Here is a 201,541-nt window from a genome sequence, read left to right as displayed (position 1 = left end):
AGCCCGGCAAATACAGGCCGCTACGGCGCTTCCCCAAGCCTTAGCGTCGGATATTTTACTTTTCCACAAGCCACCCCAGGGGGCGGTGAAGGCGTCGATAAGCCTGCGGGCTTTAGGTGTCGGCGCGCGGGCTCTCGCGGTGCCGGTAGGCGGTGCGCAGCTGCCAGGCGGTCAGTGCGGCGAGGAGAAGGGCGATGATGCTGAAGATATAGGCCGATTCCCACGTCATGAAGAGGGTGAAACCGAGCAGCACGATGAGGCGGAACCACAGTGCGGGAATCATGCGGGCTGCGAGCATATTACTTCTCCAGGGCGAGGCGGACGTTGATCTCGCCCATCTCGGCGATCTTGGCGGCGACGAACTCCGGGGTTTCCACACCGTAGTCGAGGCGGTTGATCTCGATGTCGGAGGCGATGATGACCTGGTCACCGTCGCGCAGGACGTCGAAAGTGGGGGTCACATCGTTGGTCTGGCCGTGCACGGTGAGCTCACCGGGAACAACGACCTGGCCGACGGTACCGTCATCCGGGATGGAGGACAGGTCGACGGATTCGGTGACCTCGAAGGTGGCCGTGGGGAACTCATCGGTGTTGAACAGTTTCATGCGGACGTTGATGTCGCGCTTTTCCTGATCGGTGCTGATGTTGGTCATGTCGACCGTGACCAGACCGGAGGTGAGGGAGTTGTTGGCGATCTCGATCTCACCGGTGACATCCGAGGTGGAACCGGAGGTGGTCTTCTCCTCACCGGGCAGGATCTCATCGAAGGTGAAACCCGCGGAGGTGGTGTTCGGGATGGAACCCGGCACCACGTTCCAGCTGCCGTTCATGTCCGTAGAAGCAGGTTGTGCACCCTCCGGGTGGATGCCATCTGTCTTGAGGCCGGGGCCCATGATGAGGGTGTAGATCGGTGGGATCACGGCGACCAGGGCCAGGCCGACAATGAGAATGACGGCGACGACGATGATCGGGGTGCGGAAACGTGGTGAGGCGATGCCGGCACCTGTTGTCCGTGCGCCCGGCCCCTGGGAGTTCGGGGTGCCTGCGGAAGGGGTGACATCGTCGTGGGGACGATCTGCGGATGTGTTGCTCATGACCTCAACTTCTCAATTCTTCGAGCCAGTTCCACCAGTTCTGTGCACAACGCGCCGACTTCCCGGGCGTTCTCCCCCTCGTCCACCGCGGTGGCGATATCCTCGGCCGCACACCTGAGCTCAAAGAGGGAATCCCGGAGCTCGTCTGCCCGTTCCGGCGTCATGATGACGGCGTTCACGGGGATGGTGGTACCTGAGACACTGTTGCGCTGCTCGTAGGCACGCTGCCGGCATGCCTGCTTGCAGTATTTCCTCGGCCGTCCACGACCTGAGGGGGCAATGTCCTTTCCGCACCAGGAACACGTGGGAACCTGTTGGGTTGGGAGTTTGTTCTGCACTGATAACACATTAGTCGATCAGGCACCATAGAACGATTCGCGAGTTCACCACCCCATTTATAGGTCTTACCTAACCACTCTCCGAACGGGTGTGCGGACGTGACCTGCCCACCTGCCGAACCCTACCGAACCGCGCGCCAACTGAAAGAGGTAGAATACCAGGGAACAAATAGCGCGGTTGATTCGTTATACCTTGTGACTGTAATCAGTAACAGGTGTTGCTGATATCCGCATTACCGAGGGCAAAGGACTGATACCTAGATGGCAGATCGCGTTCTTCGTGGCAGCCGCATGGGCGCCGTGAGTTATGAAACCGACAGGGATCACGACCTGGCACCACGCCAGCTTGTGAAATACCGGACTGAGGATGGAGAAATCTACGAGGTCCCCTTCGCTGATGATGCGGAAATCCCCGAGGAGTGGATGTGCAAGAACGGTAAGCTCGGCACCCTCGTCGAGGGTGAGGGCGTTGAGTCCAAGCCGGTCAAGCCCCCACGTACCCACTGGGACATGCTTCTTGAGCGTCGTTCCATCGAGGAGCTCGATGTTCTCCTCGAGGAGCGGATCGAGGCGCTGCGTAAGCGTCGTCGTAACGCAGCCAAGCTGCTGAAGGCTCAGCAGGAGGCCGAGGAGGCGGAGAAGGCAGCCGAGTAGCTCCTCCCCCACCTTAAAAAGGCGGTGCCCCCAACCATCACACTGGCGGGGGGCACCGCCTTTGGTGCTTGACTGGTGCTTGTCGACGAAAAGACCCGCTAGAACCAGTCGTTGCGCTTGCGCCAGTGCTTGAATTCATAGGCGGCGAGGCCCGCAATCTCCTTGGACAGTTCCTTCGCCTGGGTGGCGCGGTGCTTCAGGCCCCACCGGGTGACCTCCAGGAGGGAATCCTTGACGAAGCTGCCATCCAGCTTGGATTCACCGATTTCGCGTTCGGTGAAGGTGATGGGTACCTCGCGGACATCGAAGCCCATCTCCACGGCGCGGTAGGCGATCTCCACTTGGAAGATGTACCCAGCCTTGGAGAGTTCATCCATGGGCAGGGCCTCCAGGACCTCGCGGCGGAATACCCGGTAGCCGGCGGTCATGTCGGACAGTCCGGTGCCCAGTGCCAGGGAGATGTAGATGTTGCCGCCCTTCGACAGCACCCAGCGGTCCTTCGGCCAGTTGACCACCTTGCCGCCGGGGATGTAGCGGGAACCGATGACCAGGTCCGCACCGTTGTCGATCTCGGCGAGCAGGAGGTGAAGCTGCTCGGGGGCGTGGGAACCGTCTGCGTCCATCTCGCAGAGGTTACTGTAGTCGCGGTCCAGGCCCCAGCGGAAACCGGCGAGGTAGGCGGCGAACAGTCCATCCTTCTCGGTGCGGTGGAGCACGTGGATGTGGTCGTCGGCGGCGGCCAGCTCATCGGCACGGTCACCGGTGCCGTCGGGGCTGTTGTCGTCCACGATGAGCACATCCACCTCCGGGGTGGCGGTGCGCACCCGGTCAACGATCAGGGGGAGGTTCTCCAGTTCGTTGTAGGTGGGGATGATGACCAAGGTGGTAGCGGTAGCCCCTGGTGCCTCTTTGCTCATCGGGGTGGGCCTCCTTGTCCGCATGATGCGGACCTAGTTGTGAAGATGAATCTGGGTTATTTGCGACGTGTGGTCGCACGGGCCGAAGCAGCACGCTGTTTACCCGCCCCGGAGGAGTTCCCCCCTCGGGATGACTGGCCTGTCTTCTTCACCGGTTGTTTCCGCGAAGCTGCATTTTTGGATGTCTTCGACGAACCAACCTGGTTCCGGGAACGGGCGTTGAACCACAGGGCGGCAATGCCGGCCAATGTTCCCATGATAACCAACACCAATTCAACATAGAAACCCACACGGGCTGCAAGTGTGATGGTCTGCTTCAAGGGGATGTCCGCGGTGAGGGTGGCGGCCTCGAAAATCCTGGTCCGCTGTTCGACGCTTCCGTCAGGCATGACGATGGCCGACACACCCGAGGTGGCGGCCACGACCACGGCCCGGTCGAACTCAATGGCCCGCATGCGGCTCATGGCCAGCTGCTGGTAGGTCATATCGGTGAACCCGAAGGTGGCGTTGTTGGTCGGGGTGGAGAGGAACTCCGCCCCGTTGGCGATCGCATCCCGGCCGGCCTGGTCGAAGATCACCTCGTAGCAGGTCTGGATGCCCACCACCACGGCCCGGCCGAGGCTGGCGGCATCCATGCTCACCGTGCCGGTGCCGTCACCCGGCTGGAAGTTGCCGGCTGCATCCACCCATGGGGAGAACAGGCGGAAGAACTCCCGGAAGGGCATGTACTCACCGAAGGGCTGGAGGTATTTCTTGTGGTGGTACTCCCCCGCCCCGGTTTCGGGATCGAAGACCACCATGGTGTTGCGGGGACCCACCTCATCGCGGGTGATGGTGCCCACCAGGATCGGGGCCTGCGCGGCATCCACCGCCGAGTTGATGAGGGCGGCGGCCTCCGGGTCGGTGAAAGGGTTGACATCGGAGGAGTTCTCCGGCCAGATCACCAGATCCACCTGCTCGTCGAGGTTGCGGGTTTCCCGCACATGGTTGGCCAGCACGGCACGGCGCTGGGCGTTGAATTCCAGGCCCATGCGTGGCACATTGCCCTGCACGGCGGCCACCGACACCGTCTCCGAGCTGGTGCCGTCCCGGTCGACGTAGAGGGAGGTGGTCAGCCCCATCAGCAGGACCAGGACGGCCACCCCGAGCCCCACGAGGCGGTCACGGTTGATCAGTGCCACGGCGAGTCCCACTGCAACGAACACGGTGGCCGCGGTGACCAGGGCTGGCCCACCGAGGGAGACCAGGTTGGCCAGGGGTCCGTTGATCTGACCCCAGGCCAGGCGCACCCACGCGAACCCGCCGAAGGGCCAGCTGCTGCGCAGGTATTCCACCGCCACGTAGAACAGCGGGAACAGGAATGCACCCCACCTACGCCATCTGGCCAGGGCCACGCCTCCGGCACCGAGGGCGATGGAGTACAGCGCCAGGACCACCGCGAGTGCGATATAGGGCAGATTGCCCACGAACTCACCGATCCACGGCAACAGCAGCAGGTACTGGGTCAGCCCGTGGATGAAACCGAAGAGCATGCCCTGGGCGATGGTCGGTCCGGCCGCCACCCGACCACTGCGGCCCACACGGCTCCCGTGACCCCAGGGCGCCAGCGAGATATACAACAGGGCGGTGCCGACGATACCGGCGATGAACCAGCCGACGGGCTCATGGGAGGCATAGACGAACAGGCCACCGAGAGCGGCGATGGACCCGCGGATGAAAACGGTCACTTATCCCGGTCCTCGCGATCGGAGGGGTCGTCATCGGTTTTCCCGTCACGCGGGCTGTCAAAGTCCTCCGGGCGCAGATCAGCGGTCCACTCCTGGATCTCCTCCTCATCGAGGACGATGGGTCGGGCGGGCTGCTCCGGGGTGGTGCTGGCTGCACCGAATCCACCGTAGGAGGTCTGGGGGCGGAAACCGTTGGCGGCCTGGAAACCGCGGACGCCGAGGTCCTCGATCGCTGTGCGTACGCGTTTGGCCAGCGTGCGCCTGAACAGCGCACGGGTGGGTGGGAACATCAGGAGCAGGCCCAGCACGGAGGTGACAAAGCCCGGCATGACCACCAGGATGGCACCGGCGGCGGTGAGGCCGAAGTTGCCGGCGATGGCCCCGGGGTTACCCTGCCCGGATTTCTGGGCGATGGCGGCGGCACGGCTGATGCGTTGCATCTCCACGGCGGCGAGGATGAGGCCACCGAAAAAGGCGAGGAACAACAGGCCGATGGCCCAGCCGATCCCCAGCCACATGACCACCGCCATGAAGGCAAGTATTTCAATGACAAAGTACGGAATTGCTATTGCTGCAGGCACACCCCAACCCTACCTGGCCAGCCTGGCGTGACCTATCGGGGAGCTCATGCCCCGTGGAGGCGGTCGAGGAGCCATCCGGAGTGGTCGGTGAGGTGGCGGAAGTAGGGGCCGAAGTGGTTCATGCCGGTGCGGCCGGGCGCACGGGGCAGGCCGGACTCGTGCCAGGTGACGTCGGCTCCGAGGTCGGCCCAGCGGTCGCGGACGTCGCGGACCTGCTGGATGGGGATGACATCGTCGTGTGTGGAGCCCCACAGCAGGACGGGGATGCCCGGGGTGGTGTGTCCGAGTTGCTGGCGTTCGAATTCGCCCAGCACACCGGGTAGATCATCGAGGATGTCGCCGAGGGGTTGTCCCGTGGTGGTCCAGGAGGTGGTCTTCTCGTATGCGCTGGTGATGACGGTGCCGCCGGCGCAGGTGGCGATGTTGCGGAGTATCTCCGTGAGGCCATGCGAGGTGAGGACGGGGAGGATCTCGTCGTGAAGCTCAGGCCGGGTGGCGGCGAGCCCGGCGACCGCGTAGGCGATGACCCCGGTGAGCATGCCGCCGTCGACGGCACGCAGGACCCCGGGGAGGTCGGAGGGTGGGGCACCGACCACGGCCGCGATGGGGTTGATATCCGGGGTGGTGCGGCTGAGTTGGGCGGCCCAGCCCACCGCGCCTCCGCCCTGGGAGAAGCCCCAGAGGCCGAGGGGCTGGTCGGGTGTGATGCCGAGGTGGCGGGCGGCGTGGATGGCGTCGACAAGCGCCCCCGCGGCGGTGATGGAGTCACAGTAGTACTGGATGCCGGCGACGGGGTCGCGGGGATAGTCGATGAAGATGACGTCGACACCCTGGGCGAGGAACCAGGTGAGCACGGGCAGTTCGTAGGCGGCGATCGCGTCGACGGGGCGGTCGGGGAAGACGCTCAGGCCGATGGCGCAGGTGTGGGAGGGGTCGCAGTGCGCGGCCACGCCCTGGGTGGAGGGGGCGAAGGCGACAACGGGCCGTGGTGTGTCGCGCAGGTGCGGGGTTTTGGAGAAGCACACGCCCCCGGTGGCGGTGATCGCCCTGCCCAGTGGGTCCTCGGTGATGTATTCGAAGCGGTAGGAGCTGGCGGGGTTGAGTTCGCCGCGGGTGCCCAGGACGCGCAGGGGTGCGACGTTGACCAGGGTGCCGGGTTCCATGCCGGGTGTGGTGGTGGCGCTGCCGAAGTCCGGGACGGCCGTGGGGTCGGGGATGATCTGTGACCCGGCGCGATCGGGGCGGCGTTGGCGTCCGGTGAACAGGCGGGTGAGGGAGCGGGCGCTTTCGTCGATCAGGGGCAGCAGGACGCGGCGGGTGGCGGCGTGGTTGCCGGCACGGATGACCCGTGTGGCGGTGAGGTCTTTATATGCTGCCGGTGCTGCCATGGGGCCCACACTATTGTTTTCCCGGTTGTGGTGCACAGGCGGTTATCATGTTGCGCATGCATTCCCATGATGAGTTTTCTACCTTTGTCCAGACCGTTGATGGTTTGACCGCCCGTATCCGGGTTCCGGGTGGGCGGGTGCGTGCCGCGCAGTGGGAGGGGTTGGCTGCGTTAAGTGAGGGGTTCGGGGATGGGCAGCTGCATCTGACCTCGCGGGGTAACCTGCAGATCCGTGGGGTGCGGGATGAGGAGGCGGTCGCATCAACGCTTGCCGGTCTGGGGCTGGGGGTCGCGCCGTCGATCATGTGCTCTCCCCTGTCGCCGGCGCTGATGACGCTTGTCGACGCCCTCGTCCCCCACCTTCCCGCCAGCGGCCCGGTGGTGGGGATCGATGCCGGTGACGGTGCGATCCTGGCGAAGGGCCCAGATGTGGGTCTGGTCGCCCACGGTGATGGTGAGCGGTTCCATCTGGTGGTCGGCGGTGACCCGACGGGGCTGATTGTGTCCGCGGACTCTGTGGTGGAGGTGGTGACTGCCGCTGTTGCGGGTCAGGAAGTGGCGGATCTGGTTGCAGACAGGTCTGAGGTGGTGCTTCCGACGGTGGATGGTCGGCAGGCCCCGATCGGGTGGATGCAGGACGGGGATGTGGTGATCCTCGGTGCTGGTCTGCGGGAGGGGTGCATGGACGCGCAGCTGGCGCGGTTCCTCGCCGCGATTGAGACTGATATCCGGATCACCCCGTGGCGGTCCATGGTGATCCATGGGCTCTCGGATGCGGTGGCGGATCAGGTGGTGAAGGTGCTGGCCCCCATGGGGTTGATCTTCGATGCCAACTCCCCCTGGTTGGCCGACTAGGACTTTTTCGACACAGGGCCGGTGGATACCGGCGTGTGTGTCGAAAAAATCGCGGTATCTGCGCGGGATAGTGTGAATTTTCCGACACATCTTTCCCACCCGGGCCCAGATGTGTCGGTTTAAACGCCGGTGGGCACCAGGGGTTTGATGGCGCGCCACTGGGTGATGTCCTCGGTCTCCGTGCCGTCGATGGAGATCCCCACCCGGCGCAGGGTGCCACCGTAGCGCTGCTGGTAGGTGCTCAACTCTGCGGCCTCCTCCTCGGTGCGGGCATTGATCACCATGTGTCCCCCGGGGCGCAGCATGGACCAGGCGGTGATGACCACCAGCTCATCACCCAGTCCGCCACCGACATAGATGGCATCCGGGGCCACGGCGTTGGGACCACTGGCATACCGGGCGCCCTTGAGTGCCCTGGGGGCTGCCCCCATCACCTCGAGCCACGGCACACCCAGGCGGGTGGCATTGCGTTTGATGCGCGCGGAGCTGTCCGGGTCCGGGCAGAAACAGATGGCATGGGCGCGGGTGCGGGTGAATCCGCCACTGGCCAGGCCGACGGCGCGCAGCCATTCGATGGCCACGGAACCCGTGCCGCCGCTGATATCCCACAGCAGCTGGCCCGGAACCGGGCGCAGGGCGGAGACGGTCAGTGCCCGGATATCGGCATCCAGCAGCTGGCCGTCGTGTTCATAGGACTCCTCCCCCAGGCCCGGGAGCAGGGAACGGCGGTGTGTCTGTCCACCGATGGGTGGGGATACCGCGATCACGTTGAGGGTGGAGACCGGCCGTGGGGGCTGCGCGGCGGTGCCGGCGGTGATCTCCTCATCCGGGCTGCCGAGGTCGCTGAGCACGGTGAGGTCATGGTGGTCATACCCCATCTCGCACAGCAGTCCGGCGATATCCGTGGCACTGAACTCATCGCGGCCCATGACCAGGAATCTCACACCAGAATCAATGAGCGGGATGAGGGTCTCCAGGGACCGGTTGGTCAGTGAGGCGACCGGGGTGCGTTCCAGGGGCCAGCCCAGGCGGGCACACGCCAGCGAGACCGAGGATGGCGCCGGTATCACGGTGATGCGGTCGGGTCCCAGCACCTCGGTGAGGGTGGAGCCGATGCCGTGGAACATGGGATCACCGGCGGACAGCACCACCACGTGCAGGCCCGTGAGGCTCTTGAACAATCCCTCCAGGGCGGGGATGCGTGGTTCCGGCCAGGGGCGACGCTCGCCCCGGACGGTGTCGGGCAGGTGGTTGAGCTGGCGCCAGGAACCGATGACCACATCGGCGCGCAGCAGGGCGGTCTGGGCCTTGTGCCCCAGTTCGTCGAAACCATCCTCGCCGATACCGACCACGGTGATGGACTCCCGGGGTCCACGCGGGTTGGTGCTGGTGGCCACATCCGCCTGGGGATCACCATCGACCACTGCGAACCGGGGGGATGCCAGGGATTCCTTCCGTGCGGCTGCGCCGGAGGTATGGACGGTGATCGGTTCGCTCATGACATCTGATTCTACCGGTGGCCGGTGACCAGTGATGACGGTGGGGTTAGCGTGGCATCCGGCGCCAGATGGGGCGTGGAACCATGCGCATGACCCAGGCCAGCAGTCGCAGACGACCCGGGATCCACAGTGTGGCGCTGCCCCTGCCTGCAGTGATCCGGTCCACCACCGCATCGGCGACATCCCCCGGGTACACCGACATCGGTGCAGGTGACATGCCGGTGGTCATGGAGCCGATGACAAAACCGGGCCGGGCGGTGATCAATGACACCGCTGAACCGTGCAGGGCGTCACTGAGCCCCTGACAGAACGCATCCAGTCCCGCCTTGGTGGAGCCGTAGACATAATTGGCCCGCCTCGCACGCCACCCGGCGATGGAGGAGAACGCCACGATCGTCGACCTGACATCCTGGGTGCGGAGCTCGTCGGCAAGCACCGTCAGCATGGACACCTGCGCGGTGTAGTCGAGGGTGGCGATCTCCACGGCATGGGCCTCGTCGGTTTCCGCCCGGGCCTGCTCGCCCAGGATCCCGAAGGCCACCACCGCACACGTGATCGGGCCGGCCAGGTCGCGCGCCTGACGCACCACCGCGCGGTGGGAACCCAGATCTGTGGCCTCGAACTGCACCGGGTGCACAGCGACAGCGCCCAGCGCCTCAAGCTCCGCGGTGAGCTCCCCCAGTGCCTCCACCCGGCGCGCCGCCAGCACCACCTGGTCACCGGGTGCCAGGCGACGGGCGATCTCCCCGCCGATGTCACTGGTGCCACCGAGGATGAGGATGCTCACTGCAGGTCCTTCGGCTGATTGTTGAGGGTCTCGCAGCCATCGGCGGTGATGACCACGATGTCCTCGATACGGGCACCGTGAACACCCTCGATGTAGATGCCCGGTTCGATGGAAAACGCCATGCCGGGTTCCAGGATGAGGTCATTGCCGGCCATGATGAAGGGTTCCTCGTGGGTGGACAGTCCGATGCCGTGTCCGGTGCGGTGGATGAAGTGCTCCCCGTAGCCGACGGCCTCGATTGCCATACGGGCGGCCTGATCCACCGAGGAGGCGGTCACGCCGGGGCGTGCCTGGGCGACGGCGGCGAGTTGCGCGGCGTGGAGGGCGTCGTAAAGCTTCGTGAACTCCGGGTCCCGCTGGGTGTCCGGCCCGCCGACCACGTAGGTGCGGGTGCAGTCCGAGTGGTAGCCGACGCCGAAGGTGCCGCCGATGTCGACGACCACGACGTCGCCGGTGGCCAGCACGCGGTCGGAGAAACTGTGGTGGGGGTTGGCGCCGTTGGGCCCGGAGCCGACGATGATGAAGTCCACGGCCGTGTGTTCGGCGAGGATGAGTTCCTCCAGGTCGGTGGCCACATCGCGTTCGGTGCGCCCGTCGACAAGCAGGGACGGCACCTTCGCGTGCACCCGGTCGATGGCGGCACCGGCGTCGCGCAGCTGGGTGATCTCGGCGTCATCCTTGGAAACGAACAGTTCCTTGAGCACCTGCACGGCCAGTTCATAGCGGATACCCACCGGCAACAGCTCCTGGAACGGCAGGAGATGATCGGCGGTGATCGACGACCCGATCCCCACCCCCATCATCTCCATGCCGAGGGGATCCAGGGCGTCGATGGCGAGCTGGTGGGCGTTCTCCCCGTCCACCCAGCCGCGGACGGTGATGTCGAGGTCCGGAATGGCGGACAGGGCGAGATCGCCGCGGTCCACGGCGGGCAGGATGATGGTCGGGGTTCCCAGCACCGGGATCACCAGTGCAGTGAGGCGCTCATGGGTGGTAAGCCACGAACCGGTCAGATACGCCAGCTCCGCGCCGGTGCCGATGATCAGGCCGTTGAGACCTGCGCTGGCGGCACCGGCCTGCGCGCGTTCCAGGCGTTCGGCGTAGACCTCAGTGGGGAAAATATTGATGGAGGGATCACTCATGGCATCCAAGCCTAGTAGCCTGGACAGGTGTGCGATCCAACCACACTGTCCGCCTGAGTGCGCCGGGACGTTATGCGTCCGGGTTTCTGGTCTCGAAAGCGCTTGTCGACGCTTCCCTCTCCGCCCACCTCGACCCCGGCGCGCGCGACTTGCCGCCCCACCTGTCCGACCGTGCGGAGTTCGTGCTCACCGCGGCGCATTTCCTGCGAGGGTCAGGGGGTTCTTCCCCGATCCGGGTGCGTGGGGTGCGCCTGTCCGGCACGGCGCGGGAGCATGTGTCCATCTTCGGCACCGACATTGGCGTGCTGCGCCTTGAGACCCCGGCGCCGACCCGTCAACTGCCGATGCTCTCACCCACACCGATCCGGTTTGGTCAGCGCACGGTGACCTACGGTTTCGGGGGTCGGTCGAATGCGTTGGTACCGAAGGAGCTCCCCGGCCGGGTGCTGGCGAGGGTTCCCTTCGCGCTCTCCCGCAACCCGTTCACCCGGGTGCGACACGGCGTGATGGTGTTCAACCATCCTGAGCCTGCGATTCGTGGCGATTCCGGCGGGCCCGTTCTCTCGGATGGCCTGGTCTATGGGCTGCAATCCATGATCACCGACCCCCTGGGATTTAATACCCGGGTGGCCACCGTGGCGGCCCTGGCTCCCCACCTGCCTGCCATCCGGCGGGCCATGGAGCAATTCGGGGATGCCAACCAGGAATGAGGAGGCAACAAAACAATGACCACCCACCATAGAGACGGACAACCTGTCCCCGAACGTGACCGGGCCTGGGAGGCCGAACGTCGGCGACGCATGGCCAAACTGCGTCAGGACAGTGCAAAGCGCACCCTGGAGGTCATCGAGCAGAAGTTCCCCGACCTGAAGACTGGTAACTAGATATCGCCACCTTCTCCTCGATGAGCACTTAGCACCCCCTTGACTCTAGTACCACGGGCAGTACCATAAGGGTGTGGAGAAAAGAATCGCTGAGCTTCTTCAAAAGATGCAGGAATCTCCAACCAATGTTCGTTTCACTGATTTAGAGAAAGTCTGCGACTACTTTTTCGAAAGGCGACGATCGTCAGGATCATCTCATCGAACCTATAAAACACCCTGGCTAGGTGACCCCCGTGTCAATATTCAAAACGACCGAGGCAAAGCGAAGGTTTACCAGGTCAATCAGGTTCTTCAGGCCGTCGAAAAAATCACCAACAATCATGAAGGGAGCGCTCCATGAACCCCAAAAAATACACCTATCAAATCTCCTGGTCAGAGGAAGACGGCGAGTACATCGCCACTGTGCTTGAATTTCCCTCCCTATCCTGGCTGGACCCCGACCGTGCACAGGCAGAACAGGGATTGCTGAACCTGGTAGCCGAGGTTCTGGAGGATATGGCCGAGTCTGGGGAGAAAATCCCCACCCCACTGGGAGAGCGTTCCTATTCCGGAAAGTTCAATGTACGCACCTCCCATTCCCTACACCGTCGACTGGTAATGGAAGCAGAGGCTGAGGGAGTGTCCTTAAACACCTGGGTCAATCAGAAATTAGCGTCCGCTTGATCTCACTGCAACCATAAACCCCTGGTCCAGCAGGGCAGACATGCCGGACCAGGGGTTTCATCGGTCATGATGGTGCGCTAGCTACCAATCGCCACCACGCCACGGCGGATAGCGTCGATACCCTGGCGGGCGGTGCGTGCCATCTCATCGCTGTAGGAGGTCTTGGCCACCTGCTCCAGCAGATCAATGACCTGGCGGCACCAGCGTACGAAATCACCCGGGGTGAGCTCCGCACCGTTTTCCGCAGCCGCGGCCATGCAGTACCCGAGGGGTGCGCCGGCGGCCCACTGGTGGATGGCCATGGCGAACCCGGCCTCCGGCTGGCGGGTGAGGGGCAGGCGGTGGCGGCGTTCGTCGTCGACAAGCTCCGACCAGATGCGTTCGGTGTTGTTCATGGCCTCGGCCATCCCCTCGGTGACCGCCTCCGGGGAGCCACCGGTTTCCCGGCGGTTCTCGAAGGTGCACATGCTCACCACACCGGCCAGCTCCGCCGGGTCCAGCTCATCCCAGATACCCCGCTTGAGGCACTGGGCAACCAGGAGATCCGATTCATTGTGGATCTTGGCCAGGCGCTCGCCCTCCTCGGTGATCACCGGGTTGTCCGGATCGGCGTAGTCGACATAGTCCATCTCACTGAGCAGGGAGAGGATGCGTTCGAAGGTTCGGCCCAGGGTTTCCCGTGCCCGGTCCACCGTTCCGGTCAGTTTGTTCAGGTCCCGCTGTTTGCGCAGCATCCGCTCGGCGGTGCGCGCCAGCTGTTCACGATCCGGCCAGTGGTGGGCCTCGTGATCGCGGATGACGCTGCGCAGCTCATGGATCCGCTCATTGGGACGCACCCGGGCGGTGTCACGCATCTTGTTCGGTCGCTTGAAGTTGCCGCGCCGGAACAGTTCCTGCACCTGGCGGGCGAACCGGCGTGGTGACTGGGCGGCACCGCGGGGCAGGCGCATGTTGCCGACCACGATGGGGGCGTTGTTGAAGGAATCCGCGTCGATGCGCCCGGACCAGCCGGACTCCGTGGTCACCCACGGGCGGGGATCACGGGCCTGGTTGGCCGGTGTCATCACCACCGCGAGCACCGGGCGTTTACGGCCCGGCATGGCGATGACCTCGCCGACCTGCAGCTTGGACAACACGGTGGTCACCTCCGCGTGGCGCTGCTCCATACTGTCACGGCGGTGGGTCTTCTCCTCCTCGTTGAGTTCACGTCGTAGCTCCATGTACTCCAGGAAGGACTCCACGGCGGTCTTATCCGGGGACACCGCCGGGTTGGTTGCGGTGATCTCACGGTCAAGCTGAGTACGCAGTTCCTCGACCTTGCGTTCCGCGCGTTCGATCTCCCGGACATCACCGACCACCGAGCCGTCGGCCTGGAACTGGGCGAAGGATTTCTCCAGCAGACGCAGCGACTGCTCATAGCCGATGGTTTTCAGCAGGTTCACCGACATGTTGTACCCGGGCTGGAAGGTGGAGATCAGCGGGTAGGTGCGCGTGGAGGCCAGACCCGCCACAAAACGGGGATCCATCGCCGGTGACCACTGCACCACCGCGTTACCGAGGATGTCGATGCCCCGTCGTCCCGCACGTCCCGTCAGCTGGGTGTACTGGCCCGGGGTGAGGTCCACATGACCCTCACCGTCGAATTTGACCAGTTTCTCCAGCACCACAGTGCGCGCCGGCATGTTGATGCCCAGGGCCAGGGTCTCGGTGGCGAACACCGCCCGCACCAGCCCCTTGACGAATAACTCCTCCACAATGTGGCGGAACGCCGGCAGCATACCCGCGTGGTGGGCGGCGAACCCACGCATGAGCGCCGAACGCCACTGTTTGAAGTTGAGGACCTGCAGATCCTCCTCCGGGATACCCACCACACCGGCGTCGATGATGCGGGCGATCTCCTCCGACTCCTCCTGATCGGTGAGGATCAGCTTGGAGCGCAGGCACTGGTACAGCGCACCGTCGCACCCGGCGCGGGAGAAGATGAAGGTGATGGCGGGCAGCATGTTCATCCCCTGCAGGATCCGCAGCACCTCGGGCCTGCCGAGGGGGCGGTTGCGGTCCTGTTCACGCACCTGGCCGGAACGGCGGGTGTCCCGGTTCTCCTTGCCATCATCACGACCGCGATCGCGTCCCCCCTTGGCGCGAGTCCGGAAGCCCTCGCCGGAGCGGTACTCGGAGCGCCCCGGTTCGCTGGCCTGTGAGTTGAGCCGGTCGATGGTAGCCTCCAGCTGCTTGTTCAGGCGACCGTCGGTGCCGGGTTCGAACAGGGGCAGCACCTTGCGCTGGACCATCATGTACTGATCCAGGGGTACGGGTCGGTGCTCGGTGACGATCACCTGGGTGTCACCCCGCACCGTGGTCAGCCATTCGCCGAATTCCTCGGAGTTGGACACGGTGGCGGACAGGCCGATGATCTTGACGGACTCGTCGAGGTTGAGGATGACCTCCTCCCACACCGCGCCACGGGAGGCGTCAGCGAGAAAGTGGATCTCATCCATAACCACATGGCTGAGGCGTTCCAGGGCGAAGGACTGCCCGTAGATCATGTTGCGCAGCACCTCGGTGGTCATCACCACGATCTCAGCGTCGTGGTTGATGGAGACATCACCGGTGAGCAGCCCCACGGCATCGGCGCCGTGTTTGGCCACCAGGTCGTGGTATTTCTGGTTGCTCAGCGCCTTGATCGGGGTGGTGTAGAAACACTTGGTCCCCCGCGACAGCGCGAGAGAGACGGCGAATTCACCGACGATGGTCTTGCCGGCACCGGTGGGTGCACACACCAGCACGCCGTGGTCACCTTCCACCGCCTGACAACCCTGGATCTGGAAATCATCCAGGTCAAAGCCGAGGTCGGCGACGAATTCTGATAGATGGGTACCCGGTTCGGGAGTGAAACTCATGTCACCAGGCTACCTAACCGCCTCTCAGAGCACGTCGTCGAAGGCCGATCCGCCGTGGGTGAAGCGTGTCGACGTCCGGTTGTCACCCCGGTCAGCATCGACCGGGGCCGGTGGTTCCACCGGCTGGGGTGCCCCGGCACCACCGGGAGCATCATCCAGCGGGGAGGCCGAGAGATCATCGGCGTCCAGCCACTCGGGGCGCTGGCGGTCGCGACGCTTGTCGTTGATGCGGCAGAACTGGATGGCGATCTCCACCAGGAGCGTCAGTGACATGGCGAGCACCAGCATGGAGAAGGGGTCCTGGCCGGGTGTCATGAAGGCTGCAAAGAGGAACAGGATCATGATGATCATGCGACGCTTGTCCTTGATGGCCTCATACTGCAGGATGCCGACCACATTGAGCATGATGATGATCAGGGGCACCTCGAAGCTGACGCCGAAGATCAGCAGCAGGGAGAGCAGGAAGTTGAAGTAGCGTTCACCGGTCAGGGCCGCCATGCTGGCCTCATCACCGATGGTGAGCAGGAAATCCAGACCGAAGGCGACCACGAAGTAGGCCAGGACCGCACCCGCAACGAACAGCAGCACGGCGATGGAGACGAAGACGAAGGTCCACCGACGCTCGTTCTTCATCAGCCCCGGGGTGATGAAACCCCAGACCTGGGACAGCCACACCGGGGAGGCCAGCACCAGACCGACCAGACCGGAGACCTTCAAACGCAGCATGAAGGGATCAAAGGGGCCGGTGGCCAGCAGGCGACAGTCATCAGTCTCGGAGGCCGAGAAGGATGCGCGTGCATCCGGTGGCAGCGAACAGTAGGGCTCGCGCAGGATCTGACCCAGGCTGGGGGTTCCCCACAGGGAGGTCTGATACCAGATGAAAGCGAGGATGGTGCCGACGAGGATGCCGGCCAGGGAGATCAGCAAGCGCCGACGGAACTCCTGGATGTGCTCCACCACCGACATATCCCCTGTGACGGAGGTTTTCTTCCCACGCCGCAGCAGCTTCTTCCGGGGCTTACTAACCCCGGCCCTCTGTGAATCAGACACTTTATGCCACCCTCATCCGAAACGGTGGTCCACACCAGCGTGGGTGTGGACCGTGTGATCAACCGACAACGCACCGCAACTTGGTATGACTGCTCGTTACGGTGCGCCTGACAAACATGGTGTTACGCGGTGCGGTTGGGATCCTCGTAGTTCTGGCGGTAATCCGGCTGCTGTGGGTTCGGAGCCTGCTGAGGCTGGTTCTGATAATGCTGCTGGAAGTTGGGCTGCTGCAGATTCTGGGGAGCCTCGATCTGCTGCGGCTGTGGGGGCTGGTAACCCTGTGGCTGCTGGGGCTCTACCGGGGTCTCATCATCCTTCTGCATCTCCTTGACCTCGGACTTGAAGATGCGCATGGAGCGACCGATGGAACGGGCCGCATCCGGAAGCTTCTTCGCGCCGAACAAAACGATGATCAGCAGGACGATGATGGCGATTTCCCAAGGACCGAGACTAGGCATTGGTGTGTTACTCCAAATTCACGTTGTACAAGCAATCCTGACACCACGTTGCCGGTGAGAGCTAGAGGCAGCCGGTGACACTTGTGGATAGATCTACCCAAGGTAGACGAGCTGTTTCTTACTTTAGTTGATGATTGTATGCAGACAAACCTACGGATATCTTCGCTTCGATGGATTCAACCAGAGTTGTCGGTCCGGTTACCTGCATCCGGTCTGCCTGACTGATACTAAACCTGATGAACCAGTCCCGCGAGTAGAGCGGTCGCGATGCCGGCACCCAGACAATGCCGTCAGCATCAGTGACGTACTCCGACTCATCGGATAGGTCCATGGACATGTAGTCGGCCAACCAGGTGGCGTCCTCCCGCAGGAGGAATGAAACCCGGTCGGTGTTCTCACCGGCATCGAAGGGATCATCGGCGGAAAAACGCAGGCGGGCCAGATGCGGCTCGGAGGTCTCGGCGGTGATGGTGATCTCCCGGATCCGGTCGATACGGAAGTTCCGGTGGTCCCCGGACTCCTCCTCCCAGGCACGCACATACGCCTCGCCCTCATGGGTGAAGATCCGCGCCGGGCTGACCTGACGGAGCTTCGTGGTATCGGAGCTGTGGGAGTGGTAGGTGAAACACACCTGCTTATTCTGCTGCATGGCATCGCGAAGGACCGACAGGGTGGCATTGTCCCCGTCGTCCTCACCATCAGCGACGGAATCATAGACAGCGGTGGTGTAGTCCCCCATGATCCGGCGCAGTTTCTCCGCCGCAGAGACCACCGCCTCCTGATCGGTGAGCCCCGGGAGGTTCTCCAGGGATTCCAGGGTGAGGAGCAGGACACCGGCCTCCGTGGGTGTCAAACGCAGGGGCTTGTCCATCCCCTGGGCGTTGTGGATCTTCACCGAGGTGTAACTGTGCTCGAGTTCCACCAGATCACCGGGCAGCAGACCGGGCAGGCCACACATCCACAGGCGGTTGAGGTCCTCCATGATCTCCGCGGGCTGCAGGCCGAAGTCACGGGCGGCCTCCATGACGGTGCGGTCGGGATGGCGCTGGAAATACGGCAGCAGATTCAGCTGGCGGGTCAGCTCATCGATTCTTCGTGCGGGACGGGCCATGACGCTAGATCATCCTCTCGTGCGCGGTGGTCAGCAGTGCGACAACCTCGTCGATGACATCCCGGGGTTGCGTGACGACGGCCTCCGGGGCGTGGGCGGCGGCGGTGCGCACCAGCCAGTTACGGTCGACATCCTGGAGCAGCCACCTGTTGTCACCGAGCGAGGTACCCTCCGAGGTGAGGGCCACGGCACGACCCTTCTCGACGATGAGGTGGGCGTCGACAAGCTCACTGCCGCGACGCAGGTTGGCGCGCACGACCTCCTGGAGGTCCGCGGCGGGTGGCGGATTCTCAGCCTGTTCGCCGAGCACCTCCACCTGGTCTACGCGGGTCACGCGGAAGCAGCGGACCTGATCTCGGTCGATGTCGTGGCCGACCAGATAGATGCGGTCACGTTCGGGCACCAGGCCCCAGAGGTCCATGGTGCGGATTTCCGGTGTCTCGGTGCGGTTGCGGGTGTAGGCAAAACGGACACGGCGCCCGAGCCGCCGGGCGTGCAGGATGGCATCGAAATCACCGGCGGACAACCACCTCAGATCACCTGCGGTGGACACCGCCATGCCGGCGGCCCCCAGATCCCGGTTGGCACCGCTGGCGGCGATCTTCGTCCACCCGGAGCGGGCAAAAGCACCGAGTTCGAGCTCCTGCCCCATCTCCCCGGCCAGGCCCAGAACGGCGGCCTCCTCCGGGGTGAACTCGATGTCCTGGAGTTCATATCCCTCTGGATCAAGGCTGTAGGATTGTTTACCTTCATCGGGTCCCGAGGTGACCGTGTGGTCCTCGATGGGCACCCCGATCTTGCGCAGGGTCGCCAGGTCCCGCCGCAACGCCTTGCGGAACGCGTCACCGGACAGGTGCCGGTAGCCCTCCAGGTTGGTGTGGATCCACGACTGGGTCAGATATTTCCGGTCATAGGACTCCGCGCTGAGGAAGGCGAAGGTGAGGTTGATCTGACGTTCAAGGTCGTCTCTCTTGGTGGCCATCCAACCTCCTGGGCTGATCTTAAGTGCGGTAGGTCTCCGCGTGGGCTTCCATATACGCGATGAGGGCGTCAACCTCCGCATCCACCGGGGAGAAAGGATCAGATAACTCCACCACCTGCGGATCCGGTCGGTTGACCTTGTGACGCATCCAGTCGACCGTCACGGGTGCTCCCAGCTTATCGGCAGCTTTTAATATCCGCCCGCGGAGATGCGCGCGTGTCGTCTCAGGAGCATGATCCACGGCGTGGTTGATGGCCTCATCGGTGGTCCAGCGGGTGATCATCCCCCGGTTCTGCAGGACACTGAACAGGCCACGGCCGGGACGGATGTCATGGTAGGTCAGGTCGATCTGGGCCAGGCGGGGATCATCGAGCCCGAGGTTGCCGCGGGTCTGGTAGCGGTCCAGCAGCTTCTTCTTGATCACCCAGTCGATCTCCTGATCCACCTGGGAGAAATCCTGGGTCTCAATGGCGCTAAGCGTCCGGCCCCACAGGTCAACCACCCGTGCCATCTCCTCATTCGAGGTGCCGCGGGACTCCACACGGTGATCCAGCCAGCGCCGGGCATGGTCGAACACGACCTGCTGGATCTCCAGGGCGGAGCGGGTGGTGCCATCTTTGAGCTTCAGGGGGATCCTGCCGGTCTGATCGCGGGCGATCTCCCGGATGGATTCGATGTCATTGGACAGTTCCATATCCGGCAGACCGAAATCGGCCTCGATCATCTCCAGGACCAGCAGCGTGGAACCGACCTTGAGGGCGATGGTGGGCTCGGCCATGTTCGCATCACCGACGATGACATGCAGGCGGCGGTACCGGTGGGAATCGGCGTGGGGTTCATCGCGGGTGTTGATGATGGGCCGCGACCGGGTGGTGGCACTGGAGACCCCCTCCCAGACATGGTCGGAGCGCTGGGAGATGCAGTACCCCAGGGGGAAACCCTCCCCCTTGGACATCGGGTTCGGGTGGTGGATCATCCCGGCGCCGCTGATGAGCTGACGGGTGATGAGAAACGGCATGAGGCGACGGCCCAGTGCCTTGAGGGACACCTCACGGCGCACCAGGTAGTTCTCATGGCAGCCGTAGGAGTTGCCGATGGAGTCCACATTGTTCTTGAACAGGTAGACCTGCCCCCCGATGCCCTCCCTGGCCAGGGCGGCCTCAGCCTCAACGGCCATGCGGTTGACGATCACATCCCCGGCCTTCTCGGCGTTGATGAGCTGGGTGAGGTTGTCGCATTCAGCCGTGGCGTACTCCGGGTGGGAACCGACATCGAGATACAGCCGTGAGGCATTGGGGATGAAGATATTCGAGCTGGAGTATTTATCCACCACGGGGCGGAAGAGATACTTGGCGATCTCATCGGGGCGCAGCCTACGCACCTCCCCGTCCATGCAGGTGATGCCGTATTCGGTTTCCACCCCCATGATCCGGCGCGTCAGGGCGCCGGTCTCGGGGTGCTGACTGGTGTGCGTGACCTCAGCGCTCAAGGGAACTACTCGCCGCCCTTTTGGACATAGGAACGCACGAACTCCTCGGCGTTGTTCTCCAGGAGGCCGTCGATCTCATCGAGGAGGTCATCCACGCCCTCGGTGTTGACCTGGACCTGCCCGGCCGACTGGACCTGATCGTCGTGGTCGTCCTCGCGTCCGCCACCGGCGGAGATCTGCGTCTGCCTGCCACTCACAACATCACACTCCTGATCTGGGTTGTTCCCGGTTGGAACATGCTTATTAGGTTCACTTTAGTTGCTGTGCTGAAGGAGCAGACGTTAGGTACCTCACTTCCGTCGGTCACAGTTGACGTAGCTCCGTCAGGTTCCGGGAGCGCAGGGCCTCCAGCACCTCATCCACATCTGCGGCTGTGTCGAGGATGGTGCCCACCTCCGCGCCGGTGAGCCCGCCCAGCTCGGTGGTGAGCACCCGGACCTCGCTGCCCGTGGCGGTGGTGATGATCAGCGATTCCCAGTTCGCCGCGGTGATCGACTCCGGGAAGCGTTCGATCATCCGGCCCCGGAAGAAGGCACGGGAATCCTCCGGTGGTGTGGCCGCTGCCCGGGCGATGTCCTCGGCATCCACGAACTGGTGCATCCGGCCCTTGCGTACCAGGGCGTGGTGGAGGCTGCGCGCCGGGTCGATGTCGGCGTACTGCAGGTCCACGAGCTTGATCTTGGCGTCATCAATCGCCAGGCCCCGGCCGAGGAAGGACTGGATCAGTGCCCACTTGGCGGTCCAGTCCAGCAGGTGGGAGGTCTTGAGCGGATCCTCGGCGAGCAGGTCCATGACCTCCTCCCACAGCGCCAACACCCGGATGTCCACCTCGGAGAGACGATCGCCGAGGGCGGTGACCACCCGGTCGCGGTAGGCCCGGAGGATCTCAAGCGCGGTGAGGCGGCGGGCGTCGGCAAGCTCGAGTTGGTGGGTGAGGGTGAGGTCGTGGGAGATCGCCGAGACCTCGCGCACGGGTTTCTTCAGCTGCAGGTCGGTGAAGTCGCAGCCGGCCTCGATGGCGTCGAGGACCAGCGAGGTCATGCCGAATTTCAGCAGGTTGGCGGTCTGGGACATGTTGGCATCGCCGATGATGACATGCAGGCGACCCCAGTCCTCGGCGTTGGTGTGCGGCTCATCGCGGGTGTTGATGATGCCGCGGTTGAGGGTGGTCTCCAGGGAGATCTCCTGCTCGATGTAGTCGGCGCGCTGGCTGATCTGGAACCCGGCGCGCTCACCCTGCTGGCCGAGGCCGACACGGCCGGCACCGATGATCACCTGGCGGGTGACAAAGAACGGGATGAGTGCCTGGGCGATGACCTCGAAGTCGATGTCCCGGCGGTAACGGTAGTTCTCGTGTGCACCGTAGCTGGCGCCCTTGCCATCGACGTTGTTCTTGTAGATCTTCAACGGTGGGCAGGGATCAAGCCCATCGAGGACGGATTTTCCCTGGCTGGAAAATGCGGCTGTGTCCGCGACGGCCTGCATGAGGATATGGTCGCCGGCGACGTCATAGACCATCGCATCCCAGGCGTTGGTGACCTCGGGTGAGGAATATTCCGGGTGGGCGTGATCGACATAGAAGCGTGCGCCGTTGGTGATGAACACATTGGCCACGCCGATGGCATGCGGATCAACCACGGGTGCCTGGTGGTAACGGCGCAGATCAAACCCGCGGCTATCGCGCAGGGGGGACTCCTCCGAGAAATCCCACCGCACGCGGTGCTCCCCGAACCCGCGCGCGCTGGCGTAGGACACCACCGCGTGGGTGGAGGTGACGATCGGGCTCACATGGGTATGCCCGGGGGTTGCGATGCCGTATTCGGTCTCTGAACCGATGAACCGTTCCATGGGTGACAGCTTATCGGCAGAGGTGGACACGGGGTGGGATTAGCGGGACACTGCCCGGCTCCCGCTTAAAGCTTATCGACGTGAGGCCACCAGTCCTGATCACCACGATCACGCCACTGCACAGGTGTTTCGTCCAGTGTCACAGACTCGGTGAACCAGAAGGTCTGTCCAGGATTCCACCGTGCCAGCATGCTGGCCTGCTTATCATCTACGGGGATGCCCCTTTCCACAGTGGCGAAATAGCCCGCCATACTCAGATGGACCGCATCATAATGCTGAGCCACCTCCACATAGTCTGGCATGACCCACCTGTGGGGATATCCGGTGACATCATGCCAGTCCACACCCTTGCTGGTGGTGACATTCAATGGGAAGCGCCTACACAGCTCCGCCCAGTCCCCTGGTCCATGGATTGTGAATACCTTGGCATCGGCTGACACAGTGGCCTCCCGCACCCAGCCGGTTGTCCTTCCGAAGCCATCCTCAATGAAACGAAGTGCCCCCGGAGTGCCATCTTTGAGCTTTCCGGATGTGGCGACCAGCGGCCACGGAGGCATGGACCACCACAACTTATCGGTACGTGCTTCTTCCCGCCATTTCTCCAAGGCCTCCCCAATTGGAGGTGAAGGCTTCTCTTTTCCCGGAGCTATCCAACTCACCGAAGCCTGTGCACGATCCATCTGGAAGGAATCAGACCAATCAGAGACCACGTCAGAGCTGGCGATATGACGGGCAATACGCCGCAGGCCGGTCTTAAGAGGCTTTGATCTCAGGAACACATTTTCATCACTAGGTGCTACCCAGTAGGTCGCCCGGAAGACAGGGCTTTCCAGAGCGTCATAAAGCAGTGTGGGAGTAATCTCCACCAAGGGCACCTGTTCCAGCAGGGGTGCCACTTTCTTGGATAGAGCTTCCGCAGACTGCTTCCTGCTGATCCCGAATTTGTCCGCGTTGCGCCACATATAGCTACTAAGCCGCCAGGTGGCCTGAAATAATGGTCCGTCCAGGCCATCCGAGGCAAGGGCCACCTCCATGAGAAAGTCCCTACCCCTGGGGCCGGCAAGCAGATCACTGATCAATGACATCGTTATTAAACTATCGCAATTGACGGTGGTTGCCTCAGTATCCGCTAGGAATGGGAAATCTCCCTGATCCGCGGGTGTAGCCAAGCACCAAATGCCTGTGCCGTCGTGATGAGATCACCGATGTTGTCAGGATGTGAGTATCCCGGAGTTCTGAAGAACCATTTGATTTCACCTGGTTCGCACTGCTCTGCGAGAGTGACCGGGTACTCGCCCATAAGCAGTAAACCGAGAAATTCGGCATGATCCTTCTCGTCATATTCCGGTTGACCCTGACCACCACGGTCGTCGAAAGAAAAGCCCACCATCCCCTGGATCTGGCCGCTATCGAAATGAACCACCATCTGTGTGCAATAGCCGTCATCATTAACCATGATGGGAACCATCCCGGGCATGACTCGGTAATTGCGGGGCGTACCCCTGCTCGTGTGGCCCAGATTTTCTTCTTCCAAACGTTGCATCTGGATGCTCAGCCAATGAGCCAATACTTCAAGATCCATCGTGGAAGCAGTGGGTGCTGTCAGCCTTCTCTCTGCCTGCAACCCGTCCAGGCGTATCATGTCCAAGTCTTCTATCCGCTGGAAAACCTGCTGACGTTCCAAGAGAAGCTTCTGCATCTCAGCATCCAACCACTCAGCCCGTTCATTGAGTTCACGGAGTTCCCGCATCTGCTTCGAGGTCAGTCTCATATATACCCGCTTCTCTTCCCGTTTCTTGGTTCACTTCTCTCCATTAAAAATGCGGGATCTCGCCGATTCGCGGATGCAACCAGGCACCCGTCTCCCGTGCTGTGGCAATCAGGTCACCGATATTATCGGGGTGAGGGTAACCCGGCGCGCCAAACATCCACTTGATCTCACCTGGTTGGCATTGCGCTGCAAGGGTGATGGGATGTTCACCCATCAGGGCGAGGATGACAGTGGAGGCATGGAGTTCTTCATTATATCCAGGCTGGGAGCGGTGTCCCTCATCTTCGATCGAGGCACCCACCATTGCTTGGAAACGATCAGCATCAGCATGGATCACCAGTTGTGTGCAATAACCGTCATCGTTGATCATGATAGGGACCATGCCGGGCATGATGCGGGGAGAGCGGAGTTTGCCTTCGAGTGCGACAAGGTTTTCATCTTCAAGTCGCTGGACCTTGGTGATGAGCCACCTGGATAACAACTCCAGGTCCATGCCAGAGTTTGGCGGTGTTGCTTTTTTGATCTCATCTGCACGTTGTCGCATCTGGATTGCGGTCAGGTTTCCAGCCCGGGCTGATATTTCCTGGCGTTGCTGCAGGAGTTCTTGAATATCTCTATCCAGGCGGGTTGCAGCCTCACTGAGTTCCTGGAGTTCCTCCATTTGTTCCGGTGTCAGCCCCATGTCCACATTCACCTTCTGCTTCAATACAGTTTTAGGACAAGCCTTGCACAATTCTGTCTAGGGCGCTCAAATGTTTCTGAAATGCTTCCCTACCCTGTCTGGTCAGGCTCATCCTGGTCATTTGGGTGCGACCGTCAAATCCCTTCGTGATCTTCAGATAACCTACTTCTTCTAATATGCCTGCGTGCTTGGAGAGCAGGGAGTAACTGATGCCTAATTCCTCCCTCAGCGTTTGATAGTCGGCGGAGTCCACTGAGCTCAGGGCTGCAACCAGGGTGAAACGCACAGGAGAATGGATCATGTCGTCGAGAGTTTCCCGTGCCTGGGACAGGTTCACCGGTCACCTCGGACGATCAGGGAATAACCCACCATGATTAGTGGAATATAGCTGAGTACGGCAACTGAGGTGGTCAGCAGCCAGGAAGCACTGTGCGGCTCATAGAGAGTCCAGTACCACCCACCGATGATGATGGCCAGAAGCGGAAGAAGGCTTGCCAGCAGAAAGCGCCACTTATGCCCTGCCGGATGGACTCCGCGAACTCGTTCCATCCTTGTGGACATCATAATAGTGAGGATGAGGAATACTCCCACGCTGGCGAAATTGATGATTCCTCCCCAGTACCAGTTGTGTGCCTGGAAGAAGATCGACATCATCACCACACTGGCGATCAACTGGAGGATCATGAGCCGCCCTTCCCGTGTGGATATTCCCCTGGGATTCCGCTCACGTGCCTGTGCTGCAGCATGGGAAAAACGTGCGCCCGTCTGGCCCATTTCAGTGCTCCTGACTGTGACTTTACGATTCGTAAACCACTTTACGCTTCGTTGAATGGCTGCGCAGAGGGAAACATCGCCAAGCTCTCTGCAGCCGGGCGCCCCACACTCCCCGCTACTGCACCACTTCGGCATGAGTGACACGCTTGCCCTGACGGCCGATGATCTTGGTCCACTCATCGGGGTTGGAGGTGTTGGGCAGGTCCTCGCTCTGCTGGTTCTCCTGGTCGATGGCGTGGATGAGGTGCTCGGCGCTCAGGCCGGTGGTGCGGCCGTCGATGTGGTCCTTGATGGCGCTCTTCTTGGCGCGGTCGACGATGTTGGCGATCATCGCGCCGGAGACGAAGTCGTGGTAGTTGAGGGTTTCCACGGTGCCGTCGATGAGGGTGAGGCGCACGTAGGGCCGTGGGGTGAACAGGTGGGCCACGGCGGTGTCGATGAGTTCATCCACGGGGGCGGCCAGCGGGATGGCGTCGGTGATGTAGCGGGCGAAGATATCGCGGGCACCGCTGCGGTTGGGGCGCTGCACACGGATCTTGATGTCGAGGCGTCCCGGGCGCAGGATGGCGGGGTCGATGAGTTCCTCGCGGTTGGTGGCACCGATGACGATGACATTGGACAGGTCCTCCACGCCGTCGAGTTCAGCGAGCAGCTGTGGGACCACGGTGGTTTCCATATCCGAGCTGATGCCGGATCCGCGGGTGCGGAAGATGGATTCCATCTCATCGAAGAAGATGATCACGGGGCGGCCATCACCGGCCAGTTCACGGGCGCGTTCGAAGATGACGCGGATCTGGCGTTCGGTCTCACCGACGTATTTGTTGAGCAGTTCCGGGCCCTTGACGTTGATGAAATAGGAGGTGCCGGCCTCACCGATCCGCTGGGATAGTGAGTTGGCCACGGCCTTGGCGATCAAGGTCTTGCCACATCCGGGCGGCCCATAGAGAAGCACTCCCTTGGGTGGGTGCAGGTTGTAGGCCCGGTACATCTCCGGATGCAGGAACGGCAGCTCAACGGCATCCTGGATCAACTCGATCTGATTATCCAGCCCACCGATATCGGCGTAAGACACATCAGGTGCCTCTTCGAGGGCGAGTTTGGAGATCTCGGTTTTAGGGATGTTCTCAAAGGCATACCCGGCGCGGCGATCCACCAGGAGGGTGTCGCCAGGGCGTGGGAGTTTGCGGGTGCGATCCATCAAGGGGCCGGCGAGTTTGACCACGCGTTCCTCACCGGAGCGATCGGAGATCAGGGCGCGGTCGCGGCCGATCATCTCCATGAGGGTGGCCAGATCACCGGTCTGCTCGTAGTCGCAGGCCTCGAGGATCTGGTTGCCCTCGCCGAGGCGCACCTGAACCCCGGGCATGAGGTCACCGGCGCACAGCATGGGTGACATGGCCACGCGCATGCGTCGTCCGCCGGCGAAGATCTCAGCATTGGTGCCGTCCGTGGACATCTCCAGGAAGGTGCCGTACAGCGAGGGTGGTTGGGCCATGTCCTCGAGCTGCTGGTACATCATGGACAGCTTGTCGCGGGAGGATTTGAGCATCTCCGCCAGTTTGGTGTTGCGGGCGCTCAAATCCTGGTTGGTGCGCTGGAGGGAGCGCACGTCATCGGCGAGTCTGGTCATCTCCTCCCGGTTGAAGTCGGTGAAGGAGTTGTGTGCAGCGGGATCTGTCGATGAGGCCATGTCCCCCACTGTAGTCCCCGGGTTTCGGGGACTTGGGCGTTTACCGGTGCTTATCGACGCGCGCGTCGCTGGGGGCGCGGTGGGGTGACGCCGTCGGCCAGGCGTCGGGCCATGACCAGGAATGCGGTGTGGGCGTTCATGCGGTGCTCGGGGCGGGTGGCCAGTCCCTCGACCTTCCAGTCGCGGATGAGGGATTCCCAGGCGCGGGGTTCGGTGAAGCACTGCAGTTCACGCAGGCCCTCCATGACCTTCATCAGCTGGGGCACGGTGGCCACGTAGGTCATGAACACACCACCCGGGATGAGGAGGTTCTTGGACACCTCGAGGCATTCCCAGGGCTCGAGCATGTCCAGGACGATGCGGTCGACGGGGCCGCCGAGGTCCTCGACGGTGGCGTCCTTGAGATCACCCAGTCGGGGGTCCCAGGTGGCGGGGCGCTGCCCGAAGTACTCCTCGACGTTGTTGACGGCGAATTCGAGGTGATCCTCGCGGATCTCATAGGAGATCAACTTGCCCTCATGTCCGATGGCCCGCAGCAGGGCCATGGACAGCGCACCGGAACCTGCTCCGGCCTCCAGGACGCGGGCACCGGGGAAGATATCACCCTCCACCAGGATCTGGGCGGAGTCCTTGGGGTAGATCACCGCGGCACCGCGCGGCATGGACAGCACATGGTCGACCATGAGGTGACGGAAGCACAGGAAGTCCGAGCCCATGGTGGACTGGACGACGGTGCCCTCGTCAGCGCCGATGATCTCGTCGTGGGGGATCTGCCCGCGGTGGGTGTGGTAGCTGCCTCCCGGTTCCAGGATGATGGTGAAGTGACGACGCTTGGCGTCGGTCAGCTGAACACGGTCGCCTGCTTGGAACGGACCGGAGTAGGGCATGCGGGCCCTCACTTTCTTGAAAAACGTGCGTGGAACAACAGGGGTGAACCGGCGTTAATGTACCAGATAGGCCTCCAGGGCCTGTTCAAACCATCCCAGATCCTTCACCCCGGCCATCTCCCGGGCCGAGTGCATCGACAGTAGAGGGATGCCGACGTCCACCGATGGGATGCCCAGGCGGGTGGCGCTGATGGGGCCGATGGTGGACCCACAGGGCACGTTGTTGCGGCTGGCGAACACCTGGTGGGGCACACCGGCGGCCTGGCAGGCGCGTATCCACATGCCTGAGGTCACGGCATCGGAGGTGTAGCGCTGGTTGGCGTTGACCTTGAGCACCGGCCCGCCGCCGATGATGGGGTGGTTGACGGGGTCGTGTTTACCCGCGTGGTTGGGGTGGATGGAATGCGCGGCATCCGCAGACACCATGGTGGACCGGGTGAACATGCGGCGTCGTTCGTCCTCATCGGCACCCAGGGCATGCGCGGTGCGGTGCAGGACATCCTCCAGCAGTGGGCCACCCGCCCCGGTGGTGGAGTTGGAACCGACCTCCTCGTGGTCGAAGGCGGCGAGGATGAGGATGTCATCGCCGGTGTCCTCCGACTGTGCTGCGGCGATCAGCGCGGTCATCGACGGCTGCACCGAGGACAGGTTGTCCAGACGGCCCGCGGCGATGAAGTCCCCGTGCGCCCCGAAGATCTCCGGGACCTGCGTGTCCACGGTGATCAGATCATGGGCGATGATGTCCTTCGGATCCACCCCGGCGGCCTCGGCGAGCACATCCGCCACCGACAGCTCCGGGTCCCCCACCGCGAGCACCGGCTGGAGGTGCTCCTGCGGGTCGAGGGCGAGATTGGAGTTGACGGTGCGGTCCAGGTGGATGGCCACGTGGGGGATCCGCATGATGGGACCGGTGTTGACGAGTTTGATCGACCCGTCGCAAAGCGCGACCCGGCCGGCCAGGGACAGCTCCCGGTCGAGCCAGGAGGCGTAGATGGGACCGCCGTAGACCTCGACCGCGGCCTGCTGCCAACCGTGGGAGCGCAGATCACCGCGCGGCTTGAGCTTGAATCCGGGTGAGTCGGTATGGGATCCGATGATGCGGAAACCGGAGTCCGGGGAAGCGTTCTCCGGAACCCACCAGGCCACCACCGCACCACCGCGCACCAGCACATGCCCGCCCGGGGTGGCATCCCAGGCCTCAGCTTCGTCCTGACGGACAAACCCCTCATGGATCAGGCGTCGCGCCACCGTCTCGGCGGCATGGTAGGAACTGGGGCTCAGCGCCAAGAAACTTAGGAAATCATCAGTGACATGCATGGATCCAGGCTAGCCAATCAGGTCGCATCACCGCAGGACGATGCGGGGAATGGTGCCCGTGTCCACCGGAACCACTAAGGTGTCAGTCATCATGACCAGCACTGACAACGTTGTAGACACCACCGCACCCGCTCCTGACCGCAAGCCCCGCCCCCTGGCGCTGTCCCCCTCGCGCGCCGGGGACTACCAGCAGTGCCCCCTGCTCTACCGCCTGCGGGCCATCGACCGTCTGCCGGAACCCAAGACCGTCGCCCAGGTCAAGGGCACCCTCGTGCACGCGGTGCTGGAGGAGATGCACAAACTCCCCCGCGACCAGCGCGACTACCCGGCAATGGTCAAACGCCTCAAGCCACACTGGGCGGACATGTGCGCCGAGGACCCGGACCTGAATGAACTGGTCCCGGAGGATCAGCTCTATGACTTCCTGGTGGAGTGCCGGACCCTGCTGCGTGGCTATTTCGAGATGGAGAACCCACAGGGTTTCGATGCCTCCGATGTGGAGATGTATGTGGACACCGTGCTGCCCAATGGTGTGCCCGTGCGTGGTTTCATCGACCGCGTGGATACCGCCCCCACCGGTGAGGTCCGGGTGGTGGACTACAAGACCGGCAAGAAACCCAAACCGCAGTGGAGCCAGCAGGCGCAGTTCCAGATGCTGTTCTACGCGTTGGTGTACTGGCGTCTGTTCGATCAGATCCCGGCGCAGCTGCGCCTGATGTACCTCAAGGTCAATGACTCGATGTTTCTGACCCCCTCCCGGGAGCAGCTCGAATACTTCGAACGTGATCTCGGCGAACTGTGGGCCAGGATTGAGATGGACGGCAAGGCGGGGAAATTCCGCACCAAGACCTCCAAGCTGTGTGGCTGGTGCCCCCACCAGTCCCTGTGCCCGGAATTCGGTGGCACGCCCCCGGAGTACCCGGGGTGGCCGGGCAGCACGGCGGATACGCCCTAGTCCGTGGTGGGTGGTCATTCCAAAGGATGATCTTGCCGTGCGGGCGTCGGTGAGATGGGACGATGCAGGCGGCTGCCGGGCAGTCGAGGTTGCGCAGCTTTATTTAGACAATATTATAATAGTTAGCTCTTTGACTTAGTTTGCCCTATTAGTTACCCGGTGTTCCCGGCACCGTGCCCATTTTCCCGAAAGGAGTGTTGACGATCTCACACCCAATCCGGACACCGCAACACCCTGGTGAGGTCCTCCAGGAACGGTTCCTCACGCCCCGTGGAATCAGCCATTATGACCTCGCCAAGAGTCTGCACGTCACCGAGGCCACGATCTCCAACCTGGTGAACCGCCGCAGCACCCTCACCATGGGCCTGGCCGTGCGCCTGTCACGGGCCTTCCCGCTCAGTGCCCAGGAGTGGATCGCCCTCCAGCGCACCTTCGACCAGGCTGACCGCCAGCCGGCCTAGAGTTTCCCACCGTCACCGTGTCCCCCGTCGGGGACACGGTTTTTTCCTGCCCGGTTACCGGCGCGCCCACAACCGGATGGCCAGGTAGTAGCAGCCTGCCACCACTACCCCGCCGGACAGGAGGAGATAGAGGGTGCCATAACCGACCCAGCCGAGGACCACGCCGAGCAGGATCGGCCCGAGGCCGAATCCGAGGTCGACGAACAGGAACAGGGTGGACAGCGCGGTACCCAGCTGGTGCGGGGCGACGGCCTGCACCGACATCGCCTGGGCGGCCGGCATGAGGGTGCCGTATCCCAGTCCTGTGCACACACCCGCCACAATCACCAGCCAGTCCGTCTCGGCCACGGCGAGGATGACCAGTGCCACGGCCATCCAGATCAAACCGAAGACCACCACCGGGGTCGGCCCGTGCCGGTCCTGGATCCGGCCCAGGAAGGGGCGGGTGAGCAGCATCGCCACCGCATAGGCGATGAAGAAGAAGGCCGCACCGGTGATCAGTCCCCGCTCCTCGGCGTAGGGGTTGATATAGGTGAGCACACCGGCATAACACAGGGCGATGATCATCATGAACACCGCAATCGGGAACACCGACGGGTGGGCGATGGTTTTCAGGCTCCACCTGATGGAGGTGTTGCCACCGTCCCCGGCGGGGTCCCTGAGGAAGAGGGCCACCAGGAGGGACACCACCGAGGTGGCGAGGGCAACCCAGAAGAGCACGTCGTAGTTGTAGGCGTCCACAAGCAGCAGTGCCAGCGCCGGCCCGACGGCGGCGGCAAGCGTGGTGGTCAGGGCGAGGTACCCGGTGCCCTCCGCGCGCCGGACCGCCGGGATGACCGACTGGACCAGCGCCATGACCGAGGTGCTGGCCAGGCTGAAGGCCAGACCGTGGAGCATCCTCACCGCGATGAGGAATACCAGCGAATCAGCCACCAGGTACAACGAGGAGGCGAGGACGGCCAGGACCGCGGAGATGAGCAGGATCCGGCGGCGCCCGAAACGGTCCACCACGTATCCGGCGAATAATCGCGCGATGGTGGCACCGACCACGAAGGAGCTGGAGGCGAAACCACCGGCGAGGTCCGAGGCCGCGAACTCCCTGACGGCGTAGAGGGCCATGACCGTGATCAGGTAGTAGAAGACCAGGAAGAACAGGAAGTTGACCAACCAGCCCAGGGCGAAGGTGGGGGTGAAAAGCCTGGGTTGGGTCGCCGTTTTCCGGCTTGCGACCTCAGTCGTGGGTGCTGACAAGGACGATCTCCTGTTCTCGTGACGTGCCAGGCGGCATCATGCCCGGTGATTAGGGGATTGTATCATGCAATTGTATGATACAAATTGCACGGCGGTCAGCAGCCCTGCACACCCACGGAAGGATCATTCTTGGCGGAGTTCAGCCCGTATTCGAAGCTCTCCTACGAACACATGCTCTCATCGCGCTACGCCCTGTACAACGCCGCACCGCATGGGCGGGACTGGAGTCTCGACCGCAGCGCCACCCTCCTGCTCTCCCGCCTGGACGTGCAGGGTCCGATGAGCGTGAGCGAGCTTGCCGACGCCCTGGACCTGGACATCTCCACGATCCACCGCCAGGTGGCCGCGGCCATGAAGGCCGGTCTCATCGAGCGGATCCCCGACCCCGACGGCGGTCAGGCACGTAAACACCGCCCTACGCCGGAGGGGCTGGCCCGGCTGCGCGAGGAATTCGACAACCGTGATCACCTGTCCCGGCAGATCACGGAGTCCTGGGACCCCGCGGAGCTGGAGACCTTCCTGACGCTGCTGATCAGATTCAACCAGGACCTGGAAAGCCTCCGGGGCTCCACGTGGCCCCGCCCCTACCCCACCGGGCGGGACGAGAGCCACTGACCTACTGATCCAGGTACAGCTTGCCCCGGAAGATCGGGTGCATCAGGTTCTCCTTGGACAACACGGTATCCAGGGTCGCCTCATCCATGAGGTTCTTCTCCAGGATCAGCTCCCGGACGGACCGGCCGGTCTCCGCGGCCTCCTTACCGATGGCATCGCCGATGTCATGGCCCAGGAACGGGTTGAGATAGGTGATGATACCGATGGAGTTCTCCACATAGGACCGGCAGACATCCGCATTCGCGGTGATGCCCGCCACGCACTTCTCCCGCAGGGTCTTGCTCGCATTGCCCAGGATCCGGATCGACTGGAACAGCGACTCCCCGATGACCGGTTCCATCACGTTGAGCTGCAGCTGGCCGGCCTCGGCGGCCATGGCCACGGTGAGGTCATTGCCGAAGACCTTGAAACAGACCTGGTTGACCACCTCGGGGATGACCGGGTTGACCTTCGCCGGCATGATGGAGGATCCGGCCTGACGCGGCGGGAGGTTGATCTCATTGAGTCCGGCGCGCGGGCCGGAGGACAGCAGACGCAGATCATTGCAGATCTTGGACAGTTTCATGGCTGCACGCTTGACCGCGGAATGCGCCAGGACGTAGGCACCGGTGTCCGAGGTGGCCTCGATGAGGTCGCGGGCGGATTTGATCTCCAGACCGGTGACCTCGGAGAGGGAGGCGACCACCTGGTGGCGGTATCCGGCCGGGGTGTTCACGCCGGTACCGATGGCCGTGGCACCGAGGTTGACCTCCAGGAGACGGTCCATGGCGGCGCGCAGCACGGACTGTTCCTCGGCCAGATTCGCGGCGAAAGCCTGGAACTCCTCACCCAGGCTCATCGGCACCGCGTCCTGGAGCTGGGTGCGGCCCATCTTGATGATGTCGATGAACTCGTTGCCCTTCTCCCGGAAGGCGGCCTGGAGCTGTTCGATCTCCGCGATGAGATTGGTCATCGACGCATAGATGCCGAGGCGGAAACCGGTGGGATAGGCATCGTTGGTGGACTGGGACATGTTCACGTCATCCATGGGGTGCAGGATGTCGTAGCGCCCCTTCTCGTATCCCATGTACTCCAACGCGAGGTTGGCCACCACCTCATTGGTGTTCATGTTGGTGCTGGTGCCCGCCCCGCCCTGGAACACGTCGATCGGGAACTGGTCCATGCAGCGACCCTCGACGAGGATCTGATCACAGGCCCAGATGATCGCCGTGGCCTTGTCGGCGGGCAGGGTGTGCAGGCGGCGGTTGGCCAGGGCGGCGGCCTTCTTCACCTGCACCATGCCGCGGATGAACTCCGGGACGTGGTTGATGGTGGTGCGTGAGATCTGGAAGTTCTCCACGGCACGCAGGGTGTGGACACCGAAGTAGGCATCGGCCGGGATCTCCATCTCCCCCAGCAGGTCGGATTCCACACGGAAGTTCCTCTTGACCTTCCTGCGGTTTTCCGCAGCCTTCGCCGCCGCGGTCTTCTCGCCGGTGGAGGTGGTCTCCGTGGTGGTCACCAGGGCCTCCCCGTCCACCGCGGGATCCTGCGGGGTCCCGGTCTGGTCCGTATGCTCCGCCTGCTCGGTGGACGTGTCCTCGGACACCTTCTTATCCTTGTTCGACATAGTGCGCCTCTCACGGGTGAAATTGATACACGAAATTGCCTAGTGGCAATCATACGTACCCTTAATCACAGGGGGCGGACCAACTCAGGGGCCGCCACCAGGGAGGGTGAATCCTCAGGTGACGGCCCCTGTGCGGAGGACGTGTCAGATAGGTATCAGATACGCGCGATGCGGATCTCGGAGGCGAGGATGGCCTCGGCCCCGATGCTGGCCAGCTTGTCCATCGTGGCGTTCGCGGACTTCATCGGAACCATGGCGCGCACGGCCACCCAGTTCTCCCGGGCCAGCGGGGACACGGTGGGTCCGGAGATCCCCGGGGTGACGGCGCTGGCCTCCTCGAGGCGGTCGCGGTCGACGTTGTAGTCGAGCATGAGGTAGTTCTGCGCGTGCAGGATGCCCTGGATGCGGCTGAGCAACACCCGCTGCGCGGGGGTCATCTCCTCGTCGCGACGACCGACGATGACAGCCTCGGAGGAGCACAGGGACTCACCGAAGGGCTCCAGGCCCTGCTGGCGCAGGGTCCGGCCGGTGGAGACGACATCGGCGATGGCGTCGGCGACACCGAGCTTGATGGAGATCTCCACGGCGCCGTCGAGACGGATCACCTCGGCGGTGATACCCCGGGCGGCCAGGTCATCGCGGACCAGGTTGGGGTAGGAGGTGGCGATGCGCTTGCCCTCCAGCTTCTCGATGCTCCAGTCCTGTCCCGCCGGTGCGGCGTAACGGAAGGTCGAGGAACCGAAACCGAGGGAAAGCACCTCATGGACATCGGCGCGGGAATCCGCGGCGAGATCCCTGCCGGTGATACCCAGGTCCAACTGTCCGCCGGCGACATAGATGGCGATGTCCTTGGGACGCAGGTAGAAGAACTCAACATCATTGGCGGTGTCAAGGACGTTGAGGGACTTGGAATCCCCACGCCCGGCGTATCCGGCCTCGTTGAGGATCTCCATGGCACGCTCGGACAGTGAGCCCTTGTTGGGCACAGCGATTTTCAGCATGGGTGGTGTCTTCTCCTACAGGTTCTTGTAGACATCTTCGGGCTTGATGCCCCGAGCAACCATCATGACCTGGGTCCAGTACATCAACTGGGAGATCTCCTCGGCCAGTTCCTCGTCGGACTGGTATTCCGCCGCGATCCAGACCTCGCCGGCCTCCTCGATGACCTTCTTGCCGATATGATGGATACCTTTATCCAAGGCAGCTACGGTTCCGGAACCCTCAGGGCGGTTCTGGGCGCGGTCAAGAAGTTCTTCGTACAGCGAGTCAAATGTCTTCACGCAGTACATCATTACATACCGATCGTGCGGTTGTTGTGTTGGGGCAGGTTCCGGGCACCCTAGTTTCGCACGCCCACCGGTTCGATACCGGCGTACCAGGAGCCCACCAGCTCGGCGGTGACCCCCTCGAAACTGTTGCGTCCGTGCAGGTCACGCAGGGGGACAACGCCGGCCGGCGGGGTGAGGGTCTCGGGGTGCAGGCCGATGACCCGGCACCCAGCCTCCACCGCGGCGCTCATGCCGTTGTAGGAATCCTCGAAAACGAGACACTCGGATGGGGGTAGTCCCACCCTGCGGGCAGCTTCGATGTACATGTCGGGGGCCGGTTTGGGATTGTCCACCTCATCACCGGTGATGGAATCCACAAAGTACCCCGCACCGACGGCCTCGATGCATCCCTGTGCCAGGGACCGTTCCGTGTTGGTGGTCACCAGCATGGGCACACCCAGCCCCGTGAACTGCGCAAGCAGGGGGATCACGCCGGGATTCGGGACGAGTGCCTCGTCGAAAAGCTCGGCGACACGGCCGAGCATGAGGCGACGGTAGCGCTCGAAGTCGGCCTCCGAGACCTCGATGCCGGCGTGCTCGGCGCAGATGCGGATGGTGCGCGGCAGGCTGCCACCGATGGTCAGCTCACGGATCTCCGGTGTAATCCTGCGCCCCATCGCCTCACTGAGCTCATAGGTGGCCACCCCCCACTGCGGCTCCGTGTCCACCATCGTGCCGTCCATGTCCCAGAAGATTGCCTTGATCATGCAGACAACTCTAATGGGAATGGACCAAACCGCAAGACCAGGGGTTTAGACGTTGAAGTACTTCGCCTCCGGGTGGTAGAGCACGAAGGCATCCGTGGACTGCTCCGGGTGCAGCTGCAGTTCCTCGGACAGCTCCACGCCGATGCGCTCGGGCTGCAGCAGTTCCACCATCTTGATGCGGTCCTCCAGGTCCGGGCAGGAACCATAACCGAAGGAGAAACGCGCACCGCGGTAGTCGAGGTCGAAGAATTTCTTCTTGTCCTCGGCGTCATCATCCGCGGCGGTACCACCGGTGGTCAGCTGCAGCTCGGAGCGGATACGCGCGTGCCAGTACTCGGCGATGGCCTCGGTGAGCTGGACACCCAGGCCGTGGACCTCGAGGTAGTCGCGGTACTCATTGGCGGCGAACAGCGTGTTGGCGAACTGCGCGATCGGGTCACCCATGGTCACCAGCTGGAAGGGGAACACATCCACCTGGCCGTCGGCGATGGCCTGCTCCCGGGGACGGATGAAGTCCGCGATGCACAGGAAACGACCGCGCTGCTGACGGGGGAAGGAAAAACGCATGCGTTCCGGGGCGTCCGGTTCCGGGGATTCGAGGATGACCACGTCATCCCCCTCGGACACGGCCGGGAAGTAGCCGTAGACAATCGCGGTGTGGTCGAGGATGCCCTCGGCCTTGAGGCGGTCGATCCAGTACCGGAACCGTGGGCGTCCCTCGGTTTCCACCAGCTCCTCATAGGAGGGGCCCTCGGCACCACGGGTGGCCTTCAGTCCCCACTGACCCATGAACAGTGCGCGCTCATCCAGGGTGGGCAGGTACTCCGCCAGCGGCAGGCCCTTGACGATGCGGGTACCCCAGAACGGAGGCGTGGCGACGGGGGTGTCGGTGGCCACGTCGGAACGCTCCGGCACCTCCACCGGCTCGGCCTTGGCCTTGCGCTCCGCCGCGATCCGCTTGGACCGCTCATTGCGCGCGCGGCGTTCCTCCTTCTTGCGGGCGGCCTCGATGGCCTCCGGGGAATCCGGATCGGCGCCCTCTCCCCTCTTCTCCGCCATGAGCTCGTCCATGAGGCTGAGCCCCTCGAAGGCATCACGGGCGTAGTAGACATCACCCTGGTAGACCTCGGCCAGGTCATTTTCCACATAGGTGCGGGTCAGGGCGGCACCACCGAGCATCACCGAGTAGTGGGACGCCTTGGCGGCGTTCATCTCCTCCAGGTTGTCCTTCATCACCACGGTGGACTTCACCAGCAGACCGGACATGCCGATGGCGTCTGCCTGGTGCTTCTCCGCGGCCTCCAGCATCGCCGAGATGGGCTGCTTGATGCCGAGGTTGACCACGTCGTAGCCGTTGTTGGACATGATGATGTCCACCAGGTTCTTGCCGATGTCGTGGACATCGCCCTTCACGGTGGCCAGCACGATGCGGCCCTTGCTCTCGGCCCGGGCCTCACCGGTGGCCTCGGCCTCTGCCTCCATGAACGGCTCGAGGTAGGCGACGGCCGTTTTCATGGTCTCCGCGGACTGGAGCACGAACGGCAGCTGCATCTGGCCGGAGCCGAAGAGCTCACCAACGGTCTTCATGCCGTTGAGCAGGTCCTCGTTGATGATCTCGATCGGCCGCTTCTCCTGCATGCCGGCCTCGAGATCCTCCTCCAGACCATTCTTGTCACCGTCGATGATGCGCTGGGCGAGGCGGTCGAACAGCGGCATGGCCGCCAGGGCCTCCGCGCGGGCGTCCTTGGCATCGGCGGCGGAGACACCCTCGAACAGCTGCATGAACTCCTGGAGTGGGTCATACCCCTCGGCGCGACGGTCATAGACCATGTCCAGGGCAACCTCGCGCTGGCGGTCGTCGATGCGGTTCATCGGCAGGATCTTGGAGCTGTGGGCGATGGCGGAATCCAGGCCGACCTGGATGCACTCGTGCAGGAAGACGGAGTTGAGCACCTGACGTGCCGCCGGGTTGAGGCCGAAGGAGATGTTGGACAGACCCAGGGTGGTGTGTACCTCCGGGTGGCGCTTCTTCAGCTCCCGGATGGCCTCGATGGTTTCGATGCCATCGCGGCGGGTCTCCTCCTGGCCGGTGGAGATCGGGAAGGTGAGGCAGTCGACGATGATGTCCGACTCCTTCAGCCCGTAGGTACCGGTGATGTCCTCGATGAGGCGCTCGGCGATGCGGATCTTGTGCTCGGCGGTACGGGCCTGACCCTCCTCGTCGATGGTCAGGGCGACCACGGCGGCACCGTGCTGCTTGACCATCTCCATGATGCGGCGGTAGCGGGATTCCGGCCCGTCACCGTCCTCAAAGTTGACGGAGTTGACGATGCTGCGCCCACCCAGGTGCTCCAGGCCGACGCGGATGACCTCCGGTTCGGTGGAGTCCAGCATGATCGGCAGGGTGGAGCTGGTGGCCAGCAGCGAGGCCAGGGTGGCCATGTCCTCACGGCCGTCGCGGCCCACGTAGTCGATGCAGAGATCGAGCATGTGGGCGCCGTCGCGGGTCTGCTGCTTGGCGATGTCGACGCACTTCTCCCAATCACCGGCGAGCATGGCCTCGCGGAAGGCGCGGGAGCCGTTGGCGTTGGTGCGCTCACCGATCATGGTGATGCCGGTGCCCTGGTTCAGGGGCACGGAGGTGTAGAGCGAGGCCACGGCATCCTCGACCTCAACCTCGCGCTCGGCGCGCTCGACGGGTCCGGCCGGCACGGATTCCAGCACCGGGGTCTCCCCCTCCGGCACACCGACCACCGCGTCACGCACGGCGCGGATGTGCTCCGGGGTGGTGCCACAGCAACCACCAACCATGGACAGGCCGTAATCGGTGACAAAACCGCGCAGGGCCTCGGCGAGCTCCTCGGCGGTCAGGGGGTATTCCGCACCGTTCTTCCCCAGCACGGGCAGACCGGCGTTCGGCATGACCGAGACCGGGATGGAGGCGTGCTTGGACAGGTAGCGCAGGTGCTCGCTCATCTCGGCCGGGCCGGTGGCGCAGTTCAGGCCGATCATGTCGATGCCCAGTGGCTCCAGGGCGGTCAGTGCCGCACCGATCTCCGAGCCCATGAGCATGGTGCCGGTGGTTTCGACGGTGACGTGGCAGATGATCGGCAGGGTGACACCGAGTTCGGTCATGGCGTCCTGGACACCGTGGACGGCGGCCTTGACCTGCAGGAGGTCCTGGGCGGTCTCGATGAGGAAGGCATCGCCGCCACCCTCGATGATGCCGAGGGCAGCCTCCTTGTAATGGCCGCGCAGGTCACCGTAGGGGGCGTGTCCGAGGGAGGGCAGCTTGGTGCCCGGTCCGAGGGAACCCACAACAAACCGGCGCATGCCGTTCCTGCCCGGTCCCATCTCATCGGCGACCTCACGTGCCACTGCTGTGCCCTTGTAGGCCAGCTCGCGGCACCGGTCGGCGATGTCATAGTCGGCCAGGTTCGGCAGGTTACAACCGAAGGTGTTCGTCTCCACCAGATCGGCACCGGCCTCGAAGTAGTCGCGGTGGATCTGACGCAGGACGTCGGGTCGGGTGTGGTTGAGGATCTCATTACAGCCTTCGAGGCCGAGGAAGTCATCTTCCACGTCGAGGTCAAAGGCCTGCAACTGGGTACCCATGGCGCCATCGCCGATGAGTACATGGTTGCGGAGAGCGTCAAGGAATGCGGAGGAGGTAGCTGTATCAGACATTAGGTAGACAGCTTAGTACGGCTGCCGGGTTTACCGAATTTTCCCCCCTGAACACACCCGATTTTTATTCATACCCGGTGCTCTCCCTGGTTACACTGGGGTCATCCAGGGGAGGAAACACCGGAGGGAGGCACCCCACCTCGGGGTGCCTCCCTCACAACAGGATGCGGGTGAGCGCGTACTTGTCCTAGTCGAACTGCTTAGTCGAACTCAGGGAAGCTGGCCAGCGATAGATCATCGGCCTCGGTCAGCTTCGCGGCGTCGAAGAGGATCTCGGAGAGTTCCTCCTTCTCCTCCGGCTCGATGACGGCCCCGTAGTATTTGGTGTTGAACTTCTCCAGCTCATCCAGGGTGCTCTGGGCAGCGGCGTTGAGGACATCCTGCTCAGGGCCCTTGCCCATGGCATCCAGGGAATCCAGGTAGTTCTCCAGGATGACGCGGAGTTCCGGCAGCGCCTTCACATCGAAGGGGGCATCCCAGAATTCCTTCTCATCGTCCTTGAGATAGGAACCGGTGGCGAATTCCTCCAGGTTGGCGATGAAGTCGTTGACGGTGGGCTGAAAGGTTGCGCGAATGCTCATGCGTTCATTGTCCCTGAAAACGCTCAGAGACGCACTCCCAGCAGCGCATCCACGGCGGCGGCGAGGATCCGACCGGCCGGGGTGAACTCCGGGGCGTCGAACTGATCGGCGGTGTCAGACACATTCCCGGTGTCCTTGAGTGCCGTCTCAGCCCAGGTATCCACCGCGGCGAGGGCGGCAGGGGTGTCCAGGTCATCGGAGAGGTGGGTGCGCAGCTGGGCCACGGCATCCACCGCCGCCTGGACATCGGTGGCCACGGCGGCGGCACTGCGCCACAGGGCCAGGCGCGCCTCGGCCGCTGCCAGGATCTCATCACTCCAGTCACGGTCACCGCGGTAGTGGTGGGCGTAGACACCGAGACGGATCGCGCCCGGTTCATGCCCGGCGGCGGTGAGACGGTGGACGAATTCGAGGTTGCCCAGCGACTTCGACATCTTCACCCCGTCCTGGGAGATCATGCCGGCGTGCACATAGTGTTTGGCCATGCGCTCCACCCCGTGGGCGGCCTCGGCGTGGGCGGCGGAAAACTCGTGGTGCGGGAACATCAGGTCCGATCCGCCACCCTGGATGTCGAAGCTGTGGCCGAGACGGTTGGTCGCGATGGCCGAACACTCGATGTGCCAGCCGGGGCGACCGGGGCCGAAGGGGGACTCCCAGCTGGGTTCGCCCTCGCGGGCGACGCGCCACAGCAGGGCGTCCATGGGGTTGCGCTTGCCGAGGCGGTCGGGGTCGCCGCCGCGCTCGGCGAACAGCTCCGCCATGGTGGCAGCGTCATAGTTGGATTCATAACCGAAGTTCTCGGTGGCGTTGATCGAGGCGTAGACATCCGGGTACTCCGGGTCATCAACCACGTAGGCCGCGCCCTCCTCCAGGAGGATGGAGACCATCTCAATGACCTCGTCGATGGATTCGATCGCACCGATGTAGTCCTGCGGCGGGATCACCGCCAGTGTTTCCATGTCGCTGCGGAAGAGATCGATCTGGCTGGTACCCAGCTCACGCCAGTCCACGCCGTCGCGCTCGGCGCGTTCGAACAGCGGATCATCCACGTCGGTGATGTTCTGGACGTAATGCACCTGGTGATCATTGTCCAGCAGCACGCGGTAGATCAGGTCGAAGGCGAGGTAGGTCGCCGCATGCCCCAGGTGTGTGGAGTCATACGGGGTGATACCGCAGACATACATGCCCACCGGGGTTCCGGATCCACTGGGCGGCACCTCCACGGGTTTGACCTGTTGATCTGCGGTGTCGTAGAGCGCCAGTGGCACGGGGGTGCCGTCCAGGGCGGGGATGTCGGGGGTGGGCCAAGAATGCATGGATCTAACTCTAGCTACTTTCCACGGTAAGGGATTGTTGAGGTCGTGTTTTCATCCAGCGCGCCGTCGCGCGTCCGCCACCCACAACATCCCCGGGCGGGTCGTTATTCCCACCCTGCTTGTCGACGAAAAACCCCGCAGCTCCCGGTGAGGGACCTGCGGGGTGGGGCGTCGACAAGCAGCTTTTTAGGGGTTGAGGTAACCCAGCCAGAGCAGGAGCATGACGAGAAGGCCGGCCGGGATGCGGTAGGCGGCGAACCAGGAGAACGAGTGGTTGGCCACGAACTTCATCAGCCAGGCGATGGAGGCATAACCGACAACGAAGGCCACCAGGGTGCCGACGGTCAGCTGCAGGCCCGAGGCCGCCTGGCCGGAGGAGGGATCAAAGGCGTCCGGCAGGGAGTACAGGCCGGACCCGAGCACCGCGGGGATGGCCAGCAGGAAGGAGAACTTCGCGGCGACCTCACGGTTGAGCCCCATGAACAGACCCGCGGAGATGGTGCCACCGGAACGGGACACACCCGGGATCAGGGCGAGGCACTGCGCGAAACCCATGACCAGGGCGTCCTTCATGGTGAGGTCCTCATAACCGCGGTCCTTCTTGCCCACCTTCTCGGCGAGGATGAACACAAACGAGAACAACACCAGCACCGTGGCGGTGATCCACATGTTGCGCAGGGCATCACGGATGAGGTCCTTGCCCAGCACACCGAGCACCACCACGGGAATGGTGGCCACGATGATCATCCAGCCCATCTTGTAGTCGCGTCCGCGACGCTCCTTGTTGAACACCCCGGCGAACCAGCCGGTGAGGATCTGCCAGATCTCCTTGGCGAAGTACACCAGGACGGCTGCCTCGGTGCCGAGCTGGACCACCGCCGTGAACGAGGCACCGGCATCGGCGCCCCAGAACAGTTCGGAGATGATGCGGAGGTGTCCCGAGGAGCTGATGGGCAGGAATTCAGTGAGTCCCTGGACCAGAGAGAGGACGAGCGTCTGCGTCCAACTCATGTTGTCAGCTGCGACCGGTTCCACCGCGGATGCTAGAAGGTAGGTCTGTTCATTCACCCGGTAAACCCTACTACCGCCGGGCCGAAGTAGTGTTGTTGGCGTGAAACAGCGAATGGTGGGAACGAGTGGTCTGCGTGTGACACGCATGGGGCTGGGCACCTCAACCTGGGGGCTGGGTACCGAGTTACCCGAGGCCACCACGATCCTCACCGACTTCCTCACCGCCGGTGGCACCCTGATCGACGTCTCCCCCACCTACGCCACCGGCGCGGCCGAGCAGATGCTGGGTGAGTTGCTGCGTACCCACACACCCCGCCCCGATCTGGTGATCTCCTCCTCCGCCGGTGTCAATCCCCACCTGCCCATCGGGCGGCGGGTGGACTGTTCCCGTCGCTCCCTCATCGCGCAGCTGGATGCCACCCTGGCCTCCCTGGGTACGGAATACCTGGATCTGTGGTCTGTGGGCTACTGGGATGACCGCACCCCACCCCATGAGGTCGCCGACACCCTCGACTACGCCGTGCGCACCGGCCGGGTCCGCTATGCCGGGGTCCGTGGGTATTCCGGGTGGCAGCTGGCGGTCACCCATGCCGCCTCCCACCACGCCGCCGCGGCGGCACGCCCCATCGTGGTGGCCCAGAGTGAATACAGCCTGCTGGTGCGCCGACCCGAGGAGGAGCTGCTGCCGGCCACCCAACACCTGGGGGTGGGCTTCTTCGCGGGTGCCCCACTCGGCCAGGGAGTGCTCACGGCCAAGTACCGCTCCCAGATCCCACCGGATTCCCGCGCGGCATCCTCCGGGCGCGACGCCGAGATGCAGGGGTACCTCGACTCCCGGGCACACACCATCGTCGATGCCCTGGACACCGCCGCCCGTGGGCTGGGCCTGAGTCCCGCCGTCACCGCCACCACGTGGGTGCGGGACCGCCCCGGGGTCACCTCGGTGATCGTGGGGGCGCGCACCCCTGAGCAACTGCAGCAGTTGCTGCGGGTGGAGGAGGTTGTTCTCCCCGCCCCGATCATCAAGGCGCTGGAGGATGTCTCCCTATAACAGGGACTACCCGGTCCGGCTGGTAATCTGACACATTGTGAATATGCGCCTGCGTTCCCGTGCCCACCGTCCGCTGCTGGTTACGTCACTGGTGGCCACCACCGTGTTACTGGCCGGGTGTTCCCAGAACCTCCCGGACACCCCGGACATGGGCAATGCCACCCCGGTCGCCTCCCCACCGGCGGAGAATCCCGCCGGCACCGTCATCGACTACACCGCCGCCATCACCGACCTGGAGGTCGCCGACGGGGACATCCTGGGTGTGCGCACGGAGGACACCCTGGCCATCGGCACCGTGGCCGATTTCGAGGCGGGGACCGAAACCACCCTGGATGTGGACGCCGGCTGTGGTGATCTCACCGCCACCGGTGACCGGTTCGTGCTCGCCTGTGAACAGGGCGCCTTCGTCATCGACGCCACCGACCCGGACCTCGATGACCTGCGGGCCACCGACACACCGACCACCGTGGCGGCCCTGACCAGCGATGGGATCCTCCTCACCGGCAATGATGTGGATGAGGATGTCACCGTCTACCGCGACGGCCAGGAGCCGGTGACCTTCGACGTGCAGGATCCCGGCACCGAGATGATCGCCGTGCCGGTGGAGGACCGCCACGACGCTGTGGTGCGCATCTGGAACGGTGCCACCACCATCCAGGACATCGACTACCCCAACGACCGCCCCGGCGCGACCCTGCGCGTGGGTCTGGGTGTGGGACAGATGGCCGGCGGTGAGGACGGGCTGCTGGTGGTCTCGGACAATATCGGTGGTCAGATCGCCATCTACAACGCCGATGACATCATCCGCCTGCAGATGACCGCTCCGGTCGGGGATGATCCGTGGGGGGTGGCGTGGGATGCGGAACGTGACCTGGCGTGGATCACCACCCTGTCGGATAATCAGCTGGCCGGTTACCGGATCTCCGAGGGGGTGCCCGAGGAGCAGCACCGTCTGGATACCGTCGCCGATGCGCGCAATGTGGTGGTGCTCGAGGACGGTGCCCTCGTGGTGGCGTCCGCCTCCGGCGATGGCCTGCAGGTCATTGACGCCCCGGCCTGACCCCTCCTGATTCTTCCTCCCGATCCCAGTAGAAAGTCATTTCCCATGAGTTCGTCCTCCCCTGCCAGTCCTGCCCGCACGATCCGTCAGAAGGCCTACGATGCGAGCCTGAAGGCCATGTTCACCCTGCGTCCCGAGCGTATCCACGGCATCATCGCCGATGGTCTGGGTGTGCTCCAGATGGCGACACCGGTCAACCGTGTCATGGGTCGGGTCATCGGGGTCAATGATCCGGTGTTGTCCCAGGAGGTCTTCGGTGTGACCTTCCCCCGTCCGCTGGGTCTGGCCGCGGGGTTCGACAAGAACGCCACCGCCGCCGACACGTGGACCGCCCTGGGTTTCGGGTATGCGGAGCTGGGCACGGTCACCGCCTCCCCGCAGCCGGGCAACCCGACACCGCGTCTGTTCCGTCTGCCGGCGGATAAGGCCATTCTCAACCGCATGGGGTTCAACAACGCCGGTGCTGCGGATGTCGCCGATAATCTGCGTCACCGCAAGTCCCGGGATGTCATCGGCATCAATATCGGCAAGACGAAGGTGGCGCCCGCCGAGCAGGCGGTGGATGACTACCGACGCTCAGCCTCCCTGCTGGGTGATCTGGCCGATTACCTGGTGGTGAACGTCTCCTCCCCCAACACCCCGGGTCTGCGGGATCTGCAGGCGGTGGAGTCCCTGCGTCCGATCCTGGCCGCCGTGCAGGAATCCACCTCGGTGCCCGTCCTGGTGAAGATCGCCCCGGATCTGTCGGACGATGACGTGGACGCCGTGGCTGATCTGGCCCTGGAACTGGGCCTGGCCGGCATCGTGGCCACCAATACCACCATCTCCCGTGAGGGTCTGGTCACCCCCGCCCATGAGGTGGCGGAGATGGGTGCCGGTGGTATCTCCGGTCCCCCGGTGGCGGAGCGCGCCCTGGAGGTCCTCAGGCGTCTCTATGCCCGGGTCGGTGATCAGCTGGTCCTGATCGGTGTCGGTGGTATCAGCACCCCGGAGCAGGCCTGGGAGCGGATCACCGCCGGTGCCACCCTGCTGCAGGGGTACACCGGTTTCATCTACGGGGGCCCGGACTGGATCCGGGACATCCACCTCGGTCTGGCGGAGCAGGTCAGGGCTCACGGGTTGTCCAACATCTCCGAGGCTGTCGGATCCGGTCTGCCCTGGAAGGACAGTGCCGTGTAGGCCTTATCCACCACAGAGAAACAGGGGCGTTATCCGATGACAGGTGTCATCGGATAACGCCCCTGCTGGTTGTTGCCGGGTGGCTACGCCTTCGGCATCAGGGAACGGCGGATGATCAGGCCACAGATGATGGCGGTCACGGCCCACAGGCTGAGCCAGAACTGCTCGATCAGCATGATGGGGTCATTCGGCAGCGCACGGCTGGCGAAGACCAGGATGACCGCAACAGCCAGGGCGATGACCTGGAGGCGGGAGCTGTTTTCATATTTGCTCACCGTGGCGAAACCGCCCAAGATGGCGGCCGCCAGGAGGATCACCAGGAATCGTGGGGTCACGGCGAAGGGCTGGAGCAGACCGCCGTTGAACAATTGGATGACACCGAAGACGATCATGACCGCCCCGAGTGCCACGAACGCACCACCGATGCGGATTCCCGCGGGGACCTTGCGCCAGGCCATGCGGTTGTCCATGTCCAATTTAAGCCTTGATTTACCTGATGATGCACTCATAATGTGACTTACCCTACTAGTTCTCGTACCAACCCCACAGCACGGATCGCCCCAGAGTATGGAAATAGAGGTTGAAACCGAGGACGGTGGGGGTGGAATCGGGGTCAATATCGAGTTTTTCCACGTCCACGGCGTGCACGGCAAAGAGATAGCGGTGGGGGCCGTGGCCCTCCGGTGGCTGCGCCCCGTAGTAACCGCGCACGCCGGAATCACCCTTGAGGGAGACCACCCCGTCGATGCCGCCGAGGGTCTCATCGCCGGCGCCGGTGGGAAGTTCGGTGACGCTGACCGGGATGTTGAAGGCGGCCCAGTGCCAGTAACCGGAGGCGGTCGGGGCATCGGGGTCGAAGCAGGTGATCGCCAGGGACTTGGTGCCCTCGGGCAGATCGGACCAGGACAGCTGCGGGGAGACGTTATTGCCACCGAGCTGGGGTTCCTTGAGCTTGTCGCCGTTGGTGAGATCGGTGGAGGTCAACGGGAAGCTGGGGACATCACCCAGGGGTGCGTAGGGATCGGGGCCGGGGAAACGGGCATCATTGTAATCGCTCATATCCCCACTACTACCCGAAAACCCATGTGGGCGCAGTCACCCGGTCACCCCTGCTGTGAATCAGCACCCTCACTCCACCGCTCGAACAGCCGCGCATACCGGCCACCGCGGGCCACGAGTTCGGCGTGGGTACCGTCCTCGACGATCTCCCCCTCCTCCATGACGATGATCCTGTCGGCGACCACCGCCTGGTCCAGACGGTGCGCCACCACCAGTGAGGTGCGGCCACGGGCAATCCGGGTGGCGGCGGTCTCCAGCATGCGGGCATTGTCACTGCCGGCCTCACTGGTGGCCTCATCCATGATCAGTACGGGTGGGTCACGCAGCACGATGCGCGCGAGGGAGATCTGCTGCTGGATCTCCGGTGACAGTTCCTCCGCGCCGGCACCGATCGGGGTGTCCAGGCCGTCGGGGAACCACCGGATATAGGCCGGGCTGCCCTTGTCCAGACCGACCGTGGCCAGGGCCCGGTCCAGCTCCGCGTCACCCGCACCGGCGGCCGCCATGGAGAGATCCTCCCGCAGGGTGCCGGAGAACAGGTGCACCTCCTGGCTGATGAGGGTGATCTGGCGGGTGGTCCAGGTGTCGGACACCGTGGCGGTGTCCACACCGTCGACGGTCACCCGGCCGGAATCGGGGCGTTGCAGGCCGGCGATGAGACCGGCCAGGGTTGATTTACCGGCACCGGATGTCCCCACCAGCGCCGTCGTGGTACCCGGCGCGAGCGTGAGATTGAGATCCTTGAGCACCGCCGCCCCACCCGGGTAGGAGTAGGTGAGATTCTCCACCTGCACCTCCGGCGCGCCTGACAGATCCTCGGGTTCCGGCGCGGCCGGCGCACGGTTGGCCAGGGTGGCCAGTGACACGGCGCGTCCCAGGGAGGTGACCGCGCTCTGGATCTCGGAGGCGAACATCAGGACGTTGAACACGTGCACCTCCATGCGCACCACCACGAACACGGCGGCGGTGGCGGCACCCGCGGAGAGGTGACCGGTGGCCACGAGATACGCCCCCAGACTGAAGGTTCCGATGAGCAGCAGGCCGTAGGCGATGGACCCCAGGAGCAGGATCCGGGTGAAGATCGGGACGCGGTCGGCGGTGGCCTGCACCGAGGTCCAGGATGCCCGGCGCATCCGTCCAAGGGCCCAGTCGGCCAGGCCCAGCACCCGGAGTGTCCCGATGCCCCTGATGGTGTCCAGCAGCAGATTGTTGCGTCGGGCCTCGGTGCTGGAGACCACATTGGTGGCCTGCGGGATGACGCGGACCGCTCCCCTGACGCCCGGGATGAGGATGAGGATGATGACGGCGAAGATCAGGAGGTAGGACCAGTGGATGAGCACCAGGGACAGGATGGACAGGGGGAAGATCAGGGCGGTGACCACCACGCGCACACCGGTCATCGCGATGATGCGCACCGTGTTGTCGATATCCTGGGTGATGCGACTGATCACATTGCCGGTGCCCAACTGCATGACATCCGGCACCGGGGCACGCAGTGCCGAGGACAGGGCGGCCTTACGCAGATCCACCGACAACCGACGGGTGCGGGAGTTGATGAGGTACTGGGTGATCGACCGGCCGGCGGTTTCGGTGAGGATCGCCACGCCGACGATCCCCAGCAGCCACATCATGGCCCCGGATCCGCCACCGATGACCGGCAGGGTGTCACCGTTGATGATGTTGACGGAATACCCCAGCAGATTCGAGGTACCCACCATGGCGGTCACGGTGACCACCGCAACCAGCAGGAAGGCGGTGAACCATCCGGCGGTGGGGCGTGAGGGAAGGGCACCCAGCAGGCGACCCGATTCCCGCACGGTGGCCGGTTCGAGCACATCGGCCACCCGGTCATCCAGGCCGGTTGTCCTGTTCACGTCGCTCATTGTTCCGTCTCCTTCTCCGGGCTGCGGGCCGGTTGCCCGCTGAACTCCTCCACCACGCGGTCGGCCACACCCCACCAGGTGGGGTTGGAGGTGATCACCACCGTGCGATACCCCGACCGCAACCCGGCCACCCGGCGCGCGACCTGATCGAGGGTGACCGAGTCCAGGCCGGTGGTGGGATCATCGAGGATGAGTACGGGTGGGTCGGCTGCCAGAAACCGGGCCAGGGCGATGCGTTGACGTTGCCCGCCGGAGAGGTTGAGTCCCGCCTCACCGATCGGTGTCTCCGGCAGGACAAGGTCCGTGCCCTCCCCCTCCGAGAGCTCACCTCCGAGTCTGCGCAGGATGTCCCGGCAGCTCGCCGCCCAGAGTGCATCCCGCAGGTGTTGCGGTGGCACGGTACCCAGCGGGTTGACGTTGTCGGCGAGGGAACCCTCGAACACGCTGACCCGGTGCGGTGCCACCACCACCCCGGGCTGGAGCTGCCAGCGCTGCAGTTCTGCATCCACCAGCTGGCGGTCCCCCGCGCTGCGCGGATTCCACACGGTGAGACCGGCGTCGATCTCCCACCGGGGTTCACCCGGAGTGGGGGCCAGGGAGGCGTCGACAAGCTCACCGGCCAGGTGCTGGACGCGGCGGGTGGAGGCCTGCCCACGGGCCCACAGCTCGGTGAGCACACCGAGGGAGATGCCCAGCACCGTCAGCGACGGCGGGACCAGCAGGGTCACGGAGATCATCTGTCCGGGGGTGATCTCCCCACGGAAGGCCAGGACCGCCGCATAGCCGAGCAGCCCGATGGACCAGGCGGCGGGCACGAACTGCCGCAGGAAGTTCAGGCCCGCCTGCAGACGTGACTCGCGCAGCATGACGTCCAGTGCCGCGTCGGCAGCCGCCCCGAAGCGGCGTTCGGTGTGTTCGACCGCGCCGAGCCCCTTGACCACGCGCGATCCCTGCGCGACGTCCGTGGCGATCGCGATGGAGGCGGCCTCCGCTTTGCGACGCCTCGCCGATATCCTCGTCAGAGGCCCCGAGGTCAGATAGGACGCCAACGCCGTGGACAGTCCCCCGCACACCAGCAGCACGGCGATCAGTGGGGAGATCGGCGCGATGGCGATGGTGGACCCCAGGAGGAAACCCACCATGCCGACCGGGAAGTTGAGAATGTTCTTCAAGGCCCCGACCTGCACGGAATCCTGGTCCACGGTGTTGAGGACCGCGCCGGGTGACAGGGTGTTGCGCGGGGTGGTCAGCAACATCCGGGACAGTTCCAGCCGCAGGGTGTGCACCACCCGCGCGGAGGTGAGATCGGTCAGGGCGTCGGAGGTGGCCTGGAGGATGTAGATCAGCCACAGGCACACTGCGATCGCCGTCCCCACCGCGACCACGGGCCACAGCTGGCCCGCACCGTCGTTGAAGGCCCAGTCGGTGCCTCGTCCGACGATCAGGGACACCCCCGCGTTGATCGCACTGGAGATCAACAACCCCAGCACCATCACCCAGGTGCCCACGGGCAGGGCCCACAGCAGGGACCAGGTGGCGGCGCGGGTGGTGGAACCGGTGACACGGGGCAGAAGGGGCGTTTCATCGGTCGGGGAATCGGGAACAAACCACGACCAGGTACGCATCCTGCGGAACTTGGTTGCCATGATGCTTAAAGTACCCGAATCCCCCGGGTGTCCCCTTCTCGCCCGACCGAACTCACACGGGTGTAACTTCCCCGCCCTCGGTGCCCGGTGTGAACTGGGGATTTGTCTTCTACTCAGGGTTGGGGTTATTGTTTATCTCGTGCCAAGGGCAGTTACGCCCATAACACCCAGCCCGGGTGGCGGAATGGCAGACGCGCTAGCTTGAGGTGCTAGTGTCCTATTAACGGACGTGGGGGTTCAAGTCCCCCTCCGGGCACACTGTTTCAACACAGTAACCTTTTGAGGCCCTGATCTACAGGTCGGGGTCTTATTTCTTGCCTGATGCCGGGTTGTCGCCCGGTGTCCTTGTTATACACCAGCCCAGGTGGCGGAATGGCAGACGCGCTAGCTTGAGGTGCTAGTGTCCTATTAACGGACGTGGGGGTTCAAGTCCCCCTCTGGGCACTCGTGAAGAGTGAACACCAGTAAGGCCCCGATCCAGTGGATCGGGGCCTTATTGCATTCCCGGGTCCAGTCCCGGCCGTATTCCCACCTGATCTAAGGTGGATGACATGAGCACACCAGGTCCCACCACCCCCGGCATCACCGTCAGAACAGCTCACACCTCAGACTTCCCGGTGATCGCGGACATCCTCGTCGACACCTTCGCCACAGATCCCGGTTTCCTGCGTTGGATTCCCCAGCCCGATCCCGGGAACCGTCTGCTGCGGGGCCTGTTCGAACTCCAGCTGCAGACCCGGTACGCCACTGCGAACACCGTGGATGTGGCTCTGGATGAGGCCGGTGACATCGTCGGCGTGGCCCTGTGGGACGCCCCGGATTCCGACCACGGTGTCCTGGATGAGGCCCGCCTGCTCCCCCGGCTGGTCACATTGTTCGGGGCACGCACCCCGCAGTTCCTGGCCCAGGGGTTCCGTTCCGCACGCATGCACCCGAAATTCCCCCACTGGTACCTCTACACCATCGCCTCCGTCCCCCAGGCCCGGGGCACCGGGGTGGGTACCGCCCTGCTCACCCACGGCATTGACCGTGCCGGCGAGGAGGCGATCTATCTGGAGGCCACCTCGACACGCTCGGCGCAGCTGTACCACCGCCACGGGTTCGTGCCCCTGGGGTATCTGCCCGACAACGATGATCTCCCCTCGGAGTTCGCCATGTGGCGTCCCCCGACCATGCCCCGCTAGGAAAAATCCGCCCGCACCCCCCTGTGTCACATGGGGGTGTGGGCGGATCCGGTTCTGCCTTGACGCCAGCTAGATACTGTCGAACGCCGCCAGGATGTTCCGGGCAGCCAGCGTCGGGGTGGTGGCACCGTCGCGCAGTGCCCTCTCCATGTCACGGCTGACCGTCTTCACATCGGGGTCGTTCTCCAGACGCATGCGGATCGTCTCGTGGACCATCTGCCACATCCAGCCCACCTGCTGATGACGGCGGCGCTCCTCGAAGAGACCGTTCTCCCTCATCACCTTCTGGTGTTCCTGGACATGACCCCAGAAGACATCCACACCGGTGCCCTCCACCGCGGACATGGTGATCGTCGGTGGATGCCAGATCTCATCCTGGCTGCGGACCATCCGCATGGCCGCGGCCAGATCGCGGGCGGCCCGCTTGGCGGGTTTCTCATTCGCACCGTCAGCCTTGTTGATGGCCACCAGTTCCGCCATCTCCAGGACACCCTTCTTGATGCCCTGCAGCTGATCACCGGCACCGGACAGTGCCAGGAAGGTGAAGATGTCCACCATCTGGTGCACTGCCACCTCACTCTGGCCCACACCGACGGTCTCGACGATGATGATGTCGTAACCGGCCGCCTCGAACACCACCATCGCCTCGCGGGTAGCCTTGGCCACACCACCGAGGGTGCCTGCCGATGGGGACGGCCGGATGAAGGCCTTATCCTCCCGCGACAGCTTCGACATGCGGGTCTTGTCCCCCAGGATCGAACCCCGGGTCTTGGTGGACGAGGGGTCGATGGCCACAACCGCCACCCGGTGTCCCTCACCGATCAGGTGCATGCCGAGCGCCTCGATGAAGGTGGACTTGCCCACACCCGGCACACCGGTGATACCGATGCGCAGGGCGTTACCGGAATGCGGAAGCAGCCGGACCAGCAGCTCCTGGGCTAGTTCCCGGTGTGCCGCGGAGGTGGACTCCAGCAGGGTGATGGCCCGGGCGACCTTGGTGCGTTCGTTGGCCAGGACGGCATCGTACAGCTCATCGACGTTGATCCGCTGGCGCGCACGCCGGAGCATCTCCGGGGCCGGTGGGACAATGGCGCCCAGATCCGTGCCGCCGGTGGTGCTCAGCGTGCCGAGGGTGTCCTCCAGAAATTCCCTGTCAGGCATCCTCATCTACATCCAGCTCAAAACCGAGGTGCGCTGCCAGCCTGGTGATCAGGTCGATGGCGGAGTCGGCGATGACGGTGCCCGGTGGGTAGATGGCGACGGCGCCGTTGTCGTAGAGCTCCTGGAAGTCACCCGGTGGGATGACGCCACCGACGGTGACCAGGATGTCCTCACGCCCCAGGGCGGCCAGTTCCTTCTTCAGCTCAGGCAGCAGCGTCAGGTGACCGGCGGCCAGGGAGGACATGCCCACCACGTGGACATCGGCGTCCACGGCGGCGCGGGCGGCCTCGGCCGGGGTCTGGAACAGCGGTCCGACATCCACATCCATGCCCAGGTCGGCATAGGCGGAGGCGACGACCTTCTGGCCACGGTCGTGGCCGTCCTGTCCCATCTTGGCGATGAAGATACGGGGGCGACGACCCTCCTGCTCCTCGAAGGCGTCAGCCAGGGCGATGGCGCGCTTGACGTTGGACACCTCACCCTCCTTTCCTACCTCGTCCTTGTACACACCGGACAGTGTCTTGATCTCGGCCTCGTGACGTCCGAAGATCTCCTCCAACGCATCGGAGATCTCACCGATGGTGGCCTTGGCACGAGCGGCGTCGACAGCGAGCTTGAGCAGGTTCTGCTCCAGATCGCCCGGCTTCTTGTTGTCGTTGCGGGCCGCGGCGGTCAGGGCGTCCAGTGCACGGCGGGTCTCGTCCTCGTCGCGCTCGGCACGCAGACGGGCCAGCTTCTCCAGCTGCTCGACGCGCACCTTGCTGTTGTCCACCTTGAGGACTTCAATCTGCTCGTCCTCGTCGACGACATACCGGTTCACACCGATCAGGGCCTGGCGGCCGGAGTCGATGCGGGCCTGGGTGCGGGCGGCGGATTCCTCGATGCGCAGCTTCGGGATGCCCTGGTCGGTGGCCTGGGCCATACCGCCGGCCTCCTCGACCTCCTCGATGTGCTTGCGTGCGCGGTTGGCCAGCTCGTTGGTCAGCCATTCCACGTAGTAGGAACCGGCCCACGGGTCGACCGGGCGGACGGTGCCGGACTCCTGCTGCAGCAGCAGCTGGGTGTTACGCGCGATGCGTGCGGAGAAGTCGGTGGGCAGCGCGAGTGCCTCGTCGAGTGCGTTGGTGTGCAGCGACTGGGTGTGGCCCTGGGTGGCGGCCATCGCCTCGATCGCGGTGCGGGCCACGTTGTTGTAGACATCCTGGGCGGTCAGGGACCAACCGGAGGTCTGCGAGTGGGTACGCAGCGACTGGGACTTCGGGTTCTTCGGGTTGAACTTGGCCACCAGCTCGCTCCACAGGAGACGACCGGCGCGCAGCTTCGCGATCTCCATGAAGGTGTACATGGAGATACCCCAGAAGAAGGACAGGCGTGGGGCGAACTTGTCCACGTCCAGACCCACCTCCTGGCCGGCGCGGAGGTACTCGATGCCGTCGGCAAGCGTGTAGGCGAGCTCGAGGTCGGCGGTCGCTCCGGCTTCCTGGATGTGGTAGCCGGAGATGGAGATCGAGTTGAAGCGCGGCATCTTCAGGGAGGTGTACTCGAAGATGTTCGAGATGATCCTCATCGACGGCTTCGGTGGGTAGATGTAGGTGTTGCGGACCATGAACTCCTTCAGAATGTCGTTCTGAATGGTTCCGGCGAGCTGCTCGGGGGCAACACCCTGTTCCTCGGCCGCCACGATGTAGAAGGCGAGGACCGGCAGCACGGCGCCGTTCATGGTCATGGACACGGACACACTCGACAGGTCGATGCCCTGGAAGAGTTCACGCATGTCCAGGATGGAGTCGATGGCCACACCGGCCATGCCCACATCGCCGACCACGCGCTCATTGTCGGAGTCGTAGCCGCGGTGGGTGGCCAGGTCGAAGGCCACGGACAGGCCCTTCTGACCGGCGGCCAGGTTACGGCGGTAGAACGCATTGGACTCGGCCGCGGTGGAGAAACCGGCGTACTGGCGGATGGTCCACGGCTGGTTGGTGTACATGGTCGGGTACGGCCCGCGCATGAACGGCTTCTGGCCCGGGAGGGAATCCAGGGGGTGGCCGGCGGCGGCTGCCGCGGCACGGTCGTCCTCGGTGAACACGCGCTTGACGTCGATGCCCTCCGGGGTGTTCCACACCTGGTCGGCACCGGCCGGGGTGGCGGTGGTTCCTGCATCAGCTGCGGGACCGTCGAGGGGTACCTCGGAGAAATTGGGGATTGTGGTCATGATCTTTCTTATGCTCCCAGTCCGTCGAGAAGGGTGGCCAGGGTGGAGGCGGCGTCGATCTTCATGTTGAGGTAGCCGTCCGGGGCGTGCTGGGCGTTCTCGAAGCTCGCCGGTGCGCCGGCGAGCAGGATCTGCTTCACACCCGCTGCACGGAGCTTCTCGACGACCTGCTCACCGGTGGCGGCATACTCCTGGTCGGTGCCACAGATGACGACGATGTCGGATCCGGTGGCGGCCTGATCGAACTCCGGGGTTCCCGGGGTCAGCTCACCGGGGTTGGTCACCGCGATGCCGCCGGAGGCCAGCAGGTTCGTGGTGAAGCCGGTGCGGATGTTGTGCTTGGACAGCGGGCCGACCGGGATGAGACCGATGGTCGGGCGTGCACCGTTGGCCTCGAGGAAAGCGTCGGAACGGTTGCGCAGTGCCTCGAATTCAGCGGCCCAGCGGCGGATACCTGCGGGTTCCTGACGCTTCTCGGCGGGCAGTGGTGCCTCGGCGAGGTTCGGGAACTCGTTGATGCCGGTCAGCTGCTTCTGGCGCTTCGCGATCTGCTGGCGGGTGGTCTCGTGCATCTCATCCAGGGCCGCGGCGATGGCACCGTTGTCCAGCTGCTCACGGAAACCGCCCTTGGCCTCGATGTCGGCGAACAGCGCCCAGGCCTTCTCAGAGAGATCGTCGGTCAGGGACTCCACATAGTAGGAGCCACCGGCCGGGTCGATGACATGGCCGAGGTGGGACTCCTCCAGCAGCAGCAGGTTGGTGTTACGGGCGATGCGGTGCGCGAAGTTGCGGGTGGTGCCCGGGTTACCGCCGTCGATGGCGGTGTCGAAGGTGAGGACCTCGACGTCGGTGGCTCCACCCACGCCGGCGGCGAACGCGGCGACGGTGCTGCGCAGCATGTTGACCCACGGGTCACGCTGGCTGAACATCACCGGTGCGGTGACGGTGTGCTGTGGGGCGCCACCCAGGTCCGGGTGTCCCAGTACCTCGGCAACGCGTGCCCAGAGGCGACGTGCGGTGCGCAGCTTCACGATCTGACCGAACTGGTCATCGGTGACGGCGAAGCGGAAGGCGATCTGGTCCAGGGCCTGCTCGGTGCTCAGTCCAGCATTCACGAGGGCGCGGACGTAGTCGATGCCGGCGGCCAGGGCCAGTGCGATCTCCTGGGCGTCACTGGCACCCTGGTTGGAGAACGAGACGGCGTCGACAAGCACGGCGCGGACGTTCTCCCGCGCGCTGGCCGCGCGGGCCAGCTCGACGGTGGCGTCCAGGTCCACCGACTCGGAACCGTCCACGGCCGAGGTCAGTGGGCTCGCACCCAGGGTGACGGCGGCGAGGCCGGTGCCGGCGGCGTCGGCGAGTGCGTAGAGAGCCTCGGTGGCCTCGGTGGTCCGGGCCCCCGCGCTCAGGACGACCGGCGCCATGTTGAGGTACACGCCCTCCAGCGCAGCCTTGAGATCCGCCGGGCCGAGCTTGCCGGTCAGATCGAGGCGGAGCGTGGTGGTACCGGAATTGAGTGCGTGGAGAATCTGCCGGTTCACCTCGGAGACGGCATCATCATAGGAGCCGAAGGTCTCGGTCACTCCCCAGCCGGCGCGGTCCGCATCGATCGCTGCGCCACGGGTGAAGGGGAACTCACCGGGCAGTTCGTCGATCGGGGCGCCGTTCTCGTCGGCGCGGGTGTACAGGGGCGAGATGTCCACACCGTCGTTGGTGGTGACAATGAGTCTCCTCCACACATCGGAGGGCACATCGCTTACGTCCTTTTTGCTCACCCGTGCGAACACACCCACTACAGCTTTGCGCCAGGCGTCAAGGCTGTCGGTGAATTCCTCGGGCAACGAGGCATTCCTGAGATCAGTCAAGGTGGAAATACTTCCCATCGAAATGTAATGAGTCAGTGGTTCTCCAACCGGATTTCAGGCCCCCATGGCGGACATCGCATCCACCGGTTCGGGAGTAATCTGCACCCAGCCGGAGCGCTGGCACACAACTACACGACATTCGCGCGCGTTTGTGTCCAAGTGCACTTTTCAGGATAGGCCACAACCGTTGTACTTACCCCCCTAACGGAGGTGTCTAGGGACACACCGGGATGGTTGTAAGGTGTCTCCCATGAGTTCTGAGAGCAGCCCCGGCACGACCCGGGCGACGGTGTCCGGCAGGTTGAACACCTCTTTCAGCTCGGCTTTCCACTTCCTCACCTCCCTGGCCACCGATGCGTGGGGCGATCTGCGGCGGTGGCCCGCGTGGAAGAAGGTGTCTGTTCTCACAGCGGTCATCGTGGCGGTGGCCATCACCGTTGTGGTGGATGTCCCGTCGATCACCACCCTGCGGGACTGGGCGGACAGCGCGGGTCCCGCCTTCGTCTGGTTGTTCGTCGGTCTCTACGTGGTGATCACCCAGTTCCCCATCCCGCGCACCGTGCTCACCCTGGCCTCCGGTGTCCTCTTCGGCCCGTGGCAGGGCACGCTCATCGCGCTCGGGTCCACCACGGTCTCCGCTGCACTCAGCCTGCTCATCGTGCGGGGGCTCCTCGGCGGATGGATGCGGCCGCGTCTGACCCACCCGGCGGTGGCACGGATCAACGCGCGGCTGCGGGACCGTGGCTGGCTGGCGATCGCCTCACTACGGATGATCGCGGCGGTCCCGTTCTCGCTGTTGAACTACGTGGCCGCCCTGACCAGCGTTCCGCTGCTGGCGTTCACCGTGGCCACCGCGGTCGGTTCCGCGCCCGGCACGATCGCGACGGTGGTGCTTGGCGACGCCGTCGTCGGCTCCGGCAGTGCCACCGCCGTGGTGTTCACCCTCGCCCTGGCCTGTCTGGGTGTGGTTGGCCTCATTTTGGACCGGCGTCTGCCAGTCAAGTCTGGGAAATAGAACGAGCACGGTAGACTCAGGAGGTCTTGTGTTGGATATTCATGTCTGAAAGGGGTTGGTCGTCGATGTGGGCACTGCATGCCAGGTACAGGGGTCGCGACACCCGACGGGCCGAACTGGTCCGCCGTTTTGCCGAGGCGCTGTCGACCCTCGAGGGGGCGGGCGAATTCGAGCTGTTGGGTGTGGAGGATATCCGCGCCCACATCACCCAGTCCGCCACCGCCTGTGATGTCGTGATGGCGCTGCTCGCCGCGGGTGACTGGGCGATCGGTATCGGTGTGGTGCCGGGCGTCGACAAGCCCACCGACGAGGATGAGGCCCAGATCGAGCTGGCCAAGAAGACCGCCAGCGACGCCCTACGCCCCACCGCGCGTGCAGGGGCCGTGAAGGTCCGCATCGTCGGTGCTCGTCGTGATGATCCGCGGGCATTCAACATCTCCGCATCGTTTGCCCTGATGGCCCAGGTGTTGTCCAAGCGGTCCTTCGAGGGGCGTGAGGCCACCTCGCTTATGCGGTCAGGGATGAATCAGAATGAGGCCGCCGCGGAACTGGGCATCTCCAAGCAGGCGATGTCCCAGCGCCTCCAGGCGGCCGGGTGGCAGGCGGAGCAGGCCGGGTGGCAGCTGGCGGTCAACCTGCTGGAGCACTCGGCCAGGGTCTAGCGCCGTTCCCCATCCGGATCGAGGGGCAGCTGCTCCGCATCACGGGCGCGGAGGAACTCCTGGGTGGCCTGTCCCGCCTGGATCTCATCATCGTTGGGTGCGGCTGCACGGGTCAGCGCGCCCTGGCCTGAGTCAAGTCCAGAGTCGGAACTCGTTGGAACCTTCCCCATCGCGATCTCCGCCGGATCGGGATCAACCGGCTTGTTGGCCACCGCATTGGCGGCGGCCACGGCGGCGGCGATCTCCGGATCGGATTCCGTGGAGAACCACTCATCGGTGTTGTCCGCGTTGGCGAGGTTCTTCGTCTCCTCATCGACGGAGACCGGTTCATACCGGAAGGTCCCCTGCTCGTCCTTGTTGGCGAACTGTCGGGCGAAGCTTTCCAGGGAGTCCCCGAACTGGCTCGGGATGACCCACATCTTGGAGGACTTGCCGTCGGCGATCTGGGGCAGCTTCTCCAGGTACTGATACGCCAGCACCTCTGGAGTCAGCTTTGCAGCCTTGATTGCGGCGTTGACCTTCTGGATGGCGCGGGCCTCACCCTGCGCCTGGAGGTACCGTGCCGCACGTTCACCCTCAGCGCGCAGGATCATGGACTGGCGTTCCGCCTCCGCCGCGAGGATGGCCGCGTGCTTCTCACCCTCGGCGGAGAGGATCTTCGCCTGCTTCTCACCCTCGGCGGTTTTGATGTCAGCCTCACGCTGACCCTCGGCGGTGAGGATGGTGGCGCGCTTCTCGCGGTCCGCCTTCATCTGCTTTTCCATCGACTGCTGGATCGATGGTGGTGGATCAATGGCCTTCAGCTCCACTCGGCTGATGCGCAGGCCCCACTTGGTGGTGGCGGCATCCAGCTCACCACGCAGGCGTCGGTTGATCACCTCACGGGAGGTCAGTGTCTCCTCCAGTGTCATGCCACCCACCACATCACGCAGGGTGGCCACGGAGATCTGCTCCACGCCGATGATGTAGTTGTCCACACCGTAGATCGCACGGTCCGGTTCGTTGATCTGGAAGGTGACCACGATGTCGATGGCCACGGTCAGGTTGTCCTGGGTGATGACCGCCTGGGGTGGGAAGGAGACCACGCGTTCACGGGTGTCCACGCGGGCGCGGACCCGGTCGATGAAGGGCACCAGGAGGGTCAGCCCTCCCTCCACGGTGCGGGTGTACCGGCCGAGTCGTTCAATGACTGCCGCCTCACCCTGGGGTATCAAGGCGAGCGACTTGATTACCACGAGAGCAACAAAGACGAGTACTACTATCGCCAGGATTGTGCCGAACATGCTTCCTCCGGATGTCTGTATGGATTAGGACTGGGGTGGCTGGTGGTCTGGGGTCAGGGTTCCGCCCACACCACCGCGGTGGCACCGTCGATGCGCACCACACTGACGTGCTGCCCCTCGGTGAAGGTGTGGGCCGGATCCATGCTGCGTGCCGACCAGATCGAACCGTCCAGGCGGATCTGCCCGCCGACGCCGGTGACGTCCTCGAGCACCACGGCCTGTTTTCCCACCAGGGCGCGTACCGAGGTGTCCAGGGCGGCGGGCTTGATCAGACGACGTTGCAGCGCCGGCTTGAGAAAGAACAACAGGGCGAAGGCCGATACCGCGAAGGTGGCGAACTCCGCCCAGACAGGCACACCGACCAGGGACACACCGGCGGTGGCCAGCGCCGCACCGGCAAGCATCAACAGGGTGAATTCCCCCACCGCCAGCTCGAGTCCCGCCAGCACCAGGCTTCCGATAAACCAGATTATTGCTCCCACGCCAACCACCGTACAGAAACCTGTGGGTGGGAGACAGGGTTATCACACCCGACCGACTCCCGGGCTGTACAGCTAGGCCAGCACATCCTCCTTGCTCAGGTCGTGGTTGGTCACGAAATCCACCAGCCGTTCCACCGCCCCGATGAGGGTGTGGTCCAGGTCCCGGAAGGAAGTGACGGCGTTATAGACGCGGTGCCACCCCTCCTTCGGATCGGACCACCCCACCCGTCGGCAGATACCGGTTTTCCAGTCCTCGCCGTAGGGCACCTCCGGCCAGGCCCGCAGGCCGAGGCGTTCCGGTTTCACCGCCGCCCAGATATCGATATAGGGATGGCCCGTCACCGCGACATCGGGCCCCAGCGAGCGCGTCATCCGGGTTTCCTTCGATCCCTCCACCAGGTGGTCGGCGAGCACACCGATGCGTCGGCCCGGCCCGGGTTGGAACTCCGCCAGGCGCTCGGGGAGGTTGTCCAGACCCTCGAGGTATTCCACCACCACGCCCTCCACCCGGAGATCGTGGCCCCAGACCTTCTCCACGATGGCGGCATCATGGATGCCCTCCACCCAGATGCGCGACGGGGCGGCCACCTTCGCCTGCACATTCTCCACCCGGCGCGATCCGGAGTTCGATTTCCGTGGCTGCTGGGTGGGCACATGGCGGGTCAGGGTGACGATCTGCCCGTCCACCATGAAGGCACCGGTGCGCAGTTTGTACAACGCCTCCCGGCCCCGACGGTCTTCCAGGCGGATGAAGTCGCCGTCGTAGGTGCGCTCGAAGCCGATGACGGCGCCGACATAACCGTCGGCACGCACCTCGACCACCAGGCCCGGTGTCGCCGGGACGGTGGGGTACTCGGGTTTCTTATTGCGGGTGTGTCCACCGAGGATGTCTGCTGCATAGGGATCGGAGAAGCTCATGGTGATACACCCTAGCGAAGTCCTGGGCTAGACTTTCGCCCGATATGGATATTCGTTCACACATCTACTCGCCCCTGCAGAACACGGCCGTGTGGCTCGGCGCATGGGTTTATGACCTGGTCCCCACCGAGGACGTCATCGACGCCTTCGTCGATCTCGGCGGGCCGCACACCTTCGGGGACGGGGGTCTGCTGGATCTGTTGCGCGTGGTGCGTGGCACCGTCCAGCCGCTTGTCGACGCGCCGTTCGACTCCCCTGTCATCTCACTGGTGCTCTCCGGTCCGGGTGATGCACCGGGGCTCCCGGCCGGCTCCGAGGCGGCGCGCCGTGTCACGCGGTCGGGGGAAGGCGCATTGGTGGTGCGTGGCGTCGACAAGCTCACGTCCTACGCACTGATCCCCGACCGCCGGGGCGATTCCACGAACTGGGAGTGGCTGGGCGTCGAGGGGCACCTGCCGGCGGGTGCGGCCGTCTCCCCCGGCGAGGCGGATCAGATGCTCAGTGAGGCCACATCCCGCGCAGCAATGATCATCGAGAGCACCGCGTATTCCTCCCTGGCGCCGCGGTCACTGAAAAACCCACGGCTGACCGTGGGTTCACTCTCGGACTTCTACGACACCCCGGGGCTGCCGCACGCGGTTCCCGCACGCTCGGCGAAACTGTTCGCCCGCGCCGACCGGGTGGCTGCGATCGTGGAGACGGTGCAGTCCACCATCGGCGACCACAGCCTGGACCCGCAGCTGATCCCCCTGTGGCGGCACATCCGTACCGCGCGGATGGTGGGGGTGGACTATGCCCTCGCGGATTTCGCGAGGGCATAGTTACTGCGGGCTTTTAGGAGCGGGACGCCACCGGGGCGTCCGCGTTCGGGTTGGTCTGCGAGGCCGCTGGGCGCTTGCGTGGCGCGCAGCATCCCGGGACGCAGGGCTCACCGTTGACGGTGGAGCCCCGCACCGGCAGGGTGCCCAGCCGCTCGATCACCCGCTTCATCTCAATCTCGTCGATGAGGTCGACGACCATGGTCGCGAACTCATCGGAGGGACCGACGGTGGCCACGCGCTCAATGATCATCCCGCGCCTGGTGGCCTCGTCCATCAGCTCGGAATCAAGATCCCAGATCACCTCCATGTGATCGGAGATGAAGCCTACCGGGCAGACCACAAGGGCCTTCTGCCCGTTGGTCTCGTTGAGCTCGACGGCGTGATCGACGATATCCGGCTCCAGCCACGGCACATGCGGGCTGCCCGAACGGGACTGCCAGACCACATCGAAGTCGGTGACACCAACCTCCTTGGCGATCAGCGCTGAGGACTCCTCCACCTGACGGGAGTAGATCGACCCGTCGATGGGGGTGCCGTCGACATCCTTCGCGTTCAGTGGGATCGAATGGGCGGTGAAGACCAGTCGCGCCTCATCACGCAGGTCCTCCGGGAGTTTGTCGAAGGACTCCCGGACGTACTGTGCCATGGTGCGCACGAACCGTGGGTGGTCGTAGAACTGACGCAGCTTGGTGAAGGTGACCTCCGGCGCCCCGATCTCCTCCAGGTGGGCGCGCATGCCCTGGATGTCCTCGTGGTACTGACGGCATCCCGAGTATCCACCCCAGGCGGAGGTGGCGAAGACGAGGGCGTTCCGGATCCCGTCGGCGGCCATCTGCTCGGCCGCCTCATTGTCGAACGGCTTCCAGTTGCGGTTACCGAAATAGACGGGGATATCGTATCCGCGCGCCGCGAGCTCAGCCTCGACGTTGGCGATGATCTCCTTGTTGAGCCTGTTGAGGGGGCTCACTCCACCGAAGTGGTAGTAGTGGGCACCCACCTCATCGAGCCGCTCCGGGGGGATTCCCCTGCCCCGGGTGACATTCTCCAGAAATGGACGAACCTCCTCGGGTCCCTCGGGGCCACCGAAGGAGAGAACGAGGAGGGCATCATAGGCGTCCGACTTAGTGTCCGGTGTGCGTGCGTTCATAGAACGTACATTACCAACCAAAGGTTGATGGTGCACAAAAGAGAATAAATACAGCCAGATTGATAGGTTGAGACTAAATCAGGCGGACAGCGTACTCAGTCATACCGGACCAGCGGACCGGGGAGACCTGCACCGTGGAGCCGGAGCTCGGAGCCTCGAGCATCTGCCCATCCCCCAGGTAGATCGCAACATGCTGGGAGGCGCCGGGACCGTAGAAGATCAGATCGCCGCGCTGCATCTCGGAGGGACTGACCTTGGTTCCGCGCTGGTACTGGTAACCGGTGTAGTGCGGCAATGCGATGCCGACACCGGCGAACGCATAGAGCACCAGGCCCGAACAGTCGAAGCCCACCTTGTTGTAGTCACCGTAGGAATCCGCGACACCACCATCACGGATACCCAGGGTCGGACCGTTGGCGTTGCCACCGCCCCAGGCATACGGGGTGCCGACCTGGGCCATGGCGCGCGCGATGACCGTCTCGATCTGCGCGGCGCGGTCACCCGTCACCAGCTCGGAGGCAGACTCCGTGACATCGGAGAGACTGATGGAACCAACATCGGAGGTGATCGGAGCCTCTGGGACGTCGAGGGACCCGGAGGACTGGGGCGAACCCGAACCCAGATCTTCCAGCTCCACATAGTCATCCTCAGTCCACAGGTCATCCTCAACGACCGGTGCCTCCGCCGGAACCTCAGGCCCCTGGATGGCGGCAATGGTACCGGCTTCGGCATCCTCACCGGACGGGTAGGGATTCTCAGTGGTGGCGTGCTCAGCCTGGCTGGCGGCAATGAGTGCGGCTGCCGCAACGGAGGCTGCGGTGAGTGCCTGATCACGCAGCTGCTGGGCCTGTGCCTCATCGGCGGCTGCGGCTTCCGCGGCTGCCTGGGCCTCCTCTGCGACACGACGGGCTTCCTCCGCCTGGCGCTGGGCATCAGCCTGTTCGGTGGCCTGCGCCTCGGCCTGTTCCTGGGCCTGCTGGGTGGCCTGGGTGTGGGCCTCAGGCGCTGCCTGGACCCGGGCAGCGGCCTGGGGCTCCGCCGGTGCGGCTGCATCGGCTGCATCGGCTGCCTCAGGGGCGAGTTCGGCGACGGCCTGGGCCTGCTCGGCCTCGACCGCGGCCTGTGCCTCGGCGGCCTCCTGTGCGGCTGTCTGCTCGGCGGCTTCCGCTGCTGCTGCAGCCTCCGCGGCGGCGGCAGCAGCCTCATCGGCGAGACGCTTCTCCTCAGCCCGGGCGGCAGCGTCGGCCTCAGCGCGCTGGCGTTCCTCCTCGGCGCGCTGGAATTCCTCGAATTCCGCACGCTGCCCCTGGAGGGTGTCCACGTTGGCGCGGGCGAGGGCCAGATTACGTTCGGCCTCCTCCCGCTCCGCCACCAGGTTGGTGCGGTTGGTATTGAGAACGGCGAGCTGAGCGGAGCTCTCATCGATGGCTGCGCGGGTCTGAAGTTCCTTCTCCGCCGCCTCGGCCTCACGCTGTTCAGCCAGAATCCGTGCCTCACGCAGGGCCGATTCCTTGTTGGCGTTCTCGGTGCGGAGCCGGTCGAGCTCCTCCACGGCCTCACGCTGCTTCTGCGCGGTGGTGCGGAGGTAGGTCTGGCGGTCCAGGGCATCCTCGGAGACACCGTTGCCGGAGACGCCTGCAATTCCGCGGGAGGCACCGTTCTGACGGTAGGCCGCGCGGGAGATCTCATCGAGCCTGTCCTGCGCCGCCTCGATCTGGAGCTGGGATTCCTCCAGCTCCGCCTTGGCGGCAGCAGCATTCTGCCGTGCGCGTTCAGCCTCTGCCTGGGCGTCGTGGAGATCCACCAGCGCCTTGTTCACCGCTTCACGCAGTGCACCCATTTCCAGTTCGAGGCGGTTGATCTCGGCATCCGCCTGCGACAGGGATCCCGCCAGGCGGGAGACCTCCCCGCTTCCGGACTCCACATTCTCCCGTGCGCCGGCGATGGCCGCGTCGTCAGGATTGACCGGCTGGGCAACCGCGGGTGTCAGTCCAACCATGAGGCTTCCGCTGATGGCGACCGCGATCAGCGTGCGGCTGATGGAACCGATGCGAAAAGAATGACCGCGGGGGGCCTGGGCAACCCGCTTGCGCGGTAGACGTGATGCGTTACTAACCACGTGATCTCCTGTTCGTTTCAGATCGCACCCGAATCAAGCCTCCTGACTGGAGAAAATCCCAGCAGGCTGGAAACAGGTGCCATCCGACAGCAATAAGGGAGCCCACGGATAAAACGGAGAACTTCCGAGCAGAATCTACGCATACAGTTGCACTGATGATGATCACGTCCCGGCAAGCTTCCCCGTTTGCCCGAAAATTTCACCTATCACCAGCGCGGTGAGCTGCATTCAAGGCTATGTACTTGAATATTTTTGCGAATCATCCGCCTCAGAGGTACAGGTTCAACCCATGAGCCGATATCTGCACATTAGGCCACGTTGGTAACATTCGAGACATCTTTCACAACGGTAACGCAACGAAGGCGCTGATTGTGCAAAAAGTTGCACGCCCCACCTGCGTAAATGATTTATCGTTTCGTTATTGTGATGTTAGCCACATTTTCTCAAATCGAGATCCGCCCGAAGGATTGAGGGGCGCGAAGGGCTGGGCTGGCGAGTAATCAGATGTCAATCCTGCAAACTTGACTATTTAGAGGTTCTGCGTTTCCAGTGGTCGACGTCGCGTGAACAACAGGGCCAGAACTAGAACAACCGCCAAGACCACACCGCCCAGCAGGGCCATCTGAGCCCAGTCAATATCAGCCAGCGGCGAGCCCGTTACATCACGAACAAGTAACGAAGCCCCTTCGACATAATCAGGGGTTCCGAGCATCTCGTGCTGGGCAGCCTCGAGGGAGGCCCGGGCGTGGATGTCACTGACCACGGCTCCCGACCCGGGAGAACGCACCGCCACAGTGTCGAAGGAGGTTGTGTTCACCAGCTCCTGGGCGATATCACGCAGATCCGCGGTGACCGGGGGCGTGCTGTCCAGCACGACATACCCCAGGGTGCCGAACTCCCCGTCCGCAGCCTCCTCCGCAATCCTGCTGAGCTCCTCCTCCATCGCGGGGTGCTGCTCCCTCATCTCAGCACCCATCGCGACAGCGTCGTCCTCCAGATCTCGGGCGAGGGCGTCGATATCAATGTTGTCTGGGATCATGAGGTGGTGCCAGCCTTCTGCAGGTCGAGGGAATGGGAGGTGAGCGGTGCAGTGAATACAGTTATAGGTGGTAATAAAGAGCGTCAGATGGCAACCCTACCGACATACGGGGGTATCATGGGGGCAGGAAAAATGTCTGGTGGCGCTTTGCCCCACCTTGCCCATGATCTGCATATCCGCTGCCTATCAGCACAAACCAAGCTAGCAGGCGCAGAGATGGGGCGGGAAATGACGGTCAGTAGCCCCCAACGTACCCGGCAGAACGATCGTACTGTTAGGATAATGGGGACGTAGGGTTCCTGTCCGCGACTGTGGCATAGGGCCTGAAGTTTTCCTCACGCCGGCTCAAGCAACGCGAAGGCCGACGAGAATCTCACACTGGAAAAGTTAGAATTGGAGCTCACTGTGACTGAAAGCAAGAACTCCTTCAATGCTAAGAGCACCCTGCAGGTCGGCGAGAAGTCCTATGACTACTACGCCCTCTCCGCAGTGCCTGGCATGGAGAAGCTGCCCTACTCCCTGAAGGTTCTCGGCGAGAACCTTCTGCGCACCGAGGACGGCGCAAACATCACCAAGGAGCACATCGAGGCCATCGCCAACTGGGATGCATCTGCTGATCCAAGCATTGAGATCCAGTTCACCCCGGCCCGCGTGCTGATGCAGGACTTCACCGGCGTCCCCTGCGTTGTCGACCTGGCAACCATGCGCGAAGCCGTCAAGACCCTCGGTGGCGACCCGGATGAGGTCAACCCACTGAACCCAGCTGAGATGGTCATCGACCACTCCGTCATCGTCGAGGCCTTCGGCCGCCCAGACGCACTCGAGAAGAACGTTGAGATCGAGTACGAGCGCAACGAGGAGCGTTACCAGTTCCTGCGTTGGGGCTCCGAGGCATTCTCCAACTTCCGTGTTGTTCCTCCGGGAACCGGCATCGTCCACCAGGTCAACATCGAGTACCTGGCCCGCGTCGTCTTCGACAACGATGGTCTGGCATACCCGGATACCTGCATCGGTACCGACTCCCACACCACCATGGAAAACGGCCTCGGCATCCTGGGATGGGGCGTCGGCGGCATCGAGGCAGAGGCTGCCATGCTCGGCCAGCCTGTCTCCATGCTGATCCCACGCGTCGTCGGCTTCAAGCTCACCGGTGAGATCCCGGTCGGAGTCACCGCCACCGACGTCGTTCTGACCATCACCGAGATGCTCCGCGACCACGGTGTTGTTCAGAAGTTCGTTGAGTTCTACGGCAACGGCGTCAAGTCCGTCCCGCTGGCGAACCGCGCAACCATCGGCAACATGTCCCCTGAGTTCGGCTCCACCTGTGCGATGTTCCCCATCGACGAGGAGACCATCAAGTACCTGCGTCTCACCGGTCGTCCGGAAGAGCAGACCGCACTGGTCGAGGCTTACGCCAAGGCTCAGGGCATGTGGCTCGAGGCGGACGCACCCGAGGCCGAGTACTCCGAGTACCTCGAGCTCGACCTGTCCACCGTTGTTCCTTCCATCGCTGGCCCGAAGCGCCCGCAGGACCGCATTCTGCTGTCCGAGGCCAAGGAGCAGTTCCGTGAGGATCTGAAGACCTACACCAACGATCCGGTTCAGGTCGATCAGTCCATCCCTGCCAAGCGCATGGCCAATGAGGGTGGCACCCAGCCGGGTTCCGCCTCCAACCTGGACAACTACAACGCATCCTGGCCGGGCGAGGGCGAATCCGCCGCGTCCACCGCCGAGGGTCGTCCGTCCAACCCGGTCACCATTGTCTCCCCACAGGGTGGCGAGTACACCATCGACCACGGCATGGTGGCCATCGCCTCCATCACCTCCTGCACCAACACCTCCAACCCCTCCGTCATGATCGGCGCTGGCCTGATCGCACGTAAGGCTGCGGAGAAGGGCCTGAAGTCCAAGCCATGGGTCAAGACCATCTGTGCTCCGGGCTCCCAGGTTGTTGACGGCTACTACCAGCGTGCAGACCTCTGGAAGGACCTCGAGGCCCTCGGCTTCTACCTCTCCGGTTTCGGTTGCACCACCTGCATCGGTAACTCCGGCCCACTGCCGGAGGAGATCTCCGAGGCCATCAACGAGCATGATCTGGCTGCCGCCGCAGTCCTGTCCGGTAACCGTAACTTCGAGGGTCGTATCTCCCCCGACGTGAAGATGAACTACCTGGCATCCCCGATCATGGTCATCGCCTACGCGATCGCCGGCACCATGGACTTCGACTTCGAGAACGAGGCCCTGGGTCAGGATCAGGACGGCAACGATGTCTTCCTGAAGGACATCTGGCCTTCCACCGAGGAGATCGAGGAGACCATCCAGGCCGCCATCTCCCGTGAGCTCTACGAGGCTGACTACGCTGACGTCTTCAAGGGCGACAAGCAGTGGCAGGAACTCGACATCCCCTCCGGTAAGACCTTCGAGTGGGACGAGAACTCCACCTACATCCGCAAGGCTCCGTACTTCGATGGCATGACCGCTGAGCCACAGCCGGTCACCGACATCGAGAACGCCCGCGTTCTGGCCAAGCTCGGCGATTCGGTCACCACCGACCACATCTCCCCTGCTTCCTCCATCAAGCCAGGCACCCCGGCCGCACAGTACCTCGACGCCCACGGTGTGGAGCGTCAGGACTACAACTCCCTGGGTTCCAGGCGTGGTAACCACGAGGTCATGATGCGCGGCACCTTCGCCAACATCCGCCTCCAGAACCAGCTGGTTGACATCGCAGGTGGCTACACCCGCGACTTCACCCAAGAGGGTGGCCCACAGGCCTTCATCTACGATGCCTGCGTCAACTACAAGGAAGCCGGCATCCCGCTGGTCGTCCTCGCCGGTAAGGAATACGGCACCGGTTCCTCCCGTGACTGGGCTGCCAAGGGCACCAACCTGCTCGGCGTCCGCGCAGTCATCACCGAGTCCTTCGAGCGCATCCACCGTTCGAACCTCATCGGTATGGGCGTTGTCCCGCTGCAGTTCCCGGCAGGCGAGTCCCACGAGTCCCTGGGCCTCGACGGCACCGAGACCTTCGACATCTCCGGTCTGACCGCTCTCAACGAGGGCACCACCCCGAAGACCGTCAAGGTCACCGCCACCAAGGAAAACGGCGAGAAGGTCGAATTCGACGCTGTCGTCCGCATCGATACCCCCGGTGAGGCTGACTACTTCCGCCACGGTGGCATCCTGCAGTACGTGCTGCGCCAGATGGCTGCTTCCTAAACCGAAGCGGTCACCAACCATCCGTGACACCCACCGGTGACACGGATGGTGATGGGGCCCCACCGCCTGAGCACTGTTCATCGTGTACAACGATGAGCAGCCAACTCCAGGTGGGGCCCCATTGTTGTACCTCCATCTTCACCACAACACCCCTGCCCATGCGTCCCATCGGGAGGCATGCACCTTCCCCTAAGGAGTCCACGTGTCCGTAGCGACAGGCGATAAGCCGTTGAACAGTCGCCAGGAGATCCTGGAAGGCGCCCGCCGGTGCTTTGCGGAACACGGTTACGAAGGCGCCACCGTACGCCGACTGGAGGAGGCCACCGGGAAATCCCGCGGGGCGATCTTCCACCACTTCGGTGATAAGGAGAAACTCTTCCTCGCCCTGGCCCGTGAGGATGCCGCCCGCATGGCCGAGACCGTGTCGGAGAACGGTCTGGTCGAGGTCATGCGGGGAATGTTGGAGGATCCGGAACGGTATGACTGGTTGTCGATCCGACTGGAGATCTCCAAGCAACTGCGCACCGACCCGGAGTTCCGCGCCAAGTGGACCGACCACCAGAGTGTCCTCGACGAGGCGGTGCGGGTGCGTCTGGCACGCAACGCCGACAAGGGCCGTATGCGTACCGACGTTCCCATCGACGTCCTCCACCTCTACCTGGAGACGGTGATGGACGGCTTCATTTCCAGGCTGGCCACGGGAGCCTCCACCGAGGGGCTCTCCGAGGTCCTCGACCTGGTGGAGACCTCGGTCCGCCGGCCGGACTGAGCCGGACTGGGTCAGCCCACGTCCAACCTACAAACCCCGGTGCCCGGGATTATCTCCGGGCCCCGGGGTTTGTGGCATCCCACCTCGCGGATTCTCCCAAAGAACTGACCACCATCTAGACTAAGCGGTATGGTTTCAGTTCTTCTTGTACAACCCCGCCAGGGCGAGGCAGTGGTCGCCGCCGAGCGTCGTGATTTCCTTCAGTCCACGGGACTGAAGCCCGATGAACTGACCTCCCGAATGCTGGATTCGGTGGATACCATGGTCGGTAGCCTTGAGGGGTTCGACGGTGTCATCGTCGGCGGCAGTCCGCTGAATGTGACCAATTTCGAATACGACGCGTGGCAGCACCACGTCCACCGTCAGCTCGCAGCCCTCGCCCGGCAACCACTGCCCACCATGTTCGTCTGTTATGGCAACACGTTCCTCGCCCACTTGGACGGCGGGGAGGTCGGACGGACTCACCCGGAACAGTCCGGACCCACGTCGGTGCACCTCACCGAGGAGGGACAGCGCGACATCCTCACCCATGACCTGCCGGACACGTTCATGTCGTTTACGGGGCATACGGAAAATGTCGTGACCGCTGCCCCCGGTCACCGGGTGCTGGCCACCGGTCCCACCTGCCCGGTGCAGATGGTCCGGGCGAACACCACGACCTGGGCAGTTCAGTTCCATGCCGACATGGATGCCCTGGCCATGAAGAACCGCATGGACTTCTACGCCAACTACGGCTACTTCTCCCCCGAGGACTACGACCAGATCATCGCCAGCCTGCCGAGTGTGGATGCCGTCTATGCCAACCGGGTGCTGCGCAACTTCGTCGAGGTTTGTGAGGGCACGCGCCCGGCGGACGGTGCCGAACACCGACTGCCGGCGGTCACCGCCTGAGCCCCCTGGACTAGATCTCTGAGACCTTGTCCCCACCGTCGACAAAGGCCAGGACGCGGTTCTCGGGGAAAGCGTCACGCGCGGCGAATTCCGCGATGACCTGCGCCACCAGATGGCGTGAGGTGCTGCGCTCCCCGGCGGCCTCTGGGTCATCAGCGATCACGGAGATGCCATCGACCTCATCGAGGGTCAGGGCGGCAGGCGCCAGGATGAGATAATCCAGGCCGGATGCGGCCAGATGCTCATCCGCAGCCTTCTTCGAGGCGGCGTAGGGGTAGAAGGAATGTGACGGGTCCACGGTGTGCTTCGTGGCCCCGATATAGCTGACCATGATGTAGCGGGGTGCGTCCTCACCGAGGGATGTGGCGCCGTCGATGGAGGCGATGGCCGCGTCCCGGTCGATCGCGTAGGTCGCGTCGGGGCCGTTCTTCCCACCGTTGCCAGCACTCCAGACCACGGTGTCCACATCGCGCATCACCTCCGCCCAGTCCTCGACGGACAGCTCGGTGACATCCCTCAACAGAGGGGTGGCACCGAGTTCCTCGATTTCGGCGGTGTGATCCGGATTGCGGAACAGTGAGGTGACGGTGAGACTGGCGTCGATAAGCTTCGGCGTGGCCAGAAGGGCCACCTTGCCGTGGCCACCGATCAGGAGAACCTTATGTGAATGTGTCATGGTCCCACCCTAGCTATTTTCTACCCGCCATCCAGTAGGCCATGGGGCCTGCACCCACCACCAGGCTCGCACCAGCCCAGGCCCACCTGGGTCCCCGCACCCGGTCCGCTGGCCGCCTGGCCAGCGACAACCAGGTGGCGATCCGGGCAGCCGACTCCCCTGCGGCCAGCGCCATGAGGGGGAAACGAAGCTCGGTGGGCAGGTCCAGCCAGTCAGCACGGATGGACCGTGCAAGGTCTTTCCAACGTGTCCGCATCTCGCTCATGCCCCTCATGATATCGCCGGACGATGGTGTCCGGGCCCGGTTGTACGATGAAAAGATGTTCGCAATCATGACTGTCACCGGACAGGACCACACCGGCATCATCGCAGCTGTCTCAACCGCCCTCGCGGAACTGGATGTCAACATCCACAACGTCTCCCAGACCATCATGGACAAATGGTTCACCATGATCCTCCACGTCGGTTTCGACGACTCGGCGCTGACCATCGCCGACATCCAGGAGCGGATGACATCAGTGGAGAAGGAGCAGGGCCTGGTCATCAGAATCCAGTCCGAGGCCTTGTTCTCCGCTGTCAACGACATCTAACAACATCTGGCAGGCCCCAGGCACCAGCCCTCAAAACCAACCCCGCACCCCACCCGCACATCCACACCCAGGAAGTCGACCCCAGCCACACATCATGGACACCACCGCGTTCCCACCAAACCATTCCCGCCTCACCGACCGCTCCACCCGGGGCATCCTCGACACCATCGAGATGATCGAGAAGTACCGCCTGGACATCCGTACCGTCACCATGGGGATCAGCCTGCTGTCGTGTACCCGCAGCACCATGGAGGAGACCTGCCAGGCGGTGTTTGACCGGGTGACCACCCAGGCCGCCCGCCTGGTGGAGGTCTGCGAGGGTATTGAACGCGAACTCGGTATCCCGATTGTGAATAAGCGCATCTCGGTCACCCCGGTCGCCCTGATCACGGCCGGTTGTTCCGGCAACCCCGCCGATGTGGCCCACGCACTGGACCGCGCCGCGAAGGAGGTCGGGGTGAACTTCATCGGTGGTTATTCCGCCCTGGTGGAAAAGGGTGGGACCACCGCCGATATCAACCTCATCCGTTCCATTCCCGAGGCCCTCAGCCAGACGGACGTGGTGTGCGGCTCCGTCAACGTTGCCTCCTCCCGCGCCGGTATCAACATGAATGCGGTCAATGAGATGGGCAAGGTGGTCAAACAGGCCGCCGAGCTGACCGCTGACCGGTCCGCCATCGCCTGCGCCAAGCTGGTGGTGTTTGCCAATTCCGTCGGTGACAACCCGTTCATGGCCGGGGCCTTCCACGGCATTGAGGAACCAGACTGTGTGGTCAGCGTCGGTGTTTCCGGCCCCGGTGTGGTCAGCCGTGCGCTCGAGAACCTCGAGGGTGCCTCCCTGGATCAGGTCGCCGAGGAGATCAAGAAGGCCGCCTTCAAGATCACCCGCACCGGGCAGCTGGTAGGCGCGATGGCGTCGGAACGGCTCGGGGTGCCCTTCGGCATCGTCGATCTCTCCCTCGCACCGACCGCCGAGGTGGGTGATTCCGTGGCCAACATCCTGGAGACGATGGGCCTGGCCCAGGTGGGTACCCACGGCACCACCGCGGCACTCGCCCTGCTCAATGATGCGGTGAAGAAGGGCGGCATGATGGCCTGTTCCCGTGTGGGTGGGCTGTCCGGTTCCTTCATCCCCGTCTCGGAGGACAAGGGCATGATCGATGCGGTGCGCGCCGGCACCATCTCCATTGACAAGCTTGAGGCCATGACTGCGATCTGTTCCGTTGGCCTGGACATGATCGCGATCCCCGGTGACACCCCCGCGGAGATCATCTCCGGCATGATCGCGGATGAGGCCGCCATCGGTGTGATGAACCATAAGACAACCGCCGTGCGGGTCATCCCAGTGCCCGGTACCGTCCCCGGTGATGAGGTCGATTTCGGTGGCCTGCTCGGTTACGCCCCCGTGATTCCCGTCAACACCGTCTCCAACCACGCCTTCGTCCATCGGGGTGGTTTCATCCCGGCGCCGGTCCACGGTTTCCGCAACTAGAACAGCGCTTGTCGACGCCCCACCCTGGTCACCACGCCCGGTGGTGCGGTGGGCGCGGACGTAGACTGGTGGGGTCAGATCCCCGAACTCCAGGAGAGATGCACCATGTCACAGCCACCCGAGGTTCGAACCCCCACAGATCACAGGCCACCCCTCACCGCGCCCCATGCACTCGGGACGGACGAGGTCCTGGATCATCTGGAGGCGGACACCCGGGGGCTGAGCTCGGAACACGCAGCGGAGCTACTCGAGCGCTACGGCCCGAATGAACTGCGCCAGGCCGAACCGGAGACGGTTCTGCAACGGTTGTTCCGGCAGATCAATGACCCGATGATCTATGTCCTCATCGGCGCAGCACTGCTCACCGCTCTGCTGGGTCACTGGACGGACACCATCGTCATCGCCGCCGTGGTGGTGGTCAACATGATGGTCGGGTTCATCCAGGAGGGTAAGGCCGCTGATGCCCTGGCCTCGATCAGGGAGATGCTCTCACCGGAATCCACCGTCCTGCGCGATGACCACTGGACCACGATCGACGCCACCACTCTGGTTCCCGGCGACATCATCCGGTTCTCAGCCGGGGACCGCCTCCCCGCGGATGTGAGGATCATATCCGCCATCAACCTGCAGGTGGAGGAGGCTGCACTCACCGGTGAATCGGAGCCCGTGGTCAAGTCGCCGGAACCGGTGGAGGATGAGGCCGGCATCGGTGACCGCACCTCCATGGGCTTCTCCTCCACCACCGCCCTGACCGGAACAGGCACCGGTGTGGTCACAGCCACCGGCAGTGACACCGAGATCGGCCGCATCACCACCATGCTCGACCAGGTGGACAGCGTGGATACGCCGCTGACCCGGGCCATGTCGAAGTTCTCGGCGACACTCGCCATCGCCTGCGTGTTCCTCGCCGTCGTCATGCTGGTGGTGTCCTGGCTGGTCCACGGCACCCCCTTCGAGCAGCTGATCATGTCCGCCATCGGTTTCGCGGTGGCCGCGATCCCGGAGGGTCTGCCGGCGGTCATCGCCATCACCCTTGCCCTGGGTGTGCAGTCCATGGCGGGGCGTAATGCCATCACCCGTCAGCTGAACTCGGTGGAAACCCTCGGGTCGGTCACCACCATCTGCTCCGATAAGACAGGAACCTTGACCCGGAATGAGATGACCGTGCGTGCCCTGGTCACCCCCCTCGGTTCCTATGAGATCACGGGCAATGGTTATGAACCGGTGGGAACCATCTCTCACCACGACACCGGTGAGGAGGTGCACCCGGGAGATGCGGCCGATGTCCACGCCCTGGCGCAGGTGGCCGCGAATGTCTGCGATGCGCAGATCCGCGAGGTGGACGGTGAATGGCAGCTGGTGGGTGAACCCACTGACGGTGGTATCCGGGCCTTCGCCATGAAAACCGGTGTGGAACCTGCAGCACGGCTCGCCGAGGTCCCCTTCGATTCCTCCTACAAATACATGGCCACCCTCCACGAGGGCAACGGTGAGCAGATCATGCTGGTCAAGGGCGCACCCGACCGCCTGCTGGACCGCAGCACACGCCAGGGCGACGGGGAGCCACTGGACCGGGCGTTCTGGGAGGCGCGCATCGAGGAGCTGGGGTCGCGGGGCCTGCGCGTGCTCGCCGCAGCCCGGCGCGCCATGCCGGTGCTTGTCGACGACTTCTCCCCCGACACAGTGGACCAGGGTGAGCTCACCTTCCTCGGTGTCTACGGCATCATGGATCCACCCAGGACCGAGGTGATCGGTGCCATCGACACGGTACAGAAGGCGGGTGTCCGGGTGCGGATGATTACCGGTGATCACGCCTCCACCGCCAGCGCCATCGCCCGGGAGGTGGGGATCCAGGGCAAGCGGGTACTCACCGGCCGGGAGATCACCGAGGCCACGGATGGGGAACTGCGCGAGCTGGTCCGCGACACCGGGGTGTTCGTCCGGACCAGCCCCGAGCACAAACTCCGCATTGTCCGGGCGCTGCAGGCCAACGGCGAGGTGGTTTCCATGACCGGTGACGGCGTTAACGACGCCCCCTCCCTCAAACAGGCCGATGTGGGTGTGGCCATGGGCATCAAGGGCACGGAGGCCACCAAGGACGCTGCGGATATCGTGTTGGCGGACGACAATTTCGCCACCATCGCCGGCGCCATGGAGATGGGCCGGACGATCTACGACAACCTGCGCAAGGCCATCGTGTTCATGCTTCCGACCAATGGTGCGCAGGGCCTGGTGATCTTCGTGTCCATGCTGTTCGGTCTGCAGCTGCCGATCACTCCCCTGCAGGTGCTCTGGATCAACCTGATCACCTCCATCACCCTGTCGCTGGCGTTGTCGTTTGAACCGGCGGAGCCCGACATCATGAAACGCAAACCCCGCGATCCGGATTCCAACATCCTGGACCGGGTGGCTCTCACCCGCATTATCTACGTGTCTCTCCTGCTGGGAGCCATGACATTCGGGGCGTTCTCGCTGGCGCTCGACAACGGTGCCACCCTCGACCAGGCCCGGACCATCGCTGTGAACAGTCTCGCGGTGGGACAGATCTTCTACCTGTTTGTCACCCGCTTCTCCCGGGTGCATGCCTTCAGAAGAGAGCTGTTCACAGGCAACCCGGTGTCCTGGTTGTGTGTTGCCGTCATGTTGCTGCTCCAGCTGGGCTTCGTCTACCTGCCCTTCATGAACTCCGCCTTCGGCACCGCCCCGGTGTCACTGGATTCCTGGTTGGTGCCCATCGCCGCTGGTGTGGTCATTTTCGTGGTGGTGGAGCTGGAGAAATTCGTGCGGAGGCGGACGGACTAGGCTTCAGGCCGGTTTCATGCCCTGGAGGTATCGACGCGTGATGTACAGCTGCACCATCCGTGCAACGGGTGCACCGATCCTCGCCCAGATCCACGCATGGCGGGAAAACGCCACGCACCGTCCCGTGACGGTGCCATCGGGGGAGATGGACACCTGGAAGGCCTCTTCCCCACTTTCCACATGACCGGGCAGCGTTCCGTAGATCAGGAGCGAACGGTCAGCGTCGGTTTTCTGCTCGAGGATCAGGCACCTGGACCGGGTGGGCCCGATGGTGAGTTCCACCGTGTCTGAGCCCAGGTCCTCAACTCGTACCCCGGCGAACCGGTGGGCCTGCCAGGTGAACAACCGCTGCGTGGCCTGGTCGAAACACTCCCGGCCCTGGCCGAGCACCATGCTGGAATCGGTGATGGTCCACCCATCCAGCCCGAGATCCGCGGGCGTCTCTCCCCCGAGCAGACGCTCCGAATGCCCGCGGAACTGCTGCGGATAGGTCAACTGTGAATAATCCATCCGGGTGCTCTTTCCCTTGAGTTGTCCAAACACTTATGACACAACGCGACCCCGTGCAGTGTGATACTGACGGGGTCGGGCTGATGACGCACTCTGCCGGTTAGTTACCGCGGAGTGTGTCCTTGGCATTCTCGACGGTGTTCTTGGCGTTGCCCTTGAACTGGTCGGTCTTGCCCTCAGCCTCAAGCTTCTCGTTGTCGGTGGCCTTGCCGGTGGTTTCCTTCACCTTGCCGGAGGCCTTTTCAGCGGTGTTCCTAATCTTGTCGCCGAGTCCCATAATGTGTTCCTCTCGCTTGATTGATCGAACTTGCCTACCCCATCGTACCGAATTTCTGGTGGCGGAGTTCACATGCTTATCTGGGTGGAAAGGTATGCAGGGGAAGAATACGGGCCATTATGCCAGCGGGTCGATGATTTTCCCCCTCGCCTCTTTACCTGCACCAAAGACGTCCGATATTCTGAAGATCCACCGAGGAAAGGTGCGTTGACATGCGGAAACTGGTCTACGGGATGAATGTGTCGCTGGACGGTTATATCGCTGCGCCCGGCGATGACATCACCTGGAGCGAACCGAGCGAGGAACTGTTCCAGTGGTGGTTGGAAGAGGACAAGACATTCGAACTGGCCTTATATGGACGCAGACTCTGGGAGACCATGAGTTCCTATTGGCCCACAGGGGACCAACAGCCCGGTGCCTTGCCTAGGGAGATCGAGTTCGCGCGTAACTGGCGGGATACCCCGAAAGTGGTGTTCTCCTCCACTCTGGAGACGGTGGCATGGAACGCCCGCCTGGTGAAGGGCGATGCAGTCACGGAGATCACCCGCCTCAAGGCCGACGGTGATGGACGGATGAGCATTGGGGGCGCCAGCCTTGCCGGTGCAGCGATGCAGGCCGGGTTGATTGATGAGTACGTCCTGGTCACTCACCCTGTCCTGGTGGGTGGCGGCACCCCGTTTTTCACCACCTCGGACAGCCGGACGCATCTCGACCTGATTGAAACGCGCCTGTTTCCAGGTGGCGTGACCCTCGCCCGGTACGAAACACGGCGCTGAAGCCGTCCCCCCCCCCAGCACGATCCTCGGTGGTCAGATCCTGTTCACCACCGATGCTGCATGCTCCACACCGGTGGCGCATGCGGCACCTCATTGACACCGGTGACCAGGAAGCCGTGTCGTTCGTAGAGGCGCACATTGCGTTCATCCGAGGTCTCAAGGCGCACTGCCCGCGCTCCCCGTGCGGCTGCGTCGCGCAATGCAAAAGTGATGAGGGCGCCACCGATGCCACGACCCTGGGAACCAGGCCCCACACCGAGGGTTTCCAGGGTCCAGCTCTCATCCTCAGCAGGCTCCGGGGATCCCTGTCCCAGTCTGTCAATCCGGTCGCCGTGGAGTTCAACAATCCGACCGATAATGTCCTCCGCCGGAGCTGACGCATGAGGAGGCAACAAGGCGATCACACCGTCGATGTCTCCGGTGACTGCCACAAAGCCCTGATCGAGGGCATGGGAGAGATAGAGATATTGGATCTCCCGTAGCCGCTGGGCGTACCCTTCCTCGGGGATGACATGGCGAGTCCATGGATAATCATGGAAGGCTGCGGCCAATACGTCGGCGGCGGTGGTGAGGTCCTCCCCCGTCGCCAAGCGCGAAGGGATGTTCATGTGGTGGTCCTTTCAGAATGTTCGGGTGAGGAAGTCCGCAGCCTCTGGGATTCCGCGGGTGGCAATGCGAGAACTCACGATGACCCAGAACCAGTCGGCCTGGTCTGACAGGATGCCGTTCTTTCGAGGTGATGTAGGGAGTTAGGTCTAAAGGCTCCAGCGGTGGCCGCTTCGTTCTTCGATGGGATGCCTACACACAGTTTCAGATACACCACGCTAGTGGATGTCCTCTGAATCATTGAACTCACGGCATCGGTTCCGTACAGGTCCCCTACCGGGATGAGATCCACGGGGACCCCCGCCTGGAAGTCCGCGCCAATCAATTGGACGGCAAGGTTGTTAATCAACGAAGATACATATAGGGCTGCGGAACACCTACACGGCCCGCATCCCCGGCGCGATCGCGCACAAACTCGGCGTCACCCCGACATCGTGACCACCTGGTGTGGCAACTATAGTCGCATCCTGATCCGATAGGCCCTCATGAGAAAATCGGCTTCGATCCCTTTTCTCATTGCAGCCATACTCTTGGCTGGATGTGGAGAGTCCAGCCAAGAAGAAGCCGAAGCCGTTTGTCGCGAAGATACTCTCAACCGGGCGAAATACCCCGGAGGGGCGGAGATAGTTTCCGCCAACATTGAGGAGGGTGATGACGGGAAGATTCACGTCACCGGGCTTGCCGACTTCCCCAATGGATTCGGAACACCCAACCGGTGGAGTTACTTCTGCACAGCCATAGAAGGTGAAGTTACTGACAACGTCGTCATGGAAGGCGACTGGATCAATCTTGACTAAAACAATTACTCCTGCATCAAGAGACTTAATTACCCGCTCCCATGCAATCGAACATTTATAGGAATGACCATGACCTCAAGCACTAGTAACCCGAACCATCTCCCACCTCTCATCCCGAAAACCGAGCGAAATCGGTTCTGGCTTGCCAACCTGCTCTCTACCATCGCGATCTGCATCGCTGGCCTTGGTGTCCTCTTCGGGCTCTTCGCCACGATGGACGATTTTTACAGTGGATTCGTTCTACTGGGATCTTCATTTATTGCGCTGGTGGCCACACTGATCCCTTGGGTACTCTCCCAGATCGGCCAGCAGCAGCGTGATCACTTCGATCGTGTAGAGCGACATCTCGGCATTAAACCGTAAAGTAAAACCAAGCCCTCCCCACCCAGCGCCAGCAAGCAACAGGGTGAAGAGGGCATTAAGCATCGAGATAAACATCTAGACACAGGAAAAGCGTATCAATCGCGATGTAATGGCGACCGAAAAGGGTTCCCCTCAGGACAGGGGCAAAAACCGCCGTGGGTGGTGCGATATCACGACCCCTCGGGGAAGCAATACTCGAAGGATTTCCGCTGCGAGAATGAGGCTAAGGCCGGCAAGGTCGATACGGTCCTTGGCGCCAAGTACCCGTCCAGCGAGCGAGTCAAAGGACACCCCGGACAATGGAAACCGCTCGCCCAGGAGCAGGCACCCGGACCAATCATCGCTGACATGTGCCGAGTAGCAATGGGCACCGTGCAACGACTTTCCGAACTGCGTGCCATGCGGGCAGAAGATACTGACATCGAACATCAAATGGTCTGGGTCTTCGAAACCAACCGGGGTACACCCTATCGAGCCGTCACCGCTGGCTCGGAACTACGCAAGACCGTGACACACCTTGGGGTGGCTGTGACCTTCCATAGTTTCCGGCACCTCTTCGCCTCACGACTTATCTCCGCTGGAGCGTCAGTGGAACAGGTGCGACGGGCCCTCGGTCACTCATCCGCTGCAGGCACCTTGGACATCTACGCCCATTTCTTTCCCGGCGACGATGAGCTTTCTCGGGCGCCAGTGCGAGTGCCGTCACCGAGTGCGGGCAAGTTGGTGACAACGAGGATGCTGGCGCCTCACGTAAAACGCCCTCACCTGGGGATAACACCCCAAATGACTACGCCAACTCGACGATCTCCATGTACTGCTCGTTCCAGAGGTCCTCGGTGCCGTCGGGCAGGACGATGACGCGGTCGGGTTCCAGGGCCTTGACGGCGCCGGGGTCGTGGGTGACCAGGACGACGGCGCCGGTGTAGGTGCGCAGTGCGTCGAGGACCTGTTCGCGGGAGACGGGGTCGAGGTTGTTGGTCGGTTCGTCGAGAAGCAGGACGTTGGCGCGGGAGGAGACGAGGGTGGCCAGAGCCAGGCGGGTCTTCTCACCGCCGGAGAGGGTGCCGGCTGGTTGTTCCAGCTGATCGCCGGAGAACATGAAGGAACCAAGCAGGCTTCGGAGCCCCTGCTGGTCGGCGTCAGCGCAGGCTTCGATGGTGTTCTGCCAGACGGATTTGTCGGGGTCGATGGTGTCGTGTTCCTGGGCGAAGTAACCGATCTTCAGGCCGTAGCCAGTGACGATGCCGCCCTCGCCGTCGGTGCGTTCCACACCGGCGAGCAGTTTCAGCAGGGTGGTTTTACCGGCGCCGTTGAAGCCGAGGACAACCACGCGGGAACCCTTATCAATGGCCAGGTCCACACCGGCGAAGACTTCCAGGGAGCCGTACATCTTGGTCAGGCCCTTGGCGTTGAGCGGGGTCTTGCCACAGGGTGCAGGCTCTGGGAAGATAATGTTCGCGGCACGGTCGGAGGCACGGATGTCATCGAGGTTGTCGATCATGCGCTCTGCACGGGCGATCATCTGCTTGGCGGCAGCGGCCTTGGTGGCCTTGGCTCCCAGGCGTGCAGCCTGGTCCTTGAGGGCACCGGCCTTCTTCTCAGCGTTGGAACGTTCGCGGCGGCGACGTGCCTCATCGAGTGCACGGGCATCGACGTACTTGTCGAAGGCCATGTTGTACACATCAGCTTCGCCGCGCACAGCATCCAGGTACCAGACCTTATTACATACAGCCTGGAGCAGCTCAACGTCGTGCGAGATCATGATGAGCCCGCCCTCGTGCTTGGACAGGAAGTCACGCAGCCAGGAGATGGAGTCGGCGTCCAGGTGGTTGGTCGGCTCGTCGAGAAGCAGCGTGGTCTTGGACTTGCCGGAGCCGTTGGTGGCGGCGAACAGGATCTGGGCGAGCTCGACGCGACGACGCTGACCGCCGGACAGCGTCTTCAGCTGCTGGTCCAGGATGCGGGCCTCAAGCCCGAGGTTGTCGCAGATCTGGGCGGCCTCGGCATCGGCCTCATACCCACCGAGTGCCTGGAACTGCTCCTCCAGTCGCGAGTACTTTCCGATGGCGGTATCAAGCTTGCCGGCGTCGGTGGTGGTCTCCATGATCTCCTGCTGGCGTTCCATGGAGGAACGCAGCTGGTCAAGACCACGGGCGGAGAGCACACGATCGCGGGCGGTCTGCTCGATATTGCCCTCACGGGAATCCTGGGGGAGGTATCCGACGTCACCGGCAACGGTTACGGTACCTCCGTACGGCTGGGTTTCGCCGGACAGGATCCGCATGGTGGTGGTCTTACCCGCACCGTTTCGACCCACCAGCCCGATGCGGTCACCCGGCTGCACACGCAGGTGCTGGCCGGGGGCGGTCAGGAGGGTTCGCGCGCCGACGCGCACTTCTAAATCATTGGTGACAATCACAACCGTTCAGTGTATCAATGATGCACCCCAAGGCCCTAACCGCAGCCATCCCATCCGGTGACACACCGACGCGTGTCCCCATCTTTGTTTAAGGTGGGGGCATGAGCGCCGCACAGCGAGGAATCCGCCGGCAGGGTGCTGAATCCACCGGCATGACCGACAGCACCGCCGACGGCCGTGATTACCTGGTGTCCTATCTACTCAATGAGTACCAGCGTGGCAGCATGGTGATGCGGTTCCGGGGTGATCCCGGCCAGCCGGAGTTGTTCCGTGAATTGTTCAAATACGGTTTGAATCCAGCAGCGCTGAAGGATGTCGCGGCCACTCGTGTGGCTGATGTGAAGGATCAGGGTGCGCGCTATGCCCAGGCCCAGCGTGCTTCCGAGGCCGCCCAGGCCCATGACCGGACGCTGCGGGCGCGTCACACCTCCTCATCCAAGTCCCAGTGGTCTGACAGTCCACCCCGCACAACCCGGAAGCGGGGCGTGCTGGGGCCACTGATCTTTGTGGCCATCCTTGTCTATGGGCTCCTCGTCTCGATGGCCAGCTATTCCTTCAACCTCGGCACCATCGAGGCGAATTTCCGCGTTGACTCCTCCCTCGGCGTGACATTGGACACCTGCAGGTCCGCCCTGGGGGATCGCGCCGAGTTCGAGCTGGGCATTTATGGAGAGAATCCGGGTCTGTTCACCGACCGTCCCTCCACGTTCCCGGCTCACCCCGCCAATGCGGCGTTCCTCCTCGGTTGCCTGACTGGTTAACCTCTAAACTCAAGAGCATGAATGAGCTTTACGACGTCGCCGTGCTCGGCCTCGGCCCCTCCGGCACGGTGGCAGCGTATCGCGCCTCCCAACGCGGACTGAACGTCCTCGGCATCGACCCCCGTGGCATCAATGCCCCCTCCACCGTCGGTGTGTGGGCGTCCCAACTCCCCGACTGGTTCCCCGAGGATGCCGTGGCATCGAGGTTCACCCCCGACGTGATCTCCCACACCGGCCGTCAGGTGCTCACCGCCGAGTACGCCATGCTGGCCCCCGGGTGGGAACAGCACCTCGCAGGTTTCGACGTGGTGGAGAAAAAGGCTGAGCCCGCAATAACGGTGCTGTTTGGTGTGCCCGGCCAGAAGGGACGGCCCCTGCGCAGCTGGTTCCAACCCAAATCCGATGAGTTACTCTCGGTGATGTCTGAAGACGATTCCCTCATCGACATCGTCGACCATCTCCTGATCACCACCACGCCATCCCCCATGTCGGCACGCCAGTTAGCCCACGGGCTCGTGGTTCCGGAAGGTTCGGTGCCGGAGGCGCACCGTCGCGGCGTGCTCATGGATTTCTCACCGGTGGCGGGTTTTCCCGATGATGGTCCGGTCACCTTCAGCTACCGTGTCCCCCTGGGTGATGGCACCTGGCTGATCGAGGAGACGATCCTGGCCACCGACGGAGATCCCAAGACGCTTCTGGAGCACCTGGAGGCCAAGAACCTGGCCCGACTGGAGCAGCTCGGAATCACCATGGAGGACATCCGTCGCACCGAGGTGGTCAGTTTCCCACTCGGGCCCCGGAGGATTCCCGGTGACCGGGCCCGCACCCCACTGGGTCTGGCTCTGGGGATGATCCCCCTCGGCAGGAGAGCCTCATTGGATCTGCGCTTCCTGGCAGGCCCCTGGGGTGGCAAGGGTGTCAAGGGGGAAGCCCACATCGGGACCGCCGGTGGGTGGATCCACCCGGCCACCGGTTACAGCGTCGGCGCTGTCCTCGCGGACACGGATGCCATGCTCGACCGGGTCCTGGCCGGGTCCCCACCCACCTCCCGGGCATGGCGGATCAACTATGCGTTGCGACGCTTTGGCCTCAACGTCGTCCTCGGCTTCTCCCCCACCCAGTACCACGAGTTCTTCGGGATCGTCCTGGGTCTCCCCGAGAGGGATCTGCTGGCCTACCTGACCAGTACCAGTCCGTGGGCTACCGCGCGCGTGATGGTGCGGATCATCCTGCGCGCGTTTCGACGAACCCCGTCGACCGCCATGGCGGTGTTCCGGCTCGCCCCCGCGGCGCTGTTCCGCAAATAGAAACACCGCCACCTGCACAAGTGCAAGTGGCGGTGCCTTTTCCATTGACACATCCGTGTCAGGAGGGACAACCTAGACTGCGAAGCCGAGAGCCTGCAGCTGGGCGCGTCCCTCCTCGGTGATCATGTGGGGACCCCATGGTGGCATCCACACCCAGTTCAGGGACATCTTCTCCACGAGTCCGTTACCCACCACAGCCTGGCGGGCCTGGTCCTCGATGACATCGGTCAGCGGGCAGGCCGGTGACGTCAGGGTCATATCGATGTGGGCCTCGTTGCCGTTGATGATGTAGATGTCGTACACCAGGCCGAGATCAACCACGTTGATGCCCAGCTCCGGGTCGATCACATCACGCATGTACTCCTCGACGTCACTGGCCTTGGCCAGATCATCCTCGGACTGCTCGGGGCGCTCGGCCTCCGGCGACTGGAAGGTCGCGGAGCTCTGCTGCTCCTCGGTGTTTTCAGTGTTATCGGTGTTTGGTTCGCTCATTTTTCCTCCAATGCCTCGGCGGTGGCCGCCTGGAAGGCTTTCCAACCGAGCAGCGCGCACTTGACGCGTGCCGGGTACTTGGCCACACCGGAGAAGGCCACGCCGTCTCCGATGATGTCTTCGTCGCCTTCCTCCTGGCCACGGGAGACGATCATTTTCTCGAACTCCTGGAGCTTGACCATGGCCTCAGCCACCGGGCGGCCGACGATCTCCTCGGCCATCACGGAGGTTGATGCCTGACTGATCGAGCAGCCAACAGCCTCGTAGGACACATCCTCGACGGTCTCACCGTCGGCGGACAGTCGCACACGCAGGGTCAACTCGTCACCGCAGGACGGGTTGACGTGGTGTACCTCGGTATCAAAGGGATCCCGGAGACCCTTGTGTTGCGGGTTCTTGTAATGGTCCAGGATCACCTCCTGGTACATCTGCTCAAGTCTCATACTTCTACTCCAAAGAACTGCTTGGCCTTCTCGATGGCGTCGATAAGGCGGTCGATCTCCTCCATGGTGTTGTAGAGGTAGAACGATGCCCGTGCCGTCGATTGTACGTTCATGCAACGGTGCAGTGGCCACGCGCAGTGGTGACCCACGCGGATGGACACGCCATGATCGTCGAGAACCTGACCCAGGTCATGCGGGTGGATACCATCCACGGCGAAGCTCAGGGCGCCGCCACGGTTCTCCGCGGTGGCCGGACCCACGATCTGCACACCGGCAACACCCTGCAGCTTCTCCAGGGCGTAGGCGGTGAGCTCATGTTCATGGGCGGCGATGGCCTCCATGCTGATCTCGGTGAGCATCTCCACCGCGGCACCGAGCCCGACAACCTGGCTGGTCATCTGGGTGCCCGCCTCGAAACGCTGCGGTGCGGGTGCGTAGGTGGAGCCGTCCATGTTCACGACCTCGATCATGGAACCTCCCGTGAGGAAGGGCGGTAGTGCGTCGAGAAGCTCACGCTTGCCGTACAGGGCACCCACGCCGGACGGTCCCAGCATCTTGTGGCCGGAGAACGCCGCGAAGTCCACATCGAGCGCGTGGAAATCAACCGGCATGTGGGGCACGGACTGGCAGGCATCGAGCACCACCAGGGCGCCCACTGCGCGCGCACGGCGCACCATCTCGGGCACATCCGCCACCGCACCGGTCACATTCGACTGGTGGGTGAAGGCCACTACCTTGACGGTCTCATCGAGTTCGAGTGAATCGAGGTCGATGCGACCATCCGGGGTGATCTTGTACCACTTCAGCGTCGCGCCGGTCCTGCGGCAGAGTTCCTGCCACGGGACCAGGTTGGCGTGGTGCTCCAGCTCCGTCACCACCACGGTGTCACCGGCCTGGATCCGGTGCGCTCCCGCGCGGTCATCACCCAGGGTGTAGGCCACCAGATTCAGGGCCTCGGTCGCATTCTTGGTGAAGGCGATCTCATCCTGGTCTGCGCCGACGAAGGTCGCGATCTTCTCGCGGGCACCCTCATAGGCGTCCGTGGCTTCCTCAGCGAGCTGGTAGGCGCCACGGTGAACCGGGGCGTTGGTGTGCAGAACAAACCGCTCCTCCGCACGCCACACCCGCTCGGGGCGCTGGGATGTCGCACCTGAGTCCAGGTAGGTCAGTGGCTGGCCGTTCCTCACCGTGCGCTTGAGGATCGGGAATTCCTCCCTGATCCGTGCGACGTTGAGGGTTCCGTCGTCTTTGAGGAAATCGGACATGACTACTTGATGAACTGGTCGTAGCCGCCGGCCTCGAGCTGGTCAGCCAGCTCTGCACCACCGGTGGTAACGATCTTGCCATCGGCGAAGACGTGGATGAAGTCCGGCTCCACGTAGTTGAGGATGCGCTTGTAGTGGGTGATCATGAGGATGCCGCCGTTGGTCTCCTCCTTGTAGGAGTTGATGCCCTGGGAGACGATGCGCAGCGCATCGACGTCGAGGCCGGAGTCGGTCTCATCCATGATGGCGAACTTCGGCTTCAGCAGATCAAGCTGCAGCACCTCGTGGCGCTTCTTCTCGCCACCGGAGAAACCCTCGTTGACGGAGCGGTTGGAGAATTCCGGATCGATGGCCAGTGCCTCCTGTGCGGAACGGACCTCCTTGACCCACTCGCGCAGCTTCGGAGCCTCGCCGCGGATAGCGGTGGCTGCGGAACGCAGGAAGTTGGCGACGGAGACACCCGGGATCTCGGTGGGGTACTGCATGGCCAGGAAGACACCGGCGCGGGCGCGCTCGTCGACTTCCATCTCCAGGATGTTCTCACCGTCGAGGAGGACCTCGCCCTCGGTGATCTCGTAGCGGGGGTGGCCGCCGATGGTGTAGGCCAGGGTGGACTTGCCGGAGCCATTGGGGCCCATGATGGCGTGGATCTCACCGGAGTTGATGGTGAGGTTGACGCCCTTCAGGATCTCGATCGGCTCGGCGGATTCGTCGGAAGGCAGGACCTGTGCGTGCAGGTTACGGATTTCAAGAGTGCTCATCTTTTAAGACAATCTTTCAGGTTTGAAAACGGATCTGTACAAGAAAAAGTGCAGGGTGGGACCGCCGGAAGCGGGTCCCATGGTCCTACATTCCGAGAACGGCGAGTTCGGAGGAGACGCGGTTTTCGAGTTCCTCACGGATTGACTCGACGGGCACCTTGTTGATGACCTCGTTGAAGAAGCCACGGACGATGAGACGACGTGCCTCCTCAGCCGGGATGCCGCGGGCCTGGAGGTAGAAGACGTGCTCGTCGTTGAAACGACCAACGGTGGCTGCGTGGCCTGCGCCGACGATCTGACCGGTTTCGATCTCCAGGTTCGGGATGGCGTCTGCGCGTGCACCCTCGGTGAGCACCAGGGACCGGTTGGCCTCATAGGTGTCGGTGCCGTGGGCGTTGGCGCGGATCAGGACATCGCCGACCCAGCAGGTGCGGGCCTCGGGCTTGTCGGAGTTCTTATCACCCTGGAGCGCGCCCTTGTACAGGACGTTGGAGCGGCAGTTCGGGACGGCGTGGTCGACCAGCAGGCGCTGCTCGAAGTACTGTCCGTCATCTGCGAAGTAGACGCCGAGCATCTCCGCGTCGCCACCGGGTGCGGTGAAGTGCACGCGTGGGACGATACGGACAACCTCGCCGCCGAAGGTGGCGACGGTGTGGCGCAGGGTGGCATCGCGGCCGATCTTCGCCAGCTGGTTGCTGAGGTGAACCGCGTCGTTGTCCCAGTGGGTGTCGGTGATCACGGTCAGGCGGGCGTTGTCGCCGACGATGAACTCGACGTTGTCCGCGTGCGTGCCGGAACCGACATACTGCAGCGCCACGATGGCTTCCGCACCCGGCTCCACCTCGATGGAGATGGCGCCGAAGGAGGTGACGCCCTCGCCCTTACCGGTGACGGTGATGACCACGGGGGTCTTGTTCTGGGTGTCCCGGGCGAAGGTGACCACGTCACCCTGCTCCATGGAGGTCCAGGCCTGTGCGGCGACACGGTCGACCGGTGCGCCGGCGCGACCGAGTCGCTCGTCGTCACGGCCCACGACCTCGTGGGTGACACCCTCGGCATCGGACGGGATCTCCACGGCGACATCGGAGGTGGTTGCCGGTGCGAATTCACCGTTGTGCAGACCACGCATGCGGCGCAGGGAGATGAAACGCCAGACCTCATCGCGACCACGTGGGATCGGGAAGTCCTCCACGTTGTAGGAGGAGAAGACGTCACCCTTGGTGTTGTGCGGGGTGGCGGCGTTGACAGTTGCCACTTCAGTAGTAGTCATTGGGCTTAGCCCACCGATCCTTCCATCTGCAGTTCGATCAGGCGGTTGAGCTCGAGGGCGTACTCCATCGGGAGTTCCTTCGCGATCGGCTCAACGAAGCCACGGACGATCATGGCCATTGCTTCCTCTTCCGCGAGTCCGCGGCTCATGAGGTAGAACAGCTGCTCCTCGGAGACCTGGGACACCGTGGCCTCGTGGCCGAGGGACACGTGATCGTTGCGGATGTCGTTGTACGGGTAGGTGTCGGAACGGGAGATGTCGTCGACCAGGAGTGCGTCACACTCAACGTTGGAGGTGGAGTGGTGCGCGTTGGCGTTGATCTGGACCAGACCACGGTACGCTGCGCGTCCGCCACCACGTGCCACGGACTTGGACACGATGTTGGAGGAGGTGTGCGGTGCCATGTGGACCATCTTGGCGCCGGTGTCCTGGAACTGTCCCTCGCCGGCGAAGGCCACGGAGAGGACCTCACCCTTGGCGTACGGGCCGGTCATCCAGACAGCTGGGTACTTCATGGTGACCTTGGAGCCGATGTTGCCGTCGACCCATTCCATGGTGCCACCCTCTTCAACCTTGGTGCGCTTGGTCACCAGGTTGTAGACGTTGTTGGACCAGTTCTGAATGGTGGTGTAGCGGCAGCGACCACCCTTCTTCACGATGATCTCCACCACTGCGGAGTGCAGGGAGTCGGACTTGTAGATCGGGGCGGTGCAGCCCTCGACGTAGTGCACGTAGGCATCCTCATCAACGATGATCAGGGTGCGTTCGAACTGACCCATGTTCTCGGTGTTGATGCGGAAGTAGGCCTGCAGGGGAATGTCCACGTGGACGCCCTTGGGCACGTAGATGAAGGAGCCACCGGACCACACAGCGGAGTTCAGTGCGGAGAACTTGTTGTCACCGGCGGGAATGACGGTGCCGAAGTACTCCTGGAACAGCTCGGGGTGCTCCTTGAGTGCGGTATCGGTGTCGAGGAAGATGACACCCTTCTCCTCCAGGTCCTCGCGGATCTGGTGGTAGACCACCTCGGACTCGTACTGGGCTGCGACACCGGCGACGAGACGCTGCTTCTCGGCCTCCGGGATACCCAGGCGGTCATAGGTGTTCTTAATGTCTTCGGGGAGATCCTCCCAGGACTGCGCCTGCTTCTCGGTGGAGCGCACGAAGTACTTGATCTGGTCGAAGTCGATACCGGAGAGGTCAGCACCCCAGGTCGGCATCGGCTTCTTCTCGAAGATGGACAGTGCCTTGAGACGCTGCTGGAGCATCCACTCGGACTCGTCCTTCTTGGCGGAGATGTCGCGAACGACGTCCTCGCTGAGACCGCGTCGTGCGGAGGCACCAGCGTGGTCGGAGTCGTGCCAACCGTAGTTGTACGGTCCGATGGACTCGATAATCTGGTCATCGGTCATGGGCTGGGTAGCCCCGGGGTTCGTAGTTGCCGAAGTCATGATCCGCTCCTTTCATCAGGAGTGTGTGTGATGGGTGTCAATGGAATGTTGGTCGTGCAGATACCGTGTCCATCCGCGATGGTGGCCAGGGGCTGGGTGTGTAGACCCAGCAGATCCGACACAGCATGGTGCTCCGCCTCGCACAGCTCCGGGAATTCCGTCGCCACGTTTGAGATGGGGCAGTGATGCTGGCAGATCTGCAGTCCCCCGCCGGCGGCGTCGACTGTAGCTGCGTAACCGTGTCTGCTGAAGGCATCGACCAGGGATTTGGCTGTGTCCCTGATGGACTGTTCGCTGACCTCCGCCGGGGTGATCCCCTCGACGATGGTCGCGATCCGCCTTCTGGCAAACTCACGGACAGCCTCATCCCCGCCGAATTCCCGGAGGGTGGCGAGGGCTGAAGCTGCCAGGGTGTCGTATTCATGGCCGAATATCGCTCGACCCTGTGAGGTCAGCCGGTAGGATTTCGCCGGCCTCCCCCGCGTCTTGGGTTCGTATGGATTCTGTCTGGCCTTGGTGGCCTCGATCAGTTCATCCTCGACCAGGTTGTCTAAGTGTCTGCGCACTCCTGCAGTGGAAAGCTGAAGTTGGTCCGCAATCTCGGACGCAGTCACCGGGGCTCGTTCCAGAAGAATCAGCATGATGTTTCGTCGGGTATCCCCGTCGGCACCGGATGCCTCACGATCAATGAATGCATCTCCCACTGGTCTCACCTCCGCTCGTTGAAGCTTGTGATTGCTTGCGGTAAATCACTTACATCTTTAGACAACACAAGTGTTCCCTAATTCTATTCCCGTGTCCAATCCCACATTCAACAACCAGGGGAAACCCAGTTGATAGGCAGCGACATAAACTCAGGTATCACATTTAAGGGTGCCCTTATTTATGCAGCGCAGTCGCCCTTGGCCCGATTTCCGGCCCATCTCACTCACCGACGGCCCATGTAATGAGATGTCAGTCACATATGATGTGCAGCATCGGGAAACAGACAATCACCGTCCACCGGATCGCGGATTGGGGCCGGTCGGTGCGTAGACTGATCCGCGTGACAGAGGGCGAGAAACACACCATTGATACGGACTCCGGGCTGCAGCGCAACTGGCTGAACCGGGTTCCACGTCCCCTCCGGTACGTGTTCCGGGAATTACCCCGCCTGGGGCGCGCCGGGTCCAGGTCGGCCACGCTGCACGTCGGGGACTCCCCAACGGTGCTTGTCGACGCCCCGTCGGCCCCCCATCGCCCCGCCTCACCGCTCACCGGTTCAGAGCTGGGTCGTTTCACCCTGCTGCGGCTCATCGGCACCATGGGCACCCTCATGATCGCCTTCGGGGCCCTCGGTGCCGGCGCGCTCCCGGTGATCAACAACCCCTATGCCGGTTTCCCCGGCGGCAACTTCATGGCCCGGATGCTCCAGACCTCCTCCATGGTGGTGCTCATCGGCGTGGGTCTGCTCGTCCTGGCGTGGGTGCTCATGGCGCCGTTCACCGGGGTGTCGATCCGCCGGCATGACTCCCTCCCGGCGCGCGTGAGCATCTCCATGCTGCGGCGCACCTTCATCGCCTGGGTCGCCCCGATCATGCTCACCGCACCACTGTTCACCCAGGACATCTATTCCTATCTGGCCCAGGGGTCGATCGTGGCGCAGGGGATGGATCCCTATTCCGCGGGCCCCCTCGACCTGCTCGGCCCGGATAATCACCTGGCGCGGTCCGTTCCCTTCATCTGGGCGCAGTCCCCGTCGCCCTACGGGCCGGTGGCGTTGGGGGTGGCTGCCGCGATCAGCGTGATCACCGGTGACAGCATCGTGGCCGGGGTGTTCGGCCACCGGATCGTCTCCCTGCTCGGGGTGCTCGCAGCCGGATGGGCCGTGACCATGTTGGCGCGCCGGTGCCGGGTTCCGGAGTCCGTTGCCTTCTGGCTCGGCATCCTCAACCCCCTGCTCCTCCTCCACCTCATCGGCGGTATCCACAACGAGTCGATCCTCCTCGGTCTCATGCTGGTGGGGGTGGAGATGGGCCTGCGGGGCACGGACCGCATCCGCACCGGCCTCTTCGGCCCGGCCACCCTCCACCTCATCGCCAGCGGGGTCCTCATATCGTGCTCGGGCATGGTCAAGGTGACCGGTTTCATCGCCCTGGGCTTCATCGGCATGGCGATCGCACGTGAGCTCCACGCCCGGGGGCGGAGTCATGTCACCTCGGTCGGGTTCGCCGCCCTGATCCAGGTGGCCCTCCTAGTCGCGAGCGTGGCGCTGGCCACCTGGATCACGGGCATCGGGTTGGGGTGGATCACCGGCCAGGGCGGGGCGGCCTCCATTCGCAGCTGGATGTCCATGACCACGGATATCGGGGTCATCGCGGGTTTCCTCGGCATGTACCTGGATCTGGGTGATCACACGGCGGCGATACTGATCATCACCCGTGCCGCAGGCATCGTCGTCGCCGGGGGTTTCATGGTGCGCATGCTGTTCGCCACCTACCGGGGACACATCCACCCGGTCGGCGCCCTGGGTGTCTCCACCTTCGTCCTGGTTCTCCTCTTCCCCGTGGTCCACCCCTGGTACATGCTGTGGGCCATTGTCCCCCTGGCGCCCTGGGCCAACCGCCTGTTCTTCCAGATCGGTGTGGTGGCCTACTCCACAGCATTCAGTTTCTTCGTTCTGCCCCGGGGTCTGGCGCTCCCACCCAACACGATCTTCACCATCTATGCCGGTGCACTCATCGGCTTCCTCATCACCGTCGCCCTCGGGTGGTGGGTGCTGAGCCGACATAGGTGGTCTACAACCTTTGGTTTACACTGATCTACCGTGACATCTAAGTTTCCTGCTCACCGCGCCCTAGCTGACACGGCTGCGTATTCCCCATCCCCCGTTCCCCGTGACACCAGTGACACCAGTGACATCAAAGCCGCCATCGTTGTCGATGATGTGGTGAAGCGTTACGGAGACAACACCGCCGTCGACGGCCTGTCCTTCACCGTGGACCGCGGCACCGTCCTGGCACTGCTGGGACCCAACGGCGCCGGCAAAACCACCACTATCGAGATGTGTGAGGGGTTCACCCGCCCCACCTCCGGGCGGATCAGCGTGCTGGGGGTCAATCCCACCACCCATCCGGACCAGGTGCGTCGCAGGATCGGCATCATGCTGCAGGGCGGGGGTTCCTACAGTGGCATCCGGGTCGGTGAGATGCTCAACCTCGCCGCCTCCTACAACGACAACCCCCATGATCCGGAGTGGCTGCTCGACGTCGTCGGACTCACCGGGGCACGTCGGACCACCTACCGGCGTCTGTCCGGTGGGCAGCAGCAGCGCCTGTCCCTGGCGCTCGCCCTGATCGGCCGGCCGGAGATCATCTTCCTCGATGAACCGACCGCGGGCATGGATGCCCAGTCCCGCAACATGGTCTGGGAACTCATCAATGATCTCCGCCGGGACGGTGTGACCGTGGTGCTGACCACCCACCTCATGGACGAGGCCGAGGCGCTGGCCGATGACGTCATCATCATTGACCAGGGCCGGATCGTGGCCAGGGGAACCCCCGAGCAGCTCACCAAGCAGGGTAAGGAGCTGGGGGGAACCGTGTCACTGGAGACCACCTCCGCACTGGATGCGGGGGAACTCGTCGACAAGCTCCATGCCCGGGGACTGGAGAACGTCTCCGTGCGCGCGAGCCGGCCGCTGGCCTACACCCTGAAAACCGACCCCACCCCCGGGGTGATCGCGCTGATCACCGAGGCGGTGGCGGAACAGGATGTGCTGATCCGGAATCTGAGCACAAACCACCGGTCGCTCGAGGATGTCTTCCTCGACATCACCGGCAAAGAGTTGAGGAGCTGACCGAGGACCATGATCACCAACGAGTCCCGTTTCCCCGCGGGCACCTTCGCGCCAGCCCCCAAAAGGGCATCACCGGTGCGCATGCTGCTCGCACAGGGCAGGGTTGAATCCCTGCTGTTTCTCCGACACGGCGAACAGCAGCTGCTCAACCTCTTCATCCCGCTGGTCGGGCTGATCGCCCTCGCCCGCTTCGATCTGGTCCCGGGTGACGGTGACCGCTCCCTTGCCGTCACCTTCCCCTTCATCATGGCGGTGGCATCGATGAGCTCGGGTTTCACCGGCCAGGCCATCTCGCTGGCCTTCGACCGACGTTATGGCGCACTCAAACGCACCGGTGCCAGTGGCGTGCCGGCCTGGACCATTGTCTTCGGCAAGGTCATCGCGGTGCTCGCCGTCACGGTTGTCCAGATCGTCATCCTGGGCGGTACCGCACTCCTGCTCGGGTGGAGCACCTCGGTCGCCGGTGCCCTGCTGGGCATCCTCACCCTCCTGATCGGTGTGGCGGCCTTCACGGCCCTGGGTCTGCTCATGGGTGGCACCCTGTCGTCCGAGCTCGTGCTCGCCCTGGCCAATCTCATCTGGGTGGTACTCACCGGCATTGCAGCCTGGGCGGCCTTCTCCCCCGAGGTCAACGCGGACGGGGCGCTGTCGATCATCCCGTCCGTCGCCCTGGCGCAGGGGATCTCCAATGCCTTCGCCGGGGATCTCCCGTGGCTGCAGCTGGGCATCCTGCTGGTCTGGCTGGCGATCGCCGGATTCGCGGCCAACAGGTGGTTCAGCTTCACCGCCGGCCGGTAGACATATCCCGCATCTGGACCCGGTCGTTCACGGGGGCGGAAAAGTTCCCTGTATCAGGCGTGTCATATGCCACGTATACAGGGAACTTCACGATTCTGGCTCTGACACCCGCCCGGGTTATCATAGGCTCTGTGTCTACTTCGATTGCCCCCACGCAACAACCAGTTGAGAAGATGAAGCCCCTGCCGAGGTGGGCTCCAACCATCCGGGTGCAGCGGATCCTCGCGCTGCTCCTGCTGATCTTCCAGGGGGGCATCACCGTCACCGGCTCCATCGTGCGTGTCACCGGCTCCGGCCTGGGTTGTGACACCTGGCCGCTGTGCCACGAGGGATCCCTCGTCCCCGTCGCCGGCGCGGCCCCGTGGATCCACCAGGCCGTGGAGTTCGGCAACCGCATGCTCACCTTCGTGCTCGTCGCCGCCGCCCTGGCTGTCTTCCTCGCCGTGGTGGCCGCCAAGCGTCGCCGGGAAATCAAGGTTCACGCCTTCATCCAGGGCATCGGCATCATCGTCCAGGCGGTCATCGGCGGCATCTCGGTGCTGGTGGATCTGCACTGGTACGCCGTGGCCCTGCACTTCCTGCCATCCATGCTCCTGGTCTGGCTGGCAGCGATCCTCTACACCCGCATCGGTGAGCCCGACGACGGGCAGCCTGTCATGAAGTTCCCGTCCTGGATCCGCACTGTCGCGGCAGTGGGAGCCCTCGCGCTGACCGTCGTCCTGGTCACCGGCACCATGACCACCGGCGCGGGCCCCCACTCCGGTGATGCCAGCATCAGCATGGACGACCGACTCAATGTGGACATCGATCTCATGGCGCACATCCACGGCTACTCCATGTACGTCTACCTCTTCTTCACGCTGATCGTGGTGGCCGGTGTCTTCCTGAAGAAGGCACCGCGGAATGTCCAGCGACTGAGCATCATGCTGGTGCTGTTCATCCTCATCCAGGGTGGTATCGGCATCCTGCAGTACCGCATGGGCGTTCCCCGCTGGACCGTGCCGATCCACATCGCCATGTCCTCGGTCGTGGTGGCCTTCACCTCGCTGTTCTGGGCCCAGGGCCGGGTACGCGACGGCGGCGAGGCCGTGGTGACCGGTTCCCCCGAGGGTGACGCCAAGCGCGCCGTGATCACCGCCACGTAGAGCGCCACGGGCGATGGTCGGGCGTCGTAAAGCTTCCTGAAGCTTGCTGTTTTCCCACCCCCCTGCGCGACCTGTGGTTAATGTGGGATATATGAAGGCAATCCAAGTTTCCCGCACAGGTGGACCAGAGGTCCTCGAATACACTGATGTTGATGCCCCCGTGCCCACCGATGACCAGATCCTGGTCAAGGTGACCATGGCGGGCGTCAACTATATTGACACCTACTACCGCGAGGGCATGTACCACTCGCGCCTGCCGTTCATCCCCGGCAATGAGGGGGCCGGCGAGGTGCTGCATGACCCGCAGGGACTCATCGCACCCGGCACCAAGGTGGCCTGGTACGACGGTCTGGGCTCATACGCCGAGCAGGTCTGCGTGTCCCGTGAACGCCTCGTCGCGATCCCGGAGGGTGTGGCACCCGAGGTCGCCGCCTCGATGCTCCTGCAGGGCATGACCGCCCACTACCTCACCCACGGTGTCTCGCAGCTGGGGCCCGGGGATTCCTGCCTGATCACCGCCGGTGCCGGTGGTGTGGGCCTGATGCTGACCCAGATGGCGGTGGCCGCGGGCGCCCGCGTGTACAGCGTCGTCTCCACCGATGAGAAGGCCGAGCTGTCGCTGGATGCCGGTGCCACGGAGGTGTTCCGCTACTCCGACAACCTCGCCGAGCAGGTGCGCCGCCACAACGGTGGCATCGGCGTGGACGTGGTGTACGACGGCGTGGGCAAGGCCACCTTCAGCGAATCACTGGAGGCGGTCCGCCCGCGCGGCATGGTCTGTCTGTTCGGCGCGGCCTCGGGTGCTGTGGAACCCTTCGACCCGCAGCTACTCAACACCCACGGTTCCATCTTCCTCACCCGCCCGACCCTGGGTGCCTGGATCGCCGAGGAGGGTGAATTCGCCATGCGCGCGCAGGCCGTCACCCAGGCCATCGTCGACGGCACCCTGCGGGTGCGCGTCACCGGCATCTATGAGCTTGACGACGCCGCCACCGCCCACTCCGATCTGCAGAACCGCGCGACCACCGGCTCCATCGTCCTGCGCGTCGCCCAGGACTGATAACCGCATGAGAAAGGGGGCTGGAACCATGTGGTTCCAGCCCCCTTCGCCGTGCTCCCGGAATCAGAAGAACGTGGTGTTCCAGCCCATCATCTCACCGATGGTCTGGATGCCAAGCACGGCATCGACCGACAGTGCCAGGAACAGCACCGCGAGGTAGTTGTTGGAGAGGATGAACAGCTTCAGCGGCTTGACCTCGGCGCCGTTCTTGATGCCCAGGTGCAGTCGGATCGCCATCCAGAGGAAGGCCACACCGGCCAGTACGGCGGCTGCGGCGTAGATCCAGCCCGCGGCCGGGATGAGCAGGAAGGTGACCAGCACGGTGGCCACGGAGTACCACACGATCTGGCGGGTGACCTGGACCGGGGTGCGCACCACCGGCAGCATGGGCACGCCGGCGGCCTTGTAGTCCTCGCGGTACTTCATGGCCAGGGCCCAGGTGTGCGGTGGGGTCCAGAAGAAGATGATGAGGAACAGGACGATGGCCTGCCACCACTGCTGTGGCTGCCCCTCGGGGAACTGATCGACAATCACGGCCCAGCCGACCGCAACCGGCATACAGCCGGCGGCTCCACCCCACACGATGTTCATGTGGGTGCGTCGCTTCAACCACTTCGTGTAGACGAAGATGTAGAAGGCGATGGTGATCATGACGAACACCGCCGCGGTCAGCGAGTTACACAGCAGCCAGAGCCACAGGAAACTGGCCACCGTGAGAACCCAGGCGAAGATTGAGGCATCCCGGTTGCTCACCGTGTGCTTGACCAGCGGGCGGGCGCGGGTGCGCCCCATGCGCTGATCGATATCCGAGTCGGCCACCATGTTGAAGGTGTTGGCCGCCGCTGCTCCCATCCAGCCACCGATGACGGTCAGCAGGATGAGGATGATATTGTGCTCCCCGCGCTCGGCCTGGAGCATGGCGGGGATGGTGGCAACAAGGAGGAGTTCGATGACCCTGGGCTTCGTAAGCGCAATATAGGCCTTGATCGTCTCCAAGGGTTTATTCCTCCACAACGTTGCTATTGGAAAATCATTTGTGCACTGATCTGCGTGCTGCTGATGCGTGCGACCGGCCAGACCAGAGGCACACGGCACAGTAGTCGGATGCTGTCCCCGGAAAGTTCCCGGGGGTACCGGATTATTTCTGCGGCCCCCGTAAGGTCCATATTCTCGGCATGCACGGTGCTTGATGCCTGACAGATCGTCGCCCATACATATAGCAGGGCGAGCATTAACCAGACCTAGCCATGGTATCGTCCCGCACCTGTTTTTGAGTAATCCCCGGACGTGGCTCACACCGGATGGTTCCCGAACGGACATATATCCACGGTGGGCCTTAAGGGAGTGACACCGCACCGGCGACCTGCGGACCACCCGTTAATGATGTGCTTAAACGACGGGAGGGGATTACTCCGGTGGATCACACACGCCGCCCAGCCATCACGACTGGAGGGCAAAAGCCCAAGATAACGGCCAAACCACCCCCTTTGGTCATACTTTTAAGTCATTTGCGGCACACGTGGTTATAAAATGGTGCCGACATCACTATGGTTAGTGTTGTTACATGTTCACATTCCGGTCCCACACTCCCCCTGCGTCATGCGCGTGGTCCCGTGTAGTCCGGTTGTGTGGGCAACCTAACGGATAACACGGGTCCTGCCCCCAGGGTCCACCAACGAAAACACCATCCCCCTTCGTCCCGGTTTCACACCAGGAAGGATTGACCACCTTGACGCTGTCACCTGACCTTCAGGCGCTCACCGAACGTAAGTACCCCTCCGATTGGTCCGATGTGGACACCAGGGCCGTGGACACCGTCCGCGTCCTGGCTGTGGATGCGGTGGAGAACTGCGGATCCGGTCACCCCGGCACCGCAATGAGTCTCGCCCCCCTGGCCTACACCCTCTACCAGCGCGTCATGAACGTCGACCCGACCGACACCAACTGGGCCGGACGCGACCGTTTCGTCCTCTCCTGTGGACACACCTCCCTCACCCAGTACATCCAGCTCTACCTGGGTGGTTTCGGCCTCGAGATGGATGACCTCAAGGCACTGCGCACCTGGGGCTCCCTCACCCCGGGCCACCCGGAGTACCGCCACACCAACGGTGTGGAGATCACCACCGGCCCCCTCGGCCAGGGTCTCGCCTCCGCCGTGGGCATGGCGATGGCCGCCCGCCGCGAGCGTGGCCTGTTCGACCCCGAGGCACCGGAGGGCGAGTCCCCCTTCGATCACCACATCTTCGTCATCGCCTCCGACGGTGACCTCCAGGAGGGTGTCACCTCCGAGGCCTCCTCACTCGCCGGCACCCAGCAGCTGGGCAACCTCATCGTCTTCTGGGATGACAACCGCATCTCCATCGAGGACAACACCGAGATCGCCTTCAACGAGGATGTCGTGGCCCGTTACAAGGCCTACGGCTGGCAGACCATCGAGATCGAGGGTGGCGAGGACGTCGCCGCCATCGAAGCCGCCGTCGAGGAGGCGAAGAAGGACACCACCCGCCCGACCTTCATCCGTCTGCGCACCGTCATCGCCTATCCCGCACCGAACGCGATGAACACCGGCGCATCCCACGGTGCCGCCCTCGGCGCCGAGGAGGTCGCAGCCATCAAGGAGATCCTCGACTTCGATCCGGAGCAGCACTTCCACATCGACGATGAGGTCATCGCGCACACCCGTAAGCTCGCCGAGCGCACCGCCGAGAAGAAGGTCGCATGGCAGGAGAAGTACGACCGCTGGGCTGCCGCCAACCCGGAGGCCAAGGCACTCCACGAGCGTCTGATCACCCGCGCGCTGCCCGAGGGTTTCGCCGACAACCTCCCCACCTGGGAGCCTGACGCCAAGGGTATTGCCACCCGCAAGGCCTCCGAGGCCGTTCTCCAGGAGCTGGGCAAGACCCTGCCTGAGCTCTGGGGTGGTTCCGCCGACCTGGCAGGCTCCAACAACACCATCATCAAGGGTGAGCCGTCCTTCGGCCCCGAGTCCATCTCCACGGAGACCTGGAGTGCCGAGCCGTATGGCCGTAACCTCCACTTCGGTATCCGTGAGCACGCCATGGGCGCGATCATGAACGGCATCGCCCTCCACGGTGGTACCCGCCCCTACGGCGGCACCTTCCTCATCTTCTCCGACTACATGCGCCCGGCAGTCCGCCTCGCTGCCCTCCAGGGCACCGACGCGTACTACGTCTGGACCCATGATTCCATCGGTCTCGGCGAGGACGGCCCGACCCACCAGCCGGTGGAGACCCTCGCCGCGCTGCGTGCGATCCCGAACCTGTCCATCCTGCGCCCAGCCGACGCCAATGAGACCGCAGCCGCATGGCGTGCCGCGCTCGAATACAAGGAGGGCCCGAAGGGACTGGCACTGACCCGCCAGAACGTGCCCGTGCTGGAGGGCACCAAGGAGAAGGCCGCCGAGGGTGTGCGCCGTGGCGCCTACGTCCTGGTCGAGGGATCCAAGCAGACCCCGGACATCATCCTCATGGGCTCCGGTTCCGAGGTCCAGATCGCCGTGGAGGCAGCCGGCATCCTCGAATCCGAGGGCATTGCCGCCCGCGTGGTCTCCGTGCCCTGCATGGACTGGTTCGAGGAGCAGGACGCCGAGTACATCGAATCCGTCCTGCCCTCCGAGGTCACCGCACGCGTCTCCGTCGAGGCCGCCATCGCCATGCCGTGGTACCGCTGGCTCGGCACCAAGGGTAAGGCCGTGTCCCTGGAGCACTTCGGTGCCTCCGCCGACTACCAGACCCTGTTCGAGAAGTTCGGCATCACCACCGAGGCCGTTCTGAAGGCCGCACGCGCCACCCTCGACGCATAACCTACGTCGCCCGCACCACCCTGAACCACGATATGACAGCCCGGGGCTGGAATTCTCCGGAATTTCACGCCCCGGGCTGTCAGTCGTCTTCCCTGCCCCATCCTCCTCGAACCCCATGAAAAGGTAACTGATCCGCATGTCCCACATTGATGACCTCTTTAAGCTCGGCACGTCCACCTGGTTGGACGACCTCTCCCGCGACCGCATCTCCACCGGTAACCTCAAGCAGGTCATCGAGGAGAAATCCATCGTCGGTGTCACCACCAACCCCGCCATCTTCGCCGGTGCCATGTCCAAGGGCAACGCCTACGACGAGCAGATCAACCAGCTCAAGGCTGATGGTGCAGCCGTGGACGAGGCTGTCTACGCGATGAGCATCGACGACGTACGCGATGCCTGCGACCTGTTCACCGACATCTACGAATCCACCGGCGGTTATGATGGCCGTGTCTCCATCGAGGTGGACCCACGCATCTCCGCCGATGCCGCCGCCACCCTGGAGCAGGCGAAGGAACTGTGGGCCAAGGTCGACCGCCCGAACGTCATGATCAAGATCCCGGCCACCCCGGGCTCCCTCTCCGCGATCTCCGACGCCCTGGCAGAGGGCATCAGCGTGAATGTCACCCTGATCTTCTCCGTCGAGCGTTACCGCCAGGTCATCAAGGCCTACATCGACGGTGTCAAGCGTGCCGCCGACAACGGCCATGATGTGTCCACAATCCACTCCGTGGCCTCCTTCTTCGTCTCCCGCGTGGACACCGAGATCGACCGCCGCCTGGAGGAGATCGGCACCGATGAGGCTCTCGAGCTGCGCGGCAAGGCCGGTGTGGCCAACGCCCGTCGCGCCTACGCCCTGTACAAGGAGCTCTTCGCCGAGGCGGACCTGCCCGAGGGTGCCAACACCCAGCGCCCACTGTGGGCCTCCACCGGTGTGAAGAACCCCGACTACCCCGCCACCCTGTACGTGTCCGAGCTGGCTGGTCCGGAGACCGTCAACACCATGCCGGAAGGTACCATTGACGCTGTGCTTGAGCAGGGCAACCTGCACGGCGACACCCTCACCGATACCGCCGAGGAAGCTGAGCAGGTTTTCACCCGCCTGAGTGAGCTCGGTGTTGATCTCGGCGATGTCTTCGAGGTGCTGGAAAATGAGGGCGTGGAGAAATTCGTGGCATCCTGGAGCGAGCTCCTGGAGTCCATGGAAGCACGCCTGAAGTAATCCGGTTCCTCCAGCAGACATGCTGTCTCGCAACGGCCGGGGGCTCGTACGTTTTCCACGTCAGGCCTCCGGCCGTTTCACCATCTCCAAGAAAGGATCGTGACGCTTCACCGTGAGCTCCAACACGAATCCCACCACCTGGACCAATCCCCTGCGTGATCCCCAGGACAAACGACTGCCCCGCATCGCGGGACCATCCGGCCTGGTCATCTTCGGTGTCACCGGTGACCTCGCCCGCAAGAAGCTCCTCCCCGCGATCTATGATCTGGCCAACCGTGGTCTGCTGCCCCCGGGTTTCGCCCTGGTGGGTTACGGACGCCGCGACTGGAGCAAGGATGACTTCGAGAACTACGTGCGTGAGGCCGCGGAGGCCGGTGCCCGTACGGAATTCCGTGAAAATGTGTGGGAACGCCTCGCCGAGGGCATGGAATTTGTCAAGGGCAATTTCGACGATGACACCGCCTTCGACAATCTCGCGGACACCCTGAAGCGTCTGGACGAGACCAGGGGGACCGCCGGGAACTGGGCGTACTACCTGTCCATCCCTCCGGATTCCTTCGCCGCGGTCTGCCACCAGCTGGAGCGCTCCGGCATGGCCGAATCCACCGATGAGTCCTGGCGACGGGTGATCATCGAGAAGCCCTTCGGCAATGATCTCCAGACCGCCCATGAACTCAATGAGACGGTCAATGCCGTCTTCCCGGAGGAATCGGTCTTCCGCATCGACCACTACCTGGGTAAGGAAACCGTCCAGAACATCCTGGCGCTGCGTTTCGCCAACCAGCTGTTCGAGCCGCTGTGGAACTCCAACTATGTCGACCATGTGCAGATCACCATGGCCGAGGACATCGGCCTGGGTGGACGCGCCGGTTATTACGACGGTATCGGCGCAGCCCGTGACGTCATCCAGAACCACCTGATCCAGCTGTTGGCACTGGTGGCCATGGAGGAGCCCATCTCCTTTACCCCGGGTCAGTTGCAGGCGGAGAAGATCAAGGTCCTGCGCGCCACCAAGCCGAGCCTGCCGATCGCGGAGAACTCCGCACGTGGCCAGTACTCCGCCGGTTGGCAGGGTTCCGAGTATGTCAAGGGTCTGCGGGAGGAGGACGGTTTCGATCCGGAGTCCACCACCGAGACCTATGCCGCCTGCACCCTGGAGATCACCTCCCGTCGGTGGGCGGGTGTGCCGTTCTACCTGCGCACCGGCAAGCGCCTGGGTCGTCGTGTCACCGAGATCGCCGTGGTGTTCAAGGATGCCCCACACCAGCCCTTCGATGCAGGCATGACCGCCTCGCTGGGCAACAATGCGATCGTGATCCGCGTGCAGCCCGACGAGGGTGTCCTCATCCGCTTCGGCTCCAAGGTGCCGGGGTCAGCCATGGAGGTCCGTGATGTGAACATGGACTTCTCCTACTCGGAGTCCTTCACCGAGGAATCCCCCGAGGCCTATGAGCGTCTCATCCTCGATGCGCTTCTCGACGAGTCCAGCCTCTTCCCCACCAATGAGGAAGTGGAACTGAGCTGGAAGATCCTGGATCCGATCCTGGAGATCTGGGAGGAAAACGGTCAACCGGAGGAGTATCCCGCCGGCACCTGGGGGCCGAAGAGCGCCGATGAGATGCTGGCACGCAACGGCCACCAGTGGCGTAGGCCGTAGGAAAGGGCAATAACCAATGATCTTTGAACTTCCAGATACCTCCACCCACGAGATCGCCAAGACACTGTCACGTCTGCGTGAATCCGGCACCCAGGTGACTACGGGTCGTGTGCTCACCCTCATCGTCGTCGCACGTTCCGACAACGATGTCCAGGCCATCACCGAATCCACCAATGAGGCCTCCCGCGAACACCCATCACGTGTGATCGTGCTCGTGGTGGGTTCCCGTGCCGCCGAACCGAAGGTGGATGCCGAGGTGCGCATCGGTGGCGACGCCGGTGCCGCCGAGATGATCATCATGCACCTGTCCGGCCCGGTCGCCGGCAACCTGCAATCGGTGGTCACCCCACTGCTGCTGCCGGACACCCCGATCGTGGTGTGGTGGCCCACCGACGCCCCGGCTAACCCCTCCACCAACGCCATCGGCAAGATCGCCCAGCGTCGTATCACCGATGCCATGCACGGCGGCGGCGAGGCACTCGAGGACCGTGTGGAGAACTACCACCCAGGGGACACCGACATGACCTGGGCCCGCCTCACACAGTGGCGCGGTCTGGTTGCCTCCTCCCTGGACCACCCACCCCACGGTGAGGTGGTTTCGGCGCGGGTGGAGGGACCGTCGACAAGCGTCTCGGTGGATCTGGCGGCCGGATGGCTCGCCGGACGCCTGCAGGTTCCGGTGACCCGGGTGGCCACCAATGAACCGACCGTGCCATGCGATGAGGACGGCACACCGATGCTGGCGGTGCGACGGGTGGAGATCGAACGTACCACCGGCACCGTGATCATCAACATCCAGGATGCGCACACCCTGCGGGTGGAGATCACCGACAGTGACGTCCCACCGGCGCTGGTGGCCATCGGGCGCCGCAGTGAGGCGGACTGTCTGTCCGAGGAACTACGACACATGGATCCCGACATGGGATATCAGCACGCACTCGCGGGCCTGTCCCAGGTCAAGCGGGTCTACGAGGAAAGGTAGGGTTCACAATGGTCGAGGTCATCAGGGTTACGGATACAGAGGACCTGGTCAACCAGGCGGCGGAGCGTTTCGTCGACGTCGCACGGGCAGCCACCGCCCCCGGTGGCGGCATCAACTACGACGGTGTGGCCAGGATCGTGCTCACCGGAGGCACCGCCGGCATCAAACTGCTGGAGAAGGTGGCCGGGATCGGTGCCGACCTGCCGTGGGACAAGATCCGCATCTTCTTCGGCGATGAACGCAATGTCCCGGCGACCCACCCGGAATCCAATGAGGGGCAGGCGCGTGAGGCACTGCTGTCCAGGGTGGACATCCCGGAGGGCAACATCCACGGATATGGGCTCGAGGGCCTGGACGCGGACGCCCTCGCGGAGTCCGCAGCCAACTACGAGCGCGTGATCGACCAGTTCGCGCCACGTGGTTTCGATCTGCACCTGCTGGGCATGGGGTATGAGGGACACATCAACTCCCTGTTCCCCCACACCGATGCGGTGCGCGAGGAGACCCGCCGGGTGATCTCGGTGCTGGATTCCCCCAAACCCCCCGCCGAGCGCGCCACCCTGACACTGCCGGCCGTGCGGTCATCCCAGCGCGTGTGGCTGCTGGTCTCCGGTGCGGAAAAGGCCGAGGCGGCGGCCGCAATCATTGGCGGCGCATCCGCCGAGGACTGGCCGGCCGCCGGAGCCACCGGCGCCCAGGAGACCCTGATGTTCCTCGCCAACGACGCGGCGGGAAACTGACAGTCTGCCCAGGCCTGCTCAGGCCGCCACCGCACCCGCCCCGGCCAGTCTGTCGTGGGCGGCGATGGCGAAATCGGGGCTGAGCAGCGGATTGTCGATCCCCACCGCCAGGCGGGTCGCCAGTTCCCCGTAGGCGGGGGCGAGTTTGAACCCGTGCCCGGAACCACCGGTGAGCACCACCACGTCGCCGACCCGGTCGATGATCGGGGCCTTGGTCGAGGTGTAGGTGTCATAGTGCACGGAATACCGGTTGGGTTCGGGCAGGACACCGGGGAACAGATCATGGACCTTGCGTCCGAAGGCGGAGACGGCCGCGCGTTCCAGGCGGAGGTCGGATTCCTCGATCCGGGGGCAGTTCGGTCCGCCCCACAGATCCAGGCCTGCGATCTTCACGCTGTAACCGTCGACGCAGGGTGCGCCGAAGATGTGGAAACCATCACGGTCGCGGATGAAACACGGCATGCGGTCCGGCATGAAGTCAGCGGGCCGGGTGGGCAGGAACCAGGTGAGCACCAGTTTCCTGACCTCGAGGAGATCCCGGATCTCAGGCACCACCGCGGCGCTCCAGGCACCGGTGGTGACGATGACCTGATCCACCATCATCTCGGTGCCCCCGGCGGTGATGCGCACCCCGGATCCGGTGTCCTCGATGCCGGTGATCTCGGTGTTGTCGTGGACCTCGGCACCGTTGCGCTGTGCCTGTTCGATGGCGCTGATCACCGCCAGTTCCGGACGCAGGGCACCGCCCTGGAGATCCAGCACCCCGGCCTCGTCATCGCGGGTGTTCATCCCGGGATACCGGTCGCGCAGCTGCTGCGCGGTGAGGCGTTCGTGCGGGAGATCATGATCCTGGACGGATGCCAGGAGGGACCGGAAGGCAGGGGTGTCCTCCTTGCCGGTGGACAGCACCCCGAAGTTGTGGATCAGCTGCCGACCCGATGCCGCCCCGAGCTGTAACCACAGCTCCCGGGCGCGACGGAGCAGGGGGACGTACGTGGTGCCCTCGTGGTAGGCCATCCGGAACAGGCGTGACTCACCGGTGTAGGCACCATAACCGTGTCCGATGCCGAATTGTTCAAATCCTATGGCTTCAATGCCCGGCGTTCTGCTGAGATGCCACAACGCCATGGAACCTGTGGAACCGAGTCCCACTACAGCAATTTTTCTATTCATCGATAGTGCCCCCAATGTTCTCATAGTTTCTCTACATGTGAAATACCCCACGGTTTACCCCTTTCACACCAGCGCGGGTTCGTCCCACAGCTCAAGGGTGGTGCCGATGCCCTTGATCAGCGCGTTCTCATACACCTGGGTTGCCCAGGCGACATCCTCCACGGGCATGCCACCGACCGAATAGAGGATGATCTCCTCATTGTTGAGGCGGGCGGGCATGATGCCCTCGCAGATATCGCCCATCTGGCGGACCCTGCCCTGGTCGAGCTTCCCGGCGCGCATGAGGTCGTGCCAGTGGGTGCCGGGGATGCCGAGTAGCTGGTAGGCCCGGTCGCCGTATTCCTCGGCCCAGGCGTCGTAGAGCCCCATGTAGTCGACGACTAGGCGGGCGTCGCCGGTGAGGAAGCGGTCGTCGAAACGCGCAGCCGCTGGCAGGAGCAGGAGCGCGCCGGGGGTGAGCCAGTCCTGGCGGAAATACGGGAAGGCGGAGGAGCCCGCGGCATCCGTGGTAGTCGCGGCAATGACGATGTGCGCCCCGTCGACGGCCTGTTGCACGGTGGGTGCAGCCGTCACTGTGACATGTGGCCAGCGGGCGTGGACCCAGTCGGCGAAGGCAGCTACTCCCCCGGCGCTGCGCCCCTTGACCGTGATGGTGGTGATCCCGCTGCGCAGTGCCATGCAGGCCTCGGTGATGGTGCGTCCCATGACGCCGGGGCCGATGACAGCCAGGGTGGTGGCGTGCTCGACGGCGAGGTGTTTGACGCCCACCCCCGGGACCGCGCCGGTGCGGTAGGCGGAGAGCAGGTTGGCGGACATGATGGCCTTCGGTGCGCCGGTGTCGGTGTCGTTGAGCACGAAGGTGTGGATGGACCTGGGCAGGCCCCGGGTGCGGTTGGCGGCGTTGGAGCCGTACCACTTGACCCCGGTGTTGTTGAAGCGACCGCCCAGGTAGGCGGGCATGGCCATGAAGCGGCGGTCTGGGCCGTCGGCAGGCATGCCGTCGAAGGCGGGGTCGGCGGGGAAAGTGATCATGGCGCCGTGGGAGTTGGCGTTCTGACCGGCCATCCGGTAATCCCCCTGCGCGAGCAGCACGAGGGTCTCCTCCATGACGTCCACGCAGGAGGCGATGTCGGTGACGCCGGCGTTGATCATGTCGGTTTCGTTGAGGAAGAGGAAGTTGATCATCGTGCGTCTTCTTTCTGGTCTGTGTTGCGCTTTGCGACGCCCGCCCGGTCAGCGGGTGCGGTCTCCTCGGGGATGCGGGTTTCCGGGTTGGTGCGGGTGGCCATGCCCGCCGGGGTGAGGCTGTAGGCGGATTCGGCGTGGATGGCGGTGTCGATGCCGGCGTACTCATCCTCGGACGTGATGCGGATCGGGGTGATCCGGTTCATCACGGTGGCGATGAGCCAGGTCATGCCGAAGGCGTAGGCGAGGGTGATGATGATGGCCAGGGGTTCACGCCAGAGCAGGGACACTTCCCCACCGCGCAGCACCCCGGCGAGTCCCGCCGGTGCATCGGGGGAACCCAGGAGCATGACGAACAGTGCTCCGGCCACACCGGCCATGCCGTGGACGGCGAAGACATCGAGGGTGTCGTCGATGCGGTGGGTGCGCTTCCAGGAGATCGCCCAGGCGGCCACGGCGGATCCGAGGAATCCGGTGATGAGGGCGCCGAGTGGGCTGACGGCGTCGGCCGCCGGGGTGATGGCGACGAGGCCTGCGATGATGCCGGTGGCCAGACCCAGCAGGGTGGGGTGACCACCCCGGATGCGTTCAATGAGGATGAAACCGAGCATGCCTCCGCCGGCAGCCATGAGGGTGGTGACGACCACGTAGCTGGCCAGGAAGTTCGCGCCCCCGGCGGTACCGCCGTTGAAACCAAACCAGCCGACCATGATCATCCCGGCGCCGAGCAGCGTCATCGGCAGACTGTGGGGCCGCACCGCCATGCTGTGACGACGTCCGAGCACCAGCGCCAGTGCCAGGCCCGAGGCGCCGGCATTCATGTGGATGGCGGTGCCACCGGCGAAATCATGGAAGCCCAGGGCGGTGATCATCCAGCCACCGCCGAAGACCCAGTGGGCGAGCGGAGCGTAGACGACGGTGAGCCAGATGGCGCCGAAAACCAGCCAGGCACCAAACTTCATGCGGCCGGCAGCCCCCGAGGCCACCAGCGCCAGTGAGATGGCGGCGAAGAGGACGTAGAAGCCAGCCCACATCAGTCCACCGGCTCCGTCATCGGCCATGACATTGTGGAAGCCGAGGTAGTCGAGGGGGTTGCCAATGATGCCGAGGCCACCGAGGGAGTCGCCCATCACGAGGCCATGTCCGTAGGTGACATATACGAGGCAGGTCACCGCGAGCGCACCCATGACCATCATGAGGGTGTTGAGCACCTGGTGTCCGCCGAGCATTCCCCCGTAGAGCAGGGCTAACCCGGGGAACATGAGGCTGACCAGTGCGAAAGCTGCGAGTATCCAAGCGAGATCTGAGGGGTCCATTTATCGGCCTTTCAGGGAGGGGTCCGTTCCCGGATGCAATTTTTTCTATTGCATGACAGGTAATTTAGCGCAGCAGTTTCTATCGGTCAATAGGTTAAAACCGACATGTAACGGACATCACCCGGAGAACGCAAAAAAGGCCTGCCCCGAAGGGCAGGCCTTGAAAGAGAATCAGGTGTTAGGAGTACGCCTGGATGAGGTTGAGCGCGACAATACAGATCAGCCAGATGACCGCGGTCAGGATGGTGACGCGGTCCAGGTTCTTCTCCACCACCGTGGAACCGGAGAGGTTGGACTGCACGCCACCGCCGAAGAGGCTGGAGAGACCGCCGCCCTTACCCTTGTGCAGCAGGACGAAGACCGTCATGAGCACGCTGGCGAGAACGAGGACGATTTGAAGCGTCAGTGCCATGTGGGGAGAATCCTTTGCCGTTAAGTTGTCTATCCGTCACGCCCGGGACAACCCGGGCAACTTTAGACAGTATACACAGGGCTCGCCGTCACGGGGCGTCTCCGCCCTAGCCCGAGTTGCGCAGGGCCGTGGACAATCCATTCATGGTCAGACGGATATTACGTGGGACAGCCGTGCTCTCATCTCCCGAACGGTACCGGCGCATCATCTCCACCTGGATGACATTGAGTGGCAGCAGGTAGGGGAACCTGCTGCGCACCGATCGTGCCAGCGCCGGGTTGTCATCGAGCAGATCCTGGGAACCGGTGATGGTGCAGAACATCTCCTTTGTCAGGAAATACTCCCCGAAGATGGTTTCATAGATCCGGTTGGCCACCTCGCGATCCGGAATGAGATCGGCATACAACCTGGCCAGGCGCAGTTCTGCCTTGCTCATCACCTGGGCCATGTTGTCCAGCACCGAGGTGAAAAACGGCCAGCACCGGTTGAGTTCCTGCAGCTCCGCGATCCGTTCCGCAGCGCCCTCCCCCTCACCGATCCACTCACGCAGCGCGGTGCCCACACCGAACCAGCCCGGCAGCATGACACGGGACTGCGACCAGCTGAGCACCCACGGGATGGCCCGCAGATCCTCCACCGTGTTGGTCTGTTTACGCGAGGAGGGCCGGGAACCGATGTTGAGGGATCCGATCTCCTGCAGGGGGGTGGACTGGGTGAAGTACTGGATGAACCCGGGATCCTCATGGACCAGCGAGGAGTACTTGCGGAAGCTCAACTCCGAGATCTCCCCCATGATCTGGTGCGCCCGTTCGCGGTTGGGCAGCTCCACATCATCCAGGAGGGATGCCTCCAGCGTCGCGGAAACCAGCGCCTCGAGATTGCGGCGCGCCGTATCCGGGTTGCCGTACTTCGCGGAGATGATCTCGCCCTGTTCAGTCACCCGCACCGCACCCCGGACCGCGCCCTTGGGCTGGGCCAGGATCGCGTCATAGGAGGGACCGCCGCCACGACCCACCGTGCCGCCACGTCCGTGGAAGAGGCGGAGCTTGACCTTACGGCCACGGCATAGTTCGACCAGGCGTAGTTCTGCGTCGTAAAGCGCCCAGTTCGCGGCGAAGTACCCGCCGTCCTTGTTGGAGTCGGAATACCCCAGCATGACCTCCTGGACATTGTCCCGTTGCTCGAGGTAATTGCGGTAGAGGTCGATATCCCACAATTCCTGCAGGATGCCGGCGCCGCGCTGGAGGTCGTCGATGGTCTCGAACAGGGGGATCACATCGATGCTGCCCGTCGGGTTCTCCCCGTTGGCCCGGATCAGACCGAACTCCTTGAGCAGGACCATGGGCTCGAGGATGTCCGTGACCGAGGAGGCCATGGAGATGATGCAGTGCGGCACCATGAGGGGACCGAATTTCCGGACCGCCTCCGCCGCCTTGGAGAAGATCCCCAGTTCACGGTTGGTGGCCTCGGAGTAGTCCGGGTCCCCGTGCGGGATGAGCGGGCGGGGTGTGCTCAGTTCCCGGAGCAGCAGGTCCAGCTTCTCCCCCTCCGTCAGCCCGCGGTAGTTCTCCTCGGTCTGGGCGGTGGCGAACAACTCGGTGAGGACATCCTCGAAACCGTCGGAATTCTGGCGCAGGTCCAGGGAGTAGAGGTTGAACCCGAAGCTGTCCAGGGCCGAGCGCACCATGGCCAGGCGATCATCGGCGATGATGTCGTCCCGGGATAACCTCAGGGAGCTGTCCACGATGTCGAGGTCGCGTTTGAACTCGCCGGTATCGGCATAGGGTGTGAAGGCCTTGAACCAGGTGCCCTCGACCGCCTCCTCACCGATCAGGGTGGCGGTGGTGGCCAGCATCCGGCCACGCATGCCGTGGATGGCCCGGCGGTAGGGTTCATCGACCCGGCTGGGTGCGTCATTCTGGCCGGCGTCGGCAAGCACACGCAGCTCATCGCTGATGACATTCATCCGGTCGGAGAGACTGAGCTCGTGTTCCAGGGCGTGCAGCTGCTTGACATAGTACTTGAACACGGTCTCCGCGGCCCGGTGGGTGGCGTAGCTGACGGTGTCCGCGGTGACAAAGGGATTGCCGTCGTGGTCCCCGCCGATCCAGGATCCGGGCCTAACCATGGCCGTGGTGGGGACCTCATCCCCGAAACGGCGGGTCAGTTCCACGGTCACGTCATGATTGATGCGGGGGATCTCGGCGAGCAGGCTCAGCTTGTAATAACGCAGTCCCACCTCGACCTCGTCCTCGATGCGGGGACGCGCCACGCGGATGAGGGCGGTCTGCCACAGGATCGTGATCCGCCGGCGGATGTTGCGCTCAATGCCGTCCAGCTTGGACTGGGTCCGGGCATGCGTGGGCAGGGCCAGGAGCAGGTGGCGTTCCTCCATCAGGGCGGTGATGTGCTTCTGCGCGTCGAACACGGTACGACGCCGGGTTTCCGTCGGGTGCGCGGTGAGGACCGGAGCAACAAGTGCATTGCGGATCACCGCGGCGACCTCCTCGCTGCCCACCCCGGCGTCATCGAGCTTGGCCCAGGTGGCTTCGAGTGTACTGTCCGGCGCGGGTTCACCTGAGTTCAGCGCCTGTTCCCGCTGGGCGGCATCATGGAGATCCTCGGCGAGGTTGGCCAGCAGGGCGAAGTGGGTGAAGGCGCGGGCCACGGGTGTGGCGTCCTCGGGGTCGATACCTGCAAACACCTCCACGAGACTGTCCATCTCCGTGCGCCCCTTGGCGATGTCGAAGGAGGTCCGGCGGGCCCGCTCAACCAGTTCGAAGACGTGGTGGCCCTCCTGTTCGGAGATCACCTCGCCCAGGATGCGGCCGAGATAACGGATATCGTCGCGGAGAAGTTCATTCACGGTTGTGTTCAGCTCCTGTAGAAGTAGAAACCGCCCGCCGGATTCTCCTGACGTAGGTGGATCTCGGCGGGCGGGATTGTCTGTTTCCGGTGCTTAGACGGCGTTCGCCGCATTCGCAGCGAGTTTGGCGAAAGCCTCACCATCCAGGGAGGCGCCACCGACGAGGCCACCGTCCACATCGGGCTGGGTGACGATCTCGGCGATGGTCTCAGCCTTCACGGACCCACCGTAGAGGATGCGCATTCCGGCGGCGACGTCCTCACCGGCGAGCTCGGAGACCAGGCCACGGATAGCCTTGCAGACCTCCTGGGCGTCGGCTGCAGAGGCGACCTTGCCGGTTCCGATGGCCCAGACAGGCTCATAGGCGATGACCGTGTTGGCCAGCTCATCGGCGCTGAGGCCCGCCAGGGAGGCGCGGGTCTGCTCGACCACGTAGTCCACATGGGTTCCCGCCTCGCGGATCTCCAGTGGCTCGCCGACACAGACGATCGGGCTGATGCCCTTGCCCAGGGCAGCCTTGGCCTTCGCAGCCACAAGCTCGTCGGTCTCGTTGTGGTATTCGCGCCGCTCGGAGTGGCCGACGACAACCCAGGAGCAGTTCAGCTTCGCCAGCATGGAGGCGGAAACCTCGCCGGTGTAGGCACCGGACTCGTGCGGGGAGACATCCTGCGCACCGTAGGTGATCTGCAGCTTGTCACCCTCCACCAGGGTCTGGACGGATCGCAGATCGGTGAAGGGGACGGTCACCGCAACATCGACCTTCTCGTAGTAGTCCTTGTGCAGGGCGAATGCGAGCTTCTGGACCGTTCCGATGGCCTGCTGGTGATCCAGGTTCATCTTCCAGTTACCGGCGATGAGTGGTTTACGTGCCATGGGTGACACACCTTCCTTCTAGGGGAGAAAACGTGAGCGGATGGGTGGGGTTAGTCCTTGAGGATGGCCACGCCCGGCAGTTCCTTGCCCTCGAGGAATTCGAGGGAGGCACCGCCACCGGTGGAGATGTGGGAGAAGCCCTCCTCATCCAGGCCGAGCACACGAACGGATGCTGCGGAGTCACCGCCGCCGACAACGGAGAATGCCCCGTTGTTGGCGGTGGCGTCGATGATGGCCTGGGCGATGCCACGGGTGCCGTCGGAGAATGCCTCGAACTCGAACACACCCATGGGGCCGTTCCAGAAGATGGTCTTGGAGGAACCGAGCACCTCGGCGAACTTCTCAACGGACTTCGGTCCGATGTCCAGGGAGAGCCACCCCTCCGGTGCGGAATCCAGGTCGGTGACCTTCTTCTCGGCGTCCTTGGCGAACTCGGAAGCCCAGGTGAGATCGACGGGGAGGACGATCTTGTCGCCGAAACGCTCCAGGAGATCCTTGCAGGTGTCGATCATCTCGTCCTGCAGCATGGACTTCTGGACGTCGTGTCCCTGCGCCTTGAGGAAGGTGTAACACATGCCGCCACCGATGATGATGGAGTCGGCCTTGGAGGCCAGCGCCTCAATGACACCGATCTTGTCGGAGACCTTGGAGCCACCGAGCACGACGGTGTACGGTGCCTCGGGGTTCTCGGCGATCTTCTCCAGAACGGAGATCTCATTCTCCACCAGTCCGCCGGCGTAGTGTGGCAGGCGCTTGGCGATGTCGTAGACCGAGGTCTGTGCACGGTGGACCACGCCGAAGCCATCGGAGACGAAGGCACCGTTGTCGGCCGCCAGGGCTGCGAGTTCGTCGGCGAAGGCGCCACGCTCGGCCTCATCCTTAGAGGTCTCGCGTGGATCGAAACGGACGTTCTCCAGCAGGAGGATGTCGCCCTCGGTCAGGCCGTTGGCACGCTCGTGGGCATCCTCGCCGACAACATCTGCTGCCAGTGCCACGTACTGACCGAGCTCGTCGGACAGCGCCTCAGCCACCGGGGCGAGGGAGTACTTCTCATTGACCTCACCCTTGGGGCGGCCGAGGTGGGCCATGACGATGACCTTGGCGCCGGCTTCGGTGAGTGCCTTCAGGGTGGGCAGGGAGGCGATGATGCGGCCCTTGTCGGTGATTTCACGATCATCGTTGAGGGGGACGTTGAAGTCCGAACGAACGATGACGTGACGTCCGTCGACGCCTTCGTCGAGCAGATCCTTGAGGGTCTTTACAGCCATGCCGTACTCCTTGGGTTTGTTGGGTGAAGTTTAGTGGGGTGGACTGCGTCTCGTGCCCGCGCAGTCGCATCTAGATTGTAGTGAAGCCGACACGGAAAATGACCCGGGGTGTGCCGAGGCACACCCCGGGTCAGAGGGTCAGCCGCAGGACCGGGCCCTGGGTTCAGGCCGAGCGAACTGTGGCTTCAAGGATCTGGACTAGATCTTGGAGGCAACCAGCTCGGTCAGACGCAGCAGCTGGCAGGTGTAGCCCCACTCGTTGTCGTACCAGGAGACCACCTTGACGGTGTTGCCGGAGACCTTGGTCAGGCCGGCATCGAAGATGGAACCGTGGGGGTCGGTGACGATGTCGGTGGAGACGATCGGCTCCTCGGTGTAGGCCAGGGTGTCAGCCAGCTCGCCGGTGGCGGCTTCCTTGATGGCTGCGTTGACGGCCTCGACGGTGACCTCGGAGTTGGTGGTGAAGGTCAGGTCGGTGGCGGAACCGGTGATGACCGGGACGCGGAGTGCGTAGCCGTCGAGCTTGCCCTTGAGCTCAGGCAGGACCAAGGCGACAGCCTTGGCTGCACCGGTGGAGGTCGGGACGATGTTGACCGCTGCGGCACGGGCACGACGCAGATCCTTGTGGGGAGCGTCGTGGAGGCGCTGGTCGCCGGTGTAGGCGTGGATGGTGGTCATCAGGCCGTTCTCGATGCCGAACTTGTCGTTGAGGACCTTGGCCATCGGTGCGAGGCAGTTGGTGGTGCAGGATGCGCCGGAGATGACGTGGTGGTTCTCCGGGTCGTAGTCCTGGTGGTTGACACCGTAGACGAAGGTTGCGTCCTCGTTGGAGGCCGGTGCGGAGATGATGACCTTCTTGGCGCCGGCATCGATGTGAGCCTTGGCTGCCTGGGCATCGGTGAAGAAACCGGTGGACTCGATAACGATATCAACGTTGTGGGCAGCCCAGTCGAGGTTCTTGGGGTCGCGCTCAGCGTAGACGGCGATGCGGTTGCCGCCGACGGTGATGGACTCATCATCGTACTCGACCTCTTCGGAGAGACGTCCGAGGATGGAGTCGAACTTCAGGAGGGTCGACAGGGTCTTGTTGTCAGTCAGGTCGTTGACTGCAACAATCTCGAGGTCGTCGCTGCGCTCGAGTACTGCGCGGTAGAAGTTACGTCCGATGCGGCCAAAACCGTTGATACCAACACGAATCGTCATATTGTTGCTCCTCATGAAATGGTGGGGAAGTTCATTGCTCAAAGATTCAAACTCACCGGTGGTACAAGCACCGGCCATCAGGTTCACTCGTGGAAACTTGAGACTCACCTAACATCTGAATCTACCGATATTGGCTTCGTTGCCCAGTCTGTGGCGTGTTAACCTATCCCCGATTTTAACGCCATCCGGCAGATCCTGCAGGACTTTTCCCTAGGAACGGGCATAATCAGAAATCCAGGCCCGCCCGATCAGGGGTGGCATCCCACGTTTCCTGCGATGCGGGTGATCATTCGTGAAACATCCACCTGCCAGCCAGCGAACTTCACCCCCACACAGGGCTAGCAATGGTCAGACCATAGGGGTGGGAAGTCCAGGCCACACGATTCCCGGCTCGTGATATAAATCACCTTTTATCATGAAACTAATCCCCTCCCTCGGCCACCGGATGTCGTTTCACCGGGGGAGGAAACGGAATCTACAACTCGTCGAGAAGCTCTTCGGTCACCGCAACCGTGGTGTCGGGGATGCCGAGGTCCCGGGCGCGTTTGTCCGCCGTCGTCAGCAGTCGACGGATACGGCCGGCCACCGCGTCCTTGGTCATCTGGGGGTCGGCGAGACGGCCGAGCTCCTCCAGCGAGGCCTGACGGTGCTGAACCCGGAGTTGCCCGGCTTCCGCGAGGTGCTCAGGCACATCATCGCCCAGGATCTTCATCGCCCGCTCCACCCGGGCAGCCGCTGCCACCGCCGCGCGCGCCGACCTCCGGAGATTGGCATCATCGAAGTTGGCCAGACGGTTAGCGGGGGTCCGCACCTCCCGTGAGAGGCGCTTCTCCTCCCAGACGATCCGCGACTTCTGGGCACCGATCCGCGTAAGCAGCGCGCCGATGGCCTCCGCATCCCGGACCACCACCCGCTCGGACCCGCGGGAATCCTTCGTCTTCGCGGTGACCCCGATTCTGCGCGCACACCCCACCAGGGCGAGGGCCGCCTCCTGACACGGGCACACCACCTCCAGCGCGGAAGACCTTCCCGGGTCGGTGAGCGAACCCCCCGCTAGGAATGCCCCGCGCCACGCGGCCTCCGCATCACTGATCGTGCCGGAGACCACCTGGGGTGACAGACCCCGGATGAGGTGCCCCGACCGGGTCACCAATCCGGCCCTGCGGGCCACCTCGTCGGCATTGTGCACGATGCGGACCAGAAATTTCGGGGTTTTCCGGGCCCCGCCCGGGGTGACCGTGTGCACCTGGACCTCGGTGTCATACAGCTGGCTGATGAAATCCTGGAGCCGTCGTGCGACCGCCATGCTGTCCAGATTGACCTCTATGACCAGCCGGCCCGTGATCGACTGCATCTCACCTGCGAAACGCAAAAGTGCGGACACCTCCGCCGCCTTCGCGCTCTGGCGGGTCACCGGGACCCGGGCCAATTCATCCTTGATGTCAGTTGTCAGTGACAAAGTCAACCTTCCTTGAACCACGGCGGGGCGGTGCGTACCGCCTCCCCACGGTTGAAAATTCCTGACCCCTCAGCCTAGTGGACTGGGGTCAGTCCTACCTGCGGGCGGTGATCTCCGCGTACCGTTTCATCAGCGCATCACACAGTTTGGAGGGGTCGTGGACGCTGGTGAACCGTCCGCGGCCATCCTCTGCCCGGACATCCTGGAAACTGACGTCCGCGCCGAGGGTTTTCGCTGTCCGGGCAATGTGATCGCGCTCGGAGGTCAGGGTGACCGTGCCGGAATCGACGATGACGTGATCGACCTTGAGGTTGTTGGCGTGCTGTCGCAGGACATGGATGTGGCGTTCGGCGGAGAAACCGTTGGTTTCACCCGGCTCGGCAGTCAGATTCAGCACCAGGATCTTGACCGCGTCGGTCCTGTCGAGTGCATCAACAACGTCGGGCACGAGGATATGCGGGATCACCGAGGAGAACCAGGAACCGGGGCCGAGGGTGACCAGATCCGCGTCCAGGATGGCCTGCACCGCCTCGGGGTTGGCTTCGGGACGCTCCGGGATCAGACGGACCCGACGCACCTGCCCGGGGGTTGCCGCCACCGCGACCTGACCACGGACCTGACGCATCAGGCGTGGATCCTGATCCAGGCCGGAGACCTCCGCTTCAAGATCCAGTGGTTCCACACAGACCGGCAGGACCCGGCCTGTGGAACCGGCCAGTTCCGCGACCTTGTCCAGGGCGAGCTGTGAAGTGCCGAAGATATCGGTGAGCGCAACAATGAGCAGGTTGCCCAGGGCATGCCCGGCCAGTGCACCGTGCCCACCGAAGCGGTGCTGGAGGAGACCCTCCCACAGCATTCCCTCGTCATCATCGGCGGTGAGCGCGGCCAGCGCCATGCGCAGGTCACCCGGTGGGATCTGTCCCAGCTCGTGGCGGATGCGTCCCGAGGATCCACCATCATCCGCCACCGTCACCACCGCATTGATCTTCTCCGGGGCGCAGTTGCGCACCGCCCGCAGCGTCTGGAAGAGTCCGTGACCACCTCCGAGACTGGTGATGGTGTGCGGGTGGTCCGCCGTGCAGGCGGGGATCGGGTCGAGATCGTCGGAAGTCAAGAGGGAAGCCATTTCAGAGGTGGGATTGGGAATATCGGACAGGAAGGTCATGAGGGTTCCTGCGCCGCCTAGTTGCGGTTGATGTCGCGGTGCACCACGGACACATCCAGGTCGGAGCGTTCGCCCAGTCGGCGGGCCAGTTCCTCGGAGACCGCCACCGAACGGTGGTGGCCACCGGTGCAACCGATGCCCACGGTGATGAAGTTCTTACCCTCATGCCGGTAACCGGGCAGCATGTCATCGAGCATGGCGATGAAGTTGTCGAGGAACTCCCCCGCCCCCTTCTGGCTGAGCACATAATCAGAGACCGGCTTGTCCACACCCCGGAAGGGTCGGAGTTCCGGAACCCAGAACGGGTTGGGGAGGAAACGTGCGTCGATGATGAAATCGGCGTCGCGCGGGGAGCCGTGCTTGAAACCGAAGGACTCGATGGTGACGTGCTGGACACGCTTGGCGATCGTCCGGAAGGACGACTCAATGGCACGCCGCAGGTCATGGACGGACAACTCCGAGGTGTCGATGACCACATCGGCCTCCTCCTTGAGATCCGAGAGCATCTGACGTTCGCGCTCGATGCCCACCTGGAGGGTCTGGCTGCCCTGGAGGGGATGGGTGCGTCGAACATTGTCGAAGCGTCGGATGAGTTCGTCATCGCGGGCATCAAGGAACAACACCGTGGGGGCCAGGTTCTTCTCCCCCAGCTCCGTGATCGTCTCACGCAGACCGCCCCGGAACTCCCGGGAACGCACATCACAGACCACGGCGACCTTGTCCACCGGGGAGTCCTCGCGGGCACACATCTCCACCAGGGGCAGGATCATCTGGGGTGGCAGGTTGTGGGTGACAAACCAACCCAGATCCTCGAGAACCCGGGCTGCGGTGCTGAGACCCGCACCGGACATCCCCGTGATGACGACCGGGGTGAAGGTGGTTTCAGGGGCGGCGAGGGATGAATCGGGGGACGTAACCGGGGAATCAGTTTCAGGCACCGTTGAGCCAGGGGTTTGGTTCATGTCCTACATACTAGTCAGGCCCCGGTCCCCCACACATCATTCCGGCGGGTGCAGGGCCTCGAACACGCTCTGCGCCAGTTTGGGTCCGAAACCCTTCACGCCGGCGATGTCCTCGACGGTCGCCTCCTTCAGGCGCGCCACCGAACCGAAGTGTTTCACCAGCTCCGTCCGGCGTGCCTGACCGAGCCCCCTGATGTCGTCGAGCTCGGAGACCCGCATCCGCTTGGAACGCTGCTGCCGGTGGTAGGTGATGGCAAAGCGGTGTGCCTCGTCGCGGACCTGCTGGAGCAGGAACAGCGCCGGGGAGTTACGTGGCAGGATCACCGGGTCGGGATCACCCGGCAGCCAGATCTCCTCCAGCCGCTTGGCCAGACCCACCAGGGTGACATCGACGATGCCCAACTCATCGAAGACCTCCTGGGCGGCTGCAACCTGGGGGGCACCACCATCCACGATGAACAACTGCGGCGGATAGGCGAAGCGTCTGTTGTCCGTGGACATCTCCTCGACCTTCTCATCGGAGAAGGTGGCATCATCGAGTTCCTCCGGGACGGCGAGTTTGTCGCGGTGGTGGCGCAGGAAACGTCGTCGGGTCACCTCCGCGATGGAGGCGACATCGTTGGAGTGCCCGTCACCGGCCGCCTCCTTGATGCGGTAGCGGCGGTAGTCGGATTTGCGGGGCAGACCGTCCTCGAAGACCACCAGTGAGGCCACCACGTCGGTGCCCTGGATGTGGGAGATGTCGGTGCATTCGATGCGCAGCGGGGCCTGTTCCATATCCAGGGCCTCCTGGATATCCTGCAGTGCCGCCGACCGGGCGGTGAGGTCCCCCACGCGCTTGATCTTGTGCTGTTTCAGCTGCTCACGGGCGTTCCTCTCCACTGTTTCCATGAGGGAACGTTTGTCACCGCGCTGGGGAACACGCAGATCCACACCGGCGCCGCGCAGCCCCTCGAGCACCTTGCGGGTCTGCTCCAGCTCGTGGGGTTCCACCTGGACCAGGATCTCGCGGGGCACCACGGTTGGAGGGGCCTCACGGTACTGGTCCACTCCCCTGCGTTTGACCTGCCGCTCGATCTGTTCGGCATCCTCGGCGGCCTCGGATTCGGCACGCTCCACGGCATCGCCGTAGAACTGCACGAGGAAATGCTGCATGAGGTGTGGCAGCGCGGGATCCGGTCCCTCATCATCAGAGTCGTCGAGAAGGTCCCAGTCGCCGGTCTTCTCCACAACCCAGCCGCGCTGACCACGGATGCGGCCGCCACGGACGTGGAAGATCTGCACGGCGGCCTCCAGCTCGTCGGTGGCGAAGGCGATGATGTCGGCATCGGTTCCGTCGCCAAGCACGACGGCCTGCTTCTCCATCACCTTGTTGATGGCACCGAGATCATCACGCAGGCGCGCCGCCCGCTCGAAGTCGAGTTCCTCCGAGGCTGTCATCATCTCCGCGGTGAGCTCACGGGTGACCTTGTCGGTGTGCCCCGACATGAAGGAACAGAAACCATCGACGATCTCCCGGTGTTCCTCCTCGCTCACCCTGCCCACGCAGGGCGCGGCGCACTTGTCGATATATCCCAGCAGACACGGTCGCCCCAGGTTCTCATGACGGTTGAACACACCCTTCGAGCAGGTGCGCATGGGAAACACGCGGATGAGCAGATCGAGGGTTTCACGCACCGCCCAGGCATGGGAGTACGGCCCGTAGTAGCGCACACCCTTCCGGCGGGGGCCACGGTAGAAGAAGGCACGGGGGAACCGCTCGCCGGTGGATACGGCCAGCATGGGATAGGACTTGTCATCGCGGTACTTGACGTTGAACCGGGGATCGAAACGTTTGATCCAGGTGTATTCGAGCTGGAGGGCCTCCACCTCGCTGCCCACCACGGTCCACTCCACCGAGGATGCGGCGAACACCATCTGCCGGGTGCGCGGGTGCAGTTGGGTGACGTCCTGGAAGTAGTTGGACAGGCGGGCGCGGAGGTTCTTCGCCTTGCCCACGTAGATGACGCGGCGGGCGTCATCGCGGAATTTGTAAACGCCCGGCTCCGTGGGAATGGTCCCGGGCGCCGGGCGGTAGGTGGTCGGATCTGCCATGGGGGGTGTTAGTCCTCCGGCATGTACTTGTTCTCGAGTTCACGGAATTCAGCCACGGCACGCACGACTGACTCACCGTCGCGGGCCTGGAACGCCCACATGGGGACGAACTCGAAATCCGGGAGCTCCAGGCGCGCCACGCGGGCACCCTTGGGGAAGGACATGCCGTAGATGACCGCCCACGGGTAGAAACGGGTGCCGATGAAGTTGCGGACCTCAACACCGTCCTCGTTGGCCCGGACACGGGCACGGGTGAATCCGATGTAGGCCAGGACGGAGAGCAGTATGCCGATGCCGGGGAAGGCGAGGGTGTCGATGAAGGACACGGCGGCACCGGTGAAGTCAACGTCCACGACGGCACCCATGAAGATGTGCACGGCCATGACCACGACGACGATGATCCAGGCCAGTTGCTTCATGGTCTTGGAGGTGACCACCAGACGCCACGGCTTATCGGTGGTGGTTCCGGCGTAGGCGGCGGTGTAGATCTGCATCTCTTCGTCGCTGAGCCGGGTCGTCTGCCCACTGACGGCCTGAGGGGTGGTCTCATCCACGTTGTTTCGGTCCTCCGTTGCGCCGTCAGGAGCGTTGGTCGTCACTTTGTCACAAATCCTTCATTCAGTTCCTGCGTGGGTTTCTGGAAGACAGTCTAACCCCTGTCGGCACGAATCCGGGAAAGCACCAGCGCGGTATCGAGTGCGGCCACCATGGCCTCGGCACCCTTGTCCTCCACGGCGCCCTCCCCACCGGAGCGTTCGATCGCCTGCTCCTCGGTGTTGGTGGTCAGCACACCGTTGCCGATCGGGGTGGAGGTGTCCAGCGCAATGCGGGTCAGGCCCTCGGTGACGGAGTCACACACGTAGTCGAAGTGCGGGGTGCCACCGCGGATGACGCATCCCAGCGCCACCACCGCATCATGGGTGTGGGCGAGTTCCTGAACCACCACGGGTAGCTCCAGGGCCCCGACCACGCGGTATTCGCTGACCTCTGCACCGGCGTCACGGCCGGCGGTGACGGCGTGGTCGTGCAGGCGGTCGCAGATCTCCGCGTTCCAGCGGGCGGTCACCACGGCGACGCGGAGTCCCGTGGCATCGGGCAGGGTGATCTCGGGCAGTCCTTCTTTGGCCATGCTGGGCTCCTAAGTCGTCTCGTCGGTGTCACCGTGGGCCGCGTCCCACTCATCGATCGCGGGCAGGATGTGCCCCATGCGGTCGCGCTTGGTGCGCAGGTAACGGATGTTGTCCTCGTGGACCTGAACCGGGATGGGGGTCCGGCCGGCGATGGAGATGCCGTGGCCCTCCAGTCCCATGCGTTTGGTGGGGTTGTTGCTCATCAGGTTGATGGACCGCACGCCCAGGTCGTAGAGGATCTGTGCGCCGGTGCCGAATTCGCGGGCATCCGCGGGCAGTCCGAGGGCGAGGTTGGCGTCGACGGTGTCGGCGCCCTCGTCCTGGAGCTGGTAGGCACGCAGTTTGGACAGCAGGCCGATGCCGCGGCCCTCATGTCCGCGCATGTAGACCACAACGCCGCGACCGGCCTCGTGGATCATGCGCAGGGATTCGTTGAGCTGCTGTCCGCAGTCACAGCGGCGGGAGCCGAAGACATCACCGGTGAGGCATTCGGAGTGCACCCGGACCAGGACGTTCTCCCCACCGTCGGAGGAGGGATCACCCTCGACAATGGCCATGAGTTCGGTGCCGTCGACCTTGGAGCGGTAGCCCACCGCGGTGAACTCCCCGATCTCGGTGGGGAGTTTTGTCTCCACGACGCGCTCGACGAGGATCTCGTTCTTGCGTCGCCAGGCGATGAGCTGCTCGATGGAGATCAGCTTGAGACCGTGGGTGTCACAGAACCGGCGCAGCTCCGGGAGCCTGGCCATGCCGGTGGGGTCCTCCTCACTGACCACCTCACAGATCACGCCGGCGGGGCGCAGACCCGCGGCCCGGGCCAGGTCCACGGCGGCTTCGGTGTGCCCGGCGCGGACCAGGACACCACCCTCCCGGGCACGCAGTGGCACCACGTGTCCGGGCCGGGTGAAGTCGGTGCGGTCGGAGGTGGGGTCGGCGAGCAGTCGGATGGTGTGCGCACGGTCGGTTGCCGAGATACCGGTGGATCCGGTGTTGGCATCCACGGTCACGGTGTAGGCGGTGCCGCGGGCATCCTGGTTGTGTGCGGTCATCGGCGGCAGATCCAGACGGTCTGCGTCCTCTGAGGTCATCGGTGTGCAGATATAACCGGAGGAGTAGCGGACCATGAAGGCCACCAGCTCCGGGGTGGCGAGTTCCGCGGCGAAGATGATGTCGCCTTCGTTCTCCCGGTTCTCATCATCGACGACAACCACGGCCCTGCCGGCGGCGATTTCTGCGATGGCTTCTTCAACTGTGTCCAGTTGGCTGTTCTGTGCGGCGTTCTCAGTCACAGTCATCAACCTTAGTTCTCCCCTGCGCCGGCGGATGCGCCAGGGCCCGTCATCATGCGTTCGACGTACTTGGCGATCACATCGACTTCGATGTTGACCACATCACCCACCTGCAGTTGACCGTGGGTGGTCTCGCGCAGGGTGGTGGGGATGAGGGAGACCTCGAACCAGTCCTCCCCCAGGGAGGACACGGTCAGGGAGGTGCCGTTGAGGGCGATGGAGCCCTTCTCCACCACGTAGCGCGCCAGGTCGGCGGGCAGTGCGAACCGCAGGACATCCCAGTTCTCGGAACTCTCCCGGGACAGCAACGTGGTGGTGCCGTCCACATGACCCTGCATGATGTGTCCGCCAAGGCGACCGTTGGCGGCCATGGCGCGTTCCAGGTTGACCGGGCTGCCCACGGTCAGTGACCCGAGCGAACTGCGGTCGAGGGTTTCCTGCATGCAGTCGGCGGTGAAGTGCCCGTCCTCAAAGGTGGCCACAGTCAGGCACACACCGTTGACTGAGATGGAGTCACCGAGGTTGACGTCCTCCAGCACCCGGGCGGCGGCGATGGTGAGCCGGACGGAATCACCCAGGTTCTCCACGCCGGAAACGGAGCCGAGTTCCTCAACAATGCCAGTGAACATCTATTGGTCCTTTCGAGTCATGTCAATCAGCACATCATCGCCGAGGCGGTGCACGGCGGTGGTGGTAAAACGTGTGATGTCGGAGATGGTGGTCCCACCATCCCAGCTGAGCACGGATCGGCCCGCACCCAGGATCGCGGGGGCCACATAGGCCCGGATCGCATCGATGACGCCCGCACGCAGCATGGTGCCGGCCAGGGTGGGTCCGCCCTCCAGGAGGACATCCCGGCATCCTGATTCCCACAGCGCCGCCAGGGCCTCGTCTATTCCCGGGTACTGCTCGAACCCCAGGCGATCCAGGTTGGATCCGGTTGGAACAGGCCTGTGTCCGACGACCACCCGGCGCGGCTGGTGGCCATACAATCCGGATGGCCCCCGGGCGGTCAGGGAGGGGTTATCTGCCAGGGCCGTGCCGGTGCCGACGATGATGGCGTCACGCCGGGCGCGGTCGGCATGCACATGGGCCCGGGCGGCCTCGCCGGTGATCCACTGGCTGGTGCCGTCGGTGGCTGCGGCGAAGCCGTCGAGGGTGCCGGCGAATTTGAGGGTGATGTGAGGTCGGCCGAGCTCTGTTGCCCGCAGCCACGGGGTGAGCGTCGGAACGGGGACACCCAGAAGATGCGTGTCGACGCCCGCCTGCCTCAGGTGGTCGGCCCCTCCGGCGGCCTGCGGGAAGGGATCGGGGTTGGCGTAGAAAACCCGGGCTATCCCGGCGTCGATAAGCGCCTGCGAGCAGGGACCCGTGCGCCCGGTGTGGTTGCACGGCTCGAGGGTGACCACCGCGGTGCCGCCACGGGCACGCTCCCCCGCGGCGGCCAGCGCCATGACCTCGGCATGCGCCCCACCGGGTGGTTGCGTGGCACCGATACCGGCGACCTCACCGCCCGTGTCCAGGATGACGGCACCGACCGGCGGGTTCGGGCTGGTGGTACCGACGACCTTCTCGGATGCCTCGATGGCCAGCTGGAGGGCCTCCTCGGGACTCACGGGGTCTACTTCGAGGCCAGTGCGCGGAGTTCCTGCACGGCGGCGTTGGGCTCACCGGCGCCGAAGACCGCGGAACCGGCGACGAAGGCGTCCACGCCCGCCTCGGCGGCCTGTTCGATGGTGGTGGCGGAGATGCCACCGTCGATCTCGATGATGATGTCCAGTCCGCGCTCGTCGATGACACGGCGCAGGGTGCGGACCTTGTCCAGCTGATCCGGCATGAAGCTCTGGCCACCGAAGCCGGGCTCCACGCTCATGACGATGACCTCGTCGAAGTGCTCGAGGTCATCCAGGTAATCCTCGATCGGGGTGCCCGGGCGCAGGGAGAACCCGGCGCGCACGCCCTTGGAGCGGATGTGCTGAGCCAGTTCCACATGCTTGTCGGTGGCCTCGACGTGGAAGATGACACACGCCGCACCCGCATCGATGTAGCGATCAACCCACTTCTCGGGGTTCTCGATCATGAGGTGGACATCCAGGGGTTTGTCCGTGACACGGTGAACGGCCCTGGTCACGTCGTAACCGAAACTCAAGTTGGGGACGAAGTGGCCGTCCATGATGTCGACGTGGATCCAGTCGGCATCGGGAACCGCTGCGATCTCCTCACCGAGGCGGGCGTAATCGGCGGCCAGGATGGATGGGGCAATGATGGGTTTGCGCTGTTGAGCCATACCTTCAGATCATAGCCCCACCGGTTCACCGCTTCCGCAGGATGGCCACGAACATCGCATCCGTGCCGTGACGGTGTGGCCACATCTGCACGGATTTACCCTCGCCGGTGTTGTCCATGCCGGGCATGAACTCGGCGGCATCCAGTTCCTCGATGGGCAGGGCGGCCAGGGCACGGTCCACCACCTCGCGGGTCTCCCGCAGATCCGGGGAGCATGTGGAATAGACCACGACGCCGCCGGAGCGCACCCGGTTGATGGCGGATTCCAGCAGTTCATACTGCAGGGTGTTCAGCGGTGCGATATCGGATTCCTGCTTGCGCCAGCGGGCCTCCGGACGGCGACGCAGGGCGCCGAGTCCGGAACAGGGGGCATCCACCAGCGCGCGGTCATAACCGTCGTCGAGGGTGAGGGTGCGGCCATCGCCGACATGCACCCTCACGGGCAGACCACGGACGGAGCGTTCCACCAGTTTCGCCCGGTGATCGGAGACCTCGATGGCATCCACGCGGGCACCATCCATGCGTGCCAGCGCACCCACCAGGGCGGCCTTGCCACCCGGTCCGGCGCATAAGTCAAGCCAGCGTCCCTCATCTTCCCCCTCCACCGGCGCCTCAACCAGCGCGCGGGCGATGAGCTGGGAGCCCTCGTCCTGCACGGCCGCCAGGCCCTGCTGCACGGGGTCGATGTCTCCCGGATCCCCGCCCTCGAGGTAGACGGCATACGGGGAATACTTACCTTCCTCGCCACCGGTGATCAGGGCGAGTTCCTCCGCACTGATCTCGCCGGGACGTGCCACCAGGTGGACCACGGGGCGCTCGGAATCGGCGGCCAGGGCATCCTCCAGTTCCTCCGCTGGCAGCAGACGGGAGAAGCTCTGCGCAATCCACTCCGGGTGGGCGGTGCGAAACGCCACGCGCGCGATCTCACCCTCCGGTTCCAGTTTGTCCAGCCATTCCGGCGCCGGGGTGCGCGTGATGGTGCGCATGACGGCATTGGCGAAACCCGTGGCGTTGAACTTCTTGAGCCCACCGACCATCTTCACGGTGGTGTCCACCGCAGCATGATCCTCCACGCGGGTGAACAGCACCTGGTAAGCACCGATGCGCAGAATATCGAGCACCTCGGGGTCAATGTCCTTCACCGGCCGGTTGGCCGCCGAGGAGATCACCGCATCCAGCAACCCCAGATTGCGCAGGGTGCCGTAGGTGATCTCGGTGGCGAACCCGGCATCCCGGGTGTCCAGCTTCTGCTTGGTCAGCAGACGGGGCAGCACCAGGTTGGCGTACGCATCACCGGTGCGCACCCGGTCGAGCACCTCGTAGGCAATCTCACGGGGCTTGTCGACGCCCAGTGCCCGCACCTCCCGGACCTCTGCACGGGGGTTGCGGTTGGAGGTGGACCCACTCTTCTTCTGCTGCTGCCCCTTGGGCGCACCCTTGGGTGTGCTCTTGGGCGTGCCTTTGGGGGTACGGGAGCGGAAGCCCCCGGATTTCTCCAGGCTCATTCGAAACTCGCTTCCTGATCAAGATGGACACCACGGGCCCAGTCTGCTGCATTCATCATTTTCTTACCCGGGGGCTGGATCTGCCCCAGGGCCACCGGGGTGCTCCCGGTTCCCACATACACCGCATCCCTGGCCGCGTGGAGCGCGCCGGGGGTAAGCGTTGGGACGTCCGGGAGGTCGGTCACGGTGACGAGGGGGCCGACCTTGAGGCGGGCGTCGTCAAGCATCGTCCAGGCGCCCGGCCCCGGGGTGTGGGCGCGGATATGGCGGTCGATCACCTCGGCTGGGACGGCCCAGTCGATGCGGGCGTCCGCCGTGGTGATCTTGGGCGCGTAGGTGGCCTCCCCGGTCTGCTCCCGCGGGGTGATGGTGCCCGACTCGAGGGCGGTCATGGTGTCAACCAGCAGGTCAGCACCGGCATACGCCAGACGGGTGAGCAGGTCGTCGGCGGTGTCCGTGGGCTGGATCGTCTCCTCGAGCATGGACAGAATCACGCCGGTGTCCAGTCCCTCGTCGATGCGGAAACAGGTGGCCCCGGTGATCTGATCACCCGCGCGGATCGCTGCCTGGACCGGTGCGGCCCCACGCCAGGCGGGCAGGAGGGAGAAGTGGAGATTCACCCAGCCGTGCGGGGCGATATCAAGGAGATCCCGGGTGATGAGCTGCCCGAAGGCGACCACCGGGAGGCAGTCGGGCTGCAACTCGGCGAGGCGCTGCCGGACCGCCTGGCCATCCTCGGTATCCGCCCTGAGGCTGGAGGGTTTGATCACCTCGATGCCGTGGGCCTGCGCCAACTCGGCGACCGCGGAGGGGTGCAGGGTGCGACCACGGCCACGGCGGGCATCCGGCTGGGTGAGCACGGCCACCACCTCATGCTCGGAATCAATCAGTTTCTGGAGCGCAACAACCGCCGGCTCCGGCGTGCCTGCGAACACTAGACGCATAGAGGGAATCCTTTACTTGTTGAACCAGTCGGAGGCACGGATAACGCCCATCGCGGCCTTGCGTTCAGCCGGGTCGAGGCGCTTCAGGAAGAGCACCCCATCGAGGTGATCGGTCTCATGCTGGATGCAGCGCGACAACAGGCCGGAGGCCACCAGACCGATCGGATTGCCGTCCTTGTCCCGCCCGGACAGCTTGACGGTCTCATACCGGGTGGTCTCAGCCGAGACGTCCGGGATGGACAGACATCCCTCTTTACCAGTCTGGGTCTCCTCCCCGATCGGCTCCCACACCGGGTTGACCACATGGCCGCGCAGGCCCCCGTCCACATGACTGCAGTCGAAGACGAACACGCGCCGCAGCACGCCGACCTGGTTGGCGGCCAGGCCGACGCCACCGGCATCCTCCATGGTGTCGAACATGTCGTCAACGAGTGTGGCCAGGGACTCGTCAAAGTCAACGACCTCATCTGCCCTGCTGGTCAATACCGGATCGCCGAAGATTCTGACGTCACGAACGGTCATGGTTGAGATGGTTCTCCTTATAAGGGATGGGATGTGGGATTCCCCCGGGGCTTTAGTCACTGGTATCGCCGGGAGATGTTCCATCCATCCTATCGCCCGGACCCGACACTTCCCCACCCCGCCTGCTGGGAGGTGAGGGTGCGACTGTCTGTCAGGGTGAGGGTTTTCGAAATCATGTTCGAATAAGGGACTGGATGTCCCGGCCATAATCTAGGGTGGAATAGAACAAATGATCTAATCATGGTAACCACAGGGGGTACCACCATGAACACCAACACAACACCGTACTACTACACCGTCAACAACCCCACCGACCCCATGGCCGTCCACATGACCACCATCCGCAAGACGGACCACCTGGCCTGGGAGGAGGTCCTCCCCGATGAGGATGCCGACTTCGAACACACCGTTGCCACGCTGTCCATCTCCACCGGCATCACCCGCAACCGCGTCACCCAGATCATCCTCGCCCTCTACCAACTCCGCGACCTACCCGGCCTCCGCGCCCTGCAGCACGACCTGTTCCACCTCGACACCCAACGCCTGATCGCCATCTCCAACGCCCTGTTCGGTCTCAATCCCGACCACCTGGCCACAGTCGATGACCATCTCACCGACTACCTCACCCCAACCACACCCAATCAGGTCCTGCCCTCCGCCCGGGCCATCTCCAACAAGATCGCCGCCATCCGGGACATGCTCAGTGATCCCCGGGCGACCAACACCACCCCGGGCACCAAGGAGGTCCACATCTCACCCAACCCCGATGGCACCACCGACCTCCAGGCCACCCTCGACCCGGTTGACGCCACACTCATCGACGACGCAATCCGCAACCACGCCAACGCCACCGGGAAGACCGCCGCCGAGGCCCTCGTGGACCTCATTCTCGGAAAGGCCACCGTCACGGTGGATCTGCATCTCTACACCGCCTCCGATCTCGCCAACGCCCCGGTGTGGGCCAGCGGGATCGGCTGGCTGGACTCCTGCACCGGGGAGAAATGGACCGCCCGGACCACCCGGACCCACGACATGGACAAAGCCAGGGATAAACACCTCAACGGTCATGATCCGTGTCATGACATCAGGGCTGCGGTGAAGGGACGCGACGGAACCTGCCGGTTCCCGGGATGCACCGCCAAGGCGATCAACTGCGACTGCGATCACCGCGTCAACCACGAGGATGGCGGTGGCACCTGCGTGCACAACCTGTGCAGCCTGTGCCGACACCACCACAACGACAAGACCAACGGCCGGATCACCTACTTCATGGACCCGGTCACCGGGATCGTCATCTGGCTGCTGTCTGATGGCACCTGGGCAGTGACCGTCCCGGAGGGGCCGTTGACACCGACGGGGGCCAGATGGGCGCAGACGGTCTCGCAGTACCGCACCAAACACCGTCAGCGCTGGGCGGCAGCGGCGAAAGCTGAAGCCACCACAGAAACCACCGAGACGGCAGGAGTCCAGGATGATGAACCACCGTTCTAGGACACAGACTGGACAGCGGTGTCATCCGATGTGGATCGGATCCATCTGCACGCGCAGTGGCAGGTCATTCCTGCGTGCTGCCCGTGCCACCTGTGCCGAGCGCAGTGCCCTGCCCAGTTCGGAGCGCGGCCCCAGTGGGGTCCGGATGAGCATGCGCTGCGGGGGCCCGAAACGCGCCTCATCATATTCACCCGGCAGGGTGACCCCCGGGGGAAGATCCACCGGCCCGAGCACCTCCGCGTGGGCGGGCAGTTCCGCCAGTTCCACGAAACTGTCCAGCGCCGCGGCGGCACCATCGATGGCCGCCATGTGGACAGCCGGCGGAAACCTGACCTCCCGGCGCGAGGCGAGCTCCGCGGCTGCCGCGCCCACCATGTCCCACCGGATCAGGGACTGCACCACGGCGAGGGAGGGATCAGCCACCACCACCACATGACCACCGTGGATATGGGAATGCACCAGCGTGGCCGCCGCCGCCCACTTCTGCAGAGTGTCCTCCGTCGCGCGGAGATCCTGCCTGCCCATCAGTGCCCAGGTGTCCAGCAGCAGGCAGGCACCATAAGCGCCGCGGGAGGTGTCCCCGCTGTAGCGGTCCACACCCGTATGCACTGCTGGTTCCGCGCCGGGTGTGGACACCACGATGCAGGCCCGGTAGTCGATGTGGTCGACCACGCGGTTACCACCCGAGGTGATGATGCGGGTGGAGGGGAAGGCACGCCCGAGTTCCTCCGCGGTGCGTTCCGCACCCAACACCACCGCGCGCAGCTTCGGTGAGCCACACGCCTGGCAACGGAACCGGGTGTCGGGGCGCCCACACCAGCGGCAGGTGGGCACACCACCCTGATGCTGATCCGACTGGGGCAGGCCGACGGGGCCGTTACAGTGGCGGCATCGTGCGGGGGTGCGGCAGTTCCCGCAGGCCAGGGTGGGTACATACCCCTTGCGGGGGACCTGAATGAGCACCGGTTCATTGCGGCTGAGGGTGTCCCGGACGGCCCGGAACGCCAGGCCGGGGAGACGGGCGGAACGGGCCAGCGGATCGCGTTCGAGCTCGAAATCAGAGTCGCCGACAGCCTGGATCCGGGGCATCCGGGTGCGGACGGTCTCGCGCGGGGCGACCAGGTCATGTGCCCACCCGGCCTCCACCAGCAGCTGGGTTTCCGCGGTGCGGGTGTGTCCACCGATGATCAGCGAACTCCCCTCCAGCGCGGAACGGGTGGTCAGGACCTCACGGGCGTGGACATACGGGGCGCGCGGGTCCACCAGGTTGTCATCACCGTCGCCCAGGATCACTGTGAGTTTCAGATCCGCCACCGGGGCGAACGCCGCGCTGCGCGTCCCGACCACGAGACGTCCCTGCCCACTGAGCACCGACAGGAACCGTCGGTACCGGGCCTGTGGCCCGAGCCCGGAGTTGAGCACCGTCACCTGTTTGGCGGCGACGAGGGTGCGCAGTGCGGCCTCAAGCTTGTCGACGTCACGCTGATCCGGCACCACGATCAGAGCCCCGCCACCATCCTTGACCACCTTGACCGACAGTGAGGCCACCGCGAGGGCCCAGTCATCGCCGGGGGCGATCTGCCAGGCCGCGCGGGCCGTGGTTCCGGCGAGCACGGCATCAACGAAGGACTGCCCGTACTGGTAGGCGGACCAGGAGGACAGGTCGGGTTCCGTCACCGCACCCAGGTCATGCCAGGGGGTGGAGGTGTCGGAGTCCTCGGCGCCGGCGTGGCGGGAGGGAATGGCGGAGCGGATGAGATCGGAACGGACCCCACCGTATCGGTCGGTGAGGGATTCGATGAGGCGGGCGGTCTGTTCCGGGTAGACCACAACCGGTGAGATCACCCGGTCGAGCCAGGCCAGTTCACCTGCATGGTCGGTATGGCCGGTGCGGTCGATGAGGATGGCGTCGACAAGCCTGCCGCCGAAGCGGATGCGCACCCGCACGCCGGGCCGGGCATCCTCGTGCTGATCGGTCGAGATCCGGTAGTCAAACAACCGGTCCAGGTGGGGCAGGCCCAGAAGAGGCAGAACCCGCGCCACCGGTACTTCTGGAGCGGGGACGCGGGGATTGGCCATGGTTCGAAGATACTATAGTGGCCTCTACTTCAGGCCGAGCGCCTCACGGAGTCGACCGGTGCGGTTGGTGGCCTCCCAGGGCAGGTCCAGGTCGGTGCGGCCGAAGTGACCGTAGGCCGCGGTCTGGGCGTAGATCGGGCGCAGCAGGTCCAGTTCACGGATGATGGCGGCCGGACGCAGGTCGAACACCTTGGTGACCGCAGCCTGGATCTGCTCATCGGTCAGACCCTCCTTGGCGGTATCGAAGGTCTCCACGTACAGACCCACCGGCTTGGCACGGCCGATGGCGTAGGCGACCTGGACCTCCGCGCGATCGGCGAGGCCTGCAGCCACGATGTTCTTGGCCACCCAGCGCATCGCGTACGCGGCGGAGCGGTCCACCTTTGACGGGTCCTTGCCGGAGAACGCCCCACCACCATGACGGGCCATGCCACCGTAGGTGTCCACGATGATCTTGCGGCCGGTCAGACCGGCATCGCCCATCGGACCACCGAGGATGAAGGACCCCGACGGGTTGATCAGGACGGTGATGTCGCCGGTGGCCAGGTGCTCGAGACCGGCGTCCCGGATCACCCAGTCGATGACATGTTCACGCAGCTGGGGCTCCAGCCAAGCGCTGTCGACCTCCCGGTCATGCTGCGTGGAGATGACCACGGTGTCCAGGTGGGAGGGGTTGTCGTCCGCATCGTAGGCGAAGGTGACCTGGGTCTTGCCGTCCGGACGCAGGTGCGGGACGATGCCCTCCTTGCGGACCTGGGTCAACCGGCGTGCCAGGCGGTGTGCCAGGGCGATCGGCAGAGGCATGAACTCCGGGGTCTCATTGGTGGCGTATCCGAACATCAGGCCCTGGTCACCGGCACCTGCCCGGTCGTCCTCCTCGAAGTGGCCGTCACCGCGGGCTTCCTGGGCAATGTCCACGCCGGCGGCGATCTCATGGGACTGCTCACCGATGGAGACGGACACGCCACAGGTCTTGCCGTCGAAGCCGACGTCGGAGGAGTTGAAACCGATTTCCATGAGTTTCTGTCGCACCAGCTGTGGGATCTCCACATAGCCACTGGTCCGGACCTCGCCCACCACGTGGACGATGCCGGTGGTGACCACGGTTTCGACGGCGACGCGGGACAGGGGGTCCGCGGTCAACAGGGCATCGAGGATGGTGTCTGAGATCGCGTCGCAGATCTTGTCCGGGTGTCCTTCCGTCACTGACTCACTGGTGAACAAACGAACTGCGGTTGGCTGGGACACTGAAACCCTTCTTTCAGGAGATGAACACTGGTGGTTCGTGGAAATGCTCTCCCTAATGTAGACCAAGCTGTCTAATTTTACAATTACGACGGTCTGTTAGTTTCAGCGTTCCACTGCCACGGCGGCATCCAGGATGCGCGCGGCCACCTCCAGCTTGGTGCCTTCAGCCACCTCGGTGACGCCACCGTCCGCGGTCAGGATCCACCCCTCGTTGTGCGTCTGGCCGAACACCTTGCCATGGCCGACCTCATTACACATCAGCAGGTCACAGCCCTTGCGCTCCAATTTCGCCCGGGCATAATCCAGTGCGCTGGTTTCCGCATCACCGGTCTCGGCGGCGAACCCGACGATGACGGGATCCGAGGCGAGTTCCCCCTCAGCCCTGCGACGGACCGTGGTTTTGAGAATGTCCGGGTTCTCCACCAGATGCACGGTGCTCAGTGCCCCCTCATCAGCGCCCTTCTTCAGTTTGGAATCGGCCTGGGTATCCGGGCGGAAATCCGCCACGGCCGCCGCCATGATGATGATGTCGGACTCCCCCGCCCGTTCCTGCACCGCAGCGAACATGTCCTGGGTGGAGGTGACATCCACGATCTCCGCGCCCGCCGGGGTCGGCAGTTCCACGGTGTTGCCAGCGATGATGGTCACCTGCGCACCACGCTGGGCAGCCACCTCCCCGAGTGCGAACCCCTGCCTACCGGAGGAGCTGTTGCCGATATAACGCACCGGATCAATATGTTCCTGGGTGCCGCCGGCCGTGATGAGGACACGCTTCCCCACCAGGTCCTGGTTGAGGATGACCCCACCGGCGACCGCATTGGCGATCTCCACGATCTGTTCCGGATCCGGCAGACGTCCCGGGCCGGTGTCCTTACCGGTCAGACGGCCATGCGCGGGTTCGATGACAGTAATATTCCGTTCCCGCAGGGTGCGCACATTGGCCACGGTGGCCGGATTGAACCACATCTCGGTGTGCATGGCCGGGGCGATGACCACCGGGCAGGTGGCCACCAGCACGGTGGCCGACAGCAGATCATCCGCCCGACCCATCACGAGACGAGCCATCAGGTCCGCCGTGGCGGGGGCAATGACGATCAGATCGGCCTCCTGACCGATGCGGACGTGCTGCACCTGATCCACGTCATCGAACACCGTGGTGGAGACGGGATTACCCGACAGAGCCTCGAAGGTCGCCTTACCGACGAAACCCAGGGCGGCCTCGGTGGGGACCACCCGGACATCATCTCCCGCCTCCTTGAAGGCGCGGATGATGTGACAGGCCTTGTAGGCTGCGATGCCACCCGCGACGCCGACGACCACCCGGCGCTTCGACTCGGGGATGGACTGGACCTGGTCACTCACACGCTGCTGCGTCATGCCTGTTGCATTCCTTCGGCTGGATGGGGATTGGTTTTCTTCCCACACTCTAGCCGGAGGGTGATCCTGGCATGCTTAAAACACCCAGTGACCACCTCTTGATGACGGTGGGCTGGGTGTTGAAAGTGCTGTGAAATTATGGGCTCAAAGCGCCGGTGTGGGCTCTAGCCTTCCTCGTGGTCGAGGAGGCCGACATTGATCTCACGCAGGGCGATGGACAGTGGCTTCTCGCCCGGCTGCGGGGTGACGAGGGGTCCGATGAACTCGAAGACACCTTCATCAGCCTGCTGGTAGTAGCTGTTGATCTGTCGCGCACGCTTCGCGGCGAAGATCACGAGGGCGTACTTTGAGGTGACCTTGTCCAGCAGTTCATCGATCGGAGGGGCGGTGATGCCCATTGGCGGATCGAAGACGGCCTTGGTGGCGTTGGTCTCGTTGCTCACGTTGGTCACTGACACCTTTTCAAAAGATTGTAGACAGTAGTGTAAGAGCGGGAAGGTTGCTCAATCGGTAAAGCATACCCTACCGCCCCGTTTTTGGCTAAGTGCCGAGGAGAACAGCCTTGATGGCCGCAACGGCCTTCTCAACATCGTCATTGATGACGACGTGCTTGAACTCGCTCTGTGCTGCCAATTCCTCGCGTGCGGTTTCCAGCCTGCGATTGATGACGTCCTGACTTTCAGTCCCCCGGCCAGTCAACCGCTCAACCAGCACCTCCCATGAGGGTGGTGCCAGGAAGATGGTTTCGGCCTCGGGCATCAGACGGGCAATATTGCGGGCCCCGACGAGGTCAACCTCGACGAGAACAGGGCGACCCTCTTCGCGAGCCTTCTGAACAGGCTCGGCGGGAGTGCCCGACCGCTGCAGACCACCGTGGATGTCAGCCCATTCGAGCATCTCCCCACGGTTGATCTTCTCCTGGAACTCCTGTGCGGTGACATAGAAATAATCTCTGCCATCCACCTCACCCGGACGCGGATCCCGGGTGGTCATGGACACACTGAAGTACAGGTTGGGAACGTCACTACGGAGGCGATCCACCACAGTCGACTTTCCGACTGCCGAGGGGCCCGCCAGAATCACGAGCCTTCCGTGTGGTTTATCGCCGGACACCAGGAATTAGTCCTCGAATCCGAAACGCTCGAGGAGCGCACGACGCTGGCGGTCACCGAGACCACGCAGACGACGGGTCTGGGCGATGCCCAGCTCATCCATGATTTCCTTTGCCTTGACCTTACCGACCTTCGGAAGAGCCTCGAGCAGTGCGGAGACCTTGGTCTTGCCGATGATCTCGTCGGACTCTGCCTTGTCCAGGACCTCCTTGAGGTTGGTGTTGCCGCGCTTCAGGTTCTCCTTGAGCTCGGCGCGTGCCTTGCGTGCTTCGGCTGCCTTGGCAAGTGCTGCCTTACGCTGCTCGTCAGTCAACTGTGGAAGGGCCACGGGGTTCCTCCGTTTTCGTGTGTGATCTATGTACAGACGGATACTTTTTCATACCCGGGAATCGAAGATACACGAGTGAATACCACGCGTGTCACCCTGCGATTTTGGATTAGTCTAGCACTACTTCAACAAACACAAAGGTGGCAAGGCCCTTGTTTGACAAACCTGCAGGTCACAGACTCGCAGACAAAGGCCTTGTTCCGGTCTATGACCTGGGGAAACCTGGAAACGCGGCGGCGGTTTCCGACACCGCGGCCCGCAGATTCTCCACATCCGGACCCTGTGCCAGCACTGCCCGGGACACGTTCGGGAACGCCAGGTGGGACATATCCCCGGCGATGGTGTCCACGTCGCGTGCCGTGCCACCCTGGGCGCCGACGCCGGGCATGAGGATGGCACCGTTCAGCCCGGACAGCACCGGTGGATCGGTCAGGGTTGCCCCGACCACCACACCGATATTGCCGGCCCGGTGCTGCGCCCTGTGAGGTGCATTGAGCGCCGCAGCCTCGTTGACGATCTGCTGGGAGATGCTCACCCCAGCCGCATCGGTCTGGTCCTGGAGGACACGTGCCTCCGGGTTGGAGGTGGCGGCGAGGACGAACACTCCCCTGCCGTGTTCCTCCGCCAGGTCGAAGACCGGCTGCAGGGAACCGAAACCGAGATACGGCGAGACCGTCACGGCATCACTGGACAGCGGTGAGGCGGGGTCCAGCCAGGCTGTGGCATAACCGGCCATGGTGGATCCGATATCCCCGCGCTTGGCATCCGAGACCACCAGACAACCCTGCTCGCGGAGGGTGCCGATGGTCTCCTCCAGGACCGCGAAACCACGCGAACCAAAGCGTTCATAGAACGCCACCTGGGGCTTGACCAGTGCGACGGTGTCAGCGAACGCCTCCACACAGATGCGGGAGAACTCCGCCAGTCCCGTCGCATCGACCGGAAGCCCCCAGGCCCGCAGGAGGCTCTCATGGGGATCAATACCCACACACAGCCGCCCACGGGTGGACGCGGCGTCGAGAAGCTTGTCTCCGAACGTCTGCGTCAAGACACTCAGGCCTTCACCGCGTGGTCGAGTTCCTGCAGCGCACGGACGGTGAGCTCACCGCGGCGCAGTGCCTCGATGCCCTGCACCGCAGCGGTAACACCCTGCACGGTGGTCACCAGTGGGACGCCGACGGTGACGGCGGAACCACGGATCTCGTAACCGTCGTGGCGGGCACCCGCGGACCCTGCCGGGGTGTTGAGGATGAGGTCCACCTCACCGTCACGGATGCGGTCCACGATGGAGCGGCCCTCGACGCCGTCGCGCACGTCAGAGCTCTTGAGCACGACCTCGCAGTCGATGCCGTTGCGACGCAGCATACCGGCGGTGCCCTCGGTGGCCAGGATCTTGAAGCCCATGGAATCCAGACGCTGGATGGCCAGGATGACGCTGCGCTTGTCGCGGTTGGCCACGGAGACGAACACGCTGCCCTCGGTCGGGAGGGTGCCGAATGCGCCGGTCTCGGCCTTGGCGTAGGCGGCACCGAAGTTGTCGGCCAGACCCATGACCTCACCCGTGGACTTCATCTCCGGGGAGAGCAGGGTGTCCAGGCTGCGGCCATCGGGGCGGCGGAAACGGTTGAACGGCAGGACGGCCTCCTTCACCGCGATCGGGGCGTCGAGAGGCAGTGAGCCACCGTCGTACCCGGTCGGGATCATGCCCTCGGCGCGCAGCTCGGCGATGGTGGCACCCACCGCGATGCGGGATGCCGCCTTGGCCAGGTGGACGCCGGTGGCCTTGGAGACGAACGGCGCGGTGCGGGAGGCACGCGGGTTGGCCTCGATGACGTAGAGGATGTCATCCTTCAGGGCGTACTGCACGTTCATCAGGCCCTTGACACCGATGCCCAGGGCGAGTGCCCGGGTGGACTGGCGGACCTTCTCGATGTCCTGGGCGCCCAGGGTCATCGGCGGCAGTGCACAGGCGGAGTCACCGGAGTGCACACCGGCCTCCTCGATGTGCTCCATGACGCCGGCGAGGTAGACCTCCTCGCCGTCGCAGAGCGCATCGACGTCGATCTCGATGGCGTTGTCCAGGAAGCGGTCGACCAGCACCGGGTGCTCGGTCGACAGCTCGGTGGCGCGCTGGATGTAGTCCTCCAGGGATGCCTCATCGTAGACGATCTCCATGCCACGGCCACCGAGCACGTAGGACGGACGGACCAGGACCGGGTAACCGATCTCATCGGCCACGGCGCGGGCCTGCTCGAAGGAGTGCGCGGTGCCGAATGCCGGGGCAGGAAGCTCGGCGCGGCCCAGCAGGTCGCCGAACTCGCCACGATCCTCGGCCATGTTGATGGCCTCCGGGGAGGTGCCGATGATCGGGACACCGGCGGCCTTGAGGCGCTCGGCCAGACCCAGCGGGGTCTGACCACCGAGCTGGACGATGACACCGGCGACGGTGCCGGACTGAGACTCCGCGTGGTAGACCTCCATGACATCCTCGAAGGTCAGAGGCTCGAAGTAGAGGCGGTCAGCGGTGTCGTAGTCGGTGGAGACGGTCTCCGGGTTGCAGTTGACCATGACGGTCTCATAGCCCACGCGGGACAGCTCCAGGGCTGCGTGCACACAGGAGTAGTCGAACTCGATGCCCTGGCCGATGCGGTTCGGGCCGGATCCCAGGATCAGGACCTTCTCACGCTCGGTCTGTGGGGCGACCTCGGACTCCGCGGCCGGATCCAACTCGTAGGCCGAATAGTGGTACGGGGTGGTGGCCTCGAACTCGGCGGCACAGGTGTCGACGGTCTTGAACACCGGGCGGATACCCAGGGAATAACGCAGACGACGCACCCCGTCCTCACCGGCGAGTTCCGGACGCACAGCGGCGATCTGGAGGTCGGACAGACCCATGAACTTGGCCTCGCGCAGGAGTTCCTCATCCAGGACGGGTGCGTCCTCCAGCTTCTCGCGGAAGTCCACGAGTGCCTTCAGTTCCGCCAGGAACCACGGGTCGATGGAGGAGGCGTCGTAAAGCTCCTCGATGGTGGCGCCGAGCCGCATGGCGAGCTCGACGTCGTAGAGGCGACCCTCGGTCGGGCGACGCAGATCCTCCAGGACGGCCTGGAGATCCGTGGCGCGCTCGCCGGCGAAGTACTCATCCGGCTTGGTCCAGAAACCGAGCTGCTTGGTCTCCAGGGAGCGCAGTGCCTTGTTCAGTGCCGCGATGTAGTTGCGGCCCAGGCTCATGACCTCACCGACGGATTTCATGGTGGTGGTCAGGGTGTCATCGGCGCCGGGGAACTTCTCGAAGGCAAAGCGTGGGGCCTTGACCACCACGTAGTCGAGGGTCGGCTCGAAGGCGGCCGGGGTGACACCGGTGATGTCGTTGGTGACCTCATCCAGGGTGTAGCCGATGGCCAGCTTGGCGGCCAGCTTCGCGATCGGGAAACCGGTGGCCTTGGAGGCCAGCGCGGAGGAACGGGACACGCGCGGGTTCATCTCGATGGTGATGATGCGGCCGTCGGTCGGGTTGATGGCGAACTGGATGTTACAGCCGCCGGTATCAACACCGACCTCGCGGATGATGGCGATGCCCTGGTCACGCATGATCTGGTACTCACGGTCGGTCAGCGTCATGGAGGGGGCGACAGTGACGGAATCGCCGGTGTGCACACCGAGTGCATCGACGTTCTCGATGGAGCAGATGACCACGACATTGTCGTCGGCGTCACGCATGAGCTCCAGCTCGAATTCCTTCCAACCGAGGATGGATTCCTCGATCAGGACGTTGGCCTCCGGGGAGGCGGCGAGGCCACCACCGGCGATGCGGTCGAGGTCCTCCATGGTGTAGGCCAGGCCGGAACCCAGGCCACCCATGGTAAAGGAGGGGCGCACGACGACGGGGAGACCGAGGTCCTCGACGGTGGCGTAGACCTCGTCCATGTTGTGGCAGACGGCGGAGCGTGCTGATTCACCACCGATGGTGGCGACGATGTCCTTGAACTTCTGGCGGTCCTCACCGCGCTCGATGGCGTCGATGTCGGCACCGATGAGCTCGACGTTGTACTTCTCCAGGATGCCGAGGCGGTCCAGCTGGATGGCGGCGTTGAGGGCGGTCTGTCCACCGAGGGTGGCCAGGACGGTGTCGATCGGGTGGCCCTGTTCGATCTCCTTCTGGAAGATCTTCTCGATGTACTCGGGCTCGATCGGCTCAACGTAGGTGTGGTCCGCCATCTCCGGGTCGGTCATGATGGTGGCCGGGTTGGAGTTGATGAGGGTGACGCGCAGGCCCTCCTCCTTGAGCACACGGCAGGCCTGGGTGCCGGAGTAGTCGAATTCAGCGGCCTGTCCGATGACGATGGGGCCGGAGCCGATGACCAGGACGTGGTTGATATCTGAGCGCTTGGGCATGTTTCTTACGCCTCTTCCTTCTGGTTCTCGGAGTCTTCATCCATCAGTGCGACGAACTGGTCGAACAGTGGGCTTGCATCGTTGGGGCCTGCGGCGGCCTCCGGGTGGTACTGGACGGAATAGGCGCGACCCGACTTCAGGGCGACACCCTCGACGACTCCGTCGTTGAGGCAGGTGTGGGTGACCACGGCGGTACCGAAATCGGTCTCGAACTCCTGGCCGGCCTCACCCTTGAGGGCGAAACCGTGGTTCTGGGCGGTGATGTCGATCTTGCCGGTGATGTGGTTCTTAACCGGGACGTTGATGCCACGGTGGCCGAACTTCAGCTTGTAGGTCTCCATGCCGAAGGCCCGGCCCAGGATCTGGTTGCCGAAGCAGATGCCGAAGAACGGGATATCGGCGGCGAGCACCTCACGGACGATGTTGACCATGGTGTCGGCTGCAGCCGGATCACCGGGGCCGTTGGAGATGAACACACCGGCGGGGTTGTACTGCTTGATCTCCTCGAACGGGGTCTCCGCCGGCACGATCACGGTGCGCACACCACGGGCGGCGAAACGACGCGGGGTGTTCTGCTTGATGCCCAGGTCGTAGGCAACCACGGTGTGGCGTGCCTCGCCCTCGGCCTCGATCACGTAGGTCTCATCGGCGGAGACCTCTACGGCGAGGTTCGCGCCGACCATCGACGGCTGGTTCTTGACGATCTCCACGAGCTCCTCCATGGGACGCTCGGCATCCGCGCCGGAGAAGATACCGGCCGGGACCGCACCCTCATTGCGGATGTGGCGCACCAGTGCGCGGGTGTCGATACCGCCGATGCCCACCACACCCTGCTTGGCCATCTCCTCCTGGAGGGTGGTGGTGGCGCGCCAGTTGGACACACGGACGGCGAGGTCGCGGATGACCAGACCGGCCACCCAGATCGATCCGTCGCGGGACTCGTTGTCCTCCTCGTTCCACCCGGTGTTGCCGATCTGCGGTGCGGTGTTGACCACGATCTGGCGGTGGTAGGACGGGTCGGTCATCGTCTCCTGGTAACCGGTCATGGCTGTGGTGAAGACAGCCTCGCCCAGGGTGGTGCCGATGGCTCCGAAGCCGAAGCCCTTGAAGGTACGGCCATCCGCCAGCACCAGGTAGGCAGGGACGGAACCGATGTTGGTCACGCCCTGGCGGGAGTCGGTGCTGTTCGCATTGGTTTCATTACTCACGGTGACAGCGTCGCCTTTCGTAGGTTCGCCCGGTACACGGGCGGGGTGAGATTGCTCGAACTGTAGTTTATTCACTCTTATGCATTATATGCAATCGCGGGTTGCCCGTTCTCACACGTGACGCGACCACGCAGGATGGTGTGGGAAACCTTGGCGCTGAACTCCATGCCCTCATAGGGGGTGTTGGATGCCTTGGAGGCGAACTCCTCACCCCGGGCGGTCCAGGTCTGCCCCGGATCCACGATGGTGAGGTTGGCGGGCTCCCCCACCGCGATCGGACGACCATGTCCGGGCAGACGGGTGATCTCCGCCGGCCGCTCACTCATGACCTTCGCCACAAACCGCCAGTCCGCGAGCCCGGAGGCCACGAAGGTGTCCGCGATGATGGACAGGGAGGTCTCCAGGCCGAGCATGCCGGGCTTGGCGTTTTCAAATTCACAGCACTTGTCCTCGGAACCGTGGGGGGCGTGGTCGGTGGCCACGACATCGAGGGTGCCGTCGAGAAGCGCATCCCGCAGTGCGAGGGTGTCGCGTTGTTCACGCAGGGGCGGGTTGACGCGGTTGACACCGTCATAGGTCTTGAGGCGCTCATCGGTGAGGATGAGGTGGTGTGGGGTCACCTCGGCGGTGATCGGGATGCCCTGGGACTTGGCCCAGCGCAGCAGCTCGATGGTGCCCTCCGTGGAGGCGTGGCAGATGTGCACGCGGTTGCCGTAGTCGCGGGCGAGGATGGCGTCACGGACCACGATGGACTCCTCGGCCACCCGTGGCCAGCCCCGCAGTCCCAGGCGGGCTGCGTTCTCGCCCTCATGGGCGCTGGCACCCTCGGTCATGCGGTGGTCCTCGCAGTGCTGGGCGATGAGGACATCCATGCCCTTCGCGTACTCCAGGGCGCGGCGCATCACCTGGGGATCATCGACGCACTTGCCGTCGTCGGAGAACATGCGCACACGCGCCTCGGAACGGGCCATCATGCCGAACTCGGTGAGCTCCTTGCCCGCCAGGCCCTTGGTGATGGAACCGACGGGGTGCACATCGCACAGGCCGACGTTCTGGCCCTTGAACCAGACCCCCTCGGCGATCAGCGGCTGGTCCATCACGGGGGTGGTGTTGGCCATGGTGAACACCGCGGTGAACCCACCCTTGGCGGCAGCCGCGGAACCGGTGGCGATGGTCTCGGTGTCCTCACGGCCGGGTTCGCGCAGGTGGACGTGCATATCGACGAAACCGGGGAGCAGCACTCCCCCGTTGCCGTCAACAACGTGGTCGTACTCACCGGAGGCGGGGGCCTCGAGGGAGTCGATCACACCATCGCGGATGAGGACGTTGGTCGGCTCACCCTCGCCGTACACACGGACGTCGGTGACCAACAGGGTTCCCGGTGCAGCCGGCGCGAGCGCACCGGTCTCGGGATATTCATTAACAGTCATGTCGGAAGATTCCTTAAACAGCGGCCGGTACCACCGGCCGTGGTGACAATCGTCAGATGGTGGCGTCTGAACCTGCGACGAGTGCGAACAGCACAGCCATGCGCACGTGAACACCGTTGCTTACCTGCTGCAGGACAGCAGTACGTGGGGCATCCGCCACACCGAAGTTGATCTCCATGCCACGCAGCATCGGACCCGGGTGCATGATGATCGCGGAGTCCTTCAGGCTGGCCTCACGGGCCTTGCTCATGCCGTAGAGGGTGGCGTACTCGCGGTGGGAGGGGAAGAATCCGCCCTGCATGCGTTCCTGTTGGACGCGCAGCATCATCACCGCATCCGCATCCCGGATCTCAGCATCCATGTCGTAGCTGGTACGCACCGGCCAGTTCTCCACGCCGTACGGCAGGAGGGTCGGCGGAGCAACCAGGACAACCTCCGCGCCCAGCGTGGACAGCAGATCCACATTGGAGCGCACCACCCGGGAATGCAGGACGTCACCGACGAGGACGATCTTGCGTCCCTCAATGCCACCGAGCCTCTGACGGATGGTCAGGGCGTCGAGAAGCGCCTGGGTGGGGTGCTGGTGGGAACCGTCGCCGGCGTTGATCACGCTGGGACCCACCCCGCCGGGGGCGACGTAGCCCGCCAGCTGCTGGGCCGCGCCTGACGACGGGTGACGCATGATGATGGCATCCGCACCGATGGCGGACAGGGTCAGGCCCGTGTCCTTGAGGGATTCGCCCTTCTTCACGCTGGAGGAGGAGGCGGAAATGTTGATCACATCCGCACTCATCCACTTGCCTGCGGTTTCGAAGGAGGAACGGGTACGCGTGGAGTTCTCGTAGAAGAGGGTGAAGATGGTCCGCCCACGCAGCGTGGGCAGCTTCTTCACCTCCCGACCCTCGAGCACCTCCCTGAAGCGGTCAGCCTCATCGAGGAGGCTGATGATCTCATCGCGGGACAGATCCGCAATTGAGAGGAGGTGCTTCATCAAATGTCCCCTTCGCCCTCTTCGCGGGTGAGGGTCACGGCGTCACGGCCGTCGATCTCCCGGAGCATCACGGTGACGTCCTCCGCGCGTGCGGTGGGCAGGTTCTTGCCCACGTAATCAGCACGGATGGGCAGCTGGCGGTGTCCGCGGTCAACGAGGACGGCAAGCTGGATGTAGTTGGGGCGCCCCAGGTCACGCAGCGCATCAAGTGCGGCGCGGACGGTACGGCCGGAGAACAACACATCATCAACCAAGACAACGGTGGTCTTGTCTATGCCACCGGAGGGGATGGATGTGGGCTGCAGTGCACGGTGTGGCTTATTGCGGAGATCATCACGGTAGAGGGTGATGTCAATGGCGCCGGTATCAACACGGACGCCCGAGAATTCTTCAATCTTGGCTGCCAAGCGCTCCGCCAGGGGAACACCACCCGAGGGGATTCCCAAAAGCATGACCCGGTCCGCTCCCGGTGAATCAAGAGCGGTCTTCTCAATAATCTGGTGCGCGATGCGCGCGACGGTACGGTTGACGTCGTTCTCCCCCAGGAGTTCGACCACCGTATTCCTACGTTCGCTCATCGTGACCTCCTTCCCCGCCTCACTGTGCGGTCCGTTAAAGGATGTCTAATTTTCTGGTCCGTCATGACACCCTTGTAGTTTCAGCTGACTATGCTGTTGGAGAGTGTCTCTTCGACATCTTGGATGTTACCCCATAAACGCGCGGAGAGTAACATGAGGACACCACCAGACACCCGGTTACCCCACCCGGGAATCATTCCGTTGACTTGGAGAAGCCCCTGTGAGTCTGACCACCAGTCATTTTATTCCTTTTCCCCGCGAAGAGGTCTGGGATTGGCACACGCGTAAGGGTGCCGTGACCAGACTCTCCCCTCCTTTCGTGCCCTTCACCCCCATCCAGCAGGCGGAACGTCTCTCGGATGGCACCACCATCTTCAGCCTGCCCGCGGGCCTGAAATGGGTGGCGCGGCATGATCTGTCGGGGTACCTCAACGGCAGCCGTTTTACTGATGTGTGCACCAACGCCCCGGTGAAGGCCCTGGCCAACTGGCGGCATGTACACAACTTCGTTGATCAGGACGGGGGCACCCTGATTACGGATTCGGTGAACACCCGCGTCCCGGGCATCGCCCTGACGAGCATGTTCGCCTACCGTCAGCACCAGCTGCTGGAGGACATGCTGGCACTGCAGCGTTTCAAGGAGCTTGGCGACGACACCCCGCTCACCATCGCCATGACCGGGTCCAGGGGCCTGATCGGCCGGGCCCTGACCGGCCAGTTGCAGACCGGTGGGCACACCGTGGTGCAGCTGGTGCGTGGAGAGGCGAAACCCGGGCAGCGCACCTGGGATCCGGAGCATCCGTCGCCTGAGCTTCTCGACGGCATCGATGTACTCATCCACCTGGCTGGTGAACCCATCTTCGGTCGTTTCAACGACTCCCACAAGGACGCCATCCGCAAGTCCCGGGTGACACCGACCCGGAACCTGGCGGAACTGGTGGCGGCCTCCGAGTCCTGCCACACCATGGTCTCGGCCTCGGCGATCGGTTTCTACGGTCCCGACCGCGGGGATGAGGAACTGAATGAGCAGTCCCCCACCGGTGGCGGATTCCTCGCTGATGTGGTCCGCGGTTGGGAGAAGGCCACCGAACCCGCCTCCCAGGCGGGCAAGCGGGTCGCAATGATCCGCACCGGTGTTGCACTCAGCGGCCGCGGTGGCATGCTGCCCGTGCTCAAGACCTTGTTCTCCACAGGCCTGGGTGGTCAGTTCGGCGACGGCAGCAACTGGTTCAGCTGGATCGCCCTCGATGATCTCACCGACATCTTCTACCGGGCGGTGATCGACAAGAATGTCTCCGGACCTATCAACGCCACCGCACCCAACCCGGTGACCAATGAGGAGATGACGAAGGTGCTGGCCTCCCAACTGCACCGCCCGGCGTTCTTCCAGATCCCCACCATCGGCCCCAAGATCATCCTGGGCCGCCAGGGCGCCGAGGAACTGGCTCTGTCCAACCAGAAGGTCCTGCCCACCGCGCTGCAGGAACTCGGCCATGTCTTCCGCTACACCACCATCGATGCCGCCATCGCCCATGAACTCGGTGGCGAGGAGTTGGCGGACGCCGCAGCCACCCGTGATCAGGAGGCCCTGGAGGCCAGCGAGAAGAAACAGGCACGCCTCTCCGCCAAGGCTGCCCGTAAGGCCGCCAAGGGGGAGGAGACGCCCGCGCCTGTCGACGACGCAGAGGTGGAGGAGACGATCCGCACCTCCATCCTCGACTTCAGACGTCGACGCAACAGCTGATCACACGGCCGGTAGGGTGGGTGGCTGTAGAAAATTATCAACTCCCCGTTAGGACACAGATTCCACAGTGACTGCAGCTGACTCACCCCACGACATCACGGCGTTTCGCCTGGATGCGGTGACGAGGATCCTCGATGACGAGAACCTCAACTACCGCGTCGATCAACTCGACGGCACCGATGTGGTCCGTACCGGTTTCATCAACGCCGCCATCAGCTTCATCGCCCTCGACGGCGGCCTCACCATGGAGGCCATGTGGCGCGGAGCCCCGGCAACGGACCAGGCCTCGGTGGTGCTGGCCGCTGTCAATGAGTGGAACCTCACCCAGTTCGCCCCCACCCTGCGCTTCTTCGAGATGGAGCAGGACACCCTCGCGGTCAACGCCATCCGCCAACTCACCACCTCGGCGGGGCTCAGCCACAACCAGGTCGGGGCCTTCATCATGAGCTCCCTCGAGGCGACCACCACCGCCTTCGACTGGCTCGAGCAGCAGTTCCCCGATCTCGTCACCTGGAAGGATGACCACGATGAGCAGCACTAACACCCCCAAGCCCATCGCCGTCACCCTCGACCGTGTGGTCGCCATCATGAGGGAATTCGGCATCGAGCTGTCGGTCGCCGACAGCCAGGGGAAGAACGCCTCGGTGGCCTCCGCCAACCTCAACGGCTACCCCGTCATGTTCGCCCTGCTGGATTCCGTGCTCATCGTGCGCACCGACAAGGCGACCGAGACCACCATCGCCGATGGCGATCCCCGCTGGCACCTGGCCTGCAACCAGGTCAACTGCTTCAACTTCGCCGCGAAGGCCGTGGTCATGGACCGCACGGAGAAGGCCGTAGTGCGCGCCGAGAAGGATATCCCCATCGCCGCGGGACTCAATGACATCCAGCTGTCCGCAATGCTGAAGAACGCCATCGACCATGTTCTGGCTATCCAGGATGCCGTGGAGAAGGCCGTCAAGGACTACACCATCGGTTAACTCCCAGGAGACACAAAAATTGGCCGGTTCCAGGATTGCAGGAACCGGCCATTTTTCAGCGCTGATGGGGATTACGGGCGGGTATCCTCCGCCTCATCGTCCTCCGAGTCATCCCAGGGAGCGACCGGGGTGTCCGCTTCGGACACTGCGCCGGGGTTGGCCGCGCGCGCACGCAACTCATCGATCTTTGAAGCCATGTTGTCCAGGGTGGCGTTGATGTAGGCACTGGCCTTGTCCGTGGAGTACTGGGACGCGATCTCCACCGCCTCCACCACCGCGGTGGTCACGGGAACATCCGGGTTGTAGAGCATCTCCCAGGACGCCACGCGCAGCACTGCGCGATCGACGGAGGGGAGGCGTTCCAGCAGCCAGGTTTCTGCGATGTGCTCGGAGAGCAGGTCATCGATGGTGTCCAGCTCCACGGCGACGCCGTTGATGATGGTTTCGGTGTAATCGGCCACCGGCGCCACGTCGGGATCGACGGCGCTGGACAGTGTCTTGCGGTCATCGATGATCGCCACCGGATCCACGTCACGGGACTCCGCCTCGAAGAGGATGTCTACCGCACGACGGCGTGCCTTGTAACGGGCTCCATGGCGTTTATAACCTTGTCGACTCTCGCTCACGTTGAGTACTCTTTGTTCCTGTTCAGATGAGGTGTGGGTGGGGGATTCCCCGGGATGATGCCTAGTTGTTGACGCGGGAGAGGTAGGAACCGTCGCGGGTATCCACCTTCAGGATGTTGCCGGTCTCGATGAACAGCGGGACCTGGATCTCGGCGCCGGTCTCGAGGGTGGCGGGCTTGGTGCCACCGGTGGAACGGTCACCCTGCAGGCCCGGGTCGGTGTGCTCGACGCGGAGGTCAACCGAGACGGGGAGCTCACCGAAGAGGGCTTCACCGTCGTGGAAGGACACCTGGACGCGCATGTTCTCCAGGAGGAAACGGCCAGCATCACCGAAGGCGTCGAGGGGGAGCTCGAACTGCTCGAAGGTCTTGTCATCCATGAGGATGTAGGAGCTGCCATCGTTGTACAGGTAGGTCATGTCACGACGGTCGACGGTGGCGGTCTCAACCTTGACACCGGCGTTCCAGGTCTTGTCGACGGTCTTGCCGGTGACGACGTCCTTGAGCTTGGAGCGCACGAAGGCTGGGCCCTTGCCCGGCTTCACGTGCTGGAACTCGACGATCTGCTGCAGCTTGCCGTCGACCTTGAGGACAAGGCCGTTCTTGAAATCAGCGGTGGATGCCACGGTGATGATCTCCCTTGTGTTTGGCGTCAGTGGGTGCCCCACCTCAGGCGCAGAGTGGACCGCGACAACCGGGTGGGGACTGAATAGCTAACCCAGACTACACCACGCGGAGGTCCTTCCCCACCTTGGTGATGATTTCCGGTGCACCGGCGGTGATGATGAGGGTGTCCTCGATGCGCACACCGCCCCTACCCGGAACGTAGATTCCCGGTTCGATCGTCAGGGTGGATCCCTCCTCCAGAACGCCCGTGGCGGTCTTCGCGGCGGCGGGTGCCTCATGCACCTCCAGTCCGATCCCGTGGCCGGTGGAATGCACGAAGTAGTCCCCGTATCCGGCGTCCTCGATGATGGAACGGCAGGCGTGGTCGATGTCCACGAGCTTGGTCCCGGTGTAGGCGGCCTCCACACCGGCGAGTTGGGCACGCAGCACGATGTCGTAGATCTCGGTTTCGAACTCCCCCGCATCACCCATGACGATCGTGCGGGTCATGTCGGAGTTGAACCCACGGGCATGGGCACCGAAGTCGATGGTGACCAGGTCACCGCGCTGGATGATGCGGTCACCCGCCCCGTGGTGGGGCTTGGCCGAGTTCGGCCCGGACGCCACGATCGTGTCGAAACTGGGCCGTTCGGCGCCGAGCATCCGCATCCGGTATTCCAGATCCGCCGCCACCTGCCGTTCGGAGCGTCCCTCGGCCAGCTCCCCGGCGGACAGGAGATCCTCGAAGGCCTGTGAGGCCACTGCGGCCACCTCCCGCAGGCGGTCCTGCTCGAAGGGGTCCTTGTGCAGACGGATGGATTCAACGACACCGGTGACGGGGATCAGCTGCACATCCTCCCCGGCGGCCTCACGCAACGCATCCAGCTGTGCGACGGTGGTCTGGGAGGCTTCGAAGGCCACCCGGCGATCCCCCTCCACGGTGTCCAGGAGTGCGGTGGCGGAGGCACGTTCGATCATGGCCTCGATATCCGGCACCTCCTCACCGATCTGGGTGGTGTAACGCCCATCGGTACACATGCGGGCCGAGAGGTCCTTGTGCAACAGGAGCGCACCGTTGGAACCGGTGAACCCGGTGAGGTACCGCACGTGGATCGGACTGGTCACCAGGATGGAGTCGATCCGCTGGGCCGCCAGTTTGGAAGCCAGTGCTCTCCTGCGGGTGGCAAAACGTGTATCAGCCAAAGCCATGTGTGTCGCTCCTTCTCCCCTGGGGCGCAACCACCCGGGAACGTGTCTCTACATTTGAACTAAAGGTTATAGCCAATGTAGTACGGCCGGGGCCACCGGGGAGGGATTTCGGGGCGGGGTGGGGGTCTAGTGCTCCCGATCGGCGAGGAACTCCAGGGCCAGTTCATACCCTCTGACCCCGAGACCTGCGATGACACCGAGCGCGATCGGTGAGAGGTAGCTGTGCGCGCGGAACGGTTCACGGGCATGGACGTTGGAGATGTGCACCTCCACGAAACCGGCCCCGTCGGCGATTTCCGCCAGTGCGTCACGCAGCGCCACCGAGGTGTGGGTGAAACCACCCGGGTTGATGATCACCGGCCAGCCGTGGTCGGCGGCGTTGTGCACGGCGTCGATAAGCTCACCCTCGTGGTTGGACTGGACGAAGCTCACGTCCACCCCGAGGGCGTCGGCACGCCGGCTCACCATGGCCTCGACGTCGGCGAGGGTGGTCGAACCGTAGACCTCGGGCTGTCGTTTGCCCAACCGGTTGAGGTTGGGTCCGTTGATCACCAGAACATGCATGGGTACACCGGATCCTTTAAGCGTCTGTCGGGTTGCTGATGGCCTCGTAGGCCCTGACCAGTTCCGCGCGGTCAGGTCCCTCGATGCGGGTGACCTCACCGACGGCGGTGAGCGCGACGAAGCGGATATGGCCGTCACGGTTCTTCTTGTCGCGGGTCATGCCCGCATGGAGTTCATCAAACGCCCCACCCTCGTAGGTGGTGGGCAGACCGATGGAGTCCAGGATCGCCCGGTGGCGTTCCAGCAGCTCAGCGTCGATGAGTCCGAGGTTGTGCGAGAGGTGGGCGATGAACATCATGCCCACAGCCACCGCGTTGCCGTGACGCCACTGGAAGTTCTCCCGCAGCTCGACGGCGTGGGCGAAGGTGTGGCCGTAGTTGAGGATCTCACGCAGATTGGATTCCTTCAGGTCCGCGCTGACCACGGAACCCTTCACCCGCACCGAGCGTGCGATGAGCTCCGGCAGGTGGGAGCCTGTCATGTCCTTCTGCAGGCAGGCGGCCGCGTCGGATTCGTAGAGACGGAGAATCTCCTCATCCGCGATGAACCCGGTCTTGATGATCTCCGCGGAACCCGCGATGATCTCCTCCTCCGGCAGGGTGTGCACCCGGTCCAGATCGATGAAGACGGCGTCGGGCTCGTGGAAGGCCCCGACCAGGTTCTTGCCGGCGGCGGTGTTGATACCGGTCTTGCCACCGACGGCGGCATCGACCATGCCGAGCACCGTGGTGGGGACCTGGATCACCCGGACACCACGCATCCACGCTGCGGCGACGAACCCGGCCAGGTCGGTCGCCGCACCACCACCGATGCCGATGATGATGTCGCGACGCCCGAAGGCGGCGGCACCGAGCTTGTCCCAGCACTCCCCCGCCACGGCGAGGGTCTTGCCGGCCTCGGCATCCGGTACCTCCAGGTGGAGAACCTGGAGTCCGGCGGCCTGCAGGGCCTCATCGATACCGGCGGCGACCTCCGCCAGGTTCGGCTGGTGGAGCAGGGCCACCTGGGCGGCACCTGACGTGGCCGCACGCTCCGCGATGAGCGGGGTGAGTCCGGAACCGATCACAACCTCATAGGGGGATGCGCCATTGACGGGGACGGTATCGAAGATGGTGGTCACGTGCACAGGGCCTTTCAGGTGGAAGTGGAACTAATCATCCTCGAGGTGGTGCAGGATCTCTGCCACCACCTGCTGCGGACTGCGGGAGTTGGTGCGCACGCGGAACGTGGACACCTCCTCATAGAGGGGACGGCGGGTTTCCAGGAGGTTACGGTAATGCTCGACGGGATCGTCGGCGGCCAGGACGGGACGGGTCCTTTCCCCGGCGGTGCGACGCACACCCTCGGCGACGGAGACATCGATCCACACCACATCATGCTCCTTCAGCAGTTCGCGGGTGGATGCGGTGAGGATCGCCCCACCACCGAGACTCACCACACCGTCATGGTTGAGGGCCTCGGCGACGTGGTGTGCCTCCAGTTCGCGGAAGGCGGGCTCACCGAGTTCGGAGAACACCTCCCCGCAGGCCTTGCCGGTGGCGTTTTCAATCAGTTCATCGCTGTCCACCAGGTCCGCGTTCAGGGCGCGTGCCAGGCGACGGCCGATGGTGGACTTACCGGCACCGGGTGGGCCGATCAGGACGACGATGGGGCGTGCCACGCTATTCACCGTCGTTGAACTCCAGTCGCTTGCCGATCCGCTCCAGGTAGCAGCGGATATTGCAGGTGGTCTCCTCCAGGGAATCCCCACCGAACTTCTTCAGCACCGCGCGGGCGAGCACGAGAGCCACCATCGCTTCAGCCACGACACCCGCGGCGGGAACCGCGCAGACATCGGAGCGCTGGTGGATGCCGGTGGCGGCATCGCCGGTGGACATGTCCACCGTCTTCAGTGCACGCGGCACCGTGGAGATCGGTTTCATCGCGGCGCGCACCCGCAGGGTCTCCCCGTTGGTCATGCCGCCTTCCAGGCCACCGGCGCGGTTGGTGGTGCGGTACACACCGTCCTCATCGCGGACCATCTCATCATGGGCCTCGGAACCACGACGACGTGCCTCCTCGAAACCGTCACCGATCTCCACGCCCTTGATGGCCTGGATCCCCATGAGGGCGGCGGCGAGCTGGGCATCGAGACGGTCCTCGCCGGAGATGTGGGAGCCGAGTCCGATGGGCAGGCCCTCGACGATGACCTCGACGATGCCGCCGAGGGTGTCGCCGGATTTCTTGGCGGCCTCGATCTCGGTGATCATGGAGGTTTCCGCATCCTTGCCGAAGGACCGGACCGGGGACTCATCGATCGCGGTGATGTCGGCGAACGTCGGCGTCGGGCCCTCGTAGGGCTCGGAACGGCCGATGGAGACCACGTGGGAGAGCACCTCGACGCCGAGGGTCTCACGCAGGAAGGACCGTGCCACGGTGGCGGCGGCCACGCGGGCTGCGGTCTCGCGTGCGGAGGACCGCTCCAGCACATTGCGGGCATCGTCGAAACCGTATTTGAGCATGCCGGCGAAGTCGGCGTGGCCGGGGCGCGGGCGGGTCAGCTTGGCACCGCGGCCGGAGGACATCGCCGCGACATTCTCCGGATCATCCATGTCCAGTGCGTCGGAGGACATGATCGTGGTCCACTTCGGCCACTCGGAGTTGCCGATGACGATGGCGATCGGGCTGCCCAGGGTCAGTCCGTGGCGGATGCCGGTGAGGAAGGTCAGTTCATCCTGTTCGAACTTCATGCGCGCGCCGCGGCCGTATCCGAGGCGGCGTCGTGCGAGTTGATAGGCGACCTCATCCTTGGTCACGGGTACACCGGCGGGCATGTGCTCAACTGTCGCAACCAATGCCTGGCCGTGGGATTCACCTGCTGTAGTCCATCGAAGCATGCCTAGCATTATCGCATGGGGAGACAGATAAGCCCGAAACAACCCGCCCTATCCCACCTGGTGGGATGGCCACAGGCATCGTGTCCGCCTCACCAGGGCATGGTCACCCACACCGCGAGGCAGGTCGCCAACCCCATTCCCGGACCGTGGGGCACCTGCCCCGTCCGATCCCCACCCCCTGCCACCAGCCCCGACGTCATCACACCCGACAACATCAGGGTGAGCAGGGAGGATCCGACCACGGCGAGCACCCACCCCTCCACCGACCCCACGGCCGCGACGGTGCCCAGCCCCAGGGCGAATTTGATGTCTCCCCCACCGATCCCTCCGACCACCCCCGCGGTGACCAGGTACAGCAGGAACCACCCCACCCCGCCCAGCAGCAACCACGGCTCCACCACCACCGCCCACCCGGTGATCACCAGGGCTCCCGGGAGCGTCAGCACATCCGGTAGCCGCCGGGTTCTCAGATCCCCCACCGCCAGCACACCGACCCAGACCACGAACACCACACACATGACAAAAAGGACCATGCACTGTTTGACTGCCAGTGCATGGTCCCAGGTTCCGTGATCCGGGGAAATGCCTACATGCCCAGAGATGCCTCCAGGGCCGCCCGCATGGCCTCACGCGGTGCGGGTTGTCCGGTGAACTGCTCGAACTGGCCATAGGCCTGGTGCGCCAGCATGACATGTCCACCCACGGCAGGGATGTTCCTGGACCGTGCCACGGTCACCAGCGGGGTCGGCCAGGGGTCGTAGATGACATCCAGCACCGGTGCCTGGGCCAGGTGCTTTTCCAGTCCCGCGACGGCGGCCGACGGGACGGTGGAGATGACCACCGCAGCGGTAGCGGCCTCGGCCTCCACATCCCCCTCCAGCGGGAGATAGGACAGGGTGGTCGGGAAGGCGTCGACAAGCCCGGTCAGCTCCGAGGTGCGGTCGCTGCGGTTGACCACGGTGATGTGTGCAACGCCCGCCTCGAGCAGCGCCCAGATGGCCGGCCGGGCGGTGCCGCCACCACCGACCACAACGGCACGCTTGTCGACGAGTCCCCCACCGCCCAGCAACTCGGCCAGCGCACCCCGGATACCGTCCACATCGGTGTTGTCGGCGCGCCACCCGGTGTCGGTGCGCACCAGCGTGTTGGCGGAACCGATGCGACGGGCCCGCTCGGTGGACTCATCGGCGAAGGCGAGGGCAGCGAACTTCGCCGGCATGGTCACCGAGAATCCGCGGTAGGACAGATCTGCACCACCCACCAGCCCGGGCAGGGCATCCGCATCACAGTCGAAGCGGTCATAGGCCCAGTGATCCAGCCCGAGGGCGGCATAACCGGCGTTGTGGAGCACCGGTGAGCGGGAATGCCCGATCGGTTGGCCGAGCACAGCCGCGCGGTGGGTGGTGGTGTCAGTCATGGTGGGTGTCGTCCTAGCGGTTACTGTTCAGGACACCGCTGTCGATGGCGCGCATGGTGTCCTCCTGATGCTGTTCGAAGGTGTCGTTGAACACGGTGGTGCCATCGGTGTCCACGGTGACGAAGTACAGCCAGTTGCCCTCGGCCGGGTTCTCCATGGCCTGGAGCGCCTCCATCGACACCGCGGCGATCGGGGTCTCGGGCAGTCCGTCCATGGCGTAGGTGTTCCACGGGGTGACCGTCTCACGATCCTGGTCGGTGGTGGCCACCTCGACCTCGGGGAGACCGTAGTTGACGGTGGAGTCGAACTGCAGACGCATCGGCTCCTCCAGGCGGTTGAGGATCACCCGGGCCACCTTGTCAAAGTCCCCTGCCGGTGCCTCACGCTCAATGAGGGAGGCTGCGGTCAGCAGTTCATAGGGGGTGAGGTTGATGCCCTGAGCCCGGGTGACAATATCGGTCTCCTCGAACTTCGCGGCCGACCGGGTGATCAGGTCGGTGAGGATGCCCTGTGCGTCGGCGGTCGGGTTGACCACGTACTGGCCGGGCATGATGAGCCCCTCCAGACGCTTCGGGTCAGCTCCACGGGACTCGGCCGTGCCCACGGCCCACTCCGGCACGCCGAGGGTGGCTGGGTCCACGGTGGCCGCCACGGTCTGCAGGTCCTCCACGGTGATGCAGTTGGTGGACCCCTCCGTGCACGTGACCTGGGCGATCTGGGAATAGATGCCCGGGCGGGTGTCCCCACCGACCACGGCGACATCCATGAGGGTGGCACCACCGTGGATGTCCACCAGATCCACCTGGTTGGAGGGATCGAGCAGTGCGGCCACCGCGGCGGCGGCATTCATCTCCTCCTGCAGGCGGTAGAAACCGGGCTGGATGCTTCCGGCGTCGGGGTTGCCGGCGGCGGCGGTCTGGAAGGCTGCGTTGGTGGCCACGATGCCCCGTTCCTCAAGTTCGGGGCCCAGTTCGGACATGGAGGACCCCTCCGGGATCTCCACGAGCTGGACCACACCGTTGCCGGTGCCCTCGAAGTCGGTTGCGGTAGTGTCACCACGCTCCGAGGTGGCCACACCGATGTAGATGACGGCTCCGATGATGAGGATCAGGGCGGCGATGGTCACCGCGAGGAACCGCTGGCGCCGTTTCACATACACGGGGTCCATCCGTCGGTTCCGGACTGAACCGCTGGTCTTGTTGCTCATCGTGGGAAGTTTCCCTTCTCATCGGTGTGGGGTGTCTCGGGAAGCGTGTTCAGGGCGGCTGCTCGCCCGTCGAGCCAGGTCTGCAGGATCTCCACCGCGGCGGCCTGATCGATAACTTTACGGCCATCGCGTTCGGTGACACCTGAGGCCCTCAGCGCCTGGGTGGCGACGACGGTGGTCAGGCGTTCATCGCCGAGGCGCACGGGGATCTCCCGCCCGGCGGCGGTGAGACGGCGACGGATCCTGAAGGCGATCTCCTTGGCCTGCTTGACGCTGGCGGAGCCGTTGCCCTGGAGGTCACGGGGCAGACCCACGACGACCTCGGCAGCATCGTATTCGGTGATGATGTCGATCAACCGGTCAATATCCCCCCGGTCCGGCCCCTTCATCCCGGTTTCACGGGGGACCGTCTCCACCGGCATGGCGAGACGGGCATCACGGTCGGAGGCTGCCACGCCGATACGGACGGTGCCGACATCCAGGCCTATTCGACGGCCCGGGCCGGGATCATCACGGCCGGGGGTATCTGGGGTGACCTTCATCGGGTGGGGTGACCTTTCTCATGAATCTGCATCAACATCCGCGCTGCACAGGTGTGCGCCATTGCACCATAATCTAGCGGCAGGGACCGGGTGTCCGGGTCTGAACACGGCAAACCGGGGCCCTCTGTGGAAAAGAGGACCCCGGTGGTGTCACCTTCCGGCCCCAGGAGGGTGCTAGAGGTTTTCCAGTTCGGCTCGGACCGCATTGAAGGCCGCATCCAGGCCATCGATGTCGCTACCGGAACCCTGCGCCATGTCCGGCTTACCGCCACCACGACCGTCGATGTAGGAGCCGATCAGCTTGATGAGGTTTCCGGAGTGGACACCACGGGCGACAGCCTGCTTGGTGGCACCCGCGACGAACGGAACCTTGGTGCCGTCCTCGGAACGGGAGGCGACGATCACCAGGCCCTCACCGTTGCTGAGCTTGTCCCGCAGCGTGGTGGCCAGGGTGCGCAGGTCACCGGCCTCCAGCCCGTCCTGGACCCGCACCATCACGGCACGGATGCCGTTGATCTCCTCGGCGCCGGTGATGAACTCCTCGGACTTGGCGGCCAGTTCCCTGCGGTGCAGGGTGGCGATCTCCTTCTCCGCGGCCTTGAGCTTGTCCAGCAGCTGGCTGATGCGCTCCGGGAGGTCCGCGGAGGGGGTCTTCAGCGTGCTGGACAGTGATTCCACCAGTGCACGCTCCCTGGACAGATAGTCGAAGGAGTTGAGTCCGGAGTAGGCCTCGATGCGGCGGACACCGGAACCGATGGAGGACTCACCCAGGAGGGCGACCGGTCCGATCTGGGAGGAGTGCGCGACATGGGTGCCACCACACAGCTCCATGGAGAAGGGACCACCGATCTCCACGACGCGGACCAGATCACCGTAGTTCTCGCCGAACAGCGCCATGGCACCCATCGCGCGGGCCTCCTCCAGGGAGGTCTCGATGGTGTTGACGGCCCAGTCGGTGTCCACGGCCTCATTGGTGATGGTCTGGATCTGGTTGATCTGTTCCGGGCTCAGCTGCTCGGTGTAGTTGAAGTCGAAGCGCAGGTAACCCGGCTTGTTCATGGAACCCGCCTGGACGGCGGTGGGGCCGAGCACCTGGCGCAGGGCGGCGTGGATCAGGTGGGTTGCGGTGTGCGCCTGGCGTGCGGCGTGACGCCACTGCTTGTCGACGGCGGCCACCACCTCATCACCGACCGCGAGCCCGCCATTGGCCACAACGGCCTTGTGGACCCACAGCTTCTTGCCGATCTTCTGGACATCCTGGATGTCCACGACGGTGTCGCCCATGAGGATCCGGCCGCGGTCACCGAGCTGTCCACCGGACTCTGCGTACAGCGGGGACTGGTCGAGGATGACCTCGACCTCCTGGCCCTCGGCGGCCTCGTTGATACGGGTGCCGTCGGACAGCAGACCGAGAACACGGGACTGTGATTCCAGTTCCTCGAAACCGGTGAACACGGTCGGGTTGTTGTCCACCCACTCACGGTAGATGGACAGGTCGGCGTGGCCGTGCTTCTTGGCCTGGCTGTCGGCCTTGGCGCGGGAACGCTGTTCGGCCATGAGCGACTCGAAGCCCTCGACGTCCACCTCCAGGCCCGCCTCGGAGGCCATCTCCAGGGTGAGGTCGATGGGGAAACCGTAGGTGTCGTGCAGGGCGAAGGCCTGCGCGCCGGCGACGGTGGCGCTGCCGGAGGACTTGATGGAGGCGGCGGCCTCCTCGAACAGGTGGGTGCCGGAGACCAGGGTCTTGAGGAAGGCGCGTTCCTCGGTGATGGCCACCCGCAGGATGCGCTCGCGGCTGTCGGCGATCTCCGGGTACGACAGGGTCATGGTGTCCATGATGGTGTTCATGAACTGCTCCATGGTCTCACCGGTGGCACCGAGCAGACGGGCGGACCGGATGATGCGGCGCAGCAGACGACGCAGGATGTACCCACGGCCCTCATTGCCCGGGGTGACACCATCGAGGATGAGCATCATGCCGGTGCGGGAGTGGTCGGCGATCACACGGAAGCGGATATCGGCGGTGTTGTCCTTACCGTAGGTGGCGCCGGTGAGGGTCTCGGCGACATCGATGACCGGGCGCAGTAGGTCGGTCTCGTAGACGTTTTCCACGCCCTGCAGGATGCAGGCGACACGCTCCACGCCCATGCCGGTGTCGATGTTCTTCTTCGGCAGCTCACCGACGATCTCGAAGCTGTCCTTGCCGGTGCCCTCACCACGCTCGAACTCCATGAACACCAGGTTCCAGATCTCCAGGTAACGGCCGTCATCGACCGCCGGGCCACCCTCGTTGCCGTATTTGGGGCCACGGTCATAGTAGATCTCGGAGCAGGGGCCACACGGGCCGGGCACACCCATGGACCAGTAGTTGTCGGCCATGCCCAGGCGCTGGATATGCTCGGCCGGCACGCCGATCTTCTTCTCCCAGATCTCGGCGGCCTCATCATCGTCGAGGTAGACGGTGACCCACAGGCGCTCGGGATCCAGACCATATCCGCCCTGCTCCACCGGGTTGGTCAGCAGCGTCCAGGCGTGGGTGATAGCACCCTCCTTGAAGTACTGACCGAAGGAGAAGTTGCCCGCCATCTGGAAGAAGGTGTTGTGGCGGGTGGTGATACCCACCTCCTCGATGTCGAGGGTGCGCACGCACTTCTGGATGGAGGTGGCGGTGCCGTTGGCAAACGGTGGGGTCTGCTGACCCAGGAAGTACGGCTTGAAGGGAACCATGCCCGCGTTGACGAAGAGCAGGTTCGGGTCATCCAGAATCAGCGACGCGCTGGGAACTGCCGTGTGACCGGCATTAACGAAGTGATTGGTGAAGCGTTCCCTGATCTCATGGGTCTGCACAGCGGTATCCTGCCTTAGTACTTCTCGGGTTGTTGTCGGAACCAACATTATGTTGGGCCCCGATGTTGCATCAGCTAACAATACCTGCCCACCGTGGGGTGCGGGCAACCCGGGTTCTCAGTGGCCCCGGATGATTCTGCGCAGGCGACCGAGGTACTCCGAGATCCGCTTCTCCCCGCCGTGATCGGTGGGTTGGTAGTAGACGCGGTCACGCAGGTTCTCCGGTAGATAGTCCTGACGCACCACTCCCCGCGGATCATCATGGGGATAGACATACCCCACGGCGTTGCCCATCTTCTTCGCCCCCTCATAATGGCCATCCCGCAGCTGCGCGGGAACAGTACCGATGTGCCCCCGTTTCACATCGGCGATCGCCGCATCCATGGCGGTGATCACCGCATTGGACTTCGGTGCGGTGGCCAGGTGGATGGTGGCCTGCGCCAGGGTGATGCGCGCCTCCGGCATGCCGATCAGCTGCACGGCCTGGGCTGCGGCGACGGCGGTCTGCAGTGCGCTCGGATCAGCCATTCCGATGTCTTCGCTGGCGTGGACCACCAGGCGCCGGGCGATGAAGCGGGGATCCTCCCCCGCCTCCATCATGCGGGCCAGGTAGTGCAGTGCGGCATCCACATCCGAACCACGGATGGACTTGATGAAGGCACTGACGATGTCATAGTGCTGATCACCGTCGCGGTCATAACGGACCACAGCACGGTTGACATTGTCGCGGACGGTGTCCAGGGTCAGTTCCCCACCGTCGGACACGGCCTCGGCGGCGGCCTCGATATAGGTCAGGCCGCGGCGGGCATCGCCGCCGGCGAGCAGAACCAACTGGTCGAGTGCCTCCGCGCTCGCCGTGATGCGACCGGCGAGGCCGCGCTCGTCGACAAGCGCCCTGTCCAGCACCGTGCGCACATCCTCATCGGTCAGCGGCTCCAGCTGGAGGAGCAGTGAACGGGAGAGCAGCGGGGCGACCACGGAGAAAGAGGGGTTCTCCGTCGTGGCGGCGACCAGGAGGACGGTGCGGTTCTCCACCGCTGCCAGCAGCGCGTCCTGCTGCGTCTTGGAGAAACGGTGGACCTCATCGATGAACAGGACCGTCCGGGCGCCGTGGATGAGGTCGGTGCGGGCGCGGTTGATCACCTCGCGGACCTCCTTGACCCCGGAGGACAGTGCGGACAGCGCTACAAAACGGTCCCCCGTCGCCGCCGAGATGAGCGAGGCGATGGTGGTCTTACCCGTTCCGGGCGGCCCGTAGAGGATGACCGATGCCTCCCCCGGGCCCTCGATCAGACGGCGTAACGGACGACCCGGGCCGAGCAGATGCTGCTGCCCCACCACCTCGTCGAGGGTGCGGGGCCGCATGCGGGCGGCCAGGGGCGCATGCCCACCCGGGTGGAAATACCGTGCGGCCTCCTGGGCGGCGCGTGAACCTGACGGCGTATCGAAGAGTGAATCCTGGTCCATGCGGACCAACCCTAGTCGGTTACTGTTCCACTCCGATCAGCGACTGCACGACATCACCTGCGAAACGGGCGACCTCCGGGTAGCGGGTGTCGGAACCTCGCGCGGCGAAACGCTGGAGCGCGGAGAAGGTCTCGTTGATGTCCTGGCGGACCAGTTCATCCTCCTCCGGAGTGCGGGGCACGGTGAAATCATCGATGTCCAGCTCCCCCAGTTCCTCGCGGGCCTCACGGTACGCATCCACCGCCGCGATGGAGCCCATCTGCATGAGCGCGACACTGGACAGCGCCCAACCGATGAGCGCGGTGACGATGCGAGCGTGGAGACGGTCCTCGTTGTTCACATTCGGCCAGATGCTGCGGACCTCCTGGACCCAGGCGTCGATGAGCTCATCGGCCTCATCATCGGTGAGGGGATGGCTGAACACGAACTGGGGGAAACCGGCGATCACACAGGCGACATCGAAGGTGGCGTCGCGGAACCCGGCGACCTCATAGTCGAGGAAGTGGGTGCGTTCAGCCACGATGATGTTGTCCGGGGACAGGTCGAACGGGGTGAAGGCGCGGTGACGGCCGGAGATGAGACGGCGCTGGGCATCGCGGGCGAATTCCTCCACCACCGGCGGCACGGGCACACCCGTGGATTTGAGGATCTGCAGCCCGACCTCCACCGCGGTGGGCAGCAGGGTGTCACGCTTCTTCTGCATCTCAGCGGTGGCGGGATAGCGGGCCAGCATGCGGGACATGAGGATCTCGAAGTCGGCCTCCCGGTCCGCGGTGGCGGCGTGCAGACCACCGAGGGACTGGCCGAGGTTGCGCAGGATCTGCATCCGCTGATCCCCCGTGCGGTGCTCCAGGAGATCCGCGAACGTATCCCCGTTGCCCGAATCGGACAGCACCATGATTCGCTTGTCGATGTCATAGGCCAGGATGACCGGTCCGGGACGGACCTCCTCGGTCAGCGAGGTGGTGAACTGGTAGGAGACAACCTCCCGCACCAGCGCGGAATCATCGAACAGATCCCCGGTAGCGGGAATGTACTTGAGCACCACCGACCGTTGCTGGAGGAACGGGGAGTTGGCGACACGCGCACGCAGCACCGTCGCGGTCCCTGAACCGCTGAGCTGCTCCACCTCACTGAGGCTCTGGGTTCCGCCGTACCTCTTGGCCAGCAGATCCTGTGCGACCTCAACGACCTCTTCGTTGCTCCGCATTAGCTTTAACTCCTTTTCTTCCCATACCGGGGCTGCGAGGGAGAACATCACCTCGGGGCTCCCGGGCATGTCGGGTATGTACAACTCCGGCCGGAACATGGGTGGTACCAGCCGGGGCGTGGACATAACCAGACCTGGATCAATGGTACAGATCACGATCGGGAACGTGGGTGATCTGCATAACCTTACCCCCGGTATCGGGCAATAAGACAGAAAATAGGGCCTAATCCATAAATCAGACCCTACTCATCGGTGGATATCACCGGTGGTTCCGGTGTACCCCTACTACTTCTCTTCCGGCTTCTCCTGTGCTGCCTGCGGGGCCTTCGGCTTCGCGTCGATGCCGGACTCCTTGCGCTGCAGCGGGGTGATCGGTGCAGGCGCATCGGTCAGCGGATCAACTCCGCCACCGGACTTCGGGAAGGCGATGACGTCGCGGATGGAGTCGAAGCCACCGAGCAGGGAGACAATGCGGTCCCAACCGAAGGCGATGCCGCCGTGAGGAGGTGCGCCGAAGGCGAAGGCATCCAGCAGGAAGCCGAACTTCTCGCGGGCCTCCTCCTCGGAGATGCCCATCACCTTGAACACGCGCTCCTGGATGTCACGCTGGTGGATACGGATGGATCCGCCACCGATCTCGTTGCCGTTGCAGACGATGTCATAGGCGTAGGCCAGTGCCTCACCTGGGTTCTCGTCGAAGGTGTCCAGGAACTCCGGCTTCGGGGAGGTGAAGGCGTGGTGCACCGCGGTCCACTTGGAGTTGCCCAGGGCCACATCGCCGGAGGCGGTGGCGTCGGCGGCGGATTCGAACATCGGGGCGTCGACGACCCAGACAAACGACCACTCGCCGTCCTTGATCAGGTCGAGCTTGCGCGCGATCTCATCACGGGCTGCACCCAGCAGGGCGCGGGAGCTCTTGGTGTCACCGGCTGCGAAGAAGATGCAGTCACCCGGTTCCGCACCGACGTGGGCGGCGATGCCCTCACGCTCGGCGTCGGTGATGTTCTTGGCCACCGGTCCACCCAGCTCGCCGTCCTCGCCGACGAGGATGTAGGCCAGGCCCTTCGCGCCGCGCTGCTTGGCCCATTCCTGCCAGGCGTCGAGCTGACGACGTGGCTGGGATGCGCCACCCTTCATCACAACAGCGCCGACGTACTCGTTCTTGAACACGCGGAAGCTGGTGTCCTTGAAGAAGTCGGTGCACTCGGTGATCTGGATGTCGAAGCGCAGGTCCGGTTTGTCGGAACCGTACAGGCGCATGGCCTCGGCGTAGGTGATGCGTGGGATCGGGGCGGAGATCTCATATCCGATCAGCTTCCAGACCTCGGCGAGGATCTCCTCGGCCAGGGCGATGACATCCTCCTGGTCCACAAACGACATCTCAACATCGAGCTGGGTGAACTCAGGCTGACGATCCGCGCGGAAATCCTCATCGCGGTAGCAGCGTGCGATCTGGTAGTACCGCTCCATGCCGGCGACCTGCAGCAGCTGCTTGAACAGCTGGGGTGACTGCGGCAGTGCGTAGAAGGTACCGGGCTTCAGGCGGGCCGGGACCAGGAAGTCACGCGCGCCCTCAGGGGTGGAACGGGTCAGGGTCGGGGTCTCGATCTCAGTGAAATCGTGGCCGTCCAGAACCGTGCGGGCGGCCTTGTTGGCTGCGGAACGCAGACGCAGGGCGTTGGCCTGCACCGGGCGACGCAGATCCAGGTAGCGGTACTTCAGGCGGGTTTCCTCGCCGACCTCACCCGCGGAGGATGCGTCCTCGATCTGGAACGGCAGCGGGGCGGACTCGTTGAGGACCGTGAAGTCGGTGACGCTGACCTCGACGTCACCGGAGGCCAGGTTCGGGTTCTCCGAACCCTCTGGACGCTTTTCGACGACGCCGGTGACCTGCAGGACGAACTCGCTGCGCAGTGCGTGGGCGCGTTCGGCAACGTCCTCATTGCGGAAAACGACCTGGGCGATACCGGAGCGGTCACGGAGATCAATGAAGATCACGCCACCATGGTCACGGCGACGGGCGACCCAGCCGGTCAGGGTAACTGACTGGCCAGCGTTTTCTTTACGAAGCTCGCCGGAGAGATGAGTGCGCAGCACGTGTAGGAGGTCCTTCCATTCGGAGATGTCTGCCGGTGGTTTCTGGGCATGTCCTGCGCCAATCACGGGAGGTGGAAAACCATTTCCCCGGGCACATCGGCACATGTCACCACCACGGGCACATGTAACACTGGCATTGTACCCGCCGGAGCGGACACCGCGGATCATCAACCCGCCCGGTGATCCCGCACCCCCCACGCGGGGAGGAAATATGGACCATTTCATCGTTTCCCACGTTCCCTACCCCGCCCGCCTGTGAGATGATGCTCACATGACTTTTCGTGGTGATATCTCCCGCTCAGGCGGAAAGGCCCGTAAGGGTGGCGGCGGTGGCCGTGGCATGGCCGTCGGCGGCGGTCTCGGAGGCCTCCTGTTGGTCGGCCTCTTCGTATTGTTGGGTGGCAATCCCGCGCAGATCCCCGACATGCTGGGACAGGGCGAGGGGCAGGGTCAGGGACAGGCCCAGCTCGACACCGGTGAGACCTTCGATCACTGTCAGACCGGTGAGGATGCCAATACCTACGACGATTGCCGGTTACTCTTCACGATGAACTCGACAACCGCGATGTGGAAAGAGGTGCTTCCCACCCAGGCTGGAATGGAGTACGAGGAGCCCGGTTTGGTGGACTTCGAGGGCAGCACCCAGTCAGGTTGTGGTTTCGCCTCTGCATCCACCGGTCCCTTTTACTGCCCGACGGACAAGGAGGCCTACTTTGATACCTCCTTCTTCGACCAGATGCGTCAGTTCGGCGGAGAAGATGCCCCGTTTGCTCAGATGTACATCGTGGCCCATGAGATTGGGCACCATGTGCAGAACCTGGAGGGTACCCTGGGACTGTCCAACTACAACGATCCCGGCGCTGACTCCAATGCCGTGATGGTCGAACTGCAGGCTGATTGTTACGCGGGCATCTGGGCCAGTTACGCGGACAAGGGCCCAGACCGCATGCTTGAGCCAATCACCGAGGAGCAGCTCGATGCCGCCCTGACCACCGCCGCGGCGGTGGGTGACGATAATATCCAGCGTCGCTCCGGCGGTGAGGTCAATCCGGAGAGCTGGACCCATGGGTCCTCAGAGCAGCGTCGACAGGCGTTCCTCGACGGGTACACCACCGGCCAAATGAGCTCGTGCGACTACCTGGACCGAGGTGTCTACCGCACCACCTAGCCTTCTCCCTCCAGGCCCAGTCTGGCCCGTTCGGCATCGATGATGCTGGCGGCCAGCTGGGCCTCTGTGATGTCCACGGCATCCGGGGTCTCCGCGGTTTCGGACAGGCGTGCATAGACATCGAAGATCTGGGTCTTGCCCGCAAGGATCTCGAGCATGCGTTCATCGGCGGTGTCATCGCCGATGAGGCGGTGGACGTTGACGGTGGCGGTCTGCCCCATGCGGTGGACGCGCGCGACGGCCTGCTGTTCGATGGTGGGTTTGACCTGGGGTTCACAGATGATGACCTGACTGGCGCTCTGGATGTTCAACCCCACACCTCCCGCGGTGATCTGCGAGATGAGGGCGGATCCGGCGGGGGCGTCGGTGAGGGCGTCGACAAGCTCCTGGCGTCTGGTGGCTGGCACGCTGCCGTCGATCCGGCCGGTGACACGCTCCCCCAGGACATGCTCGAGTTCGTCGAGGATGTCGAGGAAGAAGGTGAAGATCAGGGTTTTGCGGCCATGTTCCTCGGCTTCGTCGAGCAGCTCGATGATGCGCTTCATCTTGGCTGAGATGGCCGAGGTCTTCGGGGCGAGCATGGCCGAGCGGCGCATGCCCATCCAGTTCCCTGCACGGACCTGATCGTCATAGGCGACGCGGTCTGCGGGGGTGAGTTCGATCCAGTCGATGGAGTCGGTGCGTTCGGGGAGTTCATCGAGGACATCGGCCTGGTTCCTGCGGAGATAGGCCGGTGCGATCCGGGCGCGGAAATCCCCGGCGGACATGGTGGACATCCCGCGGGTGATCAGCTCAGGCTGGATGTAGCGGATGAGGGCAACGAACTCGGAGACCTTGTTCTCAAGCGGGGTGCCGGTCATGAGCAGGGCATAGTCCGCGGCGGTGATGAGCCGCGCGCAGGCCTGACTCCGTTTGCTGGTGGGGTTTTTGATCATGTGGGCCTCATCGGCGATGATCAGGCCCGGCGCGGGGATGTCCAGGCTCCTGGCGCCGGCGTAGGTGCAGATGAGAATGCCATTCGTGTCCGCCCAGGCGGTGACGGCCGCCTCCTTGTCCTGCCCGTGCGCGACAAAGATGGGCAGGTCGGTGAACCGTCGGCATTCGCGTACCCAGTTGACGATCACGGAGGCCGGGACCACCACGAGGGTGCGGAAGTTGTCCTCTGTGGCGGTCAGGTGCGCGGCCACGGAGATCGCCTGGATGGTTTTACCCAGGCCCATGTCATCGCCGAGCAGGACCTTCTTCTGCACCACGGTGAAGCGGGCCCCGAAGGACTGGTACCCACGCAGGTGCAGGTTGCGCAGGTGTGTGGTGTCCAGTTCCAGTTCGCGGATGCGTTGCAGGACGGTGGTGTCCAGGTGTTCATCCACGCCCTCGATCTCACGTCCCAGCAACGTGGCGAGCAGACCCTGGTAGTGGGCGGGGCGGGTCAGATAGTCGTCCCAGATATCGGCCGGGGGTGGTGTGATGTGCTGGGGATGGAAGAGGTTGGGGTTGGCGCTCACCCAGGCCAGGTCATCGGTGATGCGGTTCCAGGCCGTGTCTCCCTGGTCCGGTCCGGCGCCGACGACGATCCACCCGGTTGTGTCGGTTGCCGAGATGGCGGGGAGTTGCTGGATGTAGTCGATCACACGGTTGCGGCGTTCACGCTCCGCGGGTGAGAGCGCATCGGCCTGTTCGAACCGGGCGAGAATGCGGATGAGTGCGACGGCCGCCTGCGTCGGTGTGTCGCCGATGAGCACGGTGTTGCGCCCGAGGGCCTCCTGCTGGAGGGTCTGGGCGGCGGCCTTCATGTGCCGGGCGGTCTGGTGTCCGATGCCCTGGGCGGTGGCGAGGAGGGATTCAGATGCCCGGAGCACCTCGGCCACCGTGCTGACACCGATGGTGTCGAGGGAGCCGAACCGGAGACGGTGGTTGGTGGCGGTGCGCAGCGCATCCACGGGGAGTTGCTCCAGGAGGATCTCCACGCGCTGGCGGTTGATCTGCGACAGGGCACGTTCCGCCTCCGCCCGGAGCCGGACCTGCGAGTTCGGATCGGAGGCGTAAGTGTGGACCAGCCTGTGTACGGAAGTGAGGTGGTGGCCATCCCACTGGCGGAACCCCGGTGCGTACTCCCCCAGCTGGCGGGCGATCTCAGCGCGGGCGGCATCGATGTACCGCTGCCCCACCGGGTGCGCGCCGGGGAACAGGTGCACCCCGCCGCGTTGCGTGCTGGTTGCGGTGGTGGCGGCGTCGAGCAGCGGGGTGATCCCGGGCACCTGCCGGTCGAGGTCGGCCACCCTCGGGGTGAGATCCTCCAGGGCGGTTTCACCACGGCGGATGGATTCCGGGTTGAACAACCGACGCAGGAATCCACCCGTCCCGGCGCGCGCCGCCTCCATCAGTCCGGGGAGAACCGAGCTGGCGGTGATATAGCGACGCAGTTGCTCCTCGGCCCCCGTTCCCTCGAGGGCGACCCGGGTGTAGAAATTGGAGGACCAGTCCAGGTCAGCATCCCGGAGAAGAACGATCCTCGACTGGTCCGGTTCGCCGAAACCGATCTTCCGATGGATGTGGACACGTACGGGCAATTCCAGGGAGCGCAGCAGCTCCTGCGCCTGCTGCACACGGTTGAGGTGCTGCTGCGCGGCGGTGAGCTGAGTCTGGAGATGCGTCCGGTCCATGGTTGTTCATTGTGCCATCCGGGGTGGACACGGGAGCCACCCGCCGCAGTGCGGGACATGGTGTGGGGTGTGGTGTGAAAGTTGCATGAAACAGCTGTGGAATGGGCCGAAACGTTATGAGAACGGAGTAGCAGATCTGTTGTATGCCTCCGGGGTTCTTCCTAGGCTGAGGTGGTGAGGGTCGCGCGCCCGCGCTCAAGCCCCTCAAGCAGCACCTCGGTTGCAGCACCAGAGAGATCGGGAGACCACCATGAACGACACCCGCGGCAGACACGATGAAGCCCCGCCACCAGGACAACCGCGGCGGGAATCGTACCGCTCCCGGGATATCCAGGTGGATATCACCGAGGATGAGGACGGCATCTCCCTGGCCCTGGACGGCACCCCCGTTGAGGTCGCCTATGTCAATGGGAAGTATTACTCCCCCACCGCACACATGTATGTGGAGTTTGACACCCTGGATGAGGTGGTGGATCAGCTCATCCGGACCAGCGATGAGTACTGGCAGCTCCACCCGCCGGAGGATGGACAGCACGGCGGAGAACACAACGGGGACCATTCCCACCACCGCACCCCGGAGACGGGGGCGTGACCCATGGACATCAGGCAGAACATCTATTCGCTGACCGATGACCAGCTGGAGAGGTTCCAGGCGGCGGTGAACGCGCTCAAGGCGGACGGCACCTACGATTACTTCACCGAACAACACCACCACTCCATGCATGAGGCCACCGTCTTCCCCTGGGAATCAGGTGGGCACCTGCTGCGCAACTCTGCCCACCGCGGGCCGGCGTTCCTGCCGTGGCACCGTTATTACTGCCGGGAATTCGAACTGGCGCTGCAGGATAAGGATCTGTCGGTGACCCTGCCCTACTGGGATTGGGCTGCTGATTCCGCCGCCGGCGCCGCCGCACCACTGTGGAACACCGATCCGGACCGTGGCCGCATCTACATCGGCGGCAATGGCACCGGTCCTGATTCCACGGTGAACACCGGCCCGTTCGCCGGGTGGGAGGTCCTGGTGGAATGGGGCATGGGTTTCACCCGACGCCCCGGTGGGCTGCGGCGCCAGTTGGGACTGGCGGTACCCACGCTCCCGACCCCGGCTGATGTGAGGGCCTGCATCACTGACCTGCCGGTGTATGACACCGACCCGTGGCACCCGGGCAGTGTGGACAGCTTCCGCAACCAGCTGGAGGGATGGCCGAACGGGCCCGCGATGCACAACCGGGTCCATGTGTGGGTGGGTGGTGACATGGGGCCGGGCACCTCCCCGAATGACCCGGTGTTCTTCCTCCACCACGCCTTCGTCGATCTGATCTGGGCGCGCTGGCAGCAGACCCACGCCGGGGACTACCTCCCGGATGGACAGGGGCCTCCGGGTCATAATCTCCATGATGAGATGGCCTATCTGGACTCGACCTCCCCCACCCCGGCGAACTGCCTGGATCACCGCCGGTCCATGGGTTATATCTACGACACGGATCCGCCCTCGGTGCAGCAGATGACCACTGGGCTCAATTTCACCAATGTGATGGCCGGGGATGTGGAACGTCGGTACGCACTCTTCCGTGTCCAGGCGGCGCAACCCGTCACGTTCGAGGTGCTGCCCACCAGCGCTCTGCAGCCACCCTATTCCCTCCTCCACGCCGAGCCGACCATCATCCACGAACCGGTGGTGGATAACCGCCCCTACGATGAGGTGCGCATCTGGTTCGCCTTCAGCGCCGAACTGACCCCGGGGCCGGCACCCGCCGGGTCCGCGCAGATCCGGTGCAGGGAAACCGATGAGGTCTTCGAGATCTCCCTGACCGGGTCCACGCGGGCGCTGAGCGTGCGCTAGCTTGTCGACGCCCCGACCCCGCCACGGGGCGCGTCGGGGTGGGGTGCTCGCGGCGTCGAGAAGCAGGCCCCGAAGCTACAGTGGGTGGTTATGAGCGCCCCTGATGAGACCCCCACCGATCCGGCAGTCGCCTTCCTGGCGGCCTTCAATGACATTGAGGCGCATCTGCGCACCCAGCTCAATGCGAAACGGTCGGACAGTTTCCGGTGGATGGTGCGCCTGGCGGAGAAGAAACACCTCATCTCCGCGCAGCAGTCGGAGGCCCTGGATGCGTTCGCGGAACTTCGCAATGCCATCAGTCACGGCCCCTACAACAACCTGCGCCCGATCGCCGATCCCCGCCCCGACACCGTGGCCACGATCCAGCACATCCGTGACCTGCTGCTTGATCCACCGGTTGCGTTGCAGGTGCTGTCCCATCAGACGGTGCGCTCACTGCAGGTGGATGACCCGATCGCCGATGCCCTGAAGATCATCCGAACCACCGAGATCTCCCAGTTCCCGGTCTATGACGGCAATTCCTATGTGGCGCTGCTGACCACCAACACGATTGCCCGGTGGGTGGCCGCCGATCTCTCCGACAACTCCATCCTGGATGCCTCCACCGTCGCCGAGGTGCTCGATTATGCCGAAACCTCCGACTCCGCGGTGTTCATGCCACGGACCGCAACCGCCCAGGAGGTCATCGATGTGATGACGGGTCCGGAGCTGCCCTGGTCGGTGATTGTGACCGAACATGGGAAGCCGGGCCAGAAGCCACTGCGCCTGATCAGTGGCCGGGATATGCGCAGTCTCATCGAAATGGTGGAGCTGCGATAGTTGCATGATGTGACAACAATAGCTACATTGGTGATATATCAACAAAAACCTTGACGAGTTAGGATCCCCCCATGCAGTTCGGCCTCTTCACCATCGGTGACGTAACCACCGACCCCACCAACGGCACCACCCCGACCGAGGGCGAGCGCATCCACGCGATGACCCAGATCGCGCTCAAGGCCGAGGAGGTCGGCCTCGATGTCTTCGCCACCGGCGAGCACCACAACCCACCCTTCGTCCCCTCCTCCCCCACCACCCACCTCGCCTATATCGCAGCGCAGACCAAGAACCTGCTGCTCTCCACCGCCACCACCCTGATCACCACCAACGACCCGGTGAAGATCGCCGAGGATTACGCCTTCCTCCAGCACCTCTCCGGTGGTCGCGTGGATCTGATGATGGGCCGCGGCAACACCGGCCCGGTCTACCCGTGGTTCGGCAAGGACATCCGCCAGGGCATCCCCCTGGCGATCGAGAACTACCACCTGCTGCGTCGCCTGTGGCGTGAAGACGTGGTGAACTGGCAGGGCAAGTTCCGCACCCCGCTGCAGGGTTACACCTCCACCCCGGCACCCCTGGACGGTGTGGCACCATTTGTCTGGCACGGTTCCATCCGCTCCACCGAGATCGCCGAACAGGCCGCCTTCTACGGTGACGGGTTCTTCCACAACAACATCTTCTGGAACAAGGAACACACCGCCCAGATGGTCAACCTCTACCGCCAGCGTTTCGAGTACTACGGCCACGGACAGGCCGACCAGGCCATCGTGGGCCTGGGTGGTCAGGTCTTCATCGGTGATACCGAGTCCCAGGCCAAGGATTTCTTCCGCCCGTACTTCGACAACGCACCGGTCTACGGCCACGGCCCCTCCATGGAGGACTTCACCCGCATGACCCCGCTGACCGTGGGCACCGCGGAGCAGGTCATCGAGCGCACCATGGAATTCGCCGACTGGGTGGGCGACTACCAGCGTCAGCTCTTCCTCATCGACCATGCCGGACTCCCCCTCGAGGTGGTCCTCGACCAGATCGAACGCCTCGGCCGCGATGTGGTCCCGGAGGTCCGCCGCCGCATGGAGGAACGTCGTCCCGACCACGTCCCCTCCGACCCACCGACCCACCGCACCCTGCTGGAGAACCCGGAGCACCCGCACTTCAAGGTCAGCCCCGGTCAGCCAGCAGGCGCGGAATAAACGCAGAATAGAGGTTCACCCCATGCGCACACTCACCGTGGTCACCGCGGGACTGTCCAACCCGTCGACAACCCGCTCCGTGGCCGACCAGCTCACCAATGCCGTCGAGGCGGCTGTCACCGCCCGCGGTGAGTCCGTGGACATCGAGGTCATCGAGATCCGCGATCTCATCTTCGACCTGGCCACCGCCTTCACCAGCGCGGGCATGAGCTCCCCCGTCCTTGATGCCGCGAAGGAACGCCTGGCGCACTCCGACGGGTTGATCGCCGTCACCCCGGTGTTCACCGCCAGCTACTCAGGCATCTTCAAGATGTTCTTCGACGCCCTGGATCCGAAGACCATCGTGGGGCTGCCCACCCTCATCGCCGCCTCCGCCGGCACCGAACGCCACTCCCTGGTGCTCGATCATGCGATCCGACCGATGTTCAACTACCTGCGCGCTGTGGTGGTCCCCACCGGCGTGTTCGCCGCCACCGCCGACTTCGGCACCGAGGCGGGTGTGGAGTTCGAACGCCGCGTCAACCGGGCGGCCGGGGAACTGGCCACCCTCATGCTCCAGGACTACGGCAGCGTGCAGGGCCTGGGTGGCGCCACCGCCAACCAGGACGCGGATCTGTCCTACCGCCGCACCGGGGTCACCCCGGGTGAGGGCTTCACCTCATTCGCCGATCTACTCAAGGGTCACGACGGCGGGCAGTAGCGCTCAGCGGTTCGTCGACAAGCGCGCTGCTAGGCCAGCTTCGCCCGCAGGATGGAGACCACCTCAGACAGGGCGATATCCTGCTGGTCGTGGGCACGCATGTCCTTGACCGCGACGGTGCCGTTGCTCAGCTCATTCTCGCCGAGCACCAGGGTGTAGAGGGAACCGGAACGGTCCGCACCCTTCATCGCACCCTTGAGCCCGCGGTCACCGTAGGACATGTCGGCGCTGATGCCGGCGGCACGCAGATCGTTGATAACACCGGCCATCGCCTTCTTCGCAGCCTGGCCGAGGGGCACACCATAGACATCCACGCGACGTTCCTGGCCGACGGCCACGCCCTCGGACTCGAGTGCGAGGATGGTGCGATCCACACCCAGGCCGTAACCGATGCCGGAGAGGTCCTGGCCGCCGAGCTGGGCCATGAGGCCGTCGTAACGCCCACCGCCACCGATACCGGACTGTGCACCGAGGCCGTCGTGGATGAACTCGAAGGTGGTCTTGGTGTAGTAGTCAAGGCCACGGACCATACGTGGGTTGATCTCGTAGGGCACACCCATGTCATCGAGCAGGCCGGTGACGGTCTCGAAGTGGGTGCGGCACTCGTCATCGAGGTGGTCGAGCATGAGTGGAGCATCCGCGGTCATCTCGCGGACCTCCGCACGCTTGTCATCGAGCACCCGCAGCGGGTTGATCTCGGCGCGGCGGCGGGTCTCCTCATCCAGGGGCAGGTTGAAGAGGAAATCCTGGAGCTTCTGGCGGTAGGCGGGACGGCAGTTGCTATCCCCCAGGCTGGTCAGCTCGAGGCGGAAACCGGTCAGGCCCAGGGACCGGTAGCTGCGGTCGGCCAGGGCGATGATCTCGGCATCCAGGGCCGGATCATCAACACCGATGGCCTCCACACCGACCTGCTGGAGCTGACGGTAACGACCCGCCTGGGGGCGCTCATAGCGGAAGAACGGCCCGGCATAGTTGAGCTTGACCGGCAGCTGACCGCGATCCAGGCTGTGCTCGATGACCGCACGCATGACACCGGCGGTGCCCTCCGGGCGCAGGGTGACGGAACGCTCACCGCGGTCGGCGAAGGTGTACATCTCCTTGCTCACCACATCGGTGGATTCACCCACACCACGGGCGAACAGGCCGGTGTCCTCGAAGATCGGCAGCTCGATATGCTCAAATCCCGCCAGATGCGCCTGTCTGATGAAGGCGTCGCGGACGGCGACGAACGCCGCCGAGCGTGGCGGTGCGTAATCCGGTACACCCTTCGGTGCGGAAAACGGCTGGATCTTCTCGGTTTTGGTGTTCTTGTCACTCACGGTTGCTAACGATACCTTTTCATCGTGGACGGGTCGGAGACAGGATCAGGTTTGGCGTCAGTTCGGACGCAGCGCACGCAGGAACGGGTTGCCCATCCGCTCCGCCCGCATGGTGGTCGTGGGACCATGACCGGGCAGGATCTGCAGGGCGTCATCCAGCTGCAGCACGACGGTGCGCAGGGAGCGGGTCATCGCCTCCTCATCAGCGAACTCGAAATCGGTGCGGCCGATGGACCCCTTGAACAGCACATCACCGGAGAAGCAGTAGTCCTGCCCCACCAGCATGGTGCATCCGGGCGAATGTCCCGGCGCGTGCCGGAGGGTGAACTCCTCGCCAGCCAGGGTGATGGTCTCCCCGTCGACGAGATCGATGGTGGACTCCGGTGAGAGCATGTTATCGGCGTCGAACAGCATGGCGGTGCGGGTGCCGCTGCCCTTGTAGGCCTCCAGGAAGAACACATCATCGGGGTGGATGTAGACCGGTGCGTTGAAACGCCTGGCCACCACCCCCGCATCCCGGGTGTGGTCGATGTGACCGTGGGTGAGCACGATCTTGTCCACGGTGAGTTTATTGGTGGTGATGTACTCCACCAGATCATCGTGGGTGTGCATACCGGGATCGATGATCGCCACCTCACCGTCACCGACAACGACATAACAGTTGGTCTTGTAGGGACCTGCCGCGAAACCGAGAATCTCCATGAAGGCAGAGTCTAATCCCGACCCCCCAGGTGATCACCATTCAGCACGGTTTCCCCGGATGGTTAGAATAGGGAGGAATTTTTCATGCACGTACTTTCCAACACGAAAAAAGGGATACAACGCGGTGAGCAATAACAAGGAACGGCGCCAGACGGCACTCTCCCAGCTTGAAAAGGAACTCAAGAGCAGGGATCGCAAGGAGAAGACCAAGCCGATGACCGTTGTGGCTGCCTCCCTGGCGGTCATCCTCCTCGTGGTCGGCGGCATCTGGTACGCAGCAACCCGCGATTCCGGCGACGAGGCCATCACCGCCGATGAGACAACGACCGCTCCGGAGGAACCCACCTACGAGCCACTGGCGGTCACCCGCACCACCCCACTCGGTGACACCGTCTCCTGCACCTACGAGGAGGCGGGCGAGGCCTCCCGTGAGGTATCCACCCCGCCCACCGAGGACGTTCCGGCCACCGGCACCGTCACCGTCAACCTGTCCACCAACCAGGGTGAGATCGGGATGGAACTCGACCGTTCCGTCTCCCCCTGCACCGTCAACGCCGTCGAGCACCTCGCCGCTGAGGGTTACTACGATGACGTGGTCTGCCACCGTCTGACTACCTCCGGCATCTACGTTCTCCAGTGCGGTGACCCCAGTGGCACCGGCGCGGGCGGCCCCGGCTTCCAGTTCGCCAACGAATACCCCACCGATGAGGCTGCCCAGGAGGACCTGAACACCCCGGTCATCTACGAGCGCGGCACCATCGCCATGGCCAACGCCGGTCAGGACACCAACGGCTCGCAGTTCTTCCTCAACTACGATGATTCCCCGCTGCCACCGGCCTACACCTACTTCGGTCAGATCACCGACGAGGGCCTGACCACCCTCGATGCCATCGCCGAAACCGGCGTGGAGGGTGGGGCAACCGACGGCGCACCCGCCGAGGAAGTGGTCATCGAGACCGCGACGGTGGCTTAAGACACCGGCTGCATAAAGTTCGGACCCCCGAGCACAACCGCCTCCCGACCCCCGGCAGCAATGCCGGTCGGGAGGCGGTTTCCTTCTGCGGGTGGATATCTGATTTCCCCCTCACCACCGCCTGCAGGCGCGTTTTCCCGGCCTTCCATCCCAAGCGGCGGATAACACCATCTAACTGGAGAAACACTGTCCATAACCTGTTAAACAACCGGGCCAAAACACCCTCAATCGGGGGTGGTTAGTTCCGCGGGGCCTGACCGTCCGCCTGTGACTTTCATCAATTAAACCCGTTTTTATGGATGAAAATCCCATGATGTGGAGCTTATATAACATTTGCCCTACTTCTCCATCACAGTTTGCTTGCACCACTCTGGATGCGCAGTTAGAGTGAGCACTAGATAAAACCGCCCCTCATCACGAAGGACCCAGGACATGAAGATTTTCTCCCGCACCTCCCTGGTCGCGCTTGGTACCGCTGCCGCCGTCGCCGCTTCCGCTTTCACCGCCCCTGCATTCGCAGAGGATGAGACCACCAGCGCCGAGACCACCACCGTGGCTACCACAACCGTGGCCACCAGCGTCGAGACCACCACCGCTGCCCCTACCGTGACCGAGACCGCGACCCGCACCGTCACCGCTGTCCCAAGCACCACCAAGAGCGCAGGCTCCTCCGACATGGACAATGTCAATGACTGGATCAAGATCATCACCGCGGTCATCGGTGCCCTGACCACCATCCTGACCTTCGCCAGCAACCTGGACCGTTTCATGGCCCGCTAGGTCACACCGGGTTTCATCCCTCCCACGCCGCGTATCAACCGGCATACGGGAGGGATTTTCCTGTATCTGGGGTTGGAAGGATTCTGCGGATTCTGTGGATTCCAAGATTCATAGGAGAACGACGTAGAAGGAGAACGGCGCCGTCATCCCACCCGGGATGACGGCGCCGTTCTCCTGACCTATCCCCGACTACCCGCCTGAGGTCACACGGTAGACATCGAAGACACCCTCGGCGTTGCGCAGCTGGGTCATCAGGGACCCCAACTGTTTCGTGTCCGAGACCGCGAAGGTGAACCGGACGGTGGCCACACGGTCGTCGGAACAGTGGGAATTCATCGCGGTGACCGACACCTTCTGTTCGTTGATCACGCGGGTGAGCTCGAAGAGGAGCCCGGCGCGGTCAAGGGCTTCGAGCTGCAGCGTCGCGGAGAACACCGAACCCTGCCCCTCCGAGGCCCAGGCAACCTGCACCATGCGTTCAGGTTCCTCGCGGAGTTTCTCGGCGTTGGTGCAGTCGGTGCGGTGCACAGAGACCCCACCGCCACGGGTGACGAAACCGAAGATCGCATCGCCAGGCACGGGCATGCAGCATTTGGCCAGCTTGGCCAGCACATCGGGGCTGCCCTCGACGAGGATCCCACTTTCGTTGTTGCCGGTGGCCGCACGGGATTCCACCAGCTCACTGAACGGGGTCCGGGCAACCAGGGCGTCTTCGGCGTCCTCCTGGTCACCGAAGATGGCCACCAGGCGGTTGACCACATGCTGCGCGGAGACGGAGCCTGAACCGATGGCGGTGTACAGCGCATCCACATCCGAGTAGTGCAGCTCGGTGGCTACCCTCTTCATCGTGGTGGCGGTGAACAGGCGGTGCATCGGCAGGCCACCACGCTGGATCACCGCGGCGAGTGCATCCCGGCCGGCCTCCAGATACTCCTCGCGACGTTCCTTGGCGAACCACTGGCGGATCTTGGCCTTGGCCCGTGGGGAGACCACGAAGTCCTGCCAGTCACGGCTCGGACCGGCATTGGGGTCCTTGGAGGTGAACACTTCCACGCGGTCACCGGATTTCAGTTTGGTTTCCAGGGCGACCAGCTTGCCGTTGATCTTGGCACCGATACACCGGTGGCCGACCTCGGTGTGCACCGCGTAGGCGAAGTCAACCGGGGTGGAATCCACCGGGAGGTTGACCACATCGCCCTTGGGGGTGAACACGAAGATCTGCTTGGAGGTCAGGTCATAGCGCAGGCTGTCGAGGAACTCATTCGGGTCCGCGGCCTCCTTCTGCCAGTCGAGCAGCTGACGCATCCACGCCATCTGATCCACTTCCTCGCGGTCACCGGTGTGCGAGCCCTTGGTCTCCTTGTACCTCCAGTGTGCGGCGATGCCGAATTCCGCGTTGTAGTGCATCTCATGGGTACGTGCCTGCACCTCCAGGGGTTTACCCCCCGGGCCCATGACCGTGGTGTGCAGTGACTTATACACCCCGAAACGTGGAGCAGAGATGTAATCCTTGAAACGGCCCGGCAGCGCATTGAACAACGAGTGGACCACGCCGATGGCGGCGTAGCAGTTGTTGACATTGTCCACCAGGATGCGGATGCCCACCAGGTCGAAGATGTCGTCGAAGTCGCGGCCCCGCACGATCATCTTCTGGTAGATCGACCAGTAGTGCTTCGGGCGACCGAGCACCTCGGCGGCGATGTTGTTGTCGTGCAGCCCGGCGGTGACCTGGTCGATAATCTCCTTGAGGTACCTGTCCCGGGAGGGGGCACGGTCGGCGACGAGGCGGACGATCTCCTCGTACTTCTTCGGGTACAGGATGGCGAAGGAGAGGTCCTCCAGCTCCCACTTGATGCTCGCCATGCCCAGGCGGTGTGCGAGCGGGGCGATCACCTCCAGGGTCTGGCGTGCCTTCTTGGCCTGCTTCTCCGGGGGCAGGAAACGCATGGTGCGCATGTTGTGCAGGCGGTCGGCGACCTTGATCACCAGCACCCGGGGATCCTGGCTCATGGCCACGATCATCTTGCGGATCGTCTCGGCCTCCGCCGCAGCCCCCAGGGCGACCTTGTCGAGCTTGGTCACCCCGTCGACAAGCCTGGCGACCTCCTCACCGAAATCCCGGGTGAGATCGTCGAGGGAGTAGTCGGTGTCCTCGACCGTGTCGTGCAGCAGCGCGGCGACCAGCGTGGTGGTGTCCATGCCGATCTCCGCAGCAATGGTGGCCACGGCGAGGGGATGGGTGATGTAGGGATCACCGGATTTGCGGACCACACCCTCGTGGAGACGTTCCGCGGTGGAATAGGCCCGTTCGAGAACCACCCCGTCGGCCTTCGGATGGAATTGCCGGTGGATGCTCAGCAGGGGATCCAGGACCGGGTTGGTGCGAACCCTGGTTCCCGTGAGACTTCGGGCGAGCCTGGCCGACATGCTGCGCACACCTATTGTCGACTTCTGCGGATTACGCTCCAGACTCATCTTCTCGTCGCCTTTCTCACTTCCGCTACTGCGGATCCCTGATCACATGGACCGGGATATCTCCCAGACGTTCCCGGCCACCGAGGCCACCGACCTCAATGGCGAGAACAAATCCGGTGACGTTACCGCCACATGTTTCAATTAGTTTACGTGCTGCCGCGAGTGTTCCGCCGGTGGCGAGTACATCGTCGATGAGCACAACCTTCCGACCGGCAATATCCAGCCCCTCCGAGGGCAGCTCCAGAGCCGCGGAACCGTACTCCAGGTCATATTCCTGGGTGACCACGGGCGGGGGCAGCTTGCCCTTCTTGCGGATGGCGATCACACCCAGACCCAGCTTGTAGGCCACGGCCGAACCCAGAAGGAATCCGCGGGCATCCAACCCGCCGATGATCTCCGCACCGAGCTCCGCGGCCGCCTCCGCCTGAGCGTCCACCACAGCGGCAAAGGCCTCGGCGTTGGCCAACACCGGGGTGAGATCCTCAAACAGGACCCCCTCCGCCGGGAAATCGTGCACATACCGGGTGTGCTCGATGAGGGCGGCACGCGCCCTGGCGGTGCTGTCACTGCCGCTGTCCTGGCCGCTATCCATGTCGGTCTCGGTCACTTCTTAGTCCTCACTTCTGGACCAGCGGTCCATGTTCCATCCAATTCCGGAGAGATCCGTATTAACCACCACGTTACCGACAGTGCGGTCAATGACGAACACGCGGGGTTGGGCCGAGAGCGGAATCGAGGGCACCTCGGTCCACAGTCGCTCCTCGGTCTCCCGGGTGGAAATCGGGTCCGAACCGGTGGAATTCACCGTGGCGAACTCCCTGTTGGGATCCACCGCGTGCAACACCGCGTCGAGGGAGCCCTCATAATACTGCTCATACCCCCACTCGGTGACCACGGTGCGGCTGAGATCCCTGAGGCTGACCACCTCCTCCGAAGCGTCCACCACGGTGATACCCGCGGGTTCACAACTGACCCGGATGGCCTCCACCATGGCGGCCTTGCGCTCATCAGGCCCGTCATAACCGATGCGCACGGTGGTCCCGGCGAGTGCCGAGGCCGTACCGATGTCCACCGCCATCTTCCTGGCGGGCAGGTCCCCCAGCTGCTGCCCCACGGGGTTCTGTGCGCGCACGGAGTGCACGCCGATCGCGGGGACCTCGATGCCGGAGACGCGTGACGACGCCGCCGCCACCGCCTGCTGGTCAACGCAGGCCGCGAACGCCTGCCGGGCCTGTGCACCGTAGAACACGCCGGAGGAACCGAGCGTGAGCTGCTCGGTGAGCACGCCGATCTCCTTGTAGATGTCATAGGGGTTCATCGGATCATCCCGGTTGACCCAGGTGGCAGTATCCCCCGAGCCGGTGTCGGCGATCTGGAGATTCCCGGCACGGGCGATCGTGTCCAGATCCGCGCCCTTCGGCCACACCACGATCTGATCCAGGGTGGCGGCATCCCCGCTGTAGTGCTCATTGCGGCCCAGGGTCGCCTCGCCGAATTCACCCACCTCGGTGATCACATACGGACCCGAGGACACCTGGAGGGCGGGGTCGAAGTTGTCCAACCTGAAACCCTCCGCCCAGATCCTGGCGGGTTCCTCCAGTGCCTCCACATCCTCCTCCTGCAGAGCCCTGTGGAGTTCCCCGAGGGTGATCCCGGCCTTCGTCGCGATGGCGTGGGCCGGCAGCAGGGTGCCCTGATCGAAGAGGTGACGCCACCTGTTGCCGTAGTCCTCCTTGAACACCACCGTGGCCGATTTGGAGCCCGACTGGCAGTCCACCCGTTCGATCTGGGTGGCCAGGGGCACGTGGGAGTCGAAGACGCTCGGCATCATGCCCGCCTTCGCCGCGAGGAGGAAATCATCACACACCACCGGTTGGCCGTCGGAGTAGGTGGCCTCCGGGTTGATGGTGTAGATCACCTGGCGGTTGGCTCCGGGCAGCACCTGCGTGGTGGCCAGATCCGTGTTGGGGATCATCTGGCCCGAGGGGCCCTGCACGTAGACCGCCGGGTACAGACGGGAGGACAACAGGCCCGCGTCGGTGGCCACCCCGAGGAGGGAGGCGGCATTGGTGGTGGCCAGTGGAGAGTTCAGGGCATACCCGAAATGGTTCTGCTCATGGGCGGTGGGCTCCTCCACCGTCTCCGCGCAGGCGGCCAGCACAAGGGCACAGGCAGACAGCAGAACAGCCACCGGTGTTTTCCTGTTCACCACGTCTTATTCCCCCAGCCCTTCGCCCCGGTTGTTGTCAAGACACACAAGTATATTGAGCATCCCCCACAACGCATAAATCCCGTCACCTTTGTCCACACAGGGACGGTGACGGGATGTACTGAACGCGGATCAGCTACGGCCGGGGCGCCAGGTTCCACCCGGCTGGCCGGGCTCCTCCGGGGCAACCGGCTTTGCGACGGTGCGTTTCTCACCGAGGGTCGGTGTGAGGACCTCCTCGGCGTCGTCAAGCCTGCCCTCCCGGGCCGCGGCGACGGTCTCGTTGTGGCGCTTGGTGGCGGCCGAGCGGTTCTTCAGCCAGACCAGGATCGGGGTGGCGAGGAAGACCGAGGAGAAGGTGCCCTCGACGACACCGATGAGCTGAATGAGTGCCAGATCCTTCAGGGTACCCACACCCATCATCCACACCGCGACAACCATCAGCGCGATGATCGGCAGGGCGGAGATGATCGTCGTGGACACCGAACGCATGAACGTCTGGTTGACGGCCAGGTTGGCTTGTTCACCGTAGGTCCGCCGCAGCGAGTGCTCATACCCCTCGGTGTTCTCACGCACCTTGTCGAAGACCACCACGGTGTCATAGATGGAGAAGGTCAACACGGTCAGCAGGCCGATGACCGTGGCCGGGGACACCTCGAAACCGATGACGGCGTAGATGCCCGCGATGACCACACCATCGACGAGGAGGGCGGCCATCGCCGCGACGGCCATCTCCCGTTCCAGGCGGATACCGATGTAGATGGCAGCCAGCGCGAGGAACACCAGCAGGGCGATGATCATGCGTTCGGTGATGGTGGATCCCCATGATTCAGACACCGTGGAGTTACCGATGGCATCCGGGGTGGCCGCACCTTCAGAGTTGACCGGTTCGAATTCCTCATAGAGCGCGAGGCGGGCGGATTCGATCTGATCATCACCGAGACGTTCGGAGTGGATCTCCAGGATGCGGGCATCACCGGAACCAACGACCTGAACCAGCTCGGGGGTGACCCCGGTGGCCTCGGTGAAGGTCTCCTCCACCGCCTCGGTGGAGTAATCCGCCGCCGGCATGTTCATCTTGGTGCCACCCTCGAAATCGATGCTGAGGGAGAAACCGCGGACCGCGATGAACAGAATGGACAGGATCAGCAGGATACCGGTGATCCAGTACCAGAGCTTGGACCGGCCGATGAAGTCAATGCCGCCCTCACCGGTGTAGAGGCTGTTGAACGTGCCCCGGGACTTCTTCTGTGTGTGGATGGTGCTCATGACTTACCTCTGCTCCTTCTCAGTAGAACCGGGGGTGCCGGAGCTGACGGTCGCAGGAGCGGCGACCGTACCGACATGGTGCATCTCATCGAGTTCACCGTTGGCACGCAACTCGTCCACCAGCCTGTACACACGGGACATGCCGTTGACGGATGGCTTGGCGAACACCGGCTTGCGGGAGGCCAGGATCACTAGCGGTGCGGTGACCAGGAAGGTCACCAGGATGTCGAAGACGGTGGTCAGACCCAGGGTGAAGGCGAAGCCCTTGACCTCGCCGACAGCCAGGAGATAGATGGCCACGGCACCGATGAGGGTGACCATGTTGCCCGTGACGATGGTGCGCTTGGCTCGCTCCCAGGCACGTGGGGCGGCGGACCGGAAGGACCTGCCCTCACGTATCTCATCCTTGATGCGCTCGTAGAAGACCACGAAGGAGTCGGCGGTGGTACCGATACCGATGATCAGACCGGCGATGCCCGCGAGATCGAGGGAATACCCGATCCACCGGCCCAGCAGAATGAGGGATCCGTACACCAGTGCACCGGCGGCCACCAGCGTGAACAGGGAGACGAAGCCGAACACGCGGTAGTAGGCGAAGACAAAGATGGCGACGAGGACGATACCCACGACACCGGCGACGAGACCCGCCTGGAGGGAGGCCGCACCCAGGGAGGGTGGGACTGTGGTGGTCGTGCCACCGCGCTCACCGTTTTCACCGGCGAAACTCAGTGGCAGGGCACCATACCGGAGGTTGTTGGCCAGTTCCGTGGCCTCCTCCTGGGTGAAGTCGCCGGTGATGGAGGTGGCGCTGCCCACCGGGGTGGCGGACTGGATCACCGGTGCGGAGATGACCTCGGAATCCAGCGTGATGGCGATCTGCTGCTGGAGGTACTCGTTGGTCAGGGCGGCCCAGGTGGCGGAACCCGATTCCCCCGCACCCGACTTGAAGGCGAAGTTGATCTCCATCTGGCCGGTCTGGGAATTGAATCCACCGGTGATCGGACGGTCGGTATCGATCTCATTGCCGGTCAGACGTGCACCGTTTTCCTCATCGGTCTCCCCCTGCAGCAGAGGCGCCGGATCGAGGATGTAGACCCCGCCGCTGGCCCGGTCGCAGGCGACCAGTGGCAGACGTGGGTCATCAGTACCCGCAATCGGATCCATCTCCTCGGGGGTGCACTGCATGAGGGAGCTGGCGGCGATCTGGGTCGTCGGGTCGGTGGACTGACGATCGGTGCGCAGCATCTCGGTGATATCCTGACGACGCTCCGTGGCCTCGATGGAGTTCGCCGGTTCCGGCATCGGTTCCGCCGTCACTGTGGGCGCCTCGCTGGCGGTCTCCGCAGCCTCCTCCCCGGCCTGTTCAGTCTCGACGATCGCGGAGTGCATCTCGGCCAGTGCGGTATTGGCCTCCTCCTCGGTGATCACGCCGTATTCCACCCAGCGGTTGGCCATGTCCTCGAGCACCGGCATGAGGGTGGCCATATCCGGCATGCCGGCCTGACCGACGGGGCGGAACAGCAGCTGGGAAGTCTGGCCGAGGGCCTGGGCCTGGGCGACATCCTCACCCGGGACGGTGATCACCAGGGTGTTGCCATCGGCAACCACACTGGCACCAGTGACGCCCATGCCGTTAACGCGGTTCTCCAGGATCACACGCGCCTGGTTGAGCTGATCCTGGGTGGGTTCCTCCCCCTGCGGAACCAGCGTCACACGGGTACCGCCCTGGAGATCAATTCCGAGTTTCGGGGTGGCCGAACGATCACCTGTAAAAAATACGAGCGCGTAGACGCCGAAGAGAATGAGGACGAAAATCGCGATCGCGCGTTTCGGCCATGCCTCCCAGGCACTAACGGCACTCTTCTTCTGCCGAGCCAAGTATGTCTCCTTAGTGAAATTGATCCATCGGATCCCCGTGTCACCGAGTTCCCCGGTTTAAACCGGGATACCGACCTGTGGAACGGGGAATCGTCATGCCGTTGACGCTGCAGCGGGGGTGGGACCCACCGGGTTGACCACCACCACACGGCGTGAAAGGGTTTCCGCACGCGCAACCACAATCGGACAAAGTGCGTCATAGAGCGCTTACCGTCGAATATGGTACGCCATCGGGGGGACTTTACCCGGGTGTGCCCCGGTGAAGTTGGGCACCCCGGCCCCCGTAACACTCCCCCACGCCCGGAATGCCCGTCAACTATGCTACCGATGAGAAAAACGAAAACCCCTGTGCAGGGTTGTCAGCACGGGGGCGCGGTGTGGTGGATCAGCGGGTCTCCGGGGTGCCGGATGGGCGATCGTCACCGTCATTGTCGCGGAAATTCTCCGGGTGGTTCTCCCGGTAGGTGTCGGGACCGTCATTCTGCTCGTAGGAGGGGTCCCAGGCACCCTGGCCGAAGGGATTGGTGGAGGTGTTGTCTACCGGGCCGACGGCTGGGGTGCTGCCTGCCGCCGGTGCCACCACACGCACCACGGACATTTTCTCCCAGGAGGTCACCACGCCTGGGGCGATCTCCAGATCCACCAGTTCCTCCGATACCGAGATCACGATGGCGTGCAGTCCGGCGGTGGTGACCACCCTGTCACCCGGCTGGAGAGCATTCTGCAGTTTCTGGATCTCGGCCATCTTCGAACGCTGACGACGACTCATGAGGATGGTCGGCAGTGCGAGGATGACCAGAAGGAACAGTAGTAGAAGAATATCCATAATCAGTGAGTGTGCCAGAATGCCCCACGTCATCGCTACCCGGAACAGTCACCACCTGGTCGCGGGCACGTGGGTTTGTCCTAGTAGTCCCCGATTGTCCCCTCGGGTGGTTCCAGGCCGAGGTGGCGCCAGGCGGAGGCGGTTGCCACCCGGCCCCGGCCGGTCCGGGCGATCATCCCGGCACGCACCAGATAGGGTTCGCACACCTCCTCGACGGTTGCGGGTTCCTCACCGACTGCCACCGCGAGGGTGTTCACACCGACGGGGCCGCCTCCGTGTCCGCGGATGAGGGCGTCGAGAACCGCCCTGTCGAGCCGGTCGAGGCCCAGCTCGTCGACGTCGAAGACGATCAGCGCGGCGTTGGCGGCACCGAGGGTGATGTGGCCATCGGCGTGCACCTCCGCAAAGTCACGGACCCGTCGCAGCAACCGGTTGGCGATACGTGGTGTGCCCCGTGACCGTGAGGCGATCTCGACCGCCGCATCGGCGTCGATGCCCACTTCCAGGATCTTCGCCGTTCGCTTCACCACGCGGGTGAGGTCGTCGACATCATAGAATTCCATCTGGGCCGTGAAACCGAAACGGTCACGCAGCGGACCGGTGAGCATTCCGGAGCGGGTGGTGGCACCCACCAGGGTGAACGGTGGGATCTCCAGGGGGATGGAGGTGGCGCCGGGGCCCTTGCCCACGATCACGTCGATGCGGAAATCCTCCATCGCCATGTAGAGCATCTCCTCGGCGGGACGGGCGATGCGGTGGATCTCATCGATGAAGAGGACATCGCCCTCCATGAGGTTGGACAGCATGGCGGCGAGATCGCCTGCGCGTTCCAGGGCGGGACCGGAGGTCATCCGCAGGCTGGTGCCCAGTTCCTGGGCGATGATCATCGCCATGGTGGTCTTACCCAGCCCGGGAGGGCCGGAGAGCAGGACATGGTCCGGCACCACTCCACGTCTCTTGGCCCCGGTGAGCACGAGGCTCAGCTGGTTGCGGACCTTCGGCTGGCCGATGAACTCATCAAGGGATCTCGGACGGAGGGTGACCTCGGCCTCCACATCGTCCGGCTGGACGTTGGCGTCCACACTGGTCTCCGGATCCCGTCCGGTTCTCCGCGGGGGGATGCCCCCCGGGATCTCAAATTCGGTGCGTTCCACGTCACCCATTCAGCACTCGCCCCTCTTCCCTATTTCCCGCCGAGTTTAGCCAGGGCGGCACGCAGCGCCGCCGAGGTATCCAGACCGGGATCAGCGGACAGGACGGCGGCCACCGCGTCATCAGCCTGCTTCTCGGTGAAGCCCAGCCCGGTCAGTGCCTGGGTCACCTGATCCACCACCACGACCGGGGCAACACCCTGGGTGGGCGACGTGGAGGCGCCGTCATCGACCACGCCCGCGGTGTAGGCCGCCACCTTGTCCTTCAGCTCCACGATGAGACGGTCGGCCATCCGTTTGCCCACACCCGGGACACGCTGGAGGGTTTTGGCGTCACCACCGGCGATCGCCTGGGTGATCTCGAGGGGGGTGAGCACGGATTCGCAGGCCAGCGCCAGTCGCGGCCCCAGGCCGGTGACGGTCTGGAGCAGTGCGAACATCTCCCGGGACTGGTCATCGATGAACCCGTAGAGTTTCATGGCATCCTCGCGCACGACCATGGTGGTCAGCAGGGTGGCCTCCTCGCCACGCTGCAGGCGGGCGAGGGTGTTGGGGGTGGTGGTCACTTCATAGCCGACCCCCTGGCATTCAATGACCGCCGTCCCCAGCCCGATGCTGATGACGGTTCCGCGCAATGAGGCGATCATGAGGTTTCTCCTGAGATGTTAAAAAGGCATACACGATGGTCTGGACGGTGATGACTCACCGGGGGTCGGCCCGGTCGGGTCGTTCAAACTGGCTGGGATGCCCGGCGCGGGCCCGTGCCTCCCCGGAAGCCTCCGGCATCTGGGCATGGTTCTTCGCGTTGAGGGTGGCGTTCAGGGTTGACTTCGCCTTCCCCAGCCTGCCCTGGTTCTGGCGGCGTCGGTGTTCCAGGTCGGAGGTGGTCATCTTGGTGCGCATGAGCAGTGGCGCGCGCCAGCAGTGACACACCGCCAGTGCCAGGGCATCGGCAGCGTCGGCGGGTTTCGGTGCCTCGGCCAGCCCGAGGATCCGGGTGATCATGACGGTCATCTGTTTCTTATCCGCCCGGCCGTTGCCCGAGATCGCCTTCTTCACCTCACTGGGGGTGTACATGTGGACCGGAAGTCCCCGTTCAGCGGCCGCGAGGATGAGCACCCCCACGGCATGGGCGGTATTCATGACGGTGGAGACGTTGCCACGCTCGAAGATACGTTCAATGGCGATCACGTCCGGGGTGTAATCATCCATCCATTCCCCCACAGCCTGACTGAGCCGCAGCAACCGTTCCGCGAGTTCCGCATCAGAGGGGGTCCGGACCACCCCGACGGAGACCGGGTAGACGGTGCGCCCCCGTCCCGCCTGTACAACGGACAGACCACAGCGGGTCAGGCCTGGGTCAATGCCCATCACCCGCAGACCCTCATGATTCATCTGTACACCCGTTCCGACGTGGATAGCTATCTCTTAATTTTTAGCACATAATTGCGATCACCCCGCCATCCACGGTGGTGGTTGGCGGGGTGAGGGGCGGTGTCCGGCGGGCTGCTAGTCGTTCTCGAGCTCCGCGAGGACCTCATCACTCAGGGTGATGTTGGTGTAGACATTCTGCACATCATCGGACTCCTCAAGGGCGTCCACGAGGCGGAAGATCTTGCGGGCACCTTCGGCATCGAGGGGAACCTCGACGGAGGCACGGAAATCGGAGTCGGCGTCCTCAATCTCGATGTCGGCGTCGACAAGCGCGGCCTTGACGGCCTCCAGGTCGGTCGGCTCGCAGGTGATCTCGAAAACCTCACCCAGGTCGTTGACCTCCTCGGCGCCGGCCTCGAGGACGGCCATGAGCACGTCATCCTCGGTCAGCTCGCCCTTCTTCACCTGGATGATGCCGGTGCGGGTGAACATGTAGGACACGGAACCGGTTTCACCCAGGTTGCCGCCGTTCTTCGACATGGCGGTGCGCACCTCGGTGGCCGCGCGGTTGCGGTTGTCGGTGAGGCATTCGATGAGCACGGCGACACCGTTGGGGCCGTAACCCTCGTACATGATGGGAACCCAGTCGGCGCCACCGGCCTCTTCACCCGATCCGCGCTTGCGGGCGCGTTCGATGTTGTCGTTGGGCACCGATGCCTTCTTGGCCTTCTTGATCATGTCATCGAGGGTCGGGTTGGCGGAGGGATCTCCGCCGCCCATGCGGGCTGCAACCTCGATGTTCTTGACCAGCTTGGCGAACTCCTTGCCACGCTTGGCATCGTTCGCGGCCTTCTTGTGCTTGGTAGTTGCCCATTTGGAGTGGCCAGCCATATGCTCCCTTTCGTCGTTCGTCCCGCCATCGTCCACCGGGGGTTCCCGGAATGGCCGTTGACATCACACGCCCGGCTCGACCCGGGAAAACAACGGGGAGCGGGTTCGGTCAACGCCCCTGGACGTGGGGGTGGTAGTTGGAACCTCCCCGATTATACGTGGTGGCGGCCCGCGCCAGCCGTAACCCCACCGATATCTGTCACCGTACCGGTTCTCGGCGGGTGCTTATCGACGAAAAGACCCCCGCCCCCACCACCTATCCCTCGTTGGGATCGAGGTCCTCGATGGGCAGTGCCCTGGCCCCGTCACGCAAAGTCCGGGTCAACCCCTCCTGATTGACAATGGCCACGAGATCACCCTGCTGATTGAAGAGCCTGCCATGGGTCAGGGCCCGGCCACTGCCCGCCGACGGGGAGCGCTGATCATAGAGCAGCCATTCATCCGCGCGGAAGGGACGCAGGAACCACATGGCGTGATCCAGCGAGGCCATCTGCACCTTGGCCCCGGGGTGTGGGGCGAGGGAACCTGGCAGCAGGGTCATATCCGACATGTAGGCCAGGGTGCACACATGGAATGTCGGATCGTCGGGCAGCTCGGCCCTGGAACGCAACCAGACCACCTGCTCGGTGGCGGTGTGCGGGTTGTGTTCATAGGCGGTCGGGGGCACGACCCGGATATCCCAGTCGGACCATTCCTCGAGGAGCCTGCGGGAGCTGGTGGCCATGTGATCGGTGTAGTGCTCGATCTCGTCGGGTCCGGGGATGTCCCGCATGCTGTCGGCGTGCTCAATTCCCTCATCACCGCGGCGGTGGAAACTGGCCTGCATGCTGAAGATGGTCTCCCCGTCCTGGATCGCGCGCACCATGCGGGAGCTGAAGCTTCGACCATCGCGCATCCGGTCGACGATGAACACGGTGGGGCGGTCGGATTTGCCCGCCCGGAGGAAATAACCGTGGAGCGAATGCACGGCGAATTCCTGATCGACCGTCCGGGTGGCCGCCACGAGTGTCTGGGCGGCCACCTGTCCCCCGAAGGTGCGGGAGAGAGCGGACTCCACCACCGGCCCCCGGTAGATATCGCGGTCGATCTCCTCCAGTCCCAGGATGTATTCGATTGACTTCAACGTCGACTCCACTTTCTTTCGCATCTTCTGACAAGGCGGTGAGGTTGGTGCGGTGAGGTTACTCACACAGAGTAGTACGGGGCCAGGTGCGGGTGCGGTATCAGGGCGGGCATTGGATTACGGTTAGGGCCATGTCACCGAAAATGTTGCACCGGGCCGCCGCCTGGCTGGAGATGTTCACCTGGACCTTCCTCATCTTAGGGATGATCCTCAAGTACAGCGGAATCACGGATGCCGTGACCCCCATCGCCGGCGGGATCCACGGCTTCGGCTTCCTGTGTTTCGCCGTCATCACGGTGACCGTGTGGGGGAACAACCGGTGGACCTTCGCGCAGGGCGCGGTGGGTCTGCTCGTCTCGATCATCCCCTGGGCCGCCCTCCCCTTCACCCTGTGGGCGGATCGGAAGGGCATCCTGGATCAGGGATGGCGTTTCACCTCTCCCCAGGAGCAGCCGACCACGCTCCCCGATAAGGTTCTCGCGCAGCTGGTGCGCCACCCGGTGCGCTCGATCCTCATCATCCTCGTGCTCGTCGCCATCGTCTTCACCCTGCTGCTGACGATGGGCCAGCCCTATGATCCGGACGCGATTGTCGAGTCTGTGAACTAGATTCCGGAGCACGAACGAGAAAATGCCCTGCGAGGAGTCCTCGCAGGGCATTGATCATCTAGTGACGATCACCGATTACCAACCGCGCTCAGCGAGGCGGTGGGAGACCGGGAGGTCATCAACGTTGATGCCGACCATGGCCTCACCGAGACCACGGGAGACACGGGCGATGGTGTCCGGGTCGTTGTAGTTCTGGGTGGCGGCCACGATGGCACGGGCGCGCTGCTCCGGGTTGCCGGACTTGAAGATGCCGGAGCCGACGAACACGCCGTCCGCACCGAGCTGCATCATCATGGCTGCATCGGCGGGGGTGGCGATGCCACCGGCGGTGAGCAGCGGGACGGGGAGCTTACCCTCGCGGGCGACCTGGACGACGAGCTCGTACGGTGCCTGGAGTTCCTTGGCTGCGACGTAGAGCTCATCCTCGGCCATGGAGGTCAGGCGCTTGATCTCCGCGCGGATGGTGCGCATGTGGGTGATGGCGTTGGAGACATCACCGGTGCCGGCCTCACCCTTGGAGCGGATCATGGCAGCACCCTCGTTGACGCGGCGCAGGGCCTCACCCAGGTTGGTGGCACCACAGACGAAGGGGACCTCGAAGGCGAACTTGTCGATGTGGTTGGTGTAATCGGCCGGGCTGAGCACCTCGGACTCGTCGACGAAGTGGACGCCGAGTGCCTGCAGGACCTGTGCCTCCACGAAGTGGCCGATGCGGGCCTTGGCCATGACCGGGATGTCAACGGCCTCGAGGATGCCGTCGATCATGTCCGGATCGGACATGCGGGACACGCCACCCTGTGCGCGGATGTCGGCGGGCACACGCTCCAGAGCCATGACGGCGACAGCGCCGGCATCCTCGGCGATGCGGGCCTGCTCAGGGTTGACCACGTCCATGATGACGCCACCCTTGAACTTATCGGCGTAACCGGTCTTGGCCCGCGGAGCGGCGTTGGTAGTTGGTGCTGACACGATGGCTATTGCCTCCTGGTATCTGTAAAGCATTCGGTATTCTACCCAGCTCATATTAAACGCTCGTCTAACCGAGGTGTGAAAGGCCACCCCGTTTAATTTCACACACCTAAGATCACATCATTCGACGATGTCGGTGTCGACCAGCTCGAAGTACTCCGGTAGCGGAGCCAGCCCCCCGAGACGCAGGGTTCTAACCGTGACGCGGGTGCGGAGGTTCCGGGTATCGGTCACCGCGTCATTGTAGAAGCGGTGCGCCAGTTCCACCCGCGCGGCGGCATCCACCAGCGCCTCGGGAATGGGGGTGGGTTGCGCCAGGATCACCTCGGAGATGGTGCGCTCCGCACGCGCCCGGTCATCAAAACAGGAGTAGATCAGCGGGATAAACTCGGCCCGGCGCGCCGCGTCGGCCGCCGCCGGGATCAGGGCACCGACCAGCGCCGCGCGACGGTCGAGGGCCGCTCCGAGTGCCTGCCGGGCGGAATCTGTCCGGATGTGCAGTCGGTTGAGTCGCTGGGCCGTGCTGTAGGCCCACAGCACCACCGCGGTGATCAGCACCGCGATGAGGAGATAGACGATGGTCATCACCGCAGACGCACCTTCTCCCCGCTGGACACTGTCTCATAGACCGTCATGATGCGGTCGGCGACAGTCGACCAGTCGTAGTGGGCAGCACGCCGCTGCCCCGCTGCGACGAGTGCCGCCCGGGTGGTCGGGGCGTCGATAAGCGCACGTAGTTTCTCCGCGAGGTCCCGGTCCGAACCGGTCTGGAACAACAGGCCGGCGGGGGTGTCGGACTCGGAATCGACCACCAGGGAAAAGGCCTCCAGGTCGCTGGCCACCACCGCGCAGCCGGCGGCCATGGCCTCGACCAGCACGATGCCGAAGCTCTCCCCGCCGGTGTTGGGGGCCACGTAGATATCGGCCCGGCCGAGGATCTCGGCCTTGTCCGCATCGCTGACACGCCCCACGAAATCCACACCGGGCACCTCACGCCGGGCACCACCGCCGATGACGGTGCAGCGGACCTCCCGGTCCAGGCGCGCCAGGGCCCGCAGGAGGATGTCCAGGCCCTTGCGGGATTCGTCGATGCGGCCCAGGAAGACGATCTCCGGGGGTTCATCCGCCGTGGTATCAGTCCGGCGCGCACGGGCGAACAGCGAGGTGTCCACCCCGTTGGGGATCAGGACCGGATCGCCGCCCATCTGCTCCACCTGCCACCGGCGGGCCATCTCCGAGACGGCGATCCCCGCACGGATCTTCTCCAGCTGGGGCCGCAGTACCGGCAGGGCCAGATGCAGGAGGCGGGAGGAGGCACTCGACGCATGATAGGTGGCCACGATAGGCCCCTCCGCCATGAACAGTGCGAACATGGAATAACTCGGCGAATTGGGTTCGTGGATGTGGAGGATATCGAAGTTGCCCTCACGGATGAACCGGCGGGTGATCCGCATCATCCGGGGACCGAAACTCAGACGGGCCACCGAGCCGTTGTAGGGCACCGGGACGCTGCGTCCGCCACGCACCACGAAATCAGGGATCTCGGTGTCCGCGCTACACGGACCGAGCACCCGGACCTCATGACCCTGGGCGATAAACTCCCGGGCTAGATCAAGGATGTGTGCTTGAACCCCACCTGGTTCATCGAAGGAATAGGGGCACACGATACCGATGCGCATAGGGCTAGTCCTCCGCTCGGGGACCGTTGGGACCGCGACCCGGATCCAGGTCGGAGAACCACAGCGGTTGCAGCATGTGCCAGTCAGCCGGGTGTTCCTGGATGTTGGTGGCGAAGAGATTCGCGATGCGCTGGACGGTACCGGACAGGGTATCCACCTCGAGCTCCGGGGAGACACTGACACCCCACTGCTCGCCCTCGAACCAGGAATGCACCACGTGCAGGCAGGCGCCGGTCTCCATCGCCAGGCGGGCCGGGCCTGCGGGCATGGAGGTCTCCTCCCCGAAGAAGGTGGTACGCACCCCGGTGTGCCGGAGATCCCTCTCCCCCAGCAGACACACCACACCCCCGGATTCCAGGACGGCCTTCAGCCGCTCATACGGCGGGGTGTCGCCCCCGGTGTGGGGAATGACCTCGAAACCCAGCGATTCACGGAACTCCACGAAGGCGTTGAAGAGTGCTTCCGGCCGCACGCGTTCAGCCACCGTGGTGAACTGCCCGTGGTAGGCCACCAGAAGCACCCCTGCCATGTCCCAGTTGCCCGTGTGCGGAAGGGTGAGGATGACCCCACGCCCACTCTCGAGGGAGGCATCCAGGTGTTCCCGCCCGACCAGCCCCTCTATGAGGACGCGGGACAGATCCGGATCCCCGGCGATCGACGGCAGGCGGAAGGCCTCCATCCAGTACCGCGCGTAGCTGCGGGTGGCCTCCCGGATGAGCTGATCGGTGACGTTGTCCGCGCCCACCACGCGGGCGAGGTTGGCCCGCAGCATGGGCATGCCTGTGCCCCGGCGGCTGGCCAGATCCGCGCCGGCATCAAACAGTCTCCGGGCCACCGGGAGGGGAAGCACCCTGACCAACCGCCAACCGGCGAGGTACCCGAGAGCGGAGAGATTCTCCCCACGCAGGACATCACGCAGCACCTCACGCATGCTCATTCGCCGTTTCTCCTTGGCTGGTTGGGGGTGTCAGTGCTGGCTCTCCGGGGACGGATCACCGGTGACATCGCTGTATTCGGCGCGCGCGCCACGCGGTGCCTTGATGCGTTCACCCGCCTGGGGTGACCTGCCCGCGATGACCAGGCGCTGCAGGATGGTGAACACGCTACCTATGGCAAGGACCCACAGTGCCACGTCGATGGCGTGTGGAACACCGAAACCGGTGAGGCCGAGGCCGACGAGACTGATGATCAACCGTTCGGGGCGTTCGATCAGACCACCGTCCATGGTGAAACCGGAGGCCTCACCGCGGGCCTTGACGTAGGAGATGATCTGGGAGGACACCAGACACACCAGTGACACCGCCACCAGTGATTTCGGCGCATCGTAGGAGTACACGAGCCACCAGGTGATGGCGGCGAAGAGTGCGCCATCGGTGATCCGGTCACAGCTGGCATCCAGGGTGGCACCGAACTTGGTGCCACCACCCTGCATCCTGGCGACCGTGCCGTCGATCATGTCGAAGGCGGCGAACAACCCGGTGAGGATCGCGGCCCACACCAGATGTCCGGTGGGGATGAGCACCACCGCGACCAGGACGGTCAGGGAGGCGCTCGCCACGGTCAACTGGTTGGGGGTGACCCCCAGCTTGATCATGAGGCGGGCCACCGGCTCCACCACGACCTGGGCGGGTTTACGTCCGTGTACTCCGAGCATCAGCCCACCTCCGGCCCGGGTACCGTGGTGACCGCCGAGGTGAGGGTCGGGTCGGTGACGCCGGGGGCGTCGTCAAGCTCACCCCACGCGCCGGCCAGCAGCGCGCGGGTCTGACGCAGGGTCTGTGGCAACACCTTGGTGCCGTCGATGATCGTCATGAAGTTCGAATCACCCGACCAGCGTGGAACGATGTGCACGTGCAGGTGATCCCCCACCGATCCACCCGAGGCCTTGCCCAGGTTGAGACCGACGTTGACCGCATGCGGATTGGACACCATCTTGAGCACCCGGATGGCGGTCTGGACAAACAGCATCAACTCCGCGGACTCCCCCGCGGTGAGATCCTCCAGGTTGCGTTCCTTGCGGAACGGCACCACCATCATGTGCCCCGCGTTGTAGGGGTACAGGTTGAGCACGCAGTACACCAGCTCACCCCGGGCCACGATGAGACCATCCTCATCCGACATCTTCGGCACCTCGAGGAACGGATCCCGCTTCACCGGATCAGTTTCTGCGCCGGCTGCATCGCTGCTGCGCGGATGTGTCTTGATGTAGCTCATCCGGTAGGGGGCCCAGATGCGCTCGAGGCGATCCGGGGTGCCCACACCGCGGTCCAGGTAGACCCGGTGCTCGGAGCTGCCTGCGGCGTCAGTGGTGTCCTCCGCGCCCGGGTGGTGGTCACCTGAGGGCTGCAATGGTTTCCTCGCTCGGCTGCGCGTTGTTCCGCTCGCGGATCCAGGTGGAGATGAGCTCAACAGCCTCATCGACCGGCACGCCGTTGACCTGCGTGCCGTCCAGGAACCGGAAGCTCACCGCGTCGGCCTCCACGTCCCGGCCACCGGCCAGCAGCATGAACGGGATCTTGCCGGTGGTGTGCGTGCGGATCTTCTTCTGCATGCGGTCATCGGAGGTGTCCACCTCGGCGCGGAAACCACGGGCGCGCAGCTTGTCGACGACCTTCTCCAGGTGCGGGATGAAATCTTCTGCGACGGGGATGCCGACGACCTGATGGGGAGCCAGCCACGCCGGGAAGGCACCTGCGTAGTGCTCCAGGAGGACACCGAAGAAACGTTCGATGGAACCGAACAGCGCACGGTGGATCATGATCGGACGCTGCTTGGAACCATCCGAGGAGGTGTACTCCAGCTCGAAGCGCTCAGGCAGGTTGAAGTCCAGCTGCACGGTGGACATCTGCCAGGTACGGCCGATGGCGTCCTTCGCCTGCACAGAGATCTTCGGGCCGTAGAAGGCAGCGCCCTCCGGGTCCGGGACGAGCTCGAGACCGGAGTTGGTGGCCACGCGCCGCAGGATCTCGGTGGAGCGCTCCCAGATCTCATCGTCACCGACGAATTTCTTTGGATCCTTGGTGGACAGCTCCAGGTAGAAGTCATCCAGGCCGTAATCCTTGAGCAGGGAGATGATGAACTCCAGCACGGAGGTCAGCTCCTCCTCCAGCTGGTCCTTGGTGCAGTAGATGTGGGCGTCATCCTGGGTGAAGCCACGTGCACGGGTCAGGCCGTGGACCACACCGGACTTCTCATACCGGTAGACGGTGCCGAACTCGAACAGTCGCAGCGGCAGCTCACGGTAGGACCGGCCACGGGAGTCGAAGATGAGGTTGTGCATGGGGCAGTTCATGGGCTTGAGGTAGTAGTCCTGGCCCGGCTTGGTCTGGTTGCCCTCGGCGTCGTACTCAGCGTCGAGTTGCAGCGGTGGGAACATGCCCTCCTTGTAGAAGCCGAGGTGACCGGACTTCTCAAACAGGTCGGACTTGGTCGCGTGCGGGGTGTTCACGAAGGAGTACCCGGCCTGGATGTGGCGGCGGCGGGAGTGCTCCTCCATCTCCAGGCGCACGATGGCACCGTTGGGGTGGAACACGGGCAGACCGGAACCGATCTCATCGGGGAAGGAGAACAGATCCAGCTCGGTGCCCAGGCGACGGTGGTCGCGCTTCTCGGCCTCTGCGAGCATGGTCTGGTACTCGTCGAGCTTCTCCTTGGATTCCCATGCGGTGCCGTAGATGCGCTGCAGGCCGGCGTTGGCCTGATCGCCACGCCAGTAGGCGGCAGACGATCGGGTCAGGGTGAAGGCCGGGATGTACCGGGTGGTCGGGATGTGGGGACCACGGCACAGATCAGACCACTCGACCTCGCTGGTGCGGGGGTTGACATTGTCATAGGCGGTCAGTTCACCCGCGCCGACCTCGGTGGCCTCATCGGAATCGGGGTCGACATTGCCCTTGTCCTGGATCAGTTCCAGCTTGTACGGCTCATCGGCGAGTTCCGCGGCTGCCGCCTCGGTGGACTCGTAGACACGGCGCTCGAATTTCTGGCCGGTCTTGATGATCTTCTTCATCCGCTTCTCAATGGTCTTGAGATCCTCCGGGGTGAAGGGTTCCGCGACGTCGAAGTCATAGTAGAAGCCATTCTCGATGGCAGGCCCGATGCCCAGCTTGGTGCCGGGGAACTCAGCCTGGACGGCCTGCGCCAGCACGTGAGCGCACGAGTGGCGGATGACGGCCCGGCCGTCCTCGCTGTTGGCGGGAACTGCTGTGAACGTTGCAGTCTCCTCCGGCACGTGGGACAGGTCCTTGAGCTGCCCGTCGGCGTCCTTTGCACACACAATGGCGTCATCGCCCTTGTTCGGCAGGTTGAGCTCCCGCATGGCCTGACCGATGGCGGTGCCGGCGGGTACTTCAAAGTCCACGAGACCGTGGATGTTTACGGAGGTGTTCACGAAATTTGCGCTCCTTCGTGCGCTCACGTGCTCCAGCGGCATACCTGGCCGCCTGAGCACTAATGTCAAGGTGCGCAGTTGAACCGGGGACCCCGGTGAAACCTACCTGCCCGCGGGACACCCGTGGTGGGCGCCCCGGCGGGCAGGTGGTGACCTGGTCGGTCAACTGTCGTGGATCATCCTACCGTGTCCGTCTATGCCTGAAGGAGTCCGGCTCCCCAGAACTCATCCTTCCCCGGATCATCGGGATCGGTGCCGGGCGGCATGAAGAAGACCGCGGATCCGATATGGGTGATCCACTGGTTGAGACGGTCGGCCTCGTCCAGGCGTTGCTGGATGGGGGTGAACTGCAGGTCCGGGTTCTTCTGGAAGCAGATGAACACCAGACCGGCATTCGACAGTTCCTCCGAGGTGGGGTCCGGTTCCAGATCGTAGTTGTACGGACGGCGCAGGATGACCTGTTCGGGATGTCCCTCGGCCGGCTTCGACCTGGCCATGTGACTGACCGGGTCGATGACCGGAAGCCCGTAGGAGTCGGTTGCGGTGTAATCCGGATCGTCGAACTCGTCGGTTCCGGTCAACGGCGCGCCGGTGTCGAGTGTGCGCCCCACCGACACCTCCCGGGAGGTGCGATCGAGGATCTCCCAGGTATCCAGGTTCATGGCGATGCGTCGCACCACCATCACCGAACCGTCGATGGCCCAGTCCGGCCCCTCCTCGATCCAGGCTGCTTGCTGGATTTCCTCGTCGGTGCGGGGATTGACGGTGCCGTCCTTCTGACCGAACAGGTTCCGCGGCGTCGCCTTCTTATCTAGCACGCCGTTGGCGTTGAGGAACCCGCTCTGGAACCAGCGGGTGCCCACATAATCCACACCCGCGCGGATCATATGCCGGGTGGCGTGACTGAGGGTGACCGGATCATCGGAACAGACCTGCAGCACCAGATCCGCCTCGCCCCACTTGTCATCCAGCTGATCCCGCTGGAAAGCCGGGATGGGATGCAGCCAGTCGGGGCGCTGATCCGCGATCCCCGCGATGTCGAACAGGCGGGAGCCGAAACCACACGTGATGGTCAGGTTGGCAGGATTGACCGTCAGTTCCGGCTCCAGGCTGCCCAGGGGCGTCTGACCCGCGCAGAGCCGGCGGGCATCCTCCGTCCACAGACGCATGAGACGGGTGATGCCGTCGCGGTCCACACCGGGCCGGATCGTGAACGCCACCAGGTTGAGCCCCGCCTGATGCGGCGTGGCGATACCCGCCTGATGACGGCCGTCAAACGGCACGGTCTGGACGGCCAGGTTGACCTGGTCGATGCTTGTCGACGTTCCATCGGCGGCCCCGGTTGTCTGCGCAGCGGGTGCGCAGGCGGCCAGGGCCGAACCGCCGGCGATGACACCGGCTCCGGTCAGGAAACCCCTACGGGTGACCATGAAAATTCATCTCCTCGGGAAACAGCGCTGTTACTGAGCTGGCTGGTCCATGTTGTTCATGCCATTCATACCGTTGTTGCCCATGAGTCCGCTGTCCTCACCGTAGCTCTCATCACCAGCGGCGATGGTGCGCACCGGCACCGGATCCAGTTCGATCTCCGTGCCATCGCCCAGGATCAGGGTGATGTCCACGGTGTCACCGGCCTCCACCGGGGTGTCCAGACCCATGAGCATCATGTGATCCTGTCCCGGTGCCAGTTCATGGGTGTCACCGGCTGCGATGGTGAGACCACCCTCCTTCTCACGCATGACACCGTCGACCACCTCATGGATCTCGTAGGCCGCAGCATCCACGGAGGCGGTGAAACCGGTGAGGTTGATCTCCTCGTCGGTGGTGTTGGTGAGGGTGCCGAAGATGGCGGTCATCTGGGTGCCCTCGACGGTCGCCCGGACGAAACCATCGGTCAGGGTCAGGGGTGCGTCAGCTGCATCAGCAGCGGCTGTTGTCATCGCGGAGGTGGTGGAGGTCGCAGTTGCGGTGGTGGTCGCAGTCGTGGTGGTGGCCTCAGCGGTGGCCTCAGTGGAGTCATTCTCGTTGGCCGGTGAACACGCGGCGAGCGCCAGGGCACCCACGACAACGATGCTTCCGACAACAGAGTTCTTGATGGTGAGCTTCATGAATTTCTACTCCTACTTAGAGTTACGGCCTTTGGCGATCATCATGACGATCGCACCGGCGATGACCAGCACACCCGCGCCCCCGAGCAACCAGTTCCACGGGGATTCAAGCCCCGCGATCCCGGTTTCCGTGGCCTGGGGTTCCTCCGCCTGCATGGACGGCTCAGGGGATGCGGCTGCGGATGCCTCGGTGGTATCCGCTGCCCCACCAGTCACCTCGAAGGCGATGGAACCCTTGGTGGCATGCCCATCGGAGGAGGTGATCTGGAATCCCACCGCGTAGTTACCCGGACCGGTCTCGACATCCGCGGGGACATCGATCACCAGGTTCCGCTCGCTGAGCTCAGGTGAACCGGAGAACAGAATCTCCCCGGTATCCGCGTTGCTCAGGGCGACGGTATTGAAGAGGTCCTGGGGGATGCCGGAGAACTCCAATTCGATGGTGTCGGGGAATTCCTCCACCACCGCCCCGTTCTCCGGGGTGGAACCCAGGACCACGTCGTGGGCTGTGGCAACAGGCGAGAAGGCCAGTGGTACAGCAGCAAGCATCCCGGCCATGGCTACAGCAGCCGACCTTTTGAACCGGAATCCGTTCCAGCCACCTGCGCGCTGAATCATGCCTGCCTCAATCTGTGCCATAGGGTCCTCTCAAAAAGGGTGAGCCACACGCGGGGTGTGCGCTGGAGACCTGTGATGTTTTCAGGTCTGGTCAGTTGTCGAAAACCGGGCCCGTTTAGTTCCGGCCACACTCGGGCGGAGGGCCGAAAACCGGTGTTGATCCACAGTCTAACCAGTTCAGAGGCATGAAATGAAACTATGTGATGTGCACTACTGCTACTTCCAGCGGCCGGGGTTGGCCACTCCCGGGCGGGTTTCCGCCTGCAGGCCTGATGGTCCCCGGATATCCAACTTCCCCGGCGGAAGGGTCGGCTCCCGCATGAAGTTGGCGCCCCTGTCGAATCGCGGGGAACCACCAATGGGGACGACACGCACGTCAGCGGGCAGCCACAGACACACTTTGGTACTTAACCGTCCGGGAACGAAAAAAGGCCACCGTGTTGAACACGATGACCTTCATATTGAGCGGATGACGAGACTCGAACTCGCGACCCTCACCTTGGCAAGGTGATGCGCTACCAACTGCGCTACATCCGCATG

Annotated in this window: 185 protein-coding genes and 3 tRNA genes; 53 read left to right on the top strand and 135 right to left on the bottom strand. The window is 64.0% G+C overall.

Annotation, left to right across the window (positions count from 1 at the left end; translation table 11 throughout):
* Window positions 1-112: 112 nt before the first annotated feature.
* From H9627_RS09075 to H9627_RS09065, 3 genes are read right to left on the bottom strand one after another with little or no spacing between them, the layout of a single operon-like run.
* Window positions 113-298, bottom strand: coding sequence for a hypothetical protein (locus H9627_RS09075; protein ID WP_191733696.1), 186 nt, complete (start codon window positions 296-298; stop codon window positions 113-115).
* 1 nt (window position 299) lies between these two features.
* Window positions 300-1,094, bottom strand: coding sequence for a YceI family protein (locus tag H9627_RS09070; RefSeq protein WP_225213663.1), 795 nt, complete (start codon window positions 1,092-1,094; stop codon window positions 300-302).
* Window positions 1,091-1,441, bottom strand: coding sequence for a hypothetical protein (locus tag H9627_RS09065; protein WP_191733694.1), 351 nt, complete (start codon window positions 1,439-1,441; stop codon window positions 1,091-1,093). Before H9627_RS09065 ends, H9627_RS09070 begins: the two co-directional genes overlap by 4 nt.
* 252 nt (window positions 1,442-1,693) lie before the next feature.
* Here H9627_RS09065 and H9627_RS09060 point away from each other — a divergent pair, with 252 nt between their 5' ends.
* Window positions 1,694-2,086: an RNA polymerase-binding protein RbpA gene (locus H9627_RS09060; protein ID WP_191733692.1), complete on the top strand. Its 393-nt coding sequence runs from the start codon at window positions 1,694-1,696 to the stop codon at window positions 2,084-2,086.
* Window positions 2,087-2,184: 98 nt separating this feature from the next.
* On the opposite strand, the gene H9627_RS09055 is transcribed toward H9627_RS09060, so the two are convergent.
* From H9627_RS09055 to H9627_RS09040, 4 genes are read right to left on the bottom strand one after another with little or no spacing between them, the layout of a single operon-like run.
* Window positions 2,185-3,003 carry a polyprenol monophosphomannose synthase gene (locus H9627_RS09055; protein ID WP_191733690.1) on the bottom strand — a complete coding sequence of 273 codons (819 nt, stop codon included), beginning with the start codon at window positions 3,001-3,003 and terminating at the stop codon, window positions 2,185-2,187.
* A 56-nt stretch (window positions 3,004-3,059) separates the two neighbouring features.
* On the bottom strand, window positions 3,060-4,730 hold the full coding sequence (gene lnt, locus H9627_RS09050; RefSeq protein ID WP_191733688.1) for an apolipoprotein N-acyltransferase: 1,671 nt from the start codon (window positions 4,728-4,730) through the stop codon (window positions 3,060-3,062).
* On the bottom strand, window positions 4,727-5,311 hold the full coding sequence (locus H9627_RS09045) for an FxsA family protein (RefSeq protein WP_191733686.1): 585 nt from the start codon (window positions 5,309-5,311) through the stop codon (window positions 4,727-4,729). The genes lnt and H9627_RS09045 overlap by 4 nt, the downstream gene beginning before the upstream one ends.
* Window positions 5,312-5,355: 44 nt before the next feature.
* Window positions 5,356-6,699 (bottom strand): lipase family protein, encoded by a 1,344-nt coding sequence (locus H9627_RS09040; RefSeq protein ID WP_191733684.1) that lies wholly within the window; start codon window positions 6,697-6,699, stop codon window positions 5,356-5,358.
* A gap of 56 nt (window positions 6,700-6,755) precedes the next feature.
* On the opposite strand from H9627_RS09040, the gene H9627_RS09035 reads away from it, so the two are divergent.
* A complete protein-coding gene (locus H9627_RS09035; RefSeq protein ID WP_225213662.1) occupies window positions 6,756-7,553 on the top strand; it encodes a hypothetical protein in 798 nt (265 codons plus the stop codon).
* A 119-nt stretch (window positions 7,554-7,672) separates the two neighbouring features.
* Here the strand turns inward: H9627_RS09035 and cbiE are convergent, their stop codons facing one another.
* From cbiE to H9627_RS09020, 3 genes are read right to left on the bottom strand one after another with little or no spacing between them, the layout of a single operon-like run.
* Window positions 7,673-9,052 carry a precorrin-6y C5,15-methyltransferase (decarboxylating) subunit CbiE gene (gene cbiE, locus H9627_RS09030; RefSeq protein WP_191733679.1) on the bottom strand — a complete coding sequence of 460 codons (1,380 nt, stop codon included), beginning with the start codon at window positions 9,050-9,052 and terminating at the stop codon, window positions 7,673-7,675.
* A gap of 46 nt (window positions 9,053-9,098) precedes the next feature.
* Window positions 9,099-9,839 (bottom strand): SDR family oxidoreductase, encoded by a 741-nt coding sequence (locus H9627_RS09025; protein WP_191733677.1) that lies wholly within the window; start codon window positions 9,837-9,839, stop codon window positions 9,099-9,101.
* A complete protein-coding gene (locus H9627_RS09020; RefSeq protein ID WP_191733676.1) occupies window positions 9,836-10,981 on the bottom strand; it encodes a M24 family metallopeptidase in 1,146 nt (381 codons plus the stop codon). Before H9627_RS09020 ends, H9627_RS09025 begins: the two co-directional genes overlap by 4 nt.
* Window positions 10,982-11,010: 29 nt before the next feature.
* Here H9627_RS09020 and H9627_RS09015 point away from each other — a divergent pair, with 29 nt between their 5' ends.
* The 4 genes from H9627_RS09015 (at window position 11,011) to H9627_RS09000 (ending at window position 12,528) form a co-directional block, all read left to right on the top strand.
* Complete coding sequence (locus H9627_RS09015) at window positions 11,011-11,691, top strand: S1 family peptidase (protein WP_191733674.1); 681 nt, start codon at window positions 11,011-11,013, stop codon at window positions 11,689-11,691.
* A gap of 15 nt (window positions 11,692-11,706) precedes the next feature.
* On the top strand, window positions 11,707-11,865 hold the full coding sequence (locus H9627_RS09010; protein ID WP_191733672.1) for a hypothetical protein: 159 nt from the start codon (window positions 11,707-11,709) through the stop codon (window positions 11,863-11,865).
* A gap of 73 nt (window positions 11,866-11,938) precedes the next feature.
* Window positions 11,939-12,205 carry a toxin HicA gene (locus tag H9627_RS09005; RefSeq protein ID WP_318247772.1) on the top strand — a complete coding sequence of 89 codons (267 nt, stop codon included), beginning with the start codon at window positions 11,939-11,941 and terminating at the stop codon, window positions 12,203-12,205.
* Window positions 12,202-12,528, top strand: a complete 327-nt coding sequence (locus H9627_RS09000; protein WP_191733671.1) for a type II toxin-antitoxin system HicB family antitoxin — start codon at window positions 12,202-12,204, stop codon at window positions 12,526-12,528. Before H9627_RS09005 ends, H9627_RS09000 begins: the two co-directional genes overlap by 4 nt.
* 77 nt (window positions 12,529-12,605) lie before the next feature.
* On the opposite strand, the gene H9627_RS08995 is transcribed toward H9627_RS09000, so the two are convergent.
* The 16 genes from H9627_RS08995 to H9627_RS08920 all read right to left on the bottom strand — a co-directional run bounded on the left by H9627_RS08995 (window position 12,606) and on the right by H9627_RS08920 (window position 29,487).
* Window positions 12,606-15,428: a DEAD/DEAH box helicase gene (locus H9627_RS08995; protein WP_191733669.1), complete on the bottom strand. Its 2,823-nt coding sequence runs from the start codon at window positions 15,426-15,428 to the stop codon at window positions 12,606-12,608.
* A 24-nt stretch (window positions 15,429-15,452) separates the two neighbouring features.
* On the bottom strand, window positions 15,453-16,394 hold the full coding sequence (gene tatC / locus H9627_RS08990; protein ID WP_191733726.1) for a twin-arginine translocase subunit TatC: 942 nt from the start codon (window positions 16,392-16,394) through the stop codon (window positions 15,453-15,455).
* Between the two features lie 206 nt (window positions 16,395-16,600).
* Complete coding sequence (gene tatA / locus H9627_RS08985) at window positions 16,601-16,936, bottom strand: Sec-independent protein translocase subunit TatA (RefSeq protein WP_191733668.1); 336 nt, start codon at window positions 16,934-16,936, stop codon at window positions 16,601-16,603.
* A gap of 118 nt (window positions 16,937-17,054) precedes the next feature.
* Window positions 17,055-18,047 (bottom strand): WYL domain-containing transcriptional regulator, encoded by a 993-nt coding sequence (locus H9627_RS08980; protein ID WP_191733666.1) that lies wholly within the window; start codon window positions 18,045-18,047, stop codon window positions 17,055-17,057.
* Window positions 18,048-18,051: 4 nt separating this feature from the next.
* Window positions 18,052-19,029, bottom strand: a complete 978-nt coding sequence (locus H9627_RS08975) for a helix-turn-helix transcriptional regulator (RefSeq protein ID WP_191733665.1) — start codon at window positions 19,027-19,029, stop codon at window positions 18,052-18,054.
* 19 nt (window positions 19,030-19,048) lie between these two features.
* Window positions 19,049-20,518 (bottom strand): Pup--protein ligase, encoded by a 1,470-nt coding sequence (gene pafA / locus H9627_RS08970; protein ID WP_191733664.1) that lies wholly within the window; start codon window positions 20,516-20,518, stop codon window positions 19,049-19,051.
* Window positions 20,519-20,523: 5 nt separating this feature from the next.
* On the bottom strand, window positions 20,524-20,715 hold the full coding sequence (locus H9627_RS08965; RefSeq protein ID WP_191733663.1) for a ubiquitin-like protein Pup: 192 nt from the start codon (window positions 20,713-20,715) through the stop codon (window positions 20,524-20,526).
* A 106-nt stretch (window positions 20,716-20,821) separates the two neighbouring features.
* A complete protein-coding gene (gene dop / locus H9627_RS08960) occupies window positions 20,822-22,366 on the bottom strand; it encodes a depupylase/deamidase Dop (protein ID WP_191733662.1) in 1,545 nt (514 codons plus the stop codon).
* 65 nt (window positions 22,367-22,431) lie between these two features.
* Window positions 22,432-23,451, bottom strand: coding sequence for a hypothetical protein (locus tag H9627_RS08955; RefSeq protein ID WP_191733661.1), 1,020 nt, complete (start codon window positions 23,449-23,451; stop codon window positions 22,432-22,434).
* Between the two features lie 44 nt (window positions 23,452-23,495).
* Window positions 23,496-24,137, bottom strand: coding sequence for a hypothetical protein (locus H9627_RS08950; RefSeq protein ID WP_191733660.1), 642 nt, complete (start codon window positions 24,135-24,137; stop codon window positions 23,496-23,498).
* A 43-nt stretch (window positions 24,138-24,180) separates the two neighbouring features.
* A complete protein-coding gene (locus H9627_RS08945) occupies window positions 24,181-24,843 on the bottom strand; it encodes a hypothetical protein (RefSeq protein WP_191733658.1) in 663 nt (220 codons plus the stop codon).
* A gap of 7 nt (window positions 24,844-24,850) precedes the next feature.
* Window positions 24,851-25,120: a winged helix-turn-helix domain-containing protein gene (locus H9627_RS08940; RefSeq protein ID WP_225213661.1), complete on the bottom strand. Its 270-nt coding sequence runs from the start codon at window positions 25,118-25,120 to the stop codon at window positions 24,851-24,853.
* Between the two features lie 32 nt (window positions 25,121-25,152).
* On the bottom strand, window positions 25,153-25,503 hold the full coding sequence (locus tag H9627_RS08935) for a hypothetical protein (RefSeq protein ID WP_191733656.1): 351 nt from the start codon (window positions 25,501-25,503) through the stop codon (window positions 25,153-25,155).
* Window positions 25,504-25,708: 205 nt separating this feature from the next.
* Entirely contained in the window at window positions 25,709-27,223 is a 1,515-nt protein-coding gene (arc, locus tag H9627_RS08930) for a proteasome ATPase (RefSeq protein WP_404826204.1), read from the bottom strand.
* Between the two features lie 110 nt (window positions 27,224-27,333).
* Window positions 27,334-28,170 (bottom strand): tRNA (adenine-N1)-methyltransferase, encoded by an 837-nt coding sequence (locus tag H9627_RS08925; RefSeq protein ID WP_191733653.1) that lies wholly within the window; start codon window positions 28,168-28,170, stop codon window positions 27,334-27,336.
* Between the two features lie 54 nt (window positions 28,171-28,224).
* Entirely contained in the window at window positions 28,225-29,487 is a 1,263-nt protein-coding gene (locus H9627_RS08920) for a M18 family aminopeptidase (RefSeq protein ID WP_191733652.1), read from the bottom strand.
* 91 nt (window positions 29,488-29,578) lie between these two features.
* Here H9627_RS08920 and H9627_RS08915 point away from each other — a divergent pair, with 91 nt between their 5' ends.
* Together H9627_RS08915 and H9627_RS08910 are read left to right on the top strand one after the other, a co-directional pair.
* A complete protein-coding gene (locus tag H9627_RS08915) occupies window positions 29,579-30,442 on the top strand; it encodes a RecB family exonuclease (RefSeq protein ID WP_191733651.1) in 864 nt (287 codons plus the stop codon).
* Window positions 30,443-30,645: 203 nt separating this feature from the next.
* Window positions 30,646-30,903: a HigA family addiction module antitoxin gene (locus H9627_RS08910; protein ID WP_318247774.1), complete on the top strand. Its 258-nt coding sequence runs from the start codon at window positions 30,646-30,648 to the stop codon at window positions 30,901-30,903.
* Window positions 30,904-30,957: 54 nt separating this feature from the next.
* Here H9627_RS08910 and H9627_RS08905 read toward each other — a convergent pair whose 3' ends face one another.
* The gene (locus tag H9627_RS08905; protein ID WP_225213699.1) at window positions 30,958-32,070 is read right to left on the bottom strand and encodes an MFS transporter; all 1,113 of its coding nucleotides are present in this window, start codon (window positions 32,068-32,070) and stop codon (window positions 30,958-30,960) included.
* A 213-nt stretch (window positions 32,071-32,283) separates the two neighbouring features.
* Here H9627_RS08905 and H9627_RS08900 point away from each other — a divergent pair, with 213 nt between their 5' ends.
* On the top strand, window positions 32,284-32,769 hold the full coding sequence (locus H9627_RS08900; RefSeq protein WP_191733648.1) for a MarR family winged helix-turn-helix transcriptional regulator: 486 nt from the start codon (window positions 32,284-32,286) through the stop codon (window positions 32,767-32,769).
* Window position 32,770: 1 nt separating this feature from the next.
* On the opposite strand, the gene aspA is transcribed toward H9627_RS08900, so the two are convergent.
* The 8 genes from aspA to H9627_RS08860 form a co-directional block, all read right to left on the bottom strand.
* On the bottom strand, window positions 32,771-34,378 hold the full coding sequence (gene aspA / locus H9627_RS08895; protein WP_191733646.1) for an aspartate ammonia-lyase: 1,608 nt from the start codon (window positions 34,376-34,378) through the stop codon (window positions 32,771-32,773).
* A gap of 155 nt (window positions 34,379-34,533) precedes the next feature.
* Window positions 34,534-35,379, bottom strand: a complete 846-nt coding sequence (hisG, locus tag H9627_RS08890; protein ID WP_191733645.1) for an ATP phosphoribosyltransferase — start codon at window positions 35,377-35,379, stop codon at window positions 34,534-34,536.
* Window positions 35,380-35,394: 15 nt separating this feature from the next.
* Entirely contained in the window at window positions 35,395-35,670 is a 276-nt protein-coding gene (locus H9627_RS08885; RefSeq protein ID WP_191733644.1) for a phosphoribosyl-ATP diphosphatase, read from the bottom strand.
* Window positions 35,671-35,717: 47 nt separating this feature from the next.
* On the bottom strand, window positions 35,718-36,413 hold the full coding sequence (locus H9627_RS08880) for an HAD family hydrolase (RefSeq protein WP_191733643.1): 696 nt from the start codon (window positions 36,411-36,413) through the stop codon (window positions 35,718-35,720).
* 45 nt (window positions 36,414-36,458) lie between these two features.
* Window positions 36,459-40,100, bottom strand: coding sequence for a methionine synthase (metH, locus tag H9627_RS08875; protein WP_191733642.1), 3,642 nt, complete (start codon window positions 40,098-40,100; stop codon window positions 36,459-36,461).
* A gap of 200 nt (window positions 40,101-40,300) precedes the next feature.
* Complete coding sequence (locus tag H9627_RS08870) at window positions 40,301-40,681, bottom strand: hypothetical protein (RefSeq protein WP_191733641.1); 381 nt, start codon at window positions 40,679-40,681, stop codon at window positions 40,301-40,303.
* 23 nt (window positions 40,682-40,704) lie between these two features.
* Window positions 40,705-41,997 (bottom strand): cysteine--1-D-myo-inosityl 2-amino-2-deoxy-alpha-D-glucopyranoside ligase, encoded by a 1,293-nt coding sequence (gene mshC, locus H9627_RS08865; protein WP_191733640.1) that lies wholly within the window; start codon window positions 41,995-41,997, stop codon window positions 40,705-40,707.
* A gap of 186 nt (window positions 41,998-42,183) precedes the next feature.
* Window positions 42,184-43,008: an undecaprenyl-diphosphate phosphatase gene (locus H9627_RS08860; protein WP_225213698.1), complete on the bottom strand. Its 825-nt coding sequence runs from the start codon at window positions 43,006-43,008 to the stop codon at window positions 42,184-42,186.
* Window positions 43,009-43,120: 112 nt separating this feature from the next.
* Between H9627_RS08860 and H9627_RS08855 the strand changes: the two genes are divergently transcribed.
* From H9627_RS08855 to H9627_RS08845, 3 genes are read left to right on the top strand one after another with little or no spacing between them, the layout of a single operon-like run.
* Entirely contained in the window at window positions 43,121-44,059 is a 939-nt protein-coding gene (locus H9627_RS08855) for an aldo/keto reductase (protein ID WP_191733724.1), read from the top strand.
* Window positions 44,060-44,102: 43 nt separating this feature from the next.
* Window positions 44,103-45,119 carry an NHL repeat-containing protein gene (locus tag H9627_RS08850; protein ID WP_191733723.1) on the top strand — a complete coding sequence of 339 codons (1,017 nt, stop codon included), beginning with the start codon at window positions 44,103-44,105 and terminating at the stop codon, window positions 45,117-45,119.
* A 45-nt stretch (window positions 45,120-45,164) separates the two neighbouring features.
* On the top strand, window positions 45,165-46,298 hold the full coding sequence (locus H9627_RS08845) for a quinone-dependent dihydroorotate dehydrogenase (protein WP_191733638.1): 1,134 nt from the start codon (window positions 45,165-45,167) through the stop codon (window positions 46,296-46,298).
* A gap of 83 nt (window positions 46,299-46,381) precedes the next feature.
* On the opposite strand, the gene H9627_RS08840 is transcribed toward H9627_RS08845, so the two are convergent.
* The 4 genes from H9627_RS08840 to H9627_RS14335 are packed head-to-tail and all read right to left on the bottom strand — an operon-like array spanning window position 46,382 to window position 50,886.
* Window positions 46,382-46,807 (bottom strand): hypothetical protein, encoded by a 426-nt coding sequence (locus H9627_RS08840; protein ID WP_191733637.1) that lies wholly within the window; start codon window positions 46,805-46,807, stop codon window positions 46,382-46,384.
* A 16-nt stretch (window positions 46,808-46,823) separates the two neighbouring features.
* Window positions 46,824-47,357, bottom strand: a complete 534-nt coding sequence (locus H9627_RS08835; protein ID WP_191733636.1) for a YbhB/YbcL family Raf kinase inhibitor-like protein — start codon at window positions 47,355-47,357, stop codon at window positions 46,824-46,826.
* A gap of 44 nt (window positions 47,358-47,401) precedes the next feature.
* On the bottom strand, window positions 47,402-49,240 hold the full coding sequence (locus H9627_RS08830) for an ABC transporter ATP-binding protein (RefSeq protein ID WP_191733635.1): 1,839 nt from the start codon (window positions 49,238-49,240) through the stop codon (window positions 47,402-47,404).
* A complete protein-coding gene (locus H9627_RS14335; RefSeq protein ID WP_404826202.1) occupies window positions 49,237-50,886 on the bottom strand; it encodes an ABC transporter transmembrane domain-containing protein in 1,650 nt (549 codons plus the stop codon). Before H9627_RS14335 ends, H9627_RS08830 begins: the two co-directional genes overlap by 4 nt.
* Window positions 50,887-51,056: 170 nt before the next feature.
* On the opposite strand from H9627_RS14335, the gene H9627_RS08820 reads away from it, so the two are divergent.
* From H9627_RS08820 to H9627_RS08810, 3 genes are all read left to right on the top strand, one after another.
* Window positions 51,057-51,142: transfer RNA gene (locus H9627_RS08820), tRNA-Leu, on the top strand.
* 102 nt (window positions 51,143-51,244) lie between these two features.
* A tRNA-Leu gene (locus H9627_RS08815) sits at window positions 51,245-51,330 on the top strand.
* A gap of 107 nt (window positions 51,331-51,437) precedes the next feature.
* A complete protein-coding gene (locus H9627_RS08810) occupies window positions 51,438-52,070 on the top strand; it encodes a GNAT family N-acetyltransferase (RefSeq protein ID WP_191733634.1) in 633 nt (210 codons plus the stop codon).
* A gap of 69 nt (window positions 52,071-52,139) precedes the next feature.
* Here H9627_RS08810 and meaB read toward each other — a convergent pair whose 3' ends face one another.
* Genes meaB through H9627_RS08795 form a run of 3 tightly spaced genes read right to left on the bottom strand, consistent with a single transcriptional unit; the run spans window position 52,140 to window position 57,308 of the window.
* Window positions 52,140-53,231 (bottom strand): methylmalonyl Co-A mutase-associated GTPase MeaB, encoded by a 1,092-nt coding sequence (gene meaB, locus H9627_RS08805; protein ID WP_191733633.1) that lies wholly within the window; start codon window positions 53,229-53,231, stop codon window positions 52,140-52,142.
* Window positions 53,224-55,443 carry a methylmalonyl-CoA mutase gene (gene scpA, locus H9627_RS08800; RefSeq protein ID WP_191733632.1) on the bottom strand — a complete coding sequence of 740 codons (2,220 nt, stop codon included), beginning with the start codon at window positions 55,441-55,443 and terminating at the stop codon, window positions 53,224-53,226. Before scpA ends, meaB begins: the two co-directional genes overlap by 8 nt.
* Before the next feature lie 8 nt (window positions 55,444-55,451).
* Window positions 55,452-57,308, bottom strand: a complete 1,857-nt coding sequence (locus H9627_RS08795) for a methylmalonyl-CoA mutase family protein (protein ID WP_191733631.1) — start codon at window positions 57,306-57,308, stop codon at window positions 55,452-55,454.
* 250 nt (window positions 57,309-57,558) lie between these two features.
* Between H9627_RS08795 and H9627_RS08790 the strand changes: the two genes are divergently transcribed.
* Both H9627_RS08790 and H9627_RS08785 read left to right on the top strand, forming a co-directional pair.
* Window positions 57,559-58,323 carry a TVP38/TMEM64 family protein gene (locus H9627_RS08790; protein ID WP_191733630.1) on the top strand — a complete coding sequence of 255 codons (765 nt, stop codon included), beginning with the start codon at window positions 57,559-57,561 and terminating at the stop codon, window positions 58,321-58,323.
* Between the two features lie 65 nt (window positions 58,324-58,388).
* Window positions 58,389-58,985 carry a MarR family transcriptional regulator gene (locus H9627_RS08785; protein ID WP_191733719.1) on the top strand — a complete coding sequence of 199 codons (597 nt, stop codon included), beginning with the start codon at window positions 58,389-58,391 and terminating at the stop codon, window positions 58,983-58,985.
* On the opposite strand, the gene H9627_RS08780 is transcribed toward H9627_RS08785, so the two are convergent.
* The 3 genes from H9627_RS08780 to H9627_RS08770 all read right to left on the bottom strand — a co-directional run bounded on the left by H9627_RS08780 (window position 58,982) and on the right by H9627_RS08770 (window position 61,668).
* Entirely contained in the window at window positions 58,982-60,268 is a 1,287-nt protein-coding gene (locus H9627_RS08780) for an SPFH domain-containing protein (protein ID WP_191733629.1), read from the bottom strand. The two genes, H9627_RS08785 and H9627_RS08780, sit on opposite strands and share 4 nt — an antisense overlap.
* A gap of 53 nt (window positions 60,269-60,321) precedes the next feature.
* Window positions 60,322-60,750, bottom strand: a complete 429-nt coding sequence (locus H9627_RS08775; protein WP_191733628.1) for an NfeD family protein — start codon at window positions 60,748-60,750, stop codon at window positions 60,322-60,324.
* 72 nt (window positions 60,751-60,822) lie between these two features.
* Window positions 60,823-61,668: a DUF3097 domain-containing protein gene (locus H9627_RS08770; protein ID WP_191733627.1), complete on the bottom strand. Its 846-nt coding sequence runs from the start codon at window positions 61,666-61,668 to the stop codon at window positions 60,823-60,825.
* A gap of 44 nt (window positions 61,669-61,712) precedes the next feature.
* Between H9627_RS08770 and H9627_RS08765 the strand changes: the two genes are divergently transcribed.
* Window positions 61,713-62,489, top strand: coding sequence for a hypothetical protein (locus H9627_RS08765; protein ID WP_191733626.1), 777 nt, complete (start codon window positions 61,713-61,715; stop codon window positions 62,487-62,489).
* 13 nt (window positions 62,490-62,502) lie between these two features.
* On the opposite strand, the gene H9627_RS08760 is transcribed toward H9627_RS08765, so the two are convergent.
* From H9627_RS08760 to H9627_RS08750, 3 genes are all read right to left on the bottom strand, one after another.
* Entirely contained in the window at window positions 62,503-63,636 is a 1,134-nt protein-coding gene (locus tag H9627_RS08760; protein ID WP_191733625.1) for a ferrochelatase, read from the bottom strand.
* A 73-nt stretch (window positions 63,637-63,709) separates the two neighbouring features.
* A complete protein-coding gene (locus H9627_RS08755) occupies window positions 63,710-65,635 on the bottom strand; it encodes a DIP1281 family NlpC/P60 protein (protein WP_191733717.1) in 1,926 nt (641 codons plus the stop codon).
* A gap of 649 nt (window positions 65,636-66,284) precedes the next feature.
* Window positions 66,285-66,794 (bottom strand): Rv1476 family membrane protein, encoded by a 510-nt coding sequence (locus H9627_RS08750; protein WP_191733624.1) that lies wholly within the window; start codon window positions 66,792-66,794, stop codon window positions 66,285-66,287.
* A 405-nt stretch (window positions 66,795-67,199) separates the two neighbouring features.
* Between H9627_RS08750 and can the strand changes: the two genes are divergently transcribed.
* The 3 genes from can to H9627_RS08735 all read left to right on the top strand — a co-directional run bounded on the left by can (window position 67,200) and on the right by H9627_RS08735 (window position 71,673).
* A complete protein-coding gene (gene can / locus H9627_RS08745; protein WP_191733623.1) occupies window positions 67,200-70,013 on the top strand; it encodes an aconitate hydratase in 2,814 nt (937 codons plus the stop codon).
* A 202-nt stretch (window positions 70,014-70,215) separates the two neighbouring features.
* Complete coding sequence (locus tag H9627_RS08740) at window positions 70,216-70,782, top strand: TetR/AcrR family transcriptional regulator (protein WP_191733622.1); 567 nt, start codon at window positions 70,216-70,218, stop codon at window positions 70,780-70,782.
* 129 nt (window positions 70,783-70,911) lie between these two features.
* Window positions 70,912-71,673: a glutamine amidotransferase gene (locus tag H9627_RS08735; protein ID WP_191733621.1), complete on the top strand. Its 762-nt coding sequence runs from the start codon at window positions 70,912-70,914 to the stop codon at window positions 71,671-71,673.
* Between the two features lie 10 nt (window positions 71,674-71,683).
* On the opposite strand, the gene H9627_RS08730 is transcribed toward H9627_RS08735, so the two are convergent.
* Both H9627_RS08730 and H9627_RS08725 read right to left on the bottom strand, forming a co-directional pair.
* Window positions 71,684-72,349 (bottom strand): NAD(P)H-binding protein, encoded by a 666-nt coding sequence (locus H9627_RS08730; RefSeq protein ID WP_191733620.1) that lies wholly within the window; start codon window positions 72,347-72,349, stop codon window positions 71,684-71,686.
* Window positions 72,350-72,362: 13 nt separating this feature from the next.
* Window positions 72,363-72,614: a hypothetical protein gene (locus H9627_RS08725; protein ID WP_225213657.1), complete on the bottom strand. Its 252-nt coding sequence runs from the start codon at window positions 72,612-72,614 to the stop codon at window positions 72,363-72,365.
* A gap of 55 nt (window positions 72,615-72,669) precedes the next feature.
* On the opposite strand from H9627_RS08725, the gene H9627_RS08720 reads away from it, so the two are divergent.
* The 3 genes from H9627_RS08720 to H9627_RS08710 all read left to right on the top strand — a co-directional run bounded on the left by H9627_RS08720 (window position 72,670) and on the right by H9627_RS08710 (window position 77,233).
* A complete protein-coding gene (locus H9627_RS08720; RefSeq protein WP_191733618.1) occupies window positions 72,670-72,939 on the top strand; it encodes an ACT domain-containing protein in 270 nt (89 codons plus the stop codon).
* Between the two features lie 94 nt (window positions 72,940-73,033).
* Window positions 73,034-74,431 carry a PFL family protein gene (locus H9627_RS08715; RefSeq protein ID WP_191733617.1) on the top strand — a complete coding sequence of 466 codons (1,398 nt, stop codon included), beginning with the start codon at window positions 73,034-73,036 and terminating at the stop codon, window positions 74,429-74,431.
* 105 nt (window positions 74,432-74,536) lie between these two features.
* The gene (locus H9627_RS08710; RefSeq protein ID WP_191733616.1) at window positions 74,537-77,233 is read left to right on the top strand and encodes an HAD-IC family P-type ATPase; all 2,697 of its coding nucleotides are present in this window, start codon (window positions 74,537-74,539) and stop codon (window positions 77,231-77,233) included.
* A 3-nt stretch (window positions 77,234-77,236) separates the two neighbouring features.
* Here H9627_RS08710 and H9627_RS08705 read toward each other — a convergent pair whose 3' ends face one another.
* Entirely contained in the window at window positions 77,237-77,743 is a 507-nt protein-coding gene (locus tag H9627_RS08705; RefSeq protein ID WP_225213656.1) for a DUF1990 domain-containing protein, read from the bottom strand.
* A gap of 100 nt (window positions 77,744-77,843) precedes the next feature.
* Window positions 77,844-78,020: a CsbD family protein gene (locus H9627_RS08700; RefSeq protein WP_191733614.1), complete on the bottom strand. Its 177-nt coding sequence runs from the start codon at window positions 78,018-78,020 to the stop codon at window positions 77,844-77,846.
* A 212-nt stretch (window positions 78,021-78,232) separates the two neighbouring features.
* On the opposite strand from H9627_RS08700, the gene H9627_RS08695 reads away from it, so the two are divergent.
* Window positions 78,233-78,796, top strand: a complete 564-nt coding sequence (locus H9627_RS08695; protein WP_191733613.1) for a dihydrofolate reductase family protein — start codon at window positions 78,233-78,235, stop codon at window positions 78,794-78,796.
* Window positions 78,797-78,840: 44 nt separating this feature from the next.
* On the opposite strand, the gene H9627_RS08690 is transcribed toward H9627_RS08695, so the two are convergent.
* Entirely contained in the window at window positions 78,841-79,404 is a 564-nt protein-coding gene (locus H9627_RS08690) for a GNAT family N-acetyltransferase (RefSeq protein WP_191733612.1), read from the bottom strand.
* Window positions 79,405-79,887: 483 nt separating this feature from the next.
* Here H9627_RS08690 and H9627_RS08685 point away from each other — a divergent pair, with 483 nt between their 5' ends.
* From H9627_RS08685 to H9627_RS08675, 3 genes are all read left to right on the top strand, one after another.
* Window positions 79,888-80,199 carry a glycoside hydrolase family protein gene (locus H9627_RS08685; RefSeq protein ID WP_191733611.1) on the top strand — a complete coding sequence of 104 codons (312 nt, stop codon included), beginning with the start codon at window positions 79,888-79,890 and terminating at the stop codon, window positions 80,197-80,199.
* Between the two features lie 69 nt (window positions 80,200-80,268).
* Window positions 80,269-80,562 carry a hypothetical protein gene (locus H9627_RS08680; protein ID WP_191733610.1) on the top strand — a complete coding sequence of 98 codons (294 nt, stop codon included), beginning with the start codon at window positions 80,269-80,271 and terminating at the stop codon, window positions 80,560-80,562.
* Between the two features lie 348 nt (window positions 80,563-80,910).
* On the top strand, window positions 80,911-81,420 hold the full coding sequence (locus H9627_RS08675; RefSeq protein ID WP_191733715.1) for a tyrosine-type recombinase/integrase: 510 nt from the start codon (window positions 80,911-80,913) through the stop codon (window positions 81,418-81,420).
* Here the strand turns inward: H9627_RS08675 and H9627_RS08670 are convergent.
* Window positions 81,350-82,981 carry an ABC-F family ATP-binding cassette domain-containing protein gene (locus tag H9627_RS08670; protein ID WP_191733609.1) on the bottom strand — a complete coding sequence of 544 codons (1,632 nt, stop codon included), beginning with the start codon at window positions 82,979-82,981 and terminating at the stop codon, window positions 81,350-81,352. The genes H9627_RS08675 and H9627_RS08670 overlap by 71 nt on opposite strands.
* Window positions 82,982-83,082: 101 nt before the next feature.
* Here H9627_RS08670 and H9627_RS08665 point away from each other — a divergent pair, with 101 nt between their 5' ends.
* A complete protein-coding gene (locus H9627_RS08665) occupies window positions 83,083-83,742 on the top strand; it encodes a hypothetical protein (protein WP_191733608.1) in 660 nt (219 codons plus the stop codon).
* 17 nt (window positions 83,743-83,759) lie between these two features.
* The gene (locus H9627_RS08660; protein ID WP_191733607.1) at window positions 83,760-85,049 is read left to right on the top strand and encodes a lycopene cyclase family protein; all 1,290 of its coding nucleotides are present in this window, start codon (window positions 83,760-83,762) and stop codon (window positions 85,047-85,049) included.
* A 72-nt stretch (window positions 85,050-85,121) separates the two neighbouring features.
* Here the strand turns inward: H9627_RS08660 and H9627_RS08655 are convergent, their stop codons facing one another.
* The 7 genes from H9627_RS08655 to H9627_RS08625 all read right to left on the bottom strand — a co-directional run bounded on the left by H9627_RS08655 (window position 85,122) and on the right by H9627_RS08625 (window position 91,372).
* Window positions 85,122-85,541 (bottom strand): metal-sulfur cluster assembly factor, encoded by a 420-nt coding sequence (locus tag H9627_RS08655; protein WP_191733606.1) that lies wholly within the window; start codon window positions 85,539-85,541, stop codon window positions 85,122-85,124.
* Window positions 85,538-85,984, bottom strand: a complete 447-nt coding sequence (sufU, locus tag H9627_RS08650) for a Fe-S cluster assembly sulfur transfer protein SufU (RefSeq protein ID WP_191733605.1) — start codon at window positions 85,982-85,984, stop codon at window positions 85,538-85,540. The genes H9627_RS08655 and sufU overlap by 4 nt, the downstream gene beginning before the upstream one ends.
* On the bottom strand, window positions 85,981-87,249 hold the full coding sequence (locus H9627_RS08645) for a cysteine desulfurase (RefSeq protein ID WP_191733604.1): 1,269 nt from the start codon (window positions 87,247-87,249) through the stop codon (window positions 85,981-85,983). Before H9627_RS08645 ends, sufU begins: the two co-directional genes overlap by 4 nt.
* A gap of 2 nt (window positions 87,250-87,251) precedes the next feature.
* Entirely contained in the window at window positions 87,252-88,010 is a 759-nt protein-coding gene (sufC, locus tag H9627_RS08640; protein WP_191733603.1) for a Fe-S cluster assembly ATPase SufC, read from the bottom strand.
* An 85-nt stretch (window positions 88,011-88,095) separates the two neighbouring features.
* Window positions 88,096-89,280, bottom strand: a complete 1,185-nt coding sequence (gene sufD / locus H9627_RS08635; protein ID WP_191733602.1) for a Fe-S cluster assembly protein SufD — start codon at window positions 89,278-89,280, stop codon at window positions 88,096-88,098.
* A 5-nt stretch (window positions 89,281-89,285) separates the two neighbouring features.
* A complete protein-coding gene (gene sufB / locus H9627_RS08630) occupies window positions 89,286-90,731 on the bottom strand; it encodes a Fe-S cluster assembly protein SufB (protein WP_191733601.1) in 1,446 nt (481 codons plus the stop codon).
* Window positions 90,728-91,372: a helix-turn-helix transcriptional regulator gene (locus tag H9627_RS08625; RefSeq protein ID WP_225213692.1), complete on the bottom strand. Its 645-nt coding sequence runs from the start codon at window positions 91,370-91,372 to the stop codon at window positions 90,728-90,730. The genes sufB and H9627_RS08625 overlap by 4 nt, the downstream gene beginning before the upstream one ends.
* Before the next feature lie 404 nt (window positions 91,373-91,776).
* On the opposite strand from H9627_RS08625, the gene mptB reads away from it, so the two are divergent.
* The 5 genes from mptB (at window position 91,777) to H9627_RS08600 (ending at window position 97,572) form a co-directional block, all read left to right on the top strand.
* Window positions 91,777-93,531 carry a polyprenol phosphomannose-dependent alpha 1,6 mannosyltransferase MptB gene (mptB, locus tag H9627_RS08620; protein ID WP_191733599.1) on the top strand — a complete coding sequence of 585 codons (1,755 nt, stop codon included), beginning with the start codon at window positions 91,777-91,779 and terminating at the stop codon, window positions 93,529-93,531.
* 6 nt (window positions 93,532-93,537) lie between these two features.
* Entirely contained in the window at window positions 93,538-94,569 is a 1,032-nt protein-coding gene (locus H9627_RS08615) for an ABC transporter ATP-binding protein (protein ID WP_404826201.1), read from the top strand.
* A 9-nt stretch (window positions 94,570-94,578) separates the two neighbouring features.
* Entirely contained in the window at window positions 94,579-95,367 is a 789-nt protein-coding gene (locus H9627_RS08610) for an ABC transporter permease (protein WP_191733598.1), read from the top strand.
* Between the two features lie 173 nt (window positions 95,368-95,540).
* Window positions 95,541-96,512, top strand: a complete 972-nt coding sequence (locus tag H9627_RS08605) for a COX15/CtaA family protein (protein WP_191733712.1) — start codon at window positions 95,541-95,543, stop codon at window positions 96,510-96,512.
* A 91-nt stretch (window positions 96,513-96,603) separates the two neighbouring features.
* Window positions 96,604-97,572: a quinone oxidoreductase family protein gene (locus H9627_RS08600; RefSeq protein ID WP_191733597.1), complete on the top strand. Its 969-nt coding sequence runs from the start codon at window positions 96,604-96,606 to the stop codon at window positions 97,570-97,572.
* Window positions 97,573-97,635: 63 nt separating this feature from the next.
* Here the strand turns inward: H9627_RS08600 and H9627_RS08595 are convergent, their stop codons facing one another.
* Window positions 97,636-98,667: a heme o synthase gene (locus H9627_RS08595; RefSeq protein WP_404826200.1), complete on the bottom strand. Its 1,032-nt coding sequence runs from the start codon at window positions 98,665-98,667 to the stop codon at window positions 97,636-97,638.
* A gap of 634 nt (window positions 98,668-99,301) precedes the next feature.
* On the opposite strand from H9627_RS08595, the gene tkt reads away from it, so the two are divergent.
* The 5 genes from tkt to pgl all read left to right on the top strand — a co-directional run bounded on the left by tkt (window position 99,302) and on the right by pgl (window position 105,993).
* Window positions 99,302-101,395, top strand: coding sequence for a transketolase (gene tkt / locus H9627_RS08590; RefSeq protein WP_191733596.1), 2,094 nt, complete (start codon window positions 99,302-99,304; stop codon window positions 101,393-101,395).
* A 136-nt stretch (window positions 101,396-101,531) separates the two neighbouring features.
* Window positions 101,532-102,614, top strand: coding sequence for a transaldolase (gene tal / locus H9627_RS08585; protein WP_191733595.1), 1,083 nt, complete (start codon window positions 101,532-101,534; stop codon window positions 102,612-102,614).
* Between the two features lie 112 nt (window positions 102,615-102,726).
* Window positions 102,727-104,271 (top strand): glucose-6-phosphate dehydrogenase, encoded by a 1,545-nt coding sequence (zwf, locus tag H9627_RS08580; protein ID WP_191733594.1) that lies wholly within the window; start codon window positions 102,727-102,729, stop codon window positions 104,269-104,271.
* Window positions 104,272-104,287: 16 nt separating this feature from the next.
* Window positions 104,288-105,253 (top strand): glucose-6-phosphate dehydrogenase assembly protein OpcA, encoded by a 966-nt coding sequence (locus tag H9627_RS08575; protein ID WP_191733593.1) that lies wholly within the window; start codon window positions 104,288-104,290, stop codon window positions 105,251-105,253.
* 8 nt (window positions 105,254-105,261) lie between these two features.
* Complete coding sequence (gene pgl, locus H9627_RS08570; protein ID WP_191733592.1) at window positions 105,262-105,993, top strand: 6-phosphogluconolactonase; 732 nt, start codon at window positions 105,262-105,264, stop codon at window positions 105,991-105,993.
* Between the two features lie 18 nt (window positions 105,994-106,011).
* On the opposite strand, the gene solA is transcribed toward pgl, so the two are convergent.
* The 21 genes from solA to def all read right to left on the bottom strand — a co-directional run bounded on the left by solA (window position 106,012) and on the right by def (window position 129,645).
* Entirely contained in the window at window positions 106,012-107,166 is a 1,155-nt protein-coding gene (gene solA, locus H9627_RS08565; protein WP_191733591.1) for an N-methyl-L-tryptophan oxidase, read from the bottom strand.
* 63 nt (window positions 107,167-107,229) lie between these two features.
* Window positions 107,230-108,351, bottom strand: coding sequence for a tyramine oxidase subunit B (locus H9627_RS08560; protein ID WP_191733590.1), 1,122 nt, complete (start codon window positions 108,349-108,351; stop codon window positions 107,230-107,232).
* The gene (locus tag H9627_RS08555; protein ID WP_191733589.1) at window positions 108,348-109,667 is read right to left on the bottom strand and encodes an ammonium transporter; all 1,320 of its coding nucleotides are present in this window, start codon (window positions 109,665-109,667) and stop codon (window positions 108,348-108,350) included. Before H9627_RS08555 ends, H9627_RS08560 begins: the two co-directional genes overlap by 4 nt.
* Window positions 109,668-109,845: 178 nt before the next feature.
* A complete protein-coding gene (gene secG, locus H9627_RS08550; protein WP_006767703.1) occupies window positions 109,846-110,079 on the bottom strand; it encodes a preprotein translocase subunit SecG in 234 nt (77 codons plus the stop codon).
* A 106-nt stretch (window positions 110,080-110,185) separates the two neighbouring features.
* A complete protein-coding gene (gene ppc / locus H9627_RS08545) occupies window positions 110,186-112,945 on the bottom strand; it encodes a phosphoenolpyruvate carboxylase (protein WP_191733588.1) in 2,760 nt (919 codons plus the stop codon).
* Window positions 112,946-113,038: 93 nt separating this feature from the next.
* Window positions 113,039-113,818 (bottom strand): triose-phosphate isomerase, encoded by a 780-nt coding sequence (tpiA, locus tag H9627_RS08540; RefSeq protein ID WP_191733587.1) that lies wholly within the window; start codon window positions 113,816-113,818, stop codon window positions 113,039-113,041.
* Between the two features lie 50 nt (window positions 113,819-113,868).
* Window positions 113,869-115,086 carry a phosphoglycerate kinase gene (gene pgk, locus H9627_RS08535; protein ID WP_191733586.1) on the bottom strand — a complete coding sequence of 406 codons (1,218 nt, stop codon included), beginning with the start codon at window positions 115,084-115,086 and terminating at the stop codon, window positions 113,869-113,871.
* A gap of 198 nt (window positions 115,087-115,284) precedes the next feature.
* Window positions 115,285-116,289 carry a type I glyceraldehyde-3-phosphate dehydrogenase gene (gene gap, locus H9627_RS08530; RefSeq protein ID WP_191733585.1) on the bottom strand — a complete coding sequence of 335 codons (1,005 nt, stop codon included), beginning with the start codon at window positions 116,287-116,289 and terminating at the stop codon, window positions 115,285-115,287.
* A 475-nt stretch (window positions 116,290-116,764) separates the two neighbouring features.
* A complete protein-coding gene (gene whiA, locus H9627_RS08525; RefSeq protein ID WP_191733584.1) occupies window positions 116,765-117,748 on the bottom strand; it encodes a DNA-binding protein WhiA in 984 nt (327 codons plus the stop codon).
* Between the two features lie 94 nt (window positions 117,749-117,842).
* A complete protein-coding gene (locus H9627_RS08520; protein WP_225213655.1) occupies window positions 117,843-118,913 on the bottom strand; it encodes a gluconeogenesis factor YvcK family protein in 1,071 nt (356 codons plus the stop codon).
* 17 nt (window positions 118,914-118,930) lie between these two features.
* On the bottom strand, window positions 118,931-119,875 hold the full coding sequence (gene rapZ, locus H9627_RS08515; RefSeq protein ID WP_263599141.1) for an RNase adapter RapZ: 945 nt from the start codon (window positions 119,873-119,875) through the stop codon (window positions 118,931-118,933).
* 36 nt (window positions 119,876-119,911) lie between these two features.
* On the bottom strand, window positions 119,912-121,969 hold the full coding sequence (gene uvrC, locus H9627_RS08510; protein WP_191733583.1) for an excinuclease ABC subunit UvrC: 2,058 nt from the start codon (window positions 121,967-121,969) through the stop codon (window positions 119,912-119,914).
* 8 nt (window positions 121,970-121,977) lie between these two features.
* On the bottom strand, window positions 121,978-122,568 hold the full coding sequence (locus tag H9627_RS08505; RefSeq protein WP_191733582.1) for a PH domain-containing protein: 591 nt from the start codon (window positions 122,566-122,568) through the stop codon (window positions 121,978-121,980).
* A gap of 50 nt (window positions 122,569-122,618) precedes the next feature.
* A complete protein-coding gene (gene ribH, locus H9627_RS08500) occupies window positions 122,619-123,098 on the bottom strand; it encodes a 6,7-dimethyl-8-ribityllumazine synthase (RefSeq protein ID WP_191733581.1) in 480 nt (159 codons plus the stop codon).
* 9 nt (window positions 123,099-123,107) lie between these two features.
* Entirely contained in the window at window positions 123,108-124,394 is a 1,287-nt protein-coding gene (locus H9627_RS08495) for a bifunctional 3,4-dihydroxy-2-butanone-4-phosphate synthase/GTP cyclohydrolase II (protein WP_225213654.1), read from the bottom strand.
* A gap of 5 nt (window positions 124,395-124,399) precedes the next feature.
* Window positions 124,400-125,017, bottom strand: coding sequence for a riboflavin synthase (locus tag H9627_RS08490; RefSeq protein ID WP_191733579.1), 618 nt, complete (start codon window positions 125,015-125,017; stop codon window positions 124,400-124,402).
* A complete protein-coding gene (ribD, locus tag H9627_RS08485; RefSeq protein ID WP_191733578.1) occupies window positions 125,018-126,004 on the bottom strand; it encodes a bifunctional diaminohydroxyphosphoribosylaminopyrimidine deaminase/5-amino-6-(5-phosphoribosylamino)uracil reductase RibD in 987 nt (328 codons plus the stop codon). It lies immediately after the preceding gene.
* A gap of 5 nt (window positions 126,005-126,009) precedes the next feature.
* Complete coding sequence (gene rpe, locus H9627_RS08480; RefSeq protein ID WP_191733577.1) at window positions 126,010-126,675, bottom strand: ribulose-phosphate 3-epimerase; 666 nt, start codon at window positions 126,673-126,675, stop codon at window positions 126,010-126,012.
* A gap of 25 nt (window positions 126,676-126,700) precedes the next feature.
* The gene (locus H9627_RS08475; RefSeq protein WP_191733576.1) at window positions 126,701-128,179 is read right to left on the bottom strand and encodes an RsmB/NOP family class I SAM-dependent RNA methyltransferase; all 1,479 of its coding nucleotides are present in this window, start codon (window positions 128,177-128,179) and stop codon (window positions 126,701-126,703) included.
* Window positions 128,176-129,123 carry a methionyl-tRNA formyltransferase gene (gene fmt / locus H9627_RS08470; protein WP_191733575.1) on the bottom strand — a complete coding sequence of 316 codons (948 nt, stop codon included), beginning with the start codon at window positions 129,121-129,123 and terminating at the stop codon, window positions 128,176-128,178. The genes H9627_RS08475 and fmt overlap by 4 nt, the downstream gene beginning before the upstream one ends.
* A 12-nt stretch (window positions 129,124-129,135) precedes the next feature.
* Complete coding sequence (def, locus tag H9627_RS08465; protein WP_191733574.1) at window positions 129,136-129,645, bottom strand: peptide deformylase; 510 nt, start codon at window positions 129,643-129,645, stop codon at window positions 129,136-129,138.
* Window positions 129,646-129,909: 264 nt separating this feature from the next.
* Between def and H9627_RS08460 the strand changes: the two genes are divergently transcribed.
* On the top strand, window positions 129,910-131,136 hold the full coding sequence (locus H9627_RS08460) for an HNH endonuclease signature motif containing protein (RefSeq protein WP_225213653.1): 1,227 nt from the start codon (window positions 129,910-129,912) through the stop codon (window positions 131,134-131,136).
* Between the two features lie 21 nt (window positions 131,137-131,157).
* Here the strand turns inward: H9627_RS08460 and H9627_RS08455 are convergent, their stop codons facing one another.
* The 12 genes from H9627_RS08455 to pyrR form a co-directional block, all read right to left on the bottom strand.
* The gene (locus H9627_RS08455) at window positions 131,158-133,215 is read right to left on the bottom strand and encodes a primosomal protein N' (protein ID WP_191733572.1); all 2,058 of its coding nucleotides are present in this window, start codon (window positions 133,213-133,215) and stop codon (window positions 131,158-131,160) included.
* 24 nt (window positions 133,216-133,239) lie between these two features.
* Window positions 133,240-134,463, bottom strand: coding sequence for a methionine adenosyltransferase (gene metK / locus H9627_RS08450; RefSeq protein WP_191733571.1), 1,224 nt, complete (start codon window positions 134,461-134,463; stop codon window positions 133,240-133,242).
* A 102-nt stretch (window positions 134,464-134,565) separates the two neighbouring features.
* Complete coding sequence (gene coaBC / locus H9627_RS08445) at window positions 134,566-135,840, bottom strand: bifunctional phosphopantothenoylcysteine decarboxylase/phosphopantothenate--cysteine ligase CoaBC (RefSeq protein ID WP_191733570.1); 1,275 nt, start codon at window positions 135,838-135,840, stop codon at window positions 134,566-134,568.
* Between the two features lie 164 nt (window positions 135,841-136,004).
* Window positions 136,005-136,238, bottom strand: a complete 234-nt coding sequence (gene rpoZ / locus H9627_RS08440) for a DNA-directed RNA polymerase subunit omega (RefSeq protein ID WP_225213683.1) — start codon at window positions 136,236-136,238, stop codon at window positions 136,005-136,007.
* Between the two features lie 142 nt (window positions 136,239-136,380).
* Window positions 136,381-136,953: a guanylate kinase gene (gmk, locus tag H9627_RS08435; protein WP_191733569.1), complete on the bottom strand. Its 573-nt coding sequence runs from the start codon at window positions 136,951-136,953 to the stop codon at window positions 136,381-136,383.
* 6 nt (window positions 136,954-136,959) lie between these two features.
* On the bottom strand, window positions 136,960-137,280 hold the full coding sequence (gene mihF / locus H9627_RS08430; RefSeq protein WP_003855986.1) for an integration host factor, actinobacterial type: 321 nt from the start codon (window positions 137,278-137,280) through the stop codon (window positions 136,960-136,962).
* Between the two features lie 205 nt (window positions 137,281-137,485).
* Window positions 137,486-138,328, bottom strand: a complete 843-nt coding sequence (gene pyrF / locus H9627_RS08425) for an orotidine-5'-phosphate decarboxylase (protein WP_191733568.1) — start codon at window positions 138,326-138,328, stop codon at window positions 137,486-137,488.
* A gap of 5 nt (window positions 138,329-138,333) precedes the next feature.
* Window positions 138,334-141,675, bottom strand: coding sequence for a carbamoyl-phosphate synthase large subunit (gene carB / locus H9627_RS08420; protein ID WP_191733567.1), 3,342 nt, complete (start codon window positions 141,673-141,675; stop codon window positions 138,334-138,336).
* A gap of 5 nt (window positions 141,676-141,680) precedes the next feature.
* Window positions 141,681-142,883, bottom strand: a complete 1,203-nt coding sequence (carA, locus tag H9627_RS08415) for a glutamine-hydrolyzing carbamoyl-phosphate synthase small subunit (protein WP_191733566.1) — start codon at window positions 142,881-142,883, stop codon at window positions 141,681-141,683.
* 77 nt (window positions 142,884-142,960) lie between these two features.
* The gene (locus tag H9627_RS08410) at window positions 142,961-144,313 is read right to left on the bottom strand and encodes a dihydroorotase (RefSeq protein ID WP_191733565.1); all 1,353 of its coding nucleotides are present in this window, start codon (window positions 144,311-144,313) and stop codon (window positions 142,961-142,963) included.
* 52 nt (window positions 144,314-144,365) lie between these two features.
* Window positions 144,366-145,304: an aspartate carbamoyltransferase catalytic subunit gene (locus tag H9627_RS08405; RefSeq protein WP_191733564.1), complete on the bottom strand. Its 939-nt coding sequence runs from the start codon at window positions 145,302-145,304 to the stop codon at window positions 144,366-144,368.
* A complete protein-coding gene (gene pyrR, locus H9627_RS08400; protein ID WP_191733563.1) occupies window positions 145,304-145,882 on the bottom strand; it encodes a bifunctional pyr operon transcriptional regulator/uracil phosphoribosyltransferase PyrR in 579 nt (192 codons plus the stop codon). Before pyrR ends, H9627_RS08405 begins: the two co-directional genes overlap by 1 nt.
* A 220-nt stretch (window positions 145,883-146,102) precedes the next feature.
* Here pyrR and H9627_RS08395 point away from each other — a divergent pair, with 220 nt between their 5' ends.
* From H9627_RS08395 to H9627_RS08385, 3 genes are all read left to right on the top strand, one after another.
* Window positions 146,103-147,626, top strand: a complete 1,524-nt coding sequence (locus H9627_RS08395) for a TIGR01777 family oxidoreductase (RefSeq protein WP_191733562.1) — start codon at window positions 146,103-146,105, stop codon at window positions 147,624-147,626.
* 67 nt (window positions 147,627-147,693) lie between these two features.
* Window positions 147,694-148,167, top strand: a complete 474-nt coding sequence (locus H9627_RS08390) for a YbjN domain-containing protein (protein ID WP_191733561.1) — start codon at window positions 147,694-147,696, stop codon at window positions 148,165-148,167.
* Window positions 148,145-148,606 carry a YbjN domain-containing protein gene (locus H9627_RS08385; protein WP_191733560.1) on the top strand — a complete coding sequence of 154 codons (462 nt, stop codon included), beginning with the start codon at window positions 148,145-148,147 and terminating at the stop codon, window positions 148,604-148,606. Before H9627_RS08390 ends, H9627_RS08385 begins: the two co-directional genes overlap by 23 nt.
* A 71-nt stretch (window positions 148,607-148,677) precedes the next feature.
* Here the strand turns inward: H9627_RS08385 and nusB are convergent, their stop codons facing one another.
* The 15 genes from nusB to aspS form a co-directional block, all read right to left on the bottom strand.
* Window positions 148,678-149,232, bottom strand: a complete 555-nt coding sequence (gene nusB, locus H9627_RS08380; RefSeq protein ID WP_191733559.1) for a transcription antitermination factor NusB — start codon at window positions 149,230-149,232, stop codon at window positions 148,678-148,680.
* A gap of 61 nt (window positions 149,233-149,293) precedes the next feature.
* Window positions 149,294-149,857 (bottom strand): elongation factor P, encoded by a 564-nt coding sequence (gene efp, locus H9627_RS08375; protein ID WP_191733558.1) that lies wholly within the window; start codon window positions 149,855-149,857, stop codon window positions 149,294-149,296.
* A gap of 97 nt (window positions 149,858-149,954) precedes the next feature.
* Window positions 149,955-151,046, bottom strand: coding sequence for an aminopeptidase P family protein (locus H9627_RS08370; protein ID WP_191733557.1), 1,092 nt, complete (start codon window positions 151,044-151,046; stop codon window positions 149,955-149,957).
* 126 nt (window positions 151,047-151,172) lie between these two features.
* The gene (gene aroQ / locus H9627_RS08365) at window positions 151,173-151,610 is read right to left on the bottom strand and encodes a type II 3-dehydroquinate dehydratase (protein ID WP_191733556.1); all 438 of its coding nucleotides are present in this window, start codon (window positions 151,608-151,610) and stop codon (window positions 151,173-151,175) included.
* Window positions 151,611-151,626: 16 nt separating this feature from the next.
* Entirely contained in the window at window positions 151,627-152,736 is a 1,110-nt protein-coding gene (gene aroB / locus H9627_RS08360; protein WP_191733555.1) for a 3-dehydroquinate synthase, read from the bottom strand.
* A 24-nt stretch (window positions 152,737-152,760) separates the two neighbouring features.
* Entirely contained in the window at window positions 152,761-153,270 is a 510-nt protein-coding gene (locus H9627_RS08355) for a shikimate kinase (RefSeq protein WP_191733554.1), read from the bottom strand.
* Between the two features lies 1 nt (window position 153,271).
* Window positions 153,272-154,486 (bottom strand): chorismate synthase, encoded by a 1,215-nt coding sequence (gene aroC / locus H9627_RS08350; protein ID WP_191733553.1) that lies wholly within the window; start codon window positions 154,484-154,486, stop codon window positions 153,272-153,274.
* A gap of 89 nt (window positions 154,487-154,575) precedes the next feature.
* Window positions 154,576-155,019: a prepilin peptidase gene (locus tag H9627_RS08345; RefSeq protein ID WP_191733552.1), complete on the bottom strand. Its 444-nt coding sequence runs from the start codon at window positions 155,017-155,019 to the stop codon at window positions 154,576-154,578.
* Window positions 155,020-155,072: 53 nt separating this feature from the next.
* The gene (locus tag H9627_RS08340; RefSeq protein ID WP_191733551.1) at window positions 155,073-155,903 is read right to left on the bottom strand and encodes a shikimate dehydrogenase; all 831 of its coding nucleotides are present in this window, start codon (window positions 155,901-155,903) and stop codon (window positions 155,073-155,075) included.
* Between the two features lie 13 nt (window positions 155,904-155,916).
* Window positions 155,917-157,110 (bottom strand): endolytic transglycosylase MltG, encoded by a 1,194-nt coding sequence (mltG, locus tag H9627_RS08335; RefSeq protein ID WP_225213651.1) that lies wholly within the window; start codon window positions 157,108-157,110, stop codon window positions 155,917-155,919.
* Complete coding sequence (gene ruvX, locus H9627_RS08330) at window positions 157,107-157,652, bottom strand: Holliday junction resolvase RuvX (RefSeq protein ID WP_191733550.1); 546 nt, start codon at window positions 157,650-157,652, stop codon at window positions 157,107-157,109. Before ruvX ends, mltG begins: the two co-directional genes overlap by 4 nt.
* 174 nt (window positions 157,653-157,826) lie before the next feature.
* Complete coding sequence (gene alaS, locus H9627_RS08325) at window positions 157,827-160,499, bottom strand: alanine--tRNA ligase (RefSeq protein ID WP_191733549.1); 2,673 nt, start codon at window positions 160,497-160,499, stop codon at window positions 157,827-157,829.
* 117 nt (window positions 160,500-160,616) lie between these two features.
* The gene (locus H9627_RS08320; RefSeq protein ID WP_191733548.1) at window positions 160,617-161,966 is read right to left on the bottom strand and encodes a replication-associated recombination protein A; all 1,350 of its coding nucleotides are present in this window, start codon (window positions 161,964-161,966) and stop codon (window positions 160,617-160,619) included.
* A 19-nt stretch (window positions 161,967-161,985) separates the two neighbouring features.
* A complete protein-coding gene (locus tag H9627_RS08315; protein WP_191733547.1) occupies window positions 161,986-163,176 on the bottom strand; it encodes a phosphotransferase family protein in 1,191 nt (396 codons plus the stop codon).
* A 285-nt stretch (window positions 163,177-163,461) separates the two neighbouring features.
* Window positions 163,462-165,273 (bottom strand): aspartate--tRNA ligase, encoded by a 1,812-nt coding sequence (aspS, locus tag H9627_RS08310; RefSeq protein WP_191733546.1) that lies wholly within the window; start codon window positions 165,271-165,273, stop codon window positions 163,462-163,464.
* Between the two features lie 271 nt (window positions 165,274-165,544).
* On the opposite strand from aspS, the gene ypfJ reads away from it, so the two are divergent.
* Window positions 165,545-166,441 (top strand): KPN_02809 family neutral zinc metallopeptidase, encoded by an 897-nt coding sequence (gene ypfJ, locus H9627_RS08305; RefSeq protein ID WP_191733545.1) that lies wholly within the window; start codon window positions 165,545-165,547, stop codon window positions 166,439-166,441.
* Here the strand turns inward: ypfJ and H9627_RS08300 are convergent.
* The gene (locus tag H9627_RS08300; protein WP_191733544.1) at window positions 166,438-169,104 is read right to left on the bottom strand and encodes a DEAD/DEAH box helicase; all 2,667 of its coding nucleotides are present in this window, start codon (window positions 169,102-169,104) and stop codon (window positions 166,438-166,440) included. The genes ypfJ and H9627_RS08300 overlap by 4 nt on opposite strands.
* A gap of 250 nt (window positions 169,105-169,354) precedes the next feature.
* Between H9627_RS08300 and H9627_RS08295 the strand changes: the two genes are divergently transcribed.
* The 5 genes from H9627_RS08295 to H9627_RS08275 all read left to right on the top strand — a co-directional run bounded on the left by H9627_RS08295 (window position 169,355) and on the right by H9627_RS08275 (window position 173,659).
* Window positions 169,355-169,696, top strand: coding sequence for a hypothetical protein (locus H9627_RS08295; protein WP_225213649.1), 342 nt, complete (start codon window positions 169,355-169,357; stop codon window positions 169,694-169,696).
* A 3-nt stretch (window positions 169,697-169,699) separates the two neighbouring features.
* Window positions 169,700-170,947 (top strand): tyrosinase family protein, encoded by a 1,248-nt coding sequence (locus H9627_RS08290; RefSeq protein WP_191733543.1) that lies wholly within the window; start codon window positions 169,700-169,702, stop codon window positions 170,945-170,947.
* Between the two features lie 90 nt (window positions 170,948-171,037).
* Entirely contained in the window at window positions 171,038-171,766 is a 729-nt protein-coding gene (locus tag H9627_RS08285; protein ID WP_191733542.1) for a CBS domain-containing protein, read from the top strand.
* Window positions 171,767-171,837: 71 nt separating this feature from the next.
* Window positions 171,838-172,959: an LLM class flavin-dependent oxidoreductase gene (locus tag H9627_RS08280; RefSeq protein ID WP_191733541.1), complete on the top strand. Its 1,122-nt coding sequence runs from the start codon at window positions 171,838-171,840 to the stop codon at window positions 172,957-172,959.
* Window positions 172,960-172,981: 22 nt separating this feature from the next.
* Entirely contained in the window at window positions 172,982-173,659 is a 678-nt protein-coding gene (locus tag H9627_RS08275) for an FMN reductase (RefSeq protein ID WP_191733540.1), read from the top strand.
* Between the two features lie 29 nt (window positions 173,660-173,688).
* On the opposite strand, the gene hisS is transcribed toward H9627_RS08275, so the two are convergent.
* Window positions 173,689-174,978: a histidine--tRNA ligase gene (gene hisS, locus H9627_RS08270; RefSeq protein WP_191733539.1), complete on the bottom strand. Its 1,290-nt coding sequence runs from the start codon at window positions 174,976-174,978 to the stop codon at window positions 173,689-173,691.
* 57 nt (window positions 174,979-175,035) lie between these two features.
* On the bottom strand, window positions 175,036-175,680 hold the full coding sequence (locus H9627_RS08265) for an MBL fold metallo-hydrolase (RefSeq protein ID WP_191733538.1): 645 nt from the start codon (window positions 175,678-175,680) through the stop codon (window positions 175,036-175,038).
* Window positions 175,681-175,804: 124 nt separating this feature from the next.
* Between H9627_RS08265 and H9627_RS08260 the strand changes: the two genes are divergently transcribed.
* Window positions 175,805-176,653 carry a peptidylprolyl isomerase gene (locus H9627_RS08260; RefSeq protein WP_191733537.1) on the top strand — a complete coding sequence of 283 codons (849 nt, stop codon included), beginning with the start codon at window positions 175,805-175,807 and terminating at the stop codon, window positions 176,651-176,653.
* 432 nt (window positions 176,654-177,085) lie between these two features.
* Window positions 177,086-177,433: a hypothetical protein gene (locus H9627_RS08255; RefSeq protein ID WP_191733536.1), complete on the top strand. Its 348-nt coding sequence runs from the start codon at window positions 177,086-177,088 to the stop codon at window positions 177,431-177,433.
* 189 nt (window positions 177,434-177,622) lie between these two features.
* On the opposite strand, the gene H9627_RS08250 is transcribed toward H9627_RS08255, so the two are convergent.
* The 11 genes from H9627_RS08250 to H9627_RS08200 form a co-directional block, all read right to left on the bottom strand.
* Complete coding sequence (locus H9627_RS08250; RefSeq protein WP_191733535.1) at window positions 177,623-179,908, bottom strand: RelA/SpoT family protein; 2,286 nt, start codon at window positions 179,906-179,908, stop codon at window positions 177,623-177,625.
* A gap of 25 nt (window positions 179,909-179,933) precedes the next feature.
* On the bottom strand, window positions 179,934-180,500 hold the full coding sequence (locus H9627_RS08245; protein WP_191733704.1) for an adenine phosphoribosyltransferase: 567 nt from the start codon (window positions 180,498-180,500) through the stop codon (window positions 179,934-179,936).
* A gap of 18 nt (window positions 180,501-180,518) precedes the next feature.
* On the bottom strand, window positions 180,519-182,120 hold the full coding sequence (locus H9627_RS08240) for an ABC transporter substrate-binding protein (RefSeq protein ID WP_191733534.1): 1,602 nt from the start codon (window positions 182,118-182,120) through the stop codon (window positions 180,519-180,521).
* Window positions 182,121-182,249: 129 nt separating this feature from the next.
* Complete coding sequence (secF, locus tag H9627_RS08235; protein ID WP_191733533.1) at window positions 182,250-183,386, bottom strand: protein translocase subunit SecF; 1,137 nt, start codon at window positions 183,384-183,386, stop codon at window positions 182,250-182,252.
* Between the two features lie 3 nt (window positions 183,387-183,389).
* Complete coding sequence (secD, locus tag H9627_RS08230; protein WP_191733532.1) at window positions 183,390-185,264, bottom strand: protein translocase subunit SecD; 1,875 nt, start codon at window positions 185,262-185,264, stop codon at window positions 183,390-183,392.
* Window positions 185,265-185,649: 385 nt separating this feature from the next.
* Window positions 185,650-186,090, bottom strand: coding sequence for a preprotein translocase subunit YajC (yajC, locus tag H9627_RS08225; protein WP_191733531.1), 441 nt, complete (start codon window positions 186,088-186,090; stop codon window positions 185,650-185,652).
* A gap of 80 nt (window positions 186,091-186,170) precedes the next feature.
* Entirely contained in the window at window positions 186,171-187,253 is a 1,083-nt protein-coding gene (gene ruvB / locus H9627_RS08220) for a Holliday junction branch migration DNA helicase RuvB (RefSeq protein WP_191733530.1), read from the bottom strand.
* 20 nt (window positions 187,254-187,273) lie between these two features.
* The gene (gene ruvA / locus H9627_RS08215; RefSeq protein WP_191733529.1) at window positions 187,274-187,888 is read right to left on the bottom strand and encodes a Holliday junction branch migration protein RuvA; all 615 of its coding nucleotides are present in this window, start codon (window positions 187,886-187,888) and stop codon (window positions 187,274-187,276) included.
* A 55-nt stretch (window positions 187,889-187,943) separates the two neighbouring features.
* Window positions 187,944-188,636 carry a crossover junction endodeoxyribonuclease RuvC gene (gene ruvC, locus H9627_RS08210; RefSeq protein WP_191733528.1) on the bottom strand — a complete coding sequence of 231 codons (693 nt, stop codon included), beginning with the start codon at window positions 188,634-188,636 and terminating at the stop codon, window positions 187,944-187,946.
* A 114-nt stretch (window positions 188,637-188,750) separates the two neighbouring features.
* Window positions 188,751-189,506, bottom strand: coding sequence for a YebC/PmpR family DNA-binding transcriptional regulator (locus H9627_RS08205; protein ID WP_191733527.1), 756 nt, complete (start codon window positions 189,504-189,506; stop codon window positions 188,751-188,753).
* A gap of 256 nt (window positions 189,507-189,762) precedes the next feature.
* Window positions 189,763-190,629 carry an acyl-CoA thioesterase gene (locus H9627_RS08200; protein ID WP_191733526.1) on the bottom strand — a complete coding sequence of 289 codons (867 nt, stop codon included), beginning with the start codon at window positions 190,627-190,629 and terminating at the stop codon, window positions 189,763-189,765.
* Between the two features lie 131 nt (window positions 190,630-190,760).
* Between H9627_RS08200 and H9627_RS08195 the strand changes: the two genes are divergently transcribed.
* Window positions 190,761-191,237 (top strand): DUF3817 domain-containing protein, encoded by a 477-nt coding sequence (locus H9627_RS08195; protein ID WP_191733525.1) that lies wholly within the window; start codon window positions 190,761-190,763, stop codon window positions 191,235-191,237.
* 75 nt (window positions 191,238-191,312) lie between these two features.
* Here the strand turns inward: H9627_RS08195 and pdxS are convergent, their stop codons facing one another.
* The 11 genes from pdxS to H9627_RS08140 form a co-directional block, all read right to left on the bottom strand.
* Window positions 191,313-192,206, bottom strand: coding sequence for a pyridoxal 5'-phosphate synthase lyase subunit PdxS (gene pdxS / locus H9627_RS08190; protein WP_191733524.1), 894 nt, complete (start codon window positions 192,204-192,206; stop codon window positions 191,313-191,315).
* Between the two features lie 120 nt (window positions 192,207-192,326).
* On the bottom strand, window positions 192,327-192,791 hold the full coding sequence (locus tag H9627_RS08185; protein ID WP_191733523.1) for a hypothetical protein: 465 nt from the start codon (window positions 192,789-192,791) through the stop codon (window positions 192,327-192,329).
* Window positions 192,791-193,885, bottom strand: coding sequence for a glycosyltransferase family 4 protein (locus H9627_RS08180; protein WP_191733522.1), 1,095 nt, complete (start codon window positions 193,883-193,885; stop codon window positions 192,791-192,793). Before H9627_RS08180 ends, H9627_RS08185 begins: the two co-directional genes overlap by 1 nt.
* 4 nt (window positions 193,886-193,889) lie before the next feature.
* Window positions 193,890-194,822 carry a phosphatidylinositol mannoside acyltransferase gene (locus H9627_RS08175; RefSeq protein WP_191733521.1) on the bottom strand — a complete coding sequence of 311 codons (933 nt, stop codon included), beginning with the start codon at window positions 194,820-194,822 and terminating at the stop codon, window positions 193,890-193,892.
* Window positions 194,823-194,852: 30 nt separating this feature from the next.
* Window positions 194,853-195,539 carry a phosphatidylinositol phosphate synthase gene (gene pgsA / locus H9627_RS08170; protein WP_191733520.1) on the bottom strand — a complete coding sequence of 229 codons (687 nt, stop codon included), beginning with the start codon at window positions 195,537-195,539 and terminating at the stop codon, window positions 194,853-194,855.
* Entirely contained in the window at window positions 195,539-196,099 is a 561-nt protein-coding gene (locus H9627_RS08165; protein ID WP_225213672.1) for an HIT family protein, read from the bottom strand. Before H9627_RS08165 ends, pgsA begins: the two co-directional genes overlap by 1 nt.
* A 118-nt stretch (window positions 196,100-196,217) precedes the next feature.
* Entirely contained in the window at window positions 196,218-198,317 is a 2,100-nt protein-coding gene (thrS, locus tag H9627_RS08160) for a threonine--tRNA ligase (protein WP_225213646.1), read from the bottom strand.
* A gap of 152 nt (window positions 198,318-198,469) precedes the next feature.
* Window positions 198,470-199,705: a Dyp-type peroxidase gene (locus H9627_RS08155; RefSeq protein WP_191733518.1), complete on the bottom strand. Its 1,236-nt coding sequence runs from the start codon at window positions 199,703-199,705 to the stop codon at window positions 198,470-198,472.
* Between the two features lie 30 nt (window positions 199,706-199,735).
* Window positions 199,736-200,383: a copper chaperone PCu(A)C gene (locus H9627_RS08150; RefSeq protein ID WP_191733517.1), complete on the bottom strand. Its 648-nt coding sequence runs from the start codon at window positions 200,381-200,383 to the stop codon at window positions 199,736-199,738.
* A gap of 12 nt (window positions 200,384-200,395) precedes the next feature.
* The gene (locus tag H9627_RS08145; protein ID WP_191733516.1) at window positions 200,396-201,022 is read right to left on the bottom strand and encodes a copper resistance CopC family protein; all 627 of its coding nucleotides are present in this window, start codon (window positions 201,020-201,022) and stop codon (window positions 200,396-200,398) included.
* Window positions 201,023-201,465: 443 nt separating this feature from the next.
* Window positions 201,466-201,538: transfer RNA gene (locus H9627_RS08140), tRNA-Gly, on the bottom strand.
* Window positions 201,539-201,541: the final 3 nt, after the last annotated feature.

Origin of the sequence: Corynebacterium gallinarum (genome assembly GCF_014837045.1) — a bacterium.
Taxonomy (GTDB): Bacteria; Actinomycetota; Actinomycetes; order Mycobacteriales; family Mycobacteriaceae; genus Corynebacterium; species Corynebacterium gallinarum.
This window is presented reverse-complemented; position numbering and strand designations above follow the sequence as displayed.

What these genes read in the sequence shown, in the direction of transcription:
- H9627_RS09075 (WP_191733696.1), bottom strand. Translation starts at nt 298, where the DNA reads ATGCTCGCAGCCCGCATGATTCCCGCACTGTGGTTCCGCCTCATCGTG.
- H9627_RS09070 (WP_225213663.1), bottom strand. Translation starts at nt 1,094, where the DNA reads ATGAGCAACACATCCGCAGATCGTCCCCACGACGATGTCACCCCTTCC.
- H9627_RS09060 (WP_191733692.1), top strand. Translation starts at nt 1,694, where the DNA reads ATGGCAGATCGCGTTCTTCGTGGCAGCCGCATGGGCGCCGTGAGTTAT.
- H9627_RS09055 (WP_191733690.1), bottom strand. Translation starts at nt 3,003, where the DNA reads ATGAGCAAAGAGGCACCAGGGGCTACCGCTACCACCTTGGTCATCATC.
- H9627_RS09040 (WP_191733684.1), bottom strand. Translation starts at nt 6,699, where the DNA reads ATGGCAGCACCGGCAGCATATAAAGACCTCACCGCCACACGGGTCATC.
- H9627_RS09035 (WP_225213662.1), top strand. Translation starts at nt 6,756, where the DNA reads ATGCATTCCCATGATGAGTTTTCTACCTTTGTCCAGACCGTTGATGGT.
- cbiE (WP_191733679.1), bottom strand. Translation starts at nt 9,052, where the DNA reads ATGAGCGAACCGATCACCGTCCATACCTCCGGCGCAGCCGCACGGAAG.
- H9627_RS09020 (WP_191733676.1), bottom strand. Translation starts at nt 10,981, where the DNA reads ATGAGTGATCCCTCCATCAATATTTTCCCCACTGAGGTCTACGCCGAA.
- H9627_RS09010 (WP_191733672.1), top strand. Translation starts at nt 11,707, where the DNA reads ATGACCACCCACCATAGAGACGGACAACCTGTCCCCGAACGTGACCGG.
- H9627_RS09000 (WP_191733671.1), top strand. Translation starts at nt 12,202, where the DNA reads ATGAACCCCAAAAAATACACCTATCAAATCTCCTGGTCAGAGGAAGAC.
- H9627_RS08995 (WP_191733669.1), bottom strand. Translation starts at nt 15,428, where the DNA reads ATGAGTTTCACTCCCGAACCGGGTACCCATCTATCAGAATTCGTCGCC.
- tatC (WP_191733726.1), bottom strand. Translation starts at nt 16,394, where the DNA reads ATGTCGGTGGTGGAGCACATCCAGGAGTTCCGTCGGCGCTTGCTGATC.
- tatA (WP_191733668.1), bottom strand. Translation starts at nt 16,936, where the DNA reads ATGCCTAGTCTCGGTCCTTGGGAAATCGCCATCATCGTCCTGCTGATC.
- H9627_RS08980 (WP_191733666.1), bottom strand. Translation starts at nt 18,047, where the DNA reads ATGGCCCGTCCCGCACGAAGAATCGATGAGCTGACCCGCCAGCTGAAT.
- H9627_RS08975 (WP_191733665.1), bottom strand. Translation starts at nt 19,029, where the DNA reads ATGGCCACCAAGAGAGACGACCTTGAACGTCAGATCAACCTCACCTTC.
- dop (WP_191733662.1), bottom strand. Translation starts at nt 22,366, where the DNA reads ATGGAACGGTTCATCGGTTCAGAGACCGAATACGGCATCGCAACCCCC.
- H9627_RS08955 (WP_191733661.1), bottom strand. Translation starts at nt 23,451, where the DNA reads ATGTCATTGATCAGTGATCTGCTTGCCGGCCCCAGGGGTAGGGACTTT.
- H9627_RS08950 (WP_191733660.1), bottom strand. Translation starts at nt 24,137, where the DNA reads ATGAGACTGACCTCGAAGCAGATGCGGGAACTCCGTGAACTCAATGAA.
- H9627_RS08940 (WP_225213661.1), bottom strand. Translation starts at nt 25,120, where the DNA reads ATGATCCATTCTCCTGTGCGTTTCACCCTGGTTGCAGCCCTGAGCTCA.
- H9627_RS08935 (WP_191733656.1), bottom strand. Translation starts at nt 25,503, where the DNA reads ATGATCCTCCAGTTGATCGCCAGTGTGGTGATGATGTCGATCTTCTTC.
- arc (WP_404826204.1), bottom strand. Translation starts at nt 27,223, where the DNA reads ATGACCAGACTCGCCGATGACGTGCGCTCCCTCCAGCGCACCAACCAG.
- H9627_RS08925 (WP_191733653.1), bottom strand. Translation starts at nt 28,170, where the DNA reads ATGCCCTACTCCGGTCCGTTCCAAGCAGGCGACCGTGTTCAGCTGACC.
- H9627_RS08920 (WP_191733652.1), bottom strand. Translation starts at nt 29,487, where the DNA reads ATGCATGTCACTGATGATTTCCTAAGTTTCTTGGCGCTGAGCCCCAGT.
- H9627_RS08915 (WP_191733651.1), top strand. Translation starts at nt 29,579, where the DNA reads ATGACCAGCACTGACAACGTTGTAGACACCACCGCACCCGCTCCTGAC.
- aspA (WP_191733646.1), bottom strand. Translation starts at nt 34,378, where the DNA reads ATGTCGAACAAGGATAAGAAGGTGTCCGAGGACACGTCCACCGAGCAG.
- hisG (WP_191733645.1), bottom strand. Translation starts at nt 35,379, where the DNA reads ATGCTGAAAATCGCTGTGCCCAACAAGGGCTCACTGTCCGAGCGTGCC.
- H9627_RS08885 (WP_191733644.1), bottom strand. Translation starts at nt 35,670, where the DNA reads ATGATGTACTGCGTGAAGACATTTGACTCGCTGTACGAAGAACTTCTT.
- H9627_RS08880 (WP_191733643.1), bottom strand. Translation starts at nt 36,413, where the DNA reads ATGATCAAGGCAATCTTCTGGGACATGGACGGCACGATGGTGGACACG.
- metH (WP_191733642.1), bottom strand. Translation starts at nt 40,100, where the DNA reads ATGTCTGATACAGCTACCTCCTCCGCATTCCTTGACGCTCTCCGCAAC.
- H9627_RS08870 (WP_191733641.1), bottom strand. Translation starts at nt 40,681, where the DNA reads ATGAGCATTCGCGCAACCTTTCAGCCCACCGTCAACGACTTCATCGCC.
- mshC (WP_191733640.1), bottom strand. Translation starts at nt 41,997, where the DNA reads ATGCATTCTTGGCCCACCCCCGACATCCCCGCCCTGGACGGCACCCCC.
- H9627_RS08860 (WP_225213698.1), bottom strand. Translation starts at nt 43,008, where the DNA reads ATGAGTTGGACGCAGACGCTCGTCCTCTCTCTGGTCCAGGGACTCACT.
- H9627_RS08855 (WP_191733724.1), top strand. Translation starts at nt 43,121, where the DNA reads ATGGTGGGAACGAGTGGTCTGCGTGTGACACGCATGGGGCTGGGCACC.
- H9627_RS08850 (WP_191733723.1), top strand. Translation starts at nt 44,103, where the DNA reads ATGCGCCTGCGTTCCCGTGCCCACCGTCCGCTGCTGGTTACGTCACTG.
- H9627_RS08845 (WP_191733638.1), top strand. Translation starts at nt 45,165, where the DNA reads ATGAGTTCGTCCTCCCCTGCCAGTCCTGCCCGCACGATCCGTCAGAAG.
- H9627_RS08840 (WP_191733637.1), bottom strand. Translation starts at nt 46,807, where the DNA reads ATGAGTGCATCATCAGGTAAATCAAGGCTTAAATTGGACATGGACAAC.
- H9627_RS08835 (WP_191733636.1), bottom strand. Translation starts at nt 47,357, where the DNA reads ATGAGCGATTACAATGATGCCCGTTTCCCCGGCCCCGATCCCTACGCA.
- H9627_RS08830 (WP_191733635.1), bottom strand. Translation starts at nt 49,240, where the DNA reads ATGAGCGACGTGAACAGGACAACCGGCCTGGATGACCGGGTGGCCGAT.
- H9627_RS14335 (WP_404826202.1), bottom strand. Translation starts at nt 50,886, where the DNA reads ATGGCAACCAAGTTCCGCAGGATGCGTACCTGGTCGTGGTTTGTTCCC.
- H9627_RS08810 (WP_191733634.1), top strand. Translation starts at nt 51,438, where the DNA reads ATGAGCACACCAGGTCCCACCACCCCCGGCATCACCGTCAGAACAGCT.
- meaB (WP_191733633.1), bottom strand. Translation starts at nt 53,231, where the DNA reads ATGCCTGACAGGGAATTTCTGGAGGACACCCTCGGCACGCTGAGCACC.
- scpA (WP_191733632.1), bottom strand. Translation starts at nt 55,443, where the DNA reads ATGACCACAATCCCCAATTTCTCCGAGGTACCCCTCGACGGTCCCGCA.
- H9627_RS08790 (WP_191733630.1), top strand. Translation starts at nt 57,559, where the DNA reads ATGAGTTCTGAGAGCAGCCCCGGCACGACCCGGGCGACGGTGTCCGGC.
- H9627_RS08785 (WP_191733719.1), top strand. Translation starts at nt 58,389, where the DNA reads ATGTGGGCACTGCATGCCAGGTACAGGGGTCGCGACACCCGACGGGCC.
- H9627_RS08780 (WP_191733629.1), bottom strand. Translation starts at nt 60,268, where the DNA reads ATGTTCGGCACAATCCTGGCGATAGTAGTACTCGTCTTTGTTGCTCTC.
- H9627_RS08770 (WP_191733627.1), bottom strand. Translation starts at nt 61,668, where the DNA reads ATGAGCTTCTCCGATCCCTATGCAGCAGACATCCTCGGTGGACACACC.
- H9627_RS08765 (WP_191733626.1), top strand. Translation starts at nt 61,713, where the DNA reads ATGGATATTCGTTCACACATCTACTCGCCCCTGCAGAACACGGCCGTG.
- H9627_RS08760 (WP_191733625.1), bottom strand. Translation starts at nt 63,636, where the DNA reads ATGAACGCACGCACACCGGACACTAAGTCGGACGCCTATGATGCCCTC.
- H9627_RS08755 (WP_191733717.1), bottom strand. Translation starts at nt 65,635, where the DNA reads ATGGTTGGACTGACACCCGCGGTTGCCCAGCCGGTCAATCCTGACGAC.
- H9627_RS08750 (WP_191733624.1), bottom strand. Translation starts at nt 66,794, where the DNA reads ATGATCCCAGACAACATTGATATCGACGCCCTCGCCCGAGATCTGGAG.
- H9627_RS08735 (WP_191733621.1), top strand. Translation starts at nt 70,912, where the DNA reads ATGGTTTCAGTTCTTCTTGTACAACCCCGCCAGGGCGAGGCAGTGGTC.
- H9627_RS08730 (WP_191733620.1), bottom strand. Translation starts at nt 72,349, where the DNA reads ATGACACATTCACATAAGGTTCTCCTGATCGGTGGCCACGGCAAGGTG.
- H9627_RS08725 (WP_225213657.1), bottom strand. Translation starts at nt 72,614, where the DNA reads ATGAGCGAGATGCGGACACGTTGGAAAGACCTTGCACGGTCCATCCGT.
- H9627_RS08720 (WP_191733618.1), top strand. Translation starts at nt 72,670, where the DNA reads ATGTTCGCAATCATGACTGTCACCGGACAGGACCACACCGGCATCATC.
- H9627_RS08715 (WP_191733617.1), top strand. Translation starts at nt 73,034, where the DNA reads ATGGACACCACCGCGTTCCCACCAAACCATTCCCGCCTCACCGACCGC.
- H9627_RS08710 (WP_191733616.1), top strand. Translation starts at nt 74,537, where the DNA reads ATGTCACAGCCACCCGAGGTTCGAACCCCCACAGATCACAGGCCACCC.
- H9627_RS08705 (WP_225213656.1), bottom strand. Translation starts at nt 77,743, where the DNA reads ATGGATTATTCACAGTTGACCTATCCGCAGCAGTTCCGCGGGCATTCG.
- H9627_RS08700 (WP_191733614.1), bottom strand. Translation starts at nt 78,020, where the DNA reads ATGGGACTCGGCGACAAGATTAGGAACACCGCTGAAAAGGCCTCCGGC.
- H9627_RS08695 (WP_191733613.1), top strand. Translation starts at nt 78,233, where the DNA reads ATGCGGAAACTGGTCTACGGGATGAATGTGTCGCTGGACGGTTATATC.
- H9627_RS08690 (WP_191733612.1), bottom strand. Translation starts at nt 79,404, where the DNA reads ATGAACATCCCTTCGCGCTTGGCGACGGGGGAGGACCTCACCACCGCC.
- H9627_RS08685 (WP_191733611.1), top strand. Translation starts at nt 79,888, where the DNA reads ATGAGAAAATCGGCTTCGATCCCTTTTCTCATTGCAGCCATACTCTTG.
- H9627_RS08680 (WP_191733610.1), top strand. Translation starts at nt 80,269, where the DNA reads ATGACCTCAAGCACTAGTAACCCGAACCATCTCCCACCTCTCATCCCG.
- H9627_RS08675 (WP_191733715.1), top strand. Translation starts at nt 80,911, where the DNA reads ATGTGCCGAGTAGCAATGGGCACCGTGCAACGACTTTCCGAACTGCGT.
- H9627_RS08665 (WP_191733608.1), top strand. Translation starts at nt 83,083, where the DNA reads ATGAGCGCCGCACAGCGAGGAATCCGCCGGCAGGGTGCTGAATCCACC.
- H9627_RS08660 (WP_191733607.1), top strand. Translation starts at nt 83,760, where the DNA reads ATGAATGAGCTTTACGACGTCGCCGTGCTCGGCCTCGGCCCCTCCGGC.
- H9627_RS08655 (WP_191733606.1), bottom strand. Translation starts at nt 85,541, where the DNA reads ATGAGCGAACCAAACACCGATAACACTGAAAACACCGAGGAGCAGCAG.
- sufU (WP_191733605.1), bottom strand. Translation starts at nt 85,984, where the DNA reads ATGAGACTTGAGCAGATGTACCAGGAGGTGATCCTGGACCATTACAAG.
- H9627_RS08645 (WP_191733604.1), bottom strand. Translation starts at nt 87,249, where the DNA reads ATGTCCGATTTCCTCAAAGACGACGGAACCCTCAACGTCGCACGGATC.
- sufC (WP_191733603.1), bottom strand. Translation starts at nt 88,010, where the DNA reads ATGAGCACTCTTGAAATCCGTAACCTGCACGCACAGGTCCTGCCTTCC.
- sufD (WP_191733602.1), bottom strand. Translation starts at nt 89,280, where the DNA reads ATGACTACTACTGAAGTGGCAACTGTCAACGCCGCCACCCCGCACAAC.
- sufB (WP_191733601.1), bottom strand. Translation starts at nt 90,731, where the DNA reads ATGACTTCGGCAACTACGAACCCCGGGGCTACCCAGCCCATGACCGAT.
- H9627_RS08625 (WP_225213692.1), bottom strand. Translation starts at nt 91,372, where the DNA reads ATGCTGATTCTTCTGGAACGAGCCCCGGTGACTGCGTCCGAGATTGCG.
- H9627_RS08610 (WP_191733598.1), top strand. Translation starts at nt 94,579, where the DNA reads ATGATCACCAACGAGTCCCGTTTCCCCGCGGGCACCTTCGCGCCAGCC.
- H9627_RS08605 (WP_191733712.1), top strand. Translation starts at nt 95,541, where the DNA reads ATGAAGCCCCTGCCGAGGTGGGCTCCAACCATCCGGGTGCAGCGGATC.
- H9627_RS08600 (WP_191733597.1), top strand. Translation starts at nt 96,604, where the DNA reads ATGAAGGCAATCCAAGTTTCCCGCACAGGTGGACCAGAGGTCCTCGAA.
- tal (WP_191733595.1), top strand. Translation starts at nt 101,532, where the DNA reads ATGTCCCACATTGATGACCTCTTTAAGCTCGGCACGTCCACCTGGTTG.
- H9627_RS08575 (WP_191733593.1), top strand. Translation starts at nt 104,288, where the DNA reads ATGATCTTTGAACTTCCAGATACCTCCACCCACGAGATCGCCAAGACA.
- pgl (WP_191733592.1), top strand. Translation starts at nt 105,262, where the DNA reads ATGGTCGAGGTCATCAGGGTTACGGATACAGAGGACCTGGTCAACCAG.
- solA (WP_191733591.1), bottom strand. Translation starts at nt 107,166, where the DNA reads ATGAATAGAAAAATTGCTGTAGTGGGACTCGGTTCCACAGGTTCCATG.
- H9627_RS08560 (WP_191733590.1), bottom strand. Translation starts at nt 108,351, where the DNA reads ATGATCAACTTCCTCTTCCTCAACGAAACCGACATGATCAACGCCGGC.
- H9627_RS08555 (WP_191733589.1), bottom strand. Translation starts at nt 109,667, where the DNA reads ATGGACCCCTCAGATCTCGCTTGGATACTCGCAGCTTTCGCACTGGTC.
- secG (WP_006767703.1), bottom strand. Translation starts at nt 110,079, where the DNA reads ATGGCACTGACGCTTCAAATCGTCCTCGTTCTCGCCAGCGTGCTCATG.
- tpiA (WP_191733587.1), bottom strand. Translation starts at nt 113,818, where the DNA reads ATGGCACGTAAACCACTCATCGCCGGTAACTGGAAGATGAACCTGGAT.
- pgk (WP_191733586.1), bottom strand. Translation starts at nt 115,086, where the DNA reads ATGGCTGTAAAGACCCTCAAGGATCTGCTCGACGAAGGCGTCGACGGA.
- gap (WP_191733585.1), bottom strand. Translation starts at nt 116,289, where the DNA reads ATGACGATTCGTGTTGGTATCAACGGTTTTGGCCGCATCGGACGTAAC.
- H9627_RS08520 (WP_225213655.1), bottom strand. Translation starts at nt 118,913, where the DNA reads ATGACCTTCCTGTCCGATATTCCCAATCCCACCTCTGAAATGGCTTCC.
- rapZ (WP_263599141.1), bottom strand. Translation starts at nt 119,875, where the DNA reads ATGAACCAAACCCCTGGCTCAACGGTGCCTGAAACTGATTCCCCGGTT.
- uvrC (WP_191733583.1), bottom strand. Translation starts at nt 121,969, where the DNA reads ATGGCAGATCCGACCACCTACCGCCCGGCGCCCGGGACCATTCCCACG.
- ribH (WP_191733581.1), bottom strand. Translation starts at nt 123,098, where the DNA reads ATGGCCAAAGAAGGACTGCCCGAGATCACCCTGCCCGATGCCACGGGA.
- H9627_RS08495 (WP_225213654.1), bottom strand. Translation starts at nt 124,394, where the DNA reads ATGACTGTGACTGAGAACGCCGCACAGAACAGCCAACTGGACACAGTT.
- H9627_RS08490 (WP_191733579.1), bottom strand. Translation starts at nt 125,017, where the DNA reads ATGTTCACTGGCATTGTTGAGGAACTCGGCTCCGTTTCCGGCGTGGAG.
- rpe (WP_191733577.1), bottom strand. Translation starts at nt 126,675, where the DNA reads ATGGCTCAACAGCGCAAACCCATCATTGCCCCATCCATCCTGGCCGCC.
- H9627_RS08475 (WP_191733576.1), bottom strand. Translation starts at nt 128,179, where the DNA reads ATGAGCCTGGAGAAATCCGGGGGCTTCCGCTCCCGTACCCCCAAAGGC.
- fmt (WP_191733575.1), bottom strand. Translation starts at nt 129,123, where the DNA reads ATGCGTCTAGTGTTCGCAGGCACGCCGGAGCCGGCGGTTGTTGCGCTC.
- def (WP_191733574.1), bottom strand. Translation starts at nt 129,645, where the DNA reads ATGACCGTTCGTGACGTCAGAATCTTCGGCGATCCGGTATTGACCAGC.
- H9627_RS08460 (WP_225213653.1), top strand. Translation starts at nt 129,910, where the DNA reads ATGAACACCAACACAACACCGTACTACTACACCGTCAACAACCCCACC.
- H9627_RS08455 (WP_191733572.1), bottom strand. Translation starts at nt 133,215, where the DNA reads ATGGCCAATCCCCGCGTCCCCGCTCCAGAAGTACCGGTGGCGCGGGTT.
- coaBC (WP_191733570.1), bottom strand. Translation starts at nt 135,840, where the DNA reads ATGACGCAGCAGCGTGTGAGTGACCAGGTCCAGTCCATCCCCGAGTCG.
- rpoZ (WP_225213683.1), bottom strand. Translation starts at nt 136,238, where the DNA reads ATGGGCATCACCGCCCCTCCGATCGATGAACTGCTGGACAAGGTCACC.
- carB (WP_191733567.1), bottom strand. Translation starts at nt 141,675, where the DNA reads ATGCCCAAGCGCTCAGATATCAACCACGTCCTGGTCATCGGCTCCGGC.
- H9627_RS08410 (WP_191733565.1), bottom strand. Translation starts at nt 144,313, where the DNA reads ATGACTGTTAATGAATATCCCGAGACCGGTGCGCTCGCGCCGGCTGCA.
- H9627_RS08405 (WP_191733564.1), bottom strand. Translation starts at nt 145,304, where the DNA reads ATGAAGCACCTCCTCTCAATTGCGGATCTGTCCCGCGATGAGATCATC.
- pyrR (WP_191733563.1), bottom strand. Translation starts at nt 145,882, where the DNA reads ATGAGCGAACGTAGGAATACGGTGGTCGAACTCCTGGGGGAGAACGAC.
- H9627_RS08385 (WP_191733560.1), top strand. Translation starts at nt 148,145, where the DNA reads ATGACCACGATGAGCAGCACTAACACCCCCAAGCCCATCGCCGTCACC.
- H9627_RS08370 (WP_191733557.1), bottom strand. Translation starts at nt 151,046, where the DNA reads ATGGCTTTGGCTGATACACGTTTTGCCACCCGCAGGAGAGCACTGGCT.
- aroQ (WP_191733556.1), bottom strand. Translation starts at nt 151,610, where the DNA reads ATGCATGTTCTGGTGATCAACGGACCCAACCTCAACCGGTTGGGCAAA.
- aroC (WP_191733553.1), bottom strand. Translation starts at nt 154,486, where the DNA reads ATGCTTCGATGGACTACAGCAGGTGAATCCCACGGCCAGGCATTGGTT.
- H9627_RS08345 (WP_191733552.1), bottom strand. Translation starts at nt 155,019, where the DNA reads ATGGTCCTTTTTGTCATGTGTGTGGTGTTCGTGGTCTGGGTCGGTGTG.
- H9627_RS08340 (WP_191733551.1), bottom strand. Translation starts at nt 155,903, where the DNA reads ATGACTGACACCACCACCCACCGCGCGGCTGTGCTCGGCCAACCGATC.
- mltG (WP_225213651.1), bottom strand. Translation starts at nt 157,110, where the DNA reads ATGAGCAACAAGACCAGCGGTTCAGTCCGGAACCGACGGATGGACCCC.
- ruvX (WP_191733550.1), bottom strand. Translation starts at nt 157,652, where the DNA reads ATGAAGGTCACCCCAGATACCCCCGGCCGTGATGATCCCGGCCCGGGC.
- H9627_RS08320 (WP_191733548.1), bottom strand. Translation starts at nt 161,966, where the DNA reads ATGGACCAGGATTCACTCTTCGATACGCCGTCAGGTTCACGCGCCGCC.
- H9627_RS08315 (WP_191733547.1), bottom strand. Translation starts at nt 163,176, where the DNA reads ATGCGGAGCAACGAAGAGGTCGTTGAGGTCGCACAGGATCTGCTGGCC.
- ypfJ (WP_191733545.1), top strand. Translation starts at nt 165,545, where the DNA reads ATGACTTTTCGTGGTGATATCTCCCGCTCAGGCGGAAAGGCCCGTAAG.
- H9627_RS08300 (WP_191733544.1), bottom strand. Translation starts at nt 169,104, where the DNA reads ATGGACCGGACGCATCTCCAGACTCAGCTCACCGCCGCGCAGCAGCAC.
- H9627_RS08295 (WP_225213649.1), top strand. Translation starts at nt 169,355, where the DNA reads ATGAACGACACCCGCGGCAGACACGATGAAGCCCCGCCACCAGGACAA.
- H9627_RS08290 (WP_191733543.1), top strand. Translation starts at nt 169,700, where the DNA reads ATGGACATCAGGCAGAACATCTATTCGCTGACCGATGACCAGCTGGAG.
- H9627_RS08285 (WP_191733542.1), top strand. Translation starts at nt 171,038, where the DNA reads ATGAGCGCCCCTGATGAGACCCCCACCGATCCGGCAGTCGCCTTCCTG.
- H9627_RS08280 (WP_191733541.1), top strand. Translation starts at nt 171,838, where the DNA reads ATGCAGTTCGGCCTCTTCACCATCGGTGACGTAACCACCGACCCCACC.
- H9627_RS08275 (WP_191733540.1), top strand. Translation starts at nt 172,982, where the DNA reads ATGCGCACACTCACCGTGGTCACCGCGGGACTGTCCAACCCGTCGACA.
- H9627_RS08265 (WP_191733538.1), bottom strand. Translation starts at nt 175,680, where the DNA reads ATGGAGATTCTCGGTTTCGCGGCAGGTCCCTACAAGACCAACTGTTAT.
- H9627_RS08255 (WP_191733536.1), top strand. Translation starts at nt 177,086, where the DNA reads ATGAAGATTTTCTCCCGCACCTCCCTGGTCGCGCTTGGTACCGCTGCC.
- H9627_RS08250 (WP_191733535.1), bottom strand. Translation starts at nt 179,908, where the DNA reads ATGAGTCTGGAGCGTAATCCGCAGAAGTCGACAATAGGTGTGCGCAGC.
- H9627_RS08245 (WP_191733704.1), bottom strand. Translation starts at nt 180,500, where the DNA reads ATGGATAGCGGCCAGGACAGCGGCAGTGACAGCACCGCCAGGGCGCGT.
- secF (WP_191733533.1), bottom strand. Translation starts at nt 183,386, where the DNA reads ATGAGCACCATCCACACACAGAAGAAGTCCCGGGGCACGTTCAACAGC.
- yajC (WP_191733531.1), bottom strand. Translation starts at nt 186,090, where the DNA reads ATGGATATTCTTCTACTACTGTTCCTTCTGGTCATCCTCGCACTGCCG.
- ruvB (WP_191733530.1), bottom strand. Translation starts at nt 187,253, where the DNA reads ATGGGTGACGTGGAACGCACCGAATTTGAGATCCCGGGGGGCATCCCC.
- ruvA (WP_191733529.1), bottom strand. Translation starts at nt 187,888, where the DNA reads ATGATCGCCTCATTGCGCGGAACCGTCATCAGCATCGGGCTGGGGACG.
- ruvC (WP_191733528.1), bottom strand. Translation starts at nt 188,636, where the DNA reads ATGAATCATGAGGGTCTGCGGGTGATGGGCATTGACCCAGGCCTGACC.
- H9627_RS08205 (WP_191733527.1), bottom strand. Translation starts at nt 189,506, where the DNA reads ATGGCTGGCCACTCCAAATGGGCAACTACCAAGCACAAGAAGGCCGCG.
- H9627_RS08195 (WP_191733525.1), top strand. Translation starts at nt 190,761, where the DNA reads ATGTCACCGAAAATGTTGCACCGGGCCGCCGCCTGGCTGGAGATGTTC.
- H9627_RS08185 (WP_191733523.1), bottom strand. Translation starts at nt 192,791, where the DNA reads ATGACCATCGTCTATCTCCTCATCGCGGTGCTGATCACCGCGGTGGTG.
- H9627_RS08180 (WP_191733522.1), bottom strand. Translation starts at nt 193,885, where the DNA reads ATGCGCATCGGTATCGTGTGCCCCTATTCCTTCGATGAACCAGGTGGG.
- H9627_RS08175 (WP_191733521.1), bottom strand. Translation starts at nt 194,822, where the DNA reads ATGAGCATGCGTGAGGTGCTGCGTGATGTCCTGCGTGGGGAGAATCTC.
- pgsA (WP_191733520.1), bottom strand. Translation starts at nt 195,539, where the DNA reads ATGCTCGGAGTACACGGACGTAAACCCGCCCAGGTCGTGGTGGAGCCG.
- H9627_RS08165 (WP_225213672.1), bottom strand. Translation starts at nt 196,099, where the DNA reads ATGAGCTACATCAAGACACATCCGCGCAGCAGCGATGCAGCCGGCGCA.
- thrS (WP_225213646.1), bottom strand. Translation starts at nt 198,317, where the DNA reads ATGCCGCTGGAGCACGTGAGCGCACGAAGGAGCGCAAATTTCGTGAAC.
- H9627_RS08155 (WP_191733518.1), bottom strand. Translation starts at nt 199,705, where the DNA reads ATGGTCACCCGTAGGGGTTTCCTGACCGGAGCCGGTGTCATCGCCGGC.
- H9627_RS08150 (WP_191733517.1), bottom strand. Translation starts at nt 200,383, where the DNA reads ATGAAGCTCACCATCAAGAACTCTGTTGTCGGAAGCATCGTTGTCGTG.
- H9627_RS08145 (WP_191733516.1), bottom strand. Translation starts at nt 201,022, where the DNA reads ATGGCACAGATTGAGGCAGGCATGATTCAGCGCGCAGGTGGCTGGAAC.